The sequence below is a fragment of the Cronobacter dublinensis subsp. dublinensis LMG 23823 genome (assembly GCF_001277235.1).
GTDB lineage: Bacteria > Pseudomonadota > Gammaproteobacteria > Enterobacterales > Enterobacteriaceae > Cronobacter > Cronobacter dublinensis.
Genome location: NZ_CP012266.1, coordinates 2,179,291 through 2,408,023, shown reverse-complemented (window position 1 = coordinate 2,408,023; position 228,733 = coordinate 2,179,291). Strand labels below are relative to the sequence as shown.

At 59.7% G+C, this 228,733-nt stretch carries 210 protein-coding genes, 3 pseudogenes and 1 other annotated feature (2 of these 214 running past the window's edge); of the genes and pseudogenes, 117 read left to right on the top strand and 96 right to left on the bottom strand.

The annotated features are described in order from the left end of the window. The 5 genes in view from trpA to AFK67_RS10925 are tightly spaced (at most 11 nt apart) and all read right to left on the bottom strand, a layout consistent with a single transcriptional unit that may run on beyond the window. Positions 1–486: the 5' portion of a tryptophan synthase subunit alpha gene (gene trpA, locus AFK67_RS10945; RefSeq protein WP_038883486.1), read on the bottom strand. It extends 324 nt beyond the left edge of the window; only the first 486 of its 810 coding nucleotides appear in the window; the start codon lies at positions 484–486; its stop codon lies off the left edge, out of view. Continuing rightward, a complete protein-coding gene (gene trpB / locus AFK67_RS10940) occupies positions 486–1,679 on the bottom strand; it encodes a tryptophan synthase subunit beta (protein ID WP_032967323.1) in 1,194 nt (397 codons plus the stop codon). The genes trpA and trpB overlap by 1 nt, the downstream gene beginning before the upstream one ends. Before the next feature lie 11 nt (positions 1,680–1,690). After that, on the bottom strand, positions 1,691–3,049 hold the full coding sequence (gene trpCF, locus AFK67_RS10935; protein WP_007723921.1) for a bifunctional indole-3-glycerol-phosphate synthase TrpC/phosphoribosylanthranilate isomerase TrpF: 1,359 nt from the start codon (positions 3,047–3,049) through the stop codon (positions 1,691–1,693). Between the two features lie 3 nt (positions 3,050–3,052). Further along, on the bottom strand, positions 3,053–4,648 hold the full coding sequence (trpD, locus tag AFK67_RS10930) for a bifunctional anthranilate synthase glutamate amidotransferase component TrpG/anthranilate phosphoribosyltransferase TrpD (RefSeq protein WP_007723919.1): 1,596 nt from the start codon (positions 4,646–4,648) through the stop codon (positions 3,053–3,055). Then, the gene (locus AFK67_RS10925; RefSeq protein WP_038883538.1) at positions 4,648–6,210 is read right to left on the bottom strand and encodes an anthranilate synthase component 1; all 1,563 of its coding nucleotides are present in this window, start codon (positions 6,208–6,210) and stop codon (positions 4,648–4,650) included. Before AFK67_RS10925 ends, trpD begins: the two co-directional genes overlap by 1 nt. 24 nt (positions 6,211–6,234) lie before the next feature. Next, positions 6,235–6,327, bottom strand: a sequence feature (Trp leader region). 160 nt (positions 6,328–6,487) lie between these two features. Here AFK67_RS10925 and rnm point away from each other — a divergent pair. The 3 genes and pseudogenes from rnm to rluB all read left to right on the top strand — a co-directional run. Beyond that, entirely contained in the window at positions 6,488–7,366 is an 879-nt protein-coding gene (gene rnm, locus AFK67_RS10920) for an RNase RNM (RefSeq protein ID WP_038883491.1), read from the top strand. Then, on the top strand, positions 7,363–7,983 hold the full coding sequence (locus tag AFK67_RS10915; RefSeq protein WP_007723912.1) for an L-threonylcarbamoyladenylate synthase: 621 nt from the start codon (positions 7,363–7,365) through the stop codon (positions 7,981–7,983). The genes rnm and AFK67_RS10915 overlap by 4 nt, the downstream gene beginning before the upstream one ends. A 114-nt stretch (positions 7,984–8,097) precedes the next feature. Beyond that, positions 8,098–8,970: pseudogene (gene rluB, locus AFK67_RS10910) on the top strand (23S rRNA pseudouridine(2605) synthase RluB); the annotation flags it as partial. Positions 8,971–9,264: 294 nt separating this feature from the next. Here the strand turns inward: rluB and cobO are convergent. Further along, positions 9,265–9,855: a cob(I)yrinic acid a,c-diamide adenosyltransferase gene (gene cobO / locus AFK67_RS10905; protein WP_007723906.1), complete on the bottom strand. Its 591-nt coding sequence runs from the start codon at positions 9,853–9,855 to the stop codon at positions 9,265–9,267. Next, positions 9,852–10,613: a YciK family oxidoreductase gene (locus AFK67_RS10900; RefSeq protein WP_007723903.1), complete on the bottom strand. Its 762-nt coding sequence runs from the start codon at positions 10,611–10,613 to the stop codon at positions 9,852–9,854. Before AFK67_RS10900 ends, cobO begins: the two co-directional genes overlap by 4 nt. A gap of 260 nt (positions 10,614–10,873) precedes the next feature. On the opposite strand from AFK67_RS10900, the gene sohB reads away from it, so the two are divergent. Continuing rightward, positions 10,874–11,923, top strand: a complete 1,050-nt coding sequence (sohB, locus tag AFK67_RS10895) for a protease SohB (protein ID WP_032967322.1) — start codon at positions 10,874–10,876, stop codon at positions 11,921–11,923. 77 nt (positions 11,924–12,000) lie between these two features. Here the strand turns inward: sohB and AFK67_RS10890 are convergent, their stop codons facing one another. Then, complete coding sequence (locus AFK67_RS10890) at positions 12,001–12,252, bottom strand: YciN family protein (RefSeq protein WP_007723883.1); 252 nt, start codon at positions 12,250–12,252, stop codon at positions 12,001–12,003. Between the two features lie 401 nt (positions 12,253–12,653). Here AFK67_RS10890 and topA point away from each other — a divergent pair, with 401 nt between their 5' ends. The 6 genes from topA to acnA all read left to right on the top strand — a co-directional run bounded on the left by topA (position 12,654) and on the right by acnA (position 20,170). Next, positions 12,654–15,251, top strand: a complete 2,598-nt coding sequence (topA, locus tag AFK67_RS10885) for a type I DNA topoisomerase (RefSeq protein WP_038883495.1) — start codon at positions 12,654–12,656, stop codon at positions 15,249–15,251. A 188-nt stretch (positions 15,252–15,439) separates the two neighbouring features. Beyond that, positions 15,440–16,414, top strand: coding sequence for an HTH-type transcriptional regulator CysB (gene cysB / locus AFK67_RS10880; RefSeq protein ID WP_004387670.1), 975 nt, complete (start codon positions 15,440–15,442; stop codon positions 16,412–16,414). A gap of 355 nt (positions 16,415–16,769) precedes the next feature. Then, positions 16,770–16,898 carry a YmiA family putative membrane protein gene (locus AFK67_RS21825; protein ID WP_007723879.1) on the top strand — a complete coding sequence of 43 codons (129 nt, stop codon included), beginning with the start codon at positions 16,770–16,772 and terminating at the stop codon, positions 16,896–16,898. A gap of 2 nt (positions 16,899–16,900) precedes the next feature. Next, entirely contained in the window at positions 16,901–17,077 is a 177-nt protein-coding gene (locus AFK67_RS23065) for a YciX family protein (RefSeq protein ID WP_155885893.1), read from the top strand. A 150-nt stretch (positions 17,078–17,227) separates the two neighbouring features. Continuing rightward, a complete protein-coding gene (ymiC, locus tag AFK67_RS23390; RefSeq protein ID WP_226993417.1) occupies positions 17,228–17,326 on the top strand; it encodes a small membrane protein YmiC in 99 nt (32 codons plus the stop codon). Between the two features lie 168 nt (positions 17,327–17,494). Continuing rightward, positions 17,495–20,170: an aconitate hydratase AcnA gene (acnA, locus tag AFK67_RS10870; protein ID WP_007723878.1), complete on the top strand. Its 2,676-nt coding sequence runs from the start codon at positions 17,495–17,497 to the stop codon at positions 20,168–20,170. 56 nt (positions 20,171–20,226) lie between these two features. On the opposite strand, the gene ribA is transcribed toward acnA, so the two are convergent. Beyond that, positions 20,227–20,820: a GTP cyclohydrolase II gene (gene ribA / locus AFK67_RS10865; RefSeq protein WP_007723877.1), complete on the bottom strand. Its 594-nt coding sequence runs from the start codon at positions 20,818–20,820 to the stop codon at positions 20,227–20,229. A 198-nt stretch (positions 20,821–21,018) separates the two neighbouring features. Between ribA and pgpB the strand changes: the two genes are divergently transcribed. The 5 genes from pgpB to yciH all read left to right on the top strand — a co-directional run bounded on the left by pgpB (position 21,019) and on the right by yciH (position 24,710). Further along, the gene (gene pgpB, locus AFK67_RS10860; RefSeq protein WP_007723876.1) at positions 21,019–21,783 is read left to right on the top strand and encodes a phosphatidylglycerophosphatase B; all 765 of its coding nucleotides are present in this window, start codon (positions 21,019–21,021) and stop codon (positions 21,781–21,783) included. A 147-nt stretch (positions 21,784–21,930) separates the two neighbouring features. Further along, entirely contained in the window at positions 21,931–22,239 is a 309-nt protein-coding gene (locus tag AFK67_RS10855) for a LapA family protein (RefSeq protein WP_007723875.1), read from the top strand. A 6-nt stretch (positions 22,240–22,245) separates the two neighbouring features. Continuing rightward, on the top strand, positions 22,246–23,415 hold the full coding sequence (gene lapB / locus AFK67_RS10850) for a lipopolysaccharide assembly protein LapB (protein ID WP_007723874.1): 1,170 nt from the start codon (positions 22,246–22,248) through the stop codon (positions 23,413–23,415). A gap of 234 nt (positions 23,416–23,649) precedes the next feature. Beyond that, a complete protein-coding gene (pyrF, locus tag AFK67_RS10845; RefSeq protein ID WP_105684873.1) occupies positions 23,650–24,384 on the top strand; it encodes an orotidine-5'-phosphate decarboxylase in 735 nt (244 codons plus the stop codon). Beyond that, positions 24,384–24,710: a stress response translation initiation inhibitor YciH gene (gene yciH / locus AFK67_RS10840; RefSeq protein WP_007723872.1), complete on the top strand. Its 327-nt coding sequence runs from the start codon at positions 24,384–24,386 to the stop codon at positions 24,708–24,710. The genes pyrF and yciH overlap by 1 nt, the downstream gene beginning before the upstream one ends. Before the next feature lie 120 nt (positions 24,711–24,830). Here the strand turns inward: yciH and osmB are convergent, their stop codons facing one another. The 4 genes from osmB to AFK67_RS10820 all read right to left on the bottom strand — a co-directional run bounded on the left by osmB (position 24,831) and on the right by AFK67_RS10820 (position 29,466). Continuing rightward, positions 24,831–25,046 carry an osmotically-inducible lipoprotein OsmB gene (gene osmB / locus AFK67_RS10835; protein ID WP_007723871.1) on the bottom strand — a complete coding sequence of 72 codons (216 nt, stop codon included), beginning with the start codon at positions 25,044–25,046 and terminating at the stop codon, positions 24,831–24,833. A gap of 277 nt (positions 25,047–25,323) precedes the next feature. Beyond that, complete coding sequence (gene yciT, locus AFK67_RS10830; protein ID WP_007723870.1) at positions 25,324–26,079, bottom strand: DNA-binding transcriptional regulator YciT; 756 nt, start codon at positions 26,077–26,079, stop codon at positions 25,324–25,326. 49 nt (positions 26,080–26,128) lie between these two features. Next, a complete protein-coding gene (locus tag AFK67_RS10825) occupies positions 26,129–28,561 on the bottom strand; it encodes a formate C-acetyltransferase/glycerol dehydratase family glycyl radical enzyme (protein ID WP_038883500.1) in 2,433 nt (810 codons plus the stop codon). A 5-nt stretch (positions 28,562–28,566) separates the two neighbouring features. Continuing rightward, on the bottom strand, positions 28,567–29,466 hold the full coding sequence (locus AFK67_RS10820) for a glycyl-radical enzyme activating protein (RefSeq protein WP_007723867.1): 900 nt from the start codon (positions 29,464–29,466) through the stop codon (positions 28,567–28,569). Between the two features lie 136 nt (positions 29,467–29,602). On the opposite strand from AFK67_RS10820, the gene fsa reads away from it, so the two are divergent. Beyond that, the gene (gene fsa, locus AFK67_RS10815; protein ID WP_007723864.1) at positions 29,603–30,265 is read left to right on the top strand and encodes a fructose-6-phosphate aldolase; all 663 of its coding nucleotides are present in this window, start codon (positions 29,603–29,605) and stop codon (positions 30,263–30,265) included. Positions 30,266–30,278: 13 nt separating this feature from the next. On the opposite strand, the gene AFK67_RS10810 is transcribed toward fsa, so the two are convergent. After that, entirely contained in the window at positions 30,279–30,461 is a 183-nt protein-coding gene (locus AFK67_RS10810; RefSeq protein ID WP_007723861.1) for a YciZ family protein, read from the bottom strand. A gap of 212 nt (positions 30,462–30,673) precedes the next feature. On the opposite strand from AFK67_RS10810, the gene AFK67_RS10805 reads away from it, so the two are divergent. Beyond that, a complete protein-coding gene (locus AFK67_RS10805) occupies positions 30,674–31,543 on the top strand; it encodes a crotonase/enoyl-CoA hydratase family protein (protein WP_038883515.1) in 870 nt (289 codons plus the stop codon). A 19-nt stretch (positions 31,544–31,562) separates the two neighbouring features. Here the strand turns inward: AFK67_RS10805 and pdeR are convergent, their stop codons facing one another. The 10 genes from pdeR to pspF form a co-directional block, all read right to left on the bottom strand. Continuing rightward, positions 31,563–33,557 carry a cyclic di-GMP phosphodiesterase gene (gene pdeR, locus AFK67_RS10800; protein ID WP_038883518.1) on the bottom strand — a complete coding sequence of 665 codons (1,995 nt, stop codon included), beginning with the start codon at positions 33,555–33,557 and terminating at the stop codon, positions 31,563–31,565. A 309-nt stretch (positions 33,558–33,866) separates the two neighbouring features. Continuing rightward, a complete protein-coding gene (locus AFK67_RS10795) occupies positions 33,867–35,801 on the bottom strand; it encodes an exoribonuclease II (RefSeq protein ID WP_007723846.1) in 1,935 nt (644 codons plus the stop codon). An 88-nt stretch (positions 35,802–35,889) separates the two neighbouring features. Then, positions 35,890–37,044 carry a carboxymuconolactone decarboxylase family protein gene (locus AFK67_RS10790; RefSeq protein ID WP_007723842.1) on the bottom strand — a complete coding sequence of 385 codons (1,155 nt, stop codon included), beginning with the start codon at positions 37,042–37,044 and terminating at the stop codon, positions 35,890–35,892. Between the two features lie 189 nt (positions 37,045–37,233). Further along, positions 37,234–38,022 (bottom strand): enoyl-ACP reductase FabI, encoded by a 789-nt coding sequence (gene fabI, locus AFK67_RS10785; RefSeq protein ID WP_007723839.1) that lies wholly within the window; start codon positions 38,020–38,022, stop codon positions 37,234–37,236. A gap of 120 nt (positions 38,023–38,142) precedes the next feature. Further along, entirely contained in the window at positions 38,143–38,949 is an 807-nt protein-coding gene (gene sapF / locus AFK67_RS10780; RefSeq protein ID WP_007723837.1) for a putrescine export ABC transporter ATP-binding protein SapF, read from the bottom strand. A gap of 1 nt (position 38,950) precedes the next feature. Further along, positions 38,951–39,943 (bottom strand): putrescine export ABC transporter ATP-binding protein SapD, encoded by a 993-nt coding sequence (sapD, locus tag AFK67_RS10775; RefSeq protein ID WP_007723835.1) that lies wholly within the window; start codon positions 39,941–39,943, stop codon positions 38,951–38,953. Continuing rightward, positions 39,943–40,833, bottom strand: a complete 891-nt coding sequence (sapC, locus tag AFK67_RS10770; protein ID WP_007723832.1) for a putrescine export ABC transporter permease SapC — start codon at positions 40,831–40,833, stop codon at positions 39,943–39,945. The genes sapD and sapC overlap by 1 nt, the downstream gene beginning before the upstream one ends. Further along, complete coding sequence (gene sapB, locus AFK67_RS10765) at positions 40,820–41,785, bottom strand: putrescine export ABC transporter permease SapB (protein ID WP_007723827.1); 966 nt, start codon at positions 41,783–41,785, stop codon at positions 40,820–40,822. Before sapB ends, sapC begins: the two co-directional genes overlap by 14 nt. After that, a complete protein-coding gene (gene sapA / locus AFK67_RS10760; protein ID WP_007723824.1) occupies positions 41,782–43,422 on the bottom strand; it encodes an ABC transporter substrate-binding protein SapA in 1,641 nt (546 codons plus the stop codon). The genes sapB and sapA overlap by 4 nt, the downstream gene beginning before the upstream one ends. A 97-nt stretch (positions 43,423–43,519) precedes the next feature. Continuing rightward, positions 43,520–44,506, bottom strand: coding sequence for a phage shock protein operon transcriptional activator (pspF, locus tag AFK67_RS10755; RefSeq protein ID WP_032967326.1), 987 nt, complete (start codon positions 44,504–44,506; stop codon positions 43,520–43,522). A 168-nt stretch (positions 44,507–44,674) separates the two neighbouring features. Between pspF and pspA the strand changes: the two genes are divergently transcribed. The 16 genes from pspA (at position 44,675) to AFK67_RS10675 (ending at position 59,152) form a co-directional block, all read left to right on the top strand. Next, entirely contained in the window at positions 44,675–45,346 is a 672-nt protein-coding gene (gene pspA / locus AFK67_RS10750) for a phage shock protein PspA (protein ID WP_007723816.1), read from the top strand. Positions 45,347–45,411: 65 nt separating this feature from the next. After that, positions 45,412–45,636: an envelope stress response membrane protein PspB gene (pspB, locus tag AFK67_RS10745; RefSeq protein WP_007723813.1), complete on the top strand. Its 225-nt coding sequence runs from the start codon at positions 45,412–45,414 to the stop codon at positions 45,634–45,636. Next, positions 45,636–45,992, top strand: a complete 357-nt coding sequence (gene pspC, locus AFK67_RS10740; protein WP_007723811.1) for an envelope stress response membrane protein PspC — start codon at positions 45,636–45,638, stop codon at positions 45,990–45,992. Before pspB ends, pspC begins: the two co-directional genes overlap by 1 nt. A 44-nt stretch (positions 45,993–46,036) precedes the next feature. Then, on the top strand, positions 46,037–46,279 hold the full coding sequence (pspD, locus tag AFK67_RS10735) for a phage shock protein PspD (protein WP_007723807.1): 243 nt from the start codon (positions 46,037–46,039) through the stop codon (positions 46,277–46,279). 222 nt (positions 46,280–46,501) lie between these two features. Beyond that, positions 46,502–46,867, top strand: coding sequence for a tlde1 domain-containing protein (locus AFK67_RS10730; protein ID WP_007723802.1), 366 nt, complete (start codon positions 46,502–46,504; stop codon positions 46,865–46,867). Between the two features lie 8 nt (positions 46,868–46,875). Beyond that, positions 46,876–47,202, top strand: a complete 327-nt coding sequence (locus AFK67_RS10725; protein WP_231692176.1) for a hypothetical protein — start codon at positions 46,876–46,878, stop codon at positions 47,200–47,202. 232 nt (positions 47,203–47,434) lie between these two features. Continuing rightward, on the top strand, positions 47,435–49,150 hold the full coding sequence (locus AFK67_RS10720) for a sugar phosphorylase (RefSeq protein WP_038883522.1): 1,716 nt from the start codon (positions 47,435–47,437) through the stop codon (positions 49,148–49,150). 12 nt (positions 49,151–49,162) lie between these two features. Next, entirely contained in the window at positions 49,163–50,455 is a 1,293-nt protein-coding gene (locus tag AFK67_RS10715) for an ABC transporter substrate-binding protein (protein WP_038883525.1), read from the top strand. 23 nt (positions 50,456–50,478) lie between these two features. Then, on the top strand, positions 50,479–51,360 hold the full coding sequence (locus AFK67_RS10710) for a carbohydrate ABC transporter permease (RefSeq protein WP_007723790.1): 882 nt from the start codon (positions 50,479–50,481) through the stop codon (positions 51,358–51,360). Further along, on the top strand, positions 51,347–52,189 hold the full coding sequence (locus AFK67_RS10705) for a carbohydrate ABC transporter permease (protein WP_007723785.1): 843 nt from the start codon (positions 51,347–51,349) through the stop codon (positions 52,187–52,189). Before AFK67_RS10710 ends, AFK67_RS10705 begins: the two co-directional genes overlap by 14 nt. Before the next feature lie 25 nt (positions 52,190–52,214). Then, the gene (locus AFK67_RS10700) at positions 52,215–53,264 is read left to right on the top strand and encodes a D-guloside 3-dehydrogenase (protein ID WP_007723783.1); all 1,050 of its coding nucleotides are present in this window, start codon (positions 52,215–52,217) and stop codon (positions 53,262–53,264) included. A gap of 18 nt (positions 53,265–53,282) precedes the next feature. Next, entirely contained in the window at positions 53,283–54,071 is a 789-nt protein-coding gene (locus tag AFK67_RS10695) for a 3-dehydro-D-guloside 4-epimerase (protein WP_007723780.1), read from the top strand. A gap of 13 nt (positions 54,072–54,084) precedes the next feature. Continuing rightward, positions 54,085–55,137 carry a D-glucoside 3-dehydrogenase gene (locus AFK67_RS10690; RefSeq protein ID WP_007723776.1) on the top strand — a complete coding sequence of 351 codons (1,053 nt, stop codon included), beginning with the start codon at positions 54,085–54,087 and terminating at the stop codon, positions 55,135–55,137. Continuing rightward, positions 55,134–57,395 (top strand): glycoside hydrolase family 65 protein, encoded by a 2,262-nt coding sequence (locus AFK67_RS10685; RefSeq protein WP_038883529.1) that lies wholly within the window; start codon positions 55,134–55,136, stop codon positions 57,393–57,395. The genes AFK67_RS10690 and AFK67_RS10685 overlap by 4 nt, the downstream gene beginning before the upstream one ends. After that, on the top strand, positions 57,377–58,060 hold the full coding sequence (pgmB, locus tag AFK67_RS10680) for a beta-phosphoglucomutase (RefSeq protein ID WP_007723769.1): 684 nt from the start codon (positions 57,377–57,379) through the stop codon (positions 58,058–58,060). The genes AFK67_RS10685 and pgmB overlap by 19 nt, the downstream gene beginning before the upstream one ends. A gap of 9 nt (positions 58,061–58,069) precedes the next feature. Further along, positions 58,070–59,152: an ABC transporter ATP-binding protein gene (locus AFK67_RS10675; RefSeq protein WP_007723767.1), complete on the top strand. Its 1,083-nt coding sequence runs from the start codon at positions 58,070–58,072 to the stop codon at positions 59,150–59,152. Positions 59,153–59,932: 780 nt separating this feature from the next. On the opposite strand, the gene AFK67_RS23385 is transcribed toward AFK67_RS10675, so the two are convergent. Next, positions 59,933–60,091 (bottom strand): hypothetical protein, encoded by a 159-nt coding sequence (locus tag AFK67_RS23385; protein WP_234013467.1) that lies wholly within the window; start codon positions 60,089–60,091, stop codon positions 59,933–59,935. Positions 60,092–60,127: 36 nt separating this feature from the next. On the opposite strand from AFK67_RS23385, the gene AFK67_RS10670 reads away from it, so the two are divergent. Together AFK67_RS10670 and AFK67_RS22545 are read left to right on the top strand one after the other, a co-directional pair. After that, complete coding sequence (locus AFK67_RS10670; RefSeq protein ID WP_235047916.1) at positions 60,128–61,189, top strand: MFS transporter; 1,062 nt, start codon at positions 60,128–60,130, stop codon at positions 61,187–61,189. A 373-nt stretch (positions 61,190–61,562) separates the two neighbouring features. After that, on the top strand, positions 61,563–63,113 hold the full coding sequence (locus AFK67_RS22545; RefSeq protein ID WP_007723763.1) for a methyl-accepting chemotaxis protein: 1,551 nt from the start codon (positions 61,563–61,565) through the stop codon (positions 63,111–63,113). Positions 63,114–63,490: 377 nt separating this feature from the next. Here the strand turns inward: AFK67_RS22545 and AFK67_RS10660 are convergent, their stop codons facing one another. After that, complete coding sequence (locus AFK67_RS10660) at positions 63,491–64,087, bottom strand: hypothetical protein (RefSeq protein ID WP_032967319.1); 597 nt, start codon at positions 64,085–64,087, stop codon at positions 63,491–63,493. Positions 64,088–64,520: 433 nt separating this feature from the next. Here AFK67_RS10660 and AFK67_RS10655 point away from each other — a divergent pair, with 433 nt between their 5' ends. Then, positions 64,521–64,817: a chorismate mutase gene (locus tag AFK67_RS10655; RefSeq protein WP_007723761.1), complete on the top strand. Its 297-nt coding sequence runs from the start codon at positions 64,521–64,523 to the stop codon at positions 64,815–64,817. 294 nt (positions 64,818–65,111) lie between these two features. Here the strand turns inward: AFK67_RS10655 and AFK67_RS10650 are convergent, their stop codons facing one another. Beyond that, on the bottom strand, positions 65,112–66,104 hold the full coding sequence (locus AFK67_RS10650) for a LacI family DNA-binding transcriptional regulator (protein ID WP_007723755.1): 993 nt from the start codon (positions 66,102–66,104) through the stop codon (positions 65,112–65,114). A 165-nt stretch (positions 66,105–66,269) separates the two neighbouring features. On the opposite strand from AFK67_RS10650, the gene AFK67_RS10645 reads away from it, so the two are divergent. The 3 genes from AFK67_RS10645 (at position 66,270) to tyrR (ending at position 70,433) form a co-directional block, all read left to right on the top strand. After that, positions 66,270–67,670: a YcjX family GTP-binding protein gene (locus tag AFK67_RS10645; RefSeq protein ID WP_007723754.1), complete on the top strand. Its 1,401-nt coding sequence runs from the start codon at positions 66,270–66,272 to the stop codon at positions 67,668–67,670. Then, the gene (locus AFK67_RS10640) at positions 67,667–68,722 is read left to right on the top strand and encodes a YcjF family protein (RefSeq protein WP_038883556.1); all 1,056 of its coding nucleotides are present in this window, start codon (positions 67,667–67,669) and stop codon (positions 68,720–68,722) included. Before AFK67_RS10645 ends, AFK67_RS10640 begins: the two co-directional genes overlap by 4 nt. Positions 68,723–68,870: 148 nt before the next feature. Next, positions 68,871–70,433, top strand: coding sequence for a transcriptional regulator TyrR (gene tyrR, locus AFK67_RS10635; RefSeq protein WP_038883559.1), 1,563 nt, complete (start codon positions 68,871–68,873; stop codon positions 70,431–70,433). A 49-nt stretch (positions 70,434–70,482) separates the two neighbouring features. Here the strand turns inward: tyrR and tpx are convergent, their stop codons facing one another. Continuing rightward, positions 70,483–70,989, bottom strand: coding sequence for a thiol peroxidase (tpx, locus tag AFK67_RS10630; protein ID WP_007723749.1), 507 nt, complete (start codon positions 70,987–70,989; stop codon positions 70,483–70,485). A 136-nt stretch (positions 70,990–71,125) separates the two neighbouring features. Here tpx and ycjG point away from each other — a divergent pair, with 136 nt between their 5' ends. Beyond that, positions 71,126–72,124: an L-Ala-D/L-Glu epimerase gene (ycjG, locus tag AFK67_RS10625; RefSeq protein WP_007723747.1), complete on the top strand. Its 999-nt coding sequence runs from the start codon at positions 71,126–71,128 to the stop codon at positions 72,122–72,124. On the opposite strand, the gene mpaA is transcribed toward ycjG, so the two are convergent. Next, entirely contained in the window at positions 72,106–72,819 is a 714-nt protein-coding gene (mpaA, locus tag AFK67_RS10620; RefSeq protein WP_007723743.1) for a murein tripeptide amidase MpaA, read from the bottom strand. The two genes, ycjG and mpaA, sit on opposite strands and share 19 nt — an antisense overlap. Before the next feature lie 248 nt (positions 72,820–73,067). Here mpaA and AFK67_RS10615 point away from each other — a divergent pair, with 248 nt between their 5' ends. Next, complete coding sequence (locus AFK67_RS10615) at positions 73,068–74,684, top strand: peptide ABC transporter substrate-binding protein (RefSeq protein WP_007723740.1); 1,617 nt, start codon at positions 73,068–73,070, stop codon at positions 74,682–74,684. Between the two features lie 52 nt (positions 74,685–74,736). Here the strand turns inward: AFK67_RS10615 and AFK67_RS10610 are convergent, their stop codons facing one another. From AFK67_RS10610 to AFK67_RS10600, 3 genes are all read right to left on the bottom strand, one after another. Beyond that, on the bottom strand, positions 74,737–75,189 hold the full coding sequence (locus AFK67_RS10610; RefSeq protein WP_038883564.1) for a lysozyme inhibitor LprI family protein: 453 nt from the start codon (positions 75,187–75,189) through the stop codon (positions 74,737–74,739). 118 nt (positions 75,190–75,307) lie between these two features. After that, complete coding sequence (gene iraM, locus AFK67_RS21790; RefSeq protein ID WP_007723733.1) at positions 75,308–75,643, bottom strand: anti-adapter protein IraM; 336 nt, start codon at positions 75,641–75,643, stop codon at positions 75,308–75,310. 450 nt (positions 75,644–76,093) lie between these two features. Further along, the gene (locus AFK67_RS10600) at positions 76,094–78,244 is read right to left on the bottom strand and encodes a TonB-dependent siderophore receptor (protein ID WP_007723730.1); all 2,151 of its coding nucleotides are present in this window, start codon (positions 78,242–78,244) and stop codon (positions 76,094–76,096) included. A 149-nt stretch (positions 78,245–78,393) separates the two neighbouring features. Here AFK67_RS10600 and AFK67_RS10595 point away from each other — a divergent pair, with 149 nt between their 5' ends. After that, complete coding sequence (locus AFK67_RS10595) at positions 78,394–79,977, top strand: alpha/beta hydrolase-fold protein (protein WP_081642517.1); 1,584 nt, start codon at positions 78,394–78,396, stop codon at positions 79,975–79,977. Here the strand turns inward: AFK67_RS10595 and AFK67_RS10590 are convergent, their stop codons facing one another. Continuing rightward, the gene (locus AFK67_RS10590) at positions 79,978–80,559 is read right to left on the bottom strand and encodes a hypothetical protein (RefSeq protein ID WP_007723724.1); all 582 of its coding nucleotides are present in this window, start codon (positions 80,557–80,559) and stop codon (positions 79,978–79,980) included. A 244-nt stretch (positions 80,560–80,803) separates the two neighbouring features. Between AFK67_RS10590 and AFK67_RS10585 the strand changes: the two genes are divergently transcribed. Then, positions 80,804–81,061, top strand: coding sequence for a hypothetical protein (locus AFK67_RS10585; protein WP_007723720.1), 258 nt, complete (start codon positions 80,804–80,806; stop codon positions 81,059–81,061). Positions 81,062–81,226: 165 nt separating this feature from the next. Here the strand turns inward: AFK67_RS10585 and AFK67_RS23620 are convergent. From AFK67_RS23620 to AFK67_RS10565, 5 genes and pseudogenes are all read right to left on the bottom strand, one after another. Further along, positions 81,227–81,274 (bottom strand): annotated as a pseudogene (locus AFK67_RS23620) (general stress protein); the annotation flags it as partial. A gap of 24 nt (positions 81,275–81,298) precedes the next feature. Continuing rightward, positions 81,299–81,460, bottom strand: a pseudogene (locus tag AFK67_RS10580) (general stress protein); the annotation flags it as partial. Positions 81,461–82,188: 728 nt separating this feature from the next. Next, positions 82,189–83,934, bottom strand: coding sequence for a GGDEF domain-containing phosphodiesterase (locus AFK67_RS10575; protein ID WP_007723716.1), 1,746 nt, complete (start codon positions 83,932–83,934; stop codon positions 82,189–82,191). Between the two features lie 209 nt (positions 83,935–84,143). Further along, positions 84,144–84,335, bottom strand: coding sequence for a hypothetical protein (locus tag AFK67_RS10570; protein ID WP_007723715.1), 192 nt, complete (start codon positions 84,333–84,335; stop codon positions 84,144–84,146). 70 nt (positions 84,336–84,405) lie between these two features. After that, positions 84,406–84,729, bottom strand: a complete 324-nt coding sequence (locus AFK67_RS10565; RefSeq protein WP_007723714.1) for a hypothetical protein — start codon at positions 84,727–84,729, stop codon at positions 84,406–84,408. A 200-nt stretch (positions 84,730–84,929) separates the two neighbouring features. Between AFK67_RS10565 and AFK67_RS21785 the strand changes: the two genes are divergently transcribed. The 5 genes from AFK67_RS21785 (at position 84,930) to AFK67_RS23190 (ending at position 89,614) form a co-directional block, all read left to right on the top strand. Next, a complete protein-coding gene (locus tag AFK67_RS21785; protein ID WP_007723713.1) occupies positions 84,930–85,103 on the top strand; it encodes a GhoT/OrtT family toxin in 174 nt (57 codons plus the stop codon). A gap of 80 nt (positions 85,104–85,183) precedes the next feature. Next, positions 85,184–85,387, top strand: coding sequence for a hypothetical protein (locus tag AFK67_RS10560; protein ID WP_007723712.1), 204 nt, complete (start codon positions 85,184–85,186; stop codon positions 85,385–85,387). A 66-nt stretch (positions 85,388–85,453) separates the two neighbouring features. Next, positions 85,454–86,437, top strand: coding sequence for a zinc transporter ZntB (gene zntB, locus AFK67_RS10555; protein ID WP_007723710.1), 984 nt, complete (start codon positions 85,454–85,456; stop codon positions 86,435–86,437). 546 nt (positions 86,438–86,983) lie between these two features. Beyond that, a complete protein-coding gene (locus AFK67_RS10550) occupies positions 86,984–89,332 on the top strand; it encodes an Ig-like domain-containing protein (protein ID WP_007723708.1) in 2,349 nt (782 codons plus the stop codon). Positions 89,333–89,464: 132 nt separating this feature from the next. Next, positions 89,465–89,614, top strand: a complete 150-nt coding sequence (locus tag AFK67_RS23190; protein WP_007723706.1) for a proline-rich small protein YnaL — start codon at positions 89,465–89,467, stop codon at positions 89,612–89,614. 39 nt (positions 89,615–89,653) lie between these two features. On the opposite strand, the gene ttcA is transcribed toward AFK67_RS23190, so the two are convergent. After that, positions 89,654–90,586 carry a tRNA 2-thiocytidine(32) synthetase TtcA gene (gene ttcA / locus AFK67_RS10545; protein ID WP_007723703.1) on the bottom strand — a complete coding sequence of 311 codons (933 nt, stop codon included), beginning with the start codon at positions 90,584–90,586 and terminating at the stop codon, positions 89,654–89,656. Between the two features lie 273 nt (positions 90,587–90,859). Between ttcA and AFK67_RS10540 the strand changes: the two genes are divergently transcribed. From AFK67_RS10540 to AFK67_RS10530, 3 genes are all read left to right on the top strand, one after another. Then, on the top strand, positions 90,860–91,972 hold the full coding sequence (locus AFK67_RS10540; RefSeq protein ID WP_007723696.1) for an endonuclease/exonuclease/phosphatase family protein: 1,113 nt from the start codon (positions 90,860–90,862) through the stop codon (positions 91,970–91,972). A 401-nt stretch (positions 91,973–92,373) separates the two neighbouring features. After that, complete coding sequence (locus tag AFK67_RS10535) at positions 92,374–93,231, top strand: SDR family oxidoreductase (protein WP_007723694.1); 858 nt, start codon at positions 92,374–92,376, stop codon at positions 93,229–93,231. Between the two features lie 15 nt (positions 93,232–93,246). Beyond that, positions 93,247–94,314, top strand: a complete 1,068-nt coding sequence (locus AFK67_RS10530; protein WP_038883571.1) for a class I mannose-6-phosphate isomerase — start codon at positions 93,247–93,249, stop codon at positions 94,312–94,314. Here the strand turns inward: AFK67_RS10530 and AFK67_RS10525 are convergent. Beyond that, entirely contained in the window at positions 94,311–96,107 is a 1,797-nt protein-coding gene (locus AFK67_RS10525) for a sigma-54-dependent Fis family transcriptional regulator (protein WP_007723685.1), read from the bottom strand. The two genes, AFK67_RS10530 and AFK67_RS10525, sit on opposite strands and share 4 nt — an antisense overlap. 270 nt (positions 96,108–96,377) lie before the next feature. On the opposite strand from AFK67_RS10525, the gene exaC reads away from it, so the two are divergent. The 3 genes from exaC to AFK67_RS10510 all read left to right on the top strand — a co-directional run bounded on the left by exaC (position 96,378) and on the right by AFK67_RS10510 (position 100,367). Further along, positions 96,378–97,898: an acetaldehyde dehydrogenase ExaC gene (gene exaC, locus AFK67_RS10520; protein WP_007723679.1), complete on the top strand. Its 1,521-nt coding sequence runs from the start codon at positions 96,378–96,380 to the stop codon at positions 97,896–97,898. Positions 97,899–97,930: 32 nt separating this feature from the next. Continuing rightward, entirely contained in the window at positions 97,931–98,962 is a 1,032-nt protein-coding gene (gene adhP / locus AFK67_RS10515; protein ID WP_007723677.1) for an alcohol dehydrogenase AdhP, read from the top strand. A 361-nt stretch (positions 98,963–99,323) separates the two neighbouring features. Next, a complete protein-coding gene (locus AFK67_RS10510) occupies positions 99,324–100,367 on the top strand; it encodes a hypothetical protein (RefSeq protein WP_007723676.1) in 1,044 nt (347 codons plus the stop codon). A 1-nt stretch (position 100,368) separates the two neighbouring features. Here AFK67_RS10510 and nifJ read toward each other — a convergent pair whose 3' ends face one another. Next, a complete protein-coding gene (nifJ, locus tag AFK67_RS10505) occupies positions 100,369–103,890 on the bottom strand; it encodes a pyruvate:ferredoxin (flavodoxin) oxidoreductase (protein ID WP_007723675.1) in 3,522 nt (1,173 codons plus the stop codon). 276 nt (positions 103,891–104,166) lie between these two features. On the opposite strand from nifJ, the gene AFK67_RS10500 reads away from it, so the two are divergent. After that, on the top strand, positions 104,167–104,433 hold the full coding sequence (locus tag AFK67_RS10500) for a putative hemolysin (protein WP_032967313.1): 267 nt from the start codon (positions 104,167–104,169) through the stop codon (positions 104,431–104,433). Between the two features lie 4 nt (positions 104,434–104,437). On the opposite strand, the gene hslJ is transcribed toward AFK67_RS10500, so the two are convergent. Next, complete coding sequence (hslJ, locus tag AFK67_RS10495) at positions 104,438–104,860, bottom strand: heat shock protein HslJ (protein ID WP_007723672.1); 423 nt, start codon at positions 104,858–104,860, stop codon at positions 104,438–104,440. Between the two features lie 53 nt (positions 104,861–104,913). Further along, positions 104,914–105,903, bottom strand: a complete 990-nt coding sequence (locus tag AFK67_RS10490) for a 2-hydroxyacid dehydrogenase (RefSeq protein ID WP_007723671.1) — start codon at positions 105,901–105,903, stop codon at positions 104,914–104,916. 211 nt (positions 105,904–106,114) lie between these two features. Here AFK67_RS10490 and AFK67_RS10485 point away from each other — a divergent pair, with 211 nt between their 5' ends. The 4 genes from AFK67_RS10485 (at position 106,115) to AFK67_RS10470 (ending at position 109,678) form a co-directional block, all read left to right on the top strand. Then, positions 106,115–108,757, top strand: coding sequence for a YdbH family protein (locus AFK67_RS10485; protein ID WP_007723670.1), 2,643 nt, complete (start codon positions 106,115–106,117; stop codon positions 108,755–108,757). Then, the gene (locus tag AFK67_RS10480) at positions 108,754–108,945 is read left to right on the top strand and encodes a YnbE family lipoprotein (protein ID WP_007723669.1); all 192 of its coding nucleotides are present in this window, start codon (positions 108,754–108,756) and stop codon (positions 108,943–108,945) included. Before AFK67_RS10485 ends, AFK67_RS10480 begins: the two co-directional genes overlap by 4 nt. 12 nt (positions 108,946–108,957) lie before the next feature. Further along, the gene (locus AFK67_RS10475; RefSeq protein ID WP_007723668.1) at positions 108,958–109,278 is read left to right on the top strand and encodes a YdbL family probable chaperone protein; all 321 of its coding nucleotides are present in this window, start codon (positions 108,958–108,960) and stop codon (positions 109,276–109,278) included. Between the two features lie 79 nt (positions 109,279–109,357). Continuing rightward, entirely contained in the window at positions 109,358–109,678 is a 321-nt protein-coding gene (locus tag AFK67_RS10470) for a hypothetical protein (RefSeq protein ID WP_007723666.1), read from the top strand. A 60-nt stretch (positions 109,679–109,738) separates the two neighbouring features. On the opposite strand, the gene azoR is transcribed toward AFK67_RS10470, so the two are convergent. Further along, a complete protein-coding gene (gene azoR / locus AFK67_RS10465) occupies positions 109,739–110,344 on the bottom strand; it encodes an FMN-dependent NADH-azoreductase (protein ID WP_007723663.1) in 606 nt (201 codons plus the stop codon). A gap of 206 nt (positions 110,345–110,550) precedes the next feature. Between azoR and hrpA the strand changes: the two genes are divergently transcribed. Then, positions 110,551–114,453, top strand: coding sequence for an ATP-dependent RNA helicase HrpA (gene hrpA / locus AFK67_RS10460; RefSeq protein ID WP_007723661.1), 3,903 nt, complete (start codon positions 110,551–110,553; stop codon positions 114,451–114,453). A 182-nt stretch (positions 114,454–114,635) separates the two neighbouring features. Here hrpA and AFK67_RS10455 read toward each other — a convergent pair whose 3' ends face one another. From AFK67_RS10455 to AFK67_RS10435, 5 genes are all read right to left on the bottom strand, one after another. After that, positions 114,636–115,292, bottom strand: a complete 657-nt coding sequence (locus tag AFK67_RS10455) for an O-methyltransferase (RefSeq protein ID WP_007722367.1) — start codon at positions 115,290–115,292, stop codon at positions 114,636–114,638. 99 nt (positions 115,293–115,391) lie between these two features. Continuing rightward, a complete protein-coding gene (locus AFK67_RS10450; protein WP_038883577.1) occupies positions 115,392–116,780 on the bottom strand; it encodes an efflux transporter outer membrane subunit in 1,389 nt (462 codons plus the stop codon). Next, positions 116,780–117,862: an HlyD family secretion protein gene (locus AFK67_RS10445; RefSeq protein ID WP_038883580.1), complete on the bottom strand. Its 1,083-nt coding sequence runs from the start codon at positions 117,860–117,862 to the stop codon at positions 116,780–116,782. Before AFK67_RS10445 ends, AFK67_RS10450 begins: the two co-directional genes overlap by 1 nt. A gap of 38 nt (positions 117,863–117,900) precedes the next feature. After that, positions 117,901–119,556: an MFS transporter gene (locus tag AFK67_RS10440; RefSeq protein WP_032967227.1), complete on the bottom strand. Its 1,656-nt coding sequence runs from the start codon at positions 119,554–119,556 to the stop codon at positions 117,901–117,903. Then, a complete protein-coding gene (locus tag AFK67_RS10435; RefSeq protein WP_007722375.1) occupies positions 119,544–119,987 on the bottom strand; it encodes a MarR family winged helix-turn-helix transcriptional regulator in 444 nt (147 codons plus the stop codon). The genes AFK67_RS10440 and AFK67_RS10435 overlap by 13 nt, the downstream gene beginning before the upstream one ends. A 189-nt stretch (positions 119,988–120,176) precedes the next feature. Here AFK67_RS10435 and AFK67_RS10430 point away from each other — a divergent pair, with 189 nt between their 5' ends. From AFK67_RS10430 to AFK67_RS10420, 3 genes are all read left to right on the top strand, one after another. Next, the gene (locus AFK67_RS10430; RefSeq protein WP_007722376.1) at positions 120,177–120,662 is read left to right on the top strand and encodes a GNAT family N-acetyltransferase; all 486 of its coding nucleotides are present in this window, start codon (positions 120,177–120,179) and stop codon (positions 120,660–120,662) included. After that, positions 120,646–121,056, top strand: a complete 411-nt coding sequence (gene fos / locus AFK67_RS10425; protein ID WP_038883625.1) for a FosA family fosfomycin resistance glutathione transferase — start codon at positions 120,646–120,648, stop codon at positions 121,054–121,056. Before AFK67_RS10430 ends, fos begins: the two co-directional genes overlap by 17 nt. A gap of 105 nt (positions 121,057–121,161) precedes the next feature. After that, positions 121,162–121,965, top strand: coding sequence for a YdcF family protein (locus AFK67_RS10420; RefSeq protein ID WP_007722380.1), 804 nt, complete (start codon positions 121,162–121,164; stop codon positions 121,963–121,965). Between the two features lie 61 nt (positions 121,966–122,026). On the opposite strand, the gene AFK67_RS10415 is transcribed toward AFK67_RS10420, so the two are convergent. After that, a complete protein-coding gene (locus AFK67_RS10415) occupies positions 122,027–122,947 on the bottom strand; it encodes an alpha/beta hydrolase (RefSeq protein ID WP_038883584.1) in 921 nt (306 codons plus the stop codon). Between the two features lie 97 nt (positions 122,948–123,044). On the opposite strand from AFK67_RS10415, the gene cybB reads away from it, so the two are divergent. Together cybB and AFK67_RS10405 are read left to right on the top strand one after the other, a co-directional pair. After that, positions 123,045–123,575, top strand: a complete 531-nt coding sequence (gene cybB / locus AFK67_RS10410; RefSeq protein WP_032967229.1) for a cytochrome b561 — start codon at positions 123,045–123,047, stop codon at positions 123,573–123,575. 167 nt (positions 123,576–123,742) lie between these two features. Next, the gene (locus tag AFK67_RS10405; RefSeq protein WP_007722385.1) at positions 123,743–125,068 is read left to right on the top strand and encodes an MFS transporter; all 1,326 of its coding nucleotides are present in this window, start codon (positions 123,743–123,745) and stop codon (positions 125,066–125,068) included. A 12-nt stretch (positions 125,069–125,080) separates the two neighbouring features. Here AFK67_RS10405 and AFK67_RS10400 read toward each other — a convergent pair whose 3' ends face one another. Both AFK67_RS10400 and AFK67_RS21780 read right to left on the bottom strand, forming a co-directional pair. Then, the gene (locus AFK67_RS10400; protein ID WP_007722387.1) at positions 125,081–125,440 is read right to left on the bottom strand and encodes a hypothetical protein; all 360 of its coding nucleotides are present in this window, start codon (positions 125,438–125,440) and stop codon (positions 125,081–125,083) included. Between the two features lie 533 nt (positions 125,441–125,973). After that, entirely contained in the window at positions 125,974–126,450 is a 477-nt protein-coding gene (locus AFK67_RS21780; RefSeq protein WP_071602730.1) for a DUF2778 domain-containing protein, read from the bottom strand. A 306-nt stretch (positions 126,451–126,756) separates the two neighbouring features. Between AFK67_RS21780 and AFK67_RS10390 the strand changes: the two genes are divergently transcribed. The 4 genes from AFK67_RS10390 (at position 126,757) to AFK67_RS10375 (ending at position 130,750) form a co-directional block, all read left to right on the top strand. After that, a complete protein-coding gene (locus tag AFK67_RS10390) occupies positions 126,757–127,032 on the top strand; it encodes a metal/formaldehyde-sensitive transcriptional repressor (protein WP_007726306.1) in 276 nt (91 codons plus the stop codon). A gap of 31 nt (positions 127,033–127,063) precedes the next feature. Beyond that, entirely contained in the window at positions 127,064–128,182 is a 1,119-nt protein-coding gene (locus tag AFK67_RS10385) for an S-(hydroxymethyl)glutathione dehydrogenase/class III alcohol dehydrogenase (protein WP_007726299.1), read from the top strand. A gap of 173 nt (positions 128,183–128,355) precedes the next feature. Then, on the top strand, positions 128,356–130,053 hold the full coding sequence (locus AFK67_RS10380; protein WP_007726298.1) for a methyl-accepting chemotaxis protein: 1,698 nt from the start codon (positions 128,356–128,358) through the stop codon (positions 130,051–130,053). A 196-nt stretch (positions 130,054–130,249) separates the two neighbouring features. Next, positions 130,250–130,750: a YciE/YciF ferroxidase family protein gene (locus tag AFK67_RS10375; protein WP_007726297.1), complete on the top strand. Its 501-nt coding sequence runs from the start codon at positions 130,250–130,252 to the stop codon at positions 130,748–130,750. Positions 130,751–130,872: 122 nt separating this feature from the next. Here AFK67_RS10375 and AFK67_RS10370 read toward each other — a convergent pair whose 3' ends face one another. The 3 genes from AFK67_RS10370 to AFK67_RS21775 all read right to left on the bottom strand — a co-directional run bounded on the left by AFK67_RS10370 (position 130,873) and on the right by AFK67_RS21775 (position 133,321). Beyond that, complete coding sequence (locus AFK67_RS10370; protein WP_007726296.1) at positions 130,873–131,940, bottom strand: alkene reductase; 1,068 nt, start codon at positions 131,938–131,940, stop codon at positions 130,873–130,875. Positions 131,941–132,057: 117 nt separating this feature from the next. Further along, complete coding sequence (locus AFK67_RS10365) at positions 132,058–132,981, bottom strand: LysR substrate-binding domain-containing protein (RefSeq protein WP_032967418.1); 924 nt, start codon at positions 132,979–132,981, stop codon at positions 132,058–132,060. Between the two features lie 76 nt (positions 132,982–133,057). Next, positions 133,058–133,321, bottom strand: coding sequence for a hypothetical protein (locus AFK67_RS21775; protein WP_234013470.1), 264 nt, complete (start codon positions 133,319–133,321; stop codon positions 133,058–133,060). A 15-nt stretch (positions 133,322–133,336) separates the two neighbouring features. Between AFK67_RS21775 and hglS the strand changes: the two genes are divergently transcribed. The 4 genes from hglS to rimL all read left to right on the top strand — a co-directional run bounded on the left by hglS (position 133,337) and on the right by rimL (position 139,186). Continuing rightward, positions 133,337–134,680 (top strand): 2-oxoadipate dioxygenase/decarboxylase HglS, encoded by a 1,344-nt coding sequence (gene hglS / locus AFK67_RS10360; RefSeq protein WP_007726294.1) that lies wholly within the window; start codon positions 133,337–133,339, stop codon positions 134,678–134,680. Positions 134,681–134,724: 44 nt separating this feature from the next. Next, positions 134,725–136,236: a carboxylesterase/lipase family protein gene (locus AFK67_RS10355; RefSeq protein WP_038883588.1), complete on the top strand. Its 1,512-nt coding sequence runs from the start codon at positions 134,725–134,727 to the stop codon at positions 136,234–136,236. 555 nt (positions 136,237–136,791) lie between these two features. Further along, positions 136,792–138,447: a glucan biosynthesis protein D gene (locus AFK67_RS10350; RefSeq protein WP_007726292.1), complete on the top strand. Its 1,656-nt coding sequence runs from the start codon at positions 136,792–136,794 to the stop codon at positions 138,445–138,447. 163 nt (positions 138,448–138,610) lie between these two features. After that, entirely contained in the window at positions 138,611–139,186 is a 576-nt protein-coding gene (gene rimL, locus AFK67_RS10345; RefSeq protein WP_007726291.1) for a 50S ribosomal protein L7/L12-serine acetyltransferase, read from the top strand. Here the strand turns inward: rimL and ydcK are convergent. Continuing rightward, on the bottom strand, positions 139,183–140,163 hold the full coding sequence (ydcK, locus tag AFK67_RS10340) for a YdcK family protein (protein ID WP_007726288.1): 981 nt from the start codon (positions 140,161–140,163) through the stop codon (positions 139,183–139,185). The two genes, rimL and ydcK, sit on opposite strands and share 4 nt — an antisense overlap. Positions 140,164–140,334: 171 nt before the next feature. On the opposite strand from ydcK, the gene tehB reads away from it, so the two are divergent. Together tehB and AFK67_RS10330 are read left to right on the top strand one after the other, a co-directional pair. Continuing rightward, positions 140,335–140,928 carry a tellurite resistance methyltransferase TehB gene (gene tehB / locus AFK67_RS10335; protein WP_038883591.1) on the top strand — a complete coding sequence of 198 codons (594 nt, stop codon included), beginning with the start codon at positions 140,335–140,337 and terminating at the stop codon, positions 140,926–140,928. A 213-nt stretch (positions 140,929–141,141) separates the two neighbouring features. Then, positions 141,142–141,813 (top strand): DUF3313 domain-containing protein, encoded by a 672-nt coding sequence (locus AFK67_RS10330; protein WP_007726284.1) that lies wholly within the window; start codon positions 141,142–141,144, stop codon positions 141,811–141,813. A 30-nt stretch (positions 141,814–141,843) separates the two neighbouring features. On the opposite strand, the gene AFK67_RS10325 is transcribed toward AFK67_RS10330, so the two are convergent. Continuing rightward, the gene (locus AFK67_RS10325) at positions 141,844–143,007 is read right to left on the bottom strand and encodes a benzoate/H(+) symporter BenE family transporter (protein WP_007726282.1); all 1,164 of its coding nucleotides are present in this window, start codon (positions 143,005–143,007) and stop codon (positions 141,844–141,846) included. A gap of 94 nt (positions 143,008–143,101) precedes the next feature. Between AFK67_RS10325 and AFK67_RS10320 the strand changes: the two genes are divergently transcribed. From AFK67_RS10320 to umuC, 4 genes are all read left to right on the top strand, one after another. Next, positions 143,102–143,632 (top strand): helix-turn-helix domain-containing protein, encoded by a 531-nt coding sequence (locus AFK67_RS10320; protein ID WP_007726280.1) that lies wholly within the window; start codon positions 143,102–143,104, stop codon positions 143,630–143,632. 236 nt (positions 143,633–143,868) lie between these two features. Then, on the top strand, positions 143,869–145,833 hold the full coding sequence (locus tag AFK67_RS10315; RefSeq protein WP_007726277.1) for a peptidase U32 family protein: 1,965 nt from the start codon (positions 143,869–143,871) through the stop codon (positions 145,831–145,833). Positions 145,834–146,036: 203 nt separating this feature from the next. Then, on the top strand, positions 146,037–146,456 hold the full coding sequence (umuD, locus tag AFK67_RS10310) for a translesion error-prone DNA polymerase V autoproteolytic subunit (protein WP_007726275.1): 420 nt from the start codon (positions 146,037–146,039) through the stop codon (positions 146,454–146,456). A 1-nt stretch (position 146,457) separates the two neighbouring features. Continuing rightward, on the top strand, positions 146,458–147,726 hold the full coding sequence (gene umuC / locus AFK67_RS10305) for a translesion error-prone DNA polymerase V subunit UmuC (RefSeq protein WP_007726269.1): 1,269 nt from the start codon (positions 146,458–146,460) through the stop codon (positions 147,724–147,726). A 110-nt stretch (positions 147,727–147,836) separates the two neighbouring features. Here umuC and AFK67_RS10300 read toward each other — a convergent pair whose 3' ends face one another. Next, the gene (locus AFK67_RS10300) at positions 147,837–148,247 is read right to left on the bottom strand and encodes an ASCH domain-containing protein (protein WP_007726267.1); all 411 of its coding nucleotides are present in this window, start codon (positions 148,245–148,247) and stop codon (positions 147,837–147,839) included. 266 nt (positions 148,248–148,513) lie between these two features. Here AFK67_RS10300 and AFK67_RS23705 point away from each other — a divergent pair, with 266 nt between their 5' ends. The 3 genes from AFK67_RS23705 (at position 148,514) to mdtI (ending at position 149,427) form a co-directional block, all read left to right on the top strand. After that, the gene (locus AFK67_RS23705) at positions 148,514–148,624 is read left to right on the top strand and encodes a protein YdgV (RefSeq protein WP_428841044.1); all 111 of its coding nucleotides are present in this window, start codon (positions 148,514–148,516) and stop codon (positions 148,622–148,624) included. Between the two features lie 127 nt (positions 148,625–148,751). After that, on the top strand, positions 148,752–149,111 hold the full coding sequence (gene mdtJ / locus AFK67_RS10295) for a multidrug/spermidine efflux SMR transporter subunit MdtJ (RefSeq protein WP_007726265.1): 360 nt from the start codon (positions 148,752–148,754) through the stop codon (positions 149,109–149,111). Continuing rightward, positions 149,098–149,427, top strand: coding sequence for a multidrug/spermidine efflux SMR transporter subunit MdtI (gene mdtI / locus AFK67_RS10290; RefSeq protein WP_007726263.1), 330 nt, complete (start codon positions 149,098–149,100; stop codon positions 149,425–149,427). The genes mdtJ and mdtI overlap by 14 nt, the downstream gene beginning before the upstream one ends. 44 nt (positions 149,428–149,471) lie before the next feature. Here mdtI and AFK67_RS10285 read toward each other — a convergent pair whose 3' ends face one another. The 4 genes from AFK67_RS10285 to AFK67_RS10275 all read right to left on the bottom strand — a co-directional run bounded on the left by AFK67_RS10285 (position 149,472) and on the right by AFK67_RS10275 (position 153,497). Then, the gene (locus AFK67_RS10285) at positions 149,472–150,293 is read right to left on the bottom strand and encodes a trypsin-like serine peptidase (protein WP_007726261.1); all 822 of its coding nucleotides are present in this window, start codon (positions 150,291–150,293) and stop codon (positions 149,472–149,474) included. A 103-nt stretch (positions 150,294–150,396) separates the two neighbouring features. After that, the gene (gene ydgU / locus AFK67_RS23515) at positions 150,397–150,531 is read right to left on the bottom strand and encodes a small membrane protein YdgU (RefSeq protein ID WP_007726251.1); all 135 of its coding nucleotides are present in this window, start codon (positions 150,529–150,531) and stop codon (positions 150,397–150,399) included. Positions 150,532–150,688: 157 nt separating this feature from the next. Beyond that, positions 150,689–152,173: a carboxypeptidase M32 gene (locus AFK67_RS10280; protein ID WP_038883596.1), complete on the bottom strand. Its 1,485-nt coding sequence runs from the start codon at positions 152,171–152,173 to the stop codon at positions 150,689–150,691. Between the two features lie 73 nt (positions 152,174–152,246). Further along, positions 152,247–153,497, bottom strand: a complete 1,251-nt coding sequence (locus tag AFK67_RS10275; protein WP_038883598.1) for a multidrug efflux MFS transporter YnfM/SxtP(Kp) — start codon at positions 153,495–153,497, stop codon at positions 152,247–152,249. Positions 153,498–153,618: 121 nt separating this feature from the next. Here AFK67_RS10275 and AFK67_RS10270 point away from each other — a divergent pair, with 121 nt between their 5' ends. The 3 genes from AFK67_RS10270 to bioD all read left to right on the top strand — a co-directional run bounded on the left by AFK67_RS10270 (position 153,619) and on the right by bioD (position 156,671). Further along, positions 153,619–154,536 carry a multidrug efflux transcriptional activator YnfL/SxtR(Kp) gene (locus AFK67_RS10270; protein ID WP_007726244.1) on the top strand — a complete coding sequence of 306 codons (918 nt, stop codon included), beginning with the start codon at positions 153,619–153,621 and terminating at the stop codon, positions 154,534–154,536. Between the two features lie 109 nt (positions 154,537–154,645). After that, positions 154,646–155,863 (top strand): sugar metabolism global transcriptional regulator Mlc, encoded by a 1,218-nt coding sequence (mlc, locus tag AFK67_RS10265; RefSeq protein WP_007726241.1) that lies wholly within the window; start codon positions 154,646–154,648, stop codon positions 155,861–155,863. A gap of 115 nt (positions 155,864–155,978) precedes the next feature. After that, complete coding sequence (gene bioD / locus AFK67_RS10260) at positions 155,979–156,671, top strand: dethiobiotin synthase (protein WP_007726239.1); 693 nt, start codon at positions 155,979–155,981, stop codon at positions 156,669–156,671. Positions 156,672–156,785: 114 nt separating this feature from the next. Here the strand turns inward: bioD and osmV are convergent, their stop codons facing one another. From osmV to osmY, 4 genes are read right to left on the bottom strand one after another with little or no spacing between them, the layout of a single operon-like run. After that, entirely contained in the window at positions 156,786–157,934 is a 1,149-nt protein-coding gene (osmV, locus tag AFK67_RS10255) for an osmoprotectant ABC transporter ATP-binding protein OsmV (RefSeq protein ID WP_007726238.1), read from the bottom strand. After that, entirely contained in the window at positions 157,934–158,581 is a 648-nt protein-coding gene (gene osmW, locus AFK67_RS10250) for an osmoprotectant ABC transporter permease OsmW (protein ID WP_007726237.1), read from the bottom strand. The genes osmV and osmW overlap by 1 nt, the downstream gene beginning before the upstream one ends. A gap of 9 nt (positions 158,582–158,590) precedes the next feature. Beyond that, a complete protein-coding gene (locus tag AFK67_RS10245; protein ID WP_007726236.1) occupies positions 158,591–159,493 on the bottom strand; it encodes a glycine betaine ABC transporter substrate-binding protein in 903 nt (300 codons plus the stop codon). 16 nt (positions 159,494–159,509) lie between these two features. Next, positions 159,510–160,223, bottom strand: a complete 714-nt coding sequence (gene osmY, locus AFK67_RS10240; protein ID WP_007726235.1) for an osmoprotectant ABC transporter permease OsmY — start codon at positions 160,221–160,223, stop codon at positions 159,510–159,512. A 328-nt stretch (positions 160,224–160,551) separates the two neighbouring features. Between osmY and AFK67_RS10235 the strand changes: the two genes are divergently transcribed. Then, complete coding sequence (locus AFK67_RS10235) at positions 160,552–160,887, top strand: GlpM family protein (RefSeq protein ID WP_007726234.1); 336 nt, start codon at positions 160,552–160,554, stop codon at positions 160,885–160,887. On the opposite strand, the gene dmsD is transcribed toward AFK67_RS10235, so the two are convergent. The 5 genes from dmsD to AFK67_RS10210 form a co-directional block, all read right to left on the bottom strand. Next, positions 160,884–161,492, bottom strand: coding sequence for a Tat proofreading chaperone DmsD (gene dmsD / locus AFK67_RS10230; protein ID WP_007726233.1), 609 nt, complete (start codon positions 161,490–161,492; stop codon positions 160,884–160,886). The two genes, AFK67_RS10235 and dmsD, sit on opposite strands and share 4 nt — an antisense overlap. A gap of 43 nt (positions 161,493–161,535) precedes the next feature. After that, a complete protein-coding gene (locus AFK67_RS10225) occupies positions 161,536–162,384 on the bottom strand; it encodes a DmsC/YnfH family molybdoenzyme membrane anchor subunit (protein ID WP_007726232.1) in 849 nt (282 codons plus the stop codon). A 1-nt stretch (position 162,385) separates the two neighbouring features. Continuing rightward, entirely contained in the window at positions 162,386–163,003 is a 618-nt protein-coding gene (locus AFK67_RS10220) for a DMSO/selenate family reductase complex B subunit (protein ID WP_007726231.1), read from the bottom strand. A 9-nt stretch (positions 163,004–163,012) separates the two neighbouring features. Continuing rightward, positions 163,013–165,448 (bottom strand): dimethylsulfoxide reductase subunit A, encoded by a 2,436-nt coding sequence (gene dmsA / locus AFK67_RS10215; protein WP_038883604.1) that lies wholly within the window; start codon positions 165,446–165,448, stop codon positions 163,013–163,015. 299 nt (positions 165,449–165,747) lie between these two features. Further along, positions 165,748–166,044, bottom strand: a complete 297-nt coding sequence (locus AFK67_RS10210; protein ID WP_007749084.1) for a DUF1161 domain-containing protein — start codon at positions 166,042–166,044, stop codon at positions 165,748–165,750. 116 nt (positions 166,045–166,160) lie between these two features. Between AFK67_RS10210 and AFK67_RS10205 the strand changes: the two genes are divergently transcribed. Then, positions 166,161–166,868 (top strand): YnfC family lipoprotein, encoded by a 708-nt coding sequence (locus AFK67_RS10205; RefSeq protein ID WP_007726227.1) that lies wholly within the window; start codon positions 166,161–166,163, stop codon positions 166,866–166,868. 48 nt (positions 166,869–166,916) lie between these two features. Here AFK67_RS10205 and speG read toward each other — a convergent pair whose 3' ends face one another. Next, the gene (speG, locus tag AFK67_RS10200; protein ID WP_007726226.1) at positions 166,917–167,477 is read right to left on the bottom strand and encodes a spermidine N1-acetyltransferase; all 561 of its coding nucleotides are present in this window, start codon (positions 167,475–167,477) and stop codon (positions 166,917–166,919) included. 66 nt (positions 167,478–167,543) lie between these two features. Further along, on the bottom strand, positions 167,544–167,873 hold the full coding sequence (locus AFK67_RS10195) for a DUF1283 family protein (RefSeq protein ID WP_007726225.1): 330 nt from the start codon (positions 167,871–167,873) through the stop codon (positions 167,544–167,546). 116 nt (positions 167,874–167,989) lie between these two features. On the opposite strand from AFK67_RS10195, the gene AFK67_RS10190 reads away from it, so the two are divergent. From AFK67_RS10190 to AFK67_RS10175, 4 genes are all read left to right on the top strand, one after another. Beyond that, complete coding sequence (locus tag AFK67_RS10190; protein WP_032967419.1) at positions 167,990–168,316, top strand: YnfA family protein; 327 nt, start codon at positions 167,990–167,992, stop codon at positions 168,314–168,316. A 151-nt stretch (positions 168,317–168,467) separates the two neighbouring features. Beyond that, on the top strand, positions 168,468–169,682 hold the full coding sequence (manD, locus tag AFK67_RS10185) for a D-mannonate dehydratase ManD (RefSeq protein WP_038883606.1): 1,215 nt from the start codon (positions 168,468–168,470) through the stop codon (positions 169,680–169,682). Between the two features lie 50 nt (positions 169,683–169,732). Further along, a complete protein-coding gene (locus AFK67_RS10180) occupies positions 169,733–171,010 on the top strand; it encodes an MFS transporter (RefSeq protein WP_038883609.1) in 1,278 nt (425 codons plus the stop codon). Positions 171,011–171,176: 166 nt separating this feature from the next. Beyond that, entirely contained in the window at positions 171,177–172,643 is a 1,467-nt protein-coding gene (locus AFK67_RS10175) for a mannitol dehydrogenase family protein (RefSeq protein ID WP_038883611.1), read from the top strand. Between the two features lie 241 nt (positions 172,644–172,884). Here the strand turns inward: AFK67_RS10175 and ydfZ are convergent, their stop codons facing one another. The 4 genes from ydfZ to ydfG all read right to left on the bottom strand — a co-directional run bounded on the left by ydfZ (position 172,885) and on the right by ydfG (position 175,669). Further along, positions 172,885–173,088 carry a putative selenium delivery protein YdfZ gene (ydfZ, locus tag AFK67_RS10170; protein WP_007726214.1) on the bottom strand — a complete coding sequence of 68 codons (204 nt, stop codon included), beginning with the start codon at positions 173,086–173,088 and terminating at the stop codon, positions 172,885–172,887. A gap of 124 nt (positions 173,089–173,212) precedes the next feature. Continuing rightward, positions 173,213–174,109 (bottom strand): hypothetical protein, encoded by an 897-nt coding sequence (locus AFK67_RS10165; RefSeq protein WP_007726212.1) that lies wholly within the window; start codon positions 174,107–174,109, stop codon positions 173,213–173,215. A gap of 35 nt (positions 174,110–174,144) precedes the next feature. Continuing rightward, positions 174,145–174,831 carry a GntR family transcriptional regulator gene (locus AFK67_RS10160; protein WP_007726211.1) on the bottom strand — a complete coding sequence of 229 codons (687 nt, stop codon included), beginning with the start codon at positions 174,829–174,831 and terminating at the stop codon, positions 174,145–174,147. 91 nt (positions 174,832–174,922) lie between these two features. Next, positions 174,923–175,669: a bifunctional NADP-dependent 3-hydroxy acid dehydrogenase/3-hydroxypropionate dehydrogenase YdfG gene (gene ydfG / locus AFK67_RS10155; protein WP_007726208.1), complete on the bottom strand. Its 747-nt coding sequence runs from the start codon at positions 175,667–175,669 to the stop codon at positions 174,923–174,925. A gap of 160 nt (positions 175,670–175,829) precedes the next feature. Here ydfG and dcp point away from each other — a divergent pair, with 160 nt between their 5' ends. Next, positions 175,830–177,875 (top strand): peptidyl-dipeptidase Dcp, encoded by a 2,046-nt coding sequence (dcp, locus tag AFK67_RS10150; RefSeq protein WP_007726204.1) that lies wholly within the window; start codon positions 175,830–175,832, stop codon positions 177,873–177,875. A 132-nt stretch (positions 177,876–178,007) separates the two neighbouring features. Here the strand turns inward: dcp and mgtS are convergent, their stop codons facing one another. The 4 genes from mgtS to AFK67_RS23185 form a co-directional block, all read right to left on the bottom strand. After that, positions 178,008–178,073, bottom strand: a complete 66-nt coding sequence (mgtS, locus tag AFK67_RS23375) for a protein MgtS (protein WP_394805326.1) — start codon at positions 178,071–178,073, stop codon at positions 178,008–178,010. Positions 178,074–178,197: 124 nt separating this feature from the next. Then, positions 178,198–179,001 (bottom strand): MerR family transcriptional regulator, encoded by an 804-nt coding sequence (locus tag AFK67_RS10145; RefSeq protein ID WP_007726202.1) that lies wholly within the window; start codon positions 178,999–179,001, stop codon positions 178,198–178,200. A 164-nt stretch (positions 179,002–179,165) separates the two neighbouring features. After that, on the bottom strand, positions 179,166–180,077 hold the full coding sequence (locus tag AFK67_RS10140) for a bestrophin family protein (RefSeq protein ID WP_038883616.1): 912 nt from the start codon (positions 180,075–180,077) through the stop codon (positions 179,166–179,168). Between the two features lie 80 nt (positions 180,078–180,157). Next, complete coding sequence (locus AFK67_RS23185; RefSeq protein ID WP_007726200.1) at positions 180,158–180,322, bottom strand: hypothetical protein; 165 nt, start codon at positions 180,320–180,322, stop codon at positions 180,158–180,160. Between the two features lie 312 nt (positions 180,323–180,634). Here AFK67_RS23185 and AFK67_RS10135 point away from each other — a divergent pair, with 312 nt between their 5' ends. From AFK67_RS10135 to AFK67_RS10075, 13 genes are all read left to right on the top strand, one after another. After that, on the top strand, positions 180,635–180,805 hold the full coding sequence (locus AFK67_RS10135) for a con-10 family general stress protein (protein WP_038862904.1): 171 nt from the start codon (positions 180,635–180,637) through the stop codon (positions 180,803–180,805). Between the two features lie 112 nt (positions 180,806–180,917). Continuing rightward, positions 180,918–181,691, top strand: coding sequence for an OBAP family protein (locus AFK67_RS10130; RefSeq protein ID WP_007726197.1), 774 nt, complete (start codon positions 180,918–180,920; stop codon positions 181,689–181,691). A gap of 202 nt (positions 181,692–181,893) precedes the next feature. Further along, positions 181,894–182,997 (top strand): cobalamin-independent methionine synthase II family protein, encoded by a 1,104-nt coding sequence (locus AFK67_RS10125; RefSeq protein WP_007726196.1) that lies wholly within the window; start codon positions 181,894–181,896, stop codon positions 182,995–182,997. A gap of 940 nt (positions 182,998–183,937) precedes the next feature. After that, positions 183,938–185,752, top strand: a complete 1,815-nt coding sequence (atzF, locus tag AFK67_RS10120) for an allophanate hydrolase (RefSeq protein WP_007727962.1) — start codon at positions 183,938–183,940, stop codon at positions 185,750–185,752. A 12-nt stretch (positions 185,753–185,764) separates the two neighbouring features. After that, positions 185,765–189,373, top strand: a complete 3,609-nt coding sequence (gene uca, locus AFK67_RS10115; RefSeq protein ID WP_038883632.1) for an urea carboxylase — start codon at positions 185,765–185,767, stop codon at positions 189,371–189,373. Between the two features lie 94 nt (positions 189,374–189,467). After that, entirely contained in the window at positions 189,468–190,169 is a 702-nt protein-coding gene (locus AFK67_RS10110; RefSeq protein ID WP_007727959.1) for a GntR family transcriptional regulator, read from the top strand. A 36-nt stretch (positions 190,170–190,205) separates the two neighbouring features. Beyond that, positions 190,206–191,477: an urea ABC transporter substrate-binding protein gene (urtA, locus tag AFK67_RS10105; RefSeq protein WP_007727958.1), complete on the top strand. Its 1,272-nt coding sequence runs from the start codon at positions 190,206–190,208 to the stop codon at positions 191,475–191,477. A gap of 117 nt (positions 191,478–191,594) precedes the next feature. Continuing rightward, on the top strand, positions 191,595–193,160 hold the full coding sequence (gene urtB, locus AFK67_RS10100) for an urea ABC transporter permease subunit UrtB (RefSeq protein ID WP_038883635.1): 1,566 nt from the start codon (positions 191,595–191,597) through the stop codon (positions 193,158–193,160). Continuing rightward, positions 193,157–194,230: an urea ABC transporter permease subunit UrtC gene (gene urtC, locus AFK67_RS10095; protein WP_007727956.1), complete on the top strand. Its 1,074-nt coding sequence runs from the start codon at positions 193,157–193,159 to the stop codon at positions 194,228–194,230. The genes urtB and urtC overlap by 4 nt, the downstream gene beginning before the upstream one ends. After that, entirely contained in the window at positions 194,230–195,027 is a 798-nt protein-coding gene (gene urtD / locus AFK67_RS10090) for an urea ABC transporter ATP-binding protein UrtD (protein ID WP_007727955.1), read from the top strand. Before urtC ends, urtD begins: the two co-directional genes overlap by 1 nt. Positions 195,028–195,036: 9 nt before the next feature. Continuing rightward, positions 195,037–195,735, top strand: a complete 699-nt coding sequence (gene urtE / locus AFK67_RS10085) for an urea ABC transporter ATP-binding subunit UrtE (protein ID WP_007727954.1) — start codon at positions 195,037–195,039, stop codon at positions 195,733–195,735. A gap of 150 nt (positions 195,736–195,885) precedes the next feature. Beyond that, a complete protein-coding gene (locus AFK67_RS10080; RefSeq protein ID WP_007727948.1) occupies positions 195,886–196,197 on the top strand; it encodes a DUF1493 family protein in 312 nt (103 codons plus the stop codon). Positions 196,198–196,271: 74 nt separating this feature from the next. After that, positions 196,272–196,682, top strand: a complete 411-nt coding sequence (locus AFK67_RS10075) for a hypothetical protein (protein WP_231692146.1) — start codon at positions 196,272–196,274, stop codon at positions 196,680–196,682. A gap of 48 nt (positions 196,683–196,730) precedes the next feature. On the opposite strand, the gene ydeE is transcribed toward AFK67_RS10075, so the two are convergent. Continuing rightward, positions 196,731–197,924, bottom strand: a complete 1,194-nt coding sequence (gene ydeE / locus AFK67_RS10070; protein ID WP_007727944.1) for an efflux MFS transporter YdeE — start codon at positions 197,922–197,924, stop codon at positions 196,731–196,733. 208 nt (positions 197,925–198,132) lie between these two features. Between ydeE and eamA the strand changes: the two genes are divergently transcribed. Next, positions 198,133–199,029 carry an O-acetylserine/cysteine exporter gene (eamA, locus tag AFK67_RS10065; protein WP_007727942.1) on the top strand — a complete coding sequence of 299 codons (897 nt, stop codon included), beginning with the start codon at positions 198,133–198,135 and terminating at the stop codon, positions 199,027–199,029. A gap of 27 nt (positions 199,030–199,056) precedes the next feature. On the opposite strand, the gene marB is transcribed toward eamA, so the two are convergent. The 4 genes from marB to AFK67_RS10045 form a co-directional block, all read right to left on the bottom strand. Beyond that, positions 199,057–199,269, bottom strand: a complete 213-nt coding sequence (gene marB, locus AFK67_RS10060; protein ID WP_007727935.1) for a multiple antibiotic resistance regulatory protein MarB — start codon at positions 199,267–199,269, stop codon at positions 199,057–199,059. 68 nt (positions 199,270–199,337) lie between these two features. Beyond that, positions 199,338–199,712: an MDR efflux pump AcrAB transcriptional activator MarA gene (gene marA, locus AFK67_RS10055; protein WP_004384918.1), complete on the bottom strand. Its 375-nt coding sequence runs from the start codon at positions 199,710–199,712 to the stop codon at positions 199,338–199,340. Positions 199,713–199,730: 18 nt separating this feature from the next. After that, positions 199,731–200,165: a multiple antibiotic resistance transcriptional regulator MarR gene (marR, locus tag AFK67_RS10050; RefSeq protein ID WP_032967493.1), complete on the bottom strand. Its 435-nt coding sequence runs from the start codon at positions 200,163–200,165 to the stop codon at positions 199,731–199,733. Between the two features lie 246 nt (positions 200,166–200,411). Beyond that, entirely contained in the window at positions 200,412–201,611 is a 1,200-nt protein-coding gene (locus AFK67_RS10045; RefSeq protein WP_007727921.1) for a sugar transporter, read from the bottom strand. 206 nt (positions 201,612–201,817) lie between these two features. Here AFK67_RS10045 and AFK67_RS10040 point away from each other — a divergent pair, with 206 nt between their 5' ends. Continuing rightward, a complete protein-coding gene (locus AFK67_RS10040) occupies positions 201,818–202,615 on the top strand; it encodes a PhzF family phenazine biosynthesis protein (protein ID WP_007727916.1) in 798 nt (265 codons plus the stop codon). A 33-nt stretch (positions 202,616–202,648) separates the two neighbouring features. Here the strand turns inward: AFK67_RS10040 and AFK67_RS10035 are convergent, their stop codons facing one another. After that, the gene (locus AFK67_RS10035) at positions 202,649–203,593 is read right to left on the bottom strand and encodes an L-lactate dehydrogenase (RefSeq protein ID WP_007727914.1); all 945 of its coding nucleotides are present in this window, start codon (positions 203,591–203,593) and stop codon (positions 202,649–202,651) included. Positions 203,594–203,763: 170 nt separating this feature from the next. Between AFK67_RS10035 and AFK67_RS10030 the strand changes: the two genes are divergently transcribed. Beyond that, complete coding sequence (locus AFK67_RS10030; protein ID WP_007727911.1) at positions 203,764–204,240, top strand: GNAT family N-acetyltransferase; 477 nt, start codon at positions 203,764–203,766, stop codon at positions 204,238–204,240. Here the strand turns inward: AFK67_RS10030 and ptrR are convergent. Then, positions 204,197–205,072, bottom strand: a complete 876-nt coding sequence (gene ptrR / locus AFK67_RS10025; RefSeq protein ID WP_007727910.1) for a putrescine utilization regulator PtrR — start codon at positions 205,070–205,072, stop codon at positions 204,197–204,199. The two genes, AFK67_RS10030 and ptrR, sit on opposite strands and share 44 nt — an antisense overlap. 138 nt (positions 205,073–205,210) lie before the next feature. Here ptrR and sad point away from each other — a divergent pair, with 138 nt between their 5' ends. From sad to AFK67_RS09980, 9 genes are all read left to right on the top strand, one after another. Then, positions 205,211–206,599 carry a succinate-semialdehyde dehydrogenase gene (gene sad / locus AFK67_RS10020; RefSeq protein ID WP_007727907.1) on the top strand — a complete coding sequence of 463 codons (1,389 nt, stop codon included), beginning with the start codon at positions 205,211–205,213 and terminating at the stop codon, positions 206,597–206,599. A 123-nt stretch (positions 206,600–206,722) separates the two neighbouring features. Then, positions 206,723–208,312: a methyl-accepting chemotaxis protein gene (locus AFK67_RS10015; protein WP_007727906.1), complete on the top strand. Its 1,590-nt coding sequence runs from the start codon at positions 206,723–206,725 to the stop codon at positions 208,310–208,312. A 47-nt stretch (positions 208,313–208,359) separates the two neighbouring features. Beyond that, a complete protein-coding gene (gene glsB, locus AFK67_RS10010; RefSeq protein ID WP_007727904.1) occupies positions 208,360–209,286 on the top strand; it encodes a glutaminase B in 927 nt (308 codons plus the stop codon). Between the two features lie 9 nt (positions 209,287–209,295). Beyond that, a complete protein-coding gene (locus AFK67_RS10005; RefSeq protein WP_007727901.1) occupies positions 209,296–209,643 on the top strand; it encodes a DUF4186 domain-containing protein in 348 nt (115 codons plus the stop codon). A gap of 117 nt (positions 209,644–209,760) precedes the next feature. Then, the gene (locus AFK67_RS10000; protein ID WP_007727900.1) at positions 209,761–211,206 is read left to right on the top strand and encodes a GGDEF domain-containing protein; all 1,446 of its coding nucleotides are present in this window, start codon (positions 209,761–209,763) and stop codon (positions 211,204–211,206) included. Positions 211,207–211,595: 389 nt separating this feature from the next. Continuing rightward, a complete protein-coding gene (locus AFK67_RS09995; RefSeq protein ID WP_038883640.1) occupies positions 211,596–212,567 on the top strand; it encodes a sensor domain-containing diguanylate cyclase in 972 nt (323 codons plus the stop codon). A gap of 87 nt (positions 212,568–212,654) precedes the next feature. Beyond that, on the top strand, positions 212,655–213,182 hold the full coding sequence (locus AFK67_RS09990; protein ID WP_007727898.1) for a GNAT family N-acetyltransferase: 528 nt from the start codon (positions 212,655–212,657) through the stop codon (positions 213,180–213,182). Between the two features lie 117 nt (positions 213,183–213,299). After that, entirely contained in the window at positions 213,300–214,751 is a 1,452-nt protein-coding gene (locus tag AFK67_RS09985) for a tagaturonate reductase (protein ID WP_007727896.1), read from the top strand. Between the two features lie 279 nt (positions 214,752–215,030). Next, the gene (locus AFK67_RS09980; RefSeq protein ID WP_007727894.1) at positions 215,031–217,010 is read left to right on the top strand and encodes an autotransporter domain-containing esterase; all 1,980 of its coding nucleotides are present in this window, start codon (positions 215,031–215,033) and stop codon (positions 217,008–217,010) included. Between the two features lie 69 nt (positions 217,011–217,079). Here the strand turns inward: AFK67_RS09980 and AFK67_RS09975 are convergent, their stop codons facing one another. From AFK67_RS09975 to AFK67_RS09940, 8 genes are all read right to left on the bottom strand, one after another. Continuing rightward, positions 217,080–218,720 (bottom strand): alpha,alpha-trehalase, encoded by a 1,641-nt coding sequence (locus AFK67_RS09975; RefSeq protein ID WP_032967492.1) that lies wholly within the window; start codon positions 218,718–218,720, stop codon positions 217,080–217,082. Between the two features lie 144 nt (positions 218,721–218,864). Next, a complete protein-coding gene (locus AFK67_RS09970; protein WP_038883642.1) occupies positions 218,865–221,072 on the bottom strand; it encodes a glycoside hydrolase family 2 protein in 2,208 nt (735 codons plus the stop codon). Next, positions 221,072–223,747 (bottom strand): response regulator, encoded by a 2,676-nt coding sequence (locus AFK67_RS09965; RefSeq protein ID WP_038883645.1) that lies wholly within the window; start codon positions 223,745–223,747, stop codon positions 221,072–221,074. The genes AFK67_RS09970 and AFK67_RS09965 overlap by 1 nt, the downstream gene beginning before the upstream one ends. Next, a complete protein-coding gene (locus AFK67_RS09960) occupies positions 223,744–224,181 on the bottom strand; it encodes a globin (protein ID WP_007748959.1) in 438 nt (145 codons plus the stop codon). Before AFK67_RS09960 ends, AFK67_RS09965 begins: the two co-directional genes overlap by 4 nt. Beyond that, entirely contained in the window at positions 224,178–225,575 is a 1,398-nt protein-coding gene (locus tag AFK67_RS09955) for a DUF3131 domain-containing protein (RefSeq protein WP_038872051.1), read from the bottom strand. The genes AFK67_RS09960 and AFK67_RS09955 overlap by 4 nt, the downstream gene beginning before the upstream one ends. After that, on the bottom strand, positions 225,560–227,110 hold the full coding sequence (locus AFK67_RS09950; protein WP_007727862.1) for a DUF3131 domain-containing protein: 1,551 nt from the start codon (positions 227,108–227,110) through the stop codon (positions 225,560–225,562). The genes AFK67_RS09955 and AFK67_RS09950 overlap by 16 nt, the downstream gene beginning before the upstream one ends. Further along, entirely contained in the window at positions 227,107–228,447 is a 1,341-nt protein-coding gene (locus tag AFK67_RS09945; RefSeq protein WP_038883648.1) for a DUF3131 domain-containing protein, read from the bottom strand. Before AFK67_RS09945 ends, AFK67_RS09950 begins: the two co-directional genes overlap by 4 nt. Continuing rightward, a protein-coding gene (locus AFK67_RS09940) for a glycosyltransferase family 2 protein (RefSeq protein ID WP_038883651.1) crosses the window boundary here: on the bottom strand, positions 228,444–228,733 show its final stretch. The gene runs 1,525 nt beyond the window's last position; 290 of the gene's 1,815 nt are visible here — the last part of the coding sequence; its start codon lies beyond the right edge, outside the window; its stop codon occupies positions 228,444–228,446. Before AFK67_RS09940 ends, AFK67_RS09945 begins: the two co-directional genes overlap by 4 nt.

Sequence of the window (228,733 nt, the reverse complement as noted above, 5' to 3'; positions counted from 1 at the left end):
CAGATCGTCATCGGCATTAGGCGGGCAGATGAAAATCGGCGCGACGTTGTGGCGCATCGCGGCCTGGCGGAACGGTGCGGACTCCTCGACAGGCACGTCGGCCACCAGCACCGAATCGACGCCCACCGCCGCGCAGCGGGCGTAGAACTCGTCCACGCCGCGGCTGAAAACCAGGTTAGCGTACATCAAAAGCCCGATGGGCAGATCCGGGTATTTCTGGCGAATAGCGCCCAGCATTTCGAAGCACTGATCGGGCGTGGTGCCAGAGGCGAAGGCGCGCAGCGTCGCGCTCTGGATAGTCGGGCCGTCCGCCAGGGGATCGGAGAACGGAATGCCGAGCTCCAGCGCGTCGGCGCCGCCTTCCACCAGCGCGTCAATGATCTGCAGCGACCATTCAGGCGACGGGTCGCCCAGCGTTACAAAGGGAACAAATGCGCCTTCCTTACGGGCTGTCAGGCGGTCAAACAGCTGCTGATAACGCTCCATTACATTTCCCCTCGTGCTTTGAAAATATCGTGAACGGTGAAGATATCTTTATCGCCGCGCCCGGAGAGATTGACGACCAGCAACTGCTCTTTTTCCGGGTCAGCGCGCATCATTTTCAGCGCATGGGCGAGGGCGTGTGACGACTCCAGCGCCGGAATAATCCCTTCCTGACGGCACAGCGTCTTGAACGCCTCCAGCGCCTCGTCATCGGTAATAGACACATATTCCGCGCGACCGGTGCTGTTCAGGTACGCATGCTGCGGCCCGACGGACGGGAAATCGAGACCGGCGGAAATCGAGTACGACTCTTCAATCTGGCCGTCGTCGGTTTGCATCATTGGCGCTTTCATGCCGAAGTAGATCCCAACACGCCCGTGTTTGAGCGGCGCGCCGTGCTCGCCGGTTTCGATACCGTGCCCGGCAGGCTCAACGCCAATCAGGCCGACGCGGGGCTCGTTAATAAAGTCGGCGAACATGCCGATGGCATTGGAGCCGCCACCGACGCAGGCGATCACGGCATCCGGCAGACGACCTTCTTTTTCCATGATCTGTTCGCGCGTCTCTTCGCCAATCATGCGCTGGAATTCACGCACGATGGTCGGGAACGGGTGCGGGCCTGCGGCCGTGCCGAGCATATAGTGAGCGCGGTCATAGCTGCCGGACCAGTCGCGCAGCGCCTCGTTGCAGGCGTCTTTCAGCGTCGCGGAGCCGCTGTAGACCGGGATCACTTCCGCGCCCATCAGCTTCATGCGAAACACGTTCGGCGACTGGCGCTCGACATCTTTCGCGCCCATATAGATGCGGCATTTCAGGCCGAGCAGGGCGCTTGCGAGCGCCGAAGCTACGCCATGCTGGCCTGCGCCGGTCTCGGCGATGATTTCAGTTTTGCCCATGCGTTTGGCCAGCAGCGCCTGGCCCAGCACCTGGTTGGTTTTATGCGCGCCGCCGTGCAGCAGATCTTCACGCTTGAGGTACAGCGTGGTGCGGGTGCCTTCGGTGAGGTTCTGACATTTGGTCAGCGCCGTCGGGCGACCAGCGTAGTTTTTCAGCAAGTCGGTAAATTGCGCCTGAAATTCCGCGTCGCTCTGGGCGCTGACGAACGCCTCTTCCAGCTGGCGCAGCGCGGGCATCAGGATCTGCGGCACATACATGCCGCCGAATTCGCCAAAATAAGGGTTTAACAGTGTGCTCATCATCTTCTTCCTTAGTAAGCCCGCAGGGTTCTGAATATCGCCGCCAGTTTGTCGCTGTCTTTAATGCCCGGCGCGCTCTCCACCCCGGAGTTAAAATCGAGTCCTGCGCAGCCGAGCTGTGCGGCCTGTACGCAGTTATCCGCACCAAGCCCGCCCGCCAGCATGACGTCATTAAGCGACTGTCCTTCGAGCAGCGACCAGTCGAACTGGACGCCGCTGCCGCCCTGGCCGTTATCCAGCACGTAACGGTCGACATACTGCAGATTACGCGCCGGGAGCGCGTGGCTGACGCTCTGCGCTTTCCAGATAGCGGTCGTTGCCGGGAGGCTCGCGCGCAGCGCGCTGATATAGGTCTGATCTTCATCGCCGTGCAGTTGAACGGCGCTGAGCGCCAACTGCTGCGCCTTCGCGGCGATGTCATCCAGCGGCGCGTCGCGGAACACGCCGACATAGCGCAGCGGGGCGGCGTCAATCACCGCGCGGGCCTGTTCATCGGTTACGGCGCGCGGGGACGACGGCACAAAAATCAGCCCGCCGAGGACCGCGCCCGCCTCCCAGGCGCTCTGCGCGTCCTGCGGGCGGGTCAGCCCGCAGACTTTGTTTTCGCCAAGCAGCACCTGACGCACGGCGGTTTCTAAATCGTCATGCTCCATCAGCGCCGACCCAATCAGAAACCCGTTGGCGAAACGGCTCAGCTCGCGCACCTGGCCGTAAGTATGGATGCCGGATTCGCTAATCACCGTTACGCCGTGGCCTAAACGCGGCGCCAGTTCGCGGGTGCGGTTAAGATCGATGGAGAGATCGCGCAGGTCGCGGTTGTTGATGCCGACTACTTTCGCCTCAAGGCGAATGGCGCGCTCCAGTTCCTCTTCATTACTGACTTCGGTCAGTACGCCCATGCTCAGGCTGTGGGCCACCGCTGCGAGCTGGCGATACTGGTCGTCGTCCAGCACCGAGAGCATCAGCAGGCAGGCATCGGCCTGGTAAAAGCGCGCCAGATAAATCTGGTACGGGTCGATAATAAAATCTTTGCACAGCACCGGCTGGTGGGCGATAGCGCTGACGATGGGCAGAAACTCAACGCTGCCCTGGAAATATTTCTCGTCGGTCAGTACGGAAATCACTGACGCGTGATGCTTATAGACGGCCGCGATGCGCGCCGGGTCGAAGTCTTCGCGGATCACGCCTTTGGACGGTGAGGCTTTTTTGCACTCCAGGATAAACGCGGTACGGGCACCCTGCAGCGCGTCATAAAAGCGGCGCGCGCTCGGCACTATCTCATTCTGAAAGCTCGCCAGCGGCTGCTGTGCCTTACGGGCCTCCACCCAGAGCGCTTTATCCGCGACGATTTTCGCTAAAACGGTTTCCATCTCTTATCCTCTTGCTGCCAGTGCGGTAACACGGTCATAAGCGGCGCCGCTTCGCAGCACCTCCAGCACTTTGCGCGCGTTGACCTGTAAATCTTCCTCGCCGTGCAAACGCATCAGCATGGCGACGTTGGCGGCCACGGCGGCCTCGTGCGCGCGCTCGCCTTTACCTTGTAACAGGCGGCTTAGAATGTCACGGTTTTCTTCCGGTGTGCCGCCCGCGAGTTCGGCCTGTTCATAAGGCGTAAGGCCGAAATCGACGGCGGTGAGCTGATAGGTGTGGATCTCGCCGTCGCGCAGCTCCGCAACCTGCGTCGGCGCGTGCAGCGACACCTCGTCCATCCCGCCGCTGTGCACCACTGCCGCGCGCTGATAGCCCAGCACGCGCAGGGTTTCAGCGATGGGCAGCACCAGTTCCGGGCTGTAGACGCCAATCAGCGCCAGCGGCGGATGCGCGGGATTAATCAGCGGCCCGAGCACGTTAAATAGCGTGCGCGTTTTCAGCTGCTGACGCACCGGCATGGCGTGACGAAAGCCGGTGTGGTATTTCGGCGCGAACAGGAAGCAGACGCCCAGTTCGTCCAGCGCCTGGCGCGAGGCCTCGGCTTTCATCTCCAGATTAATCCCGAACGCGGCAAGGAGATCGGACGAGCCGGAACGGCTGGAAACGCTGCGGTTGCCATGTTTGGCGACTTTCAGCCCCACCGCCGCCGCGACAAACGCGCTGGCGGTGGAAATATTAATGCTGTTGCTGCCATCGCCGCCGGTGCCGACGATATCGGCAAAGGCATAATCCGGCCGCGGGAACGGCGCGGCGTTCTCCAGCAGCGCGCTGGCGGCGCCGGCGATTTCCACCGGATGCTCGCCGCGCACTTTCATACTCACCAGCGCGGCGGCCAGCTGTTCGGGTTTCAGCTCGCCGCGAACCACAGAGCTGAACAGCTGGTGGCTCTCTTCGCGGCTCAGTACTTCGGCCTGGTAGAGTTTTTCCAGGATCGGCTGCACGCTGTTTTGTTGTTCAGCGCGGGTCAGCGCCCAGGCGAGCGTCTGTTCCAGCAGGCGGGCGCCCTGGGTGGTAAGGATCGATTCGGGGTGAAACTGAAAGCCGCAGACGCGATCGGCGTCGTGACGCACCGCCATCACCATCCCGTTGAAATGCGCGTTCACCGTCAGCCCCGCCGGGATATCGCTGCCCACCAGCGAGTGGTAGCGCGCCACCGGTAGCGGGTTCATCAGGCCGCTGAACATCGCCTGGCCGTCATGCTCAATGCTCGAGGCCTTGCCATGCAGGATCTCGCCTGCCTGGCCGACGTAACCGCCGTAGGCCTCAACGATTGCCTGATGGCCGAGGCAGATGCCGATAATCGGTAGCTTACCGCGCAGACGGGTCAACAGCTCCGGCATGCAGCCTGCCTCGGACGGCGCGCCGGGGCCAGGCGAGAGCATCAGTACCGGGTTGTGCATAGTCGCGAGACGTTCAATCAGCGTCTGCGCCGGAATATGGTTGCGATAGATAACCACGTTATGACCGTTCGCGCGCAACTGGTCCGCCAGGTTGTAAGTAAAAGAGTCGATGTTATCGAGCAGCAGAATGTCGGCCATCAGAAAGTCTCCTGTGCGTGATGGGCAGCGGCGATGGCGCGCAGTACCGCGCGGGCTTTGTTGCGGGTTTCGTCAGCTTCGGATTGCGGAACAGAGTCGAGCACGACGCCCGCGCCCGCCTGCACCGTGGCGATGCCATTTTCCACCCAGGCGGAGCGGATAACGATGCAGGTATCGAGATCGCCGTGGCCGGTGAAGTAACCCACCGCGCCGCCGTAGCTCCCGCGGCGCTGGCCTTCCGCCGCGGCAATAAGTTGCATCGCGCGCACTTTCGGCGCGCCGCTCAGCGTGCCCATATTCATACAGGCGCGATAGGCGTGCAGCACATCGAGATCGCGACGCAGCTCGCCCACCACGCGGGACACCAGGTGCATCACGAATGAATAGCGGTCCACTTTGGTTAAATCCGCCACGTAACGGCTGCCCGGCGTACAGATCCGCGCCAGATCGTTGCGCGCCAGATCTACCAGCATCAGGTGTTCGGAGAGTTCTTTATGGTCGGTGCGCATCTCAAGTTCGATGCGGCTGTCGAGGTCACGATCCAGCGAGCCGTCGGCGCGACGGCCACGCGGGCGCGTGCCAGCGATGGGGTAAATCTCAATCTGGCGCGAGACGCCGTCATATTTCAGTGAGCTTTCCGGCGAGGCGCCGAACAGCGCGAACTCGCTGTCCTGCATAAAAAACATATACGGGCTCGGGTTGCTTCGCTTCAATGTGTCGTAGGCCGCGAGCGGCGACGGGCAGGGCAGACTAAAGCGGCGCGACGGCACCACCTGGAAAATCTCCCCGGCGCGAATCGCTTTTTGCATCTCGCGCACCACCGCGCCGTATTCGTCATCGCTCTGGCTGCATTCGCAGCGCATCTGCGACACCGTTTCCACCGGCAGCGGCGCAGGCGGCTCCTGCAATTGCAGCTGGATTTGCGCAAGACGCTGCTTCAGGCGCGCTTTTTCTGCGGCGTCCGGCGTAAACAGGCTCGCCTGAATGCGCGTGGTGCGCGTCTGGTGATCGATAATCAACAGGGTTTCGGCAAGGTAAAAGCAGTAATCCGGGCAGCTGTTAGCATGCGTCAGCGGCGGTAAATCTTCAAAACCGGCGACCAGGTCGTACGCGAACAGCCCGCCGAAGAACATCGCCTCGCGCTCGGCGTCCGGCAGGGTGACGAGCCCCTGCAACAGGCGAAAGGCGTCAAACACCGACAGTGAACAGAGGCGCGCGTCTTCATCCAGCAGCGCGCTCACCAGCGGAAAGCGCAGCGTGCGGCCCTGTGGGCGGGTTTCGACCGCGATCGTCTCCGGCAGGGTGTTATCCAGCAGTGATAGCAGCGACGCGCCATTGGCGCTCAGGGCTTCAATCGTGACAGTGTCACCGTTAGCGGTAATGCGCAGTGCGCTGTCGACCAGCAGCAGGCTTTTGAGATCGTCCTTGCTGTCGATATCTGCGGATTCCAGCAGCAGCGTCGCAGGTCGCGCGCCGCAAAGCTGGTGGAAGACGGCGGTCGGGTTTTCGCGATAAAGGCCGTCGCAGGTAAGGAGTTCGAGTGCCGGTTTGTCTGTTTGCATGGTCTGCATCTCTGTTTTGTGTTCAAAAAAAAGCCCGCAATGAGCGGGCCTGGTATCTGATTGCTTGCGCATACGTGAATACACCGCCCGGGATCAGGAGGTACGCCACCAGCCATGCAGAGAAAAATGATGAGTCATTTGCAGATACCTTCTTTGTGTGAACTTGCGTACTAGTTAACTGGTTCATGACGAGATTGTCAACACTGATTTTTGATAATTTGCACAAACCGTTATGATGAACAGGACGATATAAAAGACCTTAGCCACTGGAGCCGTTTTGAGCGAACCTGAATTAGCGATTATTTACGACCTGCACAGCCATACCACGGCATCCGACGGCCTGCTGACGCCAGCGCAACTGGTACATCGCGCCGTTGAAATGGGCATTCATACGCTGGCTATCACCGACCACGACACCACGGCCGGTCTGCCCGCTGCGCATCAGGAAATCGCCCGCGCCGGGCTGGCGCTGCGCCTTATCGACGGCGTTGAGATCTCCACGCTCTGGGAAAATCATGAAATTCATATCGTCGGCCTGGGTATCGACATCGCGCATCCGGCGATGGTCGCGTTTCTGGAAGGCCAGGCGCAGCGCCGCACCCAGCGCGCTGAAATGATAGCCGAGCGTCTGCAAAAGGCGCGTATTCCAGGCGCGCTTGAAGGCGCGCGCCGTCTCGCGGATGGCGGCGTCGTCACGCGCGGTCACTTTGCGCGTTTTCTCATCGAAGACGGGCGCGCCAATAATATGGCGGACGTCTTTAAACACTATCTGGCGCGCGGGAAAACCGGTTATGTTCCGCCCCAGTGGTGTACAATAGAACAAGCTATTGATGTAATTCATCATTCTGGCGGACAGGCGGTTGTCGCGCATCCGGGCCGTTATCAGCTCAGCGCGAAATGGCTTAAACGCCTGCTGAATGCTTTTGCGCAAGCGGGCGGCGACGCGATGGAAGTCGCCCAGTGCCAGCAGGCACCCAACGAGCGCAACCAGCTGGCGAGCTACGCCGGGCAGTTTGGTCTGCTGGCGTCACAGGGGTCGGATTTTCATCAGCCGTGCCCGTGGATTGAGCTGGGCCGCAGGCTGTGGCTGCCGGAGGGGTTAACGCCCGTCTGGCACCGCTGGTCGCCGGAACTGAGTAAAGAGGGGGTAGTATGAGTCAGTTTTTCTATATCCATCCGGATAACCCGCAGCCGCGTCTTATCAAACAGGCGGTGGAGATTGTGCGTAAGGGCGGCGTTATCGTGTATCCGACCGACTCCGGTTACGCGCTCGGCTGTAAGCTTGAAGATAAAGGCGCGATGGAGCGCATTTGTCGCATCCGCGACCTGCCTGACGGCCACAACTTTACACTGATGTGCCGGGATCTCTCGGAGCTGTCGACCTATTCCTATGTCGACAACGTGGCGTTTCGCCTTATCAAGAACAACACGCCGGGCAACTACACGTTTATCCTCAAGGGCACGAAAGAGGTGCCGCGTCGTCTTTTGCAGGAGAAACGTAAAACCATCGGGCTTCGCGTGCCGTCTAACCCGATCGCGCTGGCGCTGCTGGAGGCACTTGACGAGCCGATGCTGTCGACCTCGCTGATGCTGCCAGGGAGCGATTTTACCGAGTCCGATCCGGATGAAATCAAAGACCGTCTGGAGAAGCAGGTTGACCTGATTATTCACGGCGGTTATCTCGGCCAGCAGCCTACCACGGTCGTTGACCTGACGGACGATGCGCCGGTCGTGCTGCGTGAAGGCGTAGGGGACGTTAAGCCTTTCCTGTGAGAGTGCTTACCGCTATACTACGCGGCCTGAAATCGGGGGGCGGCCGGAACCTGGCGCGCCCCATCCCGGTTATCCTGTTCGACGCCTGGGAAGGCGACACCTGAAGGAAGCTCCATGAGCGAAAAGTTACAGAAAGTGCTGGCGCGAGCCGGTCATGGCTCCCGCCGTGAAATCGAAGCCATGATCGAAGCCGGTCGCGTCAGTGTCGATGGCAAAATCGCCACCTTAGGCGATCGCGTTGAAGTCACGCCTGCGCTGAAAATCCGTATCGACGGCCATCTCATCTCGGTAAAAGAATCCGTAGAGCAGATCTGCCGCGTACTGGCCTATTACAAACCGGAAGGCGAGCTGTGTACGCGCAGCGATCCGGAAGGCCGTCCGACCGTTTTCGATCGTCTGCCGAAACTGCGCGGCGCGCGCTGGATTGCGGTAGGGCGTCTTGACGTCAATACCTGCGGCCTGCTGCTGTTCACCACCGACGGTGAGCTGGCGAACCGCCTGATGCACCCGAGCCAGGAAGTGGAGCGCGAGTACGCGGTGCGCGTTTTCGGCCAGGTGGACGACGCGAAAGTTCGCGAGCTGGCGCGCGGCGTTCAGCTTGAAGATGGCCCGGCGGCGTTTAAAACCATCCGTTTTAGCGGCGGCGAAGGCATCAACCAATGGTATAACGTGACCCTGACCGAAGGACGCAACCGCGAGGTGCGTCGTCTGTGGGAAGCGGTCGGCGTCCAGGTGAGCCGCCTTATTCGCGTGCGCTACGGCGACATCCCGCTGCCGAAAGGCCTGCCGCGCGGCGGCTGGACGGAGCTGGATCTCGCGCAGACCAACTACCTGCGCGAGCTGGTGGGCCTCACGCCCGAAACCGCGAGCAAAGTGGCGGTGGAAAAAGATCGTCGTCGTATGAAGGCGAATCAAATTCGTCGCGCCGTGAAGCGTCACAGCCAGACGGCAGGCGCTTCACGTCAGGGCGCGCCTGCGCGTCAGGGACAGGCCGGCGCCGCACGTCCGGCAGAGAACACCCGTAGCGGCAACGCGCCGCGCGCTGGCGGTGCTGCGCGTCCGACAGGCAGCGCACGTCCGACGGAAAATACCCGTAGCGGTAACGCCCCGCGTTCCGGCGGTAATGCGCGTGTGGGCGGTAACGCTCGCGCTGGCGGCGCGGCACGCCCGACCGGCGGCGGTCGTCCTGGCGGCGGCAATCGTCGCTCCGGCGGTGGTCGCGGGAACTAACAAAAACGCCCTCTGATGAGGGCGTTTTTTATGGCGTCATTGACGGTACGGCTAATAGTCAATGCCGATTTGCGCCTTGATACCCGCGTCAAACGCATGCTTCACGGGGCGCAGTTCACTGACCGTGTCGGCAAATTCCAGAATATCGCGATGACAGCCGCGCCCGGTGATGATCACCGTCTGATGCGCCGGGCGCTCGCGCAGCGCCGTCAGCACCTCGTCCAGCGCCAGATAATCATAAGCCACCATATAAGTGAGCTCATCGAGCACGACAAGATCGAGTGAGGCGTCAGCCAGCATCCGCTTGCCGTGCTGCCAGACGGCCTGACAGGCCGCCGTGTCGCTTTCGCGGTTCTGGGTGTCCCAGGTAAAACCGGTCGCCATCACCTGAAACTCCACGCCGTGCGGCTCCAGCAAATTACGCTCGCCATTCGGCCAGTCGCCCTTAATAAATTGTATGACCGCCGCTTTCTTGCCGTGGCCGACCGCGCGCGCCGCGGTGCCGAAGGCCGCGGTGGTTTTGCCTTTGCCGTTGCCGGTAAAGACGATAACAATACCGCGCTCTTCCTGGGCTGCGGCGACTCGCGCCTCGACTTTCTCTTTCACGCGCTGCTGGCGCTGCTGATAACGTTCATCGCTCATTCGGCTATCCCCGGTTTGCGGCCTGGCTGGGCGTCAAAACTGATGCCGGTCTTACGGCGGCTGTCATCGCCCATCAGCCACAGATAGAGCGGCATCAGGTCGGCGGGCGTCTTGAGCTTATCCGGGTCTTCCGTCGGGAAGGCGCTGGCGCGCATTTTGGTGCGAGTCCCCCCAGGATTGATGCAGTTCACGCGCAAATGGCGGCTCTGGTACTCTTCCGCCAGCACCTGCATCATGCCTTCCGTCGCGAATTTAGAGACGGCGTATGCGCCCCAGTTTGCGCGTCCCTGGCGGCCGACGCTTGAAGTGGTAAAGACCAGCGAACCGGCTTCCGATTTCAGCAGCAGCGGCAGGAGCGCCTGCGTTAAAAAGAAGGTGACGTTGACATTCACCTGCATCACCTCGCTCCAGACGTCAGGGCTCTGCTTGTCCATCGGCACAATCTCTCCGAGCACGCCCGCGTTATGCAACACGCCATCGAGGCGGGGCACATGTTCGCTTATCGCCTGCGCGAGGCGCTGGCACTCATCGGGCGTCGCGGTGGCGTAATCCAGCGTAAACCAGTGCGCCGGCGCCAGCTCCTCATCGTCGATTGCACGGGCGACATCGCGCAGTTTCGCTTCGCTGCGGCCAAGCAGCAGGACGTGCGCGCCGTAGCGCGCGTAGGTCAGCGCCGCCTCGCGGCCAATGCCGTCGCTGGCGCCGGTGACTAAAATGATTCGGTTTTGCAGCAGATCGCGTTGGGGTTGATAGTGCACGGGTCTCTCCTTGCCGGGGGCGAAACGGCGTGCCGCCGGGTTTCGCGTCGCATCAGGTAAAAACGCTTTATGCCTTAATCCACCGTCTATTTCAATCAGGCAGCCGGACGGTTATGCCGCGCGACGCTTATTTGCAACTGTTTCATCGTTAAAGAAATCTTCGTCGAGACGTCTCGCACAGTTTCGCTTTGTTACAAGACGCCGGGGCGGGGCTCAGTTACACTAACGCCCGAGTCATGCCTGAATATAAAGGTGGAGAAGTGAATTTATTGGCAGAGTATGGGCTGTTTTTAGCAAAAATCGTTACGGTGGTGGTGGCGATTGCCATCGTTATCACGCTTATCGCCAACCTGACGCAGCGTAAAAAGGCGCAGCGCGGTGAACTGCGCGTAACGCGCCTTGGCGAAGAGTATAAAGAGATGAAGGAAGAGGTCGCCGCCGCGCTGCTTGATCCTCATCAGCACAAGCAGTGGCATAAGAATCAGAAAAAGAAAAACAAGCAGGAGGCGAAAGCCGCCAAAGCGCGCGCGAAGCGCGGCGAAGCGGCGCCTGCGGGCAAACCGACGCTTTACGTGCTCGATTTCAAAGGCAGCATTGATGCCCATGAAGTGAGCGCGCTGCGTGAAGAGGTTACTGCGGTGCTGGCCGTTGCCAAACCGCAGGATGAAGTGCTGCTGCGCCTGGAGAGCCCCGGCGGCGTGGTACATGGTTACGGGCTTGCCGCATCGCAATTGCAGCGCCTGCGTGAGCGCCAGATCCCGCTCACGGTCGCCGTAGATAAAGTGGCCGCCAGCGGCGGGTATATGATGGCCTGTGTCGCGAATAACATCGTGGCGGCGCCGTTCGCTATTATCGGCTCTATCGGCGTGGTAGCGCAGATCCCGAACTTTAACCGGCTCCTGAAACGCAACGATATCGACATCGAACTGCACACCGCAGGGCAGTACAAACGTACCCTGACGCTGCTGGGTGAAAACACCGAAGAAGGCCGAGAGAAGTTCCGCGAAGATCTCAACGAGACGCATCAGCTCTTTAAAGCGTTTGTTCACAGCATGCGTCCGTCGCTGGACATTGACGCCGTGGCGACCGGCGAGCACTGGTATGGCGTGCAGGCGCAGGAGAAAGGCCTGGTGGATAAGATTAGCACCAGCGACGATCTCATCATCGCCCGTATGCAAGAGCGCGATGTGGTCAGCCTGCGCTATATGCAGCGTAAACGCCTGATGGACCGTTTTACCGGCAGTGCGGCGCAAAGCCTCGATCGTCTGCTACTGCGCTGGTGGCAGCGCGGGCAGAAGCCGCTGCTCTGAGCCAAATAAAAAGCGAGGTTTTTAACCTCGCTTTTTTCTGGGCACAGGGAAGACGCGTAATCCGCGAAACTCCGCACTCAGGGCAGCAGATGATATTTCTCGGAAAGCTGGTGGGCCAGATATTTAAACATATTAAAGACGGCTGTGGTTTTGGCGGTCGGTAAACCCTGCTCATCCATAAAATATTCGCCGCGAAAGACGAGAACGCCATTTTTTTGCTCAACGTCAGTGGCCTCCATGCCGACAATATAGTCTTCATGTTCACAGATCATTTTATTGGCCTGTGCCAGCAGAGAATCGCGGTCAATGGGTTGAGTTATATTTTGCATAATCATCTCCTTACAAACAGGGTGATAGTGTACGACCCGCCGGGCATGATGAGCAAATTTTCCCTGTTGTTCAAAGGGGTTTTACGTAAGGCGTGGTGGTGGCGTTAATCACTTTTGGATGCTAATAAAGTTGCGTAACGAATTTTATCAGGTAGAGTGTGACGCTTTCGCAAATCTGGCAACAGAATTGCTTGACATTCGACCGAACTTCCGTCGTGCTGTAACGCATTTGCACGATAAAACCTGACGACTCAACCACCTGTCATAGCGTAAACCGCGCCGGGTGATGGATTAAGGGGTTGATAACCTTTGGGGCGGCCACAATATACGAGGCTTGTCACCAGAGACGGTGAATCAACGTGCGACGTATTCTGGAAGAATCAAATCAGGTAAAGGTGAATATGGGTAAAGCTCTCGTCATCGTTGAGTCCCCGGCAAAAGCCAAAACGATCAACAAATATCTCGGTAAAGACTACGTGGTGAAGTCCAGCGTTGGTCACATCCGGGATTTGCCGACCAGTGGCTCCGCCCCTAAAAAAAGCGCTGAATCCGCCGCGACGAAAACGGCCAAAAAAGTCAAAAAAGATGAGCGTGGCGCGTTAGTCAACCGCATGGGAGTTGATCCCTGGCACAACTGGGAGGCGCAATATGAAGTGCTGCCCGGCAAAGAAAAAGTGGTTTCCGAGCTGAAATCACTCGCTGAAAAAGCGGACCACATCTATCTCGCAACCGACCTTGACCGCGAAGGGGAAGCCATCGCCTGGCACCTGCGGGAAGTGATCGGCGGCGACGAAACGCGCTACAGCCGCGTCGTGTTTAACGAAATTACCAAAAATGCGATTCAGCAGGCATTTGAAAAACCGGGCGAGCTGAATATCGATCGCGTTAACGCCCAGCAGGCGCGCCGTTTTATGGACCGCGTCGTGGGGTATATGGTTTCTCCGCTGCTGTGGAAGAAAATCGCCCGTGGGTTGTCCGCAGGCCGCGTGCAGTCCGTGGCGGTGCGTCTGGTGGTTGAGCGCGAGCGTGAAATCAAAGCCTTCGTGCCGGAAGAATTCTGGGAAGTGGATGCGCTGCTGGGAACGCCGAAAAGCGATCAGCTGAGCGTTCAGGTCACGCATCATAAAGATAAACCTTTCCGCCCGGTCAACCGTCAGGATACCGAAGCGGCGGTGGCGCTGCTTAAAGCGGCCAGCTACCAGGTTGTCGAACGTGAAGATAAGCCGACCAGCAGCAAACCTGGCGCGCCCTTCATTACCTCCACGCTTCAGCAGGCGGCAAGCACCCGTCTTGGTTTTGGCGTGAAGAAAACCATGATGATGGCCCAGCGCCTCTATGAGGCAGGTTACATCACTTATATGCGTACCGACTCTACCAACCTGAGTCAGGACGCAGTGAGCATGGTGCGCGGCTACATCGGCGAGGAGTTCGGCAAGAAATACCTGCCAGAGAACCCGAACCAGTACGCCAGCAAAGAGAACTCCCAGGAAGCGCACGAAGCGATCCGTCCCTCGGACGTCACGGTGCTGGCGGAGTCGCTGAAGGATATGGAAAACGACGCGCAGAAGCTGTATCAGCTGATCTGGCGTCAGTTTGTCGCCTGCCAGATGACGCCGGCGCAGTATGATTCCACGACGCTGACCGTCGCAGCGGGCGATTTCCGCCTTAAAGCGCGCGGGCGTATTCTGCGCTTTGACGGCTGGACGAAAGTGATGCCGGCGCTGCGTAAAGGCGATGAAGACCGCATTCTGCCAGCGGTGAATCAGGGCGATAAACTGTCGCTGCTGGAGCTGACGCCTGCGCAGCACTTCACCAAGCCGCCAGCGCGCTTCAGCGAAGCCTCGCTGGTAAAAGAGCTGGAAAAACGCGGTATCGGCCGTCCTTCCACTTACGCATCCATTATCTCGACTATTCAGGATCGCGGTTATGTGCGTGTGGAAAACCGCCGTTTCTACGCAGAAAAGATGGGCGAAATCGTCACCGATCGCCTGGAAGAAAATTTCCCTGAGCTGATGAATTTCGACTTCACGGCGCAGATGGAAGATTCGCTCGATCAGGTTGCCAAGCACGAAGCCGAATGGCGCGCGGTGCTGGACGCCTTCTTTGACGACTTCACCAAACAGCTCGATACGGCGGAAAAAGACCCTGAAGAAGGCGGTATGCGCCCGAATCAGATGGTGCTGACCAGCATCGATTGCCCGACCTGCGGCCGCCCGATGGGTATCCGCACCGCGAGCACTGGTGTTTTCCTCGGCTGTTCTGGCTATGCGCTGTCACCGAAAGAGCGCTGCAAAACCACCATTAACCTGGTGCCTGAAAACGAAGTGCTGAACGTGCTGGAAGGCGACGACGCGGAAACCAACGCGCTGCGCGCCAAGCGTCGCTGCCAGAAGTGCGGCACGGCGATGGACAGCTACCTTATCGATCCGAAGCGCAAGCTGCATGTCTGCGGTAATAACCCGACCTGCGACGGCTACGAAGTCGAAGAGGGCGAGTTCCGCATCAAAGGCTATGATGGCCCGGTCGTGGAGTGCGAGAAGTGCGGATCTGAAATGCACCTGAAAATGGGGCGTTTCGGCAAGTACATGGCGTGCACCAACGACGAGTGTAAAAACACGCGTAAGATACTGCGTAACGGCGAAGTCGCGCCGCCGAAAGAAGATCCTGTGCCGCTGCCTGAGCTGCCGTGCGAGAAGTCCGACGCGTATTTTGTCCTGCGTGATGGCGCGGCTGGTGTCTTCCTCGCCGCCAATACGTTCCCGAAATCGCGTGAGACCCGCGCGCCGCTGGTGGAAGAACTGCAACGCTTCCGCGATCGTCTGCCGGAAAAACTGCGTTACCTGGCCGATGCGCCTGTGCAGGATCCGGAAGGCAACCCGGCCGTGGTCCGTTTCAGCCGTAAAACGAAACAGCAGTATGTGGCTTCCGAGAAAGACGGCAAAGCTACCGGCTGGTCCGCGTTTTACGTTGACGGTAAGTGGGCGGAAGGCAAAAAGTAAGGCTCATGTTACTTCATGCAAAGGCCAGCGAAAGCTGGCCTTTTTGCTTTTATAACAAGCTTATTATTTTTTTTGATGAACTATACACAGAAGCTATAAATGATATAGTGGTTATAGTATCTTCCTTTCTTATTATGAAATCGTCTTAAGCCTGCGTCACAGGCATCTCTGATTCTGGATGGTCGGTCATGAAACTACAGCAGTTGCGCTATATCGTTGAGGTGGTGAACCATAACCTGAATGTTTCATCTACAGCGGAAGGGCTTTACACGTCCCAGCCCGGCATCAGTAAACAGGTGCGTATGCTGGAAGATGAACTGGGGATTCAGATTTTCGCCCGTAGCGGCAAACACCTTACGCAGGTGACGCCGGCAGGTCAGGAGATTATCCGCATCGCCCGCGAAGTCCTCTCAAAAGTTGACGCCATTAAATCGGTGGCGGGCGAGCATACCTGGCCGGACAAAGGTTCACTCTATGTCGCCACCACGCACACGCAGGCGCGTTACGCGCTCCCTGGCGTTATCAAAGGCTTTATTGAGCGTTATCCGCGCGTCTCGCTGCATATGCATCAGGGCTCGCCGACGCAAATAGCCGAGGCCGTCTCTAAAGGCAATGCCGATTTCGCTATCGCCACCGAAGCGCTGCATCTTTATGACGATCTGGTGATGCTGCCGTGCTATCACTGGAACCGCTCTATCGTCGTCACGCCCGATCATCCGCTGGCATCAAAAGAGAGCGTGAATATTGAGGAGCTGGCGCAATATCCGCTGGTGACATACACGTTCGGCTTCACGGGGCGTTCGGAACTCGATACCGCTTTTAACCGCGCGGGGCTGACGCCGCGTATCGTATTCACGGCTACCGATGCGGATGTGATTAAAACTTACGTGCGGCTTGGGTTAGGGGTAGGGGTGATTGCCAGTATGGCGGTGGATCCGGTCTCTGATCCTGACCTGGTACGTCTCGACGCGCACGACATCTTCAGCCACAGCACCACCAAGATAGGTTTTCGCCGCAGCACGTTCCTGCGCAGCTACATGTATGATTTTATTCAGCGTTTCGCGCCGCATCTGACGCGTGATGTCGTGGACGCCGCCGTGGCGTTGCGCTCGAATGAAGATATTGAAGCGATGTTTAAAGATATTAAATTACCCGCCAAATAATTCCTGCGCGTACCTTTTCACTGGTGCAAAGGTACGCCTCTTTAATCCGCCTTTATTCAATTCAAAAACATAATCATTCGCACTAAGTGAAATTATTACTGCGCTATTCCTTATTAATAGTAAGGGTAAGGTGTCGTCTCGTCACGACAAAAGTAGGAAATAATTCTCAGCTACGCAAATTCACAACTTCAATAATTTATTTCACGTCAAAAGATTGAATATTTTCTCGAAAAATGATCGTAAAGGTGCTGGATTTTTCGCTGGATATTCTTTAGGATTTATCTCAACTGATGATTACTTCTGCCAATTGTTTGGTGACGATATGATAAGCAATGTCGATTGTACGAGGTTAGCAATGCCATCAGAAAGCGACGAATCGCAAAGAGATCCTGATCTTAAGCGTAAAGCGTGGCTGGCGGTGTTCGGCATCTCAACCCTGTTCTGGATTGGGATTGCGCTTCTGGTATGGACCTTTTGGGGTTAAGCATGGCTTTACAACAGCAGGCTTTCATTCGTTCGCCAATATGTCAACCAGATGACAGGCACCAAAACGACCCGAAAGGGGGTTTTACGACCCTTCCGGCGGGTTGGAAGCTAACAAAAGAGCAACAAGATTTTATCGCTTTATTTGCGGAACAAGATCACAAAAACAATAAACGCTAACTGGCGTTGATAATAAAAAACAAGAATTTCATTTAACCTAAATTTATCTGTTCTCGTTGTTAACGCAGCGAGGAAAATTACACACAGCAATCTTTACAACGCTGGCAAACGCCAGATGGATCAACGGTTTTAATTATTGGTGTAACAGGTATGAATAATCAGCTCACGCTCAAATACTGGTCATGGATTGGCGTATTTACGGTTTCCTCCTTGTTCTGGTGTCAGCTTGTCTGGATGCTTGCTCACTGATCACTCCGCGCCTGGCTCTCGCCGGGCGCGTTGCTTTTCCCCCCTCGGCGTCTTCTCACTTTTAGCGATTCGGGTTGTTATCAAATCGTTACGACATGTTTGTGTTATCTTTAATACAGACCCTGATAACAATCGGGGCATCGCTATCTCAGGACTGAAGGAGGAGCTATGTCGTCGACCCTACGCGAAGCCAGCAAGGATACTTTACAGGCGCAGGATAAAACCTATCACTATTACAGCCTGCCGAAAGCCGCCCGGGAGCTGGGCGATATCGCGCGGTTACCCAAATCGTTAAAAGTTCTGCTGGAGAACCTGCTGCGCTGGCAGGATGGCGAGACTGTCACCCTGGAAGATATCCAGGCGCTTGCGGGCTGGCTTGAACATGCGCACGCCGACCGCGAAATCGCGTATCGCCCGGCACGTGTCTTAATGCAGGACTTTACCGGCGTGCCCGCGGTGGTGGATCTCGCCGCCATGCGCGAGGCGGTGAAACGTCTCGGTGGTGACGTCTCTAAAGTGAATCCGCTTTCGCCGGTGGATCTGGTTATTGACCACTCGGTGACCGTGGACCATTTCGGCGACGACAATGCGTTCGAAGAGAACGTGCGCCTCGAAATGGAGCGCAACCACGAACGTTACGCGTTTCTGCGCTGGGGCCAGCAGGCGTTCAGCCGCTTCAGCGTCGTGCCGCCAGGCACCGGCATCTGTCACCAGGTTAACCTCGAATATCTCGGCAAAGCCGTCTGGAGCGAGCTTCAGGATGGCGCGATGGTTGCGTATCCGGATACGCTGGTTGGCACCGACTCCCACACGACAATGATCAATGGCCTGGGCGTGCTCGGCTGGGGTGTGGGCGGTATCGAAGCGGAAGCAGCGATGCTCGGGCAGCCGGTCTCCATGCTCATCCCGGATGTCGTGGGCTTCCGCCTTACCGGCAAGCTCAGCGAAGGCATTACTGCCACCGATCTGGTGCTGACCGTCACGCAGATGCTGCGTAAACATGGCGTGGTCGGGAAATTCGTCGAATTCTTTGGCGATGGCCTGGATACGCTGCCGCTGGCGGACCGCGCCACTATCGCTAACATGGCGCCCGAGTATGGCGCGACCTGTGGCTTCTTCCCGATTGATGACGTCACGCTCGGCTATTTGCGCCTGAGCGGGCGCAGCGAAGAGCAGGTGGCGCTCGTGGAAGCCTATGCCAAAGCGCAGGGCATGTGGCGCAACCCTGGCGATGAGCCGGTCTTCACCAGTACGCTTGAGCTGGACATGGGCACCGTTGAAGCGAGCATCGCCGGGCCGAAACGTCCTCAGGATCGTGTCAGCCTGGGCGATGTGCCAAAAGCGTTTGCCGCCAGCACCGAACTGGAAGTCAACTCGCCGAAAAAAGATCTGCATTCCATTGGGTATACGCTGAACGGGCATCAGTATGAACTGCCGGACGGCGCGGTGGTCATTGCCGCTATCACGTCGTGTACCAATACCTCGAACCCGAGCGTGCTGATGGCCGCCGGGCTGCTTGCCAAAAAGGCGGTGAAGCTCGGCCTTAAACGTCAGCCGTGGGTAAAAGCGTCGCTGGCGCCGGGCTCGAAAGTGGTTTCCGATTATCTGGCGCATGCGAAGCTTACGCCGTGGCTCGATGAACTCGGTTTTAACCTTGTAGGATACGGCTGTACCACCTGTATCGGTAACTCCGGCCCACTGCCTGAACCTATCGAACAGGCAATCAAGAAAGGCGATTTGACGGTCGGTGCAGTGCTTTCGGGCAACCGTAACTTCGAAGGCCGCATCCATCCGCTCGTTAAAACCAACTGGCTGGCGTCACCGCCGCTGGTCGTCGCCTATGCGCTGGCCGGGAATATGAACATTAATTTGGCGACGGATCCTTTGGGTCATGACCGTAAAGGCGACCCGGTGTACCTGAAGGATATCTGGCCGACCGGCCAGGAGATCGCGCAGGCCGTGCAGGAAGTTTCCACCGATATGTTCCGCAAAGAGTATGCGGAAGTGTTCGAAGGCACGGAGGAGTGGCGCTCGATTCAGGTCGAGGCGTCAGACACCTATGACTGGCAGAACGACTCCACCTATATTCGCCTCTCGCCGTTTTTTAATGAGATGCTCGCCGAACCGGCGCCCGTGCAGGATATCCACGGCGCGCGCATTCTTGCGATGCTGGGCGACTCCGTTACCACGGACCATATCTCGCCTGCCGGCAGCATCAAAGCGGACAGCCCCGCCGGGCGTTATCTGCAAAGCCACGGCGTCGAGCGCGCGGATTTTAACTCCTATGGCTCGCGACGCGGCAACCATGAGGTGATGATGCGCGGCACGTTTGCGAATATCCGCATTCGCAACGAAATGGTGCCGGGCGTCGAAGGGGGGATGACGCGTCTGATCCCGGGCAACGAAGTGATGTCGATTTACGATGCCGCCATGCGTTATCAGCAGCAGGGGACGCCGCTTGCGGTCATCGCCGGTAAAGAATACGGCTCCGGCTCCAGCCGTGACTGGGCAGCCAAGGGCCCGCGTCTGCTGGGCGTGCGCGTGGTGATCGCCGAATCGTTCGAACGTATTCACCGCTCTAACCTGATTGGGATGGGGATCCTGCCGCTGGAGTTCCCGCAGGGCGTGACGCGTAAAACGCTGGGGCTCTCGGGCGATGAGACGCTGGATATCGGCGATTTACAGTCGCTCACGCCGGGCGCGACCGTACCGGTCACGCTCACCCGCGCCGACGGTAGTCGCGAGGTGCTGGAATGCCGCTGCCGTATTGATACCGGTAATGAGATGACCTATTACCGTAACGACGGCATCCTGCACTACGTTATCCGCAATATGCTGCGCTAACGCGGTGCCGCATAAATAAAAAGGCCTGCAATCGCAGGCCTTTTTTACGACACCGGTTACTGACCGGAGAGCAGATGCCCCATTTTGGCGGCTTTGGTATCAAGATAGTGCGCGTTTTTCGGGTTGCGCCCGACAATCAGCGGCACGCGCTCGACGATATTAATGCCCGCCTCGGTAAGAATGTTCACCTTGCGCGGGTTATTGGTCAGCAGGCGCACTTCATCGACGCCCAGCAGCTTGAACATATCCGCACACAGCGTGAAGTCGCGTTCATCGGCCGCGAAACCGAGCTGATGGTTGGCTTCCACCGTATCGTAGCCCTGATCCTGCAACGCATAGGCGCGAATTTTATTCAGCAGGCCGATATTGCGGCCCTCCTGGCGATGGTAGAGCAGCACGCCGCGCCCGGCTTCGGCGATGTGCGACAGCGCCGCTTCAAGCTGGAAGCCGCAGTCGCAACGCAGGCTGAACAACGCATCGCCGGTCAGACACTCAGAATGCACGCGGGCGAGCACCGGCTCAGCGCCGGAAATATCGCCAAATACCAGGGCTACGTGATCCTGTCCGGTTGCCAGTTCTTCAAAACCCACCATTAGGAAATCGCCCCAGGGGGTTGGCAGTTTGGCTTCTGCCACACGTTTAAGCTGCATGTGATTCTCCGGATATAATGACGCCCGCAGGCGCCTGCCAGTCTGTTGGCTTTCTGTTGTTACTGTCTATTTTGCCACATCCCGCCACCCTTCGCCTCACTAAGACGTGCGCTATTGAGCAATCATATCAATAGCTAACTATCCTGCAGGGCGCGATTTTCGGTTATTCTTGAAGGACTTCAGGAAAAAGGAGAGAACATGCTGGCAATTGCAAAACGTACCGCGGTCGGCGCCGCGCTGCTGCTAATTATGCCGCTGACCGTCTGGATATCAGGCTGGCAGTGGCAACCGGGCGGCGGTTCGCTGTGGCTTAAAATGCTGTTCTGGATGACGGAAACCGTCACCCAGCCCTGGGGCATCATTACTCACGTTTTGCTGTGCGGCTGGTTTTTGTGGTGTCTGCGGTTTCGTCTGCGCCCGGCGCTGATGCTGTTTGCTATCTTAGGTCTTGTCATCATGGCCGGGCAGTGGTCTAAGTCGCTGATTAAAGAAAAAGTTCAGGAGCCGCGGCCGTTCGTTATCTGGCTTGAAAAAAACCGTAACATCCCGGTCGACGACTTCTACAATTTAAAGCGCAAGGCGCGGGGCGAGCTGGTCAAAGCACAACTGCAGAACGAAACCGATATTCCGGGCTGGCTGCGTAAGCACTGGCAAAAAGAGACCGGTTTTGCGTTCCCGTCGGGACACACGATGTTTGCGGCAAGCTGGGCGATGCTCGGTTTCGGGCTGCTCTGGCCGCGTCGGCGCACCTGGACGCTGGCTGTCCTCACCGTGTGGGCCATCGGCGTGATGGGTAGCCGGATGCTGCTCGGCATGCACTGGCCGCGCGATCTGGTAGTGGCGACGCTGCTCTCCTGGCTGCTGGTAACGATTGCCGCCTGGCTTGCGCAACGCCTCTGCGGGCCGCTGACGCCGCCGGTGGAAGAAAAGGTGGAAATCGCCCGGCGCGATACAGAACAGTGACGGCGCCTTGAGTTTCGCCGTAACGCCCCTATTTATAAGGGATGTCCTGGCGCTTTATCATTTCACGCAACGGGTGGAAATGATAACGTATAGCGCGGTAGGCCGTGGCTGGGACATGGGTCGCACAAAACACATACGGGATGTCATGTGAAATATCTGATTATTTTTTTACTGGTATTAGCCATTTTCGTCGTGTCTGTCACGCTGGGCGCGCAAAACGATCAACAGGTCACGTTTAACTTCTTGCTGGCGCAGGGCGACTATCGTATCTCCACGCTGCTGGCGACGCTCTTCGGTGCCGGTTTTATCATCGGCTGGATCATCTGCGGGCTGTTCTGGCTGCGCGTTCGCCTGCAGCTGGCGCGCGCCGAACGTAAAGTGAAACGCCTTGAGCAGCAGCTGACGCCTGCGGAGCCGGCCTCTGCCAGCGCCGTCGCGCCTGCTGTTAAGGATTAACCCTCTATGCTGGAGTTGTTGTTTCTGCTGTTGCCTGTCGCCGCTGCGTATGGCTGGTATATGGGCCGCAGAAGTGCGCAACAGGATAAAGAGCAGGAAGCGAATCGACTCTCGCGCGATTACGTTGCGGGCGTCAACTTTTTGCTGTCCAATCAGCAGGATAAAGCGGTTGACCTGTTTCTTGAGATGCTCAAGGAAGATACCGGCACCGTGGAAGCCCACCTGACGCTTGGTAACCTTTTCCGCTCGCGCGGCGAGGTAGACCGGGCCATTCGTATTCACCAGTCACTGATGGAAAGCGCGTCTCTGACCTACGACCAGCGCCTGCTGGCGGTGCAGCAGCTTGGCCGCGACTATATGGCCGCCGGGCTCTACGACCGCGCTGAAGATATGTTCAACCAACTGGTGGATGAAACCGATTTTCGCATCAGCGCGCTTCAACAGCTGCTGCAAATTTATCAGGCCACCAGCGACTGGCAGAAAGCCATCGATGTCGCCGAGCGGCTGGTAAAGCTTGGCAAAGAACATCAGCGCGTCGAAATCGCGCATTTTTACTGCGAGCTGGCGCTCCAGGCGATGAGCAACGAAGACATGGATCGCGCCATGTCTCTGCTGAAAAAGGGTGCGGCGGCGGACCGCAACAGCGCCCGTGTGTCCATTATGATGGGCCGTATTTTTATGGCCCGTGGCGATTACGCCCGCGCGGTGGAGATGCTCGAAAAGGTTATCGGGCAGGATCGCGAGCTGGTGAGCGAAACGCTGGAAATGTTGCAGGTCTGCTACCAGCAGCTTAATAAGCCGGACGAGTGGGCGGAATTCCTGAGGCGTTGCGTAGAGGAGAACACCGGCGCGGAAGCGGAACTGATGCTTGCTCAGGTGCTGGAGCAGCGTGAGGGCGCCGACAGCGCGCAGGTTTATATCACTCGCCAGCTGCAACGCCACCCGACGATGCGCGTGTTCCACCGGCTGATGGATTACCATCTCCACGAAGCAGAAGAAGGGCGCGCGAAAGAGAGTCTGATGGTGCTGCGCGATATGGTGGGCGAGCAGGTGCGTACCAAGCCGCGCTATCGCTGCCAGAAGTGCGGATTCACCGCCTTTACGCTCTACTGGCACTGCCCGTCGTGTCGCGCCTGGTCCACCATCAAACCTATTCGTGGCCTTGACGGCCAGTAACCCTGTTGATTCATCACGCCTGCCGCGACTCGTTCGCGGCAGTTACGTTTTACGGGATTTTTAGTTACAACATACTTTTAGGTGTAACCCGTGTGCGCGGGCGTCAGCGCACTCATGGGACAACAGCCGGCCAGGCAGGGCGATCTGGCCTGTAAATTTGGGCGGTCGGCGGGTAGAATGCTTGCCGTTTATCAACTCCGCGCCGCGCCGGTGCGCCTGTCAGAAGGTCTGGTCATGACGTTAATTGCATCCTCCTCTCATTCTGTTACCCATTCCCCCGTGGTTGTCGCCCTCGATTATGACAACCGCGACAGCGCGTTGGCCTTCGTGGATGGCATCGATCCGCGTGACTGCCGCCTGAAAGTTGGCAAAGAGATGTTTACGCTCTTCGGCCCGCAACTGGTGCGTGACCTCATCGCGCGCGGCTTTGACGTCTTCCTCGACCTGAAATTTCACGATATCCCGAATACCACCGCGCGCGCCGTTGCGGCGGCGGCGGAGCTTGGCGTCTGGATGGTGAACGTCCATGCAGGCGGCGGGGCGCGCATGATGACCGCGGCGAAAGAGGCGCTGGCGTCTTTTGGCCAGGACGCGCCGCTGCTGATTGCCGTTACCGTCTTAACCAGCATGGAAGCCGACGATCTGCAGGGGCTCGGTATTCCGCTCAGCCCGGCCGAGCAGGCGGAGCGTCTGGCCCGCCTCACGCAGCAGTGTGGTCTCGACGGCGTGGTCTGCTCCGCGCATGAGGCGGTGCGCTTTAAAGCGGCATTCGGCCAGGATTTCAAACTGGTCACGCCCGGCATTCGCCCGGCGGGCAGCGACGCGGGCGACCAGCGCCGCATCATGACCCCTGCCGAGGCGCAGCAGGCGGGCGTTGACTATATGGTTATCGGGCGCCCCATTACCCGCGCGGCGGATCCCTCGCAGGCGCTGCGCGATATTCTGGCGTCTCTGAAGCAGGAGGGATAATGAACGATAATAATAGCCGTCTGGTGTACTCCACCGAAACCGGCCGTATTGATGAGCCGAAAGCCGCGCCCGCGCGCCCGAAAGGCGACGGCGTGGTGCGTATCCAGCGACAGACCAGCGGACGTAAAGGAAAGGGCGTGTGCCTTATCACCGGCATAGACGCAGACGACGCCACGCTGAATACGCTTGCCGCCGAACTCAAAAAAAAATGCGGCTGTGGCGGCGCGGTCAAAGAGGGCGTGATTGAAATTCAGGGCGACAAACGGGAATTAATTAAAAGCCTGCTTGAGGCCAAAGGAATGAAAGTTAAACTCGCGGGTGGATAATTTTCAGCCACGGCGAAAACGCCGTGGCTATTTTGTTATGTTTACTGCGGTATAGCCAGACCTGTAATTATTCGGTGATGCGAGTAATACGTCAAAGCGTTATGCTTTTGCGGGCCACTGTTAATGAACCTGGTGGCCGATAATCCCGCCTACCGCTGCGCCGCCGAGGGTGCCGAGTGTGCTGCCATTGGTCAGCACGGAGCCGCCGATTGCACCTGCACCCGCGCCGATAGCGGTGTTACGGTCGCGTTTGGACCAGTTAGAGCATGCGCTCAGAGAAGCTACCAGAGTAACGGCCAGCAGTGCCGTGGCTACTTTTTTGTAATTTAATGACATAATACTTTCTCCTGAATAATTGATTCACGGAAAGGCTTTTCACTTTAAGTTAAGTATAGTGGCTAAATCACAGCTTAAAGCGCCAGCCCGTGAAACGGTGCAGCGATACGGAATAAAGAATCACGCAGGTGACAATCAACACTCAGTAATATCGCTAAGGTAATTTTAATTTCTTAAGCGAATTCAGACAGGTAAAAAGTCTTAATTGGCGCTGAGAATAATCTCAAGCGAAGGCGCGGCCTAAACCGCGCGACGGTGTTTTTTTAAACAGGGCAGGTCAGGCAGGAAAGGGCGACAGGATATCAAGCGTCAGGCCAGAGTCGCTGAGCGCGTCGCGTGCGCTGTCTTTGAGGTTATCATCGGTGATAACACGGCTGAAGCGTGATGCCGGGCCGAGCGTATACGGATGCACCGCGCCAAATTTACTGCTGTCTGTGAGAACAATCGCCTCGCTGCCTTTTTCCAGCACGGCGTTGACCACGTCTGCGCGCATCATGTCGCGACCGGTAAAGCCCGTGTCGGGCGACCAGCCATCAATGCCGATAAACGCTTTGCTGAAATGTACCTGCGAAATGTACTGCCGCGTCAGTGGGCCGACCATCGTTTCGCTTTTCTTCTGATAGATCCCGCCGAGCAGGATTATCTCACAGGAGGTTTCTTTCAGCAGATGCGCGATGAAGCTGCTGACGGTGATAAGCGTTATCTTTTTTTGCTCCGCCAGCGCGCGTGCCAGCAGGGCATTGGTGCTGCCGTTTTCGATAAACACCGTTTCGCCATCATTCACCAGCGAGCAGGCGAAATCTGCGAGACGCCGCTTCAGCGCGAAATTATTCATCATGCGGGTTTCAACGTCGTCGCTGTCAAGCGGAACGGCGAAACCGTGGGTGCGGCGCAGATAGCTCTGCTTTTCAAGAAGGTTCAGATCCTGACGAATGGTGACTTCAGAGACGCCGGTCGTTTTCGCGAGATCCGCCACGCTCATGCGGCCGTGGTCAATCACCATCTGTAAAATAATTTGTTGTCGGGAATTCATATCTGCATCGTTATGCGCGGCGGCGTGCGTGACGCCGCCGCGGTTTCATTTAAAGCGTATGTTCGGTACGGGCGATAATATCATCCTGTGCGTCAGGGGATAAGGCCGTAAAGAACGCGGAGTAACCCGCCACGCGCACCACCAGATCGCGGTAGTTATCCGGGTGCGCTTTGGCGTCCAGCAGGGTTTCACGCGACACAATATTGTACTGAACGTGCCATCCCTTATGCACTTCAAAGAAAGTGCGCAGCATCTGCATCAGTTTCTGGCGATCGCGTAAGTTATCCAGTGTGGACGGGTTAAGCTTCTGATTCAACAACACGCCGCCAAGAATTTTCGCCACGGGCAGTTTCCCGACCGAGTTAATCACCGCAGTCGGCCCCAGACGGTCTGTACCGGACGCCGGACTTGCGCCTTCCGCGAGCGGTGTTCTGGCTTTGCGTCCGTCCGGCGTCGCCATCGTCGCCGCGCCAAACGGCACGTTGGCGGAAATAGACGACGTCCCGGCGTAATAGGTGCCGCCAATCGGGCCGCGTCCGAAGCGCGTGTTATGGTACTGCTTCAGCTCGTCGATGTAAGTCTGATACGCGCGCGCCAGCAGCAGATCGACATCATCATTGTCGTTGCCATATTTCGGCGCGCTGTTGATAAGCCGCTGGCGCAGCTGCTCGCCGCTGAGGCCGGAGAAATCGTCCTCCAGCGCCTGGGCGAGCTGCTGCTGCGTTACCACGGCCTGTTCGAACACCAGTTTGCGCACTGCGGCGAGGCTGTTGCCAAGATTGGCGATGCCGACCTGCAAGCCGGAAACCCAGTCATATTTCGCGCCGCCCTGTTTAATACTCTTACCGCGCTCAATGCAGTCATCAACCAGCGCCGAGCAGAGAATATCGTGTGCGTTCTCCTCCAGCACCGTGTCCACCACGCACTCGATTTCAATCGATTTGCGGGTGTAGTAGCGGATCTGGTTGTCCCAGGCGTTCATTACCTCATCAAAGCCGCCGAAGTTTCCCGCAGAGAGCGCGTGCTCCTGCGCCAGAAAAGTATCGCCGGTAGTGGCGTCGCGACCGCCTTCCAGCGCCGCCAGCATCACGCGGGCGAAGTTAATAAAGCTCATTCCCGTGCAGCGGTAGCCCCATTTGCCGCCGACTGCCGTTTCGATGCAGCCAATCGCCGCATAGTCATACGCGTCTTCGCGGCTCACTCCAAGCTTAATAAACTCGTCGATGACGATTTCATCGTTATTAAACGCGGGCATGCCGAAACCGCAGCGGATCACCTGCACGCAGGCGTCGAGGAAATCATTGCTCATCCCGGCGTGGTAGCGCACGCTCAGGTTCGGTTGCGTGGAACGCAGGCGACCGCACGACTCCAGCACGGCCCAGGAGAGCGGGTTGACGGCATCCACCGGCTCGCCATTTTGCAGGCGCTGGCCGCCAATAGTCACGTTCTGGTAGAGCGGGCTGCCCGCCGAGGCTTTCGAGTGCGAGCCGGAGCGAATTTTGTTGACCTCCAGCAGCTTCAGCCAGCAGCTTTGCAGCAGTTCAATGGCGCGCTCACGTTCAAGCGTCTGCTTCAGTTCGACATCGCGGCGATACCACGGATAGAGATACTGGTCGAGACGCCCGAACGACACGGAGTGGCCGTTGGACTCAATCTGCAACATTAATTGCACGAAATAGCAGAGTTGCAGGGCCTGCCAGAACGAGGCGGGCGGCTGGTGCGCGATATGCTCGCAGTTGGCGGCAATCGCCAGCAGCTCGTCGCGACGAGCCGGGCGCGGCTCTTCCTGCGCCATACGCGACGCCAGCGCGGCGTAGCGCAGGATGTGTTCGCTCAGCGCGCTGAACGTAATGTCGATAGCCTTCAAAAACTGTTCTTTATGCAGGTCGCCCTGATCGGTCAGCATAAGACGCGCGCGACGCTCTGCCACTTTCGCACGCAGGCCGTCGAGGCCTTTTTCCAGCAGCAGCGGGAAATTCACCGCCAGATGCGCGTCGCCTGACGTCATATTGCCTTCGGCTTTGATAATGCCGGACGCCAGCAGCCCTTTTTGTTCGTCGGTAAACATGCCGTAGCAGCGATCCTGCACGGTCTGGCCGCGCCACCACGGGCAGACGTTATGCATGACGACTTTATCTTCGGCGCTTACCGAGAACCCGGCGCCGGGGCGGTCGGCCAGATCGTCAATCTCTTTTTCAATCCAGCTGACGGTATATTCCGGGAAAAACGGCGCGGCGCGCACTTGGCTTGCCTGGTTGCCGACGATAAGCTCGTCGTGCTTGATCCAGATGGTGCGGTTCGCCAGATGGTGCGCCAGCGCCAGCGCGCGGCGTACCGGCAGCGGCTTATCCTGATGAGTCTGGTAAATATGGGTGTAATGCTGCGCGCGCTCGGTGCAGACCGGCGGGCGGACGATTTGCACCAGCGCCGCTTTATGGGCTTTGATGCGCTCGGGAAGAAAATCGAGATTCAGTTCAGTCATGATGGTTATCCTCTTATCCAGGCGGTGAGTCCTTTCTGGCGGGCGTAATCTTCGGCGAACGCCAGCAGCGCCGGTTCGTCGAGCGGCGTCGCAGGTGCCAGATAGGGCCAGTCCAGCAGGCGGTACTTGTTGATGCCCAGGGTGTGGTAGGGCAGAAAATGGATGCTTTTAACGCGCGCTTCATCGGTGGCGAAATCCGTAATGGCGCGGATGGACGCCTCATCGGCGTTAAAACCGGGGATCAGCGGAACGCGGATCGTCATCTCCACGCCCGCCGCGGCGAGCCTGCGAAAATTATCCAGCACCCGTCCGGCGCTGCCGTCAGTCCAGGCGTGAAAGCGTTGCGGGTCGACATGTTTTAAATCGGCCAGCAACAGATCGAGGTACGGCAGCGACGGGGCGATATATTTCCACGGCACATGCAGGCAGGATTCGACGGCAGTGTGAATGCCGGCTTCGTGACTGCGCTGCAACAGCGCCTGCGCCATTTCAGGCTGCATAAATGGCTCGCCGCCGGAGAGCGTGATGCCGCCGCCGCTGCGCGCATAGAACGGGCGGTCGCGCAGCACGGTATCCATAATCGACTCGACGCTTTGGGTTTCACCGCATACGGTCAGCGCCTGGGTAGGGCAGCAGTCGGTGAGCGCTTCAAGCGCGGCGTCATTAAGCGCCGCGCGGTCAATCACCAGCGCGTCGGCCTCGCGGCGAATCGCCTGCGGGCACGCCTTTTGACAGAGATCGCAGCCGCCGAGGCAGAGGCGTTCATCAAACAGCACGTCGCGCTCGCGGCGTCGGCTTTCCGGGTTCTGGCACCAGCGGCAGCCGAGCGAGCAGCCTTTCAGGAAGACCACGGTGCGGATGCCGGGGCCATCATGGGTGGAGTAGCGTTGTAGATTAAAAATCATAGTCGTCGCGTTCTTTGGCTTTCTTACGAAAATAATCTTACTTTCGAATGAAAGTTTTATTGATGGCGATCAGCTTTATCTTCACTGGCTCATTTAAGATGGCGGCAGTGTTAACTTGGTCAATTCAGGAGTCGTTATGGAACTGTATCTCGACACCGCGGACGTCGCGGCCGTCAAACGTCTGGCCCGCATCCTGCCGCTGCAGGGCGTCACCACCAATCCGTCTATCGTGGCGCGCGCGGGCGTGAAACTCTGGGATCTGCTGCCCGCCTTGCAGGATGCGATGAACGGCGAAGGCAAACTGTTCGCGCAGGTTGTTGCGGTGAATGCGGCGGAGATGGCGCGCGAGGCGGAATTGCTGACGCAGCGGGTGCCGGGCGTCGTGGTGAAAATTCCGGTGACGGAAGAGGGGCTCGCCGCGATGAAAATCCTTAAACCGTCCGGCATTGCGCTGCTCGGCACCGCCGTTTATGGCGCGGCGCAGGGGCTGATGGCGGCGCTTGCGGGGGCAGAGTATGTCGCGCCTTACGTGAACCGTCTGGATGCGCAGGGCGGCGATGGCGTGGCGACGGTGCGCGCGCTGCAACAGCTGTTAACGCTGCATGCGCCGCAGGCAAAAGTCCTGGCGGCAAGCTTTCGCACGCCGCAGCAGGCGCTCGGCTGTCTGCTCGCCGGGTGCGAGTCGATAACGCTGCCGCTGGATGTCGCAGGGCAGCTCCTGAATACGCCCGCCGTCGCGGCGGCGGTGGACGGGTTCGGGCGCGAGTGGCATCAGGCGTTCGGTACGCACAGCCTGTAAGCCCGTTAAGGCGTCAGATCTCCCAGGGCGCCTTCTCTTTTTTATCCCCCGGTTCTTCTCCCTGCTGGCTCTGCGCCAGCAGTTCCGTCTTCAGAATTTCCAGGTTATGAATGGCGGAGTGATAATCGCCCGCCACCAGAATATCCAGAACGGTATCGATACGGTCAGCCAGCTGCTGCGGATTTACTGTCGGCATAGTGCTTCCTTTTTACGGTCGGTACTGGGCACATCATGCAGAAAAGCGGCCATAAAGAGAAGCCGCGCGCCGCCTTAATACCCTTCAATAATCAATCATTTCGCTTTAAAAGATAAATAATGGTTATAAAACAGGCGGTCGTCCCGTGCGAAAAGCTGCCGTGAATTAGTCTGATCCTGCGCATAACGCGTTCACTTACATGAGGAAAGACTATGACAGTTTTCAATCAATCGACCTGCAAACTCTTTACCGATGCCGCGCGTTTTACTCAACTTTCCGGGTTTTACGAGGAAGAACGCCACATTATCTGGATGATGTTGCGGGCACAGCCGCGCCCTTGTTTTAACCATGCCCTTATCGAAGAGATAATGAACCTCAGCTATCTGGTGCAGGAGGCTGGGCTTACGGTGGATTTCTGGGTCACCGGTTCGCTGGTCCCCGGCATGTACAACACCGGCGGCGATTTACAGTTTTTCGTCGACTGCATCCGCAACGGCAAACGCGAAGCGCTGCGCGCCTATGCGCGCGCCTGCGTGGACTGCGTACACGCCGCCTCGCGCGGCTTTGACTGCGGCGCCATCAGCCTTGCGATGGTGGAAGGCAGCGCGCTTGGCGGCGGCTTCGAGGCGGCGCTGGCGCACCATTTCGTGCTGGCCCAGCGCGACGCGCGAATGGGCTTCCCGGAAATCGCTTTTAATCTCTTCCCCGGCATGGGCGGCTATTCGCTGGTGACGCGCCGCGCCGGAATGCGGCTTGCCGAGGAGCTGATTTATCAGGGCGAATCGCATACCGCCGAGTGGTATCACCCGCAGGGGCTGGTGGATCAGCTGTTTGAGCCCGGCCAGGGGTTTGTCGCGACGCGCACGTTCATCGACACCCTGAAGCCACGGCTCAACGGGGTGAGGGCGATGCTTCGTGCGCGCCAGCGCGTGCTGCGGCTCTCACGCCACGAACTGATGGAAATTACCGAAGACTGGGTAGACGCGGCGTTCAGCCTGGAGCCCAAGGATGTCGGCTACATGGAGCGTCTGATCCAGCTGCAAAATCGCCATACGGCTGCGGCCCTGCGTAAAGCAGGCTAACGGCCCCCACAGACGCCGTTCATGGCGTCTGTTTTCCGGCGCGGTAATGCTGATACCAGCGTGCCAGCGCGACGGGAGTCATCGGTTTTGCGAACAGAAATCCCTGACGCTGGTCGACGCCGTTTTGCGTCAGAAACGCATCTTCTTCTTCGCTCTCGACCCCTTCGGCGATCACCTGCAAATCCAGCGCCTGCGCGACGGCGACAATGGCGCGCACCAGCGACTGCGACACCGGCTGCTTATGGATATCGCGCACAAAGCTCTGGTCGAGCTTAATGGCGTCAAGCGGGAAGCGCGCCAGCTGCGAGAGCGACGAATAACCGGTCCCGAAATCATCCAGATGCACTTCGGCGCCCAACGCGCTGAATTCGTTAATCACCGACAGCGCCAGATCGGCGTTTTCGATAAGACAGCTTTCGGTGATTTCCACATCAATAGGGCTTTGGGTGAAGTTAAGATCGGCGAGCGCCTGGCGCAGATCGCTTATCAGCGTCTGGTCGGCCAGCTGACGGGCGGAGACGTTCACCGCGACGCGCAGCATGATGCCTTGCTCGCGCCACTTTGCCACCTGGCGCACCACGTCCAGCATGACCCAGCGCCCGAGCGGCACGATAAGCCCCGACTCCTCGGCATACGCGATGAAATCGAGCGGCGGGATCAGCCCGCGCTCCGGCGACTGCCAGCGTACGAGCGCCTCCAGACTGTGCACCTCGCCCTGCACCGTCATTTTGGGCTGGTAGTGAATAACCAGTTGGTTTTTCTCCAGCGCCTTGCGCAGGTTGGTATCAAGCCAGAGGTATTCAAACACCCGCTGATTCATCTCCGGGCAAAAAACGCAGAACTTGCCGCGCCCGTTCTCTTTGGCGGTATACATTGCCGTGTCGGCGTTGCGGATAACGCTTTCGCGGTCATCGCCATGCTGCGGCGCCAGCGCGATGCCGAGCGAACAACCGGTATAGACTTCAATAAGTCCGATGCGAAACGGATGTTTGAGCCGGGTGATGATACGCGATGACATCGCCTCCAGCGCGGCCTGCGAGGTGTCGGTCGCGAGCACGATAAACTCGTCGCCGCCAAGACGCGCCAGCACCTGGTCTTTTTCAAGACAGCTTAAAATCGCCAGCGACACCGCCTGGAGCAGTTGATCGCCGAACATATGTCCGTAGGCGTCGTTCACTTTTTTGAAATTATCCAGATCAAGATAGACCACGCCGACCTGGCTTTCGCCGCGGCTGCTGATAGCGTTGCTTATCATCTCGTGGATGGCGTTACGGTTTGGCAGACCGGTGACGGCGTCGGTGTTGGCAAGCGTGCGCAGGCGCTCCTGTGCACGACGCTCCTCGGTGATATCCGTGCCGGAGCAGATCAGGAAAATTTCGTTGCGACCGCTGCCGCTGTGCACGAATTTATTGCGAAACAGGAAAAGACGCTGGCCTTTGCGGGTTTTCACCCAGCGCTCGACCTCATAAGAGCTGCCGTTGCGAAAAAAACCGGTGATATTGCGGCGCGACGCGGCCGCCTCCGCGGGCGTCATAAAGAGCTTAAAAACGTTTTGCCCGATGACTTCCTGCTCTTTGAGGCCGGTATATTCTTCGCTCAGGCGGTTAAAACGCTGAATATTGCCGTGGCGATCGAGTATCACAATCACCGAATTCGCTTCGGAAACCACCTGCTCGGCAAACGACAGTCCCTGCACCAGATCGCGCGCCACCGACGTCGTGTCGTTCCATGCTGATGCCGTGCCAGCCCACTCCTTGCGGGAGACTTTACGGCCCACCAGATGCACCGGCACCAGTTCGCCAAACAGCGACAGCGACAGCGTGACGCTTGAGGTGATAACCCCCATCGTGCGGATCTGCGCCGCCTGCTCCGGCGTCAGCGGCACCACATGGCTGGTGGTCGCCGCTTCGCTGGTGGCGAGCTGTAAGGCGTTGCTGTCCAGCGGCAGACGCCAGAAAGGGCTGGCGGCGCCGGAATAGCGGTACAGCAGATTATTCTCCAGGTCGTCTTTCATGCTCTCTCCCGAACCCACCCCAGGCGCGACGCTAACGCTACGACGCAACGGCACAGCCGGACTCAGCCAGCAATTACAGGCAAAACGTTTGTTTTTACGGGAATATATTGTCAGCGAAGGCGAATAATCCCCCATCGCCATGACCATTTCGCTTAATTCTCAAGACGTTAAATTACAACGCACAATGTTAGTGTGATCGTTTTTTGAAAAAATGCTCAAGTAAGACCGGAAAAATGTGCGCGCTCACACAGTGGGAAAGACGAGGCGGGAGAAAAGAAAAACTCCCCGGCGGGGCCGGGGAGCGGAGGGTCAGGCAACCGGGCGGGCGATCACGCTGCGGGTTTCCATACGCACTTCAGCGATGGTCACGTCGATAACGTCAGTCACTTTATAAACGGTTTCACCTTTGATCTGCACGGTCCCGTTTTCCTGGCTGCATGCCAGTTCATCGCGCACCGCGTGCAGGAAGGGTGCCGGAATAAACGCGACCGCGCCGTTATCCACCAGACGCACGCGCATACCGCCGCGGCTGACGTCGATGATTTCCGCCGCGAAGCGAGTGTCGGTGCCCGCTTTGTCTTTCAGGAAACGGGCATACAGCCAGTCGCCCACGTCGCGCTCCGCCATGCGGTTGAGACGACGACGTTCCGCCATCTGCACGGTGGACGCTTCCTGCGGACGCTGCGCGCTTTCGCCTTTGATAATCGCCTTCAGCAGACGATGGTTGACCATATCGCCATATTTACGGATAGGCGAGGTCCAGGTGGCGTAAGCCTCCAGGCCCAGGCCGAAGTGCGGACCCGGCTCGGTGCTGATTTCAGCAAACGACTGGAAGCGGCGGATGCGGCTGTCGAGGAAGCCAGACGGCTGCGCGTCCAGCTCGCGGCGCAGTTTGCAGAAGCCCGGCAGGGTCAGCACGTCGTTGGCGTCCACATGCATACCGTGACTTTGCAGCAGCGTCGCCAGCTGTTCGGTGCTGGCCGGGTCGAAGCCCGCATGGACGTTATACACGCCAAAGCCCAGCTTATCGCGCAGCACGCGCGCGGCGCAGATGTTCGCGGCGATCATGGACTCTTCCACGATGCGGTTGGCGATACGGCGCGGCTCGGCGACGATATCCAGCACTTCGCCTTTTTCGCCCAGCACAAAGCGGTAGTCCGGGCGGTCTTTAAACACCAGCGCGTGTTCGGTACGCCAGGCGCTGCGGCGCTGACAAACCTGCTGTAACAGACGGATCTGCGCGGCAATCGCGTCGCTCGCCGGCTGCCAGTCGCCTTTTTCTTCCAGCCAGTTGGAAACGTCGTCATACGCCAGCTTGGCTTTGGATTCGATGGTCGCGGCGAAGAACTGAATCTCGTCGCTGATAGCGCCCTGCGCGTCGATAATCATGCGGCAGACCAGCGCCGGGCGCGCCACGCCTTCGCGCAGCGAGCAGAGATCGTCTGAGAGTTCGCGCGGCAGCATCGGGATGTTAAAGCCCGGCAGATAGTTGGTGAACGCGCGCACTTTGGCGATATTGTCGAGCTTGCTGCCTTCGGCAATCCACGCCGTCGGGTCGGCAATCGCGACGGTCAGCTGCAGGCGGTCGCCATCCAGCGTTTCGACATACAGCGCATCGTCCATATCTTCGGTGCTGGCGCTGTCGATGGTGACGAAATCGAGCGCGGTCAGATCTTCACGCGTCAGGTTTTCATCCAGCATCTCTGTCGCCACGCCGTCCGGCGCTTCGCGCTCAAGGTTGTGGCGAGCAAGCGTTACCCACCACGGAACGAAATGGTCTTCGCCGAAGGTAATGAACTGGGTCAGCTCGGCGTAAAAGCCGCGATCGCCTTTCAGCGGGTGACGACGCATTTCAGCCACCGCCCAGTCGCCGCTCTGGAAATCGTGGCTGACGCCGCGTTCAGCACGGCACGGAATAGCGTCTTTCAGCAGAGGATGATCGGGGACGATAGAAAGACGGTCGTCTTTCTTTTGCACCCGGCCCACAAAGCGGGTCAGGAAGGGTTCAATAAGCTCTTCGGGCTCGGCGGATTCTTTTTCCTTTTCCGTATGGATAACGGCAATGACGCGATCGCCGTGCATCACTTTCTTCATCTGCGGAGGCGGAATGAAGTAGCTTTTCTGCGCGTCAACCTCAAGGAAACCAAAACCTTTTTCCGTGGCTTTTACTACCCCTTCGGCGCGCGGCGTCTGGGAATGCAGTTGCTGTTTAAGCTGCGCAAGCAGCGGGTTATCCTGAAACATAGTGTCGAATTTTCGTGGCCAAAAGAGCGGCTGACAGTTTTACGCGATTGCGCGCCTCCCGGCAAGCGCTCTTTCGGCACACGCGGCGCTACGCCGTTACGCCAAGGGCGAGACGCAGACGGTTCACCCAGCCGCAGAGACTGCCACAGGCGAGCAGGCGCACCGCCGCGTTGGCGTCAACGCCTGCCTCCACGAGCGGCTGCAACTGCGTATGGCTGAAACGCGCCGGCGCGCGGGTGAGCGTCTGCATCGCCTGAATAACGGCGCGCTCGCGCGGATGATGGTGGCTCCAGGCGAGCAGCGCCCGTTCGCCGTTGCGCATCGCGTCCGGGAGATTGGGCTCACCGCGCCAGCGGCGGGCAGCCTCGTCAAAACAGCTGCTGCTGCCGTTGATGCGCGCGCTGAGCATGGCCACCAGCGCCACGTCCTGTTCGTTTGTCTCTGCGCGCAGGGCGTTAAGCAGCGCCGGGAGTCCCTGGAGCGCCGCGGCGTCGTGCACCAGCAGCGACAGCATCGGTTGCAGCAGCGGCTCGTCGAGCGCGGCGTTATACGCCGCCTGCTGTTCGGCGCTCGCCCAGCCCATTTCGAGCGTCGGCAGATCCGGCAGCCAGCGCGGTTCAGGCGCGGCAAAGGCTGCGGCGGGCGCGTCCTGCTGCATGTCGATGCCCGGCAGCCAGCGCGCGGGCTGGCCGGGTTGCGCCTGCAACAGCGCCACCGCGCGGGCCTGGAAGCCCACAAAACCGATAATCTGGGTAAAGGTAATAATGTCATGTACCGACAGGCCCGCGTCTTCCAGCTGCGCGCGGGCGGCGCTGTCAATCAGCGTCGGCGAGCTCGCCAGCTGGCGGGCGGTCTGGGTGAGCTGGGTCAGGCGGCGGTTACTTTCGCGCGACGAGTCGGGTCCCGGCTCCGGCGCCAGACGCGCGGCGTAGTGGTTGCACAACCGCTGGACGCCATAGACCTGCGCCGCCGTAAGCGCGGTGCTGAGGCGGTCATAGACGCTGAGCGTATGCAGGCGGGTAACAGGGTGCTTCACAGGCAGCAGCGACGGAATGAGCGCGCGGGCAGCCTCGCACCACGGCGCGTGTGCCACGCGTTGTTCGTCGTCCAGCGGCAGGTCGAGCAGAAAACGGTCCTCCACCTTCGCGGCTTCGGGAACTAACGGCAGCGGATCTGCCGGACAGAGGCTGGACTGGGTTTCATGATACCAGTGGCTTTTGCCGGTAAGGCGGCGTTGTTCCATGGTCGTTCCTTGTCTGAAAATGAGCGCCCGGAACGGCGGAAACAATACGCGGCGTCGGGCAGGTCATGCACGACTATCCTGGCGTAACACGTCACAGCGATAAAAGATTGTTCGGTGATAACAAATATCAGAAAGGCATAAATAAAAAGGGCAGGTTGAAAACCTGCCCTTGTGCGAGAAAGCGGGAGATTATTTCAGTTCCAGCTCGTTCATCGCGGCGATGCTGAAGCCGCCGTCAACGTGTACCACTTCGCCAGTGATGCCGCCGGAGAGGTCGGAACACAGGAATGCGGCGGAGTTACCCACGTCTTCGATGGTGACGGTGCGGCGGATCGGGGTGACCGCTTCGCAGTGCGCCAGCATCTTACGGAAATCTTTAATGCCGGACGCCGCCAGGGTGCGGATCGGGCCTGCGGAGATGGCGTTAACGCGCACGCCTTCCGGGCCCATAGCGTTCGCCATGTAGCGCACGTTCGCTTCCAGAGACGCTTTCGCCAGACCCATCACGTTGTAGTTCGGGATAGCGCGCTCGGCACCCAGGTAGGAGAGCGTCAGCAGGGCCGCGTTCGGGTTCAGCATCGCGCGGCAGGCTTTCGCCATTGCCACAAAGCTGTAGGCGCTGATGTCGTGCGCGATTTTGAAGCCTTCACGGGTCACGGCGTTAACGTAGTCGCCATCCAACTGGTCAGCCGGAGCGAAACCGATGGAGTGCACGAAACCGTCGAATTTCGGCCAGACTTTGGCAAGCTCGGTGAACAGCGCGTCGATGCTTTCATCTTCCGCAACGTCACACGGCAGCACGATGCTGGAGTCCAGTTGAGCGGCAAACTCTTCCACGCGGCCTTTCAGCTTGTCGTTCTGGTAGGTGAACGCCAGTTCAGCCCCTTCACGGTGCATAGCCTGTGCGATACCGTACGCGATGGACAGTTTGCTGGCAACGCCAGTCACCAGAATGCGCTTACCGGTAAGAAAACCCATAGCTTTTAATCCTTATCGTCATTGTTATGGCGGCAGGCCGAAAGCGCCAGCCGTCGTTAAAACGCGGCGATTCTAACATGACTCGCCGGATGAGTTAATCCGACCACTACAGATGGCGGATTAACGGTCTTTTCGCCAGGCATCGGCGGTTAACGCTTCGCCGAAATGGCTGGCGATAAGCCGTTTGGTTAAATCATGCAGCGGGGAGGCGAGCACGTCGGCAGTGCTGCCGCGCTCGACCACCTCGCCCTGATGCATCACCATCACCTGATCGCTGATGTGTTTCATCATGCCGATATGCTGGGTGACATAAATATAAGAGATACCCTGTTTTTCCTGTAATTCCAGCATCAGGTTGATTAACTGCGAACGCATCGACATATCGAGCGACGCCAGCGCCTCGTCGGCGATGATGACTTTCGGGCGCAGGATCAGCGCGCGCGCGAGGCCCAGACGCTGTTTCTGCCCTGGCGCCAGCATATGCGGATAGTAGCTGACGTGATCGGGCAGCAGGCCCACCATGCGCAGCGTCTCTTTGATGCGTTTCGCGCGGGCGTCCGGCTCAAGATCGGTATTAAGCCGCAGCGGGAAATCCAGGATTTGCGAAATGCGCTGGCGAGGATTCAGCGATGTCGACGGGTCCTGGAAAATCATGCGAATGCGCTGGCTGCGAAACGAATAGTCGCCGAACGTCAGCGGATGATCGTCAATCACCAGTTCGCCGGTGGTCGGGGCTACCATTCCCGCCAGCATTTTGGCGAGCGTGGATTTGCCGGAGCCGTTCTCGCCGATAATCGCCAGCGTCTGGCGCTCGCGGAGCGTAAAGCTCAGCGGCTTCACCGCCTCGACGGTCTGGCGGCGAAACCAGCCGGTCCGGTAGCGGTAGGTTTTGCTCAGGTTGCGAACCTGCAAAAGCGTTTCCACCATTTCACTCTCTCTCCATGTTCAGCGGGAAATGGCAGGCGAAAAGATGATTTTTCGGCCCGTCGAGACGCGGGGTTTCGATGCATTTGCGCTGGGCGTACGGGCAACGCGGTCCGAGACGGCAGCCGATCGGCAAATGCTCAAGCAGCGGGATCGCGCCCGGCAGCGTGTTGAGGCGGCTTTTATGCGGCATCGCGCTGCCGAAGTCCGGGATGGCGCGGATCAGCGCCTGAGTGTATGGATGATGCGGCGTCGAGATAAGCTCCTCACTCGGCGCGGTTTCCACCGTCTGGCCGCAGTAAAGCACGTCGATGCGGTTGGCCCACTGGCTCAGCATCTGTAAATCGTGGCTGATGAGCAGAATCGTGGTGTTGTTATTCTGGTTGAGCCGGGAGAGCAGGCGGAAAATCTGCGCCTGGGTGGTCGGCTCCATCGCGTTGGTCGGCTCATCGGCAATCAGCAGGCGCGGCTGGTTGGCGAGCGCGATGGCGATCATCACCTTCTGACACTCGCCTTCGGTCAGCTCGTAAGGGAAACTGCGCATGGCGTCTGTGTGATCTTTAATCCCCACACGGTGCAGCAGCTCGATGGCCCGGCGCTTGCGCCAGCCAAAACGCTGCCACCAGCGGCCTTTGTAAGTCCAGCCGGGAATGTTTTGCATCAGCTGGCGGCCGATTTTCTCCGACGGATCGAGACAGGATTGCGGCTCCTGAAAAATCATCGACACGTTATGGCCGACCAGACGGCGGCGCTCGCGATGCGAGAGGCGCAGCAGGTCGATATCATCAAACCGCATACGGTCGGCGGTAATGCGCCAGTTGTCTTTGGCGACCCCGCAAATCGCTTTGGCGATAAGGCTCTTGCCGGAGCCTGACTCCCCGACCAGACCGCGAATCTCGCCTTCCGGCAGGCTCAGGCTGACACGATCCACCGCTTTCACCCAGCCTTCGCTGGTTTTAAATTCAATCGTCAGATTGCGGATATCAAGCAGCGGCATTACTCCACCCCCGCGTCAATGGCGCGACGAATACCGTCGCCCAGCAGATTCACCAGCAAAACGCTCACCATAATTGCCGCACCCGGCAGCATTACCGTCCAGGGCGCGACGTAAATAAGCTCCAGCGCGTCGCCCAGCATCGCGCCCCATTCGGGCGAAGGCAGCTGCGCGCCGAGATCCAGAAAACCGAGCGCCGCGATATCCAGAATCGCAATCGACAGCGCGCGGGTGATTTCGCCCACCAGCAGCGACGCAGTGTTCGGCAGCACGGCGAACAGCAGAATATTAAAGGTGGTGGCGCCGTCGAGGCGCGCGGCGATGACATACTCTTTTTCCAGCTCGTCATGCACCATGCTGTAGACCGAACGCACCATACGCGGCACCAGCGCCAGCCAGACGGCCAGCATCGCGTGGCTTAACTGCGGCCCGGCGAAGGCGACCACGATAATCGCCAGCAGCAGGGAGGGAATTGACAGCAGCGTATCGAGCACGTGATTCAGCACCGCCGAGCGCAGGCCGTGGGTCGCGCCCGCCAGCACGCCCAGCAGCAGCCCGCAGACCGTCGCGGCGAGCGTCACCACGAACGCGCCGCCGATGGTGGGCGCCGCGCCGCTCAGCAGACGGCTTAACAAGTCGCGCCCTAAATCGTCGGTACCGAGGAAGAACGAGACTTCACCGTAGCGCGACCAGGACGGCGGCAGCAGTTGATAGCCGAGGAACTGCTGGTCGATGCCGTAGGGCGCGAACACCCGGCCAAACACGCACAGTAGCACCAGGCCCGCACAGCCGTAAAGGCCCACCATCGCCACGGTGTCGCCATAAAATTTGCGCCAGACGGTGCGCAGCGCGCCCGGCGGGCGTTTCTCGCGATAGACGCTATCGTAAGGCATACCATTCCTTATGTTTCAACGGGTTCGCCAGCGCGCCCACAATATCTGACAGCACGTTCACCAGAATAACCAGCGAACCAATCACCATTACGCCCGCTGAGATCGCGGCGTAGTCCTGTTGACGGATAGCGTTAATCAGCCAGCGGCCAAGCCCTGGCCAGCTGAACACCATTTCGGTGATCATCGCGAGCGTCAGCATGGTGGAGAATTGCAGGCCGAGACGCGGGATAACCGGCGGCAGCGCGTTGTGCAGCACATGGCGGCGCAGGATAGTCAGGCGCGAGAGACCGCGCGTGGCCGCCGCTTTGATGTAGTTGCGCTCCAGAATTTCAACCGTGCTGACGCGCACCAGGCGGATCACCTCGGTGGTCGGCGCGACCGCGAGCGTCAGCACCGGCAGCACCATATGGCGCAGCGCGCTTAAAATCATCTCGTGACGCCACGGCGAATCAGACAGCCAGGCGTCAATCAGGGCGAACCCCGTCACCGATTTCACTTCATAGAGCAGATCAAAGCGCCCCGACACCGGGAACCAGCCGAGCGTCAGCGAAAAGAAGAGGGTAAACAGCAGCGCCAGCCAGAACACCGGGATCGAAAAGCCGAGCAGTGCGAACGCGCTGATAAGTTTATCCTGCCATTTATGGCGCAGAATGCCCGCCGCCATGCCGACCGGAATCCCCACCAGCAGGGCCAGCCCGAACGCCAGGAAGCAAAGCTCCATCGTCGCCGGGAACACCTCGCGCAGTTGGGTGGAGATAAGCTGCCCGTTAATGCTGGAGACGCCGAAATCCCAGTGCAGCACGCTGTCGCACCAGAACAGCCAGGCGTTCCAGAACGACGCGCCCTGCAGCGGCGCGTGGGGCGTGAAATAGCTCAGGCAGAAGCCGACCATCGTCAGGAAAAACAGCGTGATAACCAGCAGCACCAGCCGGCGCAGGGTAAAGATAATCATGGCTGTTTGTCCTCTGTGACTTCACGTGAGACGCCCGCGAACGAGGCGTTGCCGAACGGGCTCAGCACCAGGCCTTTCATATCGTAACGATACGCCTGCAGCCGCAGCGATGACGCCAGCGGCAGCACCGGCAGCTGTTCGGCGAGAATGGTCTGGGCGCGGGTATAAGCTTCGATGCGGTAGGCCAGCTGCTGCGAGGAGAGCGCCGACTGCAACACGCCGTCGAAATCGCGGTCGCACCAGTGGGCGTAATTGGTTTGCGAGCGAATAGCCGCGCAGCTCAGCAGCGGGCGGAAGAAGCTGTCCGGGTCGTTGCTGTCTGTCGACCAACCCGCGAGCGTCAGGTCGTGATTCATGTCCATCAGCCGGGCCTCCTGAAAACGGCCCTCCACCGGCACAATCTCAACGGTGACGCCAACCTGCGCCAGATCCGCCTGCAACAGCTCGGCGGTTTTCAGCGGGCTCGGGTTCCACGCCTGCGAGCTGGTGGGCACCCAAAGTTGCAGCGTCAGGTTTTCAAGCCCCAGCGCTTTAAGCTGCGCGCGCGATTTATCCGGGTTGTATTCGGTGATTTTGGCGTTGTTGTCATACGCCCAGGAGGCGCGCGGCAAAATCGAGGCGGCGGTTTCCGCCGTACCGTAATAGATGGACTGCATCAGGCGCTGGTTGTTAATGGCGAGCGCCAGCGCGTGGCGTACCTTCGGATTATCGAGCGGCGGCTTGTGCGTATTAAACGCCAGATAGGCGATATTCATGCCGGGGCGCAGCGTCAGGCGCAGGCGCGGATCGTCTCTGAGGCTCGTAAGCTGGCTCGCGGCAGGCCAGGCGAGCACGTCGCACTCGCCGGTCAGCAATTTGGAAAGCCGCCCGGTGCCGCCGGAGCCGAGATCGATAACCGCCTGCGGCATCTGCGGTTTGCCGCGCCAGTAGGCGTCGTGGCGCAGCAGACGGATAAATTGTCCGGCGCGATACTCGCCGAGGCGGAACGGCCCGGTGCCGACCGGCTCGCGGTCAAGCTCTTCCTGATTGCCGCTACGCTCAAGCGTCGCGGCGTACTCCGCCGACATCACCGAGGCGTAATGCGTGGCGAGATGCCATAAAAAGGAGGCGTCCGGCTGGCGCAGGCGAAACTCCACGGTACGGTTATCGAGCTTACGCACGCTGCGCACGTTATCGGCGAACTGCAGGCTGTCAAAATAGGGGTAACTTGCGCCATTGACGTTATGCCAGGGGTGTTTGGGGTCGATAATGCGCTGGAAGCTAAACACCACGTCGTCGGCGTTAAACGCGCGGGTAGGCGTAAACCAGCGGGTATGCTGGAACTGGACGTCCGGGCGCAGCCGAAAGCGCCAGGTGATGCCGTCGTCCGGGCTGTACCAGCTTTCGGCGAGCTCCGGCACGAGGCGATAAGTATAAGGATCGACATCCAGCAGGCGGTCATAGAGCTGGGCGGCGAGCGTATCGACCGTCAGCCCGCTGCTGGCCTTCTGGGGGTTAAACGTATTGACCTGGCCATTAACGCAATAGACAAAGCCGCTCTGGCGAATATCGCCAGGAGAACCGGCGGGAGGCGCAGCAAAAGCCGGTACGCTCAGGAGCCCGAGCGTCGCTAAAAAAGGGGAGAGAATTCCGCGCATAAGTTTTTGAGTTGTTTTAGTCACCAGGCAAAGTGTATCGCACTTACGGCAGCTTCGTAAAAAACTCTGCGGGCGTTTGGGTTAAAAGTATCCGGCTTTAGCGAATTTCATGTTTTTTCAGCAGCGCCCGCAGCTGGTGGTAGGTCAAACCCAACAATTCCGCGGCCTGTTTCTGGTGATATTTCGCCGCCTGTAACGCCGTTTCCAGCAGCCGTTTTTCCTCGTCATGTTGCCATTTGCGCAGGTTCAGCGGCAGCGTGGGCGCGTTTGCTGTGAGAGCGGGGGCGCTAAGCCGCGCCGGGGGCGGCGTGTCGCGGCGAAACGGATCGAGGATAATCGTATCCACCGGCTCGTCGCTGCTGGCGTGACGATACACCGAGCGCTCCACCACGTTTTTCAGCTCGCGGATATTTCCCGGCCAGCCATAACCCAGCAGCGTCTCGCGGGCGCGTTCGCTAAAGCCGGGAAAGAGCGGCAGGCCGAGTTCGCGGCACATCTGGATAGCGAACTGTTCTGCCAGTAGCATAATGTCGGTGTCGCGCTCGCGCAGGGCAGGGAGCAGCACCACGTCGAAGGCGAGACGGTCGAGCAGGTCGGCGCGGAATTTCTCTTCTTCGACCAACTGCGGAAGATCGGCGTTGGTGGCGCAGATAAGCCGCACGTTCACCTGCAACGGCTGGCTGCCGCCGACGCGCTCCAGCTCGCCATATTCAATCACGCGCAGCAGTTTTTCCTGCACCAGCATCGGCGCGGTGGCGAGCTCATCAAGAAACAGCGTGCCGCCGTCGGCGCGCTCAAAGCGCCCCGGATGGCGCTTCTGCGCGCCGGTAAACGCGCCCGCCTCATGGCCGAACAGCTCGGAATCGAGCAGGTTTTCATTCAGCGCCGCGCAGTTGAGCGAAATAAACGGCCCCTGCCAGCGGCGCGACAGATAATGCAGGCGGTGGGCGATAAGCTCCTTGCCGGTGCCGCGCTCGCCAATAATCAGCACGGGTTTATCGAGCGGCGCCAGCTGCGACACCTGCTCCAGCACCTCAAGAAACCGGTTCGCCTCGCCAATCAGGTTATCTTTGTATTCAGTCATGATGAAATTCACCACTTAGTAGCGTATATCACTACTTTAGCCTGGATGGGCGCAACGGTACAATTTTCATTAATCTAATAAAATCAATTAAATAAAAAGTTGGCACGCCATTTGTATTAAGCCATACAGCAAGGGCTTAGCCCGTCTTACCATGTAGAGGATGAAATTATGGGTATTTTTTCTCGTTTTGCCGACATCGTGAACGCCAACATCAACTCCCTGCTGGAGAAGGCTGAAGATCCGCAAAAACTGGTCCGTCTGATGATTCAGGAGATGGAAGATACGCTGGTAGAAGTGCGCTCCACCTCCGCTCGCGCGCTGGCTGAAAAGAAACAGATAGCCCGTCGCATCGAGCAGGCGAACGCGCAGCAGGCCGAATGGCAGGAGAAAGCCGAGCTGGCGCTGCGTAAAGAGAAAGACGATCTGGCCCGCGCCGCGCTTATCGAAAAACAGAAGCTGACCGACATCATCCGCACGCTGGAAGAAGAAGCGACCCAGATGGATGAAACCCTGGCGCGCATGAAGCAGGAAATCGGCGAGCTTGAGAATAAACTCAGCGAAACCCGCGCACGTCAGCAGGCGCTGACCCTGCGCCACCAGGCGGCGTCGTCTTCACGCGATGTGCGCCGTCAGCTCGACAGCGGCAAAATCGACGAGGCGATGGCGCGTTTCGAATCGTTTGAGCGCCGTATCGACCAGATGGAAGCCGAAGCGGAAAGCCACGGCTTCGGCAAGCAAAAATCGCTGGATCAGCAGTTCGCCGAACTGAAAGCCGATGACGACATCAGCGTGCAGCTGGCGGCTCTGAAAGCGAAAGTGCAGCAGCGCGACGGCGAGTAAACGCCTGCGTTGACAAGGAGCGCGGCGGCGATGGCCGTCGCAATATTCACCCGTAAGGAGAACCCATGAGTGCACTTTTTCTGGCTATTCCGTTAACGCTGTTTGTGCTCTTCGTGCTGCCGGTCTGGCTCTGGCTGCATTACAGCAACCGATCCGGGCGCGACGCGCTGTCGCAAAGCGAGCAGCAGCGTCTGGCGCAATTAAATGAAGAGGCTCAGCACATGCGCGAGCGTATTCGCGCGCTGGAGCAAATTCTCGATGCCGAGCACCCGAACTGGAGAAACCAATAATGACGCGGACGTTTAGCGGCAAAAAACTGGGGCGCCTGCCCCGCGAAGGTATGGTCAAAGGCGTGTGCGCCGGTATCGCGCACTATCTCGACGTGCCGGTCAAGCTGGTGCGACTGATAACCGTACTGTCGATGCTCTTCGGGCTCTTTTTTATCACTATCGTCGCCTATATCGTGCTGACCTTCGCGCTCGACCCGCTGGATGAGACGCAGGAAGGGGAGGCGACGCCGACCAGTAGCGAACTGCTGAATGCGGTGGATGCCGAACTTGCCGCAGGCGAACAGCGCTTAAGAGCGATGGAGCGTTATGTCACCTCGGACGCCTTCTCGCTGCGCAGCCGGTTCCGCCAGCTATAATCAGGTTATCAGGGGGCCGTGCCCCCGGTTTTAAAGGAGTCGCCATGAATTCCACCACACGCTGGCAGAGAGTCTCCCGCCACGCGAAGCCCGGCCTTAAGCTCGCCGGCAAGCTGGCGCTGATGACCGCGCTGCGTTACGGCCCGGCAGGGGTCGCAGGCTGGGCGATAAAATCCGTCGCCCGCCGTCCGCTGAAAATCGCGCTGGCGTTTGCGCTTGAACCGCTGCTGAAGCGTCTCGCAAACCGCGTCTCGACGCGCTATATCAATAAACCCTCCCGTAAATAGCCCGAGCCCCTCGGGCTTTTTTACGTTCCCCTTTTAGATCCCGCCGCGACCGTATCATTTCTCAGGCGCACTTACCGCGTAAGGGTTGCTGACATCGCTCGTCGCACGGTAACGCCCGAATAGACCGACATATTCTTAAACATACAGAAACTAATAGAAATTCTCCTGCTTCGCTTAAGCGACTACTATCCCTGCGCTATTGGCTTTAACAGGAAAAGGAATATGACCTGGATTTATCATCAAAGCAGTGGGAAGTTGTTTCGTAATGGCAAGCTGATGGGAACGGGATACGCCGGTAAAGACGCAGGTAAAAATGCGCCAAACCTGCAGGGCACCGCGGATATCGGCCCGCTGCCGCGCGGCAAATACACCATTGGCGCGCCGTTTCATCATCCTCATACGGGGAATTACTCAATGCGTCTCACGCCTGCCGCGAGTAATCATATGTTTGGTCGTTCGGGCTTTCTGATCCATGGCGACAGCACCGCGCATCCCGGCGAGGCGTCAAACGGTTGTATCATTATGCCGCTGAATGTTCGACATGCTATCTGGAGCAGTGGCGATCGCCACCTGGAGGTTGTGCAATGAAAAAGTTAATGATGGCCCTGATCGCCTGTTGCCCGCTGTCCGTGCTGGCCGCCGCCCCTGACTGCGCTTCCTGGCCGATGAACATGGCGCAGGTCTGGCTGAAGAATGAGAAAATCGTCGACATTGCGCAGCTTGATACGGCCAAAACCAGCAAGACGCTCCTCGCCGCCGAGAAGAAAAAAGACGGTATTTATACAGAAGTGTATCGCTTTATCTTCCAGGACAAAGCTGGCAAGCACTACGAACTTATCACGAAGAATGATGCTTCTGCCGAAGAGTGCTCGGTGAGCGGCGTCAGTGTCTTCCTGGTGAGTAAAAGCGAAATAACCGAATAACGGGTTAACACCCGGACTAAAAAGAAGGTGACCGCAGGTCGCCTTTTTTACGCGCCCCGAATACCTTTTCTGGATTTTATTTCTGGCATTTTTTGCGCTACTTCACAATTACTCATGCCCGTTTCCGGAAACCGAGTTTAATTCCTAAAAGCAAACTTTTCGCGCGTTGACACCCCTGTATTTCCGGGAGTAGCCTTTCTTCGTGGGACCGCTACCATGAGGAGTGTTATCAATGGATGAAATAACAATGCCCGCCATAAATATGGATGTTATTCGCAATTTAATTACGCAAATTTATGGCGATTATTTTAAACCTTCACATTTTAAGGCGCTTGAAAAAGGTATTTCGCAAACGCGCAGCGAAATAACCACGCCGCGTAAAAAAGGGTGGGATGAAACGGACGTGGTATTAATTACCTATGCCGATCAGTTCAGCGCGCCGGGTGAAAAACGCCTCGCAACCTTTCAGCGTTTTTTTGAAGCCTGGCTGAAACCGCTTTTCTCGCATATTCATCTGCTGCCGTTCTATCCGTGGTCGTCTGACGACGGGTTTTCCGTGGTGGATTATCACCGCGTCGACCCGCAGTGCGGCGACTGGCGCGACATCGCCCGGCTTAACCGCGACGCACGGCTGATGTTTGATTTTGTCTGCAACCATATTTCGGTCAAAAGCGACTGGTTTGCGAACTACCTCGCGCAGCAGCCAGGTTTTGAGGATTTCTTTATCGCGATGGATCCGGCGACCGATTTATCTGCCGTCACCCGACCGCGCGCGCTGCCGTTATTAACGCCGTTTACGCTGAAAAACGGCGAGGTGCGGCATCTCTGGACGACCTTTAGCGAAGATCAGATTGACCTTAATTTCGCAAGCCCCGACGTACTGCTGGCGATGGTCGAGGTTTTGCTGCACTACCTGCGCGAAGGCGCACAGTATGTCCGGCTCGATGCGGTCGGGTTTATGTGGAAAAAACCTGGAACGTCCTGCATCCATCTGGAAAAAACACATCTGTTAGTGAAGCTCTTTCGCGCCATCGCCGATGCGGTCGCGCCGGGCACCGTCATCATTACCGAAACCAACGTGCCCCATAGGGACAACATCGCGTACCTCGGCAACGGCCATGACGAGGCGCAGATGGTCTACCAGTTCCCGCTGCCGCCGCTGGTGCTGCACGCCATTCATACCCGCAACGCCCTCGCGCTCTGCCAGTGGGCCCAGGGGTTGTGCGACGCCCGGGCTGGCGAAACCACCTGGTTTAATTTCCTGGCCTCCCATGACGGCATCGGGCTGAACCCGCTGCGCGGCATCCTGCCGGAAGCTGAGATCCTGAGCCTGGTCGATGCCCTGCAGGCCGAGGGCGCGCGGGTGAACTGGAAAAACAACCCTGACGGCAGCCGCAGTCCGTATGAAATCAACGTCACTTATATGGACGCACTCAGCGCTCGCAGTGACAGCGACGCAGAGCGCCTGGCGCGCTTCCTGCTTGCCCACGCGCTGCTATTAACGTTCCCCGGCGTGCCGGCGATTTATATTCAAAGCATCCTGGGCTCGCGTAATGATGAAGAGGGTGTGGCGCGTCTTGGTTATAACCGCGCGATTAACCGTCAGAAATATACTGAGACGGAAATGACCGACGCGTTACAGCGTGCAGGGAATTTACGCCACGACACCTGGAAGCGGCTCGGCGAATTAATTACGCTGCGCCGTCAGTACGCCGCATTTCATCCTGACAGCGCTTTTGCCGCACGCTGTATTAATAACAGCGTGCTGGAAATTATTCGCACCGCGCAAAGCGGCATGAAAATTACCGCGCTGTTTAATTTCAGTGAGGTGTCGCAAAGTATTTCTTATGACGCGCGCGGCCAGCGTGAATTAATTTCTGGCGTGACGCCCGCGAATGGAACGCTCACGCTCGCCCCCTGGCAAGCAATGTGGCTTAGCAAAGCCTGAAAGGACTAAAACATGCGAAATAATACTGGCGTGCTGATTTTAGCACTGGTTGCCTGCGCCCTGATGTCAGGCTGTAACGACGATAAAAAAGATCATGTCACCATCGAATTTATGCATTCCTCGGTGGAGCAGGAGCGTCAGGCGGTCATTACGCAGCTCATCGCCCGCTTTGAAAAGGCTAACCCGGATATCACCGTGAAACAGGTGCCGGTGGAAGAGGACGCCTATAACACCAAAGTGACCACGCTCGCCCGGTCCGGCGCGCTGCCGGAGGTGATTGAAATCAGCCACGACTACGCCAAAGTGATGGACAAAGAGCAACTGCTGGATCGCGACGCCATTAAGGCCGCGGTGGCCCAGGTGGGCGAACAACAGTTCTTTGACGGCGTTCTGCGCATCGTGCGTACCGAGGATGGCACCGCCTGGACGGGCGTGCCGATCAGCGCCTGGCTTGGCGGCGTCTGGTATCGCAAATCGCGTCTGGCGCAGGCGGGGCTGGGCGCGCCGCAGGACTGGCAGTCGCTGCTGAATGCCGCAACGCTGCTCAATAAACCCTCCGAGAAAAAATATGGCATCGCGCTGCCGACTGCCGAAAGCGTGATGACCGAACAGGCTTTCTCGCAGTTTGCGCTCTCCAACGGCGCTAACGCCTTCGACGCCCGCGGCAACATCACGCTCAACACGCCAGAAATGCGCGAGGCGCTGGAGTATTACCGCGAGCTTGCCGCGCTCTCCATGCCCGGCTCCAGCGACGTCATGGAAATCAAAGACGCCTTTATGAACGGCACCGCGCCGATGGCTATCTACTCCACCTACATTCTGCCGGCCGTGTTTAAAGAGGGCGACCCGCAGGATCTCGGCTTTGTCGTGCCGACCAAAAAATCCGCCGCCGCCTACGGCATGCTGACCTCGCTCACCATCACTGCCGGGCAGCGTGAAGAAGAAACCGCGGCGGCGAAAAAATTCGTGGTCTTTATGGAACAGGCGGAAAACGCCGCCGACTGGGTGCTGATGTCGCCGGGCGCGGCGCTGCCGGTGAATAAAGCCGTTGTCGACACGCCGGCCTATCAGCAAAACCCCGTCATTAAAGCGTTCGGCGGACTCACCCGCGAGCTTATCGCGCAGTATCCCAACGTGCAGATCTTCGGCTCGGTCGGCGATAAAAACTTTACCCGCATGGGGGACGTGACCGGCTCCGGCGTTATCAACGAGATGGTCAACAGCGTGACGGTCGGCGGTAAATCGCCGGAAGCGGCGCTGACGCTTGGGCAAAAACGCCTGGATGAACTGGTCGCCAGACCGTAACCCCGCTTCAGGAAAGGACGCGCATGAAGACCTTAACTTCCGGTCGATCTGACCTGCCATTCGCCATGCTGCTCCTGGCCCCCAGCCTGCTGTTGCTGGGCGGCCTGGTGGCCTGGCCGATGCTGTCGAATATCGACATTAGCTTTTTACGCTTGCCGCTGAACCCGCGACTGCCGTCGCAGTTCACCGGTCTTGAGAACTACCGCAACATCCTGACCGATCCGGGTTTCTGGCACTCGCTGTGGACGACCTTCTGGTACACGGCGCTGGTGGTGGGCGGGAGCACCGTGCTGGGGCTGGCGGTCGCCATTTTCTTTAATCGCGAGTTCCGGTTTCGCAAAACCGCGCGCTCGCTGGTGATCCTCTCGTATGTCACGCCGTCAATCTCGCTGGTGTTCGCGTGGAAATATATGTTTAACAACGGCTACGGCATCGTGAACTGGGTGGCAGGGGATCTGCTGCACCTCTGGCAGCACGCGCCGCTGTGGTTCGACAACCCCGCCAGCAGTTTCGCGCTGGTGGTGCTGTTCGCTATCTGGCGTTATTTCCCTTACGCATTTATCTCGTTTCTGGCGATTTTGCAGACCATCGACAAATCGCTCTACGAGGCGGCGGAAATGGACGGCGCCAGCGCCTGGCAGCGGTTTCGCATTGTGACGCTGCCCGCCATCATGCCCGTGTTGGCGACGGTCGTGACCCTGCGCACCATCTGGATGTTCTACATGTTCGCCGATGTTTATCTGCTCACCACTAAGGTCGATATCCTCGGGGTGTATCTCTACAAAACGGCCTTTGCATTCAATGATCTCGGCAAAGCGGCGGCGATCTCCGTGGTGCTGTTCATCATCATTTTCGCCGTGATCCTCCTTACCAGAAAACGGGTGAATCTCCATGGCAACAAATAAACGTCTGGCACGGCGCGCCGGGTTTTATCTCGGGCTGGCGCTATTTCTGGTGACAACGCTGCTTCCTTTCTTTGTGATGCTAATGACCTCGTTCAAAAGCCCCAAAGAGGCGATTTCGCTGCATCCGACGCTGCTGCCGCAGCACTGGACGCTTGAGCACTACGTCGACATTTTTAACCCGCTGATCTTTCCGTTCGTCACCTATTTTCGCAACAGCCTGGTGGTGTCGGTTATCTCTTCGGGCATTGCGGTGTTTATCGGCATTCTCGGCGCGTATGCGCTCTCCAGGCTGCGCTTTACCGGCCGGATGACCATCAACGCCAGCTTCTACACGGTGTATATGTTCTCCGGCATTTTACTGGTGGTGCCGCTGTTCAAAATCATCACAGCACTTGGCCTCTACGACACCCAGCTCGCGATTATCGTGACGATGGTGACCCAGACGCTGCCGACCGCCGTATTCATGCTGAAAAGCTACTTCGACACGATCCCCGATGAAATCGAAGAGGCGGCGATGATGGACGGCTTAAACCGCCTGCAAATTATTTTTCGCATCACCGTACCGCTGGCGGTGTCCGGGCTGGTGTCGGTGTTTGTCTATTGCTTCATGGTGGCGTGGAACGACTACCTCTTCGCCTCGATTTTCCTTTCCAGCGCATCGAACTTCACGCTGCCGGTCGGGCTTAACACCCTGTTCAGCACGCCGGACTACATCTGGGGACGCATGATGGCGGCCTCGCTGGTCACGGCGCTGCCGGTTGTTGTGATGTACGCGCTTTCCGAACGTTTTATCAAAAGTGGTCTGACAGACGGCGGCGTTAAGGGCTGACCGTGTCATTTTCAGGGAGAAAGTAATGAAAAAATTAGTGGCTCAGGCACCGCGCGTGGCGGCGCTGGTGGAATATCAGGATCGCGCGGTGGCGCAAAATGAAGTGAAAATCCGCGTGCGCTTTGGCGCACCGAAACACGGCACCGAAGTGGTGGATTTTCGCGCCGCCAGTCCGTTTATCGACGAAGAATTTTCCGGCGAATGGCAGCTTTTCACGCCGCGTCCGGCAGACGCGCCGCGCGGCATTGAGTTCGGCAAATTCCAGCTCGGCAACATGGTGGTCGGCGAGATTATCGAGTGCGGCGCGCAGGTGACCGCTTACGCCGTGGGCGACCAGGTCTGCACCTACGGCCCGCTGATGGAAACCGTCATCGTCAACGCGGTCGATAACTATAAACTGCGCAAAATGCCGCAGGGCGGGAGCTGGAAAAACGCCGTCTGTTACGATCCGGCGCAGTTCGCCATGAGCGGCGTGCGCGACGGCAACGTGCGGGTCGGCGATTTCGTGGTGGTGATTGGACTTGGCGCTATCGGGCAAATTGCCGTCCAGCTCGCGAAAAAAGCGGGCGCGTCGGTGGTCATCGGCGTCGATCCTATCGCGCACCGCTGCGATATCGCTCGTCGTCACGGCGCAGACTACACCTTCACCCCGGTCGGCACGGATATCGGCCTTGAGATCAAAAAGCTCACCGGCAAGCAGGGCGCGGACGTGATCATCGAAACCAGCGGCCACGCCGACGCGCTGCAGGCGGCGCTGCGCGGCATCGCCTATGGCGGCACGATTTCTTATGTGGCCTTCGCGAAGCCCTTCACCAGCCTCAACTTCGGGCGTGAAGCGCATTTCAACAACGCGAGAATCGTCTTCTCCCGCGCCGGCAGCGAGCCAAACCCGGACTACCCGCGCTGGAGCCGCAAGCGTATCGAAGAGACCTGCTGGGAACTGCTGATGAACGGCTATCTCAACTGCGAGGACTTAATAGACCCGGTGGTCACCTTCACGCAGAGCGCGGAAAGCTACATGAAGTATGTCGATCAACACCCGGAACTGAGCATCAAAATGGGCGTCACCTTTTAATTCACGGATGAAATTACAATGAAAATCGCAACGCAGAATCAGGCCTTCTTCCCGGAAAATATTCTGGAAAAATTCCGCTACATCAAAGCGATGGGCTTTGACGGCTTTGAAATTGACGGCAGGCTGCTGGTGGAGCACCTGGAGGAAGTCAAGGCGGCTATTAACGCGACCGGCCTGCCGGTGACGACCGCCTGCGGCGGCTACGATGGCTGGATCGGCGACTTTATCGAGGAGCGCCGTCTGAACGGACTGTCGCAAATTACCCGCATTCTGGAGGCGCTGGCGGAGGTCGGCGGCAAAGGGATTGTGGTGCCTGCCGCCTGGGGCATGTTCACCTTCCGTCTGCCGCCAATGAAAGCGCCGCGCAGCCTGGCGGGCGACCGCAAAGCAGTCAGTGAGTCGCTGCGCTACCTCGATGACGTGGCGGCGCGCACCGGCACCACCGTCTTCCTTGAGCCGCTCAACCGCTATCAGGATCACATGATCAACACGCTCGCCGATGCGCGGCGCTATATCGTCGAGGGCGCGCTGAAACATGTGCGAATCATCGGCGATTTTTATCATATGAACATTGAAGAGGATAACCTCTGCGCGGCCCTCCACGACAACCGTGACCTCCTGGGCCACGTTCATATCGCCGATAACCATCGCTACCAGCCCGGCAGCGGGGCCATCGATTTCCGCGCGGCATTCAACCAGCTGCGCGCCGACGGCTACGACGGCTATATCGTCTACGAGTGCCGCATCCGGGCGGATGACCCGGCGCAGGCGTACCGGCAGTCGCTCGATTTCCTGCGTCAGTGCTAAGAGGCGGCGTGCGATGAGTGCTCATCAAGCCGCGCCGCTGCGGGTCGCCATTATCGGCGCCGGTCAGGTGGCGGATACCGTCCATGCCTCGTTTTACCGCACGCGTGACGAGGTGCAACTGGTGGCTGTCTGCGACAGCCGCCCTGAACAGGCGCAGGCATTCGCCGGGCGCCACGGCATCAGCCGCGTTTTCACCGATGTCGCCGCGCTGCTTGCCGAAGCGCGGCCCGACGTCGTCAGCGTCTGCTCGCCAAACCGCTTTCATCACGAGCATGTAATGCAGGCGCTGGCGGCGGGCTGCCATGTGATGTGCGAAAAACCGCCCGCCATGACGCCCGCGCAGGCAGACGAAATGCGTCAGGCCGCGAAGCGCGCCGACACCGTGCTGGCCTATGATTTCCACCACCGCTTTGCGCGGGATACCCAGATGCTGCGCGAGCAGGTGGCGCGCGGCACGCTCGGCGAGGTTTACGTCACCAACGCCCGCGCACTCAGACGCTGCGGCGTGCCGGGCTGGGGCGTGTTTACCAGCAAAGCGCTGCAGGGCGGCGGGCCGCTGATTGATATCGGTGTTCATATGCTCGATGCCGCGCTGTTTGTGCTTGGGTTTCCGCCAGTTGCGCGCGTCACCGCGCACACGTTCCAGAAGCTCGGCACCACTAAAAGCAGCGGTCAGTTTGGCCGCTGGGACCCGCAGCGCTACACGGTGGAAGACGCGCTGTTCGCTACGCTTACGTTCGCCAATGGCGGCATTTTGCGTCTCGAAACCTCCTTTGCGCTCAACATTGCGCCGCAGTCGGTGATGAACGTCGAGTTCTGCGGCGACAAAGCGGGCGCCACGCTGTTCCCGGCGCATATCTATCAGGATTGCGATGGCGAACTGCTGACCCTGATGCAGCGCGAAAAAGCCGATGACCGGCGTCACCAGCGCAGCATGGAAGCGTTTCTCGACCGCGTGCAGGGCAAACCTGCGCCGATTGCCGATGGCGAACAGGGCTGGCAAATCCAGCGGCTGGTGGCCGCGATGTATGAGGCGGCAGAAACAGGGATGTGCGTTGAACTATGAAACCCTTAACCACACTGGTCGAAGCGCGCTTCGACCCGCATTACCACAATAAATACGCCACGCTGATGGCCGCCGGTAACGGCGCGCTCGGCGTGCGCGCCACCCATGAAGAAGCCTATACGACCCAGACGCGCGGCATGTATCTCGCCGGGCTCTATCACCGGGCGGGCGAGGGCGAAACCACCGAACTGGTGAATCTGCCGGATCTGGTCGGCATGGAGATTGAGCTGAACGGCGAGCTGTTCAGCCTGCTTAGCGGCGAGATCCTGGGCTATCACCGCGAACTCTGCTTTGCGCGCGGCGAGCTGACCCGCGTGGTTGACTGGCGCTCGGCGCAGGGCCAGCGCTTCACCATTAAAAGCACGCGTTTTGTCTCGGCGCAGCGGCTCGGGCTGTTCTGCCTGCGGCTCGCCATTACGCCACACGACGATACAGCGACAGTGCGCGTCGTGACCGGTATCGACGCCACACAGACCAACAGCGGGCGGCAGCATCTGGCCGAGCGCGAACTGCGGGTGTTTGACAACCGCTATCTGCAAGGGCGCTACCGCACCCTGGATAACAACGCTGACGTGACGCTGTGCTGCGCCTGCCAGGTAAGCCCACAGGCGCAGGTGAGCTTTAGCGCTAAAAACCGGCGGCTGTTGCAGCATAGCCAGCAGACGCTCACCGCAGGCGCAAGCTTCACGCTGGAGAAGTGCGCGTGGGTTAGCGCGACGCCCGATGGGCCGGATGACAACGACGCCGCGCAGTCGCTTATAAGGCTTCGCGAATGTGCCGCCGCAGGTTACGACGCGCTGCTGGCGGAATCGCTACAAACCCGGCGCGCCTGGTGGCAGGGCGCGCGCGTGGAGGTAGAAAGCGACAGCGGTCAGGATCAACAGGCGCTCGATTTCGCGCTCTATCATCTGCACGCCATGACGCCGCGCCACGACGAGCGCAGCAGCATCGCGGCCAAAGGGCTCACCGGCGAAGGCTATAAGGGCCATGTGTTCTGGGACACTGAAGTCTTCCTGCTGCCGTTTTATCTTCATACCGCGCCAGGCGTCGCGCGCCAGCTGCTGCGCTACCGCTGGCTGAATCTGGCTGGCGCGAAACGCAAGGCGGCGCGCGGCGGCTGGCAGGGCGCGCTGTTCCCGTGGGAGAGCGCGCGTTCTGGCGATGAAGAGACGCCGCCCTTTGCGGCGATCAATATTCGCACCGGGCTGCGCCAGAAAGTCGCCTCCGCCGAGGCCGAGCATCATCTGGTGGCGGATATTGCCTGGGCGGTCGCGACTTACGGGCAGGCCACTGGGGATGCGTCGTTTATGGCGCATGAAGGCCGCGAACTGCTGGAAGAGACTGCGCGGTTCTGGCTCAGCCGGGCGCAGGAAGTCAACGGGCGGCTGGAGCTGCACGATGTGATTGGCCCGGATGAATATACCGAGCACATTAATAACAACGCGTATACCAGCTATCTGGCGCACTACAACGTCGCGCTGGCGCTTGAGACCCGCCGTCGCGTCGGCGGGCCGGACGACGGGTTTATCGCGCAGTGCGAGGATTTTCTCGCACGGCTCTTTCTCCCCGCACCGCGCCCGGACGGCGTGATTGCGCAGGATGATACGTTCTTCAGCAAGCCGACCATCGATCTCACGCGCTACCGGGCGCAGGCGGGCAGCCAGTCGGTGCTGCTGGATTATTCCCGCGCCGAAGTCAACGAGATGCAGATCCTCAAGCAGGCGGATGTCGTCATGCTGCTCTACATGCTGCCGTGGCGGTTCGACAACGCGACGGTTGCCGCCAACCTCGACTACTACGAGCCGCGCACCATTCACGATTCCTCGCTCAGCAAGGCTATCCACGGCATCGTGGCCGCCCGCTGCGGGCGGCATGACGAGGCGTATCGCTTCTGGCGCGCGGGCTGCGAAATCGATCTCGGTGACGCGCCCCACAGCAGCGACGACGGCATCCATGCCGCCGCCACGGGCGCCATCTGGCTTGGCGCGGTGCAGGGGTTCGCAGGCGTCAGCGTGCAGAACGGCGAACTGCATGTGACACCGTCACTTCCACGGCAGTGGCAACGGCTGGCGTTCCCGTTCTGCTGGCAGGGCGGCACGCTCAGTTTTGCGATGACGCACGACACGCTGACCATGACCAGCGCTCGTGCCGTCCGCCTGTTTATCAACGGTATGGCGGTTGATGTCGAAGGTGAAACCGTCTTTCACCGGGACGGCAACGTCTGGCGCAAGGAGGCGTTATGCAACCCGACGCGGTGATTTTCGATCTTGATGGCGTGATTACCGATACCGCCCATCTGCATTTTGTGGCGTGGCGTCAGGTCGCGGCAGACGTGGGTATCAGCATTGACGAGACCTTTAACCAGCAGCTTAAAGGCATCAGCCGGATGGGATCGCTGGAGCGGATTCTCGCGTATGGGGGCAAAGCGCAGGCGTTCAGTGCTGCAGAGAAAGCAGCGCTTGCCGCGCGTAAAAACGCGCTCTATGTCGATGCGCTGCGTGCGCTCACGCCGCAGGCCGTGCTACCGGGCATAAATGCGCTGTTAACGGCGCTGCGCGGGGCGGGCATCGGTATCGGGCTTGCCTCGGTATCGCTTAACGCGCCGGCCATTTTGCAGGCGCTGGAGCTTGCCGACGCTTTCGATTTTTGCGCCGATGCCGCCCGGCTGACGCATTCCAAGCCAGACCCGGAAATTTTTATCGCTGCCTGCGCCGGGCTTGGCGTCGCCCCCGCGCGCTGTATTGGCGTGGAAGACGCCCAGGCAGGTATCGATGCCATCAATGCCTGCGGGATGGTGGCCGTCGGGATTGGCGCGTCGTTAACGGGCGCGCAGCTGCGGCTCGACGAGACGGCGCAGCTCACCTGGCCGCGGCTTCACGCACTCTGGAACCAACAACGGCGCGCGACGGCGCGCTGCCAATAAGGACAGCATATGGCTCAACTCTCGTTACAACACATTCAGAAGATTTATGACAACCAGGTTCATGTCGTTAAAGACTTCAACCTGGAGATCGCCGATAAAGAGTTTATCGTCTTTGTCGGGCCGTCAGGCTGTGGCAAATCCACGACGCTGCGCATGATAGCCGGGCTTGAGGCCATCAGCGGCGGCGATCTGCTGATCGACGGCGTGCGGATGAACGACGTACCGGCCAAGGCGCGTAATATCGCGATGGTATTCCAGAACTACGCGCTCTATCCGCATATGACGGTTTACGAGAACATGGCGTTCGGCCTGAAAATGCAAAAGGTGGCGCAGGATATCATCGAAGAGCGCGTCGCCTGGGCGGCGCAGATCCTCGGACTTAAGGAATACCTGAAGCGCAAACCGGGAGCGCTGTCGGGTGGCCAGCGTCAGCGCGTGGCGCTCGGGCGCGCTATCGTGCGCGAGGCGGGCGTCTTCCTGATGGACGAGCCGCTCTCTAACCTCGACGCGAAGCTGCGCGTCCAGATGCGCGCCGAAATCAGCAAGCTACACCAGAAGCTCAATACCACCATGATTTACGTGACCCACGATCAGACCGAAGCGATGACAATGGCGACACGTATCGTAATTATGAAAGACGGCATCGTGCAGCAGGTGGGGGCGCCGAAAGCGGTTTATCACCACCCGGCGAATATGTTTGTGGCCGGGTTTATTGGTTCGCCCGCCATGAATTTTATTCGCGGCGCCATCGACGGCGACTGTTTCGTGACCGAAACCCTGAAACTGCCGCTGCCGGAAAATAAAAGAACGCGGCTCAACAACAGTGGCTGCCAGCGTAAAGCCGTGGTATTAGGCATTCGTCCGGAAGATATTCTCCCCGGCGCGTCGGGGGAGAATACGATTGAGGCGAAAATTACCGTGGCGGAATTAACCGGCGCGGAATTTATGCTCTACGTTACCGTCGGCGGGCATGAAATGGTGGTACGCGCCAGCGCAGACAAAGATTATCAGGCCGACCAGCGCATCCCGATCAGCTTCGACATGAATAAATGCCATGTCTTTGACAGCGACACCGAAATAGCCATTGCCTGATAAAGGCTTTTGTTAAATAAGCTCCGTTTCAGACGGAGCTTATTTCTTACCAGGTCGCTGCAATACATGACTCATCTCTTCAACAATGCCGGCAGATTGATCAATCTGACTCTTCCCGCCGGGCTTCGCCGAAAACCTGTCGCCGCAGCGCGCGCAGACAAGCTGAGCCTGACGGCGTAGATTCGGTATGCAATCGTCACTGCGCTTTAAGAGAGCCTGCGCAGAATGCAGGCTGGGATGTTTTATTGAACGTCTGAAGGTCGAACCGTGGAGGGTGTTATGTATCAGCGTGTTTTTGTCGCGTTGTTGCTGGCAGGCGCATTCGCAGCCAGCGCTGCCGATGGCGGAAAGGGGGGCGATGGTGGTAACGGTGCTGATGGCGGCAACGGCTCGGATGGCGGCAGTACGTCCTCAACGCCAGGTCGCCCGGGTTGCCCCGGCGGAACCAACCCGGACCCCTGGGGGAAATTTTATCTTCCAGGAACAAAGGAGCCATGCAATCCCGGTAAGCAGGATGGCCAGAAAGTTGCCATGTAGCATCTGACGTACAATCGCTGCGGGTCTGCGCTTTATGCTGCTAACAACCAGGTAACGCGCGGATCGGCGCGCCTCGCAATGTTCGCGTTGAGTGCGAATGTACCTGGCGTTGTCGACATACGAGCGATTTTTTTGTGCTATCGTTCGGTACCGGTTTTCTTTTGGACAGCGATCCCAATGTAACGATTTCATCTTTTAACAGTTTTTAACTTCCCGCATAGCAGTGCGCTGTGTGGGTTTCTGTTATTTAAGATGAGATTGTTCCTCATGAATATGTTGCTGTTTGCGCTCATCAGAGCGCTGCGCCGCCATCGCTGGCTGCGCTTGTTGGGTTATGCCTACATCCTGTCGTCGCTCGGCAACGGGCTTACGCAAATCATCATTTTTGGGCAACTGCTGCACTGGCAGGCTTCTCCTGCCACGCTTATCTCGGTGTATATGCTATCGATGCTGCCCGGGTTTATCGGCAGTCTCTGGGGCGAGTCACTGTGTACGCGTTTTTCACCGCTCAAGATCCTGATTTTTACAGAACTCCTCGGCCTGTCAGCCCTCGTTTTTCCGTTATATGGGTTGTTGCACCATAATATTCCGGCGCTGCTGGCCGTTCAGGGTACGGAAGCACTGCTCAGCGGCATCAGTTATCCGGCGCTCACGCTGCTTTTTAAACGCGGGCTCCGCGATGACGAATTACCTGCTGCGACCGCCATGGAAACGCTCATTTTCGCCTCGCAAGTTTTACTGGGAACCGGATTAGGCGTTCTGCTGTTCGACCTTGTCTCGCCTGTCAGTTTACTTGCCATTGATGCCCTGAGTTTTGCTGCATCCGCGGCTCTGCTTGTGGGGGCGGCCTTTGTTTTTCAGGAAAGGGAGCGAGAACCGCAACCGGCTGCGCCTGTTATCGGTGAACTGCGCTGGCGCGCTTTATCGGTATTGCAAAAACGTAGCCTCCTGCTTTTACCCGCGCTTGCCGCGGTAGGCTCGCCTGCCATGGCGCTGTTACCTGCGCTTGCGCAGGAGATCCACCCTGACGACGCCCCCGCGCTGGCGCTGCCGTTACTTTTTGCACGAAGCCTGGGGCAGCTGTGCGGCCCTCTGTTGCTTGACGCCGGTAAACTACAGCGTTATTCAGCCAATAACCGGCTGTTACTGTTATGCCTTAGCGTATTTACCGGCGGCTATTTTTTACTCCCTCTGTCTGCACAATCCGCATTTGCAGGGCTTGTGATGATTTTTATCGCACATATCGCGTCTAATATGGTGTTCGCTACAGGCACGTTTGGCGTGCTCAAAAACTTCCCGGAAAAACAGGTCGCGAGAGCCGGTGCGCTAGTATGGCGAGGGCAGATCCTGAGCGCCGCGGTTTCAACCGGTCTCACCAGCGTGATAGCCCAAAACGGTGGCGCTTTTACCGCGCTTTACAGCATGTCGCTGTTCACGCTGGGGAGCGCTGCCGTATTGCTCTGGTTAACCAGAGCGCAGCGGATACGCGAAACCGGGTAAGCGCAGCGTGGTTAATGAGGCAGGGGAATTTCCCCTGCTGACACACCCTATTCACTGCGGGCACAACGCTTGCGGCATGATACGTGTCAGCGTTGTGGCATGTGGCTTGCGCGCCCGCGGTGTGACAGGCTCGCAAAAATCGCATTTACTTTTATGTTGCTTAAGTATCACCGTTCGTATGCTTTAACTTTTTTTGCTCTATTTATTTATTTCTAACCTACTGAATTAAAAATAATATATCCTACAGAAAAATCGTTATTTTCTGTTCGCCTGACTTCCCCGCATTTTAGTTAAAGACAGCCCCATTGATGCCGATAACTTATCTGTTAAGGCTCCTGGGACTGGTCAGTCATACTACGTGGAAGAGGTTTAAATGTTTAGGAATCTACCTATCAAGAGAAAATTCTTTTTCTCTTTCGGCGCCGTTTTAGTGGTGCTGTTGTTACTGTGCGCCACTTTCTACAGTAATTTTTCCAGCATCGTTAATACGAACGGATGGAATATTCATAGCTGGAAGGTTATTGATAAAAGCCGTGCGTTGACACAAAGCCTGGTCAATATGGAAACCGGTCTGCGCGGATATGCGATTAATGGTAAAGAGGAAATGCTCGCGCCGTGGAATTCTGGCAAAGAGGATTTCGTTAAATTTTTGCAGGAAACAAAAGCGTTAACGGCGGATAACGCGGCGCAGCAGAAGCGTCTGGATACGTTGCTGAGCCAGGAGCAGGAGTGGAATGCGAAGTTTGTCACTGAACTGCTGGAGAACCGACGCGCGCTCAATGCCGGGGCGATGACGCGTGAAGCCTTTACGGCCGCCTTCGAAGCCAACACGGGCAAGCCGCAGATGGACCAAATGCGCAAAACCATTGATGACATCGTCAATGACGAAAAAGCGTTGCTGAACGAGCGCCAGGATTCTGTCGACGCCGTGGAAACGCAAACCCGATTCACGTTATTCATCGGCGCGCTGTTAGGGGTATTCACCGCTTCCGCGTTAGGTTATGTCCTTGCGCGCTCCATCACGCTGCCGCTTGAAGAGGCGGTAAATGCCTCGCAGGCCATTGCCGCAGGCGATCTCTCCACCCATCTGGTGGCACGCTCAAAAGATGAAACCGGCATGCTGATTGGCGCGCTTACCGCCATGCAGGAGCAGCTCAAAAAGGTAGTCTCGGATATTCAGACCGCGGCATCCTCTATCGACAGCGCCTCTAAAGAAGTCGCGATGGGCAATACCGATCTCTCTGCGCGCACGGAGCAGCAGGCGGCGTCGCTTGAGGAAACCTCAGCCAGCATGGAGCAACTGACGGCCACGGTGCGGCAAAACGCCGCTAACGCGCAAAATGCCAGCAGCCTTGCGTCTGACGCGTCCGACGTCGCGCAGCAGGGCGGCAAAGTGGTGGATAAAGTCGTCACGACGATGGCTGAGATTTTTGACAGTTCCAGAAGCGTGGTGGATATCATCAGCACCATTGAAAGCATCGCGTTCCAGACCAACATCCTGGCGCTTAACGCGGCGGTGGAAGCGGCGCGCGCGGGCGAACAGGGTCGCGGTTTCGCCGTCGTGGCAAGTGAAGTGCGCGCCCTGGCGCAGCGCAGCGCGACAGCGGCAAAAGAGATTAAGTCGCTGATTGAAGTCTCGAATAGTCAGATATCGGAAGGCTCCGACCTGGTCGCACAGGCGGGCAAAACCATGACCGGGATAGTGACGGCAATCAACAACGTCTCGTTAATTATGTCTGAAATTTACACCGCCACCGGCGAGCAGGTTAACGGCATTGAGCATGTCGGCATTGCTATCACCCAGATGGATGACGTGACCCAGCAAAACGCCGCGCTGGTTCAGGAGGCCGCCGCCGCCGCCGCATCGCTGGAAGAGCAGGCGGCTCAGTTAAACCGCTCCGCGGCGATTTTTAAAATCGCCTGATAACTTCTTCGTCTTTATGCAATCCCCGCGTGGCGCTGGTATCTAATCACAGCGCAGCGTGGGGATATAAAGAGAAGAGGGGGGAAGCAACGAAGCCAGCAATTCGGAGCCCGGCGTTGTCATCGCTACTATCTTTGGCGGGTTGATGAACAGCACCAGGGGGCTTAGGCGAAGCGGTCATCTTATTAGTTGCATGGACGTGAAAGCGCTTCAGACACATACAGCGACATCAGTGAATGTCCGCTTTGAGCGAGAAGCGGACGTTCACAGTTGTTTTACAACAGATGAAGGCTTGTTAACGTAGTCACAAATTAATCTACGGGGAGCTGATAACGTGAAGCATCCAAACACCTAAAAAACCACCCGAAGGTGCTTTTTTATTTTCTAAACATTCCACCATTTTTATCAAAAGTCACCAACAGATTATGAATTCTCAGGACTTCATCAAGAATAGGTTGAATCTTATGTCTTTCCCCCAATATTTGATAAATTCCATCGTTTAGATAGTAAGCTCTTAAGATGTGATGCGGAACATCTGTCACTTCTGGCTTGGCCAAAATTAGACTTGGGAATATATCGCCTACAATTTCACCTTCAAGATACATATCCAGTCGTTCATCAAAGTGCTCTATTGCATTTCTAAGTTTCTTATCATGCAAAGGACTACTTTCTGTCACATCAAAAAACGGCCTCAGAAACTCAGCTCGGTTCTTATGTAATGCCTTCTCACCTTTCCCACCAATCATTGATGGAAAGAAGTATCGAGCGACAGCAGCACTATGATTTATGAAGTTTTGTAGACAGTCTAGAAGCTCATCTTTCCGATCTTGTAGCCTTAGCTTCCCTTCACTGATAGCTCGCATGTGATCAACTGCTCTTTCCGCGGCCTGTAGAGCCGATGTTGTATTGAACAGCATAGATTGAATATAGAAGGCTTGGTACGGTGGCCATATTGATGGTTCATTTTTATCCATTATATATCCCTTGCAAGGTAATGGTTATCATGGAGCACGCAAGAAAAAAGCATCCGAGTGTACTTTTTAAGTGCTTAAATAGATCTAATGCTTTCCACATGAAAATCAAGATAATTACAATCATGCCCCCAAAATGGAAAGCAATGTTCCAGACAATACCACATTAGAGTGGCACACCGATTTTGGCCACATAATCAGAAGTATTGAACGTCCGCTTCTGGCACTGAGCGGACATACGTGCTGCAAGGTCCGCTATGAGCGAAAAGAGGACTTTCCTACTCACAAGTTCATCACTGCACCAATAGCAGCGAGCTTCTGGATAGTTTACTTAATATATCCTCCCTCTTACCGAGGATCTCTTGGGTTCAATACTGGATTTTATCGAAAATGTGTGTAACCTAGCGAACTCGTGTACTAGCTAGGTGGATTGAATATGAATTTTTTGTCAATTGAAGACGTCAGAAACCGAATCGATGAAATTGACAGTGAACTGGTTAAGATAATCGCGCAACGCGGCGAATGTGTTAAAGCTGCAGCAGCTTTCAAAATTGACCACTCAGCCGTTCGTGCGCCAGACCGCGTCCAGCAGGTAATCGATAAGGTACGTAAACAGGCCACTGAAGCAGGACTTCCCGAAGTGATTATCGAAAAAGTCTATCGGACTATGATCGGAGCATTTATCGATTATGAACTTGAGCAACACGGCCAACTGCAGAAGGGAAAAATGTGATATCGATTAACGTCCGCTTCTGACACAAAGCTGCCAGCGTGATTTGAAAGGGGTAATAACGTTGCGCCACTTGTTATGGCATACACTAAAAGGTCAAACGGTGGGGCACAGAGGGGACAAACGAGCGTTACAAAGGCCTCTGCATTTTACGTAACGCGAGCCGCTCAAGGCTTAGCAAACCCCATCCAGACCAAAAAACGGTAAACCGCCAACACTCCAAGCCAGCCTTACCTTATCGCGGATAACGACCAGCCAGACCGCAAACCAGAAAACGCGCTGGCCTGCGTCCACTTTTTAAATCACCGTCGTAGGAATCAACGTGCGGGCCGGGACAGGCTCGCCGGCGATGCGGGCAAAAAGCAGCGCGCTGCTGACGTCGCCTAACTGCTGCGTGGGAATATCGATACCGCCAGGCGGCGGGGAGAGCAGGAACGAGAGCGTTTCGTTGCTGTAACCGACGACCGTCAGCGCCTGCGGGATAGCCAGACCGCGCTCGGCGGCGGCGCGGTAGAGGCTCATCAGCTTCAGGCTGTCGGTAGCGAAGACCGCGTCCGGCGGGGTAGGCATGGCGAGCAGCTGGCGCGCCGCCGCCAGCGCGCTCTCCTGGGTATAGCCGCCATTCACCACCAGCGTCGGGTCATCCGGGCGCTGGTGTTTCGCAAGGCTTGCGCGAAACCCGGCAAGCCGGTCGATGGAAACATGGTAGTCGAGCGGCGCGTGCAGGCAGGCGATGCGCTGGCGTCCGCGGGCAATCAGTGTATCGGTCAGCGCGATGCTGTCGTGATAATTATCGGTATCGACGGAGCAGATATGCTGATAATGGCCCGCCACATTGCCGATCACGACGACCGGAATCGCGCATTCATCGAGCCTTGCGAAAAACGATTCATCCGCCGGCGAGCTCAGCATAACAATGCCTTTAATCATTTTCTGCCGAATGCGCGTCAGGCATTTCTGTAAGTCATCTTCGCTATTACGCGACGTCTGAAGAATAACGTCGAAGCCGCTTTCTTCGGCGCGCGCCATAATCGCGTGCAGCACTTCGGAGAAAAAAGGATTACCGGCCGTGGTTTTTGTCGAGCGCGTGGAAATAACCATGATCGCGTCGAAGCCAGACGAGGTGAGCGCGCGCGCCAGTTTATTGGGCTGATATTGTAGTTCGTCGATGGCTTTTAATACCCGCTCGCGCGCCGCGTCGGAAATATTGGTCTGATTATTCAGTACGCGCGATACCGTCGATTTTGATACTTTTGCCACGCGGGCAATATCATAAATGGTCGGGGACATTCGACCGTGCTCCATCACATCGCATCAGAAAAATATCTTACTGAAGGCCCGGCGCACTGTCCATGCGGCGCGCTTTTGTAAATCGGCGTCAGCGGCGCTTGAATCGCCGCGTTTCAGCCTTACCTGTTACTATCAGAGGAAATTAACGCATCGGGGCGCAGGGATATGATTAAACAATTTCAGAATGAAATGCAGGCGCTGATGAACCGCAGCGTCGACCGTCATCTGCGGCTGGCCGTCACGGGGCTGAGCCGCAGCGGAAAGACCGCGTTTATCACCGCCCTGGTGAATCAGCTATTGTCAGTCAACAGCGGCGCGCGGCTGCCGCTCTTTACGCCGGTGCGCGAAGAGCGCCTGCTCGGCGTGCGCCGCGTGCCGCAGCAGGATATGGGCGTCGCGCGCTTTACCTATGATGAAGGGCTGGCGCAGCTCTACGGCACGCCGCCCGCCTGGCCGACGCCGACGCGCGGCGTCAGTGAAATCCGTCTCGCGCTGCGCTACCGCTCGCGCGAGTCATTGCTGCGCCACTTCAAAGACACCTCCACGCTGTGGCTCGATATCGTCGATTATCCTGGCGAATGGCTGCTGGATTTACCGATGCTCGCGCAGGATTACCTGAGCTGGTCGCGCCAGATGGCCGGCCTGTTGCAGGGCGACCGCGCCGTCTGGGCGCAGCGCTGGCGCAGCCTGTGCGAGGGGCTCGATCCGCTGGCGCCCGGCGATGAAAAGCGTCTCGCTGAAATTGCCGACGCCTGGACCGACTACCTGATGCAGTGCAAACGCGAAGGGCTGCATTTTATCCAGCCGGGCCGCTTTGTGCTGCCGGGCGATCTGGCGGGCGCGCCGGTGTTGCAGTTTTTCCCGTGGCCGGGCGTTGATGACGTGGGCGAGACGAAGCTCGCGCAGGCGGGCAAGCAGACGAATATCGGCATGTTGCGCGAGCGCTACAACTACTACTGCGAAAAAGTCGTTAAAGGCTTCTATCGCGATCACTTTGTGCGCTTTGATCGCCAGATTGTGCTGGTGGACTGCCTGCAGCCGCTCAACAGCGGGCCGCAGGCGTTTAATGACATGCGGCTCGCACTCACCCAACTGATGCAAAGCTTTCATTACGGGCAGCGGACGCTGTTCCGACGCCTTTTCTCGCCGGTTATCGACAAACTGCTCTTTGCCGCCACCAAAGCGGATCATGTCACGCACGATCAGCACGCGAATCTGGTCTCGCTGCTTTCGCAGCTGGTGCAGGAGGCGTGGCAGAACGCCGCGTTTGAAGGTGTCGAAATGGACTGCATGGGGATCGCCTCCATCCAGGCGACCGAGAGCGGCACGGTGGAAAGTCACGGCGAAAGCGTCCCGGCACTGCGCGGCCACCGCTTAAGCGACGGCGCGCCGCTGACGGTCTACCCCGGCGACGTACCCCCGCGCCTGCCCGGCAGCGCGTTCTGGCAGCAGCAGGGCTTTCAGTTTGAGGCGTTTCGCCCGCGTGAAATGGACGTTGACCGGCCCTTGCCGCACATCCGCCTCGACGCGGTGCTGGAGTTTTTGACAGGAGACAAACTGCGATGAGCGAGATTAAACCGCGCCGCGAATTCGACGAGCCGCTGCGTCCGGAAGCGGGGCCAACGCTTCGCGCCACCCAGGCGTTTGACGAGGCTCAGGCGCAGAAGTTTACCCCGGTCGTGGAAGAGGAGATCCTCACCCCCGACGCGCCGGAGCGCGTGGTGGAAAACGCCCTGAAACCGCGCCGCAGCCTGTGGCGGCGCATGGTCACCGCCGGGCTTGGCATTTTTGGCGTCAGCGTGGTGGCGCAGGGCGCGCAGTGGGCCGCTGACGCCTGGCGCACCCATGACTGGATAGCGCTCGGCGGCTGTGCCGCGGGCGGGCTTATCGTGGCGGCGGGCGTCGGTGCGCTCGTGAGCGAATGGCGCAGGCTGCACCGGCTGCGCGAACGGGCCGTGGAGCGCGACGAGGCGCGTGAACTGCTCGCGAGCCACGGGAGTGGTAAAGGGCGCGCGTTTTGCGAGAAGCTCGCCCGTCAGGCTGGGCTTACGCAGGGGCATCCAGCGCTGGCGCGCTGGCACGCCGCCATTCATGAGACCCACAGCGACCGCGAAGTGGTGACGCTCTACGCGCAGATTGTCCAGCCGGTGCTCGATCTCCAGGCGCGCAGCGCCATCAGCCGCTCGGCGGCGGAATCGACGCTGATGATTGCGGTAAGCCCGCTGGCGCTGGTGGACATGGCGTTTATCGCGTGGCGCAACCTGCGCCTGGTGAACCGTATCGCGGCGATTTACGGCATCGAGCTTGGCTATTACAGCCGCATCCGCCTGTTTCGTCTGGTGCTGCTGAATATGGCCTTCGCGGGCGCGAGCGAGATGGTGCGCGAGGTCGGGCTCGACTGGATGTCACAGGATCTTGCCGCACGCGTCTCGGCCCGCGTGGCGCAGGGGCTGGGGGCGGGGCTGCTGACCGCCCGTCTGGGCGTGAAGGCGATGGAACTGTGCCGCCCGCTCCCGTGGACCGGCGATGACAAACCGCGCCTCGGCGATTTCCGCCGCCAGCTGCTGAGCGAAGTGAAAACCACGCTGCAAAAGCAGAAACGCGAGCGCGACGAGTAACCGCGACGGCGTCATGCCTGCTCAGGTTTACAGCATGACGCCGCTTTTTACCGCACTCTGTCAATTTTTGTTGACAGACCACTCCCCCGGCTGCGGCAACTGAAGTATCATCACGCCATTCGTTGGCTCAATGCGTGAAGGTGCCGCCATGCGTCTTGAAGTGTTTTGTGAAGACCGCCTCGGTCTGACCCGTGAATTGCTCGATCTTCTGGTGCTGCGCAGTATTGATTTGCGCGGTATCGAAATCGACCCCATCGGGCGTATCTATCTCAATTTTTCCACGCTGGAATTTAACGCCTTCAGCAGCCTGATGGCGGAGATCCGTCGTATTCCCGGCGTGACCGACGTGCGCACCGTGCCGTGGATGCCGTCCGAACGCGAACACCGCTCGCTGAGCGCGCTGCTTGAGGCGCTGCCGGAGCCGGTATTCTCGGTGGATATGAAAAGCAAAATCGAGCTGGCCAACCCCGCCAGTTGCGCGCTGTTCGGCCAGAATGAAGCGCGCCTGCGCAACCATAACGCCGCCAGCCTTATCAGCGGGTTTAACTTCCAGCGCTGGCTGGAGAGCAGCCCGGCGGAGTCGCATACCGAGCATGTGGTGATTAACGGCCAGGATTTCCTGCTGGAAATCACGCCGGTGCATCTGGAAGAAGAGAGCGGCAGCAGTATGCTGACCGGCGCGGTCGTCATGCTGCGCTCCACCGTGCGTATGGGCCGCCAGCTGCAGAATCTCACAAACCAGGATCTGCACGCGTTCAGCCATATCATCGCCATCAGCCCGCGCATGAAACAGGTGGTGGATCAGGCGCGCAAGCTCGCGATGCTGAACGCGCCGCTGCTTATCACCGGCGATACCGGCACGGGGAAAGATCTGCTCGCCCACGCCTGCCATCTGGCGAGCCCGCGCGCCGACAAGCCGTATCTGGCGCTGAACTGCGCGTCGATTCCTGAAGATGTGGTCGAAAGCGAGCTGTTCGGCCACGCGGCGGGCGCTTACGCCAACGCGCATGAAGGCAAAAAGGGCTTTTTCGAGCAGGCCAACGGCGGCTCGGTCCTGCTGGATGAAATCGGCGAGATGTCGCCGCGGATGCAGGCCAAACTGCTGCGTTTTCTGAACGACGGCACGTTCCGCCGCGTCGGCGAGGAGCATGAAGTGCACGTCGATGTGCGCGTTATCTGCGCGACGCAGAAGAACCTTGTCGAGCTGGTGCAAAAGGGCGCGTTTCGCGAAGATCTTTATTATCGCCTCAACGTGCTGACGCTGAACCTGCCACCGCTGCGCGATCGCCCGCAGGACATTCTGCCGCTGGCGGAGATGTTCGTCGCCCGCTTCGCCGACGAGCAGGGCGTGCCGCGTCCGAAACTGGCAAGCGATCTTGGCACCTTGCTGACCCGCTACGGCTGGCCTGGCAACGTGCGTCAGCTGAAAAACGCCATTTACCGCGCGCTGACCCAGCTCGAAGGCTATGAACTGCGCCCGCAGGATATCCTGCTGCCGGATTTCGACACCGCCGCGCTGCCGGTCGGCGAAGAGGCGATGGAAGGCTCGCTCGACGATATCACGAGACGCTTCGAGCGCTCGGTGCTGACGCAGCTGTACCGCAGCTACCCGAGCACCCGTAAACTGGCGAAACGGCTGGGCGTCTCGCACACCGCCATCGCCAATAAGCTACGTGAATATGGCTTAAGCCAGCGCAAGGGCGAAGAGTAACGCCAATAAAAAAGCCTCCGCATGCGGAGGCTTTTTTTATGCGCGGCGTTTACGCTTTCAGGGCGTTAAGCGCGGCGTCGTAGTTCGGCTCGTGGGTGATTTCATTCACCAGCTCGCTGAATACCACTTCATCATTCTCGTTGATGACCAGCACTGCGCGGGCGGTCAGGCCTTTCAGCGCGCCTTCGTTGATGCCCACGCCGTAGTCGCTGGCGAACTGCGCGTTACGCAGGGTGGAGAGCGTAATCACGTTGCTCAGGCCTTCCGCGCCGCAGAAGCGAGACTGCGCGAACGGCAGGTCGGCGGAGATGCACAGCACAACGGTGTTTTCCATCCCGGTCGCCAGCTGGTTGAATTTACGCACGGACGCGGCGCAGACGCCGGTGTCGATGCTCGGGAAAATATTCAGTACTTTACGCTTACCGGCATACTGGCTCAGTGAGACGTCAGACAGATCTTTTGCCACCAGGCTAAACGGTGCCGCTTTGCTGCCTGCCTGCGGGATCTGACCGACCACGGAAACCGGATTGCCCTGGAAATAGACGATTTGTGACATAGTTATCTTCCTGTTTACATATAGTTAACGTCGCCGCTAGTGTATGTGATCCCACGGGCGATGAATATAAAAAACTGTCCCGGCAGGCTAACTTTCCAGTCGCTATACTGAGGCAAAGCCCGTTGCGAGGAAAATAATGAGAAGCGTAAAAGTTTATCAGGAAGCATGGCCGCTTCATTCGCCGTTTGTGATTGCCCGCGGCAGCCGCAGTGAAGCGGTGGTGGTCGTGGTGGAGCTGGAAGAAGAGGGCGTGCGCGCCGTGGGCGAATGCACGCCGTACCCGCGCTACGGCGAGAGCGTCGCCTCGGTGATGGCGCAGATCATGACGGTCGTCCCGCAGCTGGAAACCGGGCTTGACCGCGCCGCGTTGCAGCGGCTGCTGCCCGCTGGCGCCGCCCGCAACGCGATTGACTGCGCGCTCTGGGATCTCGACGCGCGGCGCGCGGGCGAAACGCTGGAGGCGCATTTGCAGGTGACGCTGCCTGACCTGCATACCACCGCCCAGACGGTGGTTATCGGCGCGCCGGAGCAGATGGCCGTTAACGCGGCGCTGCTGTGGGAGAAGGGCGCGCGGCTTTTGAAAATCAAACTCGACGATACCTTTATTACCGAGCGGATGGTCGCCATTCGCGAAGCGGTGCCGGAGGCGACGCTGATTGTCGATGCCAACGAATCCTGGCACGCGGAGGGGCTGGCGGCGCGCTGTCAGCTGCTGGCGGATCTCGGCGTCCAGATGCTGGAGCAGCCGCTGCCCGCGTCAGACGATCGCGCGCTCGAAAACTTTATCCACCCGCTGCCCATCTGCGCCGATGAGAGCTGCCACGCGCGCGGCAGCCTGAAAACGCTCGCCGGGCGCTACGAGATGATTAACATCAAGCTCGACAAAACCGGCGGACTGACCGAGGCGCTGGCGCTGGCGCGTCAGGCGGCGGACGACGGGTTCGGCGTCATGCTGGGCTGTATGCTCTGCACCTCGCGCGCCATCAGCGCCGCGCTGCCGCTGATCCCGCAGGCGCGCTTTACCGATCTCGACGGGCCCACCTGGCTTGCGGTGGATGTCGAGCCCGCCTTACGCTTCACGCCCGGTAAGCTTTATCTCCACCCCGACGCGATGCCTCAGGCTTCATCGTCGTAATGCAGCAGCGCGGTCATCGCCGCCAGATAACGCTCGGTAGCCTCGTCGGCGGAGATGGCCGGAAATTCGGCGGTTATACAGTTCAGCCCAATATCCGCGCACCAGCTGCCGAACGAACCGGGCGTCTCATAGCCGACGCTGGTGACGTGCGGCAGGCCGAACGCCCCGGCGAGCCACTGGCCGAGCCGCGTCTGCTGCGGATCTTCAATACAGCCCAGCGGATCGTGAAACGACACCACCCACGCGGGCTTCAGCTGATGAATTAACTGACACAGCGCGGCGGTTTCCGGCTCCGAACCCGGCTTTTCGCCGGTGGAGAGCGTGACGTCGCGCGCCTCGGCGGCGCTGTTCCAGCGATAGACCGTCTCGCCCGGTTGCCAGTTCGCCGCCGGGAAATTGCGGTTAAGATCGACCCCGCGCGCGTTGGCGCGCAGGCCGAGCTGGCAGCCGTCCGGGTTAACCGCGAGCACTACATGATGCCGACGGTGCGCGGGGGCCAGCGTGCGCAGCGCGCAGGAGAGCGTCACCAGCGCCGCGTTCTCATCGCCGTGGGTGCCGGCGATGATCAGCCCGGGCGCGCGCTGCGCCTGCGGGGCCGGGAACCAGAGCAGCGGCGCGCCGAGCGTTGATTCGCCATAACGTCTGGCATCGTCAGATAAAGCGCCGCGTTGCGCGCGCGGTCGAAGCGTGGTCATAAGGGGGCCGTCATCAAAGGGAGATAACAGCAGTGTTGTCGACAACCCGCCGAAATTCAACAGCCTGACGAGAAATGCCGCGCGACACGTCCTGTGCGCGGCCAGACGGTAACGTATTGATCTGACGCAGGGTGAGTGCGCAAAATCGGCGTCAGCGGTTTGCAATTTATATTCATCCAACAAATAATTCCCCGACAGCGCGCCCGGAGAAAGCGGTTCGGCGCCGGACTAAAGAGAACGAGGACCTCATGAAAATTCCTGTAAGCTTCACCTTAAGCGCATTATGGGTCGCGACCGCGCTGACCGGCGCGTTTGCCGCCGATGTGCCGCCCGGCACACCGCTTGCCGAACACCAGACGCTGGTGCGCCACCTGAAAGATGAACCCGCCTCGCTGGATCCGGCGAAAGCGGTGGGGCTGCCGGAAATACAGGTGCTGCGCGATCTCTTTGAAGGGCTGGTGAATCAGAACGATAAAGGCGAGCTGGTGCCGGGTGTCGCCACCGAATGGCAGACCAGCGATAACCGCATCTGGACGTTTAAGCTTCGCGATAACGCTGCCTGGTCGGACGGCACGCCGGTGACGGCGCAGGATTTCGTCTACAGCTGGCAGCGTATGGTCGACCCGAAAACCACCTCGCCCTTTGCGTGGTTCTTCGCGCTGGCGGGCATGGCGCACGCGCAGGAGATTATCGACGGCAAGCAGCCGCCCTCGGCGCTTGGCGTCAGCGCGGTGGATGCGCGCACGCTGAAAGTGTCGCTCGATAAACCGCTGCCGTGGTTCCCAAGCCTCGCGGCCAACGCGGCGCTCTATCCGGTGCAGAAAGCAAACGTAGAGCAGGGCGGCGACTGGACGCGCCCTGGCAAGCTGGTGGGCAACGGCGCGTTCACGCTCAAAGACCGCGTGGTGAACGAAAAGCTGGTGCTGACGCCGAACAGCCACTACTGGGATAACGCGAAAACCGTGCTGACGCAGGTGACGTTTTTACCGGTGAATCAGGAGTCCGCGGCGACCAAACGTTATCTGGCGAACGATATCGACATCACCGAGTCCTTCCCGAAAAATCTCTATCAGAAACTGAAAAAAGAGATCCCAGGCCAGGTCTATACGCCGCCGCAGCTCGGCACCTATTATTACGCGTTCAACACCCAGAAAGGGCCGACGGCGGACGCCCGTGTGCGTCTCGCGCTCAGCATGACCATCGATCGCCGCTTAATGGCGGAAAAAGTGCTCGGCACCGGCGAAAAACCGGCCTGGCGCTTTACGCCGGATGTAACCGCAGGCTTTACGCCCGCGCCGTCGGAGTGGCAACAGATGAGCCAGCAGGAGCTGAACGCCCAGGCGAAGACGCTGTTGCAGGCGGCCGGCTATGGCCCGTCGCGCCCGCTCAACCTGACGCTGCTGTATAACACCTCGGAAAACCACCAGAAGATTGCTATTGCGGTAGCGTCGATGTGGAAAAAGAATCTTGGCGTGGAAGTGAAGCTGAAAAACCAGGAGTGGAAAACTTATATCGACAGCCGCAACACGGGGAATTTCGATGTGATCCGCGCCTCGTGGGTGGGTGATTATAACGAGCCCTCGACGTTTCTTTCGCTCCTGACATCGACCCACAGCGGTAATATTTCGCGCTTTAACAACCCGGATTACGACAAAGTGCTGCAACAGGCCGCGCAGGAGACCTCCGCTAAAGCGCGCAACGACGATTACAACAGCGCCGAGCGTATTATCGCTACCCAGGCGCCGATCGCGCCGATTTATCAGTACACCAATGGCCGCTTAATTAAGCCGTGGCTGAAAGGGTATCCCATTAATAACCCGGAAGACGTCGCCTACAGCCGCACGATGTATATTCTTAAGCATTAACGCCGTCATCATGAACATCCGGCTCCGTGCGGAGCCGGAGCTTCCCACCTTATTATTTCTCAGGCTCAGGCTCAGGCTCAGGCTGAATAAGCGTCAGTTCTTCAATACGACGCTGGTTCATATTGATAACGCAGCTTAGCGCATGGGCAGCAAGCCAGGGCGTGCCTGCCGCAGAGGCGCTCGCCGCCGTACAGAAGGCGTCCCGCGCTGCAGTCCACTGCTGCTGGCTTGCCTGCAACGCCTCGACCATTTCCGTGCGCCGCGCCTCGTCGCCCTGCGGCCAGCGGGTATAATCGAAATTTTGCAGCGCCGTGATTTTGGCGTTAAACATTTCTTTTAGCTTATTGTCGGACGCGAGGCCGGCGGCTTCCAGGCAGTCGGCGCTCTTTTCACCCGCCTGTTTAAGACAGGCGTCCGCCGCCGCGCTGCGGGTAATATCGTCGGCCTGGGCGTAAAGCGGATTTAATGCCACCGCCAGCAGGACGGTTTTCAGCAGAGATTTCACGGACGCGCATTCCTTATCGGGAGGGAAAATAATGTTATCACGTCGTCAACCGGCGGCGTGTCCGTGCAGGATTTTCCCATGCCAGAAGGGAAAATGCCATGCGAAACGCCTGACGGCATTAATGCCGCTGAAACGGGCAATACAGCACGTTGCATCTGCGCCGGAAGAGACAGCGGGTAACGCTTTGCTGATGATTGCCGGGACAGTGGGTATTACTCTTGACGATGGTTTGCCAGAACCGGGCGTTATAAAGCGTGGTGCGATAGAGCGTGAGCTGAACGGCATTATTATTGACGGCTACCGTGTCGCCACAAATTGATAATCTGTCGCCGGGTGATAAATAAAATGTGGCTTTATACCACAGAATAAGTTTGATTGATTGTTGCGAAGAAATTAACGAAAATACAGAATTGGTCTCGGTGCTTACGACAGAATCAACAACCCGCCAGGTCATTCTACCCTCCATAATGGTTTTAGTGACTACAACGGCGTGTGCATCCCTTCACTGATGCGTACCCGCTAATTGTAGCGGCAATTCGGTAAGGTTTTGCCCGGAAATATCCAGTTATGGCAGTATGAGTAAAGAAAGTTTATTTTTGCTAATCAGTTATTGCTGATTTTTTGGCTGATTTAATTGCGCGGTTAACGATATCCTCTTCATTACTGCGTTCTGCAATAATCATCGCATTGCCATTAAGTAGAACCTGAAGCCGAAAAGCGTATTATTTTTCCTAAACCGAGAAGTCGGACGGCCCCGGCGCAACAATCCGCAAGACTGAATAAAAACCGAACGATACGCGAAGGCGGCGCATGGTAAAGAAAATTTAACTTAAGTGCGACCCTTAAGTGCATAAAAAAACACCGGGCAGGGCCGCCTGACCGGTGCTTTGCATAATAAAGCGTTTTACCAGGCGTAGCTGACGGTGGCTGTCACTGTCCGGCCTACGCCGTAGAAGCAGGCGGTATCTGAGGCGCAGGCGGAGACATATTTCTTGTCCGCCAGATTGTTAACGTTCATCTGCAGCGCCGCGCCTTTCAGCTGACCGTTAAGCGTGCCGAGATCGTAGCGCAGCATGGCGTCATAGAGATCGACCGACGGCACCTTAAACGTGTTTTTCGCATCGCCATAGCTGGTGCCGATATAGCGCACGCCTGCGCCTGCGGTAAGCCCGCGTAACGGCCCGCCCGGCAGGGTGTAGCTCGCGAAGGCAGAGGCCATATGCGCCGGAATGCGCGCCGGCGTTTTCCCTTCTGTGCCCGCGACGGTGGTGCTGACATTTTTGGCATCGGTCCAGGTGTAAGACGCGATAAGGTTCACGTTATCCGCAAGCGTGGCGTGCAGCTCGGTTTCAACCCCTTTTGACTCCACTTCGCCCGCGTTTTCGAAATACCCCAGCGTACTGTTGTACGTCGCGACGTTTGTCTGTTTCAAATCGTACAGCGCAAGCGACATCAGCACGCTGTCGGTCGGCTGATATTTCAGGCCCACTTCGGTCTGCTTACCCTCCATCGGTTTGAACGGTGCAGTGCCTGCGGCGCGGTTGCTTTGCAGGTTCGGTTCAAACGAGGTGCTGTAGCTCACGTAGGGTGAAAGACCGCTGTCGAAGGCGTAAAGCAGGCCAGTGCGCCAGGTGAACTTATTGTCATTCTGCTGCGTTGTGGTGTTTTGCAGCAGATCGGCGGTACGCACCTCCGAGGCGTCATAGCGGCCCGAGAGCAGCAGCTCCCAGCGGTTCCAGCTCACCTGATCCTGTAAATAAAGGCCCAACTGGTCGAGATCCTGCTGTTCACTGGTCACCGCCGTCAGCGCGCTGTCGCGGATGTCGATGCCATAGGTGGGGCGGGTCCAGTCAAGGTTATAGCGCGCACCGCTGTCGCGCGCGAGGCGCTGGTGGTCGCGGCTCTGTTTATAATCGACGCCGGTCAGCAGGGTATGGCTGAGCGCTGCGGTATCAAACCGCGCCTCCAGCTGGTTATCGAGCCCGAACTCTTTCGTGTCACGCTGTTCGTGCTGCGGGCGGCGCTGTAACAGGGTTGAACCGGCGGCGCTGTTGGCATAGACCAGATAGCGGTACTCCTGCGTGATATGACTGTAGCGGGCGTTCTGACGCAGGGTTACCGCGTCGTTCAGCTGATGCTCCAGCTCGTAGCCCACGGCCGTTTGTTCGCGACGCGACGTGTTGTAATCCGGGTCGCTGACGTTGAAATCGCGCGCGATTGTGCGCCCGTCCTCCGTCGCTTTTACGGTGCCGTACGCGGGCAGGAAGTTGCGATAACCGGCGTCGGGGTCTTTCTGGTAGCTCGTCAGCAGCGTGAAGCGCGTCTGATCGTTAGCGTACCAGGTGAGGGCGGGGGCGATTGCCACGCGGGACTCTTTATAATCGTCCACCTCGTTGTGTTGCGCGCGCCCCAGACCATTGAGCCGCCACAGCACGTGGCCTTCGTCGTCCAGCGCGCCGCCGACGTCAAACGCGCCCTCCGCCAGACGGTGATTGCCGGTGCGCAGCTGTACCTGCTGCGCTGCGTCACGGGAAGGGCGCTTGCTGGTCATGCTGATAAGCCCGCCGGGGTTCACCTGGCCGAAGAGTACCGACGCCGGGCCGCGCACCAGTTCGACGCGCTCCAGCAGCCACGGATCGACCACGCCGGTTTGCGAGCCAGCCGTCGCGCCGAAGCTCAGGCCGTCGAGAAATTTCGGCACGTAGCTGAATCCGCGCACGAAAACTTCGTCGTTGCGGTTGGAGCCGCCGCGATATTCGGTAAACGCCCCCGCGCTGTAGCGCAGCGCCTGCGATACCGAGGTGGCATCAAGCGCCGCCATCTGATCGCGCGTTACCACAGAGACCGACTGCGGCGTGCGAATAAGATCCGCGCTGGTTTTTGTCGCTGACCGCGTTTTGGTTGCGACCATGCCTTTCAGCGGCGCGTGCGGATCTTCCGCCACGCCACGGGTCACCACCATCGTCTCTTCGCCGGGCGTTGCCGCCTGCGCGCCACACCCGGCAGCCAGACTGAAGAGGCCTAAGGTGATTATCTTCTTATTTTTCATGACCATTCTTGTCGTTTTCCTTGTCTTCATCATTAACCTGCGCGAGACGGCGACAGCATGCCCCGCATCACCCCCGCGCCTGCAAGCGGCTTGATGATATTGAAAATCATTACCATTTGCATTAAGTTGTAAATAAATTTTCAGGGAGCAGCGAGTTGAAGCGGATTTCGATAGCGATAAGCCTGCTGGCGGGCGTCAGTACGCTGCCGGGCGAGGCGGCATCATGCCTTGCGGGCGGTGCGTCAGGGCAGCTGACCGGCACGTTTGACGCCAGCGGGCGCGCCTGTATTACCCAGCCGGTGATGGGAGAAAACTACGTCGCCGCCACGCTGACCGGCGCGACGCGGGCCGCGCTTACGGACGCGCGCCAGCACCCCCTGCGCACGCTTATCGCGCGCGGCCCGGCGGACGGTACGCATTCGCTACTCTTTGCGTTGCCAGCGCGGCAGGTATCGACGCTGATACTGCAGGGTGAACCGGGCGCGGGCTGGTCGCTGCGCTGGCAGGCGCAGGAGACCGTGCCGCTCGATCGCGCGCAATCGCTCGCGCCGGTGAGCCCGACGCTACAACAGCTGGCGCGCCATCTCGCGGCGGGCGGCGATACCACGGCGTTCTGGCGTGATATCACTTTGCGCGGCGCGCCGCTGGTGGAGCCGGTCGATGATGACCACCGGCGCGTCACGTTCCTGTGGCGCGGCGCGCGCCGTAACGTATTTATTCTCGGCTCGCCCGCAGGCGATCACGACCCGCTGTTCCGCCTCGGGCAGTCGGACGTCTGGTTTCGCAGCTATGTTGTGCCTGCCGATACGCTGATGCAGTACAAGCTCGCGCCGGATGTGCCTGAGACCCACGGCGGCGCGCGGGAGCAGCGCCGCGCGATCCTCGCGACCGCGCAGGCGGACCCGCTTAACCCGCAGCAATTTCTCCCGGCCCGTGACGACCGCTGGAACCGCTATTCGCTGCTGGCGCCCGGCGGTATGCGTCAGTGCGGCGCAGCGGCGGATCTCAGCGAGGTACGGCACGGGACGCTGACGCGCCATACGTTTGACAGCGCGCGGCTCGGCAACCGGCGCGATATACAGATTTATCGCCCGTCACAGGCGGCGCGCTGGACGCTGATGGTGTTTGATGGCAACACGTATCAGGACGACTACCGGCTGGCATCGGTCATTGACCGCCTGATTGCCGACCGGCGTCTGCCGCCCGTGAATGTCGTGTTTATCGACAGTCTTGATTTCGCCCGGCGCAGCCACGAGCTGCCGCCCAATCGCGATTTCGCCGATATGATGGCCCTGGAGCTGCGTCCCTGGCTGCGGGCGCGCGGCATCGCGTCTCCCGGACCGCGCACCATCGTCACCGGCTCCAGCTATGGCGGGCTGGCGGCATCCTGGGTGGCGCTGCGTTATCCGGCGGCGTTCGGCAATGTGCTGAGCCTGTCCGGTTCATACTGGTGGGCGCCCGCAGGCGAGCCCGCGAGCTGGTTGACGCGCGAATATCAACACGCGCCGCGCCTGCCGGTGCGCTTCTGGCTACAGGCCGGCAGGTTTGAAACCCAGGGGCCAGACGGCGGCATTTACCGCAACACCGAAGAATTTGCGCAGGTGCTGAAAGAGAAAGGCTATGCGGTGAGTTTTCATCCCTGGTCGGGCGGGCATGATTACGTGGTGTGGTGTGAGGCAATGATGCAGGGCGTGCGGGCGCTGACGCAGACTCGCCGCGGGCACGGCGAGCCGGGCTGACTACAGCGCGCTCAGCTGGTGATAAAGCGGGCCGGCGTTTTTATCGAGCTGGGGAAACAGGCTTTGCGGCCAGGGATCGGGCAGGGCGTGGTTCCAGGCGAGTTCGACAAAGGTCTCCGGCTCGCTGACGCTGTAACTGAAGCTGGAAAAGGTGGCGGCGGCTTTTACTTCGACATCCGCGAGTTCAGGCGCGTTGCCGCTCTGGATCCGCCAGACATAAAGCAGTTCGACATCGCGAATGTTCACTTCGCTCATCACGCGGGCTACGTCGTCACGGTGAAGGGTACGCCAGCGCGCCGTGGTGTTCTGCGCGACGAGCTGATTACTGTGAACGCGGAATTTATCGGTCAGCCCGGCAAGCTCGGGTTCCGGTAATTTACAGGAGTAGAGGATGACATGGCGTCCGCCCGCATCTTCAAATGTGCGCCATTCACCATTAACACAATCGGTGCGGGCCTCGAAAGCCTGACCGAGGGTACTCTCTCCGGCGCTGATGGCTTTCACCTGCCCGATGATGTCGTCATCGCACCCCTGCAATAAAAACATTGCCCCGACCACTGCCTGAATGCCGGACCGTTTCATCTCACTCTCCCTTGCCCTGCAAGCGCGATGAACACGCACCCTCGCTTCCAGGTGTGATGGTTGGCGGGTATGGCGTATCAGAAACGCCCGCCGCAGGTTACTGCTTTCATGCTTATCTGTTATCGGCCGCGTTTCGCATCGCTTTAATTTTATTAAAAAAGTCGGAAAATCCCGGCGTGCGGCTTGCCCAGGTGCGCCGGGCGTGGACTACACTTGAAGTTAATGCGTTACGCGGGGAGCCGATATGCCTTCTGTCCAGCTGCATCTGAAAGACCGTCCGGAAGTGGATTTTACCGCCACCTATAGCGTCAGTGAACCGGATAGCGTGACCGGGGAGACGATAAAAACGTTTGAAGTGGGTAAAGCGCAGCAGATCAATGAATTTTCCACACTGTCGCAAGGGGAGATTATCAGTGTGGTTCTGCCCAGCGGAGAGGCGCAGGAGGTACTGTTGACTGATGAAACGGACGATACATGGATTTTCAGCAGCCGCACGGCGTAATCATACGCGGTGCTAACGACACAAAAAAGGAGAACGCATGGCGCTCTCCTTTATTTATTGGCAGATAACGTATGTCCAGCCGGTTAACAACCCGTCTGATAGGCTTGCGTTAAATACCGTAAACGCGGTCAGCACCCTGCGAGCGCAGGGTGCATAACGTTATGGTCAGGAACGACCGCCGCTCTTTTCACCACCTTTGCGTCCTGCTTCAGAAGCGCGATCCGGGTCGTTTTTAAAGTTGCCACCGCTCTGCTGACCGCCTTTCTGGCCTGCTTCAGAGGCGCGTTGCGGATCGTTTTTAAAGTTCCCGCTGCTGTGCTGACCGCCTTTCTGACCTGCTTCAGAGGCACGCTGACGATCTTCTGCGAAATTACCTGAACCACCACGATGCTGAGTCATATATTCTCCTCATGTTGTTGGTTTTACTTAATTCAGCAATGCGTCATTGCTGCGAAACGTATTTATAACTGTAGAAAAGGATATTTAATGGTGCAAGTTGAATTGGCATTAAAATAATAATCGGGATGGAGGTGATTGTTTTGCTGACAATTTTATTTGCTTGCCTGTTTTTGTTTTGATGATATTTAGCGCCTGGCTTTGTTTGCGTGTTTAATATATTAACGAGCCGGTGAAAAGGTATTTTTCAAGATGCTAATAGTAGAGGTGAATTCATATTATGACGTGCTTTGTCATATTTTGTTGCTGCGGGTAACGCGACAGAAGGGCGAGTGACGCACAGACGCAAGCAAGCCGAAAGCCGCGCCAGATGGGCAGCAGGAGGAGACGAAAGGGGATGCAAGACCAGCGCGACAATATGAAAAAAGTGGCTCCTCCCTGAACCAATGGTCTCCCTGGTGTTGGCAAAGATAACTTTAGTGAAAGGCTAAGGCATGAGATAAGCGTAGACCGGAAATATCCCTTCACCAGAATCTTTTGCAATTAAGTGATTTCAGTAACATCATTGCGCAGCGAAATGATTTGAAATGTCCATTATTAGACAATTTAATCAACAGCCCTGCTTAATAATAAACCGTGTAAAGTGACGGGTTATTATGGCGTGGGGAAGTTGAGAAAATGATCCCGGTTCGATTAACGCGCCGGGAACAGCTTTTGTGCGCCGTGCGCGGTTATACCCACTGCGCGATATATTCCGGATCGACCGGGCGCGAGAAGTAATAGCCCTGCGCTTCATCGCAGCCGAACTCCAGCAGCAGGCGCGCGGTTTCGGCATCTTCAACGCCCTCCGCCAGCACCACGTAGTCCAGCTCTTTAAGCATCTGAATGACGTTTCGCACGATAATCTGGCTTGCCCGGTCTTGCGCAATGCGGCTGGTGAGCGAGCGGTCGAGCTTGATGATATCGATAGGGATTCGGCGCAGGTAGTTGATATTACTGTAGCCCGCGCCGAAGTCATCCAGCAGGATCTTAAAGCCGCGCCGCTTGAGCATATCCATTTCGTTAAGCGCCGTTTCACTCTCCAGCGCTTTTTCAGTCTCCAGACACTCAATGCGAATATCGTTCGGCACCAGCCCGGCGCGCAGCACGCGCGCTTCCAGCGCGTCAGCGAAGCCGCTGCGCGAGAGGTCGCTGACGCTGATGTTGACCGACACCGGCAGGGTAATGCCCTGAAGACGCCATTCCTGTAACTGTTCCAGCGCCGCGCCGATCACCCACTGGGTTATCTCGTCCATCAGGCTGGTATTCTGCGCGAGCGGAATAAACACGCCCGGCGGAATTTCACCGCGCGTCGGGTGACGCCAGCGCAGCAGCGCTTCCACGCCGACCGCTTTGCTGGTGCTGAGTTTGATTTTCGGCTGGTACATCAGATACAGCCCGCGGTTTTTTGCGAGGCTTTCGCTGAGATCGTGCAGGAGCTGGAAATCGACATTGCGTTTTTCATCGCGCGCGGGGTCGAACGCCATATGACGCGTGTTGAGCCAGATTGCCTCATGCACGGCGCTGATGGCGCGGCGCAGGGCCTCGTTAGGCGTCGTTTTCTCTGGCTGCCAGCCTACTTCGCCGGCGAAAATATTCAGCCGGATGTTGATCCCCTGAAGCATACGCGCGTTTACCAGCGGTAGCGTCGCCGCATTGCGGCGAATCGCTTTCTGGCTGCGCGTTTTCAGCAGCAGGGCGTAGCGGCCAGTGGCGACGTTATAGAGCACGGTGTCGGTCTTCAGCCGCAGTTTCATGCGCAGCAGTGGGCCGAGATCGTTAAGTAACGTCTCCAGCGCCGGCATGCCGAGCGAGCGCGCCAGTTCATAGGCGGTCGGCATGTCGATGCAGTCAAAAATCATCAGGGTGTAGCGCTCGGTATTGCCGCTCGCGCTGAGCCGCTCCATATCATCCAGCAGTTTCTGGCGATTGGGCAGGCGCGTCACCGGATCGAGAAAACCGACCGCGTTGAGCGTTTCAAGCCACGCGCCGGTCAGCCCGGCGATAAGCGCCAGCGTCCGGGCGCGCTCATCGTCAAAGGGGTGCGGCGCGGTGTCAGTCAGCCCGATGGTGCCAGTAAGGCTGCCGTCGCGCGTGCGCAGCGGCGCGCAGGCGTAAAACCGCACGTCGGGTGAGGCGACAGCAAGCGGGTGTATGCGTTCTTCAAGCGCCGTGTCGCTGCACCACACCGGTTCGCCAGGCGCGCATAGGGGTTGCATTAATATCGATGCGTCGACCAGCAACGGCTCCGGGTGCGCGAGATGAACAGGAAGGCCCCCTTTATCCACCACGGCGATAAAGCAGCCGGGCACGCCGAGCGCCAGGCTCGCGAGCCTGGCGAATTGCAGCAGTACCGGGTCCTGATGCCCGTGATGTCCCCGGAGCATGTCCAGGGCTGCCATGCGTCTGGCATCTTTTCTGTCGATGTGGCTTAACATAGGGTGCTACCTTCAGGCACGTCTTCTTATATGGCGCAGGCGCCTCATAACGAGTGATATCAACGCGGACGTTGGGATCTCTGGTTCATCGGCAAAGGGGCGAAGAGCTTTAATAATATGCGCCTGTTTCACCGATTAATTTAAGACGCACGACAAGGCCGGGCGCGTGAAAAGACTGGCGTCCGATGTCATCGCAACGTAAAACGTCGTCAGAAATAGCGGCGCGCCGGCCATTTCATACACGCAAAACACCACCACGCGACGATATTCAGCCCCGGCATCGTCAGCAGCAGCGCCATCGACCAGCCGAAACCCGCCCGGCGGGCGATTTTATATGAAGGGATAAAAATCAATAGCCAGAGCGTAAAGGCCAGCGCAAGCGTAGGTATTGCAGGTAGCATGAAGGTCTCCCCCGTCTCGTTTCAGAAGGTTATCGGCAGCAGGGGGAAAACTTTGAGAATTTTCTTAATTTTAGTGAACGGCGAGCACCGTCAGGGGCGCACGCAACATAGTGAAAATCTGAAACTGACTGGCGTCCGAGACGTCACGCAATACATCGCCGTTGCGGTAGGTCAGGCTTTTAATATGTCCGAGCAGACGCCAGACGACGAGGGCAGACGCTATCAGCGAACAGTTCTGTTCCGTCTGTATACATTCCAGCGTAGCGTAGTGAGTTTCATCCAGCTGATTAATAAACACTTGTAACGCATCCGCAGGAATGATGGCTTTGATGTCATCCAGCATGACGTCGCTGACGGCGCGGGAAAGACGTAACGTGACGCGCGTGGTTCTCATTGCGATGGAACGGCCTTTGTTTGTAACTTTTTCGATATGCCGACGTTAACACATCGCGCGCAGATTTGGTTCATCCGCGTAAACGGAGATATACAAGTGAAGCAGATCAACTTTTGCAGTATGAGACGAAGAATTGATACTTGATCTGCGTCATAAAAAATCGCATATTGCGACCGCACTCTCAGTATGGACACGCATTCATGACGCTTTACCAACATATGCTCGTTTTCTACGCCGTCATGGCGGCGATCGCGGCGCTGATTACCTTTTTCATCGCGAAAGACAAAACCAGTATTAAGCTTTTAAGCGCGACGCTTATCGGCGCGACCTGGCCGATGAGCTTTCCCGTCGCGCTGCTGGTGGCGCTGTTTTAAACCGCAACCGACACGCTCCGGCTTGAAATTCCTGCGCAATGTATCACCATAAAGGCCAGTTGAATGACCGGAGCTCAGCAATGCTGCCTGAAAATTACCCCTCCCGCAGCGATGCGGAAAAACGCCTTCTTGCCGTAAACGCCGCGCTGGAGGTGATCAAAGCCTCTGTTGCCGCGCCGAACGGCTACGAAGGGCGCGACAAACTCGCCAAAGATATCGAATATACCCGCCACCATCTGGCTGAGCTGGCTGATGCCATCCAGTCCGCGCTGGAAAGCCGTTAACGACGGCCTGCCGCGGCGCTGGCGAACGCCAGCTTTTCTTATCCATATTGATAATCAGGAGACGCGATGGAGGCCATTAAGGGCTCTGAAGTGAACGTGCCGGACGCGGTTTTCGCGTGGCTGCTGGATGGACATGGCGGCGTGCAGCCGTTACAGAATGACTGCGTCATTGATAAAGAGCATCCGTGCTGGCTGCATCTTAACTATACCAACCCGGAAAGCGCCCAGTGGCTCGCCGAAACGCCGCTGCTGCCAAATCTGGTGCGCGACGCGCTGGCGGGTGAAAGCCTGCGCCCGCGCGTGACCCGCATGGGCGAGGGGACGTTGATTACGCTGCGCTGCATCAACGGCAGCACCGACGAACGCCCCGACCAGCTGGTGGCGATGCGGCTCTATATCGATGAGCGGCTGATTATCTCCACGCGCCAGCGCAAGGTGCTCGCCCTCGACGATATTATCCACGATCTCAACGAGGGCAGCGGCCCGGCGGATGTCGGCGGCTGGCTGGTGGATGCCTGCGACGCGCTGACCGATCACGCGAGCGAGTTTATCGAAGAACTGCACGATAAAATTATCGATCTCGAAGATAACCTGCTGGAAGAGATTGTGCCGCCGCGCGGCGTGCTGGCGCTGCTGCGTAAACAGCTTATTGTGATGCGCCGTTATATGTCGCCGCAGCGCGACGTTTTTTCGCGGCTTGCCAGCGAGCGCTTTAGCTGGATGAACGATGACAACCGCCGCCGCATGCAGGATATCGCCGACCGCCTCGGGCGCGGTCTGGATGAGATTGACGCCTGTATCGCGCGCACGGCGGTGATGGCCGATGAGATCTCCCAGACCATGCAGGAGTCGCTGTCGCGTCGTAGTTATACGATGTCGCTGATGGCGATGGTTTTTTTACCCAGCACGTTTCTGACCGGCCTGTTCGGCGTCAACCTGGGCGGCATCCCCGGCGGCGGCTGGCATCTGGGCTTTAGCGTCTTTTGTATCGCGCTGGTGCTGGTGATTGGTGGTGTTACATGGTGGTTACATCGAAGTAAATGGCTGTAAAAAATACTTTTTTCTCGTCACGATACAGGGAAAAGGGCCGTGAGTTTGAGCGATATCAAGAAATGGTACGCTGTTTCACGGCATGATGCTCGTCGCAGGTGAATGCAACGTCAAGCGATGGGCGTTGCGCTCCATATTGTCTTACTTCCTTTTTTGAATTACTGCATAGCACAATTGATTCGTACGACGCCGACTTAATTAAGTCGGCTTTTTTTTGCCTCTTTTCTGGCGAGAGGGCAAACGTGGGCCCGACGTCACCAGCGGTGTATTGTAACATCTCTCATACTATTAATTCATGATCCTTATTTATTTAATGTTTAGATTTGCACTGAAAATATAAACAATTTTAATTACAAAACTCAAAACAATGAATTCTCATTCTGAAACCGAAAAATAACAAAATAGTTATTATCTGGGCAGGCCAGTGACGGCCGCAGAAAATAACCATTTTCAGAGTGAATATATATGAGAAAACAATTCAACAGGATCGTTGCGCTTCTTCAGATTATAGTTCCGTTCACCATCACGCTTTTAACATTTTCCTCAATGGCGCACAGTAGCGATCCTCCTGCGGCCATTTCCACCGGTCCGGGTGGCGCGCAGGCGTCAGAGGGCTCACTGGCGCAGGCGCTGTCCACCGCTGAAGGCGTAGGTGCCGTATCGCTTGCGGATTGGCTGAATCAATGGGGCCGTGCGCGCGTTTCGCTAAATGTTGATAACCACGGCAGTTGGGAAGGCAGCGCGATTGATCTTCTTACGCCGCTCTGGCAAAGCCCTCAGGCGATGTTCTTCGCGCAGGCCGGATTTCGCGCACCGGAGGGGCGCAATACGGGGAATATTGGGTTCGGCGTGCGCCGTTTTCTGGATAATAGCTGGATGGTTGGCGGTAATATTTTTTTCGATGATGATTTTACGGGAAATAACCGTCGCATCGGTTTCGGGCTCGAAGCCTGGCACGATGATATAAAACTTTCCGCTAACAGCTATTTCGGCACAACAACCTGGCACGCTTCAGCGGATGCCGATAATTATCAGGAAAAACCCGCTGACGGCTTTGATTTACGTGCGCAAGGATATTTACCCGCATACCCACAGCTCGGCGGAAAAATCGTTTATGAGCACTATCAGGGCGACGAGGTTGCACTGTTTGATAAAGATGACCGCCAGCGCAACCCCTCGGCGGTTACGCTTGGCCTGAGCTATACGCCCGTACCACTCCTGAGTCTCGGCGCGGATTACCGGCGAGGCGAAAACGCGCGCGACGAAACCTCGTTTTCGCTCGCGCTTCATTACCAGCCAGGCATGCCCTGGGCGGCGCTTCTTGATCCGGATAACGTTGCGGCGCAGCGCACGCTGGCGGGCAGCCGTACCGACCTGGTGGAGCACAATAATGAAATTGTTCTGCAGTACCGCGAACGACGGGACGACAGCGCCGTTGGCTCGTTCGCTATGCAAAGCCTGACGGACAACAGCCCAGCGGACGGCGTCACCAGCAACCGGATCGCTATTCGGGCGCTCACCCCTGACGGCGCGCCAGCGGCGAATGTCGCGGTGCAGTGGCGCGTCAGCGGTCATGGGGTGCTCAGTATTGCCAGCAGTGTGACCGACGCGCGCGGCGTCGCCGAAGCGAGCCTGACGGACAACACACCGGAGCCTGTGACGGTAGAGGCTACAGCAGGCAGTATCACGCACGCCATCGTCAGCCATTTTGGTCAGGGGCAGGCATCGCTTGCGCTGTCGATGGAGCAGAATAACCGCCCGGCGGATGGCACCAGCCAGAACCTCGCCCGCATGAAACTTACGGGCAGCGATGGCAAACCCAGAGCTTATGCTGATGTCACCTGGTCGGTGACCGGCGATGCGACGCTGCATGATGTGGCACGGGTCACGGACGCGTCCGGCAGCGCCACTGCGACGCTGACCAGTCTGACGCCTGGCACCGTCACGCTGCGTGTTAGCGCCGACGGTCAGCAGGCTACCACCACCGCCACGTTCGTCGCCCCGCAACCTGCCGCGCTCAGTCTGAGCATGCTAAAAGATAATGTTGCGGCGGATAACCAAAGCAGCGCGCAGGCACAGGCTCGCGTGACCGACGCTCAGGGAAAACCGCTGACTGGCGTCACGGTACAGTGGCGCATAAAGGACAGTCGCACCGCGCAACTGACGACGCCCGCGATTGTTGCGACCGACAGCGATGGCATCGCGCGTGTGAGTCTGAAAGACGGGGTTGCCGAAGCGGTCACGCTTAACGCCAGCGCGCAGGGGATAACCGGTTCGGTTATCGCTACCTTTACAACGGTGCCGGTCGGTGAGGTCACTGTCACCGTGCCTGCCAACAACGCACCGGCAGACGGTGGCAGCGTCAACGAGGCGCAGGCCCTGGTGACGGATATGCACGGCGCACCGATGGCGGGCGTCAGCGTGACCTGGTCGCTTTCCGGCGATACCGCACACGCGGCAAGCCCGGTTTCGGTGACGACAGATGCGCAAGGCAAAGCGCGGCTCACCTTTACCGACACTACCCCCGAGACTCTTACGGTCACCGCGGCATCGCAGCAGAAAAGCGGCTCCGCGCAGGCGCGCTTTACCGCGATCGTTGCGAAAAATGTCGTGCTGAGCGTGCTGAATGACGAAGCGCCCGCGGATAACGTCTCGTTGAACCGCGTTAAGGCGAAGGTAACGGACGGAAGCGGCAAGCCGATTAATGGCGCGAGCGTGGCGTGGAGCATCAGCGGGAGCGGAACGGCACATCTGACCACGCCCGCATGGACCACGACTGACGCTAACGGGGAAACGATGGCGGAACTGAAAGATTCGGTCGCACAGTCGGTGGGGGTTATCGCAAGCGCCGATGGTATTGCCACCCGCACAACGGTGAACTTCTCAGCGCCATAATGCCATGGGCTACCGCCCGCTCAAAACGCCCGGTTAAACCGGGCGTTTTACTGTCATCGACCCGCCGCGCTTTTCCCTTCTGGCGCGTATCTTCTATGCTTACCCTATGCGCAACCACAAAAGGAAAAGGCGATGCATTATCCGTATGCGATCCACATGAGTGACCCGGTGCCTATCGATCCGGTGCCGGTGCCTGACCCTATCCCCACGCCGCAGCCCATTCCGGACCCGCCCTCGCCGGATCCGCGTCCCATCGACGATCCGCCGCCGCACATGCGCTAAGCGCGTAAAAAAAAGCCCTCCGAAAGGAGGGCTGCGGTCTTATTTGATTTCCAGCACGTGGAGGCGCTGCACCGGCGGCGCGTCTTCATCTTCCGGCATCCAACCGGCAGGCGTCATCGGGATCTCTTCGCGGTCAAACGCCAGATCGCCGCCGTTCACCACTTCCGAACCGTGATGAATGCCTTTGAAGTCGAACAAGTCGGTGTCGCACAGGTGCGATGGCACCACGTTCTGCATCGCGCTGAACATGGTTTCGATACGGCCCGGATAGCGCTTATCCCAGTCGCGCAGCATGTCGGCTATCACCTGACGCTGCAGGTTCGGCTGCGAGCCGCAGAGGTTGCACGGAATAATCGGGAAGCCTTTCGCCTGCGAAAAACGCTCAATGTCTTTTTCACGGCAGTAGGCGAGCGGGCGGATAACGATATGCTTACCGTCATCGCTCATCAGCTTCGGCGGCATGCCTTTCATCTTGCCGCCGTAAAACATATTCAGGAACAGCGTCTGCAGGATGTCGTCGCGATGATGACCGAGCGCGATTTTGGTGGCGCCCAGTTCGGTCGCGGTGCGGTAGAGAATGCCGCGACGCAGGCGTGAGCAGAGCGAGCAGGTGGTTTTCCCTTCCGGGATCTTCTCTTTGACGATCCCGTAGGTATTTTCCTCAACGATTTTATATTCCACGCCGAGCGCGGCCAGGTACTCCGGCAGGATATGCTCCGGGAAACCCGGCTGCTTCTGGTCGAGGTTGACCGCCACCAGCGAGAAATTGACCGGCGCGCTCTGCTGCAGATTGCGCAGGATCTCAAGCATCGTGTAGCTGTCTTTACCGCCGGAGAGGCAGACCATGATCCGGTCGCCTTCTTCAATCATATTGTAATCCGCGATAGCCTCGCCCACGTTGCGGCGCAGACGCTTCTGGAGTTTATTGAGGTTGTACTGCTCTTTTTTACTAATTTCTTGAATTTCAGACATTTAAAAGTGGCTCAGTTCTGCGTTGCGGCGCGCTCTGGCGATTGCCCGGCGCGCGAATTCACTGTTGGCCCGCCGCCTGCGGCGTTTTTCGCCCCGCGCGCCGGCAGGCCCGAATAATCTACCTGTGCGTGGCGTGTATGGTACGGATTACGGCGACGAATGCCAGCGCGTTTTGCGCAGACAGGCCTGTTTTGAAGCCGTCACATTTTGCTGCCACACTGAAGGTTAACCCAGCGCCTGGCGGCGACAGGGATAACCATAACGGGAGGGGCTATGCGTCTGGCGTCATATAACGTAGAAAACCTGTTCGATCGTGCGCGCGTTATGTCACAGGGGAGCTGGTCGCAGGGGCGGCCGGTGCTGGAGAAATTCGCGAGGCTCAATGCGCTGCTCGGCGAAATCACTTACACCGAGGCCAGCAAAAAAGAGATGGTGAAACTGCTGGTGGCGCTCGGTCTTGAGAAATCGGACACCGGGCCGTTTGTGATTCTGCGCCGCAATCGTGGCAGCCTGCTCAAGCGCCCGCGTGACGGCGGTATTGAGATTATCGCGAGCGGTCGCGCCGACTGGGTGGGGTCGCTGGAGCTTATCGAGTCGCCGGTGGATGAAGTCGCCATGCGTATCACCGCGCGAGTGATGAGTGACCTGCACGCCGACGTGCTGGCGGTGGTGGAGGCGGAAAGCCGTCCGGCGCTGTCGGCGTTTAATCAGGAGATCATCGCGGCCGTCGGCGGCGAGCCGTTTCGCCATGTCATGGTGATTGACGGCAACGACAGTCGCGGCATCGACGTCGGCCTGCTGACGGGCGCGAATTATCCCATCGGCCCGATGCGCAGTCATGTGGACGATCGCGACGCGCGCGGTCAGTTGATTTTCTCCCGCGACTGCCCGGAATACGCGGTCCCGCTCGCGAACGGCGACACGCTGTGGGTGATGGTCAATCATCTTAAAAGCAAAGGCTACGGCGGCAAAGCGGACTCTGACGCGCGGCGCAAGGCCCAGGCGCAGCGGGTAGCGGAGATTTATCAGGCGCGACGCGACGCGGGCGAGAAGTACATCGCCATCGCGGGCGACTTCAACGACACGCCGGACAGCGACACGCTGTCACCGCTTCTGCAGGAGACCGATCTGCGCGACGCCTTCACGCATCCGTCTTTCGACAATGGCGGTTTTCCCGGTACCTGGGGCAACAGCGCCAAAAACAACAAGCTGGATTACATACTCCTGTCGCCTGCGCTCTGGGAGCGCGTCACCGCGGGCGGCGTTATTCGCAAAGGGATGTGGCCCGGCGAGCGCCCGGTGAAGTGGGATGTCTACCCGGAGCTGAAAAAACCGCAGCAGGCGGGGTCCGATCATGCCGCCCTGTGGGTAGACCTTAATATGTAGCCTTTGCCTGACCAATAACACCGGGCAGGCCGGCGTTATTTCCGGCGCGTTGTAAGGTATGCGCTGGAATAATTTTGCCGTGCACATTGGGATGTTTTTTTGACCCGCCCTGAAAAATAAATAAACCATAATGTATTGTTAATTAATGTTATTTTTTATTAACTCGCCGCCTCGATAATAGCCCGCGTTACGCCTTATCTCTGCGGGATAATAACGCTCCGCAGCGGATAAAAATCACCCGTCTGGTTTCCCGCTTCGCTTGCATAAATATCTCGTCAACTATACTGAAACCTGCATTTAACGTTGGCGCTCACGAGCGTCAGGTTCCTGAAACCCACGCTGTCTTTCGCGCATTAAGCCCATCGCGGCGCGCGAAATGTAAAGAAACAGGAGAGAAAACCATGACGACACGTCCACAACCGCCATTCCCTGAACAACAGCAGAATGTCCCAGGCAGCACCGCCGAGATGCAGCCGACGCCGGATCACGGCGAAACCAGTTATAAAGGCTCCGGTCGTCTGGCCGGTAAAGCCGCCATCATCACCGGTGGCGATTCCGGTATTGGCCGCGCCGTGGCGATTGCTTACGCCCGCGAAGGCGCCGATGTGCTTATTTCTTATCTTGATGAGCATGACGATGCGAAAGACACTGCGCGTCTGGTGGAAGAGGCGGGCCGCAAAGCCGTGCTGGTGGCAGGCGATATCACCGACGCCGCCCACTGCCGCGCGCTGGTGCAGAAAGCCGCCGATGCCTTCGGCAAGATTGATATCGTGGTCAACAACGCCGCGTTCCAGATGACCCGCGATTCGCTTGATGAAATCAGCGATGAAGAGTTCGACCGCACCATGAAAACCAACCTCTACGGCATGTTCTGGATCTGCAAAGCGGCGGTGCCGCATATGCCGGCGGGCGGTTCGATTATCAACACCGCGTCGGTTAACGCCGACCAGCCAAAACCGAAGCTGATTGCCTATTCGGCGACCAAAGCGGCCATCGTGAACTTCTCAGGAAGCCTGGCCGCGCTGCTGGCGGAAAAAGGCATTCGCGCCAATGCGGTCGCGCCGGGGCCGATCTGGACGCCGCTCATCCCGTCCACCATGCCGCCGGAGCAGGTGAAAGAATTTGGCAGCCAGGTGCCGCTGGCGCGCGCCGGTCAGCCTGCCGAACTGGCGCCGGTGTATGTGATGCTGGCGAGCGACGAGGCAAGCTACGTCTCTGGCGCGACCATCGCGGTCACCGGCGGTCAGGCGGTCATCTGATAAAAGGAGAGAGGGATGCTCAACTATCCGCTTAAGCTGACGACGCCGCGTGCGACGCATATTTTCGGCGGCACGCGCATTAAAACGCAGCTCGGCAAGGCGGAACTGCCCGAGACGCGCATCGCCGAGACGTGGGAGGTGAGCGATGTCGACGGCATGATAGCGACCGTCGTCAACGGGCCGCTTGCCGGCACCTCACTGCGCGAGCTGGCGACGCGCTATCCTGATGAGCTGGTCGCGCCGGGATGGCGCGGCCCGCACTTTCCGCTGCTCAGTAAGTTTATCGACGGCAGCGGCATGCTGCCGGTGCATCTGCATGCCAATGATGAGATGGCGCAGCGGCTGGAAAACCAGCCCAACGGCAAAACCGAAGCCTGGCATATTCTCTGGGCCGCGCCCGGCGCAACCTGCCTTGCGGGCATCAAGACCGGCATGAAAAAAGAGACTATCCGCGAGGCGCTGCTGGCGGGCGATTACGACCGCGTGATGTACCGTCTGCCGCTTAAAACCGGCGACACGCTCTACGTGCCGGGCGGCCAGCTCCATTCCTTTGGGCCGGACACCCTGATTTACGAGATAGAACAGACCTCCGATATTCAGCAGCACGCGATGCCGTGGAATATGGAAGATGGCTCGCCGGTGCCGCCCGAAGAACAGGCGCGCAATATCGATAAACTGCTCGACGAGTTGCGCCCCGAACTGCTGACCCAGCCGCAGCGCGGCCTGGTGCTGGAAGAGTGTCAGGCGGTGCAGCGTCTGCTGTGCTGCGCCGGGCCTTACTTCGCGCTGGAACGCTGGCGCTTTGACACCTGCTATGACTATCACTTCGCCTCGGTGCGTATCGTGACCAATATCGGCGCGCCGGTCACTGTCAACGCGGGCGGGCAGACCACCACGCTTGAGCGCGCGCAGAGTGTGATCCTGCCTGCCGCGCTCGGCGAGGCGGAGTTCTGCGGCAAAGGGGAGTTGCTGGTGGGGTATGTGCCGGATCTGGCGCAGGAGATTGTCGCCCCCCTGCGCGCCGCCGGTTACCCGCAGACGGCGATTGACGCGCTCGGCGATATCAGTGGCCGTCTGCGCTAACGCAGCGCGGCGCGCTGTTTCTCCAGCCGCCGGTAGAGCGTGCTGCGCGACACGCCAAGCTTGCGCGCCGCAAGGCTCATATTGCCGTTAACGCTGTGCAACACGGCATCCACATCCGGCGCGGTCTGGTCTTCAGGCGGTGCCGTTTCTTCTTTTACAGGCTGCCGGTACGGGTGCGGCAGGTCGCTTAACGTGACAACGTCACCGTCATCCGCCAGCGCCAGCAGCACTTTCAGCAGGCTTGCCAGCTGGCGTACGTTACCGGGCCAGGGGAGACGGGCGAGATGTGCCACCAGATCGGAAGAGAGCGTCACGCCGCGCCGCACGCCGCCAAGCTCCTGCCAGAGCCGCTGAACAAAACGCGGCAGCGCGGGCCATTCGCGCAGCGGCGGAATGCGCAGCCGGTACTCTTCAATACGATAAAAGAGATCTTCGCGAAACGCCCCTTGCGCCACCATCTCATCGAGCGGGCGGTGGGTGGCGCAGATAAGCGTGAACGTTACCGGCACGGCGCGGGTGCTGCCGAGCGGCACCACGTTTTTCTCCTGCAACACCCGCAGGAGGCGAGTCTGCATGGCCAGCGGCATATCGCCAATCTCGTCCAGGAACAGCACGCCGCCGTCTGCCTCGCGGATTTTGCCGATATAACCCCGGCTGCTGGCCCCGGTAAACGCGCCGGGCTGGTAGCCGAACAACTCCGACTCAATAAGCTGCTCCGGCAGCGCGGCGCAGTTGATAGCGACGAACGGACCGTCGCGCCACTGGCTCTGCTGGTGCAGGCGGCGGCTCAGGTGCTCTTTGCCGCAGCCGGTTTCACCGGTAATGCACAGCGCGATGCCCGCGTTCAGCAGCCGCAGCGCTTTGCCGGTCTCCACGCCGCTCTCTTCTTCCGGGGCGGCGGCAGGACGGGCGGCCCAGACGCGACGCGCCGGAAGCTGGCTGCGGGCGTGGTAGCGCCGTTGATTGCTGGCGGTGAGCGCCGCGCCGTCGTCTGCGGGCAGCGCCTGCGGGAACAGCGCGTCGAGCGACAGCGTACCGATATGGGCCGCTGAGAGGTTAAATTCCTCCATCGCGAGCTTATTGGCGGCCACCAGACAGTTATCGCGAAACGCCAGCAGCAATTCCTGGGCGGAACCGAGCGCGGCGGGGTCGGTGTGCAGGCGCAGCAGCCACTGCCGGGCGTCAAGCTGGGCAATCACCCAGTCATGTTCGAGCTGACGTACCACCTGGCGCATCAGTCTGCCTGCTTCCGGCACCGGCTGCTGCGCCGGGGTGGAGAGATCCAGCACGCCCGCGATTTGCCCGTCCGGACGGAACACCGGCACGCCGTAGCAGTAAAGCCCGGCGTTCTGGTTGAGGAAATGCTGGTCGCCGTGAACTTCGCAGGGGGCGTGCAGCGCCAGCGCGGTGCCGATGGCGTTGGTGCCGCGCGCATGTTCGCCCCACAGGTTGCCGGGGGCAAGCGCCACGCGCTGCGCCTTATGCAGAAACTGGTTGTTGCCGAAGGTGTCCAGCACCAGGCCAGTATCGTCAGAGGCGACAACCACCGACGGCAGGCGGTTCAGGCTCTCGCCGAGCCGCTGCATCAGCGGGCGCGCCAGCGTGTCCAGCCAGCCGTGCTGCGAGCGGGCCTCTTCCAGCAGCGCGCGGCTGACAAAAGAGGTCGCGTCGTCGCCGCGGCTCAGGCCATAGCGCTGGCTGCGCTGCCAGGAGTCATTCAGCAGACACGGAAAAGACAGCTCGTCGCAGTTCGGCGTTAAGCCTGCGGAGGTTAACGAGGCGCTGTGCGGCATGGCGTTCTCCGGTGAGTGTATATGTTTCAAATATGTAGCAGTTTAGTGTTCCATGTGTTGCGACACATGACACAGTTCCGCGACATTTTCCGGGGCTCGGTGCAGACAGTGCCCCGGAAACGCACGGCGACTTTTGAAAAAGTTATTGTTTTTATTGAATTTAAAAATGGCACTCACCGGGTGCGCCATTCTGGCATAAGAACTGCTTAACTCTCCCTGCCGCACAGCAGACTGTGCTTAACCGATTGTCGCTACACTGAGGAATCTGCCATGAAATATGCTCACCCCGGTCAGCCTGGTGCTCTCGTTAGCTTTAAACAGCGTTATGGAAATTACATTGGCGGTCAGTTTGTCGAGCCTGTCGAAGGACAATATTTCACCAATACGACGCCGGTGACGGGCGCCGTGGTGGCAGAGTTCCCGCGCTCAGGCGCTGCCGATATCGAACGCGCGCTGGATGCGGCACACGCCGCCGCGCCCGCCTGGGGCAAAACCAGCGTGCAGGAGCGCTCGAACCTGCTGCTGGCGATTGCCGACCGCATGGCGGGCCATATCGAACAACTGGCGCTCACCGAAAGCTGGGATAACGGCAAACCCGTGCGCGAAACGCTCAACGCCGATATCCCGCTGGCGGTGGATCACTTCCGTTACTTCGCCGGTTGCCTGCGCGCGCAGGAAGGGAGCGTGGCGGAAATCGACCAGTACACCGTCGCCTATCACATTTATGAACCGCTCGGCGTGGTCGGCCAGATCATCCCCTGGAACTTCCCGATCCTGATGGCCGCCTGGAAACTTGGGCCGGCGCTTGCGGCGGGCAACTGCGTGGTGCTTAAACCCGCCGAACAGACTCCGCTTGGGATTTCGGTGCTGATGGAGCTTATCGGCGATCTGCTGCCGCCTGGCGTGGTCAACGTGGTACATGGTTTCGGTCAGGAGGCGGGCGAAGCGCTGGCGCGCAGCAAGCGCATCGATAAAATCGCGTTTACCGGCTCCACGCCGGTCGGTCGGCACATTCTCTCGTGCGCGGCGGAAAGTATTATCCCCAGCACCGTGGAGCTTGGCGGGAAGTCGCCTAATATTTACTTTGCCGACATCATGCAGGCCGAGCCTGAATTTATCGAAAAAGCGGCTGAAGGGCTGGTGCTGGGCTTCTTTAACCAGGGCGAAGTATGTACCTGTCCGTCCCGCGCCCTGATTCAGGAATCGATTTACGAACCCTTTATGGAGCGCGTGCTGGCGCGTATGGCCAACATTCGTAAAGGCGACCCCTATGACACCGAGACCATGATAGGCGCGCAGGCTTCTCAGGAGCAGTTCGACAAAATTCTCTCCTACATCGACATCGCGCGCGGCGAGGGCGGCCAGATCCTCGCGGGCGGCTCGCGCCTGAACCACGGCGCGGCGCTGGAGAAGGGCTTCTACATCGAGCCGACGCTGATTAAAGGCGAAAACGAGATGCGCTTCTTCCAGGAAGAGATCTTCGGGCCGGTTATCGGCATCACCACCTTTAAAGACGCCGACGAGGCGCTGAAGCTTGCGAACGCCACCGAATTTGGCCTCGGCGCGGGTCTCTGGACGCGCGACACCAATCTGGCCTGGCGCATGGGCCGCGAAATCAAAGCGGGCCGCGTCTGGACTAACTGCTACCACCTGTACCCGGCCCATGCCGCCTTTGGGGGCTACAAAAATTCCGGTATCGGCCGCGAAACCCACAAGAAAGCGCTGGAACATTACCAGCAGGTGAAAAATCTGCTGGTCAGCTACGACATCCAGCCTCTGAACCTTTTCTGATCCATCTGAACTATCCGTTAACGAGGTGACCGATGAAAGTGATGAAAATGAAAGCGGCAGTGGTCAAAGCCTTCGGGCAACCGCTGGAGATCCAGGAAGTGCTGGTGCCGGAAGTGACGCCGGGCAAGGTGCTGGTGAAAATCGCCGCCACCGGCGTCTGCCATACCGATCTCCACGCCGCCGAAGGCGACTGGCCGGTGAAGCCGAATCCGCCGTTTATTCCGGGGCATGAGGGCGTGGGGCACGTGGTGGCGGTCGGCCAGGGCGTGACGCATATCAAAGAGGGCGATCGCGTCGGCGTGCCGTGGCTCTACTCCGCGTGCGGCCACTGCGAACACTGTCTCGGCGGCTGGGAAACGCTCTGCCACGGCCAGCAGAACTCCGGCTATTCGGTCAACGGCAGCTTCGCCGAATATTGTCTCGCCGACGCGAACTACGTCGGTATTCTGCCGGATAACGTCGATTTCAACAGTATCGCGCCCATCCTCTGCGCGGGCGTCACGGTCTATAAAGGGCTGAAGATGACTGACACCAAAGCGGGCGACTGGGTGGTGATTTCCGGCATCGGCGGGTTAGGGCATCTGGCTATCCAGTACGCCAACGCGATGGGCCTGAACGTGGCGGCGGTGGATATCGACGATGACAAGCTGGCGTTCGCCAAACGTCTCGGGGCGCAGGTCACCGCCAACGCGCTGGAGGTCGATCCTGGCACCTATTTCCACGACACCTTCGGCGGCGCGAAAGGCGTGCTGGTGACGGCGGTGTCGCCGAAGGCGTTCGCGCAGGCGACCACCATGATGCGTCGCGGCGGTACAATGGTGTTAAACGGTCTGCCGCCGGGCAAATTCGATCTCTCTATCTTTGATATGGTGCTGGACGGCACGACGGTGCGCGGATCTATCGTGGGCACGCGTAAAGATTTGCAGGAGGCGCTGGATTTCGCCGGGCATAAAAAAGTGGCGGCGGAGATTGCGGTGGAGCCGCTGGAGAATATCAACGATATTTTCGACCGTATGCGCAACGGCAAAATTACCGGGCGTATCGTGGTGGATATGTCGCTGTAAAACACAAGCGCCGCAGGGACGCGGCGCTGGCGTGCGGCATTAACGCTTACGCTTTTTCATCGCCATGACGATAAAAACAACAATCAGCGCGCCAATAATCATTCCTAATGTATGCATCTTTTTCTCCGACGTTTTTATTAAACCCTTGCAGGCAGGCGGCGGAGTATAACGAATTTCAACTTCAGATTATACCTGGCCGCCTCTCCTAATTCAGGGAGGAGCAGTGGTTATGATTATTTAAAACCCAATAGTGACGACGGGTAATTAAACCCGTGCGGGCAGGTTGCCACTAAAACTCTTTCTCATTATGGTGGGCGCTTTCGCCATCCTGTTTGGTACGCATTTCGACACAGGGAAGGTCATGTTCGCTGTATTGCATAAACTCTCGCGCCAGCTGCCCGCGCTTATTCTCTTCTGGAGCGTTAACTGGGTCATTACGCTCGTGCTGCTTGCTATCGCTAATAAAACCCACCACCCGTCGCTCGTGGGCGCGGCGGTCTGGTTTACTATGCTGTGGATCTGCGCGTATATCGTCGAATACCACGGGCGGGCGGCGTTTCACGCTCAGGAGCGCAAACGCCTGAAGCGGTTTTTACCGCGCCAGCAGTACAGCCGGGTGAAAGGGCTGATAGCGATGGCAAGAGCCACGATGGTGTTGCTCTCGGCAAGCTTTCTGCTCGCGGTCGCGCATGCGTCGGGCACGGTGGTGTGGTCGCTGGTCGCGGCCTGTTGCCTGTTTGGCGCCATCTGCCTGGTGCGCTTTTATTTGCTCTGTACATCAGTGTTGACGCCGCCAGTGGCCTCCATTCTCGGGAAAGCCTGGCCGCTGGTGCTCGCACTAGTGCTCTTTTTCGCCAAAATGCTGGCCAGTGCGGTGCTGGTCGAATCCTGGGATATTTCGTCAGCGCAAATGCCCTATACCGCCTGGTGCCTGACGCTATTTATGGCCGCGTTTATTGCTTTTAATATCTCCTATATCTTAATCATGCTGGTTTCCGTTTTTATAGAAGCCAGCGTACGGCGACGTAAAAAACGCGTTTCTGTTCCCATGAGCAGTCAGATATTACTGGTCGCGGCATTCGCCAGCGTGATGCCCGGTTTGATTATGGCCAATACCCGCACCATTGGCGGCGCGTTATTAAATTCCTTTTACCAGTTCGATACCCGCACCACTTTTCGCTGCGGCGAGCGCTATCAAACCATTTATGAGCTTGGCGAAAAGGCGCGTTATTTAGCGGTGGGCGAAAATCAGTACCGCGGTTTTTTTATTAAGGACGGGGATCTGCACGGCGTGGCGGTAAAATGCACTACCGGCGATAAATTTACCTGGTATCGCGTATTAAGCCGGGAAGAGCTGGGTGAAAACGCCCCTGCCAAAAACAGGGGCGATAACGCGAAGCGCTAAATTACTCGCTGGCTTTTTCGGCTTTGCCCGCGAGCTGCGCCAGGAAGTCGTAGCGTTTTTGCAGGTCGGCGGCGGCATCTTTCCAGAGCTGCTCGGCCACCTCCGGCTGCTGGGCATTCAAGCGACGGAAGCGCTGCTCGGCAAGCAGGGTTTCCGCCAGCGCGTCCGACGGCGGACGCGAGTCTAGCGCCAGCGGCAGCTTGCCTTCGTCGGCGCGGCGCGGGTCGAAGCGGTACAGCGGCCAGAAGCCCGTCGCGGTGAGCTGGCGCATCTGGTCATGGCTCAGCGCCAGGTCATAGCCGTGCTCCTCGCAGGGGCTGTAAGCGATAATCAGCGACGGGCCGGGGTAGGCTTCCGCCTCCTGAATCGCTTTGACCGTCTGGTTAAGCTGCGCGCCAAGCGAAATCTGCGCCACATAAACATGCCCGTACATCATCATGCTCACGCCCAGATCTTTGCGCGCTTTGCGCTTGCCGTGCTCGCCGAATTTCGTTACCGCGCCGAGCGGCGTCGCCTTCGATGCCTGGCCGCCGGTATTCGAATAGCACTGCGTATCGAGCACCAGAATATTGACGTTTTCGGTGAGGCTCAGCACATGGTCGAGCCCGCCGAAGCCGATGTCATACGCCCAGCCGTCGCCGCCAATCAGCCAGATGGATTTCTCCACCAGCGCGTCGGCATCCGTCAGAAGCGCCTGCGCGCCCTCCACATCGCGTAACTGCTGGCGTAACGCGGCGACCTGTTCGCGGCGCACGTCAGGCGTGGCGTCGCTTCGCAGCGCCTCGTACAGTTCCGGCGTCAGTTTGTCGGCGAACTGCGTCAGCAGGCGCTCCACGCGCGCTTTGTGCTGGTCAACCGTTAAGCGAAAACCGAGGCCGAACTCCGCATTATCTTCAAACAGCGAGTTAGCCCAGGCCGGGCCGCGGCCGTTCGCGTCGGTGGTGTAAGGCGTCGAGGGCAGGTTTCCGCCGTAAATCGACGAACAGCCGGTGGCGTTGGCGATAAGCAGCCGATCGCCGTAGAGCTGGGTCAGCAGTTTGATATAGGGCGTTTCGCCGCAGCCGGAGCAGGCGCCGGAGTATTCAAACAGCGGCGTAATGAGCTGCGAGGTGCGGATGTCGATACGCTCAAGCGTGCTGCGGTCGATTTCCGGCAGCCCCAGGAAGAAATCGTAGTGGCGTTTTTCTTCCTCCACATGCTCCAGGCGCGACATCATATTGATGGCTTTAATTTCCGGGTTCTGGCGGTCTTTCGCCGGGCAGACCTCGACGCACAGGTTACAGCCGGTGCAGTCTTCCGGCGCCACCTGGAGCACATATTTCTGGCCGCGCATGTCGCGCGATTTCACATCCAGCGAGGCAAGCGAAGAGGGCGCGTCGGCGAGAGCCTCAGGCGCCACCACTTTGGCGCGGATCGCCGAGTGCGGACAGGCAGCGACGCAGTGGTTGCACTGTGTGCAGAGTTCTTCCTTCCAGATGGGGATCGCCTCGGCGATATTGCGTTTCTCCCACTGCGTGGTGCCGAGCGGCCAGGTGCCGTCCGGCGGCAGCGCGGAAACGGGCAGCGCGTCGCCAAGCCCGGCGAGCATCGCGGCGGTGACGGTTTTCACGAAATCGGGCGCGGCGTCGGAGACCACCGGCGGGCGCAGATGGCTCTGCGCGTCGACCGGCTGGCGCGCCACTTCGCAGACCGACTCGCGGGCCAGCACCAGCGCCTGCCAGTTACGCGCCACCAGCTCCTGGCCTTTGCTGCTGTAACTTTTGGCGATAGCGCCCTGTAGCGCCTCCAGCGCGCTCTCTCCCGGCAGGATTTGTGTGAGATGGAAAAACGCCATCTGCATCACGGTGTTGATGCGCGCGCCCAGCTGGCATTCACGGGCAATTTTCGCGGCGTTAACCACATACACCCGCGCTTCTTTGTTATTGAGCTCCGCCTGGACTTCCTGCGGCAGCCGGTGCCAGACCTCTTCCGGCGGGTACGGGGTGTTGATAAGAAAAATACCGCCATGTTTGAGGCGCTCAGCCATCGGGTATTTATCGATAAACTGCAACTGATGACAGCCGACAAAATCCGCCTGGCTCACCAGATACGCGGAGTTAATCGGCCGCTCGCTGACGCGCAGGTGCGACACCGTCAGACCGCCCGCTTTTTTGGAGTCGTAAACAAAATAGCCCTGGGCGTACCACGGCGTGGCGTTGCCGATGATTTTGATGTTGTTCTTGGTGGCCGAGACGCTGCCGTCGCTGCCAAGCCCGTAGAACAGCGCTTCGAGACGCGCATGGGAAGGCAGCGTGTTCTCCGGCAGCGGCAGCGACAGGTGCGTCACGTCGTCATAGATGCCGACGGTAAAGCGCGGCTTCGGTTGCGCGGCGCTCAGCTCGTTAAACACCGCCAGCACGCAGTCCGGGCCGAACTCTTTGGACGAAAGCCCGTAACGGCCGCCGATAACGCGCGGCAGGCGGTCGCGCTCGCCGCGGTTAACGGCCTCGGCAAGCGCGGTCATGACATCCAGGTAGAGCGGCTCGGCGAGGGCCCCCGGCTCTTTGGTGCGATCAAGCACCGCGATGCGCTGCGCGCTGTGCGGCAGGGCTTCCAGCAGATGATGCGCGCTGAACGGGCGGAACAGACGCACTTTCAGCACGCCCACTTTCTCGCCGCGCGTGAGCAGTTCGTCCACCACTTCTTCGCAGGTGCCGCTGGCGGATCCCATCAGAATAATGACCCGTTCGGCCTGCGGGTGACCGTAATACTCGAACGGCTTGTACTGGCGGCCCGTGGCGGCTGCAAAATCGTTCATCGCCTGTTCGACATGATCATAGACCGCGTTATACCAGGGGTTGGTCGCTTCTCGGGACTGGAAATAGGTGTCCGGGTTGGCGGAGGTGCCGCGAATAACCGGGTGTTCCGGGTTCAGCGCGCGGGCGCGGTGGGCGTCGATCTCCGCCTGCGGCAGCAGCGCGCGGATCGTCTCATCGGCCAGCGGCGCGATTTTATTGATCTCGTGCGAGGTGCGAAACCCATCGAAGAAATGAATAAACGGCACGCGGCTTTTCAGCGTGGCAATATGGGAAATCAGGGCGAAATCCTGCGCCTCCTGGACGCTGCCCGCGCAAAGCATCGCGCAGCCCGTCTGGCGCACGGCCATGACGTCCGAGTGATCGCCAAAAATCGACAGCGCATGGGTGGCGACGGTGCGCGCCGCGACGTGCAGCACAAATGGCGTGAGCTGGCCCGCGAGCTTGTAAAGCGTCGGGATCATCAGCAGCAGGCCCTGGGAGGAGGTGAACGACGTGGAGAGCGCGCCGGTCTGGAGCGCGCCGTGGACGGTGGCGATAGCGCCTGCCTCGGATTGCATCTCCACCACACGCGGCACGTCGCCCCAGACGTTTTTCATGCCGTTGCCCGCCCAGGCATCGGCCTGCTCCGCCATGGTGGAACTCGGTGTGATGGGGTAAATCGCGATAACTTCACTGGTGCGAAAAGCGACTGAAGCGACTGCGCCGTTGCCGTCGATAGTAATCATAAGAGACCCTTACATTGCGACACATTGTCAGGTCGGCGTAAAAAACAGACCCTGTAGTAATAAGGGAATTTTAGCAAAGGGCCGCAGGCGGGATTTTCGTTTTTGTGTACTGACTATTCGCGAAGTGAATGGTTTTATGCGCAGGATCAAGCGCGCCTGGCTGAAAAAGGCAAAAAAATGTGTCTTTGTCCAAAAAAGCAGCAGCGCGAATCTCGACGCGCCGCGCCGGGCGGCCTATGATGCTCAGGTTTTGCTTGTCAACGAAAGGGGAGAAACATGCGAGCAGCGTTTTGGGTAGGATGTGCCGCGTTACTATTATCGGCATGCAGCAGCGAACCCGTTCAGCAGGCCACAGCGGCCCACGTGCCGCCGGGAATGCGGGCGGCGATGTCGAGCGCAGGCCAGGCGAACTGCGCGATGGTGGGCGGTTCGATGTCGGTCGCGCGTCAGCTTGACGGCACAACGACCGGCATGTGCGCGCTGCCCAACGGCAAACGTTGCAGCGAAGCGGCGCTCGCCTCCGGCGCCTGCGCCGCGTACTGATTCGCTACATCAGATCCGCCAGTTTATACACCAGCGTGTACTGGCGGTAATGCAGGGTGAGCTGCTGTTTCTCCACGCTCACCGTTGCGCCCTGGCTCAACATCTCATTTATCAGTTTATCCAGCTCATTTAGCTGTTGCTCAGCGCACAGCATTCGCGTCGACGCGAGCCCCTTCACCTTCAGCGTATCGCCATGCAGTTCGCCCTGGCCCATAAAGCGGTTACACATGCTGCCGGAAACGTGCATCTTCTCGCCAAAGCTCAGCTCCGGCACGCGACGCGTGGCGTCGAGCGGCGCGCCGTTGACGGTTTGCAGCACATAGCGGTGGTGTTGCAGCGTTTCCGGGGTGATGTGCGACGAAGAGGAGGTGCTCTGACAGCCCGCAAGCGCCATGCCCGCCAGCAGAGGAATGAGGATTTTTTTCATGAAGGTCTCCCGGAGGTAAAGGACGCGACGCGCCAGGTGGCGCGCCGGTCTTGTCACACCAGTTCGTTGGGGCAGGTTTCGCCGCGCTCCAGCTGGCGCAGGTTGCCAAGCGTGGTTTCGGAGATGCTGATTAACGCCTCTTCGGTCAGAAACGCCTGATGGCCGGTGAACAGCACGTTGTGGCAGGCGGAAAGACGGCGGAACACGTCATCCTGAATCACGTCGTTGGATTTATCTTCGAAGAACAGATCGCGCTCGTTTTCGTAAACGTCCATGCCCAGCGCGCCAATTTTCTGGCGCTTGAGCGCTTCAATCGCCGCCTGGGAGTCAATCAGACCGCCGCGGCTGGTGTTGATGATCATCACGCCGTCTTTCATCTGTTCGAACGCGCTCTGGTTCAGCAGATGGTAGTTTTCCGGCGTCAGCGGACAGTGCAGGCTTATCACATCGGATTGCGACAGCAGCGTAGGCAGGTCGACATATTCGACGCCCAGCTCCAGCGCGGCGGCGCTCGGGTACGGGTCGAACGCCAGCAGGCGCATACCGAAGCCTTTCAGGATGCGCAGCGCCGCGACGCCGATTTTCCCGGTACCGATAACGCCCGCGGTCTTGCCGTACATGGTAAACCCGGTCAGCCCTTCAAGGTTGAAGTTGGCATCGCGGGTGCGCTGATAGGCACGGTGAATACGGCGGTTCAGACACATCATCATGCCCACGGCATGCTCCGCCACGGCTTCCGGCGAATAGGCCGGTACGCGCACCACTTTCAGGCCAAGCTCTTTCGCCGCGTCGAGGTCAACGTTGTTAAAGCCCGCGCAGCGCAGCGCGATAAACTTCACGCCATGCTTTTTCAGCTCTTCCAGTACCGGACGGCTGCCGTCGTCGTTAACGAAAATACAGACGCCGTCGCAATGAATAGCGGTTTTCGCCGTGCGTTCGGTTAAAAGGAAGTCATAAAATTCAAGATCGAAGCCATATTCCTGGTTAACATGCTGCAAATACTTTTTGTCGTACTGCTTTGTGCTATAAACCGCCAGTTTCATAAGACTTTCTCCAGTGATTTTCTGTGATCACGTTAGCATAATTAAAAAAAGCGTACAAAGTTTAAAAATTAATTGTCGGACAGGGGCTTACCTCTAATTCTAGGTCAACTATGCTTTCAGAGCCGCCCTGGCTTCACCTGGCCTGTTAAAGGTGTCACAATAAACGCTTTCTTCGGCATAAATTCTCGCTGAATCAGGATATTAACGGCCCATGAAGGGTAAATACAGAGCCGTCATCGCTTTATTACTTCTGGTTGTGCTGCTGCCGCTCGCTCTGCTGTTAACCGCAGGCTACTGGCTGCCGACGCTGGCTGGCGTCTGGCTGCCGCAAGGGACGCGCATCGCGCTGGAGCAGCGTCCACGCCTGACCCGCTCCGCCATCGTCCTGCCGGATCTGCGCTATTTCGCAGGCGAGTGCGAACTCGCCCACGCGCAAAACGTCGTCTTAAGCCACCCGGCGCGCTGGCGGCTGCATCTTGATGCGCTCACGCTCAACACCGGCTGCGTCAGCGCCATTCCCGACGATCCCGCGCCCGGCGCGCCGCGCACGCTCGCCCAGTGGCAGTCGATGCTGCCGGAAAGCGAGGTGGACATCGCGCGCCTGACACTCGTTGACCTCGCCGATTACGTCGGCGCCTTTCAGGCGAGCCTGAGCCCGCAGGCGCAGGTGGTGACATTCACTGGTCAGAAGCTCGAAATCCAGGCCCGTCTTGCCGGGCAGGCACTGAAGGTGGAGCGCCTGCGCTTTCACGCTTTTGACGGCCAGCCGCCGGTCTCGCTACTCGGCGAGTTCACGCTGGGGCTGATGCCGGACGGCATTCCCACCAAAGGCGCGGCGCAGGTGCGGTTTTCGCTGCCGCAGGCGCCATATCACGCCCGTGCGCAGCTGGAGTGGCGCGGCGGGGAGGGGCAACTGCTGGTCTTCGCCGAAGACGATCCTGATCCGCTGCTGGATCTGCCGTGGCAGGCTGGGCACGACGCGTTCGCCTTCAGCGACGGTCGCTGGCGCTGGCCGTATCAGGGGGTTCCGCTGAGCGGGCGCGTGGGGCTGCGCGTGGAGAACTGGCGCGGCGGCCTTGAGGCGGCGCGCATCAGCGGACGCCTGAACGTGGTCACGCAGGGCAGTGCGGGTAAGGGCAACGCGGTGCTGACTTTCGGCCCCGGCACACTCAGCCTGCGCCAGAGCGCCATGCCGCTGCGCATCACCGGCGAGGCCAAACAGGACGCACTGGCGTTCTACGCGAGCCTGCCCGCCACGCTCGGCGGCCCGCTGCTGTCGCCCGAGCTGCGCTTTCTGCCGGGCGCGCTGCTGCGCTCGCGCGGTCGCGTTATTGACGCGCTGAATATTGAAGAGATCCGCTGGCCGCTTGCGGGCGTCACCGTGACCGAAAAGGGCGTCGACGGACGGCTGCAGGCTATCGCGCGCGCCAGCGAGCCTGGGCAGGGCGACATGCTGCTGCATCTCGATGGCCGCGCCGACGATTTCCTGCCGGATGCGGGTCTGTGGCGCTGGCGTTACTGGGGCAACGGCACTTTCGAGCCGATGCAGTCGCGCTGGTCCATCGCCGGGCGCGGCGAGTGGCGCGATGAGGTAATTACGCTCAGCGAACTGAACACCCGTTTCGATCAATGGCGTTATGGCAGCGTGACGGTCGGGCATCCGCAGCTCGCGCTCAGCACGCCGGTGCGCTGGGCGCGGGGGGAAACGGCGCAGGCGCTGAAAGGCGCGCTGAAGCTTGACGCCGGAGAAACGCGCTTTGCGAGCGGGGCGAGTCTTCCGCCCTCGACGCTTAACTTCAGCGTCAGCGGGCGCGACCCGAGCGCATTCCAGTTTAAGGGCGATTTGCACGCGGGCGAGATAGGGCCGGTGCGCGTCAATGGCCGCTGGGACGGTGAGCGACTGCGCGGTCAGGCGTGGTGGGCGCCGCAGCCGCTCGCGGTTTTCCAGCCGCTGCTGCCGCCGGACTGGAAACTGCTGCTGCGCGACGGCGGCTTTTACGCCCAGGTGGCGTTTTCCGCCGCCGCCGGTCAGGGCGTCGAGGCGGGCGGGCATGGCGTGGTGAAACAGGGCAGCGCCTGGACTAAAGACAACCAGTTTAACGGCGTCGATTTCGTGCTGCCGTTTCGTTTTCGCGACGCCATCTGGCAGCTCGGCACGCGCGGGCCGGTGCGCCTGCGAATTGCGGAGATCCAAAGCCAGGTGCCGGCGCGGGACATCACCGCGTCGCTCCAGGGCAGCTACCCGTGGAGCGAGGCGCGTCCGCTGGTGCTGAGCGATGTCAGCGCGTCGCTGCTCGGCGGCAGCGTCCGTATGCAGCAGCTGCGGATGCCGCAGCACACGCCCGCGCTGCTGCGCCTGGAGAATATCTCGTCAAGCGAGCTGATAACCGCGACCAATGTCAAACAGGTGGCGCTGTCGGGGGCAATTAACGGTGCGCTGCCGCTGTGGCTCGATAACCCGCAGTGGATTGTGCATGATGGCTGGCTTACCAGCCCCGGCCCGCTGACGCTGCGCGTCGATAAAGAGATGGCCGATGCGATGGCGCGCGATAACGCGGCGGCGGCCGCGGCGGTCAACTGGCTGCGTTATATGGAGATTTCCCGCTCCTGGACGCGGCTCGACGTCGATAACCTCGGCGTGCTGCGTATGCGCTCGGAATTCCAGGGCGAAAGCCACGTCGACGGCAAAAAAAGCGGCGTGCGGCTTAACTATCAGCATCAGGAAAATCTTTTCACGCTGTGGCGCAGTTTACGCTTTGGCGACAATTTACAGTCCTGGCTTGAGCAACACGCGACGCTGCCCGCCGCGCGCTGCAAGGCAACGTCAGGGAAGACCTGCGAGGAGCAACCATGAAAACCGTAACCGCGCTGCTGTCGGGCGCCATCATCATGGCGCTGTGCGGCTGTACGCCGCGTATCGAAGTGGCGGCACCAAAAGAGCCGATTACCATTAATATGAACGTCAAAATCGAACACGATATCCATATTAAAGTGGATAAAGACGTCGAGGCGTTGCTGCAACGCCGCAGCGATCTCTTCTGAGGAGGCGAGACGATGAAACGCCTGCTGCTGTTAACGCTGGCCTTGCTGCTGGCAAGCCCCGTCAGCGTCGCGCTGACGCTGGAAGAGGCCCGCGGCCAGGGGCGCGTGGGCGAAACGCTGAGCGGCTATCTCGCGCCGCGGGCGCAGGATGCCGACACCACGGCGCTTGTGGCGCGCATCAATCAGGCGCGCGCTGAAAGCTACCGGGAAGTGGCGCGCCAAAACGGTCTGCCGGTCGATACGGTGGCGCAAATGGCGGGCCAGAAGCTGGTGGAGCGCAGTAAAACCGGGGAATATGTGCGCGGCATTAATGGCCGCTGGATGAAAAAATAGCGCCGCTACCCCCCACGGGTAACAGACGAACGCGCGCCCCTGTGTCACGCTCGGGGCGCGTTCTTACAGGAGAAACCTTATGTCCACTGACTATACTCTGCCGCTGGACGGCGCGCCGTCCTTGTCCGCTATCGCAGACACCCTGCGCGCCAACGCCGGTCTGTTTAAAACGCTGGTGATGTCCGAACATCCGGACGATATCCGCTACGCGTATCAGCCAGAGTCGTTTGAGATAACCGAGGTGACAGACAGCACGTTTACTTTCCGCTGCCTGGTGCATTACTTCGAGCCGTGCTGCGACCGCAACATGCACGATCCGCGCACCTACACCATTCCCTATTATGTCCGCGACAACACGCTCTGTTTCGCGCTCGACGAAACCCCATGGGTGGTGGCGTAACGCTGCCGTTCGCCCATAAAAAAACCGCCCCGGAGGGCGGTTTTTTGTCGCTGGCGTCTCTTACGCCGCGATCAGCGCGTCGATAGCGGCTTTCGCATCGCTCTGCGCTTTGGTGGCCATTTCCGGGCCGTACGCGATGCCTTCGGCGAACACGAATTTCACGTCGGTCATACCGATAAAGCCCAGGAACAGGGAGAGATACGGGGTCACCAGGTCGGTCGGGGTGTCTTTATGAATACCGCCGCGGCTGGTCAGCACGATAACGCGTTTGCCGTTCACCAGACCTTCCGGGCCTTTTTCGGTGTAGCGGAACGTCACGCCAGCGCGGGCTACCAGGTCAAAGTAGTTTTTCAGCTGGGTCGGGATGTTGAAATTGTACATCGGCGCCGCAATAACAATCACATCGTGCGCATTCAGCTCGGCAATCAGTTCATCAGAGAGCGCCAGCGCTTCCTGCTGACGCGGGGTCAGCGGCGCGTCTGACGGACGCAGGGCACCCACCAGTTCACCATCCAGCACCGGTACCGGGTTCGCGGCCAGATCGCGCACGGTGATTTCATCTGCGCTGTGCTTTTCACGCCACTGGTCTGTTAAGTAGTCGGAAAGCTGGTTGGACTGGGAGTAACCTGCCAGAATACTGGACTTCAGAACGAGTACTTTGCTCATAGAATGTTCCTTTTTGATTTGGTTGTCAGGGCGGTTGCCCCCGTTGCTTGAGCACAACTCTATTCACAAACTTGGTGCAGTGATAGCGCAATATATCGAAGTCTATGTTCTAATTTTTTGAACAAGGCGCGCCTGACCGTGGTGTGGTACTCTACGCTTAATGAAACCTTTTGATTTGACGGGCCTGACACTGGCCATATAACTCAATGATGGAAAAACAAAATATTACGCTCTCTGCCCTTATGGCACGCCTCGACTCGCTGATGCTGCGCGACAAAAGCCGCTTCGCTCGCCGTCTGCATGGCGCGAAAAAGATTAAAAATACTGAATCTCAGCAGGCGCTTTTCGAACAGCTCTCTCAGGAGATAGACGAAGCGGCAGGACGTGTCCTGCTGCGTGAAGCCGCGCGTCCGGCCATCACCTACCCGGAAAACCTGCCGGTCAGCCAGAAGAAACAGGATATCCTCAACGCGGTGCGCGACCATCAGGTCGTTATCGTGGCCGGGGAAACCGGCTCCGGGAAAACCACGCAGCTGCCGAAAATCTGCATGGAGCTGGGCCGCGGGGTGAAAGGGCTTATCGGGCATACCCAGCCGCGTCGTCTGGCTGCACGCACCGTTGCCAACCGCATCGCCGAAGAGCTGCAAACCGAGCCGGGCGGCTGCGTCGGCTATAAAGTGCGCTTTAGCGATCACGTCAGCGACAACACGATGGTCAAGCTGATGACCGACGGTATTCTGCTGGCGGAAATCCAGCAGGATCGGCTGCTGATGCAGTACGACACGATCATCATCGATGAGGCGCACGAGCGCAGCCTGAATATCGATTTCCTGCTGGGCTACCTGCGCGAGCTGCTGCCAAAGCGCCCGGATCTGAAAATCATCATCACCTCGGCGACCATCGATCCTGAGCGTTTCTCGCGCCACTTTAATAACGCGCCGATTATCGAAGTCTCTGGCCGTACCTACCCGGTGGAAGTGCGCTATCGCCCGATCGTGGAGGAAGCTGACGATACCGAGCGCGATCAGCTGCAGGCGATTTTCGACGCCGTGGACGAACTGGGGCGCGAAGGGCCGGGCGACATCCTCATCTTTATGAGCGGCGAGCGCGAAATTCGCGACACCGCCGACGGCCTGATGAAGCTCAACCTGCCGCATACCGAGGTGCTGCCGCTCTATGCGCGGCTCTCCAACAGCGAGCAGAACCGGGTCTTTCAGCCGCACTCAGGGCGGCGCATTGTGCTCGCCACGAACGTAGCGGAAACCTCGCTGACCGTGCCGGGCATTAAATATGTCATCGACCCCGGCACTGCGCGCATCAGCCGCTACAGCTATCGCACCAAAGTGCAGCGCCTGCCGATTGAGCCGGTCTCCCAGGCCTCCGCCAACCAGCGAAAAGGGCGCTGCGGCCGCGTCTCTGAAGGCATCTGTATCCGGCTGTATTCCGAAGACGACTTCCTCTCGCGCCCGGAATTTACCGACCCGGAAATCCTGCGCACCAACCTGGCCTCCGTTATTCTGCAGATGACCGCGCTGGGGCTGGGCGATATCGCGGCGTTCCCGTTTGTCGAAGCGCCGGACAAGCGCAATATTCAGGATGGCGTACGCCTGCTGGAAGAGCTCGGGGCCATTACCACGGACGCGCAGGCGTCGGTCTATAAGCTCACGCAGCTGGGCCGCCAGCTTTCGCAACTGCCGGTGGACCCCCGTCTCGCGCGCATGGTGCTGGAGGCGCAAAAGCACGGCTGCGTGCGCGAGGCGATGATTATTACTTCGGCGCTCTCTATTCAGGATCCGCGCGAGCGCCCGATGGATAAACAGCAGGCGTCCGATGAAAAACACCGCCGCTTCCACGATAAAGAGTCCGATTTCCTGGCGTTCGTGAACCTGTGGAACTACCTCGGCGAGCAGCAGAAGGCGCTCTCCTCTAACCAGTTCCGCCGTCTGTGCCGCACCGATTACCTTAACTATCTGCGCGTGCGCGAGTGGCAGGATATCTACACCCAGCTGCGCCAGGTGGTGAAAGAGCTCGGCATTCCGGTTAACAGCGAACCGGCAGGTTATCGCGAGGTGCACACCGCGCTCCTCACCGGCCTGCTGTCGCATATCGGCATGAAAGACGCCGATAAACAGGAGTACACCGGCGCGCGCAACGCCCGCTTCTCGATTTTCCCGGGCTCCGGGCTGTTTAAAAAGCCGCCGAAGTGGGCGATGGTAGCGGAGCTGGTGGAAACCAGCCGCCTGTGGGGCCGCATCGCCGCGCGTATCGATCCGGAGTGGATCGAGCCGGTGGCGCAGCATCTCATTAAACGCTCGTACAGCGAGCCGCACTGGGAGCGCGCACAGGGCGCGGTGATGGCGAGCGAAAAAGTCACGCTTTATGGCCTGCCGATTGTGGCGGCGCGTAGCGTCAACTACAGCCAGATTGACCCGGCGCTCTCCCGCGAGCTGTTTATCCGCCACGCGCTGGTGGAAGGCGACTGGCAGACACGCCACGCCTTTTTCCGCGACAACCAGAAACTGCGCGCCGAAGTGGAAGAGCTGGAACACAAATCGCGCCGCCGCGACATTCTGGTGGATGACGACACACTCTTCGAGTTTTACGACCAGCGCATCAGCCACGAGGCCATCTCCGCGCGCCACTTCGACAGCTGGTGGAAGACGGCGAGCCGCGAGACCCCGGACTTGCTCAATTTCGAAAAGAGCATGCTGATTAAAGAGGGCGCGGAGAAAGTCAGCAAACTCGACTACCCGAACTTCTGGCATCAGGGCAACCTGAAACTGCGTCTGACCTATCAGTTTGAACCGGGCGGCGACGCCGACGGCGTGACGGTGCATATTCCGCTGCCGCTGTTAAACCAGGTGGAAGAGGCGGGCTTTGAGTGGCAGGTGCCGGGGATGCGCCGGGAGCTGATTATCGCGCTGATCAAATCTCTGCCGAAGCCGGTGCGCCGCAATTTCGTGCCCGCGCCCAACTACGCCGAGGCGTTTTTAGGCCGCGTCACGCCGCTGGAGTTGCCGCTGCTGGACGCGCTGGAGCGCGAACTGCGTCGCATGACCGGCGTCACCATCGACCGCGAGGCGTGGCAGGTGGAACAGGTGCCCGATCACCTGAAAATGACCTTCCGCGTGGTGGATGAGAAAGGGCGCAAACTGCGCGAGGGCAGAGATCTCAGCGCGCTGAAAGAAGGGCTCAAGGAAAAAGTGCAGGAGACGCTCTCGGCGGTGGCCGATGACGGCATCGAGCAGAGCGGCCTGCATATCTGGAGCTTCGGCGCGCTGCCTGAACGCTACGAGCAGAAGCGCGGCGGCTACCAGGTGAAAGCTTTTCCGGCGCTGGTAGATGAGAAAGAGAGCGTCGGCATCCGGCTGTTCGACAACCCCCAGGAGCAGCAGCACGCCATGTGGCGCGGCCTGCGCCGCCTGCTGTTGCTCAATATTCCGTCGCCGATTAAATATCTGCACGAGAAGCTGCCGAACAAGGCGAAACTCGGGCTTTACTTCAACCCGTATGGCAAGGTGCTGGATCTGATTGATGACTGCATCTCCTGCGGCGTCGATAAGCTTATCGCTGAGAACGGCGGGCCGGTGTGGACCGAAGAAGGCTTTGCGCAGTTGCATGAGAAAGTGCGCGCGGAGCTGAACGACACCGTCGTGGATATCGCAAAACAGGTGGAGCAGATCCTGACGGCGGTCTTCAGTATCAACAAGCGGCTGAAAGGGCGCGTGGACATGACGATGGCGCTCGGGCTCTCGGACATCAAAGCCCAGATGAGCGGGCTGGTGTATCGCGGGTTTGTGACTGGCAACGGTTACAAGAGACTCGGCGACACGCTGCGTTATCTCAACGCCATCGAAAAACGCCTGGAGAAAATGGCCGTCGACCCGCACCGCGATCGCGCGCAGATGCTCAAGGTGGAAGCCGTACAGCAGGCGTGGCAGCAGTGGCTCAACAAGCTGCCGCCCGCGCGCCGCGACGATGACGACGTGCAGGAGATCCGCTGGATGATAGAAGAGTTGCGGGTCAGCTATTTTGCCCAGCAGCTCGGCACGCCGTATCCGGTCTCCGACAAGCGCGTATTGCAGGCGATGGAGCAGGTCGGCGGGTAGTGGGTCGTCTGTTGGGTTTTGGCGATGGATGGTGAGGGATGATGGTGGGTGCGCTGCGCTTACCCATCATACAAATACCTACATGTGCCTGGGGCGGGTAAGCGTAGCGCACCCGCCATGCCGACATTCTCACGACCCGCCATGCCGGCACGCTTACCGCCCGTCATCTTAAAACATCTTACTTACTTCACCACCGCGAGGGTAAATCCGTCCCAGCCTTTACTGCCGACGGTTTGCAGGGCGGTGGCGCGCAGGCGCGGATGGTTGCCGAGCATCTCAATAAACGTGCGCACGCCCTGCACGCGTTGATCGTCGCTGTGCGGGTCGGTCACGGCGCCGTCGCGCACGACGTTATCGCCGACAATCACCGTCCCGGTTCGCGACAGCGTCAGCGCCCACTCAAGGTAAAGCGGGTTGTTCGGCTTATCGGCGTCGATAAAAATCAAATCAAACGGCGGCTCATCAGCGTAGAGCGGCAGGCTCTCCGCCGCCGGGCCAACGCGCAGCTGCACCTTTGGCGCCACGCTCGCCAGTGCCAGGTTCGCCGCCGCGACTTCGGCGTGTTCGGCACTCGCCTCAAGCGTCACGACCAGCCCGTCCTCCGGCAACGCGCGCGCCAGCCACAGCGTGCTGTACCCGCCGAGGGTGCCGATTTCCAGCACCCGTTTCGCGCCGGTCATCATCACCAGCAGCGCCAGAAACTGGCCCTGCAAAGGTGAGACGTCATGCGGCGGCAGGCCTGCCTGGTGATTGTTTGCCAGCACCTGCGCCATCAGCGGGTCCTCTGCGATCAACGCCTGCTGAAGATACTCATCCACCTCGCTCCACTTCTGCTGCATAGAACCGCTCTCCTTAACGCGTGCCGCGCAGACACGCCATGTTATTCATAAGTAATTTTTATGTTAACAAAAGGTAACATGAGCAGCATAACATGGTTTTTAATTGGCTGTCACGGCGCCGGGCCATCCGCCGCCGAGCGCGCGGTACAGATCCACCTGCGCCAGCAGCAGATTATTTTTCACCTGCACCACGTTAAGCTGGGTGGAGAAGAGCGTGCGCCTGGCGTCCAGCTCGTCAAGATAAGAGGCGTAGCCGTTCTGGTAACGGTTATGCGCGATGCGTAGCGTCTCCTGCGCCGCCTGCTCCTGCGCCTGTAGCTCGACAAGCTGTTCGCCAAGACGCGCTACCGCATCGAGGCTGTCGTTCACTTCCCGAAACGCGTTACGCACGGTGCTTTCATAACGGTAAAGCGCCTGATTTTTCTGTGACGTTGTCACATCGACCTGCGCATTCAGCGCCTCACGATTCAGCAGCGGCGCCAGCACGCTCGCGCCCACGCTCCAGAGCCGCAGCGGGTTGGCGAGCAGTTCCGGCAGCGTGTTTTCCTGCAGCGACCCGGAGGCGGTGAGATTGATCCCCGGCAGCAGACGCGCGCGGGCGACGTTCAGCTGCGCATCACTCGCCACCAGCGTCTGCTCGGCCTGCACGATATCGGGGCGGCGGTTTAACAGCGACGACGGCAGCTGCGACGGAATAGCGAGCGGGCTTAGGGCGTCAAATTCGCCGCCGCGCGCAATCGCGCCGGGGTTCCGACCGAGGAGAATGCTGAGCGCGTTCTCCTGCTGGGTTATCTGATGCTGAAGCTGCGGAATTTGCGCACGTGTGGCACGCAGTTCGGATTCCGACTGCACCAGCTCAAGCCGTGAACTGTAGCCAGTTTCATACTGGCGCTTCGCCAGTTTGAGCGCATCCTCGCGCGCCGCCAGCGTCGAGCGGGTCACGCGCAGCTGTTCGTCGAGCGCCAGCAGCGTGATATAGCCGGACGCCACCTGAGACGCTACCGTCAGGTTCGCGGCGGCGGCAGCGGCTTTCTGCGCCTCAAGGCTCGCCTGCGCGGCGTCGGCGGCGCTGGCGTACTGGCCCCAGATATCGACGTTATAGCTCGCATTCAGGCTGCCCTTGTAGAGATCGCCATACACCGGCAGGCCCGTCGCGGCGGACTGCGAACGGCTGCGCCCGGCGCTGAAGCCTGCGTCAAGCGTCGGGAAGCGGTCGCCAAGCGCGGCCTGCGCCTGCGCCTGATACTGATTCACCCGCTCGCGCGCCAGCAGCACGTCGCTGTTATAGCGCAGCGCCTGGTCAACATAACGGTTCAGGGCAGCGTCATGAAAATTACGCCACCAGAAACCTTCCGTCGGCGACGACGGCCCCACCGTGGCACGCCAGGCGGGCGGGATCGTAAGCGTGGGTTGCGCCTGTTCGACGCGGCCTGAATGACAGCCCGCCAGCAGCAGGGCGGCGGTCAGCACGGCGTGAGAACGACGCATCACGGCTCCTCGCTGTGGGTGTCAATCGTGACCTGCACCGACATGCCGGGGCGCAGACGGGCGCGTTTGTCGGCGTCGCCGAGCACCTCTATGCGCACCGGAATGCGCTGGGCGATTTTCACAAAGTTGCCGGTGGCGTTATCCGGCGTGATGGCGCTGAACTCGACGCCCGTCGCCGGGGAAATACTCTGCACGCGGCCCTCGAATTTCTCGTCATTCAGCGCGTCTACGGTAAAGGTGACCCGCTGCCCGGTTTTCACATCGGCAAGCTGCGTCTCTTTGAGATTGGCGATGATCCAGTGCTGCGGCGGCACCAGTGAGGTGAGTCGCGTACCGGCGGTGACGTAGCCGCCCTGGCGGACGGTTATCTGGCCGAGCTGCCCGTCGCGCGGGGCGACGATGCGGGTGTTTTGCAGATCGATTTCGGCAAGCTCCAGCGCTGCGCGGGCGTTTTCCACATCCGCCTCCAGCGAGGCGCGGTTGACGATGACGCTTTGCAGATTCTGACGCGACACCTCAAGCTGGGCGGCGGCCTGCTCGACGCTGGCGCTGCCCTGGGCGGCGCTGGCGATGGCGGCGTCGCGCTCGCGCACCGACAGCGACCCGTCTTCCGTCAGCGCTTTCACACGGCGTAAATCGGCCTGGTTGTGCAGGCTCTGGGCGCGGGCGCTGGCGAGCGCGGCTTTATTCTGCTCGATAGTCGCCTCGGCGCTGCGGCGCTGCTGGCGGTTATTGGCAAGCGCCGCCTCGCGCATGGCAAGCGTCGCCTGGGCCTGATGGACCCGCTGTTTATAGATGCGGTCATCAATCGTCATCAGCACGTCGCCCTGTTTCACGTGCGCGAAATCCTGCACGTTGACGGCGGTGATGTAGCCGTTGACCTGCGGGCTGATAAACGTCGTCATGCCGCGCACGTAGGCGTTATCGGTCGAGGCCGCGTGGCGAGTAAAGGGCGGCAACTGCCAGGCGTACATAATCACCAGCAGGCCGACCAGCCCGATGGCGCCAGCGGCGAAAAAGGAAACCACGCGCAGGTTGTTTTTTTCCGGCGACGCGGGGGTGGGGGCGCCTTGTTGGCTCATCACTACTCCAGAATTATGTCAGTCAAAAAGTCGTCAGGTTACGGGCTGCTCTGCATCGCCTGTTTCAGCGCCCGCCGCGCGGCGAGACGCAGGCGGATAAGCCGCCAGAAAATCCACAGCAGCGTCGAGGCGGCAATCGCCGCCGTTAAAAGACAGGTATCGTTATAGGCCAGAATATTCGCCTCGGTGGTGGCGACCGTCTGCAACTGCTGCACCGCCTGGGCGTTCAGCAGCGTCGGGTCGTTAAGCACATTGCCCCAAAGCTGGCTGTACTGCGCGAGCCGCTCGTTCACCAGCGGGCTTAGCGAGGAGAGCTGATCGGCCAGCAGGCTGGAGTGATATTTCTCCCGCCAGGTCTGGAAGGTGCCGAGGAGCGCCGAGCCGATAAGCCCGCCCAGGTTCTGGCTCATGCCGAACAGCACCGAAAAACTCACCAGGTTGCGCGGGTCGGCTATCACGCCACCGATGCCCGCGAGCATCGCGGGGGCCAGGAAAAACGCGCTGCCGAAGCCGAGCAGGAACTGGCTTATCAGCATCTGATCGGCGCGGGTCTGGCTGGTGGCCTGGCTGTCCATCAGCGAGGCGATGATCATCAGCGCCAGCGACACCATAATCGGCCAGACGGTTTTCTGCGGGTTGATGGTGAGCGCGCTGGTGACGATGCCGCACACCACGCCAGCCAGAATCGCCAGCGCCAGATGGGTCATCTGCTCATTTTGGAGCCCGACATATTGCAGCCAGCCGATAGCGCCGGTGTTCTGCTCCGCCAGCACGATGCGAATCAACACCATGATAAGCCCGAGGCGCAGGATGCTGCCGCTGGAGAGCCAGCGGGTATTAAGCAATGGGTTATTGCGGTTATGTTCAAACACAACCGCTGCCAGGATAAGCACCAGCGATGCGCCGAGCGCCCAGCCTATCCACGGTGCCTCAAACCACCAGTCGAGACGCCCCAGCGACAGCGCGCCGCACAACAGCGCCATGCCGGGCGCCATCAGCAAAAACGTAATAAAGTCTTTCTTCTCAAACACTTTACGGCGATCGCCCGGCGGCAGCTTTAGCGCCACCACACAGGCGAGGGAAATCATTGCCAGCCCCAGCTCGAAGAGATAGAGCCCGCGCCACTCGTCCAGCTCCAGCAGCTCGGTGGAGAAGAGGCGGGCGATGGGGATCGCAAGCTGCGAGCCGGTGATGCCGATGGTCAGCGCCTTCAGACGATGCTTCGCGGGCCACGCCTGGATCTGGTAATAGATACCGAGCGAACTTAACGCCGCGCCCACCATACCGTGGGCGGCGCGGACCATCATCGCGGTGTTGAGATCGTTCACGAAGAGGTGAAAAAACGTCACCAGCACATAGAGCACCAGAAACCCTTCGGTAAACGCGCGCAGTCCATATTGCTGGCGAAACTTCACCAGCAGCAGGTTGATGGAGACGTTCGTCATCACATAAACCGCCGGCAGCCAGGCGATTTCGGTTGACCAGGCGGCGAATGTGCCCTGCAAATTTTGCAGATTGGCGGTCACCATCGCGTTACTGAGCGCGCCGGTCAGACACACCAGCAGCCCGACAATGCCATAGGCGATGCGTTTATAAGGCGGGTGGTGCGGCGTCGACGGCGAGCCGAGCAGCATCGGTTTTTCATGTGGCGCCCACTCGCGGGGCGCGTAAGGGTCTTGTTTTACCGTTCGCATGACTGATTTTCGATTTCCTGCAACAAACGCTCCAGCACGCGACGCGTGACCGCCAGTTCATCCGGCGGGATCGTAGAGAGGATAGTCTCCCGGAGTCCATCCGCCTCGACTTTCACCTTTTCATACAGCGCCTGGCCCTCTGCGGTGGCGACTAATAGCCGCTTGCGGCGATCGCCCGGCGGCGTGACCCGCTCAATAAGCTGCTGCGTCACCAGACGGTTCAACAGCGGCACCAGCGTTGCGCTCTCGACGCCCAGTTGCTGAGCCAGTTCGCCCTGGGACAGCGGGGTGTCGTGACGGGCTATCGCGGCGACGGCCACCCAGCTTGCCTGGCTCATGCCAAGATTTTTCAGCCGACGGTCAACCGCCAGCCGCCAGTGGTGGGCGGTCATCCATAAAAGATGAGAAAAAGTGAGGTCACGCGTATCCAAAAGGGAGTCCATATCGTTAGTACTCTAACGAGTTTAGAACCCTCTGTTTTGATAATTCAAGCGAATGTAAATTTATCTTTGAATAATTACGTGAATGAATCGAAGCGCGTTGTCTGAATTCGCGCGACGCGTAATGCCGCTGCGCTATGCTGTTGATGCGATCTGATGCCGCGTAACTGAGAGGAAAACATGCCCGATTATCTGATTGAACCGTGCGATCCGACACACCCGGACGCCATTCCTTTGCTGGCCGCGCTCTCCGAGACGCTGGCGGCGCTCACCGGCAGCTCGGGCCGCCAGTCGTTTGACAACGACGACGTGCGCGTTGAAGGCGCGACGTTTCTGCTGGCGCGTAACGGCGACGGCGCGGCCGTCGGCTGCGTGGCGTGCCGTCCGCTCAGGCCCGGCATCGCCGAGATAAAACGCCTGTTTGCGCTGCCCGATAACCCCGGCGCGGGCAGCCAGTTGCTAAGCGCGGCGGAGGGCTTCGCCCGTGAATTCGGCTATCAGCAGGCCTGGCTCGAAACCCGCCGCACCAATTCACGCGCGGTGGAGTTTTACCTGCGGCGCGGCTACCAGATTATCGACAACTACGGGCGTTACGTGGGCCAGGAAGACGCGGTCTGTTTCGCACGAGATTTGCAGGATGCGGCGCGCCATGCTGAGCGGGCTTAATCATCTGACGCTCGCGGTGCGCGATGTCGCGCGAAGCGTCGCGTTTTATCATACGCTGCTGGGGCTGCGGCGGCATGCCGTCTGGGACGGCGGGGCGTATCTCTCCTGCGGCGACCTGTGGCTCTGCCTGTCGCTTGACGACGGCGCTGGCGCGCCGCCTGCGGATTACACCCATTATGCGTTTACCGTCAGCGAGGCGGATTTCCCCCGCATGGTGGAAACACTCACCCGCGCGGGCGTCCAGACCTGGAAAACCAACCGCAGCGAAGGCGACTCCTGGTATTTTCTCGACCCGGACGGGCATCAGCTGGAGCTGCACGTCGGCAGTCTCGCCACCCGACTGGCCGCCTGCCGCGCGCGGCCTTACCAGGGGATGACGTTTTTTGAGGATTAGCGAAGCGTCACCACATGCCCGGCGCAGGCGAATTAGGAGCACTCCGGTAGGGCGGGTGTACGTCAGTCGGTAGGCTTGAGACTGGCTTTTAATAAGGAGGTAACCATGAACATGATGCCTTTTCCTCTGCTGGCGCAAGGCACACTGCAACGCGTTAACCTCATCGGCGGGTGGCTTGCCCGTAACGATTTCTCGGCTGTACCCGCTAATGACGACGCGCAGCTTATCGTGCTGGCCGGTAACGCGGTGTTGCCAACCATCGATGCCGCCGCGCAGCTCGCTAAAGCGAGCGGATTGCCGCTGCTGATCACGGGTGGGCTGGGCCATTCCACCACCTTCCTGTATGCCGCCGTGGCGCAGCACCCGCGCTATAACCGCCTTCGCACCACCGGGCTTACCGAGGCGGGGATCCTGGCCCGTATTGCCCGCGAGTTTCATGAAGTGCCGGAGGAGCAGCTTATCGTCGAAGAGAAGTCCACCAACTGCGGCGAGAACGCCAGCTTCACCCGTGCGCTGCTGGAGGCGCGCGGCGAACTGCCCGCGCGGGCGGTGCTGATTCAGGATCCGACCATGCAGCGGCGCACCCATGCCACCTTCACGCGCGCCTGGCGCGGCGCGGCCTCATCGCCGCAGTGGCTGAGCTACCCGGCGGTACAGCCCGTGCTGGAAAACGGCGCGCGGGCGGTGCAGTTTCGCGAGCCGTCGGAAGGGCTCTGGCCGGTGGAGCGTTACCTGTCGCTGGTGTTGGGCGAGATCCCGCGCCTGCGCAACGACGCGAACGGCTACGGCCCGGCGGGCCGCGACTTCATTGATGACGTGGTAATCCCGCCTGAGGTGCTGGAGGCCTGGCAGGCGCTTCATGATGAGCCGCAGCTCACCAGCTTTTTACGTCATCGCTCGCTTGCATGATAGCGGCCGGGCGCGGCGGCGTTCTGTCACCGCTCGGGGCCGCCTGCGGGGGGCCGCTGCCTTACCACCGACTCTCGATCCAGTTCATCAGCAGCGCCGGCCAGATCTGCGCGGGCAGGCCCAGCGCGTCGCGAATGCCGAACCCGTGCTGGCCCTGCTCGAACAGATGCATCTCCACCGGTACGCCCTGCGCGCGCAGGGCGTTAAACATCAACAGGCTGTTCTCCACGTTCACTGCCGGGTCGTCCACCGCGTGCAGTAAAAAGGCGGGCGGGGTGGCGCGGTTGACTGCTTTTTCCGGCGAATAGCGACGGATAGCATTTTCATCGGGCTGCGTGCCGATAAGCGCCTGTCGGGAGCCAGGGTGCGCGACGAGGTCTTCCATCGTCATGACCGGGTAGACCAGGCCCATAAACGCCGGACGGGCGCTGTACGCGTCGGCGTCATCAAGCGGCGCGTAGACCGCGTCGTTCCAGCGGGTGCCGAGGCTCGCGGCGGCGTGCCCGCCTGCGGAGAAGCCCAGCACGCCGAGTTTCTCCGGGTCGAGCCGCCAGCGCGCTGCGTGGGCGCGGATAAACCGCATGGCGCGCTGGACATCCGCCAGCGGCGCGTCGGCCCCTTCGGCGTGGCCATCGCCCGGCAGGCGGTAGGTCATCACAAACAGCGTATAGCCACGGTCGTTAAACGCGGGTGCCAGCTCGCTGCCTTCTTTATCCAGCACCACGAGGCGGTAACCGCCGCCGGGCGTCACCAGCAGCCCCACGCCGTTGGGCTCGCGCGGGGCATAGACCTCGATGCGCGGCGCCCGCACGCCGGTGACGGCGCGGTCAAGTTCGCTCTCGCCGGTCCGGTGCTCCTCAAGGGTAAACACCGCCCGGCTGGCTTGCGCGCCCGGCGCTTCGCCCTGCGGCCAGACGGAGAGCGTATGGCTTTGCGCCACCGCCTCGCGCATACGGGTTAACAGAACCTCCTGAGCCTTCATATTCTCTCCTTCACGTTATCGGGGCATGAAAACTAATGAATATTTAATCTTCAGCCGTTATCCTGGTCTTTTCGTTGCGTTTAATCAGGATAGTCTTATGCGCAGTAAATACACCTCGTTGCAAATCACGCTTCACTGGCTGGTGTTTATTCTTGTGGTGATGGCTTACGCGGCCATGGAGTTACGCGGGCTGGTGCCGCGACATATCGGGCGGCTGTTTATCTGGACGCACTTTAGCTGCGGTATCGCGATCCTGGCGCTGATGGTGACGCGCCTGCTGGTGCGGGTGAAATACCCCGCGCCGCCCATCGTGCCGAAACCGCGCGCGATGTATATCGGGCTTTCCCATCTGGTGCATCTCGTCATCTATCTGATGTTTATCGGCCTGCCGCTGCTCGGCATTGTCGCCAAATATTATGGCGGCAGTGAATGGTTCGCTTTTGGCATCAGCATGCCGGTGGCGGCCGAGCCCAATGAAGATCGCGAGATGGAACTGCGCGCCATTCATGCGTTTATCGCCAATCTCAGCTACTTTGTGATTGGGCTACATGCGGCGGCGGCGCTGCTGCACCACTATTTCTGGAAGGACAACACGCTGGTGCGGATGATGCCGGGCAAGCGCGGTTAACACGCGTCGAAGTGTGATCCTGGCGACTTTTTACGCAGAGCGGCGTGGCGTAGCTCACATTTTAAACGGCGCAACGTGGGCGGTCTCGTCACGGCGGCTTATAGATCTATATCTATTATAGAAACACGCTTGCGCAGTGATCCGCCGCGCCAGCCAGGAGAGGCATTATGACGCAGTCAGTTGAACGTGAAGTGACAAGAGCCGCCGTGGACGACCAGGCGCTGCTGGCGCGTAAACTACGCAAGGTCTTGCTGGCGACCGGCGTCGGACATTTTGTCGAATGGTTCGACTTCGGGCTCTATGGCACCCTGGCGGCGATTATCGGCATGCAGTTCTTCCAGACGGGCGACCCGGCGGCCGCGCTGCTCTCTTCGTTCGCGGTGTTCGGCGCGGGGTTTGTGATGCGCCCGCTCGGCGGGCTCTATTTCGGCTCGCTCGGCGATCGCATTGGGCGCAAGCGGGTGCTGGCGACGGTTATCCTGCTCACCTCCGGCGCCACCTTCATTATGGGCCTGCTGCCTACCTACCATCAGATTGGCCTGCTGGCCCCGACGCTGCTGGTGCTCACCCGCCTGGTGCAGGGCTTTGCGGCGGGCGGCGAAACCTCGGGCGCCACGACGTTCCTTGCCGAATACGCGCCGGTGCAAAAGCGCGGCTATTTCACCTGCTGGATCGATAACTTCGGTTTTATGGCGTTTGTCGCGGGCTCTGGGCTTGTGTTTCTGCTCACCGCCGGGCTTGGCGAAACCGCGATGAACGACTGGGGCTGGCGTATTCCGTTTCTGATAGCCGGGCCGCTCGGCTGGGTGGGGCTTTATCTGCGAACCCATCTTGAGGATACCCCGGAATTCCAGGCGGCGGCGAAAGCCGGCACCACGCAGGCCGCGCCGCTGCGCAGCACGCTGACCAGCGCCCGCGGCGCGCTGCTGTTCTGCGTGGGTTTTGTGGTGATTAAGGCGGTCGGTCACTGGATGCTGCAAACCTTTATGCCGGGCTATCTCATCACCCAGATGCACTTTAGTAAGCTTGATGCCTACGCGATCACCACCGTCGGCCTGTTCGGTATTGCGGTGATGGTGCCGTTTATGGGCTGGCTCTCCGATCGCTACGGCCGTCGCCCGCTGATGCTGGCGGGCTGCGGCGGGTTTATTCTCTTTACCTATCCGGCGCTGATGGTGATGGCGCATGGCGACATTCTCTCCGCCGTGCTGGCGATGCTGCTGCTGGGCGCGTTTATCGCCGCCTTCGATGGCGCGTGCAGCGCGGCGATGGCCGAACTGTTTCCGACCAGCGTGCGCTATGGCGGGTTGTCTGTCGCTTATAATCTTTCGGTCGCCTTTTTCGGCGGTATCACGCCGTGGTTTTCAGCGTTTCTTATCGCCTCGACCGGTAACCTTTTCTCGCCCGCGTTTTATGTGATGGGCGCGGCGCTGGTGACTTTTATTACCGTGATGCGCGCCAAAGAGACCGCCGGATTGCCGCTGCGGCGTTAAGCGGCCCGCGGTTTATTCGCGAAAATAGGGGATATCCACCGGCCAGGCGTTGCGGATGCTCTGGAGCTGACAGCGAACGAACCGCGCCTCGCGGGCGTACCAGAAGCCAAACGCGTGGGTCATCTGGTCGTAAATCATGCGGTCCAGATTGGCGAAAGGGAAAATCACGACATTGCCTCGTCGGATCTGACCGCCGCCGGTTTCAAACTCCTCGTTGCCCCAGGCCTCCTGCGTATGCTCATAGCGATGCAGGATAACCTCAATGCTGCCTCTGCCGGGGCAGCGCAGCATCAACACACTGTTGTCGAAAGCGAAGGCCTGCGCGAGGTGCGGGGTGAGGGCAAGTACTACCACTAGCAAAAACGTTTTCATAACCATCCTGTTTTTTACAGAGTGGCCGTTATGACACGCTGTAAAAATGACGGCATTGAGATATATCATGCTGCTAGTTTGGTTGAAGGTTATATATACGGCTGGTGAATATTTTTAAGTCAAGTTTATCTGCTTTTTGGGCCGGTCGTATTAAGGCCCAATGACCAGGGTGTGCGTTTTTTGTTCAGGAACCGTGACGTGAGCCATTTACCTTTATCGGGCGGAGAAGAGTATGCAAAGCGATAAAGCCGCCTTATCGACGGCTTTATGGATAATTTAAAAGGACGCTTATTTGAACCGTGCAAACGTTAAGCGTGAAAAGAAACAGATTACGAGGCTGTTCAGGAAAAGTGCAGAAATTAATAATATCGTTATATGAATATTATCCCATGCAACCGCATCTGTTTCGACATGTGCGCCATAGATAATGCTATAGAGTGCATCCTCAGGGATTATGATGAAAAGCAAGGTAAGAATAATGGCATACGTGGCTGTGTAAAAATACCAAATGAGTATGTTTTTCAGGATGTTCATTAATATACCTGTATTGTGCCATAGGCCATTAGGGAGGAACCCACCATGACAGGCGGTGAAGCCAGTAATGCACTTCGCAATATAGTAAAGTGTCTTTTTGAAGGCAGGGTGATGCATCCTTTACTGATTCCAGCATAACCCGCAGGATGAAGTCTGAAAGCGCCACGCTGAACATGCTCGATGAAGGTATGGTCATCAATCTTGTCGTCTTCGCGGTAGAGCGCGAACCAGACATTGCGGTCTGAGCCGCTTATCTGGCTTGAAACATAATCTTTAATGACGGAGCCATAACCTTTAGGGCGATCCACAATATAATATTTGCCGGGGGGAAGAGGACCTTCGTTTGGCGTGGTAACAAAATCCGGGTTGTTTCGTTTATTGCCCTCAACGCCTGAATAGGCCGGAAAAAAGCCAACGCCAGGGCAGCTCAGATTTGAGAGTGACTGGCTATTCAAATGGAATTTACAACGCAGCATGACGCATTCCTTTCTATTAATGTAAAGTTTCTAAGATTCCATACGCAGTAAAATAAACATCTTAATTTAAAATTAATTAACAAAAGGAGTTATTTTATCCATCAATATATTCATTGGGTTTAAGGGTTTATTGATGATCATAAATATTATTGCTGTTGATAATTTGCAGTGAATGCCTGGTAATTCTGTTCGTATGCCGAAACGACAAAAGAAAGCATCGTGGTAACCGTTGTATAAAATACGCTTTACACATCAAACAGCATTCATATACCATACCCCCCTATAGTATCAAAGAAGGCTAACACCATGCCGCATTCTCCTGAAGACAAAAAACGCATTCTGACCCGCGTGCGCCGCATTCGTGGCCAGGCGGAGGCGCTGGAGCGCGCGCTTGAGGCGGGCGATCCGTGCATCGCCATTCTGCAGCAAATCGCCGCGGTACGCGGCGCCGCCAACGGCCTGATGGGCGAGATGGTGGAAATTCACTTAAAAGATGAGCTGGTCAGCGGCGACACCACGCCTGAGCAGCGCGCGCAGCGGATGGCGGAAATCGGCCAGCTTCTGCGCGCTTATCTAAAATAACTATGACGACTCACTACAACGGAAGGACATTATGAAATCACGTGCAGCAGTCGCATTTGGTCCCGGCAAGCCGCTGGAGATCGTAGAAATTGACGTCGCGCCGCCGAAAAAGGGCGAAGTGCTGGTCAAAATCACCCATACCGGCGTCTGCCATACCGATGCGTTCACGCTCTCCGGCGAAGATCCTGAAGGCGTGTTCCCGGCGGTGCTCGGCCATGAAGGCGGCGGCGTGGTCGTGGAAGTGGGCGAGGGCGTTACCAGCCTGAAGCCAGGCGACCATGTGATCCCGCTTTATACCGCCGAATGCGGTGAATGTAAGTTCTGTAAATCCGGTAAAACCAACCTCTGTCAGGCGGTACGCGCCACCCAGGGCAAAGGCCTGATGCCGGACGGCACCACCCGTTTCTCCTATAACGGCGAGCCGGTTTATCACTACATGGGCACCAGCACGTTCTCCGAGTACACCGTGGTTGCCGAAATTTCGCTGGCGAAAGTCAACCCGCAGGCGCCGCTGGATAAAGTCTGTCTGCTCGGCTGCGGCGTCACCACCGGCATTGGCGCGGTGCATAACACCGCGAAAGTGAAAGAGGGTGACACCGTTGCGGTATTCGGTCTCGGCGGCATCGGGCTTGCGGTTATTCAGGGCGCGGTCCAGGCGAAAGCCGGACGTATTCTCGCGGTCGATACCAACCCGGAGAAATTCAAGCTCGCGGGCGAAATGGGCGCGACGGATTTCGTTAACCCGAACGACTACGATAAGCCGATTCAGGACGTGATCGTTGAGATGACCGACGGCGGCGTTGATTTCAGCTTCGAGTGTATCGGCAACGTCAACGTGATGCGCGCGGCGCTGGAATGCTGCCATAAAGGCTGGGGTGAAAGCGTTATCATCGGCGTCGCTGGCGCAGGCCAGGAGATTAAAACCCGCCCGTTCCAGCTGGTCACAGGCCGCGTCTGGCGCGGGTCGGCGTTCGGTGGCGTGAAAGGGCGCACCCAGTTGCCTGGCATGGTGGAAGATGCGATGGTGGGCAAGATTGACCTTGATCCTTTCATCACGCACCGTCTCCCGCTTGAGCAGATCAACGAGGCGTTTGACCTGATGCATGAAGGGAAATCGATTCGTACTGTTATTCACTTCGGCGATAAATAAGCTTATTTACCAGCGGCTTAACGGTCGCTGGTTTTTCCTCTTCCCCCGACTTTAGTCCCTCTTTTCGAATCTGTGAGCCAGGTATCGCTTTTAAGGGTAAGCGTTTACGCAAATCTGCCGATGTCCTAAAGGCAAGACTATTTTTGCATCTTACCCAAAGGGAAATCGTGGCCATGAATAAAACAACAACCCGTGATTCCGGGGCGCTAAGCTTCTGGCATCACATTCGGCTTGTCCCGCTGTTCTCCGTTATTCTGGGAGGGATTCTGGTGTTGTTCGCTCTTTGCGGCGGGCTGGCAGGATACTTCCTTATGCAGGGCGACAGCGCGCTTAATAACGTAACGCAGGAAATTCAAATTCGCAGTGGGCTTGCGGATAGCGCCAACCAGCTTCGCACGGCGCGTATTAATATGATCCATGCGGGCGCCGCCAGCCGCGTCGCCGAGATGGAGGATATGAAGCGCAACATCGCGGATGCCGAAAAAGCGATTGCGCAGGCCAACGTGGGCTTTAAACAATATGTGGATCGCGAGTCGCACGCGGAGTCTGAAGCGGCGCTCGACAGCGAGCTGAAAGCCCGTTACGACGCTTACGTGGCAGGCCTTGCGCCGATGCTGAAATATGCCAAAAACGGCATGTTCGAAGCGATTATCGAGCATGAAAACGAAACGGCCCGCAAGCTTGACGATGACTACAACAAAGTGCTCGCAAAAGCGCTGGCAAGCCGCACCGATCGCGTGGAACAGCTGCGCAGCGACGCCAGCAGCCGCACCCATTTCAGCCTGATGGTGATGGTCGCCGCGTTCGCGGTGGCGCTGGTCATGACGCTGTTGACCTTCGTGGTGCTGCGCCGCGTGGTGATTGTCCCGCTGCAACATGCCGCGACGCGCATTGAAACCATCGCCAGTGGCGATCTCACCCTGCCGGAAGAGGCGACCGGACGCAGTGAAATAGGCCGTCTTAGCCAGCATCTGCAAATGATGCAGCGCTCGCTGGTCACCACCGTCAGCGCCGTGCGTGAAGGCGCGCAGGCCATTTATCAGGGCACCAGTGAAATCTCCGCAGGCAACACCGATCTCTCTTCGCGCACCGAGCAGCAGGCCGCCGCGCTGGAGCAGACCGCCGCCAGCATGGAGCAGCTGACTGCCACCGTGAAACAGAACGCTGACAACGCCCACCACGCCAGCAAACTGGCGCAGGACGCCTCCGGCAAAGCCACCACCGGCGGGCAGATTGTCTCCGGCGTAGTGACGACGATGGGCAACATCTCCAGCAGCTCGAAGAAAATTTCTGAAATCACCGCTGTCATTAACAGCATCGCTTTCCAGACCAATATCCTGGCGCTGAACGCCGCGGTAGAAGCCGCGCGCGCCGGTGAACAGGGCCGCGGCTTCGCGGTGGTCGCCAGCGAAGTGCGCACGCTCGCGAGCCGCAGCGCCCAGGCGGCGAAAGAGATTGAAGGGCTTATCAGCGAGTCGGTGGCGCTTATCGATCGCGGCTCCAGCGAAGTGGTGAACGCCGGCGACACGATGAAAGGCATCGTCGAGGCGGTGAAACGCCTGACCGACATCATGCTGGAGATCGCCGCCGCGTCTGACGAACAGCGTCAGGGCATCGAGCAGGTGGCGCAGGCCATCGCCGAAATGGACAACGTGACGCAGCAGAACGCCTCGCTGGTGGAAGAGGCGTCATCCGCGGCGGTATCGCTCGAAGAGCAGGCCGGACGCCTGACCCAGGCCGTTGGCACCTTCCGCTTAAGCGGCGCGGCGCCGGCCCGTAAAAATGAACCGCAATCCCCGGCGGCGCAGCCGCTGGCGCCGGTCGTTCCGCGCGCGGCGCTCGCCAAAAGCGAACACTGGGAAACCTTCTGATCCATCAAGGGCAGCGCAGCCTGCCCGTAGCTCTACTCTTAGCCTGACCTTTGGCCGCTCCCGTGAGCGGCTTTTTTTTGCGCCGCGTTTTAGGATTATGCTGTATCACTTTTCGCGTTTGCCGCCTGGCTTATTTTTCCATTCCTTGTCCATGCTTAAAGGGCTTTACTTTTGACAACCCTAATGGAGGCAAGAGATGCAGATCAAAACCGCTCAGGATCTTTTTGTACATTTACTTTCAGACACCTATAGCGCAGAGAAACAGCTGACCCGCGCTCTGCCGAAGCTGGCGCGCGCCTCTTCTGATGAAAAGCTGGCCGCGGCATTCCGCGCGCACCTTGAGGAAACCCGAGGCCAGATTGAGCGTATCGATCAGGTGGTTGAAAGCGTGCCTGAGCTTAAACTGCGCCGCATCAAATGCGTGGCGATGGAAGGGCTGATTGAAGAAGGCCAGGAAGTGATTGACGAGATTGAGCAGGGCCCGGTACGTGACGCAGGCCTTATCGCCGCCGCGCAGAAGGTGGAGCACTATGAAATCGCCGCTTACGGCACGCTCTGCACCCTGGCGGAACAGTTAGGTTATAAAGATGCGAAAAAACTGCTGGCAGCGACCCTTGAGGAGGAGAAATCCACCGACGGCAAACTGACCACCATCGCCGAAACCGCGATTAACGCGAAAGCATCTAAAGCGGCATAATCCCGCTTACCCGCGCTTTACCCTCTAAAGCGCGATGCGCCCAAATCCCGGCTTGCCGGGGTTTTTTTACGTCTGCGTAAAAAGAAAAGGGCGCCGCAGCGCCCTGATAATACCGCCCGCCTTTACGCCGTCTCGTCGCCCAGGAACGGGTAATCGGTATAGCCGGTCGCGCCTTCGGCGTAGATGGTCGCGTCGTTAAGCGGGTTGTACGGCCCGTTCTGGCGAAAACGCGCCACTAAATCCGGGTTGGCGATATAGAGCTTGCCGAACGCCGCCGCATCCGCTTCGCCGCTGGCAATCACCGCCTCGGCGCTCTCTTTGGTCAGCCCCTCGTTGGCTATCCACGCGCCGCTGAATTTATGGCGAATTTGCGGGCCGACGCGGTTCGGCGTGTCCAGCGCCTCACGCGAGAAGACAAACGCCAGGCTGCGCGCGTTTAACTGCTCCAGCACATAGCCGAACATCGCCACCGGGTCGGAATCGTGCATCGAGTAAGAGTTGGACATTAAATTCAGATGCACCCCGACGCGGTCGGCGGGCCATTCTGCCAGCAGCGCGTCGACGGTCTCCAGCAGGAAGCGCGCGCGGTTTTCAATGCTGCCGCCGTACTCATCGGTGCGCTGGTTAGAGCCGTCATGCAGGAACTGATCGAACAGGTAGCCGTTCGCCGCGTGGATCTCCACCGCGTCAAAGCCCGCGCGCTTGGCGTTAATGGCGGCCCGGCGGAAATCTTCGACGATGCCTGGGATCTCATGGGTTTCCAGCGCGCGCGGGGTGCCGTAAGGGCGTTTCGGGCGCACAGTAGTGACGTGGCCTTCCGGCGCGATGGCGCTGGGCGCGACCGGCTTTTCACCGTTAAGAAACACCGGGTCGGAGACGCGGCCTACGTGCCAGAGCTGCAACACCATTCTCCCGCCCGCCTGATGCACGGCGTCGACAATTTCCCGCCACGCGCTGACCTGCTGTTCCGACCAGATCCCCGGCGTGTTCGGGTAACCGACGCCCTGCGGCGTGACCGAGGTCGCCTCGGTGAAGATAAGCCCTGCGCTCGCGCGCTGGGTGTAGTACGTCTTGACGATTTCGCCCGGCGTGCGATCGTTAACCGCGCGCATGCGCGTCAGCGGCGCCATCACGACGCGATTTTTTAACTCCAGCGCGCCAATGTTTACCGGTTCTAACAGCGTTGACATAACAGAACTCCCGTCAGGATAAAGGCGTATCTGTCATTTAAACGATATCGCGCGCCCGATGGCAACCCTTCGGGCTTATTACTTTTCACGCTAAGTAAGTCCGCGAGGCGCTGGCGGTCAGTTGAGCATGGACTTGCGAATCGACGACAGCAGCGTCCGCGCGCCCTGGGAGAGCGGGGCATCAACGCGCGTCAGAATGCCAATCGGCTCGCCGGGGCCGGGAATAACAATCGGCAGCGCCGTGAGTGTGCCCTGACGTAAATCCTCTTTCACCGCGCCGGACGGCACAAACCAGACGTAGTTGTAATCCACGGTCAGCTGGCGCGACAGCGACGCCGAGAGCGTCTCAATGCAGGTGGCAGGCAGCTCGCAGCCCTGGCTTGCCAGCAGCGTTTCGGCGTTGTCGCGCGGCACCGTGCCTTTGGGCGAGACCACCACGGGCCACTCCATCACGCGGCTTAACGTCACCGTATCCTGCAACAGCGGATGGCCGGGGCGCACCACCAGCTTCAGGGATTCCATAAACAGCAGTTCGTAATTAAGCCCGGTCATCAGTTCAGGGTCGGACATTCTGCCCACGCCGAGATCCAGCTCGCCCGATTTCAGGCCTGCCAGCAGCATTGTGTTGTTCATGATGGCCACCTGCAGCGTGATATCGCTCTGCTGCTTGTGGAACGGGCCTATCACTGCCGGCAGCACGCCGAGCGCGGCGGTCGGCAGCGCGCCGATGCGCACCACGTCGCAGCCTTCCTCCGGCTTGCGGTTCAGCGCCTGGCCCGCGTGATTGAGCGCGTCGAGCACCTTCACCGCATGGGTGAGAAACTGCTCGCCGAGGAGGGTGAGCTGCGCGCCGAGACGTCCGCGCTCAAAAAGCCGCGCGCCGGTCAGCTGCTCCAGCTCGTTTAGCGTTTTGGATAGCGCAGGCTGACTGAGGTTAAGGGTTTCCGCCGCGCGCCCAAGGGTTCCCTGCTGGGCGACGGCCACGAAAGTATGCAGATGGCGCAAGCGAATGCGCTGGGAGAACAGACCATTTTTTTCCATATCTGATGTTAAAAACAGAGCGGCAGCGGTGACAAGATAACTTGTTTAATTTTGATAACTTGCTAGCAAAATAATATTAACAAAACCGATAAATTTTCAACATCATCATCCGGCGCGCAGAAGAGATATCCATAATGCGTTCGCGCCCGGCGCGTCGGGTGTGACCGGATGTAAGCCAGACGGCGCAAGCCGGCGGCAGGCGTTGTGCCGTTGCCTGTTGTTTTACCGCGCTTTTTGCCTTGCGTGCTGCGCCCGACCCCTTGTTACGTTTTGGATCACAAATTGTAAATTCTTCACCGCTGAAACTGCCGCCGTTCTCTACAATCTCAGCAATATTCACTGGAGGCACGACACCATGGCGAACAGCATCACGGCAGATGAGATTCGGGAACATTTTTCGCAGGCCATGTCGGCCATGTACCAGGACGAGGTGCCGCAATACGGTACGCTGCTGGAACTGGTGGCCGACGTTAACCTGGCGGTACTGGAAAGCCACCCGCAGCTGCATGAACAGCTCGCCAATGCCGATGAACTGGCGCGGCTTAACGTCGAGCGCCACGGGGCCATTCGCGTCGGCACTGCTGAAGAGCTGGCGACGCTGCGACGTATTTTCGCCATTATGGGGATGCAGCCGGTCGGCTATTACGATCTCTCGCAGGCGGGCGTGCCGGTCCACTCCACGGCGTTTCGCCCGGTGGATGACGTGGCGCTGGCGCGTAATCCGTTTCGCATTTTCACCTCGCTGCTGCGCCTTGAGCTTATCGAAGACGAAAAGCTACGCAAGCGCGCGGCGGCGGTGCTTTCGCGTCGCGATATCTTTACCCATCGCTGCTATGAACTGCTGAATATCTACGACGAGCAGGGCGGGTTTGATGCCGCGCAGGCGGAGGAGTTTGTGCGCGAGGCGCTGGAGACGTTCCGCTGGCACAGCCATGCGACGGTGGACGCCGCCACCTATCAGGCGCTGCATGACGAGCACCGGCTGATTGCCGATGTGGTGTGTTTTCGCGGCTGTCACATCAACCACCTGACGCCGCGCACGCTGGATATCGACCGCGTGCAGGCGCTGATGCCGGAATATGGCATTGAACCGAAGGCCGTTATCGAAGGGCCGCCGCGCCGCGAATTTCCCATTCTGCTGCGCCAGACCAGCTTTAAAGCGCTTGAAGAGCCGATCCGCTTTGGCGGCGACAGCCCCGGCACGCATACCGCGCGCTTCGGCGAAATTGAACAGCGCGGCATGGCGCTGACGCCCAAAGGCCGCGCGCTCTATGATGAACTGCTGGCGGTGGCCGGGAGCGGCAAAGATAACCTGACGCACCAGCTGAAATTGCAGGAGGCGTTCAGCCGCTTTCCGGACAGCGACACGCTGCTGCGCCGTCAGGGGCTGGCCTATTTTCGCTACCGCCTGACGCCGGTCGGCGAAAAACACCGTCACGCCATTCGTCCTGGCGACGATCCGCAGCCGCTGATTGAGCGCGGCTGGCTGGTGGCGCAGCCCATTATCTATGAGGATTTTCTGCCGGTCAGCGCGGCGGGAATTTTTCAGTCCAATCTTGGCGAAGATGCGCGAGCGCGCCGCCACGGCAACGCCAGCCGCGACACCTTCGAAGCGGCGCTCGGCAGCCCGGTGCTCGACGAGTTCATGCTCTATCAGGAGGCGGAAGATCGCAGCAAACGACGTTGCGGTCTGCTCTGAACCGGCTACGCTCCAGGGATTGCCGTTAAAAAAAGGAAGCCGTAATGCGCAACCCGGAACTGCCGATCGTCACGACCACGCACGGCGACGTGCGCGGCGTGACAGAACAGGATATTACCGTCTGGCGAGGCATTCCGTATGCTGCGCCGCCGGTGGGCGAACGCCGCTGGCGCGCGCCGCAGCCGCCTGAACCCTGGCGCAAGACGCGCGACGCCACCGCTTTTTCCGCCGCCAGCTGGCAGAACGCGCAGTTTTGCCGCGAGCTGGCGGGCGGCGATCCGGGCGGGTTCAGCGAAGATTGCCTTTATCTCAACGTCTGGTCGCCGGTCGCGCGCGATAAACCGCTGCCGGTAATGGTCTGGCTGCACGGCGGCGGGTTTACGCTCGGCGCGGGCAGCCTGCCGCCTTACGACGGCCAGGCGCTGGCGCGTCGCGGCGTGGTGCTGGTGACGCTTAACTACCGCCTCGGCCATCTCGGCTTTTTCGCCCATCCGGCGCTGGAGGGCGAAGATGAGGCCGGGCCGGTGCATAACTTCGCGCTGCTCGATCAAATCGCCGCGCTGCGCTGGGTGCAGGATAACATCGCAGGCTTCGGGGGCGATCGTGACAACGTCACGCTGTTTGGCGAATCCGCTGGCGCGCGTAGCGTGCTGTCGCTGATGGCCTCGCCACTGGCGAAGGGGCTGTTTCATAAAGCGATTATCCAGAGCGGCTACACGCTGCCCGATATCCCGCGTCGTAAGGCGCTGGCGAGCGGCGCGGCGCTGACCCGGCATCTCGGCCTTGAAAACCCCGACGCGGCGCAGCTGCGCGCGCTGCCCGCAGACACCTTCTGGCAACTCACCGCCCCGCATGTCATCGGCCCCGCGCCGGTGGCGGGCGACATCGTATTGCCTGAGCCGATGCTGGAGACGTTTTTCGCCGCGCGCCAGCATCCGATGCCGGTGATGGTGGGCAGCAACAGCGATGAAGCCAGCGTGCTCGCCTATTTCGGCGTTAATCTGGAAGCGCAGATCCGCAAGCTGCGTCGCGAGCGGCGCTTCGGGCTCGGGCTTATCCGGCTGCTGTACCCGGCCGTGCGCGGCGACCGCGAGCTGGGGCGTCAGGTCTGCCGCGATATGGCGTTTACCACGCTCGGATTTGTGGTGATGCAGGCGCAGAGCCGACGCGGCGTGCCGTGCTGGCGCTACTGGTTTGACTATGTGGCCGAGGCCGAACGGGACACCTACGCCCACGGCACGTGGCATGGCAACGAAGTGCCTTACGTGTTCGATAACCTGGCGCTTGCCGACCCGGTGAAAGCCTACGCCACGGCGGCGGATCGCGCCTTCGCAGGCCAGGTGGCGGATTACTGGGTGCGCTTCGCCACCGACGCCACCGCGCAGAGTCAGGCGCTCGACGGCCCGGTGCGCTGGCTCGCCTGCGTGCGCGGGCGCGATCGTCTGCTGCGTATCGGCATGAATAAAAAGGCGGGGTGGCGGCTGGAGAACCGCTTTATGCGCGCGCGGCTGGCGCTGTTTAAACGCGTGATGCGCTATCACGTCACGCTGGATTAGCCCCTTAAAAAACAAAACCCCGCGCGGCGGGGTAATGGGCGGCGTTTCCCGAAAGAGAACCCGGCAAAGCCGGGCCACCGTGAGCTATCATCATTAAAATTATGGTGTTGGCCGGCGTGTTTGTATCGTGCGTTTGTCGGCCCCTCCCACAGGGAGGAATATAGGCATATACAGGGGTCTGAACGGCGCGATGCCGCCAGTCTCTGCGTGCGAGAAACTATCCTGTCCCGGTGCGGCTGGCAATATCGTCAGCCATAGTTTTTTGTGATGGCTCTCGCTAATCTTTGCGAAACCCGCCGCGGCGCGCCTTGTGATGGCCGCGCACGAAGTAAGCTGTTGATTCCGGGCGGCCCCACGCCGCTGCCGTTGACATAAATTTACCCATCTTTATGCATCTATTTATCTGAAATATCAGAGATTATTTAATTTTCCCGCCGCCTGTTGGCTTCACTCTGAATTTTGTCTAGAGTGGGCGGTCATATTGCTTGTAACATTTGCCGCCGCCAGGCTTTGGCCTTGCGAAATACTTTGACAAAAAAGGACGGTTTCTCAGGCATGAACCGCAGACGTTTTATCAAGGCCTCGTTGGCCCTCGCCGCGGCATGCGGCACTCCAGGTCTCGCCACGCTTTTCTCCCGTAACGCCTGGGCGCAGGAGTCCGGTATCGCGGACGGCCAGACACGCGCCTTCGATTTCAGCGTGTTACAGTCAATGGCCGCCGATCTCGCGGACAAACCCTGGGGCGGGGCGCCGCGCCCGCTGCCCAATACGCTCGCGACGCTCACCCCGCAGGCCTATAACAGCATTCAGTATGATGCCGGGCATTCGCTGTGGAACAACCTTGAGGGTCGCCAGCTCGACGTGCAGTTTTTCCACGTCGGCATGGGTTTTCGCCGCCGCGTGCGGATGTTCTCGCTCGATTCCGCCACCCGTCAGGCGCGCGAAGTGCATTTCCGCCCCGAACTCTTTAACTACCACGATGCGGGCGTCGATACGCGCCAGCTGGAAGGGCAGACCGACCTCGGCTTCGCCGGGTTCCGCGCGTTTAAAGCACCGGAGCTGGCGCGCCGCGATATCGTTTCGTTCCTCGGCGCGAGCTATTTCCGCGCGGTAGACAGCACTTATCAGTACGGCCTTTCCGCGCGCGGACTGGCGGTGGATACCTTCACCGATACGCCGGAAGAGTTCCCGGATTTCACCGCCTTCTGGTTTGAAACTCCGAAAGCGCAGGACACCACATTTGTCGCTTACGCGCTGCTCGACAGCCCGAGCGTAACCGGCGCCTATAAATTCATCATCCATTGCGAGGCGAGCCAGGTCATCATGGAAGTGGAAAACTTCCTGTTCGCGCGCAAAGACATTAAACAGCTCGGCATCGCGCCGATGACCAGTATGTTCAGCTGCGGCAATAACGAACGCCGCATGTGCGACACCATTCATCCGCAGATCCACGACTCCGACCGCCTCGCCATGTGGCGTGGCAACGGCGAGTGGGTATGCCGCCCGCTCAATAACCCGCAGCGCCTGCAGTTCAACGCGTTTATGGATGAAAACCCGAAAGGCTTCGGGCTGTTACAGACCGACCATAAATTCGAAAGCTATCAGGATGTCATGGGCTGGTATAACAAGCGTCCGAGCCTGTGGGTCGAGCCGCGTAACCGCTGGGGCAAAGGCACCGTCGCGCTGATGGAGATCCCGACCACCGGCGAAACGCTCGATAACATCGTCTGCTTCTGGCAGCCGGAAAAACCGATCCGCGCCGGGGATAAGCTGAACTTCCAGTATCGTCTCTACTGGAGCGGCGATGCGCCGGTACGCACGCCGCTGGCGCGCGTTTATGCCACCCGCACCGGGATGGGCAGCTTCCCGGAAGGCTGGGCGCCGGGCGAAAACTTCCCGACGCAGTGGTCGCGCCGTGTCGCCGTGGATTTCGTCGGCGGCGATCTGAAGGGCGCCGCGCCGCGCGGTATCGAGCCGGTCATTACGCTCTCCAGCGGCGAGGCGAAACAGGTCGAAATTCTGTATGTCGAACCGTTCGACGGCTACCGCATTCAGTTCGACTGGTATCCGACATCCGATTCCGTCGACCCGGTGGAGATGCGCATGTTCCTGCGCTGTCAGGGTGAGGCCATCAGCGAAACCTGGCTGTGGCAATACTTCCCGCCCGCGCCGGACAAACGCAAATATGTCGATGACCGACAGATGCGTTAAGCCCGCCCGACAAGCCCCGTTTCGACGGGGCTTTTTTATGGGCGTCAGGCACAGAAGGCGACAGGCACGCCGCTTGTTCAGCACAACCCCGCCGATTCCGGCAGTGTTTTTGCGGTCTCCGCTGTGGTAACTGTAGGGTCTTCACGACCAAAAGGAGTCTCACTTGCAAAACGCCACCGCCGACACCTGGCAGGACGACATTCTTATCGTCAATGACCGCCTTACGCTGCATTCCGTTCATGAACGCTTCGCCGAGCCGCTGTTCGCGCTGGTGCAGCGCAACAAAGCGTGGTTACAGAAGGCGATGGACTGGCCGCAGTTTGTTAATAAAATCGACGACACGCGCCAGACCATTCAGGGCAATTATCTGTTGCACCATCGCGGCTACGCGAAAATGTTTATGATTTTGCGCGACGGCGAACTGGTGGGCGTGGTGTCGTTTAACCAGATTGAACCGACCAACAAAGCGGGCTACATCGGCTACTGGCTTGACGAGCAGCATCAGGGGCAGGGAATTATCTGCGGCGCGCTGCAAACGATGATGGCGCACTATGCGCAGACCGGCGAGGTCCGGCGTTTTGTCATTAAGTGCATCGTCACCAACGAGGCGAGCAACCGCGTGGCGCAGCGCAACGGTTTCACGCTGGAAGGCCGCTTAAAAGAGGCCGAATACCTCAATGGCGCGTTCCACGATCAGCATATCTACGGGCGCATCATCGAGGCCGGCACGCGCTCTTAGGCAAGGCCCGGCAGGGGCGGGCGCAGGATCTGCTCGTCCCCGGTCAGCGTCTTAAAACCATTCAGGCGAATGATATCTCCCGGCGGCGCGACGATCGTCACATCGTCCAGGATAGTGACCCTGTCTTCAATCATCACCTCGCCGCTGATGCGCGCGCGCCCGGCAATCGTCACGTGATTGTCGAGCCGCACCGGACCGCCGGTTATTCGCGCATTCTCGTCGACACGCACGTGATGTCCCAGCAGGCACTCGCCTTCGATAACGGCGTTGCCCGCCACCTGCGAGCTGTAGCGCACCGTGGGCGAGGCATTCTCCGCAAGGCCCGCCACCAGCCGGGCGTTGCCGTAAATTTTTGCGCAGTCGCACACCCAGACGTCGTTCTCATCGTTGCCTTCGAGGATAGCGTTTTCAAACACCTCGGCGCGATGCTCGATAAACGCGTGCGTCACCAGCGCGTGGCCGTAGATCTGCGCCTGATGCACGACCCGTGAGGCGCTGACCGTGGCGTGACCGTAAATACGCAACGCGCTGTCGCCGTCCGCGGTTAACCCCTTCGCGCCCACGATGAGGCTGTTGTGCAGCACCCGCGACTCGCCGAAGAGATGGCAGTCGCCGCGCACGACCGAGCATTGCACCATCGCGCGGCCGCTGATGTGCGCGCCGTCGCTTATCTGCGCGCCGTCAATCCAGGCGTCGTCGCCAATCACCGCGTCATGATGGATAACACAGGGCTGACTTATGCGCGCGTTGCCGCGGATTTTCGCCCCGGCGAACACGACGCTGTTGTGATCGTAAACCCAGCATTCGCCCTGCTGGCTGAGATTTTCCGTCGACTCCACCCAGCCGCCAGGGGCTCCGGCGCGCACATCGGCGAAATCGCGCAGCGCAATAAGCTGGCGCAGCGTTACGCTGCAGGGTTCGCCGTTGCGCGTATAGCGATACACCCGCGTGGCCTCGCTCAGCTGGTATTTATTCATTATGGCTTCCTGTCAGGGGCGATAAACTAACCGTAGCAAAGTTTAGCGCGCCGGGAAGGCGATAGCGTTCAGCGCGGAAGTTTTATAAAATGCATTCAGAATATATCTTTGCCGCCTCGCCGACAGGCCGTTCCGGCCATCGGCAGCAGACGGTCTCTCTGAGGAATTCCCATGAACGTTCGCGATGAAAATTACTTCACTGAAAAATATGGACTGACGGCCACGCACTCCGACGTGCTGAACGCCGTACGTTACGTACAGCCGGGCCGCGTGCTGGATCTCGGCTGCGGCAACGGACGCAACAGCCTTTATCTCGCCGCGCGTGGGTTTGAGGTCACCGCATGGGATAAAAACCCGGCCAGCATCGCTAATCTTGAGCGCATTGTGGCGGCGGAAGGGCTAAGTAACCTGCACGCGGGCGTGAAAGATTTAAATACGCTGCGTTTTGGCGGCGAATATGACCTTATTCTCTCCACCGTGGTGATGATGTTTCTTGAGCGGGACACCATTCCTGCGCTTATCGATAATATGCAGCGCTGCACCGCGCCGGGCGGCTATAACCTGATTGTGGCGGCGATGGATACCGACGACTATCCGTGTACCGTCGGTTTCCCGTTTGCGTTTCGCGAAGGGGAACTGCGTCGTTATTATGAAGGCTGGGAGCTGATTAAATATAACGAAGATGTCGGGCAACTGCATAAAACCGACGCCAGCGGCAATCGTATCAGCCTGCGTTTTGCGACCATGCTTGCGAAAAAACGTTAAGTTCTGCGGCGCAGCCGGAGCCCTTCGTCTCTGGCTGCCACTCATTTTTATAAACGGCGTATATTAATTTTATAATTGGCATCACATTTATTTATTGTTCTTATCCTATTTTACGTCTGCGATCGCTTTTTCTTCTCGCGTCTCGTTTTTTCACGATCTCTTTGCGCCCGTTTGCTATAAATTCAGTGCTCACCCACTCACAGGGATTTTCTTATGCACAGCACATCGTTATTTAAAGCTTCCGGACTGGCGGCGCTTTTGCTGCTGGCGGGTTGTTCATCGAGCGTCACCAAACCCGAACAATATTCCGGTTTCCTGAAAGACTATTCCGGCCTTGAAAAGGTCACCTCGGCTACCGGCAAACCGGCTATGCGCTGGGTCGCGCCGGGGTTTAATCTCAATAACTATGACTCCATCGTCTATAATCCCGTCGTGTATTACCCGACGCCGAAACCGACCGCGCAGATTTCACAAAAGGTACTGGACGGCCTGCTCAATTACACCAATACGCAGCTTAAAAACGCAGCCGCCAGCCGCAAGCCGCTGGTGGCGACGCCGGGGCCGCGCAGCGTGATTTTCCGCGGTGCCATCACGGCGGTGGACAGCAGCAAAGAAGGCCTGCAATTCTATGAAGTGCTGCCGGTCGCGCTGGTGGTCGCGGGCACTGAGGTCGCCACAGGCCATCGCACGATGGACACCAGCCTGTTTTTTGAAGGCGAGCTGATTGACGCGGCGACGCAAAAAACGGTCGTGAAAGTGGTGCGTAAAGGCGAGGGGAAAGATCTGAAGAACGAGAATACCCCGCTGACAGTCGAAAACCTCAAACAGGTCATCGACGATATGGCGACCGACGCGCGGATGTTCGATTCGGCCCCCAGCAAATAAGCGTACCGAGGGAGCCTGGCTCCCTCTTTTTTATCCCGCCCGCCGTGCCAGCAGCGCGTAGCTTATCCCACCGGCTATCAATCCCCAGAACGCGGAGCCCACGCCCAGCAGCGTGACGCCAGAGGCCGTCACCAGAAATGTGATTAACGCCGCGTCGCGCCCGCGCTCGTTCGCCAGCGCCTGATGCAGGCTGGCGCCAATGGTGCCGAGCAGCGCCAGCCCGGCCAGCGTCTGTAGCCAGGGCGTCGGCAGGGCGGTCATCAGCGCGCCGATCGATCCGCCGCACACGCCCGCCAGCAGATAAAACAGGCCCGCCATCACCGCCGCTATCCAGCGTTTGTCGTGGTCCGGGTGCGCCTCCGGGCTCTGGCAAATGGCCGCCGTAATGGCGGCGATGCAGATGGAAAAGACGCCGAACGGCGCCAGCAGCAGCGCCAGCAGACCGGTCGTCACCATCAGCGGCGAGACCGGCACCCGGTAGCCGGATGCCTGCAACGTGGCGACGCCCGGCGCGTTCTGCGAGGCCATTGTCACCAGAAAGAAGGGCAGCCCGACGCCGAGCAGCGACGCCAGGCTAAACGTGGGCGCTACGAATTCTGGCGGCGCGATGGCGAAATGCAGCGCGCCGGTATTCACCTCGCCCTGCCACAGGCAGACCGCGACGCCCGCCAGCAGCGCCGCTACTACGGCATAGCGCGGCGCGAACGCTTTGCTGACAAGCCATGCGCCGATCATGGCGGCGCACAGCGCGAAATGTCCCTCCAGCGTGCCGAACGCCTGTAACCCGAAGCGCAGCAGAATGCCTGCCAGCATCGCGGCGGCAAGCCCCGGCGGAATAATTTTCATCAGGCGGGCGAACAGCCCTGTCGCGCCGCAGATAACAATAAGGGCGCTGGCGAACATAAAGATCCCGACCGCCTCATGCAGATTGCTGCCGCTAAGGCTCGTCGCCAGCAGCGCCGCGCCGGGCGTTGACCAGGCGGTCAGCACCGGCGCGCGATACCACAGACTTAACGCGAGCGTGCTGACGCCCATGCCGATGCCGAGCATCGTCATCCAGCCCGCGGTTTGCGCAGGCGTGGCCCCTGCGACCGTCGCGGCCTGCCAGATAATGGCGGCAGAGCTGGCGTAACCGACCAGCACCGCCACGAAGCCTGCGATAACGGCAGGCGCGGGGGGAAGCGAAAAGCGCATACAAACTCCGCTGTGCGTTATAACGTCCAGCGACTCTACCATCGTGCGCTATAACGCACAAGGCGCTATACTGGCCGCCAGCAAAGGAGAACGCATGGATATCACCGCCCATCTCGCGCAGACGCTGAAAGCGCTGCGCCAGCAGAAAAACTGGAGCCTGACGCAGGCCGCCGCAATGACCGGCGTGTCGAAAGCGATGCTCGGCCAGATAGAACGCAACGAATCGAGCCCGACGGTGGCGACGCTCTGGAAAATCGCCACCGGCTTCAATGTGCCGTTTTCGGCGTTTATCACGCCGCCGGCGATGAGCGGGCGTGTGGTGTTTGACGCCCAGCAGGCGATGCTCGTGGAGCCTGTTTTTCCGTGGGATGAACAGCTGCGCTTCGATATGCTCGCCGTCACGCTCGCGCCCGGCGCGCAGAGCGACTCCACGCCGCACGAGAAAGGCGTGACGGAGCATGTGGTGGTGATAGAAGGCGAGCTTGAGTTGCAAACGGCAGGCGTCTGGCGGCGACTCGGCCCCGGCGACGGCCTGAAATTTGCGGGCGACCAGCCGCACGCGTATCGCAACGCCACGCCGCTGCCGGTGCGTTTTCATTCGCTCATCCACTACCCGGCGGCATAAAAAAAACCGCAAGCGAGCTTGCGGCTAACGACAATCTACAACGACACGATGAAACTGAGGTGATAAGTCAGGAATACCGCCTCAGCGTATCGCGTCCCGCGCGCCGCGCGAACGAAACCTTTGTGCAATACTTTCCCGCAGAACGGCAAACCGCCGCGAGGCGCCGTGAAACAGTTTCCGTACGCCCCGAATGTGACTACAATAGCCGCCTTTCAAATAACGGATAACGACGAATTATGCGCCTGCAATCGCATCACCTTGAACTGCTCAGCCCCGCCCGCGATACCGCTATCGCCCGCGAAGCCATTCTGCACGGCGCAGATGCAGTCTATATCGGCGGCCCCGGCTTCGGTGCCCGCCACAACGCCAGCAACAGCCTCCAGGACATCGCAGACCTGGTGCCGTTCGCCCATCGCTTCGGCGCGAAAGTGTTTGTCACGCTCAACACCATTCTGCACGACGACGAGCTGGAACCGGCCCGCAAGCTTATCGGCCAGTTTTACGACGCGGGCGTTGACGCCCTGATCGTGCAGGACATGGGGATCATGGAGCTGGATATTCCGCCCATCGAACTGCACGCCAGCACCCAGTGCGATATCCGCAGCGTCGAGAAAGCGAAGTTCCTCTCCGACGCCGGTTTCTCACAAATCGTGCTGGCGCGCGAGCTGAATCTCAATCAGATCCGCGCCATTCATGACAGCACCGACGCCACCATTGAATTCTTTATTCACGGCGCGCTCTGCGTGGCCTATTCGGGCCAGTGTTATATCTCCCACGCCCAGACGGGGCGCAGCGCCAACCGCGGCGACTGCTCGCAGGCCTGCCGTCTGCCGTACACCCTGAAAGACGATCAGGGCCGCGTGGTAGCCTACGAAAAACACCTGCTGTCGATGAAAGACAACGATCAGACCGCCAACCTGGCGGCGCTTATCGACGCAGGCGTGCGTTCCTTCAAAATTGAAGGGCGCTACAAAGACATGAGCTACGTGAAAAACATCACGGCGCACTATCGTCAGATGCTGGATGCGATTATTGAGGATCGCGGCGACCTCGCGCGATCTTCCGCTGGCAACACGGCGCACTATTTCGTGCCGTCCACCGAGAAAACCTTCCACCGCGGCAGTACCGATTACTTCGTGAACGCCCGTAAAATGGATATCGGCGCGTTTGATACGCCGACGTTTGTCGGCCTGCCGGTTGGCGAAGTGCTGAGCGTCGGGAAAGATTATCTGGATGTTGATGCGACCGAGCCGCTCGCGAACGGCGACGGGCTGAACGTCATGATCAAACGTGAAGTCGTGGGTTTTCGCGTTAACGTGGCGGAAAAAACCGGCGAAAACCGCTACCGCGTTTTCCCGAACGAGATGCCGTCGGCGCTGAAAACCCTGCGCCCGCGTCATACGCTTAACCGCAACCTCGATCACAACTGGCAGCAGGCGCTGCTGAAAACCTCCAGCGAACGCCGCGTGGCGGTGGATATCGAGCTCGGCGGCTGGCAGGAACAGCTGATACTGACCTTAACCAGCGAAGATGGCGTCAGTGTGACGCACACGCTGGACGGGCAGTTCGACGAGGCCAACAACCCGGAAAAAGCGCTGACCAGCCTGAAAGAGGGCCTGGCGAAACTGGGGCAGACTATCTATTTCGCCCGCGACGTGCAGATTACGCTGCCGGGCGCGCTGTTCGTGCCGAACGGCCAGCTCAACGCGTTCCGCCGCGAAGCCATCGAGGCGCTGGACGCTGCGCGTCTCGCCAGTTACCAGCGCGGCGTGCGCAAGCCGGTCTCCGTGCCGCCGCCGGTCTACCCGGAAACGCACCTGAGCTTCCTCGCGAACGTCTATAACCATAAAGCGCGTGAATTTTACCAACGCTATGGCGTGCAGCTGATTGACGCGGCCTATGAAGCGCATGAAGAAAAAGGCGACGTGCCGGTGATGATCACCAAGCACTGCCTGCGTTTCGCCTTTAACCTCTGCCCGAAACAGGCGAAGGGCAACATCAAGAGCTGGAAGGCGACGCCGATGCAGCTGGTGCACGGCGACGAAGTGCTGACGCTGCGCTTTGACTGCAAACCCTGCGAAATGCACGTGGTCGGCAAAATCAAAAACCACATTCTGAAAATGCCGCACCCCGGCAGCGTGGTGGCTTCCATCAGCCCGGAAGATCTGCTGAAAACCCTGCCGAAACGCAAGGGCGCCTGAGCCGCCTGACCGACAAGCCAGAGCCTGCGCTCTGGCTTTTTTTATGTCCCAAATTCCGCACATGCTGATGAAACCCGCAAAAACTGGCCGTTCTCCAGGCAATTACGCCGCTTCGCTTAAAAATAGGGTTGTCAGAATACCGCAATTCAAACTACTGTATATAAACACAGTAAATGATAAATAATAAACGGATGGAGCACGCCATGTTAATGATGCGTCTCTTATCACAGCCTGATGCCGAAGGGCTGCCGCTGTTTCTTGAGAAAGTGGCCTGCGGTTTTCCGTCGCCCGCGCAGGATTACGTTGAAAAGCGCGTGAGCCTGGATGCGCACTGCATCGTGCATCCGAACGCGACCTATTTTCTGCGGGCGTCCGGCGAGTCGATGAACGGCGCCGGGATCGATGACGGCGATCTGCTGGTGGTGGACAGCGCCCTGAAGCCGCAGGAGGGCGATATCGTCGTTGCGGCGCTGGAAGGGGAGTTCACGGTGAAAACCCTGCGCCTGCGCCCGGTGGCGCAGCTGGTGCCGATGAACCCGGATTTCGCGCCGATAAACCTTGCAGGCGACGCCGACGTGGTGATTTTCGGCGTGGTGACCTGGGTGCTGAAGCAGAGGCGCTGACATGTACGCGCTGGTCGACGTCAACAGCTTTTATGCCTCCTGCGAGACGGTGTTTCGCCCCGATCTCCGGGATAAGCCTGTCGTGGTGCTGAGCAATAACGACGGCTGCGTCATCGCCCGCAGCCGCCAGGCGAAAGCGCTCGGCATCACCATGGCGGAGCCCTATTTTAAGCAGCGCGCGCTGTTTGAGCGCCACCGGGTGACGGTCTTCAGCTCTAACTACGCCTTCTATGCCGATATGAGCAAGCGCGTGATGGATATTCTCGAAGAGATGGCGCCGCAGGTGGAGATCTACTCGATCGACGAAGCGTTTGTCGATCTGCGCGGCGTCAGTAACGTGGTGGCGCTGCCGGCGTTTGGGCAGGAAATTCACGACAGACTCTGGCGTGAAACCCATCTGCCGGTGGGCGTCGGCATCGCGCCCACGAAGACGCTCGCCAAGCTTGCCAATCTCGCGACTAAAAAATGGCCGAAGTCCGGCGCGGTGGTCGATCTCTCCGATCCGGCCCGGCTGCGCCGGGCGCTGGCGCATTTTAAGGTGGAAGACGTATGGGGCGTCGGGCGCAGGCTTAGCAAAAAGCTCAACGTGATGGGCATTGAAACCGCGTTCGATCTCGCCAACAGCCCGGCCTGGGTTATCCGCAAAAACTTCAACGTGGTGCTGGAGCGCACCGTGCGCGAGCTGCGCGGCGAGCCGTGCCTGGCGCTGGATGAGTTTGTCGCGCCGAAGCAGCAGATTGTGTGCAGCCGCTCGTTCGGCTACCGCGTGACCGACTACCAGGATATGCGCCAGGCGGTCTGCGCCTGGGCTGAGCGCGCGGCGGAGAAACTACGTCAGGAGCATCAGTTCTGCCGCCAGGTGGCCGTGTTTATCCGCACCAGCCCGCATGACGATCCGCAGGCGCGCTACAGCAATCAGGCGCTCGGCCAGGCGCTGACGCCCACCAACGACACCCGCGACATCGTCCGGCTGGCGGTGAGCGCGCTGGACGCCATCTGGCGCGAAGGCTATCGCTATATCAAGGCGGGCGTCATGCTGGGGGATTTTTTCAGCCAGGGCGTGGCGCAGCTGAATCTCTTTGATGACCATCTGCCGCAGGCCAACAGCGCGCCGCTGATGCATCTGCTGGATGAATATAATCGCTCCGGCAAAGGCAAACTCTGGTTCGCAGGCCAGGGCATCGTCAAACCCTGGGCCATGAAGCGTGAGTTTCTCTCGCCCGGCTATACCACGCGTTTCAGTGAGCTGCCGCGCGCGAGCGTGTGGTGATCCGCGTGGTCGCCGGTGGACGGACGACGCAGGAGAAGGGCGCAAGCGCGCCTCCCGTTAACCTCTGTTGCGGCGCTTAATGCGGCTTTCGCGCAAAAAAGCAGGCGTGTTCAGCAGCGCTCCACCAGGGCGAACTCTTCAAACATCAGCAGCATGTCTGGCGCAAAACAGCCCGCGCGGGTGAAAAACGCTTCATGCTCATTGCGCCAGTATTCCAGGCTTAAATCGCCTTCGCCTTCCAGCGCCGCCAGCGTGTCGGTCACGTCGCAAAACGCGACCATCCGCAGCGTATGGGTGCGGATCACGCACAACGGCTCGCCCGCGCCGTTGAGGATGATATGGTAATCCCCCGGCAGGGTTGGCTCGGCGTCCTGACGCCAGGCGTGGTAATCGCCACAGGTCGCGCGCTTAGCGCCGCTTGCCACCAGCGCGCCCAGTTCGTCCGCCATGCGCGGTGAATCGCCAAAGCCCCAGGCGCGCGCGCCGGGATATTTCTGTTGCAGGTCGTGTTGCGTTGCCATAATTCTTCCCTGTTAAAATAATGTAGAAATTTATCATACTGGCCGGATGGCTATTCGCCTATGATTATTTAATCGCCGGGCACGCGTAAATAATCGCGCTTTAAAAAATAAGCTGCTGTTTTGGGCTCAATAAAAAGTAAACGGTGCCGTAAAGTAGTGTAAACGAGTTGAGAAAAGCCTGACGGCATGGTTTAATTCAGCCGTGTTTGACTACCGAGGACAATTTTTTTCCGCAACGACGAGAAGCAAGACCGCGGATAAATTGAATGATTATGGACAACCAGTTCAGTCGCTTTATTTCACCGTTTTACGCTTTTTCCACACCATCCTCTGCCGTCTTTTCCTGCGGCGAACAGCACTGGCGCAACGCGCTGTAGTCAGGTTCTCTCTTTTTATTTCTTCAGGCATTCACTGTACGCCTGTGGCTATTTAATCATTTCTTATGACGCGTCACGTCGCGGCATCTGACAGGCCTGTGTATTTTTCTCAGGCAGGAGAGAGACCATGTTTTACTGGATTTTATTAGTACTGGCGATTATCGCCGAAATTACCGGAACGCTGTCATTAAAATGGGCAAGCGTGGGCGGCGGCCACGCCGGATTTATTTTAATGCTGGTGATGATTTCCCTTTCGTATATTTTTCTTTCTTTCTCGGTTAAGCGTATCGCGCTCGGTGTGGCGTATGCCCTGTGGGAAGGTGTTGGGATCGTCCTAATTACGCTTTTTAGCGTCGTGCTGTTTAACGAAACGCTGACGCTGCAAAAAGGGTTGGGTCTGCTGGTGTTAATCGCAGGCATTCTGCTGATTAAAACCGGTACCCAGACGCAGACGCGTAAAACGGAGGTGCGCCATGTCGCAGGTTGAGTTAGCGCATATTCTCTGGCTGCTGCTGGCGATCGGCCTCGAAATTATCGCCAATATCTGGCTGAAGTTTTCCGACGGTTTTCGCCGTCCGGTCTATGGCGTCGCGTCGCTGGTGGCGGTGCTGGCGGCCTTCAGCGCCCTCGGTCAGGCGGTGAAGGGCATCGATCTCGCTGTGGCCTACGCGCTGTGGGGCGGCTTCGGCATCGCGGCGACGGTGGCGGCGGGCTGGATAATGTTCGGCCAGCGTCTTAACCGCAAAGGCTGGGCAGGGCTTGGGCTGCTGCTGGTGGGGATGGTGATTATCAAGCTGGCGTAAGGCGGGCAAAAGCAACAAGAGAAGGGGCGCTGAGCGCCCCTTTTTTATTCGTCCGCCAGCGCTTCGAGCCGCTCGCGAAAGCCGGTGACCGAAATCGCCCGGTTATCGGCGCGCCAGCGATCTTTGGCCGCAGGCGCGGAGCTCTGCACGCCAATCAGCTGCCAGCCGCTGTCGGTGCGCAACATCAGCGGCGAGCCGCTGTCGCCCGGCAGCGTGTCGCACTGGTGCGCCAGCACGGAACGCTGCGCCCAACCGGTTATCAGGCAATCCTGATGGCTGTAGAGCGCGTCGAGATGATCTTCCGGGTAGCCCGACTGCGTGACGCGCCGGCCCGTGGCTTTCAGCGCGCGGTTCAGCGCCGCGCGGTCGCCCTCAAACAGCGGCAGCGGCGTCAGGCCCGACGGCGGATTGCGCAGGATAATCAGCCCGAAATCTTCAGGCGCGGCGGAAGACGGTACGATCCAGCCCTCGCCGTCGGCTTTCAGCTTGTGGCCGAGCGACGGCGCGACGCGCCCTTCAATGCTGTGGATCTCGTAGCGCCACTTGCCTTTTTGCGACACAAACCGCAGCGCCACCGCGCGATCCGGCGTGCCGTCCGGCGGCGAGAGCAGGCAGTGTCCGGCGGTCAGCGCCAGATGCGGGGAAATAAGCGTGGCCGTGCATAAATTGCCGCTCTCGGTTTCGAGCTGGCCGATAGCGTCCCAGGGGGAAGAGGCCGGATCCGGCACGGGCGTGCGATCGTCATGGCCAAAAAAGAGGGTTTGTACGTCGCTGGCGGCGTCAGCGACGCCATCTCCCTCGTCGGCGTTCGTAATAAAAGCAGGTAATAATAGCGATCCCAGTAACAAGAAAACGGTTTTGCGCATATCACTCTCTGGTGGGGCAATTATGATTATTAAAGTAACCCTGTGAGGTAACTATAGACGTGACGCCAGCAAAGTGAGAATAAAATCAGCGTGCTAGCGTATTTTACCAGTAAAAAAAGGCCGTCAGCGCACCGCACAGCAGCAGCAGCGTCAGGATTATCTCAAACTGATAACGGCGGATCATGTCGGGCCTCCGGAAATCGCAGCCCGCGCGTCCGGCGCAAACGGCAACGCGCATGCCTGAGCGCGCAGGCCTGACCAAAGCGGCGAAGAAAAAACGGCGGGGCGAAGCAGGACTATAAAGGCGTGGCGGGGCGGGCGTCCGTAGGTGATTAGTATCGGCGTGTAACGGAATGTACAGCGCCGGGCGCGGGGCCCGGCGGCGGGTGACGCGCTTACAGGTAGCGCGCCGTCAGATGGTCCTGGAAGTAGCGCGGGTTGAGATCTTCGCCGGTGGCGTTGGTGAGCAGTTGTGAGGTGCTGAAGCGGCTGCCGTGCTGCCACACCGACTGGCGCAGCCAGTCAAACAGCGGGCGCAGATCGCCTGCGGCAATCGCGGCGTCGAGGTTCGGCAGCGCCTGGCGCGCGGCGTGGAACAGCTGGGCGGCATACATCGCGCCGAGCGTATACGACGGGAAGTAGCCGAAACCGCCATCGGTCCAGTGAATGTCCTGCATGCAGCCGTCGCGGTAATTGCCAACCGTGGAAATCCCCAGCCACTGCTGCATTTTCTCATCCCACAGCGCCGGGATATCGTCCACCTCAATGTCGCCATCAATCAGCGCGCGCTCAATTTCATAGCGCAGCACCACGTGGGCCGGGTAGCTCACCTCGTCGGCATCGACGCGGATAAAACCGGGCTTCACGCGCTGGTTCCAGGCGAGATAATTCTCCTCCTCAAAGGCGGGCTGCGTTCCGAAACGCGCCACCACCTGCGGCAGCAGGAGCTTCAGGAACGGGCGGCTACGTCCGAGCTGCATCTCGAAAAACAGGCTCTGGGATTCGTGGATGGCGGTGGAACGCGCCAGCGCCACCGGCTGGCCCGGCCACTCGCGCGGCAGATTTTGCTCATAGCGGGCGTGACCGGTTTCGTGGATAACGCCGAACAGCGCGCTGAAGAGTTCGTTTTCGTCATAGCGCGTGGTGATGCGCACATCTTCCGGCACGCCGCCGCAGAACGGGTGTGCGCTGACGTCCAGCCTGCCGCCGTCGAAATCAAAGCCCAGCAGGCGCATCGCCTCCAGGCCCAGCTCGCGCTGCTGCGCGACGGGGAACGGCCCCTGCGGCGTGATAAGCGCGGTGCGTGCCTGTTTTTCCACCGCGCGGGCGAGCAGATCCGGCAGCCAGCGTCGTAAATCGCCAAATAAGGTATCAAGACGCGCGCTGGTCATATCCGGCTCGAAAATATCGAGCAGCGCGTCGTAGCGTGAGCAGCCTTTCGCGTCGGCGCGGATGGCGGCCTCTTCGCGGCTCAGTTTCACCACTTCTTTGAGGTTTTCAGCAAAACCGTCCCAGTCGTTCGCCGGACGCTGGCTGCGCCAGGCGTGCTCGCAGCGGCTACCGGCAAGCGATTTGGCTTCCACCAGCGCTTCCGGCAACAGTGCCGCCTGCTGATAGTGGCGCTGCATTTCGCGCAGGTTCGCCTGTTCGAGATCGTTAAGGTCTTCCTGCTCCGCCCCGCGCAGCCAGTCGGCCATTTTTTTATCGGTGAGGATTTGATGCTGGAGCACGCTGAGCTCGGCCAGGGCTTCGCCGCGCGCGCGGCTGCCGCCCGGCGGCATCATCGAAAACATATCCCAGCTGGCGATAGCCGAGAGATGGGAGAAACGGGAAAGCCGCAGGAACGTGCGGCTAAGCTGTTGATAGTTTTTGTTTTCCATAAGGCCTCGTGTCGTTGTCGGCAAGCTGAAAAGGTAGCATTAACCCTGACGAAACACGAGGCCCGAAAGCCTGTCAGCGCAGACGGCGATGCAGACCGCGGCCCACCAGCAGCGCCAGCACCAGCAGCAGCGCGATAAACCCGCCGACGCCGTTCCAGCCATACTGATGCCAGAACAGCCCGCCGAGCGTGCCGGCGACGCTGGAGCCCAGGTAATAGCTGAAGAGATAGAGCGACGAGGCCTGGCCTTTGGCGCGCCGCGCCCGCGGGCCTATCCAGCTGCTGGCGACCGAGTGGGCGGCGAAAAAACCGGCGGAGAAGAGCAGCATGCCCGCGAAAATCAGCCACAGGGAGGAGAACAGCGTCAGCAGCAGACCGCAGAGCATCACGCCGGTGAAGGCGAGCATCACCGGGCCGCGGCCAAAACGCGCGGTCATCGCGCCCGCTTTCGGCGAACTCCAGGTGCCGGTGAGATAGGCGACCGACAGCAGGCCCACCGCCGCCTGGCTTAAGTGCCAGGGCGAGAGCATCAACCGGTAGCCGATATAGTTAAACAGCGTGACGAACGCGCCCATCAGCAGGAAGCCTTCGGCAAACAGCAGCGGCAGACCGGCGTCGCGCCAGTGCAGGCGAAAGTTAATCAGCAGCGTGCGCGGGCGCAGCGAAGAGGCGCGAAAATGCCGCGAGGCGGGGAGGATTTTCCAGAACATCAGCGCCGCCGCGAGGGCAAAGCAGCCGATAAACGCCATCGCCGCGCGCCAGCCGAAGAAATCGGTGATAACGCCGCTCAGCAGACGACCGCTCATGCCGCCGATGGAGTTACCGCTGATATAAAGCCCCATCGAGAACGCCACCACGCTTGGGTGGATCTCTTCGGAAAGATAGGTCATGCCGACCGCCGCCACGCCGCTCAGAGAGAGCCCAATTAGCGCTCGCATCAGCAGAATGCCGTGCCAGCTGTGCATCATGGTGGCGAGCAGGGTGCAGATGGAGGCCAGCAGAAGCGCGGTCACCATCACGTTTTTACGCCCGATGGCGTCGGAGAGCGGCCCGGTAAACAGCAGCCCGACCGCCAGCATCCCGGTCGCGACTGACAGCGAGACGCTGCTGGTCGCGGGCGTCACGCCGAACTCCTGGGACAGCACCGGCAGGATGGGCTGTACGCAATAGAGCAGGGCAAACGTGGCGAGGCCTGCGGAGAAGAGGGCGAGCGTCACGCGCATGAAAGCGGGCGTACCGCGTTTGATATACGTCGCCGGCGCGGCAATCACAACATCGTCAGCGGCCTGCGCCGGCGCGGCGCTGACGGAAGAGGTACGACTCACAGCAGATCCTTACGTAATATCCCCGCGCTTGTTGGCCGACGGGTAAGGCACTCACGCAAGAGTAGAAAGCGGTAAATCATCTGTCTAATATATTAATAATCTCAAATAATATGAATTAAATATGAATATCGAACTGCGCCATCTTCGCTATTTCGTGGCGGTCGCCGAGGAGCTGCATTTTGGCCGCGCCGCCGCGCGGCTTAATATCTCCCAGCCGCCGTTAAGCCAGCAGATCCAGGCGCTGGAAGCCCAGACCGGCGCACGGCTGCTGGCCCGCACCAACCGCAGCGTCAGCCTGACGGCGGCGGGCAGGCAATTTCTCGCCGACAGCCGCCAGATCTTAAGCGAGGTCGAGGCGGCGGCGATACGCGCCGCCCGGCTCCATAACGGCGAAACCGGCGAGCTGCGCATCGGCTTTACGTCGTCCGCGCCGTTTATCCGCGCCATCTCCGATACGCTGTCGGTGTTTCGCCGCCGCTACCCGGACGTGCATTTGCAGACGCTGGAAATCAACACCCGCTCACAGATAGCGCCGCTGACCGAAGGGCGGCTGGATGTCGGGCTGATGCGCAACACGCCGCTGCCAGAGACGCTCGCCTGGCAGCTGGTGCTGCGCGAGCCGCTGCTGGCGCTGATCCCCTGCGATCACCCGCTTGCCGCGCGCGAGTCGGTGTCATTACGCGAACTGGCGGGTGAGCCGTTCGTGTTTTTCGACCCGCATGTCGGCACCGGGCTGTATGACGATATTCTTAGCCTGCTACATCGCTACGGCGTGCAGCCGCGCATCACGCAGGAGGTGGGCGAGGCGATGACGATTATCGGGCTGGTGGCGGCGGGGCTTGGCGTGTCGATTCTGCCAGCGTCGTTTCAGCGCGTGCGCCTCGAAGAAATGCGCTGGGTAAAACTGCGCGAGCCGGACGCGATTTCAGAAATGTGGCTGGTCTGGGCGCGTCACCGGGAGCAAAGCGCGGCGGCACACCGTTTCATTTCGCTGCTGACCGGCGCGCCATTGCCCCCGGAAACGGGCGCGAAACCCTGATAAAATGTGCAGTAAATCACAAGGCTAAGCAAAAATTTGACGCGCCCTGGCGAAGTGCTTCACCATAGCCGAATGTTTATTTCGAAGCGCGAAAATAAGGGAGTGAGACGTGGTTGCTGATAGTCAACCGGGCCATATCGATCAGATAAAACAGACCAATGCGGGCGCGGTGTATCGCCTGATTGATCAGCTTGGCCCGGTGTCACGTATCGACCTTTCCAGACTGGCGCAGCTCGCTCCCGCCAGCATCACGAAAATCGTGCGCGAAATGCTCGAGGCGCATCTGGTGCAGGAGACGGAAATCCAGGAGCCGGGCAGCCGCGGGCGTCCGGCGGTGGGGCTGGCCGTGGAGACCGACGCCTGGCACTATCTGTCTGTGCGCATCAACCGCGGCGAAATTAACCTCGCGCTGCGCGATCTCAGCAGCAAACTGGTGGTGGAAGAGCAGCTCGACCTGCCGCTGAAAGAGGCCCGCCCGCTGCTCGATCGTATTATCGATCATATCGATCGCTTTTTTATTCGCCATCAGCGCCAGCTGGAGCGACTGACCGCCATCGCCATCACGCTGCCGGGTGTTATCGATACCGAGCACGGGCTGGTGCGCCAGATGCCGTTTTATGACGTTGTCGATATGCCGCTCGGCGTGGCGCTGGAAGCCCATACCGGCGTGCCCGTGTTTATTCAGCATGACATCAGCGCCTGGACGATGGCCGAAGGGCTGTTTGGCGCCTCGCGCGGCGCGCGCGACGTGATTCAGGTGGTTATCGACCATAACGTCGGCGCGGGCGTTATCACCGACGGCCGCCTGCTGCACGCGGGCAGCAGCAGCCTCGTGGAGATTGGCCACACGCAGGTCGATCCTTACGGCAAACGCTGCTACTGCGGCAATCACGGCTGCCTTGAAACCATCGCCAGTATCGACAGCGTGCTGGAGCTCGCCCAGCAGCGGATGAACCAGTCGATGGGCTCGATGCTTCACGGACAGCCGCTCGGCGTGGCGTCGCTGTGCGACGCGGCGCTGGCGGGCGACTTGCTGGCGCGCGATATCATTCTTGGCGTCGGCACGAACGTCGGACGCATTCTCGCCATTATGGTGAATCTGTTTAATCCGCAAAAAATTCTGATTGGTTCGCCGCTCAACCGGGCGTCGGATATTCTGTTCCCGGCGATTGCTGACGCGGTCCGCCAGCAGTCGCTGCCCGCCTACAGCCGTAACATCAGCGTGGAAAGCACTCAGTTCTCCAACCGCGGCACGATGGCTGGCGCGGCGCTGGTGAAAGACGCGATGTATAACGGTTCGTTGTTGATTCGCCTGTTGCAGGGATGACAACTTTTCCCTGATCCACTAAAAATTGCGCTATCTCAAGCTGACCCTGAAAGTCTTCTTTTAGACTTTTGCCACTGGATCATTCTTTTTCACACAATGGCAGATGGAGTCAGCGATGCTTAAGCGCGTCTTTATTACCGGTACAGATACCGCCGTCGGGAAAACGGTGGTGTCCCGCGCCCTGTTACAGGCGCTGGCCGCCACCGGCAAGCGCGTAGTGGGCTATAAGCCGGTGGCGAAAGGAAGCAAAATTACGCCGGAGGGGCTGCGCAATAAGGACGCCCTGGTGCTGCAAAGCGTGTCCACCCTGGCGCTGCCGTATGAGGCGATTAACCCTGTCGCATTTAGCGAAGAAGAGAGCAGCGTGGCGCACAGCTGCGCGATTAACTATTCGTTGTTATCAAACGGCCTGGCGCAGCTGAGCGATCAGGCCGATCACGTCGTGGTCGAGGGCACCGGCGGCTGGCGCAGCCTGATGAACGATTTACGCCCGCTTTCCGACTGGGTGGTGCAGGAACAGCTGCCCGTATTGATGGTGGTGGGCATTCAGGAAGGCTGCCTGAATCACGCGCTGTTAACCGCGCAGGCTATCGCGAGCGACGGCCTGCCGCTGGTGGGCTGGGTGGCGAACCGGATTAACCCGGGGCTTGCGCATTACGCGGAAATCATTGCGGTGCTGAGTCAGAAGCTGCCCGCGCCGCTGATTGGCGAGCTGCCGTATCTGCCGCGCGCCGAACAGCGCGAGCTGGCGAAGTGGGTGGACGTGACGCGCCTTGGCGCGACCGACCTGTTGCGCGCTGCCGTGTAAGGGCGGGTGTCGTAGAAATAGTGGTGTTGTCGAAATGGTGGGTGCGCTTCGCTTACCCACCCTACATTCCGGCTATATGTAGGGCGGCTAAGCAACGCGCACCCGCCACCTGGCTTACAGCCCTTCGTGGATATTCAACGCCCGACGGGTGCGGCCGGAGCTGAGGTAATCGGCGATATAATCCTGTGAAATCTCGCCGCTGTAGCGGCCCTCTTCATCCACAATCGGCATCCACACGGTGTTGTGCTCATACAGGCGCGACAACACCACGCGCAGGTTATCTTCCGCCTTGCCGGTGACCCGGAATGGGTGAAGCATATCGGCGCAGACGCCCACAGCGCCGCGCGCTTCGCGACGCTTCACAAACCCCAGCGGCTTCTCGTTTTCATCCACCACCGTCACCGAGCGCATATCGTTGTCATCCATCAGCGCGAAGGCGTCGGCCAGCGGCGTTGACGTGCGCACCGTGATGGTCGGCTGTTTGTCGGTCACATCACCCGCCTGAATCAACAGCAGGCGCTTGAGCGTGCGGTCCTGGCCCACGAACGAACCCACAAAGTCATTCGCCGGTTTGGCGAGCAGCTCGTCAGGGCTCGCGCACTGAATGATTTTCCCCTGGCGGAAGACCGCGATGCGGTCGCCAAGCTTCAGCGCCTCGTCGATGTCGTGGCTCACCAGCATCACGGTCTTCTTCAGCTGGCGCTGCATCTCAAGGAACTGGTTCTGAATAACTTCACGGTTAATCGGGTCAACCGCCCCGAACGGCTCATCCATCAGCAGCACCGGCGGATCCGCCGCCAGCGCGCGGATCACGCCGATACGCTGCTGCTGACCACCGGACATCTCTTTCGGGTAACGATTGAGAAAGCGTTTCGGATCCAGTGCCACCATCGCCATCAGCTCGGTCGCGCGCTCCTTGCAGCGCGCTTTGTCCCAGCCCAGCATCCGCGGCACCACGGTAATATTCTCTTCGATGGTCATATTCGGGAAGAGGCCGATCTGCTGGATAACGTAGCCGATATTGCGGCGCAGCGTCACGGTGTCGAGGTCCGTCGTGTCTTCGCCGTTAATGTAAATCTTGCCGCCGGAGGGCGCTATCAGCCGGTTAATCATCTTCAGCGTGGTGGTTTTGCCGCAGCCGGACGGGCCGAGCAGCACGCACATTTCGCCTTCCGGCACGTTCAGATTGACGTTATCCACGGCATTCACGGTCTGGCCGTTTTTCTGCGCAAACTGTTTGGTGAGGTTTTCAAGTTTAATCATTATCGGATCCCCTTAGGCGTCAGCACGACCTGCAAGCGGTGCAGTAACCAGTCCAGAATAATTGCCAGTAAACAGATCATCAGCGCGCCGGCGATAAGCATACGAATGTCGCTGCCGCCGATGCCGTTAAGCAGTAATAACCCAAGCCCGCCCGCGCCGATGACGGCGGCAATAGCCATCACGCCGATATTCATCACCACGGCGGTGCGGATACCGCCGAAAATCACCGGCAGCGCCATCGGGATCTCCACCCAGCGCAGGCGCTGCCAGAACGTCATGCCGATGCCGCGCCCGGCTTCACGCAGCCCCGGCGGCAGGCTGTCGAGCGCGGTATGGGTGTTGCGCACAATCGGCAGCAGCGAATAGAGAAACACGGCGGTAATGGCGGGCAGGGCGCCGATGCCCTGGCCTATCAGCGAAAAGAGCGGGATCATCAGCCCGAACAGGGCGATGGACGGAATGGTCAGCACCAGCGTGGCGAGCCCCAGCACGGGGGTGGCGAGCCACTTATAACGCACAATCAGAATGCCGAGCGGCACGCCGATAACAATCGCGAAACCCACCGCCAGCAGCACCAGCCACAAATGCTGGAACGTCAGCGTGGCGAGGAAACCGGCGTTATCGATCATATAGTGAATGGTATCCATCATCGCTCCTTAAAGCAGACCTTTGTCGCGCAGGAAGTCGCGGGCGACCTGCTGCGGCGTCTGGTGATCGATATCCACCTTCGCGTTAAGCGTGGTGATGGTTTCGTTATCCATCAGCCCGGAGATCGTGTTCAGCGCCTCCTCCAGGCCAGGATTGGCCGCCAGCGTCTCTTTACGCACCACCGGCGTCACGGCGTAGCTCGGGAAGAAACCTTTGTCATCCTCCAGCACTTTCAAATCGAACCCCTTAACGCGCCCGTCGGTGGCGTAGACCAGACCCGCCTCGACAAAGCCGTCGCGAATCGCGTTATAGACGAGGCCGGGGTCCATCTGGCGGATCTGCGGGCGGTCGAGCGGCATGTTGTAAGCTTTTTGCAGCGGCTTCATGCCGTCGCTGCGCCCATAAAACTCCAGATCGAGCGCCAGCATCCAGTTGTTATCCGGGTCGGTTTTACGCACCTGCTCGACCTTCTGCGCGAGCTGCGAAATCGTCGAGATGTGCTCCGCCTCGGCGCGCTTGCGCTGCATGGCAAACGCGTAGGTATTGTTCATGCTCGCGGGTTTGAGCCAGACCAGGCCAAGCTTCGCATCGAGCTTTTTCACGGTGTTATAGGTCTCTTCCGGCGACATCCGTTTGTTGATGTGGTTGAAGATAATCAGCGACGTGCCGGTGTACTCCCAGGTCATGTCCACCTGTTTGTTGATCATGGCGTTGCGCGAAATCACCGTCGCGATATTGGTGCGTGGCTCGACCTGAAAACCTTTCTTTTGCAGGTACAGCACCGTCATGGCGGAAAGAATATGCTGCTCGGTAAAGCTCTTGGTGGTCAGCACCAGCGGCGCGGCGCTGGCGGCGCTGGCAAAGAATAAGCCCGCGGTAGCGATGGCCAGCAGACGAGAGAACAGGGTCATCGGAAGCTCCTTATCATCAGGCGGTATGCGGGCTGAGCACGCGGCCCAGCGCGGCGAGCGCCATGTCCAGAATCAGCGCGAACAACGCCGTGGCGGCGGCGCCGAGAATGAGCGTCGGGAAATCGTTCAGGTAGATACCGGGGAAAATCAGCTCGCCGAAGCTGCTGGCGCCGATAAGAAACGCCAGCGGCGCGGTACCGACGTTAATCGCGGTGGCGATACGAATGCCGGAGAGCATCACCGGCCATGCGTTCGGCAGTTCCACCTGCCAGAGCCGCTGGCCTTTGGTCATGCCGATGCCGTTAGCCGCTTCAATCAGAGAGCCCGGTACGGCGCAGAGTCCAGCGTAGGTATTGCGTACAATCGGCAGCAGAGAGGCGAGAAACAGCGCCACGATGGCGGGTTTATCGCCGATGCCGACCACGACCATCGCCAGCGCGAGGACCGCGAGCGGCGGCAGGGTATTGCCGACGTTAAAGATCTGCATGGCGTATTCCGCAAAACGGCGGGCGGCGGGGCGGCTTAACAAAATTCCGCTCGGAATGCCGACCGCCAGCGCCAGCGCCATTGAGCTGAAGACCAGAATGAGGTGTTGTTTCCCGAGATAAAGCAGGTCTTCGCGGCGGGCGGCGATAGTCTCAGGGCCGATGCCCCAGACCAGCAGCCCGATAACCACCGCGAGCCCGGCCAGCGCCCCGATGGCGCGTAGAGTCAGTGAGGCTTTCTGCATGAGGCGTTGTCTCCCTGGTGCACGTTTTATGGCGATAAGGCTCGCCTGTTGTTATGCCGTGTGTCGGCAGGGTGTATTGAGCTATAGCAACCGGGCGGGAAGGATTCCAGTCGGCGTGACCATTACCTGGCAAATGGTTTATCCCGGCAATTAACGTTTTGGCCTTACGCCGCCTCGTTTAAGGCGCGATCAAGAGAATTATCTTAAAAGGGTGCGTTGATAAGTGACACCGTCACAAAAAGAGCCATCTGTGGTGGAAAAAGCCCGGCATGGCGCGCAGTTATGGTAGCGTCAGAAAAAACTGAATTCAGAAGGCGGATGTAAAACGATGGGGTTGTTGATAAAAGCGCTGCTCGGTGCGGCGGTAGTAGTGCTGATAGGTATGCTGTCGAAAACAAAAAATTACTATATCGCCGGGCTGATCCCGCTCTTTCCGACTTTTGCGCTGATTGCCCACTATATTGTCGTCACCGGGCGCGGCGTGGAGGCGCTGCGCACCACGGTGATATTCGGTATGTGGGCGATCATTCCTTATTTTGTCTATCTTGCTTCGCTGTGGGTCCTGAGCGGCATGGTCAAAGTGCCGTTGGCGCTCAGCGGAGCGGTGGCCTGCTGGTGCCTGAGCGCCTGGCTGTTGATTGCGCTGTGGAGCCGCTTTCACTAACGGTACAGCGGCTTTTGCGCCACCGGCATGACCAGCGCGCTGCGCCACCCGGCGAGCGTCGCGCGCGTCAGTTCGCCGAGCGCCACGTAAAACGGGTGCTGCGCCTGCGCGCAGAAGACCTCCAGAAAGCGCGGCGCGAACGGCAGCACGTGCCAGGCCAGCAGCTCGTCCAGCTCACGGATTTTTCCCTCGTCGGCAAGCCAGGCGGCCAGCAGCAGCAGCAGACCGATATGATCCGCGGGCTCCTGCGGCGGCGTTTCAAAGGCGATGGCGTTCTCATAAAGCCAGCCCTGCAACGCCTGCGTCGAGTCGCCAAACAGCACGGATTCGCGATCGAGCCAAACCGAGCCCCACGGCGGGGCGGGTAACGCGTGCGGACCGATGAACAGCCGCTGCCACGCCTGCGCCAGCGTTTCGTCTTCAGCGTCAGGCGCGCTAAATCCTGCGGTCAGCGCCGGGTCAAACGCCCAGGGCCATTCGCGCTCCCAGCCCGGCGTGCGCAGCGCGTCAACCACGGCGCGCGTTTCGGGCGCGTGCGGTGGATAATAAAAAAGTGCGCCGAGAATGCGGGCGCTGGTGGCGATATCCATTAACGTCTCTTTCACTGTATTACTGCCCTGAAAAATGGGCGGCGCCGCCGCCCGAAGATTATCCTGCAACGGCCATACCCACCGTCATATGCAGGCCATAAAAGAGGCCACGGCCGATAAGCTCACCCACCAGCACCAGCGCAAACCCTGCCATCAGCCTCCACGGGCGCGGCGGGACGCGACGTACCAGCGGGCAGAGCCAGCAACCGATGCCGAGCGCCAGCAGCGCCATGCGCCACGCCTGCCAGAAGCCGTAATCCGGCAGCAGGGCGCTCGCCTGCTGTACGGTGCTGTGAATGCCCGCAAGGCTTGCGGTCTGCATCAGCGCCGCCGCGAGGCTTATCACCAGCGCCAGCATAGCCACCACGGCGCATGCCCGCGGTGTCGCCATGCCAGCCGCCGCCAGCAGGAGCGCGCCGAGCAGCGGCCCGCCGAGCAGCGCCGTCAGGAAAAAGCCTAGCGTGGTGTAACTGTTATGCCAGGTAGGCACGGTGTCTATCTGATACACGCGCGTCATCGCGAAGATAAACACCACGCCGAGCGCCATCGCCACGATAAGCCAGGCTTTCGCGAGCGTCGGTGGCATTTTGCCGAGTACTGCCACCAGCCACCACAGCCCGCCGACCGCGAAAAACAGCGATCCGCTGGCAATCTCATTACTGAGCGGCGAGTGGCCAAGACGGTTCAGCGAATTAAACGCGCGCAGCGGCGAGCCGAGATGCATCACCGAGGCGAGAAACGCGATCCCCATTAATACCCAGAGAAAAAACATGACGCGCACGATACGCACGCGGTCATTCTGGTGGCGGGTAAACCACGCAAGCCCGGTAACGATAAGTCCGCCCGCCACGCACTGGCCGAGCACGGTGAATAACACCAGCGGCCATTCCTGCCATCCGCTTCCCATTTCAGACCTCCTTCGGATTCGCCAGTTTGCCGGTGGTATCACCGGTCGGGCGGCTGTTAGCGTTGGGTTTAATGACGATATTCGGGCGGGTAAAGTGGGCGGCGGGCAGCGGCGCGACCTGCGCCAGCGAGCCGTACTTTTTACGCAGCTCTTCAATGGGCGCCATATCCAGCGCGCGCAGCGGGCAGGATTCGACGCAAATCGGTTTTTTCCCCTCGGCGATGCGCTCATAACAGCCATCGCATTTGGTCATATGCCCTTTGGCCGCGTTGTACTGCGGCGCGCCGTAAGGACACGCCATGTGGCAGTAGCGACAGCCAATACAGACGTCCTCGTTCACTACCACAAAACCATCCTCACGCTTGTGCATCGCGCCGCTCGGGCACACTTTGGTGCAGGCGGGATCCTCACAGTGGTTGCACGCAATCGAGAGGTAATAAGCAAAAACGTCCTGATGCCAGACGCCGTTATCTTCCTGCCAGTCGCCGCCCGCGTATTCATAGATGCGGCGAAAGCTCACCTCCGGGGTGAGATCTTTGTAATCCTTGCACGCCAGCTCGCAGGTTTTACACCCGGTGCAGCGGCTGGAATCGATATAAAAGCCATATTGTGTGGTCATCGGGACTCCTTAAACCCTGGCGAGCTGAACTAAATTGCTGTGGGACGGATTACCTTTCGCGAGCGGTGATGGCCGTTGGGTGGTCAGTACATTAATGGAACCGGCGTGATCGATGCCCTGCGCGTCAGGCTGATACCACGCGCCTTCGCCCAGCGCCACGACGCCCGGCATAATGCGCGGCGTCACTTTCGCCTCGATACGCGCTTCGCCGCGCGCGTTCCAGACCCGCACCCGATCGCCATCGCTGATGCCGCGCGCCTGCGCATCCTGCGGATTGATCCAGATCTGCTGGCGACAGGCGGCCTGTAAAACATCGACATTGCCGTACGTGGAATGCGTGCGGGACTTATAGTGAAAACCGGTGAGCTGGAGCGGGTAGCGCGCGCGCTGCGGATCGGTTGCCTGTTCAAAGCCGGGGCTGTAGACCGGCAGCGGATGGATCACATCGCCTTGCGGCAACTGCCAGTGCGCGGCGATATCGGCAAGCGCCGAGGAGTAAATCTCGATTTTGCCGGAGGGCGTGGTAAGCGGGTTGGCGGTCGGGTTTTCACGGAAAGCCTGATAGGCTACGTGATGGCCCTGCGGATCGCGAAGCTTGAAAATACCCTGTTTACGGAACGTGTCGAAATCCGGCAGTTCGGGGATGGCGCGGCGCGACTGCGCGTAAAGATGGCGCAACCAGCCTTCCTGCGTACGGCCTTCGGTAAAGGTATCGCCGACACCCATACGCGCCGCCAGCGCGCTGGTGATGTCATAGATAGTGCGACATTCAAAGCGCGGCGCAATGGCCCGATCGGCGAAAATCACGTAGGCCATGTTGCCGCAGGAGGCGTCGAGCGCGAAATCCATCTGCTCCGACGCGGTGCAGTCCGGCAGCAGAATATCGGCATAGCGCGCCGAGGCGGTCATATGGCAGTCGACCACCACGATAAGCTCGCACTTTTTATCGTCCTGCAAAATCTCGTGGGTGCGGTTGATGTTGGAATGCTGGTTAACAAGGCAGTTACCGGCGTAGTTCCAGATCATCTTAATCGGCACGTCGAGCTTCTCTTTACCCCGCACGCCGTCGGCGGTCGCGGTCATCGACGGGCCGCGCTCGATGGCGTCGGTCCAGGTAAACATGGAGATGCTGGTCTGTACCGGGTTTTCCAGCGTCGGCATTCGCGCGAAGGGGAGCGAGAACGAGCCTTCGCGCGCGCCGCTGTTGCCGCCGTGAATGCCGACATTGCCGGTGAGGATAGGGAGCATCGCTATCGCGCGGCAGGCCAGTTCGCCGTTAGAGTGGCGCTGCGGCCCCCAGCCCTGCGCGATAAACGCCGGTTTGGCCTGGCCGATTTCGCGGGCGAGTTTGATAATGCGCGCCTCGGGAATGCCGGTAATGGGCGCGGCCCAGGCGGGCGTTTTGGCTATCCCGTCCGGCCCGTCGCCGAGAATATACGCCTTATAGTGACCATTGGCAGGCGCGCCGGGCGGCAGCGTTTTCTCGTCATAGCCGACGCAGTAAGTATCCAGAAACGCCTGATCGACATAGTTTTCAGCGATCAACACCCAGGCGATGGCGGAGGCCAGCGCGGCATCGGTGCCGGGGCGGATCGGGATCCACTCATCCTCGCGCCCGGCGGCGGTGTCGGTATAGCGCGGATCGATGACTATCATCCGCGCCTGCGATGCGGCGCGCGCCTGTTCAAGGTAGTACGTCACGCCGCCGCCGCTCATGCGGGTTTCGCCAGGGTTATTGCCAAACAGCACCACCAGCTTGCTGTTGGCGATATCAGACGGGCTGTTGCCGTCGGCCCAGCCGCCATACGTGTAATTCAGGCCAGCGGCGATCTGCGCGCTGGAGTAGTCGCCGTAGTGGTTAAGATAACCGCCGCAGCAGTTCATCAGCCGGGCAAGCAGCGTTTTGCCTGGCGGCCAGGAGCGAGTCATGGTGCCGCCGAGCGTGCCGGTGCCGTAGTTGAGATAGATAGCCTCGTTGCCGTATTCGCTGATAATGCGCTTCATCCCCTGGGTGATGGTATCCAGCGCTTCTTCCCAGCTGATACGCACGAATTTTCCTTCGCCGCGTTTGCCGACGCGCTTCATGGGGTATTTCAGACGATCCGGGTTGTAGACGCGCCGCCGCATGGAGCGCCCGCGCAGGCAGGCGCGTACCTGGTGCAGCCCGTTATAGTCATCGGTGCCGGTGTTATCGGTTTCGACATAGCGGATCTCGCCGTTCACCACATGCATTCGCAGCGGGCAGCGGCTGCCGCAGTTGACGGTGCACGCGCTCCAGACGATACGTTCATCCGGCGCGCCCGTGGCGCGTCCCACCGCGGCGGCCGCCTGCTTCAGCCCGAAGGGCAGAGAGATACCGCCTGCCGCCAGCGCCAGACCGCCCAGCGCGGTGGATTTCACCAGCGTGCGGCGGGTGATGCCGACCGGATTATCGGTATTTGACATTACTTGCTCCTTGTCTCCATAGCGGAGAGTCAATGTGGTACCTGTTGTTATGGTTGTGGTAAGCCCGCGCCAGATCTTCGCTATCTGCAGCAGACTGGTGTGCGGCGGGTTGTCTCCGGCGCGCGGCAACAGGCGGCCATGAGGCAAAAAAATCAGATGATTAGAACGCTAATGATTAGCGCGGGAAGAGTGTTACTCAGAATGGACCAGGAAACGTTAACGAGGGTCAAGGGATGTGGCGGCAAAGGCGCGCGGAAATAAAAAAAGGGGCCGAAGCCCCTGATGGTTGTTACCAATAATTATTGCGGTTCGCTCGCCGCGCCCTGGGAGGTGGCTCCGCCTGAGGCGTTGCCGCTCTGGGTGCGGGTGTAGAGAATTTTTTGGGTATCGTTGGCGCAATGGCCGACCACCTGCGCATCAGGCTGGTCAGCCTGATCGTTAGGGACGATAGTTAACGTAAACCCGTTTTCCGGTACGCCGTTATTAATGATGCGCTGTTCAATATCGGCTTTGACCCGTTCACAGGAGTTTTGCGCGGCGCTGACCGGTAATGTCGCGGCCAGCAGCAGGGCGCCTGCCCAGTAACGTTTTTTCATCAACGGCTCCTTATTGGCGTAAAACAGATGTAGTAAGCATAGCAGTTGTTATATATATCACTGACTTTTCAGATATCATGCCGCTTTTGGCGAGGCCGCAGAAGGATAATAAAAACGTGAATAAATACGTAACGGTAATGATGGTGTCACTGGTGCTAACCGGTTGCGATAAGCCGGACGCGCTCGCGCCGTTCAGCCCGGAAATGGCCAGTTTCTCCAGCGAGTTTAATTTCGATCCGCTGCGCGGCCCGGTGAAAAACTTCACCCAGAAACTGATTAACGACAGCGGCGAGGTGGAAACCGAAGTTAACGGCACGCTCTCGCAGGAGGGCTGTTTCGAGACGCTGAACTATGTCGACAAACCGAGCAACAGCCATCTCGCGCTGGTGCTGGATGCGAACTATTACCTCGACGCGGTGACCCGCGAAAAGCGCATCCGGCTCCAGGGCAAATGCCAGCTGGCGGAGTTGCCCGCGGTCGGCATGATCTATGAGACTAACGATCGCGAATTTGTGGTGAAGGGACACACTAACGACGTGACGACCAGCTATCGTTACGATGACGAAGGCTACCCGCTTGGCAAAACCAGCAAAGCCAAAGACGCCGAGCTCTCAACGGTCGCCACGCCGAGCGACAAACGTAAAAAGCATGACTACACCTCGGTGACGAAACTCAACGATAAAGTCATCGATACCGCGAAGCAGAGCTGCGACTATGACCGCCACCTCAACCCGTTAAGCTGCGTGCTGGAGCTGACCGACACGGGCACAACGCCTGCGAAGCAGCATAAATTCACTATCCAGAACGAGATTAACTACTACTAATTGCGTCGCGTGAGGCCATAAAGCGCAGGGGGCCTGCGCTTTACCGGCTTACTGGGCGGTGGGTTTCAGCAGGCTGTTCCCGACGGGCTTAAGGTGCGTCAGGTACTGATACTGGAAAATACACATGCGGATGGTGTTGCGATACTCGCCATTAATAAAGAATTCATGGACGAGTTCGCCTTCGACCATGAAGCCCAGCTTGCGATAAATATGAATCGCTTTGGCGTTCTCTTTATCGACGATCAGATAGAGTTTATAGAGATTCAGCACCGTAAAACCGTAGTCCATCGCGAGCTTCGCCGCGCGGGTGGCGAGACCTTTGCCCTGATGTTCCGGTGAAATAATTATCTGAAACTCGGCGCGGCGGTGCACATGGTTAATTTCCACCAGTTCCACCAGGCCCGCTTTATCGCCATCGCACTCCACCACAAAGCGGCGTTCGCTCTGGTCGTGGATATGTTTGTCATAGAGATCGGAAAGCTCGACGAACGCTTCATAGGGTTCTTCAAACCAGTAGCGCATCACGCTGGCGTTATTGTCGAGCTGATGGACGAAACGCAAATCTTCACGTTCCAGCGGGCGCAGTTTGACATCAACGTAGTCTGACATCGTTCATCCTTTTTATGCGCGGGAAAGCCGGCCCCCGGCGGGCGGGAGCCGTGATGCAAATGAGGGTTACGGATTGATAACGCGGCCGGTGCGGCGGTCAAGGCAACGCAGGGTGTTGGGTTCCCAGTAGGCGTTGAGGTTGGCGCTTTTTTCACAGTTATCCTGCGCGTCAAACGCGACATCCGCTTTATCCCACTCTTTTTCGGCGCGTTTGTTCACTTTCTGGCGTAAAGAACGGGTGTCATTCCATTGCTCTTTATCCATCGCGGCGTCCTGACGGGTGCGGGCATTGTCGCCGGACTCAATAATCAGTTTATCGGTTTGCGCGTGGGCAACGCTGGTTAATGCACCGGTCAACAGCGCCAGCAGCAGAGAGTGGCGAAGGAATTTATTCATAGCGATATCCTTAATGAAGCTGTTCTTGTCGTGAAGCCGACACGCTTTACTATATCATCGTGCGCGAATCGCGCACAGCGGTGGCGATTGCCGATATTATCAACATGAGCCTCTCTATGATTAAAACCACTTTGCTGTTTTTTGCCACCGCCCTTGCCGAAATCATCGGCTGTTTTTTGCCGTGGCTGTGGCTGCGCAAGGGCGCGAGCATACTCTGGCTGCTGCCGGCGGCGCTGTCGCTGATGTTGTTCGTCTGGCTGCTGACGCTGCACCCGGCGGCGAGCGGACGGGTTTATGCGGCCTACGGCGGCGTCTATGTAATGACCGCGCTGCTCTGGCTGCGCGTCGTAGATGGCGTGCGTCTGAGCCTGTACGACTGGGCGGGTGCGGCGGTGGCGCTGTGCGGCATGCTGATTATCGTGGCGGGCTGGGGCCGCGCCTGACGTTTTTATTCCTCATTACGTTTGCTCTCATAGCGCTTCACGCTTTGTGAAGCGTCGCGCATTTTTCCTGCAAATCAACTTGTATGGTAGTTAAGTCAGTTGGTCGCAATGCGTACAGTCAGCGCATTGCCGTTTTGAAAAGGAAAGAGGTATGAAAATCAGTAAGGCGGAAGTGTTTGTCACCTGTCCCGGTCGCAACTTTGTCACGCTAAAAATCACCACCGAAGACGGGCTCACCGGGCTTGGCGACGCCACGCTTAACGGGCGCGAGCTCTCAGTGGCGAGCTATCTGCGCGATCACCTCTGCCCGCAGCTGGTGGGGCGCGACGCGCAGCGGATCGAGGATATCTGGCAGTTTTTCTATAAAGGCGCTTACTGGCGGCGCGGTCCGGTGACGATGTCGGCGATTTCCGCTATCGACACTGCGCTGTGGGATATCAAAGCCAAAGCCGCCGGGATGCCGCTTTATCAGTTACTGGGCGGCGCGTCGCGTGAGGGCGTGATGGTTTACTGCCACACCACCGGGCACACCATCGATGAAGTGCTGGACGACTACGCGCGTCATAAAGAACTCGGCTTTAAAGCGATTCGCGTGCAGTGCGGCGTGCCGGGCATGAAAACCACGTACGGCATGGCGAAGGGCAAAGGGCAGGCGTATGAGCCCGCCACCAAAGGCCAGTGGCCGGAAGAGCAGCTGTGGTCCACCGAGAAATACCTCGATTTCACGCCGAAACTCTTCGAGGCGGTGCGCGCGAAATTCGGCTTTCACGAACACCTGCTGCACGACATGCACCACCGCCTGACGCCCATCGAGGCGGCGCGTTTCGGCAAGAGCATTGAAGATCACCGCCTGTTCTGGATGGAAGATCCGACGCCTGCCGAAAACCAGGCCTGCTTCCGGCTTATTCGCCAGCACACGGTAACGCCCATCGCGGTCGGCGAAGTCTTTAACAGCATCTGGGACTGTAAGCAGCTGATTGAAGAGCAGCTCATTGATTACATCCGCACCACCGTCACTCACGCGGGCGGTATTACGGGAATGCGGCGCATCGCCGATTTCGCCGCGCTCTATCAGGTGCGCACCGGCTCGCACGGCCCGTCGGATCTCTCGCCTGTCTGCCACGCCGCCGCGCTGCATTTCGACCTCTGGGTGCCGAACTTCGGCGTGCAGGAGTATATGGGCTATTCAGCCCAGATGCTGGAGGTCTTCCCGCACAGCTGGACCTTCGACAACGGCTATATGCATCCGGGCGATAAACCGGGGCTTGGCATTGAGTTCGATGAAAAGCTGGCGGCCAGATATCCCTACGATCCGGCTTACCTTCCCGTCGCGCGCCTTGAAGACGGCACGCTGTGGAACTGGTAAGCGCTACGCGCCTTTCCTTGCGCTAACATAACAATACCCGGACCCTACCCATGAAAATCAAAAACCTACGCTGGTATATGATAGGCCTGGTGTCATTAGGCACGATAATTAATGCGCTCGCGCGCAGCTCGCTTAGCGTCTCGGCCCCGACGTTATTTACTGAGCTGCATATTAATGAACAGCAATACGCCTGGATTTTAAGCGCCTTTCAGTTCGCTTATACGATTGCGCAGCCGCTGTGCGGTTTCTTTATCGATGTGGTTGGCCTGAAACTTGGCTTTTTTATCATGATCGTCGCCTGGTCGCTGACCAACATGGCGCACGCCACCTGTCATTCGTGGGGCGGGCTGGCCTTTTTGCGCGGGCTGATGGGACTGAGCGAAGCCTCCGCCATTCCGGCGGGCGTCAAGTGCAACTCCGAATGGTTTCCGGCGAAAGAGCGCGGCATTGCGGGGGGGATCGCGAATATCGGCACCTCCATCGGCGCGATGCTGGCTCCGCCGCTCGTGGTGTGGGCCATTATGGCCTACAACTGGGAAATGGCGTTTGTGATAACCGGCGCGCTCGGCCTGGTGTTCGCCGTCATCTGGTGGTTCGGGTATGAATCTCCGGCGCGCCACCGCGCGCTGAGCGTACAGGAGGCGCAGTACATCGATGAAGGACAGGAGAAACATCTGGAGGCGGACGGCACCAGACCGTCAGTGATGGAGATCCTGCGCCAGCGTAATTTCTGGGGTATCGCGCTGCCGCGTTTCCTGGCCGACCCGGCCTGGGGCACCATTAACTTCTGGCTGCCGGTCTATCTGATGACCGTGCGGCACATGCCGCTTAAAGATATCGCGCTGTTCGCCTGGCTGCCGTTTCTGGCGGCGGATTTCGGCGGCATGGCGGGCGGCTTTTTAAATAATTTCATGATGAAGCGCTGGAATATCTCGACCATCAACGCCCGGCGCATCGGCTTTAGCGCAGGCGCGGTGCTGATGCTGCCGCTGGCGTTTGTCGGGTTTGTCGACAGCGCCTATGTGGCGGTAGGGCTGGTCTCCGTCTGCGCGTTCGCGCACCAGATGTTGTCGACTCAGGTGATCACGATGGCGACCGATCTCTTTCGCCGTAATGAAACCTCCACCGTCAGCGGTTTCGCCGGTACGGCAGGCTGGACGGGCATTTTTATCTGCACGCTGATTATGGGCGGGCTGGTGAAAACCGTCGGCTACAATCCCTTCTTTATTATTCTCAGCATGATGGACATTCTCGGCGCCATTATTCTCTGGACGTTTGTGAAAGCGCCCGGCCACGAAAAGCTCGCCGTCAAACCCGCCACCGTCTGATCCTGGCTTTTACCTGGTATTGCTCAACGCTAAAGCGTGATGAAAATCACGCTTTACTACCATTCTAGTCAAGGTAGTTAGTAAAAGCTGTCGCAAATCATAAAGCGCGTCGCTGTGATGCGTAGGCTTCATACAAATTACTTTATTTATCAAATGAGTCATGACTATGGAAAACACGCTTCTCAACGCTCGCGCCATTCTGCCCACTTACGACCGCGACAGGCTGGCCGCCCGCATTGTTCATCTTGGCTTTGGCGCGTTTCATCGCGCGCATCAGGCGGTATACGCCGATATTCTTGCGGCAGAGCACGGCAGCGACTGGGGCTACTGTGAAATCAACCTGATTGGCGGGGAGCAGCAAATCGCCGATATCCGGCGTCAGGATAACCTCTATACCGTGGCGGAAATGTCTGCCGACGCCTGGCGCGCCCGCGTGGTGGGCGTGGTGAAAAGCGCGCTGCACGCGCAGGTGGATGGCCCCGAGGCCGTGTTTGCCGCGCTCTGCCAGCCGCAGGTGGAGATAGTCTCGCTGACCATTACCGAGAAAGGCTACTGCCATTCACCCGCGACCGGCGAGCTGGTAATGGATAACCCGCTTATCGCCGCCGATCTCGCGCATCCGCACCAGCCCTCGTCGGCCGTTGGGGTGATTGTCGAGGCGCTGGCGCGCCGTAAGGCCGCCGGGCTTAAAGGCTTCAGCGTGATGTCCTGCGATAACATGCCGGAAAACGGCCATGTGGCCCGCAACGTGGTGACGGCGTATGCCCGCGCGATAGACGCGCAGCTGGCCGCCTGGATTGAAGCGCACGTGACGTTTCCGTCAACGATGGTCGACCGCATTGTGCCCGCCGTGACGCCGCAGACGCTCGATAAAATCGCTGAGCTGACCGGCGTTCGCGACCCGGCGGGCGTCGCCTGCGAGCCGTTTCGCCAGTGGGTGATTGAAGATAATTTCGTGGCGGGCCGTCCGGCGTGGGAAAAGGCCGGGGCGCAGCTGGTGCGCGACGTGGTGCCGTTTGAGGAGATGAAGCTACGCATGCTCAACGGCAGTCATTCGTTTCTGGCGTATCTCGGCTATCTGGCCGGTTATGAGCATATTAACGACTGCATGGGCGATGACCATTACCGACGCGCGGCCCGTCTGCTGATGCTGAACGAACAGGCCCCGACGCTGAGCGTGCAGGGCGTGGATCTGGCGTGTTACGCGGATTTGCTCATTGAGCGTTACAGCAACCCGGCGCTGCGCCACCGCACCTGGCAAATCGCGATGGACGGCAGCCAGAAGCTGCCGCAGCGCTGGCTCGATTCCATCCGCTGGCACCGGGCGAACGGCAGTCGTCACGATCTGCTGACGCTCGGCGTCGCAGGCTGGATGCGCTACGTGAGCGGTGTGGATGATGCGGGTAACGCGATTGACGTCTGCGATCCGCTGCTGGCGACGATTCAGCAAGCGGTTTCTACCAGCGAGAACGGCGAGGCGCGCGTAAAAGCGCTGCTCGGGCTGACGGCGATTTTTGGCGACGACCTGGCGGCGGCGCCGGAATTTGTCGCCGACGTGACCGCCGCCTTCACGCGTTTGTCGTCGCAGGGCGCCAGAGACACCGTAGCGCAGTACATGCAGCAGATGGCATAGTCGGGAAGGTTAAGGCAACGTCAGGGTTGTCTGGCGAGAGGTGAAGTTTGATGGAGTGGTAGGGGCTGCGAAGTGGTGATGGGGGTATTTGGGTAAATGGTGGGTGCGCGTCGCTTACCCACCCTGGATAACTACATCACCGTTGCCACCCGTAGGGCGGGTAAGCGCAGCGCACCCGCCGTCCAGGCCAATTCAGGCACGCCCGGCGCCTGTCGCACGCGCCGGGCATCATCCGGCGTAATTAATGCATCCCTAAACGAATCAATTCGATCGGCTCGAATTTACCTTCGCAGCCTTCCACTTCCACGGTGCGGCCACGGCGGATCTGCTCGGCCGTCAGGCCTTCGCCGTGGATCGTTTTAATGACGCCGGTTTCGCCGGTGGTGCTGATCATCACGCGGCTGCCGGTGGTAATGGCGTTACGGTTGCGATCGTAGGTCATCATGGTGATATCTCCTCTGAATAGTGATGAATGATCCAGACGAGCCCCATTTTAAAAATCACGACGGCAAAAATATTAATCTCGATCAAAAATGCGACATTTGTGTGATGAATGTCACGCCGCCTGGCTACTCCCCGGCCGGCGCGCTGCGCACGATTTTCCCGGTCGCGATATCAATGTCGATGGTCGCCACCACAGGGGCCACTTCCGGGTCCGCGCCGCCGCGACACCCCTCGCGGGTGTGATCTTCACGGACCAGCAGGCGATAGACGCCGCCGTCTTGCGCGTTTTCATAAAAAATACACTGGCCGTTCGGGTTGAGCAGCAAAGAGACGGTGCGGGTCACGCGGGCAAGCGGGCTGTCGCTGATATCGTCACGCCATTCGTCATGCGTGCCGGTAGCGCGAAGCGACGCCGATTCGAGCCAGCCGGTAACAATGCGCCCGTCTTTGCCATACCATGTCGCCTCGCGGTAACCGGCATCCGGCAGCGTCCGGCTTACGCTCACCGTATCGCCGTCTACCAGAAACAGGGTTGTACTGCGGCACTGCGCGTCAGGCGCGGAGGAAAAGTAATGGCGGCCGCTACCCGTCACCCGAAAATGCGCGCCCGCGTCAGGGACGGGCGCATCGTCAGCGGCGGGTAGTCGGGCGGCGCAGTCACCCTGCGGGGTTAACGCCTGAAGCTGGGCGCGCAGGGCGGCCGTTTCCATCCAGCCCGTCGCCACGCGCCCGGCGGCATCGCGGTAGCGCACCCAGGCAAAAGGCCGCGCCGCGTCATCGCGATCATCCGCTTCGCTGCGCGAAAGCCGAACCACCTGCACTGCATCGCCTGGCACCAGAAACGCCCTAAGCCTGCATTCCGGCGACGGGGCGGAATAAAACGCGGCGCGGGACGCGCCGGTCACTGTACTGACGGACGACGTGAAATCCGCCGCGGCCGTGGCGATCGCCTCTTTTTGCAGGCAGTCGGCCAGCAGCGGGGAAGAGAAAAGGGCGCAGCCCAGCAGCACTATCGCGCGCATCGCATTCATCCTGAGTTGATTAAAACGTCGCGCGGTTACTCTTCGCTGAACCAGTCGCGGTTTTCCTGGCGGATCAGCAGCACCGATTCGCTGATCTCCTGCAAATGCAGGCGCATCGTTTCATCGGCCGCCTGCGGGTCGCGACGCTCCAGGGCGTGAAAAATATCGTTATGCTGGCGCAGCAGCATTTCCGGCGGGGAGACGTGATCGAGGCTCATGTAGCGCACCCGGTCAATGGTCGCTTTGATGTTCTCTACTGTGTCCCAGGCGAGCTGGCAGTCGGCCACCTGCGTCAGGCGGTAGTGGAATTCGTCGTCGAGCTGGAAGAAATCGCTCAGCTGTTTGCGGTCGATGGCGGTGCGCTGCTGATTGAGGTTCTGCTCAAGCTGATAAAGATCGGCGTCGGTCAGCATCGTGGCCGCGCGCTGCACCACGGCCCGCTCGATGGCCTGGCGCACAAAGCAGCCGTTGCGTACCTGGCGCAGCGAGATTTTATTGACGAAACTGCCGCGCTGCGGGCGGATCTGGATAAGTCCGTTTTCCGCAAGCTTAATAAACGCTTCACGCACCGGCTGGCGCGACACGTCAAAGCGCACCGACACCTCTTTCTCCGAAAGCGGGGTGCCCGGCGGGATCAGACAGTGCACGATATCGCGGCGCAGGATGCGGTAGATCTGTTGACTCACCGGCTGGGTCGGGTTGAGCGGAGTTTCAGCGGCCATTCTTCTGTCTTTATTTGCGGGTTACTGCGGCAATTTACCATTAATTGCCCACCCCGCCCAGCGCTGGCGCGGGGAACGGGCAAGGCGGGAACTACTGGCGGTGCACGCTAAGTCCGGCGAAGCTCTGGCTGACCGGCATCATTTCCAGCGTGTTGATGTTGACATGCGCAGGCAGCGAGGCCACCCACCAGACCGCTTCGGTCACGTCTTCCGGCGTCAGCGCGTTGGTGTTTTCGTAAGTTTTACCGGCTTTGTCGTCGTCGCCTTTAAAGCGCACGTTAGAGAATTCGGTGCCGCCCACAAGACCCGGCTCGATATCGGTCACGCGAACCGCGGTGCCGTGCAGATCGGTGCGCAGGTTGAGGCTGAACTGGCGCACAAAGGCTTTGGTCGCGCCGTAGACATTGCCGCCCGCATACGGCCAGCTGCCCGCCGTGGAGCCGATGTTAATCACATGACCGCGGTTGCGCTCGACCATGCCCGGCAGCACGGCGCGGGTCATATACACCAGCCCTTTATTGTTGGTGTCTATCATATTTTCCCAGTCTTCGACGCTCGCTTTATGCGCAGGCTCCAGCCCCAGCGCCAGCCCGGCGTTGTTGACCAGCACGTCGATATCGCGCCACTCCAGCGGCAGCCCGCTGATGGCTTCTTCGATAGCCGCGCGGTTGCGCACGTCCAGTTGCAGCGTCAGCACGCTCTCGCCGAGCTCGTCTTTCAGCGCATCCAGACGCGCCTGGCGGCGGCCTGTCGCGATAACTTTATGACCGTTTTTCACAAAACGACGGGTAATGGCCTCGCCAAAGCCTGCCGTGGCGCCGGTAACCAGAATAATCATCTCGCTGTTCCTCAAGGCTTTTTCAGAACCGTTACCTTAGCACGCCCCGCGCGAGCTGTGGAATATCACTTACTGATAGCTTGCGCCGCGAAATCATTGCTGTTTATGGCGCGGCTGCATAAGCTGTGATTTTGCCATCACCCTTTTGCGGGAGACTCTCATGCCGGTGACCACCCCTTTTTCTTCAGCGAGCGCGCTGCCTTATGAAGCGCCGCCGTTCAATGCGATAACCGATCAGCATTATCGTCCCGCCTTTGACGAGGCGGTGCGCCAGAAGCGCGCCGAGGTGGAGGCCATCGCCGCCGAGCCTGCCGCGCCTACCTTTGAAAATACGTATCTGGCGCTGGAGCGCAGCGGCGCGATGCTCTCGCGCGTCACCAGCGTCTTTTTCGCGATGACCTCAGCGCACACCAACGATTACCTGCAAACGCTGGATGAAGAATTTTCCACGGAGCTTGCCGCGCTGGCGGACGATATCCACTTTAACGAGACCCTGTTCGCACGGCTCAATGCCGTGTATGAGCAGCGCGACGCGCTCGGGCTCGATAACGAATCGCGGCGGCTGGTGGAAGTCGTCTGGCAGCAGTTTATGCTGGCTGGCGCGACGCTTGACGCGGAGCAGAAAGCGCAGCTGCGGGCGCTGAACCAAGAGGCGGCACAGCTCACCAGCCAGTTCAATCAGCGTCTGCTGGCGGCGGATAAAGCCGGCGGCCTGCTGGTCTCATCCCGCGAACAGCTGGCGGGCCTGAGCGAAGCGGAGATCGCCGCCGCCGCCGAAGCCGCGCGTGAAAAGGGACAGGAAGGGCGCTGGCTTATCGCGCTCCTCAACACCACCCAGCAGCCCGCGCTGCAGTCGCTCACCGATCGCGCCACGCGCGAGGCGCTCTTTAAGGCGGGCTGGCACCGCACCGAGAAAGGCGACGCAAACGACACCCGCGCGCTGGTGCTGCGGCTTGCCGCGCTGCGCGCGCAGCAGGCGGCGCTGCTGGGCTTTCAGGATTTCGCCGCATGGACTATCGCCGATCAGATGGCGAAAACCCCGGAGGCAGCCCAGGGCTTTATGCGCGACATCGTGCCTGCGGCAACGGCGCGCGCCGAACGAGAGCTTGCGGATATCCAGCAGATTATCGACAAACAGCACGGCGGCTTTCAGGCCGAAGCCTGGGACTGGGCGTTTTACGCCGAGCAGGTGCGTCGCGAGAAATACGCGCTCGACGAGGCGCAGATCAAACCCTTTTTTGAACTCGACAATGTGCTGACGCGCGGCGTCTTCTATGCCGCCAGCGCGCTGTTTGGCCTCACGTTTACCGAACGCACGGACATTCCGGTTTATCATCCTGACGTGCGCGTCTGGGAGATTTTCGATAAAGACGGCAGCGGGCTCGCGCTCTTTTACGGTGATTTCTTCGCGCGCGACAGCAAAAGCGGCGGCGCCTGGATGGGCAATTTCGTCGAGCAGTCGACGCTCGCCGGTCATAAACCGGTGATCTACAACGTCTGCAACTACCAGAAACCCGCCGCCGGGCAACCCGCGTTAATCTCCTGGGATGACGTCATCACGCTGTTCCACGAGTTCGGCCATACGCTTCATGGCCTTTTCGCGAGCCAGCGTTACGCGACGCTTTCCGGCACCAACACGCCGCGCGATTTCGTCGAGTTCCCCTCGCAAATCAACGAGCACTGGGCGAGCCACCCGGACGTGTTCGCCCGTTACGCGCGCCATTATCAGACCGGCGAGCCGATGCCGGAGGCGCTGCGTGAAAAACTGTTCCGCGCGGCGCGTTTCAATAAAGGCTATGACATGACCGAACTGCTGGCGGCGGCGCTTCTCGACCAGCACTGGCACAGCCTGACCCCGTCATCGTCGCCCCACGACGTTGCGGCTTTTGAGGCGGCGGCGCTCACGCACGAGCGTATCGCGCTGCGCGCCGTACCGCCGCGCTATCGCAGCAGCTATTTCGCCCATATCTTTGGCGGCGGCTATGCGGCGGGCTATTACGCCTATCTCTGGACGCAAATGCTCGCCGACGATGGCTACCAGTGGTTTGTGGAGCAGGGTGGGTTAACCGCGCAGAACGGGGCGCGCTTTCGCGAGGCGGTGCTGTCGCGCGGCAACAGTCACGATCTCGAAGAGGTCTGGCTCGCCTGGCGCGGACATGAACCGCGTATCGAGCCGATGCTGAAAAACCGGGGCCTGAGCGAATAAGGCCACGTTTAAGCGGCGTTGAACCTGCGCGTGCCATCATAGGGAAATAAGCGTGATGTTGAGCGCAGGACAATAACAATCCATGCAAGCCTTACCGTCGGGTCCGCCTGGCGGTATTTTTTTACCCGCCCGTCAGTCATCCCATTTTTTACTGCAGTAAGCGGCAAGAAATCCCACCAGCAAGACAATTCCCGGCATACAAATCAACAGTTGCGCAGCGTCCGGCATCGCCACTCCCGTCGTTTATTCACATCATCCTTTTACAAAGACCTTAACGTGTGACGTAAAGACGACAGTCCGATAACCGTTTTGCGACACGCGCTTAGCGCGCCGCTTCGCGAAGCGTCTCGTCCGGCAGGTTGGCGGCGTCCGGCAGCTGCGGCGGCACGGCGAACCCGGCGCCTGCGCTAAAGACGGGCAAGCCCTCAAGCTGCCACTGTTGCCAGAGCGTCAGTTGCGCGGGTGTGAGCGGAACATCGCTGAAGACCAGATAATGATCGGCGTCGAACTGCGCGAGGTCCGGCAGCGGCACCGGCTGATGTAACACGTCGATGCGAAAACCCTCGCCGGAGTAGCGGATCGCCTCCAGCCAGACGCTGAGCGAATCATGGCTGTTCATCGCCATAATCACCAGCCCCGACGCCGGACGCTTGCGCAGCGCCTGCATCAGAAAGGTGGCGTACTCGACAAGCAGCGTGTCGAAACGGGAGCGGCGGGTCAGCTGCGCGGAGCTGGTGCCGTGGTTCAGCCACAGGCGCAGCGGCAGCACCACGTTATCCAGCAGCATCGGCGCCGGCAGCTCGCGGCCCATTTTGCGCAGCAGCGCGCGGGCTTTTTCCAGGCTGGTTTTCTCAAGCGTGGCGAGCAGTTGTTCCTGCCAGACTTCCCACTGGCTTGCCAGCGAGCCTTCTTCACCTTTAAGACGACGGGCCACTTCGTCCAGCGGCAGGCCGCGGTCAAGCCACTTGATAATGGCGTGAATGCGCATCAGGTGGGTGTAATCGAAATAGCGCTTGCCGCTATCGTTGCGCGCGGGCTTGAGCAATCCAGACCGTTGCCAGGCGCGTAAATTGGTCATGCTGACTCCGCACTGATCGGAGAGCATCTCGATCGTGAAATGAGACATGGCGATTCCTTACAGTGAGGCTATAAAACTTAACAGGAGAGGAAAATGCCCTTTCTGGAGAAGCGAAGGGAAGAGGTGAACAGGATCTACGCTAACACAATTCATAGACCCTGCTAATCATTTAATGTGAATTATTCATTATTAATAGAGAATGCGGGTATTCATTAGGTAAGCTGATAATGGCGATTAGGCAGAATCTTAGCCGGTTTCTGCGACTCGTTATTCATTTCGCGCAGGTCTATTTCAATATTATTACAGAGCGCATCCAGCGGCAGGTCGTTATCCTCGGTGCCGAACGGATCTTCCAGCTCTTCGGCCAGCGTATCCAGCGCAATGAACGTATAGGAAATAAACACCGAGAGAAACGGCGTCATATAATGCAGATCGGTCACCAGCGCGAACGGCAGCATAATGCAGAAGCAATAGACCGTGCGGTGCAGCATCAGGGAATACGCAAAAGGCGGCGGCGTATTGGCGATACGTTCGCAGCCCGCCAGCACAGCCGCAAACTGGTTAATATGCTGGTCAAGCGTCTGGAACAGAATATCGGACAGCCCGTTGCGCCGCGCCGCAAGCCATTCACCCATGATGAGTAAAATCGTATTGCAGGGTGAATTGCTGTGCATCACGCGCGTCATTTCGCTGCGGGTTAAATAACGATCAAGCACGTTGTCGAGCTTTTTGCGGCGCAGCGTCAGGCGCAGACAGTGGCAAAACGCCACTTCGAGATTGACCAGATGGTGCAGCTCCTGCGCGTTATCCGGCATCAGCGTGCGGGCGGTGCGCAGCAGGGAGCGGCAGTGGATAACCAGCTGGCCCCAAATCTGGCGCGCTTCATTAAAGCGTGCGAAACAAGTGCTGTTGCGAAAGCCGAGAAAAATCGCAATCGCCACGCCGAGAATACTGAATGGCGCGGTGGTCAGTTTTATTCCAAGCGCTTCATACCACGGTAAAAAGAAAATAACCGTCACCGAAAGCAGGAAATTAAGGAGTAGACGTGTGGATATTTTGGCTAATACGGAACCATGCCAGACAAAGAGTCGGGCGAACCAGTGCTGTGGGGGTCGAACAATCATGATACTCACAAGGGGTTAACAAAAGCGCTACATATTAAACGAGATAGCGCTTTTGTCTGCAACCTGAAAAACGCAGTGGTTTACCCCAGAGGAATAAAATTCGCCTTCTCACGGGCCAGCCAGTCGCGAGACTTTCTTATTGAACCGCCTTTGCGGAACAACAAAAAAACATCCTGACCCATAATCAGGACCATGAACCGGTCTTTAAGTTTGATGGCAGGGCAGCAGTACCATTTCTGTTTCATTAATCACTCCTTGGCGGAAATTAAATCAACAAACGACACTTCGCAGATAAAGAATAGCCTCAACACCAGCGACGAAATAATTAACGCTTTCTTTTAGGAATTTTCTTATTAAACGCAGGGGCGCAGGTGGAAAATCCTTTGCCATTCAGGAGATAAAAGCCTGTTGTGGAATATATCTGGCAGAGCGCGGCGATAAAACACATGCTGGCGGCTAATGTAACTTGCGAAACGGGAATGCCTGCCTATAGTTACTCCTGCGTCGCATGGTGAGGGCGCGGTTTAAATTATCTCTGCTAATCCGAGGAGAATATTATGGCTCAACATCGTGGTGGTTCAGGTAATTTTGCTGAGAATCGTGAACGCGCTTCTGAAGCCGGTCGTAAAGGTGGCCAGAATAGCGGCGGAAATTTTAAAAATGACCGCGAGCGTGCAGCAGAAGCAGGCCGCAAAGGCGGTAAAAGCAGCAGCCGTTCCTCTTCCTGACGGAGCGGCGGGCCGTATGCGCCTGGCATAACGTTCCTCCGGTATGGGTTAATGCTCATACCGGAGGTCGCCGCGCATTACGTAAATACTTCTTTATCAGTTTAATTACCTTATGAAATTACAACGCGCATTAAAAATAACGGTGCTGCCGCTCTTGTCCATCGCATTTATTGCACACGCGGAAAAAGACACCCCGCCGGGGGCGAGTAAATCCACCAGTACCAATTTACTGGAAACCGGCTCGGCGGTGTTGCAGAGTAATGCACCGTTAAAAGGATTTGATATTTATCTGGTGGGCTTTCATCCGATGAAAGATATCCCGGAAAAACAGATGGAAGCGCATCACTATTGCCATCAGGTCAATGAAGATTTCGCCCAGTGCGTCTTATTTGACGGCAATACGAAAGACGCCAACATGAACGGCGTAGAATATATTATCTCCGAAAAACTCTTTAACCAGCTGCCGCCACAGGAAAAACAGTACTGGCACCCGCACAACGGCGAAATCCTCAGCGGCCAGCTGATTGCGCCCGGCATTCCGGCCCCGGTTGAGCATCGTCTGATGCAGAGTAAAATGAACAGCTACGGCAAAACCTGGCACGTCTGGCATACCGGCGGACCAGGCGACAAGGGCGACGCGCTGCCGCTCGGCCCGCCGATGCTCGCTTGGTCATTCAACCGCGACGGCGAGGCAAAACCAGAACTTGTGAGCGAACGCGACAAAAAGCTCGGCGTGAATACCGAAGAGATCCGCCGCTCACGCGCCGATTTACAACCGCTCGCGAAGCCGCAAAGCGGCGTGGATGCCCTCAAAGGGCAGTTTAAACGCGACACTCAGGATATCCCCGGCGTCGTGGACAGCAACGCCGCTACAGAAAAAAAATAATCCCGTTTTGTGCCTTCTCTTTTCCCCACTTCGGTGGGGAGTCTTTTACATGAATTTTTTTCAACACCCATGAAATTTCCTCGTTTGCCTGAATCCGGGTCTGATGTCATTCTCTGGACATATAGCCATCCAGACGGCCAAATATTCAATATCTGAACTATCACCTGACGTAATCATCGCGTCAGGCCACGAGGAGAACACCATGCAGCGTCAACACGCCCCGTTTCGCGCCGATATCGTCGGCAGCTTTTTACGCCCGGATGCCATTAAGCACGCCCGCCAGCAGTTTGCGGCAGGGGAAATCGACGCCGCGCATCTGCGCCGTATTGAAGACGACGCCATTCGTCACGCCGTTGAGCAGCAGTGCGCCTGCGGCCTGCACGTGGTCACCGACGGCGAATTCCGCCGCGCCTGGTGGCATATGGATTTCTTCGCCGCGCTACAGGGCGTACAGCTGGTGGAAGTGGAGCAGGGCATTCAGTTCAACGGCATCCAGACCAAAGCGCAAAGCGTGCGTGTCGTGGGTAAAGTGGCGTTCGGTGACCACCCGATGCTGGAAGATTTTCGCTTTCTGAAAAGCGTCAGCGGCAATGCCGAGCCGAAGATGACCATTCCGAGCCCGAGCGTGCTGCATTTTCGTGGCGGCGCGGCGGCCATCGACCGTAACGTCTACCCGGATCTCAACGACTATTTCGACGATCTGGCAACCACCTGGCGCGACGCCATCCGCGCGTTCTACGACGCGGGCTGCCGCTACCTGCAGCTTGACGACACCGTCTGGGCGTATCTCTGCTCGGATGAACAGCGCCGTCAGATCCGCGAGCGCGGCGATTCGCCGGACGAACTGGCCCGCATCTATGCCCGCGTGCTCAATCAGGCGCTGGAAGGCAAACCGGACGACCTGACCATCGGTCTGCACGTCTGCCGCGGTAATTTCCGCTCCAGCTGGATTGCCGAAGGCGGTTATGAGCCGGTGGCGGAAGTGCTGTTCGGCACGGTCAACGTCGATGCGTTTTTCCTGGAGTACGACAACGATCGTTCCGGCGATTTCGCGCCGCTGCGCTTTATCCGTCCGGGTAAACAGCAGGTGGTGCTGGGCCTTATCACCACCAAAAACGGCGAGCTGGAGAACCCGGAATTAATCAAAGCGCGCCTTGCCGAGGCCGCGAAATATGTCGATATCAACCAGATCTGCTTAAGCCCGCAGTGCGGGTTCGCCTCGACCGAAGAAGGCAACAGCATCAGCCCGGACGAGCAGTGGCAGAAAGTCCGCCTCGTGACCGGCGTCGCCAGCGAGGTGTGGTAACGCAAGCGAGGGCGCCAGCGGTTATTGGCTTTTGGGAGGTGGGGGCGCGTAGCGCGCCCACCTTTTTTATGGGCGGGAGCCGTGGCGGATTTTCTCCCAACCGGCCTGGGTTTTGGGAAAACCAAAATATGTCGGGGTGGTGGAATGGCGAACGGAACGATGCCACCGGCGTTGCACATTTCCCTTCAACCCGGCTGCGAAAACCGGGCGGCGGGTGCGCTGCGCTTACTCGCCCTACGGTTACTGGATTTAAGGAAACGTCGGCGCGGAGGGTTTTGCTCCGGCTAAAAAAAATCGGCCGCGCCGTTTCGCCGCAGGCCGGGGCGCACCGGAGGGACCCGGTGCGAGGGCATGACAATACAGGGATGTATTGTCTTGCCCGACCCGTGGCCGGAGGGAATAAGGCACGGCTTCCCCGCAGGGGCGATTTTCTGCCGGGAGCCGGGACTGCAAAGGGGGCGGCGGCGAGCCCCCTTTGCACGTTCGCGTGAGGAAGACGCACATATAAACGCGGCGTGATAGCGAACGGAACGTTGTCACCGCCCTTGCATATTTCCTTTCAAGCCGACGGCGAAACCGTGCGGGGCGGGTGCGCTGCGCTTACCCGCCCTACGATATTGGGCCTCACGTTTGATGTAGGGTGGGTAAGCGCAGCGCATCCACCCGTCGTGATATCCCCTTTATAAAAGACACATCACAAAACCTTATTTACCGCGCTGCGCGCCATCACTTTTCTTTATTTCTGACTTGATTGCACATTTATGTCGCATCGCTGCACCATCACGTCTCCCTTTTTTATTAAAAAACGCGGTGCCACATAAATAAACCCGCCGCTAACGTTTTCTTAAATAACTATCTTGCTGATTTTAAACGTTTTTATAAAACTGGCATTCCGTTTGCTAAATACCTTTCATCTTGTATACCAGATGGGATGCCAGTTATGTCACAGAATTCACTGCTGTTTACGCCGCTGACGCTTGCAGAGTGGCAAAGGGAATATCAGGACGGCCCGCAGCGCATTCGCGAAATATATTCAGCGGCTTTTAGCGCTGCTGAAAATAGCGATCCGGCGTGGATAACCCGCGCCAGCGCGGCACATATTGAGGAACAAATTGCAGTGCTGCTGGCCGCGCTGGCGCAGGGGAAAACCCTCGCGGATTTCCCGCTCTTCGGCGTGCCGTTCGCGGTGAAAGACAATATCGACGTCGCGGGGCTGCCCACGACGGCGGCGTGCCCGGCGTTCGCGTATACCCCGCAGGACGACGCCGCCGTGGTCGCGAAACTCAAAGCCGCCGGTGCCATCGTGCTGGGTAAAACCAATCTCGATCAGTTCGCCACCGGGCTTGTCGGCACACGCTCGCCGTATGGCGCGGTGCCGAACACCTTTAACCCGGCCTATGTCAGCGGCGGCTCCAGCGCGGGCTCCGCCTCGGTGGTCGCACGCGGGCAGGTCGCCTTTGCGCTCGGCACCGACACCGCAGGCTCGGGCCGCGTCCCGGCCGGGTTTAACAATATCGTCGGCCTCAAACCCACCAAAGGCTGGCTTTCAAATCGCGGCGTGGTGCCTGCCTGCAGGCTTAACGACTGCGTCTCGGTGTTCGCGCTCAGCACCACGGATGCTTTCCAGGTGGCGACCATCGCGGGCGGTTATGACGCCAGTGACGCCTATTCACGGCATAACCCGCGCACCGCGCCCGCGCGGCTGCCCGCAAAACCGCGCTTCGCGGTGCCAGACCAGCCCGAATTCTACGGCGATCGCCACAGCGAAGCGGCCTTCCGCCAGAGCCTCGCCCGGCTTGAAGCGCTGGGCGCGACGCTGGTGCCGGTCGATTTCACGCCGTTTCGCCAGCTTGCTGAACAGCTCTATCAGGGGGCCTGGGTGGCGGAGCGCACCGTCGCGGTGGGCGAGATGCTCAACCAGCCGCCGGAGGTCATGGATCCGACGGTGCGCGGCATCGTCGAAGGTGGCCTGAAGTACAGCGCCTGCGACGCCTGGCAGGCGGAATATACCCGCGCGGCGCTCACGCGGCGCATCGCGCAGGCGCTGGAGCAGGTCGACGCGCTGGTCGTCCCGACGTCGCCCACCATTCACACGCTGGAAGAGATGAACGTCGAGCCGGTGCGCTACAACTCGCATTTCGGCTACTACACCAACTTCACCAACCTGGCGGATCTCTGCGCGCTGGCGCTGCCGGGAGATTTCCGCGCCGATGGCCTGCCGGCGGGAATTACGCTTATCGCGCCCGCCTGGCACGACGCCGCGCTGGCGCACTTTGGCGCGCTCTGGCAGCAGGCGGTCCCGCTGCCGCTCGGCGCCACCCATAAAGCGCTGCCTGCCGCGGGCCCGCTGCCGTCCTCGCCACACCATGTGCGCCTCGCCGTGGTCGGCGCGCACCTGCGCGGTATGCCGCTCAACCACCAGCTCACCACCCGCGATGCCGTGTTTATCGAAGAGACCACCACGGCGGCGGATTACCGCCTCTATGCGCTCGCGAACACCACGCCGCCGAAGCCAGGGCTGGCGCGCGGCGCGGCCGGACAGCCCATCGCGGTGGAGCTGTGGGACATCCCGCTCGCGCGTTTTGGCGAGTTTGTCGCGGAGATCCCGTCACCGCTCGGCATCGGCACGCTCACGCTCGCCGATGGTCGCGCCGTGAAAGGCTTTATCTGCGAGCCGCAGGCGCTGGAGCGCGCCACCGACATCACCGAATGGGGCGGCTGGAAAGCCTGGCTTGCCCGCCACCAGAGCGCCTGAGGAGACCCGACCATGTTCAGCAAAGTGCTTATCGCCAACCGTGGCGAAATCGCCTGCCGCGCCATCCGTACCCTGAAGAAAATGGGCATTGCCAGCGTCGCGGTCTATGCCGACCCGGACAGTAACGCGCAGCACGTGCGTGACGCCGATATCGCCATCGCGCTCGGCGGCGAGGCGGCGCGCGACAGTTATCTTAACGTCGATAAAATCATCGCGGCCGCGAAAGCGAGCGGGGCGCAGGCCATTTTCCCCGGCTACGGCTTTTTGTCGGAGCGCGCGGAGTTCGCGGCGGCCTGCGAGGCCGCGGGCATTGTGTTTATCGGGCCGACCGCGCAGCAGATTGCCGATTTCGGGCTCAAACACCGCGCCCGAACGCTTGCCGCTGAGGCGGGCGTGCCGATGACGCCAGGCACCGGGCTTCTGCGCTCGCCGGAGGAGGCCCAGCAGGCGGCACGTGAGATTGGCTACCCCGTCATGCTGAAAACCACCGCAGGCGGCGGCGGGATTGGGCTCACGCGCTGCGAAGATGCCGCCGCACTTGCCGACGCCTGGGAGAGCGTGAAGCGTCAGGGCCAGCAGTTCTTCAGCGATGACGGCGTGTTTATCGAGAAATTCGTCAGCCGCGCCCGCCACCTCGAAGTGCAAATCATGGGCGACGGGCAGGGACGCGTAGCGGCGCTCGGCGAGCGCGACTGCTCACTGCAACGCCGCAACCAGAAAGTGGTGGAAGAAACCCCCGCGCCGGGGCTGCCGCAGGCGACGCGCGAGGCGCTGCACGCCGCCGCCGTCGCGCTTGGCGAATCGGTCAACTACCGCAGCGCAGGCACGGTGGAGTTTATTTATGACGCCGACAGCGACAGCTTCTGGTTCCTGGAGGTCAACACCCGCTTGCAGGTGGAGCATCCGGTGACCGAAGCGGTAACCGGGCTTGATCTTATCGAATGCATGATCAAGGTCGCCGCGGGCGAGCCGCTGGACTGGGCGCGGCTGGCGCAGGCGCCGCAGGGCGCGGCCATCGAGGTACGTCTGTATGCGGAAGATCCGCTGAAAAACTTTCAGCCGTCGCCGGGGCAGCTTACCGACGTCGCGTTCCCCGACAACGTACGGGTGGACGGCTGGGTCAGCACCGGCACGCATGTGAGCGCGTTTTACGATCCGATGATCGCCAAGATCATTGTCCACGGTGATGACCGTCCGCAGGCGCTGGCGAAACTGCGTAAGGCCCTGGACGCCACGCGTCTGCACGGTATCGCCACCAACCTGGATTACCTGCGCCAGATTATCCGGCTGGAGGCGTTTGAAGACGCGACCATGTGGACGCGCCTGCTGGATGAGGTGAAATACCAGGCGCATGCCATTGAGGTCGTGGAGCCGGGCACCTGGAGCAGCGTGCAGGATCATCCGGGTCGTCTTGGCTACTGGGATATCGGCGTGCCGCCGTCCGGGCCGATGGATGACTATGCCTTCCGGCTGGCGAACCGGATCGTCGGCAACGCGCCGGAGGCCGCCGGACTGGAATTTACGCTCCAGGGGCCGACGCTGCGCTTTCACAGCGAGGCCGTGTTTGCGCTCACCGGCGCGGACTGCGACGCCGAGCTTGATGGCGAGCCGGTCGCCTGCTGGCAGCCGGTGACCGCCCGCGCCGGACAAACGCTGAAGTTAGGCCGCGCGCGCACCGGCTGTCGCGGCTATCTGGCGGTGCGCAACGGGTTCGACGTGCCGCTGTATCTCGGCAGCCGTTCCACCTTCGCGCTCGGGCAGTTCGGCGGCCATGCCGGACGCACATTGCGCCCCGGCGACGTGCTGGCCATCTCCCGCCCGGCGCTCGCCGCCTGCACGACGCCTGCGCCCATCGCGCCGCCCCAGACGCCGGAGCCGGGGCTGATCCCGCGCTACGGCGACGTTTGGGATATCGGCGTGCTCTACGGACCGCACGGCGCGCCCGATTTCTTTACGCCCGCCTCGATGGATACGTTCTTCGCCGCCGAGTGGCAGGTGCATTACAACTCCAACCGGCTCGGCGTGCGGCTGGTCGGCCCGAAACCCGAATGGAGCCGCGCCGATGGCGGCGAGGCGGGACTGCATCCGTCCAACGTACATGACTGCGAATACGCTATCGGAGCGATTAACTTTACCGGCGATTTCCCGGTGATCCTCACGCGCGACGGCCCGAGCCTCGGCGGCTTTGTCTGCCCGGTCACCATCGCCCGCGCGGAGCTGTGGAAAGTGGGCCAGGTGAAGCCGGGCGATCGCATCCGCTTTCACCCGATAAGCATTGAACACGCGCAGTCGCTGGAGCTGGCGCAGGAAGTGGCGTGCAACCACCTGCGCGCGGTGAGCGCGCGCCCGGACGAGACGCCGTCGATGCTGCCGGGCAGCACGTCGAGTGCCGCGATCCTCGCTGAGGTGCCCGCGCACAACGGGCTGCCTGCGGTGGTGTGGCGGCAGGCGGGCGACAGTTACATTCTCATCGAGTATGGCGATAACGTGATGGATCTGGCGCTGCGCCTGCGGGTGCATCTGCTGATGAAAGCTATCCGCGCCAGCGGCGTCGCGGGCGTTGAAGAGTTGTCGCCAGGCGTGCGTTCGTTGCAGGTGCGCTATGACAGCCAGCGTCTGGGGCAGCGCCCGCTGTTAACGCTGCTGATGAGCCTTGAGAAACAGCTCGGCGACGTTCAATCGCTGAAAATCCCGTCGCGCATCGTCTGGCTGCCGATGGCCTTTGAAGACAGCGCGACCTTAGGAGCGGTGGAGCGTTACCAGCAAACGGTGCGCAAAGAGGCGCCGTGGCTGCCGAACAATGTCGATTTTATCTGTCGCGCCAACGGGCTTTCGCACCGCGACGAAGTGAAAAACATCGTCTTTGACGCCAGCTATCTGATCCTCGGCCTCGGGGATGTTTATCTCGGCGCGCCGTGCGCGGTGCCGGTAGACCCGCGCCACCGCCTGCTGAGCAGCAAATATAACCCGGCGCGCACCTGGACTGCCGAGGGCACCGTCGGCATTGGCGGCATGTATATGTGCATTTACGGCATGGATTCGCCAGGCGGCTATCAGCTGGTGGGGCGCACGCTGCCTATCTGGAACAAATTCCTCAAAAACCCGCAGTTCGGCGACGAGCCGTGGCTGCTGAAATTCTTCGACCAGGTGCGGTTTTACCCGGTGAGCGAGGCGGAGCTGAACGATTTGCGCGACGCCTTCCGCGAAGGGCGCGCGCAGGTGCGCATCGAAGAGACCGAGTTCGATTTCGCGGCCTATCAGGCATTTCTTGACGCGAACGCGCCGGATATCGCCGCGTTTCGCGAGCGGCAGCAGGCGGCCTTCAGCGCCGAAGTAGCCCACTGGCAGACGCAGACCACTGAGAGCGACGCGCTTGCGGTGGAGCCCGAAGAAGAGACGGACACCGCAGGGCGGCTGGTGAGCGCCGATCTTAACGGCAACGTCTGGAAAATCCTTGTGGAGCCGGGCCAGCGGGTGAAGCAGGGCGAGCCGCTGGTCGTGGTGGAGGCGATGAAGATGGAACTGATGGTACACGCGCCGGTCGACGGCGTGGTGTCGAAGATCCGCTGCCAGCAGGGGCGGCCTGTGGCGCCCGGCGATGCCCTTCTGTGGCTGGGGTGATCTGACCTGGCTTGCTTGTCAGATTGCGCCGCCGACGGTCAGCGCACCCGCCAGCCGCAGGGCGCAGGGCGCAGGGCACACAAAAGGAGAAGATATGCCATTAACGGCCAGACAACGCGCGGCGCACCCGGAGGCGCAGGGGGAGCGCATCTACCGGCTGCTTAAACAGGAGATTTTCGATTTCCTCCTGCTGCCAGGCGATCGCTTTAGCGAAAACGACATCGCGGCGCGCATGGGGGCGAGCCGTACGCCGGTGCGTCAGGCGCTGCAGCGGCTCGCGCAGGAGGGCTATCTCGACGTGCAGCCGCGCAGCGGCTGGCAGGTGCGGCCCATCGATTTCGATCACCTCGAGGCGCTCTATGACCTGCGCGTCGTGCTGGAAACCGAGGCCGTAACGCGGCTCTGCGCGCTCCCGGCGCGAGTCACGCCGCTGCCGCTGGTCCAGCTGCGCGAATTCTGGATAGAAGCGCCGCCGCTTGCCGAAGGCTGCGACGTCGCGCCCTATGACGAGGCGTTTCATATGACGCTTGTGGGGGCGGTGGGCAACCCGGAGATGGCGCGCGTGCACCTTGAGGTCACCGAAAAAATTCGCATTGTGCGCCGGATGGATTTCACCCAGGCGGCGCGCATCAGCGCCACGTACGCCGAGCACGGCCAGATCCTGCTCGCGGTCCTTGAACGCAACGCACAGGAGGCCCGGACCCGACTGCACGACCATATTGCTCAAAGCCAGAAAGAGGTTCGCAAGATAACGCTTCACGCCCTGCATCAGGCGGGGCGGAAGACGCGAGATTAACCATACACACAGCCCTTACTACCAGGAGTGAAGTCTATGCATCGTCGTACCTTGTTAAAAGCTTTCGCCCTTTCCGCCTCGGTCATCAGCATGGGGTTCGCCTTCAGCGCCCAGGCCGCCGACACCATCAAAGTGGGCATCATGCACTCGCTCTCCGGCACGATGGCCATTTCCGAAACGCCGCTCAAAGACGTGGCGCTGATGACCATCGATGAGATCAACGCCAAAGGCGGGGTGCTCGGTAAAAAACTCGAACCGGTAGTGGTGGACCCGGCCTCCAACTGGCCGCTGTTCGCCGAGAAAGCCCGTCAGCTGTTAAGCCAGGATAAGGTGTCGGTGGTCTTTGGCTGCTGGACGTCGGTGTCCCGCAAGTCGGTGCTGCCGGTGTTTGAGGAGCTCAACGGCCTGCTGTTCTATCCGGTGCAGTATGAGGGCGAAGAGATGTCACCGAACGTCTTCTACACCGGCGCGGCGCCGAACCAGCAGGCGATCCCGGCGGTGGAATACTTGATGAGCGAGGACGGCGGCAGCGCGAAGCGCTTCTTCCTGCTCGGCACCGATTATGTCTACCCGCGCACCACCAACAAGATTTTGCGCGCCTTCCTGCATTCAAAAGGCGTTCAGGATAAAGACATCGAAGAGGTCTACACGCCGTTCGGCTACAGCGATTACCAGACCATCGTCGCCAATATCAAAAAATTCTCGGCGGGCGGTAAAACGGCCGTGGTGTCCACCATCAACGGCGATTCCAACGTGCCGTTTTATAAAGAGCTCGCCAACCAGGGCCTGAAGGCGACCGACGTGCCGGTGGTGGCGTTCTCGGTGGGCGAAGAGGAGCTGCGCGGTATCGACGCCAAACCGCTGGTGGGTAACCTGGCGGCGTGGAACTACTTCGAGTCGGTGGATAACCCTGAGAACCAGAAATTTGTCGCCGATTACCGCGCGTATGCCAAAGCCCACAAGCTGCCGAACGCCGACACGGTGGTGACCAACGATCCGATGGAAGCGACGTATGTGGGCATCCATATGTGGGCGCAGGCGGTTGAGAAAGCCGGCACGACGGATGTCGACAAGGTACGTGCGGCGATGGCGGGGCAATCTTTTAAAGCGCCGTCCGGCTTTACGCTGACGATGGATAACACCAATCACCATCTGCACAAACCGGTCATGATCGGCGAGATCGAAGGCAACGGGCAGTTCAACGTGGTGTGGCAGACCGAAGCGCCTGTCCGTGCGCAGCCGTGGAGCCCGTATATCGCCGGTAACGACAAAAAACCTGATGCGCCGGTGAAAACCGCCAGCAATTAAGGGGCGTTGGCGGGGCGCGCCGGGGTGCGGGTGCGCCTCGCTTACCTGCCATCTGTGCCACCCAGGGCCGCCGACACCTGTGCCCCAGAGGCCTCAACGGTTTCAAAGGAGATAACCATGACAATATTCCGCTGGCTGATGGTAAGCGCCTTGCTGCTGCCGTGGCTGGCCCGCGCCGCCGACGCCGATGATTTCGCCGCCGCCAACCGCAGCCATCAGGCCGCACTGCTGCAACGCTGGGCGACAGCGCCGGACGCCGCGCGTCTCCCACTCCTGGTGTCGCTTCACCAGGAAAACCTGGTGGTGGATGCCCAAAAACACCCGTTCGCGCAGCGCGCCGACGCCCTGACGCCGCTCGGTAGCGCCGCCGCGCCTGCGGGCGCGCTGAAACCGCTGCGTCTCACCAACCGCCTGCGCAATCTCGCCGCCGCGGCGCTGGCGACGCATCGCCTGGTGAGTGACAACGTCACCGAACGCCTTGACGCCGCCCGCGCGCTACAGCGCGACGGCGACCCGCAAATGCTCTCGTTACTGACGCAGCGCCTGGCGGCGGAAAAAGACAACGACGTGCGCGAGGCGCTCGCCGCCGCGCTCGCGAGCCTCCAGCTCGCCAGCCCCGACGCCGCAGTGCGCTTAAACGCCGTCACGCTGCTTGGCGAATCGGGCGACCCGCAGACCCGCGCGCGGTTGCAGCCTTACACCCAAACCGCCACCGAGCCGGACGCCCGCGTGCGCGAGGCCGCCTCTGCAAGCGTGCGCGCCATCGGGCATCGGCTGCTGGTCGGCGACCTGCTCGGCCAGGCATTTATGGGGCTGTCGCTCGGCTCGATCCTGCTGCTGGCCGCACTCGGGCTTGCCATCACTTACGGCCTGCTTGGCGTTATCAACATGGCCCACGGCGAAATGCTGATGCTCGGCGCTTACGCCACCTGGTGCGTGCAGAACGCGCTGGCCGCCGTGGCCCCGCAGTGGCTGGCGTTCTATCCGCTGCTGGCGCTGCCGGTGGCGTTTCTGGTGACAGCCTGCGCAGGCATGGCGCTTGAGCGCACTATTATTCGCCATCTCTACGGGCGGCCGCTGGAGACGCTGCTCGCCACCTGGGGTATCAGCCTGATGCTCATCCAGCTGGTGCGGATGGCGTTCGGCGCGCAGAACGTCGAGGTGGCGAACCCCGCGTGGCTTTCCGGCGGCGTCCAGGTGTTGCCGAACCTGATCCTGCCGTGGAACCGCCTGGTAGTGATGGGTTTTGTGCTGCTGGTGCTGTTCTTCACCTGGCTTGTACTCAACAAAACGCGCCTCGGCATGAACGTGCGGGCGGTCACCCAGAACCGCGCGATGGCGGCCTGCTGCGGCGTGCCGACCGGGCGCGTCGATATGCTCGCCTTCGGGCTCGGCTCCGGCATCGCGGGCCTTGGCGGCGTCGCGCTGTCGCAGCTCGGTAATGTCGGCCCGGAGCTCGGCCAGGGCTACATCATCGACTCCTTTTTAGTGGTGGTGCTGGGCGGCGTCGGCCAGCTGGCAGGCAGCGTCGCGGCGGCGTTCGGGCTTGGCATCTTCAATAAAATCCTTGAGCCGCAGGTCGGCGCGGTGCTCGGCAAAATCGCCATCCTGGTGATGGTTATCCTGTTTATCCAGAAACGCCCGCAGGGGCTGTTCGCACTCAAAGGGAGGGCTGTGGAATGACGCAGCCGGTGACCTTAACGCTGGTCCAGAAAGCGCCGCGCCTGAGCCTTATCGCGGGCGGCCTCGCGCTGGCGGCGCTGTTTGCGCTGCCGTTCCTGACGCTTTTGCCCGCAAGCCACCCGCTGGCGGTCTCGACCTGGACGCTCACGCTGTTGGGCAAAATGCTCTGCTACGCCATTGTCGCCGTGGCGCTCGATCTGGTCTGGGGATACGCCGGGCTGTTGTCGCTCGGCCACGGGATTTTCTTTGCGCTCGGCGGCTACGCGATGGGCATGTATCTGATGCGCCAGGCTGCCGGTGACGGGCTGCCCGCGTTTATGTCGTTCCTCTCCTGGACCGAGCTGCCGTGGTACTGGTGGGGCACCTCGCATTTTCTCTGGGCGCTGCTGCTAGTGGTGCTGGTGCCGGGGCTGCTGGCGCTGGTGTTCGGCTTTTTCGCCTTCCGCTCGAAAATCAAAGGCGTCTATTTCTCCATCATCACCCAGGCGCTGACGTTCGCGGGCATGCTGCTCTTTTTTCGCAATGAAACCGGCTTTGGCGGCAACAACGGTTTTACCGGCTTCACCACGCTGCTCGGGTTTTCACTGACCCACACCGGCACGCGCATCGCGCTGTTTATCGCCACACTCGCGCTGCTGCTGGGCTGTCTCGGCGTCGGGTTCTGGCTTGCGCGCAGCAAGTTTGGCCGGGTGCTGACGGCGGTGCGCGACGCCGAGAGCCGCCTGATGTTCTGCGGCTACGATCCGCGCGGCTTCAAGCTGCTGGTCTGGACGCTGTCGGCGGTGATGTGCGGGCTGGCGGGCGCGCTCTATGTGCCGCAGGTCGGGATAATCAACCCAGGCGAGATGTCGCCGACCAACTCCATTGAGGCGGCCATCTGGGTGGCGCTCGGCGGGCGCGGCACGCTGGTCGGCCCGGTGTTCGGCGCGCTGCTGGTGAACGGCGCGAAAAGCCTCTTCACCGTAGTGATGCCGGAGTACTGGCAGCTCTTTCTCGGGCTGATTTTTATCGTCATTACCCTGTTTCTGCCGCGCGGCGTGGCGGGGCTTCTGCGCAGAGGAGAGAAATAATGCACGCCACGGATACCCTTTACACCCGGCAGTACGAGACCGACCGCTTTCGCGCGCAGACCGATCCGGTGTTGCAGCTTGAAAATATCAACGTCAGCTTCGACGGGTTCAGGGCGCTGACCGACCTGACGCTCTCCATCGGCGTCGGCGAGCTGCGCTGCATTATCGGCCCCAACGGCGCGGGGAAAACCACGCTGATGGATGTGATAACCGGGAAAACCCGGCCCCAGAGCGGGCGGGCGATTTACGATCAGGAAACCGACCTGACGCGGCTCACGCCGGTGGACATCGCGCGGCGCGGCATCGGGCGCAAATTTCAGAAACCCACGGTCTTTGAGGCGCTGACGGTCGCTGAGAATCTCGAACTCGCGCAGAAGGGCGATAAAACGGTGCGCGGCACGCTGCGCGCGCGGCTAAGTGGCGAACAGCGGGATCGCATCGATGAGATGCTGTCGACGCTGCGGCTTTCCAGCGAGCGTCGCCGCCCGGCGGGCGCGCTCTCCCACGGTCAGAAGCAGTTTCTCGAAATCGGCATGCTGCTGATGCAGGAGCCGCATCTGCTGCTGCTCGACGAGCCGGCGGCGGGCATGACCGACGCCGAAACGGAATACTCCGCCGAGCTGTTTCGCGCGCTCGCCGGCAAGCATTCGCTGATGGTGGTGGAGCACGATATGGGCTTTGTGGAAACCATCGCCGACAAAGTGACGGTGCTGCATCAGGGCCAGGTGCTGGCGGAGGGATCGCTTGCCGAGGTGCAGGCGAATGAGCAGGTGATTGAAGTCTATCTTGGGCGTTAAGGAGCCGGCATGTTAGAAGTCAGCGAACTGAATCAATATTACGGCGGCAGCCATATTCTGCGCGGCGTGTCGCTTACGGCGCGGGCAGGCGAGGTGACCTGCCTGCTCGGGCGCAACGGCGTGGGTAAAAGCACGCTGCTGAAATGCCTGATGGGGCTAATTCCGGCGCGCGCAGGCGAGGTGATCTGGCAGGGAAAAGCGATCACCCGCTATAAGCCGCACCAGCGTGTCGGGGCGGGGATCGCCTACGTGCCGCAGGGGCGCGAGATTTTCCCGCGCCTGACCGTCGAGGAAAATCTGCTGATGGGGCTGTCGCGCTTTCACGGCGCGCAGGCGAAGGGGGTGCCGGAGGAGATCTACACGCTGTTCCCGGTGCTGAAAGCCATGCGCCAGCGCCGCGGCGGCGATCTCTCCGGCGGCCAGCAGCAACAGCTCGCTATCGGGCGCGCGCTGGCGAGCCGCCCGCAGTTGCTAATCCTCGACGAGCCGACCGAGGGCATACAGCCTTCCGTCATCAAAGAAATTGGCGCGGTGATCCGCGAGCTGGCGGCGCGCGGCGATATGGCTATCCTGCTGGTGGAGCAGTTTTACGATTTCGCCGCCGAGCTTGCGGATAACTATCTGGTGATGTCGCGCGGGACGATAATCCAGCGCGGACGCGGCGCGGACATGGAGGCCGAGGGCGTAAGAGGACTGGTGGCGATTTAGCGCGGGGCTCAGGGCTGGCAGGATGCTGGCCTGGCTGGTAATTGTGCGAACCAGGCGGACAGGGTAATGTGACGCGTCATGCGCTGTTTTTCACCGAGGGCGTTAGCGAATGGGTAGTATTAGGAACACATACCTTGGACCCCTTTTCTGATGAGAGATATTGAGCAAGAAATTATCGATTTTATCGATCGGGACTATAACCCTAAAAAATATTTTCTCTTTGGCCCTCGACGCGTTATTACATGTGACACCCGCATCAGAGACGATCTCAACCTCGTTTTCGAAGATAATGAAGAACTGCTGGAAACGTTTTTCAGCCGCTGGAATGTCGATCCCGGCGGTTTTGAAATTCTCGATTATTTCAATCCGGAATACCCTGGTAGTAAAGAGCCCGATCCGCACAAGCGCTTAACCGTCGGGATGCTGGTGGAAAGCGCCAGAGCGGGGCGGTGGTTATATTAAACGGTTTAATATTACTCGCTGACAGCTATTACACAGGACTCGCTGTTACGCTTCGGGAAAAAGGGATGACAGGCATGGATAAGGATTTCAGGCGATTTTTCTGTGAGGTAGTTTGTCGACCTGCAATGGTATTCGCCCCGATGTTATGTGTGCTTATACTGCACGACGCGGGGTATCCTTATTTTTATCGTGAGGCTTTTGGCCGTTATGGCGTTGGCGTGATTATCGCGCTGAATCGGGCGCTGTGGTACGGCATGTTGCCGACCTTTATTTTGATGGCGCTTTTACCGCTTCGATTAATAAAAGCACATTATTTGCTGGTGCTTTTAATACCGGGCGTTCTGTTTGGTTTCGGAGCCTCAACACATTTCACGCTCTGCGTTCTGCTAAGCCTCTACTGGCTTACCGGTTGTCTGGTGATGTTTTTTATAAAGTACGCGGTCTATCGCAGGATCGCGCAGCGCTTCAACCTTTCTCCTTTATAAACCGTCAACATAGCGCGGGGCGGGATATCCTCCCGGCCCGCACCCCACTTAGCCTGGCTGCATCACCCCAACGGCTTTCACGCGCATGCCTTTGACCAGCATCAGGTACGCCAGCGCGGCGAAAACCATCAGCGACGCGAAGAGCGACCAGGACGGCAGCGTCGTTAACACAAGTCCGCTGTAGAGCGGGTTAAAGGACGCGCCCAGCCAGCCGAGCGACTGTACCGAGAAGTAACCCGCCTTGAGGCCCGGCGGCGCGATGTTGTCGATCAGCATATATTCGCCCGGCGCATAGATGATTTCGCCAATGGTAAAGACCGCCGCCGCCGCGCCCCACATCCAGAGATTGGTGCCGGACAGCAGAAAGCCGCCGAGGCCGAGAATAAAGCAGACGGTGCCGAGCAGCATCAGGCGGCTTAAGTTGTCGGGACGCAGGTTTTTCCCCACCAGATACTGTAGCGACACCACCAGCGTGGCGTTGACCGGCAACACGACCGCGACAATCTGCTGGGCCAGCGCGCTGTCGGAAAAGGTCAGCACATATTGCGAGATGCAGAGCGCGAAAGAGCCTGCCACGAACGAGCCGAGAAACGCCGAGGCGGTAAACCACAGCAGGCGCGGGTCGCGCCACAGCAGCGAGAGCGGCGGCGGGCCAGCAGGCGAATCCGCATGCTCGTGGACGGGGGCCACGCGCTGCACAAAGAGACCGATCACCATAAACGTAATGCCGGACGTCACGGCGGAAAGCCAGAACGGCATATTGAGGCCATAGACCATCAGCAGCGTGCCGATGGGCGGACCGACCGTCCAGCCGATGTTTAAAAAGGTATAGTTAAGCGAGAAAATACGCGCTTTGGCCGCCGCGCCGAGCGTATCGGCGAAGTAACTTTTCAGCACGGTCGAAAATACGGAATAGGCGCAGTTGATAATTGCGAAGAAGAGGATAACGAGCAGGGCGTTATGCATCAGCGGGATCGCCACAAAGCCTGCCACAAACACGCTGATGGCGATGAGCATATACCGCTTTTTGTCGAAGCGGTCGGCGAATACGCTGAACGCCAGGCTGAAAAAGACGCCTGCGGTCATGGCGCTGGTCAGCGCCACGCCGATTTCATCCACCGACATCGCGAAGCGCTTTGCAAGGTAGATAGCCATAAACGGCAGCGTGGCGCCGCGACCGATAGTCAGTAACAACGACGAGCCCAGCAGTGCGACGGTAGAACGCGTTTTCTTTGATAACATTTTCTTATCTTTTTTATGGGGTGAGCGGGAGCGAGCGCCTGATTCCGGGCTCTTTTAAAGCAATAACACGCTCACCGGGCGCTGTACACCCTGTCGGGTGTTCAGAGGTGCTTTACCTTCCCCCCATAATTTAGTGATCTGTCTCTCATCGGAAGATTCCGGTATGGTGAAGTATTAACATAATTTTAATAAATGACAGGGGCAGGGGATGACGCGTAAAGACGGGCTGCTGGCGCTACTGGTAGTGCTGGCCTGGGGGGTGAATTTCGTCGTTATCAAAGTGGGGCTGCATGCCATGCCGCCGCTGCTGCTGGCGGGGCTGCGCTTTTTGCTTGTCGCCTTTCCCGCGCTGCTGTTTGTGGCGCGTCCGAAAGTGCCTTTCCGCCTGCTGCTGGGCTACGGGTTGACCATCAGCTTCGGGCAGTTCGCGTTTCTCTTCAGCGCCATTAAGTTTGGTATGCCTGCGGGTCTCGCCTCGCTGGTGCTCCAGGCGCAGGCGTTCTTTACCATCGTGCTCGGCGTGTTTGCGTTTAGCGAGCGGCTCCAGGCGAAACAGCTGACTGGCATCGCGCTCGCGGTTATCGGCATGCTGGTGCTGATTGAAGGCAGCCTTAATGGTCAGCACGTGGCGCTGCTGGGGTTCATGCTGACGCTCGCCGGGGCGCTGAGCTGGGCCTGCGGCAATATCTTCAATAAAAAAATCATGCAGCTGCCGACGCCGCCTGCGGTGATGTCGCTGGTGGTGTGGAGTGCGCTTATCCCGGTGCTGCCGTTCTTCGCGGCAAGTCTGCTGTTCGACGGCCCGCAGGTGGTGGCGCAAAGCCTTATGCATATCGACGGCGTGACGGTGCTGTCGCTGGTCTATCTGGCGTTTATCGCGACTATTCTCGGTTATGGCATCTGGGGCACGCTGCTCGGGCGTTACGAAACCTGGCGCGTGGCGCCGCTCTCGCTGCTGGTGCCGGTGGTGGGGCTTGCGAGCGCCGCGCTGCTGCTTGATGAGCGCTTGACGGCGTTGCAGATTGTCGGCGCGCTGCTGGTAATGGCGGGGCTGTACATTAATGTGTTTGGATGGCGGGTACGGCGGGCGGTGCGCAGCGCATAAAAAAACCGGGCCTTAGCCCGGTTTCGTTTAGCGCGAGAGGTTGTAATACGGCACGCCCAGCTCGTCGGATTTATCGCTGCCCGCACTGCGATGACTGATATCCAGCGCGTCGTGATGCTCAATCGGCACCGTCATCGTGCTGTGGTCACCGGCGCACACGTCCGTTGTCGGGCTGCCTGCCAGCACAGAGCCAGAGGCGAGCGCCAGAAACAGCGCGGCGGCGTAAGTTACGGATTTCATCGGATCCTCGGTTATCTCCCGAAGGAGAAGTGTGACGGCGCTATGCCACCGTCGGCGTTCTTTACAGCTCAGTGATTCAGCGGGTGGAGGTATTTACCTTCGCCCGGCATCCGCGTGACGCGATACTTATGCGGCGGCACGGAGAAATAGTTCTTGAACGTGCGGGTCAGCGTCTGCTGGGATTCAAACCCATAGCGCTCGGCCAGATACAGAATCGGTTCGTCACTCTCTTTGAGCTTGAGCGCGATTTCGGTCAGTTTCCGGTTACGGATGTACTGGCCCAGCGAATGGCCGGTCTCTTTTTTAAACATCCGTTGCAGGTGCCATTTCGAGTAACCCGAACGCGCCGACACTTTCTCAAGGGAAAGGGGGGATTCCAGGTTATCTTCGATCCAGTCCAAAATGCTATGAATTGTAATGGCATCATTATTGCGTCTGGACATCGTGTTACCTCTTTGCTGTTACGGCAGCACCCTTTTAAGCAGGTATTCGAGGGTCGCCACTTCGTCTGCCGTCAGGTTTTTTGTTAGTTCTTGATGCAGGTTTTGTCCTACCAGCTGGTGGCACTGTTCACACAGCGCCGCGCCTTCTTCCGTGAGCTCTACCAGTACGCCCCGTTTATCGTGCGGGTTAGGCAGGCGTGCCACCCAGCCCTTGCAGACCAGACGGTCAAGCATGCGCGTCAGGGCGCCTAAGTCTACTGAGAGCACTTTTTTCAGCTCCCCCGGCGTGATACGGCCAGGACAGCGAATGGAACAGAGCACCTTAAATTGCGCCGCGGTGATATCCAGCGGTGCGAGATACTCGTTAAGCAGGCGATCTTTTTTCTGATTCACTAAATGAATCAGACGTCCTAAAGGAATAATGTCGTTAAACAGATCGCTGTTGTTTTCCACCATATTTGCCCAGGCAAGTAGATTAGTCACGCGAGATATTATTGCCCAGGCAAACATAAGTCAACCGAATGATTTTTACGATCACACGATCTGCTAAAACAGCGGAAAACCCTTTCAGAATCAAAGGTAAATTGGCGGCTATCAGTGCGATAGTCACAGCCTTTTAATGGCGCGACAACGCAACGCGTGGCGGGGAAAACGGGCGGTAAGCGCAAAAAAACGCCGCCTGAAGCGGCGGCGTGACGGTTAGCTGTGGTGCGGTTGCTCATCAGGGAGCTGTACCGGCCAGCGCCGGAATATCACAATCGCCCAGACAAACGCGGCCAGCGCCGGAATGGCGCCCATATAGCCGATGGAGGACATAGAGAACTGTAAACTCACCTGATTGCCCACCAGCGCCCCCGCGCCGATCCCGATATTAAAGATGCCGGAGAAGAGCGACATCGCGACATCGGTCGCATCCGGGGCCAGCGCCAGCACTTTGACCTGCATCCCAAGGCCGATAAGCATAATCGCAATTCCCCAGAAGGCGCTGAGCAGGGTCAGGTTCACCGCGCTGTGCGAGGCGGGCAGCAGCAGTAGCAGGCAGATAACCAGTACGCCAATCGCGCTGCTGATAAGCCCCGACGCATGCAGGTTGCCGAGCTTGCCGAAAATGACGCTGCCGATGATCCCGGCGGTACCGAGCACCAGCAGCAGGAAAGTGGCGAAGTTTTCGCTAAGTCCCGCGACGTTCTGCACGAACGGCTCAATATAGCTGTAGGCCGTAAAGTGCGCGGTCACCACCACGGCGGTGAGAATATAGATGCACAGCAGCGCCGGGCGGCGGAACAGCGCCGGCAGGCTGGCGAGCGAGCCTGAGTGTTCGCTCGGGATTTTCGGCAGCAGTTTCACCAGGCAGGCGAGGGTGATGAGCGCCACGATGCCGATGGCGAAAAACGTGGTGCGCCAGCCGAAATATTGCCCGACGATGCGCCCCAGCGGGAGCCCCAGCACGGAGGCCAGCGCGGTGCCGGTGGCGATGAGGCTCAGCGCCTGGGCGCGTTTGCCCGGCGGCGCCAGACGAATAGCCAGCGACGCGGTAATCGACCAGAAAATCGCGTGGGCGAAGGCGATGCCGATGCGGCTAATCACCAGTACCTCGAAGCTCCAGGCCATGAACGACAGCATATGGCTTGCGACGAAGACCACAAACAGCGCAATCAGCAGCTTGCGGCGCTCGACCTGGCTTGTCAGCAGCATAAACGGCAGCGACATCAGCGCCACAACCCAGGCGTAGATCGTCAGCATAATGCCCGCCTGCGCGGATTCCATATGGAAACTCGCGGCGATATCGGAGAGCAGGCCCACCGGCACAAATTCGGTAGTATTAAAGATAAATGCCGCGACCGCGAGCGTGACAACCCGCAGCCATGCGGTTTTGCGTGAGACTGTATTCATCGTCATAAAAAGATTCGCGCTGGTCAGAAGTGAATAAGAAGCGAGCGATCTTAAAACTATCGGCTGCCGGGTTACAACCATTTTGTGACGCAAATCTCACTTTTGCGCCGGTTTTGCAACAAACGCAGCGGCAGGCAGGCAAATCGCGCCACGGTTTTCGGCGCGCGTGATACGGTGAGGAACCATCACCCCACGAACAGGGCAGGGACACAATGCAATCAGTTGATTTTTATATGGTGGATGCGTTTGCGCAAAACACCTTCGGCGGTAACGCGGCGGCGGTCTGCCCGCTCAGCGCGTGGCTGCCGGACGAGACGCTGCTTTCGATGGCGCAGCAGCATAACCAGTCAGAAACCGCGTTTTTTGTGCGCACCGATACGGGCTTTGAACTGCGCTGGTTCACGACGCAGCATGAAATTAACCTTTGCGGCCATGCGACGCTCGCCGCCGCGCACGTTATTTTCGAGCATCTCGACTACCCGCACAGCCAGATCCGTTTCTCGACGCGCTTTGTTGGCGAGCTGACCGTGACGCGCCGTGGCGACTGGCTGACGCTCGACTTCCCGGCGTGGGAGACGCAGCCGGCAGAGGCGCCCGCGCTGCTGCTGGCCTCGCTCGGTATCGACAACCCGGTCGCGGTGCGCGCCGGACGCGACTATCTCGTCGAGCTGGCAAGCCAGGCGCAGGTCGAGGCGCTGACGCCGGACATTCACGCCATGCTGCCGCTCGGTAAAATGGTGTGCGTCACCGCGCCGGGCACGCCTGGCGGTCCGTATGATTTCGTGAGCCGTTTTTTCTGCCCCGGCGAAGGCGTGGCGGAAGATCCGGTCACCGGCTCCGCGCACAGTATGCTCATTCCTTACTGGGGCGCAAAGCTTGGCAAAACCACGATGCTGGCGCGTCAGGTGTCGGCGCGCGGCGGCGATTTGCGCTGTGAATGGCAGGGAGAGCGGGTGCTGATAAGCGGGCAGGCCGTGACGTATCTTATCGGGCAGGTATTGCTGCGCTAAGCGTCTGGCGCCCCTGCCGGGCGCCGTCATATTTCAGGGCAGGCGGGCGATATTCTCTTTGATTACCGCCACGGAGTGCTGAAACTTCGCCTGCTCTTCGCCTTCCAGCTGCAGTTCGATAATCTGCTGCACGCCGCTCTGGGCAAGTACCGCAGGCACGCCCACCGCCACGTTACTCACGCCATATTCGCCATCCAGAATGCACGATACCGCCAGCGCCCGATGGCTGCCGGTAAAGATATTACGGCAGATCTCGGCAATCGTGCCGGCAATGCCATATTCGGTACAACCTTTGCGGGCGTAAATCTCAAAACCCAGTTTGCGCACGCGGTCGGCAAGGGCTGCGGTGTCGAGCGGCTGACCGGTTTTGCGTTCATAGACCTGCGCCACCGGCGAGCCGTAGACTGAGGAGTGCGACCAGACCGGGAACTGGGTATCGCCATGCTCGCCCAGGATAAAGGCGTCGATGCTCTGCGGGCCGATATCGAGCGCCTCGGCGAGCGTGCGGCGCAGGCGCGTGGTATCGAGCCAGACGCTGGTGCCGATCACCTGATTGCGCGGCAGACCGGAGAGCCTCCAGACCTGCCAGGTGATGATGTCGCAGGGGTTGGTGGCCACGAGAAAAATGCCGTTGAAGCCGCCCGCCATCATCTGCGGGACTATCTGCCCGACGATGCGCGCGGTGTTGGTGAGCTCGTCAAGCCGGGTCTGGCCGGGCTTCAGCGCGCCGCCGGAGACGGTGATCACCGCGATATCCACATCCGCGCAGTCGCTCGCCTGGCGGGTGGAGATTTTCACCATCCCTGGCATATACGCCGCGGCGTCGCGCAGATCCTGACAGTGCCCCTCGACGCGTGCGGCGTCCAGATCCACCAGAATCAGCTCCTCGCCGATATTCTGGTTGAGCAGGGCCCACGCGGCGGCGGTGCCGACATTGCCTGCGCCGATAATCATCACTTTTCGTGCCTGGTTGTTCATGGCGTCATTCCTTGTTAACCCTTTTTCCCGACAGAGTACCTGCACAGGGCCATGCCCGGAAATCCCCTTTGCTTATTTCTGGGAGTGTTATAAGACAATCCTCTGACCGGCGGCTTGCGCGAACTGGCTGGAGCCCGTAAAGCTAATAAAAACAATACAGGAGCGCACCGATGTACCAGATAACCCTCGCGTCACCCGCCACCGCCGAAAGCCGGGCGCTGATTGCCGCCCTTGATGCGTATCAGAACACGCTGTACCCGGCCGAGAGCAACCATCTGGTTGATCTGGCGGACATTGATGACGACGCGCTGATTTTTATGGTGATCCGCCATGAAGACGGGGCGGCAGGCTGCGGCGCGGTACTGCTGACGGGCGAGGGCTGCGGTGAAATAAAACGGGTCTATATTGATGAGCGCCACCGCGGGCAGAAGCTCGGCGAGAAACTGATGGCGGCGCTGGAGCAGGCCGCGCGGGCGCGCGGCTGCCATACGCTGCAGCTGGAAACCGGCATTCACCAGCATGCGGCGGTAAAACTCTACGAGCGCTGCGGCTATCATCACACCGGGCCGTTCGCGACCTATCAGCCCGATCCGCTCAGCCTGTTTATGCAAAAGCGGGTGTCGGCGACGGCGGCAGCAGTTCAGTAAAGGCCGCCAGCTGGCGGGTTTTCGCGCCGCGCCGCCAGATAAGCCAGGTATCGATAAACTGCCATTTATCGGCGAGCGGCCACGCCTGCACCTGATGACTCCCCGGCATGCTCTCCAGCATGCTGCGCGGGATCATCGCCACCCCCGCGCCGGCCACCACGCACGCCAGCATCCCGTGGTACGACTCCATTTCGTGAATTTTACCGGGCATCGCCTGGTCCTCTTTAAACCAGCTTTCAAAATGCCGCCGGTAAGAGCAGTTGGCGCGAAAGGCGTAAATACTCGCGCCGTTAATCGCCTGGGCGCGTGTCACCGGCGGATGACCGGCATGCGCCACCAGCATCATCTCTTCACGGAACACCGGCATGCCTTCCAGGTTCGGGTGCAACACCGGCCCGTCGACAAACGCGGCGCTCAGCTCGCCCGCCAGCACGCCGTCGAGCATGGTGCCGGATGGGCCGGTCGCCAGATCGAACTGGATTTTCGGGTAGCGCTGGTTAAAGGCGGCGAGCACGGCAGGGATGCGCACCGCGGCAGTGCTCTCCAGCGACCCTAGCGAGAAAATGCCCTGCGGCTCTTCGCCGCAGACCACTTCGCGCGCCTCCTGCACCAGCGCCAGGATGCGTTTGCTGTAGGCGAGAAAACTGTGGCCCGCCGGGGCGAGCTTCAGGCGCTGGTTCTCGCGGATAAACAGATCGACGCCCAAATCCTCTTCGAGCTGGCGGATACGGGTGGTCAGGTTCGACGGCACCCGGTGTACACGCTGGGCGGCGGCGGTGATGCTGCCGGTTTCGGCCACGGCGTTGAACATCTCAAGCTGGGTTAAATCCATTGCATTCTCTCCGGGTGAATGGAATCGTCAATATTATTCACTTTTCAGAAATAGCAGAGCAGGCCAGGCTATGGCAATGACTTTGACGATGCCGCGCAAAAAATCGTCGCGCATAACCCCTGAGAAGAGAGGCCATTGATGAGCATTTCCCCTGCGACCCACGCGATTTCCGTTAACCCGGCCACCGGCGAAACCCTGGCGGCGTACCCGCTGGCAAGCGCCGCACAGGTTGAAGAAGCAATAACCTCCGTCAGCGCAGGCTTTCGTCGCTGGCGCGCCACCCGCGTTGATGAACGCGCTCAGACGCTCATCAATATCGGTAACGCGCTGCGCGCCCGCGCCGAAGCGCTGGCGCAGATGATCACCGCCGAAATGGGCAAACCTATCGCTCAGGCGCGTGGCGAAGTCGCGAAATCCGCCGCGCTCTGCGACTGGTATGCCCAGCACGGGCCTTCGATGCTCGCAACCGCGCCGACGCAGGTGGAAAACCAGCAGGCGGTGATTGAATATCGCCCGCTCGGGCCCATTCTCGCCGTGATGCCGTGGAACTTCCCGCTGTGGCAGGTAATGCGCGGCGCGGTGCCCATTCTGCTTGCGGGCAACACGTACCTGCTTAAACACGCCCCGAACGTGATGGGCTGTGCGCTGCTGATTAACGAGATTTTCGAAGACGCGGGCGTGCCGGCCGGCGTGTTTGAGGTGATTAACGCCACCAACGACGGCGTCAGCCAGGCGATTAACGACTCGCGTATCTCTGCGGTTACCGTTACCGGCAGCGTGCGCGCGGGTGCCGCTATCGGCGCGCAGGCGGGGGCGGCGCTGAAAAAATGCGTGCTGGAGCTGGGCGGCTCCGATCCCTTTATCGTGCTGGCGGATGCCGACCTCGACGAGGCCGTGAAGGCGGCCGTGGCAGGGCGCTACCAGAACACCGGGCAGGTCTGCGCCGCCTCGAAGCGTTTTATCGTGGAAGCGGGCATCGCCGATGCTTTCACCGAAAAATTCGTGGCGGCCGCGCAGGCGCTGAAAATGGGCGCGCCGACCGATGAAGGGACCTTCCTCGGCCCGATGGCGCGTTACGATTTGCGTGACGAACTCCACGCGCAGGTGACGGCAACCTTAAGTGAGGGCGCGACCCTGCTGCTCGGCGGCGAGAAGATTGCCGGTGCTGCTAACTACTATGCGCCGACGGTGCTCGGCAACGTGACGCGCGACATGACGGCGTTTCGCCAGGAGCTGTTCGGCCCGGTGGCGGCCATCAGCGTGGCGCGCGACGCCGAACACGCCCTTGAGCTTGCCAACGATAGCGAGTTCGGCCTGTGCGCCACGGTCTGGACCGCCGATGACGCGCGCGCGAACGATTTCGCGGCGCGCCTGGAGTGCGGCGGCGTCTTTATTAACGGCTACTGCGCGAGCGACGCCCGCGTGGCGTTCGGCGGCGTGAAGAAGAGCGGCTTTGGTCGCGAGCTGTCGCACTTCGGCCTGTATGAGTTCTGTAATATCCAGACCGTCTGGAAAAACCGCCGCTGAATCGTGGCGTCACGCCAGCATCAAAAGGGCCGCTGTCGCGGCCCTTTGTCATTTTACTGACATGGTTCTGTCATTTTTGCTTTGTAGACTCGCCGAGGTTTTCGCTGTTTAACGAAGAAAAACATGAACCTAACTAAAATTTCCTGCGCGCTCCGGCGCCTGACGCCACGCCGCCGTTTCGGGCTGATGGCCGGTATTCTGTGTGTTATTACGCTTTTCTCCGCACTGCAAATTCTCTCCACGCTGATGCTCTCCTCGCTGCTTGGCGAGACGCAACAGCAGGTACAGCACCGCGAGGCGCAGCGCCAGCAGCAGGCGGCGATGGACGACGCCCGCGTCACGCTGCTGATGGCAAGCGACCTGCTGAACCGAGCGGGCATCTGGTTTATGCAGGATAAAGAAACCGGCTCGGTAGGCAGCTGGAACAGCCTGATGGATGAGGCGCAGTCGGCGCTGAAACGCTCCCACAGCGCGTTTGCGCGTTACGACAAGCTCAACCCGGTGAAGGACGACCCGCTGAAGGCGAGCTATCAGAACTTCTACAGCGCGCTGAAAGAGCAGGCGGACGGGCTGGTCACCACTAACAGCATCGATGCGTTTTTCGCGGTGCCGGTGCAGGCGTTCCAGGCCGATTTTAACGACAACTTCGCCCGCTATCAGCGCGATAACGCGCAGCGCGCGGACCGGGACAGCCGTGACCTGCTGGGTGGGCTTGAGCAGGCGCAGCGGATGTTTATCGTGGCGCTGGGCGTGCTGCTGGTGATTGCCGTGCTGGTGTGGCGCAGCGTGGCCGTCTGGGTTATCCGCCCGCTGCGTCGGCTTATCGACCATATCAACCGGCTGGCGGCAGGGGATCTGTGCACGCCGCTGCCTGCGGATAAGTTAGTGAACCGGGAGGTGGCTGAACTCAGCGAGAGCATTGGCCAGATGCAGGGCGGCCTGCAACAGCTGGTGAGCGACGTGCGCGAGGCGACCTCCGCGATGGTGGCGAATATCAGCGAGCTGGCGGCGGGCAATGAACAGCTCTTTAGCCACTCAACGCTGCAGGCGGAAGAACTGCGTAAAGTGACGTCGCATATCGAAACGCTCGAAGCGCATGTGGAAGAGAACAGCGAATATGCCCGTGTGGCGAATGCCCGCGCCGACGAAGCGCGCGGCGTCGCCGAGGGCGGCGACGCGATGATGCAGACCGTGAACCACTCGATGCAGGATATCGTCTCGCGCTCCTCCGAGATGCGAGGGATCGTCGCGATGATCGACAGCGTCGCCTTCCAGACCAACATTCTGGCGCTTAATGCGGCGATAGAAGCGGCGCACGCGGGCAACCACGGACGCGGTTTCGCCGTGGTGGCGAAAGAGGTCGGGCTGCTCGCGCGCAAGAGCAGCCATTCGACGCAGACTATCCAGGCGCTCATTCACCACTCCCTGCAGGGGATTGAAAAAGGCTCGGAGGCGGTGTCGAAACTTGAAGAGAATCTGCAACGGGTGATGGCGCTGGTCAGTCATCTGACGGGGCTGCTGGGTGAAATCGCCGTAGCCACGGTGAATCAGGGTGAAAGCATTCATCAGGTGACGCAGCGGATCGGCGCGCTCAACCAGGTGGCGGACGAAACCGGATCGCTGGTGCAGCACACCACGCAAGCATCGCTACGCCTGCGCGATGAATCGCGTCGTCTCACGGATGCCGTCTCGCGCTTTCGTCTTCCCGCCTGAGGTTGATATACTCCCGGCCCGAACGTTATTCGCGCCGGGAGTCTCTGGTGACCCACAAGCTTAACAACGATTTACTGGCTTCAATTCTCGAACAGGTGCGCCCGCTCGCCTCTCAGGGCAAGGTGGCCGATTATATTCCGGCGCTGGCGGATGTGCCCGCCGACCGGCTTGGCATCGCCGTCTGTACCGTCAACGGCGAGTTCTTCAGCGCAGGCGATGCCGACGAGCGCTTTTCCATTCAGTCTATCTCTAAAGTGCTGAGCCTCGTCCTTGCGATGGGCCGCTATGACGACAGCGAGATCTGGCAGCGGGTGGGCAAAGACCCGTCCGGTCAGCCCTTTAACTCGCTGGTGCAGCTGGAGCTGGAGCAGGGCAAACCGCGCAACCCGTTTATCAACGCCGGCGCGCTGGTGGTTTGCGATATGCTGCAAACCCGGCTGAGCGCGCCGAAACAGCGGATGCTGGAAGTGGTGCGAAGCCTCTGCGGCGCGCAGGATATCGCCTATGACACCCGCGTGGCGCGCTCGGAGTTCGAACATTCGGCCCGCAACGCCGCCATCGCGTATCTGATGAAATCCTTCGGTAATTTCCATAACGACGTCATTACCGTGCTGCAAAACTATTTCCACTACTGCGCGCTGAAAATGAGCTGCGCGGAGCTTGCCCGCACGTTTCTGTTTCTTGCCAATCAGGGAAGGGCGGCGCACCCCGACACGCCGGTCATTAGCCCGGTCCAGGCACGCCAGGTTAACGCGCTGATGGCGACCAGCGGCATGTATGAAAGCTCAGGCGAATTCGCCTGGCGCGTCGGGATGCCGGGGAAATCGGGCGTCGGCGGCGGGATCATCGCCGTGGTGCCGCATGAGATGTCCATCGCGGTCTGGAGCCCGGCGCTCGATAGCGCCGGGAACTCGCTGGCGGGCATCGCGGCGCTGGAAATTCTCGCCCGCGAGATTGGCCGGTCAATTTTCTGAGGAGGCACCATGGATGCGCTGTTCGCGCGCCTGAACCGCTCCGCCTTTCGCCGCCGTTTTCATCTCGGCGCGAAAGAGCGGCAATATTGCTGGGATAAAGGCCCGGCGGTCATTGACCAGCACGCGGCGGACTTTATCGCCAAACGGCTGGCGCCCGCCGCGCCTGCGAATGACGGCAAACAGACGCCGATGCGCGGTCATCCGGTGTTTATCGCCCAGCACGCCACGGCCACCTGCTGTCGCGGGTGCCTTGCGAAGTGGCACGACATTCCGGCGGGGGTAGCGCTGAGCGTCGCGCAGCAGGCGTACATTGTGTCGGTTATCCACCGCTGGCTGGTGCAGGAGATGAACCCTTAGCGGCGGCGCGGTTTTCCGAAACTCAAATAAATTTGTTATAAAAACGTGTTAATATTACTGCCATTCCGTTATCCCGGGGCTGTTTCTCAGCCGCCGCCCAGCCGTAAGCGATAGATTATGTTTTTTAACCAGGCGACGCTGACTGGTTTTCGTGAAAACAGGATGTTGCTAAACGCATCCCTCCTCTTTCTCCTGACCACGCTGTTTTACTTTCTGGGCGCCATGATGCGTCTGGTCGAGCCGCTGTCGCTGTTCTGGCCGCTCAATGCGGTGATGGCGGCGGTTTTCGCGCGCTATCCGTTCCTTAACCGGCCGGGCTATTACGCCATCTGTTATGTGGCGATGCTCGCCTATGACGCGATGACCACCAGCTGGGGTTCCGCGTCGCTGCTGATTAACTTTTCCAATATGGTGTTTATCGTCACGGTGGCGCTGCTGCTGGTGCGCGATAAACGCCGCGGCCCGGCGCTTTCGCGCCCGATAAACGCGCTGCGGCTCTTTAACTACTGCCTGGTCGCCGCGCTGCTGTGCGGGTTTTTCGGCGCGACGGGCAGTCTTGGCGTCAACGCGCAGGGCTTTTTGCCGCTGCTGTGCGACTGGTTCAGCGAGCAGTTCTCCACCGGCGTGCTGCTGATGCCGTGGATCCTGACGCTTGCGCGTCCGTCCTGGCCTGCGCGGGTCTCGCCTGAGCAACTCTGGCCGCTGCTGGCGCTGGTGGCGTCGCTTGCGGCTTCGGTCGTGATTGGCGGGGCGGGCTGTCTGGCGTTTCCGGTGGCCGCGCTTATCTGGTGCGCGGTGCGCTACCCGCTGAACGTGACCTGTTTCTTAACGCTCTGTACCGGCGTGTTGCAGATTATCCTCGTCAGTAACGGTATTATTGAAATCAGCTCCGCGAAGCTCTCGGTCGGCAGCCAGATGTTCTCGGTGCGGCTTGGCGTGGCGACTATCGCGATTTGCCCGGCGATTGTGGCGGTCAGCGTCAGCGCCATTAACGAACTGCTGGCGCAGATCTCCCGGCGCGCCAATTACGACCATCTGACCGGCGTTTATTCGCGCTCCGGGCTTTTCGAGACGCTCGCGCGCGACGATAACAACCCGGCGCTTGCCGGACGCCCGCTGTGCGTGATGCTGATGGATCTCGATCACTTCAAAAGCATTAACGATAACCACGGACACGAATGCGGCGACGCGGTGCTGGCGGCGTTCGGCCAGAAGCTGCGTAAAATAGCGGGTGACGAAGGCCGCGTGGCGCGTATGGGCGGGGAGGAGTTTGTGGTGGTATGCCCTGGCGTGACGCTTGATCGCGCCTGTCTGCTGGCCGAAGCTATCCGCCAGCAGGTCGCGGGTGAGCCTGTGGTTTGCGACAATCGCACCATGCACATCAGCGTCAGTATCGGGCTTGGCTATGACGCCGCGCCGCGCGACAGCGTCAGCGACGCCTTCAACCGCCTGATGCGCGAGGCGGACGGCCTGCTGTACCAGTCCAAACGGCAGGGACGCAACCGCACGTCGGTACATGAAGAACATCAGTCGACGCTGCATCTGGCGCAGCATTTGTCATAACGTCGCCGCAACCTTATCGTGACAACGTCACAGCAATAACATATTGAACTGCCGTTTCTTTTCAGAATGTGACCAATTGTTTCTCGTTGCGCTTTAAAGTACTTGCCAGGGACGATCCTGGGTTACTAAGATGACTGGGTTTCGTCACCGGATACTGGTATGAAGAGCGCATCTGAGCAGCTAAACCGTCATCGGCCTTCCTCCGCGCTCAGGTTCGTCAGGCGCAGGTTTTCAGGCGCCGGCCGGCGCCACGCTCTGCTTTATTCCGCTGTTCACCCTGCTGCCTGAGCAGCTACGCCCGCAATGGAAGCCGGTTCTGCTGGCGGCGGTCTCTTTGCCTGATGCCGGATACGCTATGCTTCAATTAAACAGTGCTTACAGGTTGCGCAATGAAAACACCCGATATCCCGGTTAATGAGCAGGCGCGTCTTCAGTCCCTGCATGATTCTGGCCTGCTTGACGCGGCGCCAACAGAGCGTTTTGACCGTCTTACCCGGCTTGCAAAGCGCCTTTTTAACTCCCCGGTGGCGTTGATTAGCCTCGTGGATCAGGAGCGGCTCTGGTTTGCCTCCTGCGATGGCGTCGAGCCCGGCCCCGTCCCGCGCCGCGTCTCGTTCTGCGGCCACACCATTTTAAACAACGCGCCGCTGATTATTCCCGACGCGCAGAGCGACGATCGCTTTCGCGATAACCCGCTGGTGAACGGCCCGCCGCATATTCGTTTCTATGCCGGTTGCCCGGTGCGCCTGCCGGATGGCGCGACCGCAGGCTCGCTGTGCATCATTGATACCGAGCCGCGCCAGTTCAGCGAGGCCGACGCCATGCTGCTGCGCGATCTCGCGGCCATTGTGGAAGATGAGTTCACCGTGCTGAGCGTGGCGACCTGCGACGATCTCACCGGCCTGCTGAATCGTCGCGGTTTCGCGTCGCTGGCCGGGTATGCCTTCTCCACGCACCGTCGTCGCAGCGAGCCGATGTCGCTTGGCTTTATCGATCTCGACGAGTTTAAAGAGATCAATGACACCTGGGGGCATGCCGCGGGCGATGAGGCGCTAAGCGCGATGGCGACACTGATGAAAGGCGCCTTCCGCGACAGCGATCTGCTGGCGCGTCAGGGCGGCGATGAGTTCGTGGTGCTGTTTAACGACACCGACGACAAAGGCGCCTGGATTGCGATGCAGTATCTCGTCGAGAAGACCGACGCCTTTAACCGTGACAGCGGCAAACCGTGGCGGCTCGGTTTCTCCTGGGGCGTGGTGCAGTTTGACGATGATAAACATCAGGGGCTCGCGGGCCTGCTGAAAGCCGCCGACGACGAGATGTACCAGATGAAAACGGCGCATAAAAAGGCAGATCAATAAGATTTTCCTCTGACCGCCGCGTCGTTTCTCCGCCATGATAGTGCTTATCAGGTTCACCTTTTAATCACAATTCATGGCGGAGTGATGATGTCCTTACCCTACAGCGTGCGTCGCCTCAGCGCGGCGGAAATTCCCTCTTATCTCGATTCCCTCTGTGATGTGCTGATGAACTGCGTCGAAGGCGGCGCGTCGGTGAGTTTTATGCTGCCCATCGATGCGCAGAAAGCGCGACATTTCTGGCTCAACGTGGCGCAGAGCGCGGCCCGTGACGAGCGCGCCGTTATCGTGGCGCTGGAAGAGGGCGGCGGTGTGGTCGGCACCGTGCAACTGGTGCTGAGTCAGCCGGAAAATCAGCCGCACCGCGCGGATGTCGCCAAGCTGTTAGTGCATACGCGAGCCCGCCGCGCAGGCATTGCAAAGGCGCTGATGGAGACGCTGGAACACGAAGCCCGTAAGGCGGGTAAGACGGTACTGGTGCTCGATACCGCTACGGGCAGCGATGCCGAGCGTTTTTATTCACGCAATCAATGGCAACGGGTCGGTGAGATCCCGCATTACGCCTTAATGCCGGACGGCGCGACCTGTTCCACAACCTTTTTTTTTAAGCATCTATAAAATTTTTTAATAACTCAGTGCAGTTTGATCAAAACGGGGTTTCATTAATGTTTGTTCTGATAGCGTGGAGCGCATTCTCAGTTCGTGGTCTGCTTACACTCCATCAAGGAACACATTGTGAACACATTGAATCGTCGTGATTTTCCAGGCGCACTCTACCCGGAGCGCATTATTCAGTTCGGTGAAGGAAATTTCCTTCGTGCGTTTATCGACTGGCAGATTGATCTGCTCAATGAACACACCGACCTGAACGCCGGGGTGGTGATCGTGCGTCCCATCGCCAGCGATTTTCCACCATCGCTCAGCACGCAGGACGGTCTCTATACCACGATTATTCGCGGTCTGAATGAGAAGGGCGAGGCAGTGAGCGAATCACGACTGATTCGTTCCGTGAATCGTGAGATTGCCGTTTACGCGCAGTACGATGAATTCCTGAAGCTCGCCCATAACCCGGATATTCGCTTTGTCTTCTCCAATACCACCGAAGCGGGTATCAGCTATCACGCGGGCGATACGTTTAACGACGCGCCTGCGGTGAGTTACCCGGCGAAGCTCACGCGCCTGCTGTTCGAGCGCTTCAGTCATTTTAACGGCGCGCAGGAGAAAGGCTGGGTCATCATTCCCTGCGAGCTGATTGACTATAACGGCGAGGCGCTGCGTGAACTGGTATTGCGTTACGCCAACGAGTGGGCGCTGCCGGAGGCGTTTATCGCATGGCTCGACCGCGCGAATACGTTCTGCTCGACGCTGGTTGACCGTATCGTCACCGGCTACCCGCGCGATGAAGTCGCAGCGCTTGAGGCGAGCCTCGGCTACCACGACGCGTTTCTCGATACCGCCGAGCACTTCTACCTGTTTGTTATTCAGGGACCGCAGTGGCTCGCGCAGGAATTACGGCTCGATAAACTGCCGCTCAACGTGCGGATTGTCGATGACATTAAACCGTATAAAGCGCGTAAGGTCGCTATCCTCAACGGCGCGCATACTGCGCTGGTGCCGGTGGCCTTCCTGGCAGGGCTCGATACCGTCGGCGACGCGATGAATGACGCGCAGGTGTGCGCTTTTGTGGAGAAGGCCATCCACGACGAGATTATCCCGGTGCTGGATCTGCCGCGCGACGAACTGAACGCCTTTGCGAACGCGGTGGTGAGCCGTTTTCGCAACCCGTATATCAAACATCAGCTGCTGTCGATTGCGCTTAACGGCATGACCAAATTCCGCACCCGCATTCTGCCGCAGTTGCTGGCAGGGCAGGCGCAGCAGGGCGCGTTGCCGCCGCGCCTGACGTTCGCGCTGGCGGCGTTGATTGCGTTTTATCGCGGCGAGCGGAATGGCGAAAGCTACCCGCTGCAGGATGACGCACACTGGCTGGAGCGCTACCAGCAGCTCTGGACGGCGCTCGGTGATAAAACCCTTTCGCTGCGCGAACTGGTGGATGTGGTACTGGCCGATGGCGAGCACTGGGAGCAGGATCTGACGGCGGTGCCGGGGCTTGCGGAACAGGTGACGCGCGATCTGGACGCCATCCTCACCAAAGGGATGCGCGAGGCTGTCGCGCCGCTGTGCTGACGGCCATTACGCCTGAAATGAACCCGGCGCCTGCCGGGTTTTTTTTCGGATACATCACTTTAGTTACAACATCCTTTAAGTGTTATTCAGAACCCTCTACCTAACCCTTCGCACCGCTAAAAGTCTAACAGGGAGAAAAGGGCAAACTGTCATCTTTTTCTGGCAGGCTCTCAATTCCAGGTGTTAACCCGGTGCGCTTTCAGAAACGCTCTACACTCAATAGCGCATCGCTTCATTTATGAAATTTACCTCTGAAACATGTGAAACGCAGGAGCGCGTATGTCTTTTCCACTCTCTGGTCTATCTGTTCGGGTTGCGCTGGCGCTGGGTTTAGCCTGTGGCGCAGCCGCACCCGCCGTCGCCTGGGATAACCTCTATATCTTCGGCGACAGCCTGAGCGACACCGGCAACAATGGCCGCTACACCTTCGACAGCGACCGCTATCCGCTGTATGACGAAATCCTCGCCAGCCACTATGGCGTAACGCTTTCCCCGTCCGACAAGGGCGGCACGAACTACGCGGCAGGCGGGGGCGTGGCCGTGCCCGCCATCGGTGACGACAATACCCAGGATCAGGTGCAGGGCTATCTCAGCCAGACCGGCGGGCGGGCGGACAAAAACGGGCTCTATATTCACTGGGTCGGCGGTAACGATCTCGGCGCGGCGGTGCTGAACCCATTGCAGGCAACGTCTATTGTCAGCGGCAGCGCCACGGCGGCCGCGTCTCAGGTGCGCACATTGCTGAACGCGGGCGCGGGAACAGTGATTGTGCCGACGGTGCCGGATGTCTCCGCCACGCCGACAATGGTCGAATCGGTGATCCAGCTCGGCACCGGCGGCAATACCGCGGCGCTGCAGGCGGCGTTTGCCTCGCTCAACAGCGCCACCACGCCGACGCTCGCGGCGCGTCAGGACGCCATCCGGGCCGCGTTCCTCGCGGCAGCGGGCGAGGTCAGTGCGCTGCCTGCGCTGCAACAGGCGCTGGCCGACGGGCTCTATTCCGCCTATCAAACCCTCGCGGAGCGCGTGTCGGCGTTAAGCACACTCTATAACGCCACCGAAGAGCAGGCGCTGGTCGCGAGCGGCGGCGGCAATATCGTGCGTGCCGATATCAACAAAATCTTTAACGAGATCCTCGTCGACCCGACGCAGTTCGGTATCACCAATACCGCGGGCATGGCGTGTCCGCCGGGGCTTTCCGCCGCCGACTGTACGTCATCGAGCGCCGGTTTTGACGCAAGCCAGGCGTGGCTGTTTGCCGATCACCTGCATCCGAGCCCGCAGGTACACAGCCTTATCGCCGATTACATCGAATCGATCCTGGCCGCGCCGGCGCAGGTTGCGCTGCTGAACAAGGCGACGGCCGCGCAGGTGCAGAACAGCCGCGCCACGCTCGACAGCCGTTACCAGCAGCGCCGCATGGAGGATCGCGAGCAGGGCAGCGCGGGTGTGTTCGGCGGCTACAGCGGCGAGTACGCCCGCTATACGGATAATCAAACCGGCGACGGCAGCGCGAACACCAATAATCTTACGCTCGGCGCGGATTACCGCATCACCGAAAACTGGCTGGTCGGTGCGTTGATTGCCGGTTCGCTGGACGATCAGCGTCCGACCGATAATCTGAGCTTTGACGCGCGCGGCTATCAGGCGGCGCTCTTTACGGCATTCGATGTCGGGCCGGGCTGGGTCAACGCGGATGTGCACTGGCTGAAAGGCGAGTACCGCAATATCCAGCGTCGCGTGGAACTCGGGCCGCTGACGCGCGTCGAGACGGGCGAAACCGACGCGAAACTCTGGGGCGCGCGCCTGACGGCGGGCCTGGATATCCCCGTCACCGACGCGCTGAAAACCGGCCCGGTGGTGCAGTACGCGTGGGATTACAGTCATGTGGACGGGTACAGCGAAGCGGGCGATGACAGCACCGCGATGCGTTTTCGCGACCAGAATTTCCATTCGCAAATCGGCAGCATCGGCTGGCGTCTTGACGCCGACATCGGCCCGGTGAAACCTTACGCGCAGGTCGATTATCGTCATCAGTTCGGCGATTCGGTCTGGCGCGGTCAGGGCGGGCTGAAATCGACCGCGCTGACCTTCAGCCGCGACGGCGCCGAGGATGACAAAAACTGGATGGATATCACCGCAGGCGCCAGCGTCGCGCTAAGCAGTAACGTTTCGGCCTTTGCGGCGCTGTCGCAAACGGCGGGGCTCAGCAGCGGCGAGCAGGCGCGCTATAACATCGGCGTCAGCGCCTCGTTTTAAGCGTAAGACGCCATGAAAAAGGGCAGCCCATGAGGCTGCCCTTTATTTTACTGACGCACACCGTCGCGTTTACGGCTCGCCGTACAGCGCAATCAGGCGGCGCGTGACGCCGTTGGTCCAGCCGAAGCCGTCCTGCAACGGGTATTCGCCGCCGCCGCCGGGGCGCGGCGAGTAATCAGCGATATGGTACTTCTCAATGAGCTTATGGTTCTCGTTGTAGAATCGTTTCACCGTACGCAACCAGTTATTAGCGATAATGTCCGCCAGCGCGTCGTCGCCGTAGTTTTTCAGGCCCTGAATGGACATCCACTGCAATGGCGCCCAGCCGTTCGGTTTATCCCACTGCTGTTCGGTTTCCACTTCGGTGGTCAGGATGCCGCCGGGCGACAACAACCGCTCACGGATATTCGCCGAGATACGATCGGCCTGCGCATAGCTCGACATTCCGACATAGAGCGGCACCACGCAGGCGGCGGAGAACGACGCCAGACGGCCACGACGCCAGTCGTAGTCGCGAAACGCGCCCAGCTCGTCATCCCACAGATAGCGGTTCACCGCCTCACGACGATCGATGGCTTTTTTACGAAACACGGTCGCGGTCAGCGGATCGCCTTTCAGCTGGGCCACATTGGCGATGGCCGTTTCCAGCTTGTACAGGAATGCGTTGAGATCTACCGGCAGGAAGTGCGTGGTGCGAATGCTCGCCAGACGGTCGGCGTCGCGCAGCCAGCGTGAGGAGTAGTCCCAGCCGGACGCCGCGCCCGCGCGCAGGTCGCGATAGACTTCGCTGGCCGGACGGCCCGAGAGTTTGGCGGTTTCCACATCTTCGCGCCAGGATTCATCACGCGGGGTGTCGCGGTCATCCCAGTAACGGTTCAGCAGCGCGCCGTCCGCCATTCTGACCACGTGGCGGAAGGCCTGACCCGCTTCGAGGTTTTCCGCGCCGTCCATCCAGAACGCGTACTCCATCAGCAGGTGATCCAGATAGCGCCGCGCGCCGCGCACGCCGTCCTCTTCGAACAGCTCTACCATCAGCGCGAACACCGGCGGCTGCGAGCGGCTCAGATAATAGGTGCGGTTACCGTTCGGAATATGCCCGTAGTTTTCAATCATCCAGGCGAAGTTATCCGCCATGCAGCGCAGCATATCGTGGCGGCCGCTTTCGGCAAGGCCGAGCATGGTGAAGTAGGAGTCCCAGTAATAGGTCTCGGTAAAGCGCCCGCCCGGCACGATGTAGGCCTGCGGCAGAGGCAGCAGAGACGAGTTCTCCAGATGCTCATGCGGCTGACGGGTCAGGATGGGCCATAAATTGTCGATATGCTCCGTCAGCGTCCGGTTCGGGTCTGACACATACGGGTTGGTATTAATCACCGGAAAGTAGAAGTGCTCTTCGACAAAGCGGCGCAGGTCGAAGCCTGGCTGACGTCTCGCCTGACGGTAGTTCATCAGGATGGTCAGCGGCGACATTTTCGGCGCGCAGTCCGGGAACGTTTTACTGTCCGCGAAAATACGGGAGGCCTGAACATGCTCAAACAGCTCTAAGTAGCGGTCGGCGGGCGTCAGCGCGTCAGGGGCGGGCATGCCCTCGATCGTTTCAGGCTGCGGCTCGACATCGCGGGTATCCGGGATTAGTTCGCCAGATTCAGGGTCCATACGCACCTTTTCAGCTAACTCCTCTGTGAAAGGTAAGCGTGTTGTCTGTTGAAACATGCTAATACGTACCTCCAGAGCGGCTTTTGTTTAAGATTCTCTAAGTTTAGCAAATCGCTATCGCTCTTTAACCGGGCGGCAAAGAGTTTAAGAAGAGACTGAACGCCACGGGGCGTCCAGTTAACCGTACAGGACTACGACGCCTCAGGGCGCAACGGTGGTCTCGTAGAAGTTACGACCGACCATTTTGCCTTGCGCATCAAGGATTTCGTACTCAATACGCAGCGCGCCTGGGGCGGTAGGAGTGAACGTCAGCTGCGCCACCTGGCGACCACTGTCAGGCGGGATGGTCATCGGCTTGCTCTCTTGCTGCCCGGTCACGCCGGGCGTTTTCACGCGCCAGCGCAGTGTACACCCGTCGCAGGCGGAAAAACTATCGTTTACTGTCCATAATTTAATCACGCCTGGCGTCCCGGCCCGCCAGTTTAGGGTCACCGGCTCGATGGACGGCAGCAGCGGCTGATAGGCGCGTTGCAGCGCGTAATAGCCCGCCTTCGGCTGGCGCAGATAATCCACCACGCCCCAGTTAATCGACGGCCAGGTCTCGACAAACATAAAGTGGAACAGGGCGGTGACGGGCTGATAGCGCTGACGGCGATAGCTCTCCGCCGCGAGGCCCACCAGATCGGCCTGATATTTCTGCGTATTATGGATGAATTGCTCCATATTCTCGCCGCGCGGAATTTTGGCAAAGCCGAACGTCTGGAACGGCTGGAAGTTATGGTATTTCCACACTGTCCAGTCAGGATCGTCGGCTTTTGTCGAGGCGGGCCAGCGTTTATCGGCAGGGATAATGGTGTTAAGCGTCGAGAGCTTCGGCAGCGCCTGCGCGCCAAATTCCGTGATGATGCCCGTTTTCGCCGGTTGCAGCACATCGGTCATTACCCCGAAATACCAGCCCTGCCAGTAATGCTCTTCCACGGCGGAATAGCGGTGAACGATGCGGCTGTCATCTTTGGCGAGCGCATCCGCCACGCGCTCTGTCAGCACACGGTTAAGGTTGTTGTTCCAGTCAGGAAAACGCTTTTCCATCCACGGCGAGTTCCACGGCGGCTCGTTGTGACCGCCCCAGGCGATAATCGCAGGCGAATTGCCGATCTGCTCGGTCATCTCCAGGCTCTGGCGGGCGGCGTTTTCAGCAAATGCCTCGCTGTCGTTATAGCCCCACTGGAGCGGCACATCCTGCCAGATCATCAGCCCCATCTCATCGGCCATCCGGTAGAGCGGACGCCCGGCGACATGCCCGTGCACGCGAATGGCGTTGGCATTCATGTCGAGCACCAGCTGGATATCGCGGCGGTATTTTTTCTCATCCATCTCGCTCAGCCACGGCGAGCCGATGTAGTTGCTGCCCTTGATAAAAATCCGCTTGCCATTCAGCACCCAGCCCTGATTGTCAGGCTGTTCGACAATCTGGCGCAGCCCGGTACGGCTCGCAATTTGCTCCATCACGCCCTGGTCATCGCTGAAGGTCGCGCTGACGCGATAAAGGTGCGGAAAGCCATAGCCTTTTGGCCACCAGAGTCTGGCGCGCTCCATCGGCAGGGTAAACGTGAGGCGCTGCGGCGTGGTGCCCGTGGCTTCAAGCCGCACTTTCTGCTGTTGCTTAAAATGCTCGCCTGCGAAATTCGCCGGACGGGCGCGCAAGACTAAATCCACCTCGCGCGCCGTGGTGGCGCGGTAGACCAGCTCGACGCGCAGCTGCGGTTTATCGAGGCCCTGTTGCCAGTCGGGGCGCAGGATCAGGTTATCGACCGTCACGCCACGGCTCAGATGCAGCCGCACCGGCGCCCAGATCCCGCCGGAGTTAGCGTCCTGACCGCGCGGCGACCAGGCGCCGCCGGGGCGGGTATCGTGTTGATTGAGAACGCCTTTGACCATTGTTTTATGCAACGGCCAGATAGTCTTCGGATCTTCAAACGGGCTGTCGACGCGCACCGCGAGCCTGTTGTGACGTTGTAACTTATCACTGATGTCATACGCGAAGCGCTGGAAGTAGCCTTCATGTTTGCCGAGCGGCTGACGGTTCAGCCAGGCGTCGGCGTAGTAATCGACGCCGTCAAATTGTAGCGTCGCCATGGTGTCCGCGGGCAGCGGCGGGAGGGTGAATTCATGGCGATACCAGAGCACGCCCTGATGATCGAGCCCCTGCGTATACCAGTTCGACGGCACGCGCAGTGTGCGCCAGTCGCGAACCGGGCCTTGCTGGCCGACAAACGCGGCGTCGTTGCCGTCGTGGGCGCGCCAGTCGCCCGCAAGCGACCAGCTCACCGGCACCGGTACAGAAGGCGTAGGGCTGGCATACCCCGCGCCGCTGGTAAGCAGACAGACCGCACAGGCCAGTTGTTTCATCACCCCTCCAGCAGTTGGATCAGGAATTCACGCACCCGACGCTGCTGCGTCGCGAGCGCCTGACGCCACGCCTCGCGTTGCGCCGCTGATGCGTCGGGCTCCTGGCTTTCTATCTCCTGCAATAGCGTTGTGAGCCCTTCAAAACCGAACGTCGCCGCTTCACCGCGCAGCTTGTGCGCCAGCCGGTGGGCCTGTTGGCCGTCGCCAGTGGCGAGCGCCGCGTCAAGCAGCCCCGCCAGTTCGTCAAAGCCTTCGCTAAAGAGGCCCAGCAGCTCCTTCAGCAGCCCCAGATCGCCATCGAACGCTGCCAGCAGTTGCGCGCTGTCTGGCAGGCCGTCCGGCGGCGGGGGAAGCGTGGCGGGCGAGAAACGCGACAGCTCATCGGCAAGCGCTACCAGGGCGACGGGTTTGGACAGGTAGCCATCAAAGCCCATCGCGAGACAGCGCTCTTTATCGCCCTGCATCGCATGCGCGGTCATCACAATCGCCGCCTGATGCCCGCCGCGCTGCGCCTCTTCCTGACGCAGCGCGCGAATGGCCGCTTCGCCGTCCATCACCGGCATCTGTAAATCCATCAGCAGAATATCCCAGCCGCCCTGACGCCACTGATCCAGCGCCAGCAGGCCGTTATCGACCGTCACGCACTCATGGCCGAGTTTCTCAAGCAGCCGTACCGCGAGCAGCTGGTTCACCGGGTTATCCTCCGCCAGCAGAATGCGCATCGGCGCGCTCTCGGCAAGTACAGGCGCGGGCGCAGGGGCGACCGGCGCGGGCGTCGCCGGATCGGGGCGTAGCGCTTCGCCGAGCGCCCGGGCGAGCTCCTGCTGATCGACCGGTTTATTGAGATACCAGGCAATGCCGGTGCGGCGCAGCGTCGAGAGGTCAAGGTCGCGGCTCATGGAGCTGAGCATGATAATTTTGCTGCGCGACGCCTGCGGCAACACGGAGATCTCCAGCGCCAGCGAAATGCCGTCCATCTCCGGCATCTGCGCGTCGAGCACGATCACCGGGAAATCGCTGTCGCGCTCCAGCAGGGCGAGCGCGCCCGCAGCGCCAGAAACGCAGACTGGGTTTAAGCCAAGCTGGCTGAGCATGGCATGCATCAGACGGCGGTTAGTGGCGTTATCGTCAACGACCAGCACCCGCTCGCCGGTGAAGTGCGTCAGCGGCTGCACGTCCGGCGTCGTCTGCGCCGCGCTTTGCAGCGGCAGGGTAAAGCTAAATTCGCTGCCCTGGTTTGCCTCGCTCGCGACCGTCAGCTGGCCACCCATCATCGCCACCAGCCGCGCGGAAATGGTCAGCCCCAGCCCCGTGCCGCCGTAACGGCGCGTTGTCGAGGTATCGGCCTGGCTGAAGGCTTCGAAAATCACCTGCTGTTTTTCCGGCGGAATGCCGATGCCGCTGTCGCGCACCCGAAAACGCCATTCGTCGGGCTGCGCGCCGGGCGCGACGGCGAGAAGGATCTCGCCCTGAGGCGTGAATTTCAGCGCATTGCTGAGCAGATTGGTGAGCACCTGACGCAGGCGCACCACATCAACGCGCATCATCTCCGGCACACGCTCGTCCACATCGACCAGCAGTTCTATCTGTTTTTCGCTGGCGAGCGGCATCAGCGGGCGCACCAGCGACTGAATAAAGGGCCGCAGCGCGACATATTCTTCATGCAGGACGATTTTGCCCGCCTCGATTTTGGAAAAATCGAGAATGTCATCGATGATATGCAGCAGCGACTGTGCGGAGCTCATCACCAGCGAGAGATATTCGCGCTGTTCGTCGTCAAGTTCGGTATCAAGGCACAGCTGGGTCATGCCGAGGATCCCGTTCATGGGCGTGCGGATCTCATGGCTCATGTTCGCCAGAAACGCGCTTTTGGCTTCATTCGCGGCGCGCGCGGCGTTGGCCGCCTCGCGGGAAATCAGCTCCGCCTCTTTACGCCGGGTGATGTCCTGGAGCGTGCCGATTAAGCGTTCGATTTCGCCGGTGACGGTCAGCGCGATGATCTGCCCGGAAAGCAGCATCCAGAGCCAGTTGCCGCTGCGGTGCTGCACGCGAATTTCGCATTCGAACACCGGCATCTGATGCTCGCTGGCGCGCTGCATGGCGTTTTTCAGCAGATCCCGGTCTTCGGGATGGATTAGCCCCAGTAAAAAGCGGCTGTTGTGCTGCAGCTGCCCGCGCGGCTCGCCCAGCAGGTTCAGAAAGGCGTCGTTAAGATGCATGACGTCGGTGGTTATCTGCCAGTCCCAGATGCCGATATGTATCGACTCGGCGGCCAGCAGGAAATCGTCATGCAGCAGCTGGCGCGTGCTCTGCACGCTATCCAGCGCGGTAATATCGGTGTGCAGGCTGATAATGCCGCCGTCGGCAGTGCGTTGATGCTGAATAAACAGCCGCCGCGCATGGAGCTGGCGCACTTCGCAGTGGCCGTCCTGACGACAGTTGGCGAGCAGCGAGGCGATCAGCGCGTCACGGCTGCGGCTGTCGGTCTGAAAACCGGTGTTGACGAACTCCGCCGCCAGCGCGCTTAGCGTCGCGCCAGGCGTGAGATGCCCGACGATGCCCGGATAAAAGTGGCTGACCTGGACATTCCAGGCGACCAGCCGCTCGTCTTTATCGTAAAACAGCAGGGCGGCGGGCAGCGCGTCGAGCGCCGCAGGGAAAGCGTGGCCGTTCATGGCTGCGCTCCCGGCTGATAGTTCAGCTCCGCCTGACGGCGCATATACTCAAGCCCTGGCGCGATGGTCATTGCCCAGGCGGTCAGCACTTCTTCATCGCACTTCGGATCCAGCTCCGCCACGGTCTCCAGGATAGCCCGCCGCCAGTGGGCGAAAAAATTCGGCGGCAGGCGCACGCCGTTGCTCTCCTGCTGACGCGCCAGCCGCTCCAGGAAGTCGGGCACCATAAGCACGCCATCGACCATTAGCATCGCGAAAAAGCTTTTATAAACAAACCGGCGCAACGTTTGCGTCTCCACCGCCGCGAAGTGGTGTTCGGTTTCCGGCGTCATATGGATAAAACGGGCGTAGAAGCGTTCGAAAAAGGGCTGCTTGTCGTCGTTGGGAAAGAGACGGCTGTAGCTTTCATCAAACAGATCCCGATAGAGCATCATCGGCGAACCTCCGGGCGGCTCTCGCCAGGCAGACACTGGCGCAGGGGGTTGAACACGTCGCTCAGACGGCGGCTGAAATAGCTGCCGGGGGCGGGGGCGTCACTGGACAACAGCGGGCCGCCGTTGGCTTTGTAAAACAGCGCCTCCAGCACGGTGGCGTTCGTGGAGAGCGTCAGCGACCGGTTATAGTCGCCCGTCGCTTCGACGCGCCCTTCATACCAGCCGCGCTTTTCGTCATACATCAGGCGGGTCGCCTGCATCAGCGCGTCGGTGTAGGGCGTGTCCCACAGCACCCAGAGCGAGAACACCGCTTTGGTGGAGACCTGGGCCAGGCGCGGATACTCTTTGCCGTCATCGCCGAGCGTATTCCACCCGTAACCGTTGGCCCAGACGGTGTCGGCGGCGTGCCACGGCGCGGCGCTGGTCGTGAAATCGGCGCGGGCGGTAAGGATGCGTTCCTGCTGCCAGCGGCTCTCCTGGGTGAGATAAACGAGATGCGCGCGCTCGCGCAGGTTGTCGATTTTTTCGCGATCGACGCCCGGCACTTCCCAGCCGAATTCCAGCCCCGGCAGGGTATAAGGCAGCGTGGTGATAAGCGACGGCTGCCAGGTCGTGCGCGGGTCGCGGGCGTCGACCGGCAGCGCGCGTTCGTACATGATCACGTTCTGCGAGGGCGGGCTCCAGGCTTTCGCGGGCTGAAACCCCCACAGGCTGAAACCTGCGGCGGCGTATTCGCTTTCACCAAGCCGAATTTCGTCGCGCGGCGCCAGCAGCCCGTTCTGCATCTGCGCGGCATAGAGCGCGCCGTCTTTATCGATGACCGGACAGAAATTCCAGCGCATCACCACGCGCTCCAGATATTCGCTGTACTGCGGGTGATATTGCGCCACCAGGCGCAGCGCCAGCATCAGGCGCGCCATATCGCGCGCCGACCAGCCCATCACGCCCGGCTTGCCGGTGAAATCCACCATCGCCGGCGTCCACGTCGAGTAGAGCCGGTTTGGCGTCTGGCGGTTGGTCAGCGGCAGGCGGTTAAGGGTGCCGAGCAGGCGGGTCAGGCGGGCGTCAAAGGTCTTTTCATCCACCAGATCCAGCTCGCGCGCGGCGGTAAGGGCAATCAGCGCGTCGCCTATCTGCCAGAGCGAAGCGACGGGGCGTTTATCGCTGCCGTTCACAAGCCCCGTCGCGTCCTGGGTGTTGTTCTCGAAATAACGCCACGCGATGGCGGCCCACTCGCGCTCCTGCGGCGTGAGCGCGCTGATACGCGCCGTGGTGTGCCAGCCCCCGTGCGAGACCCAGCGCCACCCGGCGCGGTCATCGCGCAGCAACAGCCAGGCGACGAGCGCGCCCAGTACGGCGAGAATAAGCAGCAGACGGCTTACTGTTTTAAGCATGTCGCGGTTACCGGTGGCAGTTTCACAGGTTCGTCATCGTTACAGGTGGCGCACTGGCAGGCCTGGCAGGTCGGCTTGCTGCGTACCGCGGTGCCGCTCTGCTGGCACCAGTTCTGGATGCCCGGCGTCATGTTCAGGAACGGACGGTTGCGGCGGGTGTTGTTGTCCTCAAACAGATCGACCAGTTTTTTCTCCCACAGGGACGGCGCGTAATCTTTGCTCTTCGGATCGTTGGTGTTAAAGCGCAGCAGCTTGCCCTGTTTTTTATAGAGCAGCGCTTCGAGCATGATGCCGTTGTTGTTGCCGGTGAAAGCGTTGATCGGCCCGTCGCCGTTCTCATAAATGCCTTCGTAATATCCCTGTTTCGGATCGTTGGCGTTCTCAATGGTGGAAAAGAGACGGTCGGTGTAGGGCGAATCCCACAGCACCCACATACCGAGCGCCGCCTTAAGCGACACGGCGGCCACCTGCGGCACGTACTGGCCTTTATCGGTAATGGTGTTCCAGTTGAAGCCGTCGCTGAACACGGTGTCGTAAACGAAGTACGGCGCTTTATCGAGCTGATGCTCGGAGCGGGCCGTCAGCACCCCGGTGATGGTGTAGCGGTTCTCCTGCGCCTGATAGACGCGGTCGGCGAAGTCCTTCATCCACGGGTGCGTGTAGTTATTCGGGCTGTCGTCGCGGTCTTTGGCGGTATCCCAGCCCATCTCCAGCCCGTACAGCAGGTAGGATTCCGTCACGACGTAGTTATGCTGGCTGGTACGGCGCGGGTCGCGGGAATCATACGGCACCAGCACGCAATAGATATCGGCCAGCGCGTAAGGCTCAGGGCGATTCGCCTGGCAGGTATTAAAGCCCCAGAGCTGATACCCCGCCGACGCGTATTCTTCATACCCCAGACGGCCTTCCTGAACATATTTCGGCTGGTTATTTTCGAGATACGATCCGTACAGCGTGCCGCAGGGGTCGACCACGTTGGTGAAATCCCAGCCCAGCACGATGTTATCGACGCTGTTGCCATATTCCGGGTAACGCTCTTTGACGTTTTTCAGCCACAGCAGCATGCGGCCGATGTCGATTGCCGAAAAACCGATTTCGCCCGGCTTGTTTACGTAGTTCACCTTCTGCGCGGTAATGGTGTTATAGGCTTTGTTCGGCACCTGACTGCGAAACAGGTCGAGTTTATTCAGCGTGCCGAGCAGCTTCAGCATTCGGCGGTCGAACTCCGCTTTATCGATAATGCCCAGCTCGCGCGCCGCCACGAGCGCGCCGATATAAGAGCCGGTATCCCACATGGTGGTCGAGGGGTACTGGTTTACGGCGTTAACAAGCCCCGTGGTGGGCTGGTAGTTAACCACAAAATATTGCCAGGCGTTTTTCGCCATCGTCATTTCGCGCGCGGTCAGCTCGCCGTGGCGCGCTGGGTAGTCGTTCGCGGGCAGTTGCCCCCGGCCCTGCGCCGTCACCGTACAGCCCAGCAGCAAAAAGAGGCAGGCGCAAAAGCGAAGAAACTGGGGCAAAAATCTCAAAGTCATGGTGTCACTCCCGCAGAAGCATTGGCGGTGGAAGGCGTGTGCTGGCATCCCAGACAGAGCAGTTGCCCGCCGGTGATATAGGCAAGGCTCTCCAGCACCACCGCATTGGTGTCGGCATCAATCACGTTATTCACGCTGTTATTCAGATTCAGACCGCGCTGCCAGCCTTTTCCCGGCACCAGCAGCGGTTGCACCTGCTGGCGCAGGGCTTCGCTCCAGCCGTTGCGAAAGAGCGCATACCAGGCGAAGGCGGAGCGGGTGGAGGTAATCGCCGTGCGCTCCGGCGCGGTTTTGTCATAGGCGGTTTCGCCAGGTTCGCGCTCCGGCTGACGCTCGGGAATGGCGGTGGCGTAATCGGGCGCCTGTTCGGCGTAGTCGGTGCTGATGGGCGGTTTACGCACCCGCAGACTATGACGGCGCTGCTGGATCTGCATGATGCGCCACGCCACTTCACCGCTCTGGGCGTCAAAGCCGAGCTCAAGGCCCGTCAGTAGCCAGGGCAGGCTTACCAGCGACGGCTGTTTGCCCCACGGCGTGCGAAGCCCTTCATCCGGCACCATGATCCCGTCGATATCGATCATGCTCTGGCCTTCCGGCGACTGCGTGACGGCAAGCCCGGCGGTGGTGTTAATCAGACGCAGCGTGTGGCTCGCGTAGGTGCGATAGCCGAAGCTGTCGCGCGGCTCGTCGGTCGGGATCACCCAGTGGCGCACCGGCAGCGCGGCGCTGGTATTTTTTGCCTGAACAAACAGCGCGTCGAGATGCCAGCGCGACAGCAGGGCGGTCACGGCGGGCGCATGCTGCGGGTAGTGCCACAGCAGCACCTGCAAGGCCATCAGCAGGCGCCCGGCGCCGATGGCGCTGCTTTCGGGCTTGCCTAAAATCTCCTGTGGCTGCCCGCGATAATACGCGGCGGGCAGGCCTTCAGGCGTCAGCGGCAGTTCGCCGAGCGCATACAGCGCCGCGGTGACGCGCTCGTTAAACTCGTCGCGGGTGATCACTTCCAGGCGGTAGGCGGAAACCGCCGCCAGCAGATAACTGCCGGTACTCCAGAGGCTGAACCACGGCGCGCCGTCCTGCGCGTTCACCAGCCCGTCGGGGCGGGTATTGTTGACGAAATATTGCCAGGCGACGCGCGCCCAGATGGCCTCGTCAAAGGTCAGCTGCCGCGACTGCGGCAGCGGCGGGAAATCTTCGCTAAGCGTAATGCCGCTGCTGCTCTCCACACGCGTCGGCATCTGGCGCTCGACCCACACCACCACGGCGAAACCAATCAGAAAGCCCACCAGAATGGTGATATAGCTGCGCGCGCTCAGCAGGGCGTCGGTGACTTTCATGCGCCGCTCTCCTCATCCGCCGGCTGCCACATGGCGGCCATGATCATGGGCAGCATGGCGGCGATGTTGACCGCGCCCCAGAAAATATTAATGACATAGCCGGACGGGTCATCCACCGCGCCGCGCGCCACCTGAATTCCGCCCCAGATAAGCCCGATGAGCGTCAGCACCACAATGGCGATTTGTGGTTTCACCAGGTAGAGAAACCGCCCGGTCTGGCGCTCTTTCGGCGTCACGTGAAACTTGATCTGCTCGCCGCGCAGCACCGTATCCAGCGCTTTGAGGT

Bases quoted from the DNA above. Each gene is read 5' to 3' on its own strand.
- trpB (WP_032967323.1), bottom strand. From the start codon at position 1,679: ATGAGCACACTGTTAAACCCTTATTTTGGCGAATTCGGCGGCATGTAT.
- trpCF (WP_007723921.1), bottom strand. From the start codon at position 3,049: ATGGAAACCGTTTTAGCGAAAATCGTCGCGGATAAAGCGCTCTGGGTG.
- trpD (WP_007723919.1), bottom strand. From the start codon at position 4,648: ATGGCCGACATTCTGCTGCTCGATAACATCGACTCTTTTACTTACAAC.
- AFK67_RS10925 (WP_038883538.1), bottom strand. From the start codon at position 6,210: ATGCAAACAGACAAACCGGCACTCGAACTCCTTACCTGCGACGGCCTT.
- AFK67_RS10915 (WP_007723912.1), top strand. From the start codon at position 7,363: ATGAGTCAGTTTTTCTATATCCATCCGGATAACCCGCAGCCGCGTCTT.
- cobO (WP_007723906.1), bottom strand. From the start codon at position 9,855: ATGAGCGATGAACGTTATCAGCAGCGCCAGCAGCGCGTGAAAGAGAAA.
- AFK67_RS10890 (WP_007723883.1), bottom strand. From the start codon at position 12,252: ATGCAAAATATAACTCAACCCATTGACCGCGATTCTCTGCTGGCACAG.
- topA (WP_038883495.1), top strand. From the start codon at position 12,654: ATGGGTAAAGCTCTCGTCATCGTTGAGTCCCCGGCAAAAGCCAAAACG.
- cysB (WP_004387670.1), top strand. From the start codon at position 15,440: ATGAAACTACAGCAGTTGCGCTATATCGTTGAGGTGGTGAACCATAAC.
- AFK67_RS21825 (WP_007723879.1), top strand. From the start codon at position 16,770: ATGCCATCAGAAAGCGACGAATCGCAAAGAGATCCTGATCTTAAGCGT.
- AFK67_RS23065 (WP_155885893.1), top strand. From the start codon at position 16,901: ATGGCTTTACAACAGCAGGCTTTCATTCGTTCGCCAATATGTCAACCA.
- ymiC (WP_226993417.1), top strand. From the start codon at position 17,228: ATGAATAATCAGCTCACGCTCAAATACTGGTCATGGATTGGCGTATTT.
- acnA (WP_007723878.1), top strand. From the start codon at position 17,495: ATGTCGTCGACCCTACGCGAAGCCAGCAAGGATACTTTACAGGCGCAG.
- ribA (WP_007723877.1), bottom strand. From the start codon at position 20,820: ATGCAGCTTAAACGTGTGGCAGAAGCCAAACTGCCAACCCCCTGGGGC.
- pgpB (WP_007723876.1), top strand. From the start codon at position 21,019: ATGCTGGCAATTGCAAAACGTACCGCGGTCGGCGCCGCGCTGCTGCTA.
- lapB (WP_007723874.1), top strand. From the start codon at position 22,246: ATGCTGGAGTTGTTGTTTCTGCTGTTGCCTGTCGCCGCTGCGTATGGC.
- pyrF (WP_105684873.1), top strand. From the start codon at position 23,650: ATGACGTTAATTGCATCCTCCTCTCATTCTGTTACCCATTCCCCCGTG.
- yciH (WP_007723872.1), top strand. From the start codon at position 24,384: ATGAACGATAATAATAGCCGTCTGGTGTACTCCACCGAAACCGGCCGT.
- osmB (WP_007723871.1), bottom strand. From the start codon at position 25,046: ATGTCATTAAATTACAAAAAAGTAGCCACGGCACTGCTGGCCGTTACT.
- yciT (WP_007723870.1), bottom strand. From the start codon at position 26,079: ATGAATTCCCGACAACAAATTATTTTACAGATGGTGATTGACCACGGC.
- AFK67_RS10825 (WP_038883500.1), bottom strand. From the start codon at position 28,561: ATGACTGAACTGAATCTCGATTTTCTTCCCGAGCGCATCAAAGCCCAT.
- AFK67_RS10820 (WP_007723867.1), bottom strand. From the start codon at position 29,466: ATGATTTTTAATCTACAACGCTACTCCACCCATGATGGCCCCGGCATC.
- fsa (WP_007723864.1), top strand. From the start codon at position 29,603: ATGGAACTGTATCTCGACACCGCGGACGTCGCGGCCGTCAAACGTCTG.
- AFK67_RS10810 (WP_007723861.1), bottom strand. From the start codon at position 30,461: ATGCCGACAGTAAATCCGCAGCAGCTGGCTGACCGTATCGATACCGTT.
- AFK67_RS10805 (WP_038883515.1), top strand. From the start codon at position 30,674: ATGACAGTTTTCAATCAATCGACCTGCAAACTCTTTACCGATGCCGCG.
- pdeR (WP_038883518.1), bottom strand. From the start codon at position 33,557: ATGAAAGACGACCTGGAGAATAATCTGCTGTACCGCTATTCCGGCGCC.
- AFK67_RS10795 (WP_007723846.1), bottom strand. From the start codon at position 35,801: ATGTTTCAGGATAACCCGCTGCTTGCGCAGCTTAAACAGCAACTGCAT.
- AFK67_RS10790 (WP_007723842.1), bottom strand. From the start codon at position 37,044: ATGGAACAACGCCGCCTTACCGGCAAAAGCCACTGGTATCATGAAACC.
- fabI (WP_007723839.1), bottom strand. From the start codon at position 38,022: ATGGGTTTTCTTACCGGTAAGCGCATTCTGGTGACTGGCGTTGCCAGC.
- sapF (WP_007723837.1), bottom strand. From the start codon at position 38,949: ATGGTGGAAACGCTTTTGCAGGTTCGCAACCTGAGCAAAACCTACCGC.
- sapD (WP_007723835.1), bottom strand. From the start codon at position 39,943: ATGCCGCTGCTTGATATCCGCAATCTGACGATTGAATTTAAAACCAGC.
- sapC (WP_007723832.1), bottom strand. From the start codon at position 40,833: ATGCCTTACGATAGCGTCTATCGCGAGAAACGCCCGCCGGGCGCGCTG.
- sapB (WP_007723827.1), bottom strand. From the start codon at position 41,785: ATGATTATCTTTACCCTGCGCCGGCTGGTGCTGCTGGTTATCACGCTG.
- sapA (WP_007723824.1), bottom strand. From the start codon at position 43,422: ATGCGCGGAATTCTCTCCCCTTTTTTAGCGACGCTCGGGCTCCTGAGC.
- pspF (WP_032967326.1), bottom strand. From the start codon at position 44,506: ATGACTGAATACAAAGATAACCTGATTGGCGAGGCGAACCGGTTTCTT.
- pspA (WP_007723816.1), top strand. From the start codon at position 44,675: ATGGGTATTTTTTCTCGTTTTGCCGACATCGTGAACGCCAACATCAAC.
- pspB (WP_007723813.1), top strand. From the start codon at position 45,412: ATGAGTGCACTTTTTCTGGCTATTCCGTTAACGCTGTTTGTGCTCTTC.
- pspC (WP_007723811.1), top strand. From the start codon at position 45,636: ATGACGCGGACGTTTAGCGGCAAAAAACTGGGGCGCCTGCCCCGCGAA.
- pspD (WP_007723807.1), top strand. From the start codon at position 46,037: ATGAATTCCACCACACGCTGGCAGAGAGTCTCCCGCCACGCGAAGCCC.
- AFK67_RS10730 (WP_007723802.1), top strand. From the start codon at position 46,502: ATGACCTGGATTTATCATCAAAGCAGTGGGAAGTTGTTTCGTAATGGC.
- AFK67_RS10725 (WP_231692176.1), top strand. From the start codon at position 46,876: ATGATGGCCCTGATCGCCTGTTGCCCGCTGTCCGTGCTGGCCGCCGCC.
- AFK67_RS10720 (WP_038883522.1), top strand. From the start codon at position 47,435: ATGGATGAAATAACAATGCCCGCCATAAATATGGATGTTATTCGCAAT.
- AFK67_RS10715 (WP_038883525.1), top strand. From the start codon at position 49,163: ATGCGAAATAATACTGGCGTGCTGATTTTAGCACTGGTTGCCTGCGCC.
- AFK67_RS10710 (WP_007723790.1), top strand. From the start codon at position 50,479: ATGAAGACCTTAACTTCCGGTCGATCTGACCTGCCATTCGCCATGCTG.
- AFK67_RS10705 (WP_007723785.1), top strand. From the start codon at position 51,347: ATGGCAACAAATAAACGTCTGGCACGGCGCGCCGGGTTTTATCTCGGG.
- AFK67_RS10700 (WP_007723783.1), top strand. From the start codon at position 52,215: ATGAAAAAATTAGTGGCTCAGGCACCGCGCGTGGCGGCGCTGGTGGAA.
- AFK67_RS10695 (WP_007723780.1), top strand. From the start codon at position 53,283: ATGAAAATCGCAACGCAGAATCAGGCCTTCTTCCCGGAAAATATTCTG.
- AFK67_RS10690 (WP_007723776.1), top strand. From the start codon at position 54,085: ATGAGTGCTCATCAAGCCGCGCCGCTGCGGGTCGCCATTATCGGCGCC.
- AFK67_RS10685 (WP_038883529.1), top strand. From the start codon at position 55,134: ATGAAACCCTTAACCACACTGGTCGAAGCGCGCTTCGACCCGCATTAC.
- pgmB (WP_007723769.1), top strand. From the start codon at position 57,377: ATGCAACCCGACGCGGTGATTTTCGATCTTGATGGCGTGATTACCGAT.
- AFK67_RS10675 (WP_007723767.1), top strand. From the start codon at position 58,070: ATGGCTCAACTCTCGTTACAACACATTCAGAAGATTTATGACAACCAG.
- AFK67_RS10670 (WP_235047916.1), top strand. From the start codon at position 60,128: ATGCTATCGATGCTGCCCGGGTTTATCGGCAGTCTCTGGGGCGAGTCA.
- AFK67_RS22545 (WP_007723763.1), top strand. From the start codon at position 61,563: ATGTTTAGGAATCTACCTATCAAGAGAAAATTCTTTTTCTCTTTCGGC.
- AFK67_RS10660 (WP_032967319.1), bottom strand. From the start codon at position 64,087: ATGGATAAAAATGAACCATCAATATGGCCACCGTACCAAGCCTTCTAT.
- AFK67_RS10655 (WP_007723761.1), top strand. From the start codon at position 64,521: ATGAATTTTTTGTCAATTGAAGACGTCAGAAACCGAATCGATGAAATT.
- AFK67_RS10650 (WP_007723755.1), bottom strand. From the start codon at position 66,104: ATGTCCCCGACCATTTATGATATTGCCCGCGTGGCAAAAGTATCAAAA.
- AFK67_RS10645 (WP_007723754.1), top strand. From the start codon at position 66,270: ATGATTAAACAATTTCAGAATGAAATGCAGGCGCTGATGAACCGCAGC.
- AFK67_RS10640 (WP_038883556.1), top strand. From the start codon at position 67,667: ATGAGCGAGATTAAACCGCGCCGCGAATTCGACGAGCCGCTGCGTCCG.
- tyrR (WP_038883559.1), top strand. From the start codon at position 68,871: ATGCGTCTTGAAGTGTTTTGTGAAGACCGCCTCGGTCTGACCCGTGAA.
- tpx (WP_007723749.1), bottom strand. From the start codon at position 70,989: ATGTCACAAATCGTCTATTTCCAGGGCAATCCGGTTTCCGTGGTCGGT.
- ycjG (WP_007723747.1), top strand. From the start codon at position 71,126: ATGAGAAGCGTAAAAGTTTATCAGGAAGCATGGCCGCTTCATTCGCCG.
- mpaA (WP_007723743.1), bottom strand. From the start codon at position 72,819: ATGACCACGCTTCGACCGCGCGCGCAACGCGGCGCTTTATCTGACGAT.
- AFK67_RS10615 (WP_007723740.1), top strand. From the start codon at position 73,068: ATGAAAATTCCTGTAAGCTTCACCTTAAGCGCATTATGGGTCGCGACC.
- iraM (WP_007723733.1), bottom strand. From the start codon at position 75,643: ATGACCTGGCGGGTTGTTGATTCTGTCGTAAGCACCGAGACCAATTCT.
- AFK67_RS10600 (WP_007723730.1), bottom strand. From the start codon at position 78,244: ATGGTCATGAAAAATAAGAAGATAATCACCTTAGGCCTCTTCAGTCTG.
- AFK67_RS10590 (WP_007723724.1), bottom strand. From the start codon at position 80,559: ATGAAACGGTCCGGCATTCAGGCAGTGGTCGGGGCAATGTTTTTATTG.
- AFK67_RS10585 (WP_007723720.1), top strand. From the start codon at position 80,804: ATGCCTTCTGTCCAGCTGCATCTGAAAGACCGTCCGGAAGTGGATTTT.
- AFK67_RS10575 (WP_007723716.1), bottom strand. From the start codon at position 83,934: ATGTTAAGCCACATCGACAGAAAAGATGCCAGACGCATGGCAGCCCTG.
- AFK67_RS10570 (WP_007723715.1), bottom strand. From the start codon at position 84,335: ATGCTACCTGCAATACCTACGCTTGCGCTGGCCTTTACGCTCTGGCTA.
- AFK67_RS10565 (WP_007723714.1), bottom strand. From the start codon at position 84,729: ATGAGAACCACGCGCGTCACGTTACGTCTTTCCCGCGCCGTCAGCGAC.
- AFK67_RS21785 (WP_007723713.1), top strand. From the start codon at position 84,930: ATGACGCTTTACCAACATATGCTCGTTTTCTACGCCGTCATGGCGGCG.
- AFK67_RS10560 (WP_007723712.1), top strand. From the start codon at position 85,184: ATGCTGCCTGAAAATTACCCCTCCCGCAGCGATGCGGAAAAACGCCTT.
- zntB (WP_007723710.1), top strand. From the start codon at position 85,454: ATGGAGGCCATTAAGGGCTCTGAAGTGAACGTGCCGGACGCGGTTTTC.
- AFK67_RS10550 (WP_007723708.1), top strand. From the start codon at position 86,984: ATGGCGCACAGTAGCGATCCTCCTGCGGCCATTTCCACCGGTCCGGGT.
- AFK67_RS23190 (WP_007723706.1), top strand. From the start codon at position 89,465: ATGCATTATCCGTATGCGATCCACATGAGTGACCCGGTGCCTATCGAT.
- ttcA (WP_007723703.1), bottom strand. From the start codon at position 90,586: ATGTCTGAAATTCAAGAAATTAGTAAAAAAGAGCAGTACAACCTCAAT.
- AFK67_RS10540 (WP_007723696.1), top strand. From the start codon at position 90,860: ATGCGTCTGGCGTCATATAACGTAGAAAACCTGTTCGATCGTGCGCGC.
- AFK67_RS10535 (WP_007723694.1), top strand. From the start codon at position 92,374: ATGACGACACGTCCACAACCGCCATTCCCTGAACAACAGCAGAATGTC.
- AFK67_RS10530 (WP_038883571.1), top strand. From the start codon at position 93,247: ATGCTCAACTATCCGCTTAAGCTGACGACGCCGCGTGCGACGCATATT.
- AFK67_RS10525 (WP_007723685.1), bottom strand. From the start codon at position 96,107: ATGCCGCACAGCGCCTCGTTAACCTCCGCAGGCTTAACGCCGAACTGC.
- exaC (WP_007723679.1), top strand. From the start codon at position 96,378: ATGAAATATGCTCACCCCGGTCAGCCTGGTGCTCTCGTTAGCTTTAAA.
- adhP (WP_007723677.1), top strand. From the start codon at position 97,931: ATGAAAGTGATGAAAATGAAAGCGGCAGTGGTCAAAGCCTTCGGGCAA.
- AFK67_RS10510 (WP_007723676.1), top strand. From the start codon at position 99,324: ATGTTCGCTGTATTGCATAAACTCTCGCGCCAGCTGCCCGCGCTTATT.
- nifJ (WP_007723675.1), bottom strand. From the start codon at position 103,890: ATGATTACTATCGACGGCAACGGCGCAGTCGCTTCAGTCGCTTTTCGC.
- AFK67_RS10500 (WP_032967313.1), top strand. From the start codon at position 104,167: ATGCGAGCAGCGTTTTGGGTAGGATGTGCCGCGTTACTATTATCGGCA.
- hslJ (WP_007723672.1), bottom strand. From the start codon at position 104,860: ATGAAAAAAATCCTCATTCCTCTGCTGGCGGGCATGGCGCTTGCGGGC.
- AFK67_RS10490 (WP_007723671.1), bottom strand. From the start codon at position 105,903: ATGAAACTGGCGGTTTATAGCACAAAGCAGTACGACAAAAAGTATTTG.
- AFK67_RS10485 (WP_007723670.1), top strand. From the start codon at position 106,115: ATGAAGGGTAAATACAGAGCCGTCATCGCTTTATTACTTCTGGTTGTG.
- AFK67_RS10480 (WP_007723669.1), top strand. From the start codon at position 108,754: ATGAAAACCGTAACCGCGCTGCTGTCGGGCGCCATCATCATGGCGCTG.
- AFK67_RS10475 (WP_007723668.1), top strand. From the start codon at position 108,958: ATGAAACGCCTGCTGCTGTTAACGCTGGCCTTGCTGCTGGCAAGCCCC.
- AFK67_RS10470 (WP_007723666.1), top strand. From the start codon at position 109,358: ATGTCCACTGACTATACTCTGCCGCTGGACGGCGCGCCGTCCTTGTCC.
- azoR (WP_007723663.1), bottom strand. From the start codon at position 110,344: ATGAGCAAAGTACTCGTTCTGAAGTCCAGTATTCTGGCAGGTTACTCC.
- hrpA (WP_007723661.1), top strand. From the start codon at position 110,551: ATGATGGAAAAACAAAATATTACGCTCTCTGCCCTTATGGCACGCCTC.
- AFK67_RS10455 (WP_007722367.1), bottom strand. From the start codon at position 115,292: ATGCAGCAGAAGTGGAGCGAGGTGGATGAGTATCTTCAGCAGGCGTTG.
- AFK67_RS10450 (WP_038883577.1), bottom strand. From the start codon at position 116,780: ATGCGTCGTTCTCACGCCGTGCTGACCGCCGCCCTGCTGCTGGCGGGC.
- AFK67_RS10445 (WP_038883580.1), bottom strand. From the start codon at position 117,862: ATGAGCCAACAAGGCGCCCCCACCCCCGCGTCGCCGGAAAAAAACAAC.
- AFK67_RS10440 (WP_032967227.1), bottom strand. From the start codon at position 119,556: ATGCGAACGGTAAAACAAGACCCTTACGCGCCCCGCGAGTGGGCGCCA.
- AFK67_RS10430 (WP_007722376.1), top strand. From the start codon at position 120,177: ATGCCCGATTATCTGATTGAACCGTGCGATCCGACACACCCGGACGCC.
- fos (WP_038883625.1), top strand. From the start codon at position 120,646: ATGCTGAGCGGGCTTAATCATCTGACGCTCGCGGTGCGCGATGTCGCG.
- AFK67_RS10420 (WP_007722380.1), top strand. From the start codon at position 121,162: ATGAACATGATGCCTTTTCCTCTGCTGGCGCAAGGCACACTGCAACGC.
- AFK67_RS10415 (WP_038883584.1), bottom strand. From the start codon at position 122,947: ATGAAGGCTCAGGAGGTTCTGTTAACCCGTATGCGCGAGGCGGTGGCG.
- cybB (WP_032967229.1), top strand. From the start codon at position 123,045: ATGCGCAGTAAATACACCTCGTTGCAAATCACGCTTCACTGGCTGGTG.
- AFK67_RS10405 (WP_007722385.1), top strand. From the start codon at position 123,743: ATGACGCAGTCAGTTGAACGTGAAGTGACAAGAGCCGCCGTGGACGAC.
- AFK67_RS10400 (WP_007722387.1), bottom strand. From the start codon at position 125,440: ATGAAAACGTTTTTGCTAGTGGTAGTACTTGCCCTCACCCCGCACCTC.
- AFK67_RS21780 (WP_071602730.1), bottom strand. From the start codon at position 126,450: ATGCTGCGTTGTAAATTCCATTTGAATAGCCAGTCACTCTCAAATCTG.
- AFK67_RS10390 (WP_007726306.1), top strand. From the start codon at position 126,757: ATGCCGCATTCTCCTGAAGACAAAAAACGCATTCTGACCCGCGTGCGC.
- AFK67_RS10385 (WP_007726299.1), top strand. From the start codon at position 127,064: ATGAAATCACGTGCAGCAGTCGCATTTGGTCCCGGCAAGCCGCTGGAG.
- AFK67_RS10380 (WP_007726298.1), top strand. From the start codon at position 128,356: ATGAATAAAACAACAACCCGTGATTCCGGGGCGCTAAGCTTCTGGCAT.
- AFK67_RS10375 (WP_007726297.1), top strand. From the start codon at position 130,250: ATGCAGATCAAAACCGCTCAGGATCTTTTTGTACATTTACTTTCAGAC.
- AFK67_RS10370 (WP_007726296.1), bottom strand. From the start codon at position 131,940: ATGTCAACGCTGTTAGAACCGGTAAACATTGGCGCGCTGGAGTTAAAA.
- AFK67_RS10365 (WP_032967418.1), bottom strand. From the start codon at position 132,981: ATGGAAAAAAATGGTCTGTTCTCCCAGCGCATTCGCTTGCGCCATCTG.
- hglS (WP_007726294.1), top strand. From the start codon at position 133,337: ATGGCGAACAGCATCACGGCAGATGAGATTCGGGAACATTTTTCGCAG.
- AFK67_RS10355 (WP_038883588.1), top strand. From the start codon at position 134,725: ATGCGCAACCCGGAACTGCCGATCGTCACGACCACGCACGGCGACGTG.
- AFK67_RS10350 (WP_007726292.1), top strand. From the start codon at position 136,792: ATGAACCGCAGACGTTTTATCAAGGCCTCGTTGGCCCTCGCCGCGGCA.
- ydcK (WP_007726288.1), bottom strand. From the start codon at position 140,163: ATGAATAAATACCAGCTGAGCGAGGCCACGCGGGTGTATCGCTATACG.
- tehB (WP_038883591.1), top strand. From the start codon at position 140,335: ATGAACGTTCGCGATGAAAATTACTTCACTGAAAAATATGGACTGACG.
- AFK67_RS10330 (WP_007726284.1), top strand. From the start codon at position 141,142: ATGCACAGCACATCGTTATTTAAAGCTTCCGGACTGGCGGCGCTTTTG.
- AFK67_RS10325 (WP_007726282.1), bottom strand. From the start codon at position 143,007: ATGCGCTTTTCGCTTCCCCCCGCGCCTGCCGTTATCGCAGGCTTCGTG.
- AFK67_RS10320 (WP_007726280.1), top strand. From the start codon at position 143,102: ATGGATATCACCGCCCATCTCGCGCAGACGCTGAAAGCGCTGCGCCAG.
- AFK67_RS10315 (WP_007726277.1), top strand. From the start codon at position 143,869: ATGCGCCTGCAATCGCATCACCTTGAACTGCTCAGCCCCGCCCGCGAT.
- umuD (WP_007726275.1), top strand. From the start codon at position 146,037: ATGTTAATGATGCGTCTCTTATCACAGCCTGATGCCGAAGGGCTGCCG.
- umuC (WP_007726269.1), top strand. From the start codon at position 146,458: ATGTACGCGCTGGTCGACGTCAACAGCTTTTATGCCTCCTGCGAGACG.
- AFK67_RS10300 (WP_007726267.1), bottom strand. From the start codon at position 148,247: ATGGCAACGCAACACGACCTGCAACAGAAATATCCCGGCGCGCGCGCC.
- AFK67_RS23705 (WP_428841044.1), top strand. From the start codon at position 148,514: ATGATTATGGACAACCAGTTCAGTCGCTTTATTTCACCGTTTTACGCT.
- mdtJ (WP_007726265.1), top strand. From the start codon at position 148,752: ATGTTTTACTGGATTTTATTAGTACTGGCGATTATCGCCGAAATTACC.
- mdtI (WP_007726263.1), top strand. From the start codon at position 149,098: ATGTCGCAGGTTGAGTTAGCGCATATTCTCTGGCTGCTGCTGGCGATC.
- AFK67_RS10285 (WP_007726261.1), bottom strand. From the start codon at position 150,293: ATGCGCAAAACCGTTTTCTTGTTACTGGGATCGCTATTATTACCTGCT.
- ydgU (WP_007726251.1), bottom strand. From the start codon at position 150,531: ATGCGCGTTGCCGTTTGCGCCGGACGCGCGGGCTGCGATTTCCGGAGG.
- AFK67_RS10280 (WP_038883596.1), bottom strand. From the start codon at position 152,173: ATGGAAAACAAAAACTATCAACAGCTTAGCCGCACGTTCCTGCGGCTT.
- AFK67_RS10270 (WP_007726244.1), top strand. From the start codon at position 153,619: ATGAATATCGAACTGCGCCATCTTCGCTATTTCGTGGCGGTCGCCGAG.
- bioD (WP_007726239.1), top strand. From the start codon at position 155,979: ATGCTTAAGCGCGTCTTTATTACCGGTACAGATACCGCCGTCGGGAAA.
- osmV (WP_007726238.1), bottom strand. From the start codon at position 157,934: ATGATTAAACTTGAAAACCTCACCAAACAGTTTGCGCAGAAAAACGGC.
- osmW (WP_007726237.1), bottom strand. From the start codon at position 158,581: ATGGATACCATTCACTATATGATCGATAACGCCGGTTTCCTCGCCACG.
- AFK67_RS10245 (WP_007726236.1), bottom strand. From the start codon at position 159,493: ATGACCCTGTTCTCTCGTCTGCTGGCCATCGCTACCGCGGGCTTATTC.
- osmY (WP_007726235.1), bottom strand. From the start codon at position 160,223: ATGCAGAAAGCCTCACTGACTCTACGCGCCATCGGGGCGCTGGCCGGG.
- AFK67_RS10235 (WP_007726234.1), top strand. From the start codon at position 160,552: ATGGGGTTGTTGATAAAAGCGCTGCTCGGTGCGGCGGTAGTAGTGCTG.
- AFK67_RS10225 (WP_007726232.1), bottom strand. From the start codon at position 162,384: ATGGGAAGCGGATGGCAGGAATGGCCGCTGGTGTTATTCACCGTGCTC.
- AFK67_RS10220 (WP_007726231.1), bottom strand. From the start codon at position 163,003: ATGACCACACAATATGGCTTTTATATCGATTCCAGCCGCTGCACCGGG.
- dmsA (WP_038883604.1), bottom strand. From the start codon at position 165,448: ATGTCAAATACCGATAATCCGGTCGGCATCACCCGCCGCACGCTGGTG.
- AFK67_RS10210 (WP_007749084.1), bottom strand. From the start codon at position 166,044: ATGAAAAAACGTTACTGGGCAGGCGCCCTGCTGCTGGCCGCGACATTA.
- speG (WP_007726226.1), bottom strand. From the start codon at position 167,477: ATGTCAGACTACGTTGATGTCAAACTGCGCCCGCTGGAACGTGAAGAT.
- AFK67_RS10195 (WP_007726225.1), bottom strand. From the start codon at position 167,873: ATGAATAAATTCCTTCGCCACTCTCTGCTGCTGGCGCTGTTGACCGGT.
- AFK67_RS10190 (WP_032967419.1), top strand. From the start codon at position 167,990: ATGATTAAAACCACTTTGCTGTTTTTTGCCACCGCCCTTGCCGAAATC.
- manD (WP_038883606.1), top strand. From the start codon at position 168,468: ATGAAAATCAGTAAGGCGGAAGTGTTTGTCACCTGTCCCGGTCGCAAC.
- AFK67_RS10180 (WP_038883609.1), top strand. From the start codon at position 169,733: ATGAAAATCAAAAACCTACGCTGGTATATGATAGGCCTGGTGTCATTA.
- AFK67_RS10175 (WP_038883611.1), top strand. From the start codon at position 171,177: ATGGAAAACACGCTTCTCAACGCTCGCGCCATTCTGCCCACTTACGAC.
- ydfZ (WP_007726214.1), bottom strand. From the start codon at position 173,088: ATGATGACCTACGATCGCAACCGTAACGCCATTACCACCGGCAGCCGC.
- AFK67_RS10165 (WP_007726212.1), bottom strand. From the start codon at position 174,109: ATGCGCGCGATAGTGCTGCTGGGCTGCGCCCTTTTCTCTTCCCCGCTG.
- AFK67_RS10160 (WP_007726211.1), bottom strand. From the start codon at position 174,831: ATGGCCGCTGAAACTCCGCTCAACCCGACCCAGCCGGTGAGTCAACAG.
- ydfG (WP_007726208.1), bottom strand. From the start codon at position 175,669: ATGATTATTCTGGTTACCGGCGCCACGGCAGGCTTTGGCGAGGCCATT.
- dcp (WP_007726204.1), top strand. From the start codon at position 175,830: ATGCCGGTGACCACCCCTTTTTCTTCAGCGAGCGCGCTGCCTTATGAA.
- AFK67_RS10145 (WP_007726202.1), bottom strand. From the start codon at position 179,001: ATGTCTCATTTCACGATCGAGATGCTCTCCGATCAGTGCGGAGTCAGC.
- AFK67_RS10140 (WP_038883616.1), bottom strand. From the start codon at position 180,077: ATGATTGTTCGACCCCCACAGCACTGGTTCGCCCGACTCTTTGTCTGG.
- AFK67_RS23185 (WP_007726200.1), bottom strand. From the start codon at position 180,322: ATGAAACAGAAATGGTACTGCTGCCCTGCCATCAAACTTAAAGACCGG.
- AFK67_RS10135 (WP_038862904.1), top strand. From the start codon at position 180,635: ATGGCTCAACATCGTGGTGGTTCAGGTAATTTTGCTGAGAATCGTGAA.
- AFK67_RS10130 (WP_007726197.1), top strand. From the start codon at position 180,918: ATGAAATTACAACGCGCATTAAAAATAACGGTGCTGCCGCTCTTGTCC.
- AFK67_RS10125 (WP_007726196.1), top strand. From the start codon at position 181,894: ATGCAGCGTCAACACGCCCCGTTTCGCGCCGATATCGTCGGCAGCTTT.
- atzF (WP_007727962.1), top strand. From the start codon at position 183,938: ATGTCACAGAATTCACTGCTGTTTACGCCGCTGACGCTTGCAGAGTGG.
- uca (WP_038883632.1), top strand. From the start codon at position 185,765: ATGTTCAGCAAAGTGCTTATCGCCAACCGTGGCGAAATCGCCTGCCGC.
- AFK67_RS10110 (WP_007727959.1), top strand. From the start codon at position 189,468: ATGCCATTAACGGCCAGACAACGCGCGGCGCACCCGGAGGCGCAGGGG.
- urtA (WP_007727958.1), top strand. From the start codon at position 190,206: ATGCATCGTCGTACCTTGTTAAAAGCTTTCGCCCTTTCCGCCTCGGTC.
- urtB (WP_038883635.1), top strand. From the start codon at position 191,595: ATGACAATATTCCGCTGGCTGATGGTAAGCGCCTTGCTGCTGCCGTGG.
- urtC (WP_007727956.1), top strand. From the start codon at position 193,157: ATGACGCAGCCGGTGACCTTAACGCTGGTCCAGAAAGCGCCGCGCCTG.
- urtD (WP_007727955.1), top strand. From the start codon at position 194,230: ATGCACGCCACGGATACCCTTTACACCCGGCAGTACGAGACCGACCGC.
- urtE (WP_007727954.1), top strand. From the start codon at position 195,037: ATGTTAGAAGTCAGCGAACTGAATCAATATTACGGCGGCAGCCATATT.
- AFK67_RS10080 (WP_007727948.1), top strand. From the start codon at position 195,886: ATGAGAGATATTGAGCAAGAAATTATCGATTTTATCGATCGGGACTAT.
- AFK67_RS10075 (WP_231692146.1), top strand. From the start codon at position 196,272: ATGGATAAGGATTTCAGGCGATTTTTCTGTGAGGTAGTTTGTCGACCT.
- ydeE (WP_007727944.1), bottom strand. From the start codon at position 197,924: ATGTTATCAAAGAAAACGCGTTCTACCGTCGCACTGCTGGGCTCGTCG.
- eamA (WP_007727942.1), top strand. From the start codon at position 198,133: ATGACGCGTAAAGACGGGCTGCTGGCGCTACTGGTAGTGCTGGCCTGG.
- marB (WP_007727935.1), bottom strand. From the start codon at position 199,269: ATGAAATCCGTAACTTACGCCGCCGCGCTGTTTCTGGCGCTCGCCTCT.
- marA (WP_004384918.1), bottom strand. From the start codon at position 199,712: ATGTCCAGACGCAATAATGATGCCATTACAATTCATAGCATTTTGGAC.
- AFK67_RS10045 (WP_007727921.1), bottom strand. From the start codon at position 201,611: ATGACGATGAATACAGTCTCACGCAAAACCGCATGGCTGCGGGTTGTC.
- AFK67_RS10040 (WP_007727916.1), top strand. From the start codon at position 201,818: ATGCAATCAGTTGATTTTTATATGGTGGATGCGTTTGCGCAAAACACC.
- AFK67_RS10035 (WP_007727914.1), bottom strand. From the start codon at position 203,593: ATGAACAACCAGGCACGAAAAGTGATGATTATCGGCGCAGGCAATGTC.
- AFK67_RS10030 (WP_007727911.1), top strand. From the start codon at position 203,764: ATGTACCAGATAACCCTCGCGTCACCCGCCACCGCCGAAAGCCGGGCG.
- ptrR (WP_007727910.1), bottom strand. From the start codon at position 205,072: ATGGATTTAACCCAGCTTGAGATGTTCAACGCCGTGGCCGAAACCGGC.
- sad (WP_007727907.1), top strand. From the start codon at position 205,211: ATGAGCATTTCCCCTGCGACCCACGCGATTTCCGTTAACCCGGCCACC.
- AFK67_RS10015 (WP_007727906.1), top strand. From the start codon at position 206,723: ATGAACCTAACTAAAATTTCCTGCGCGCTCCGGCGCCTGACGCCACGC.
- AFK67_RS10005 (WP_007727901.1), top strand. From the start codon at position 209,296: ATGGATGCGCTGTTCGCGCGCCTGAACCGCTCCGCCTTTCGCCGCCGT.
- AFK67_RS10000 (WP_007727900.1), top strand. From the start codon at position 209,761: ATGTTTTTTAACCAGGCGACGCTGACTGGTTTTCGTGAAAACAGGATG.
- AFK67_RS09995 (WP_038883640.1), top strand. From the start codon at position 211,596: ATGAAAACACCCGATATCCCGGTTAATGAGCAGGCGCGTCTTCAGTCC.
- AFK67_RS09990 (WP_007727898.1), top strand. From the start codon at position 212,655: ATGTCCTTACCCTACAGCGTGCGTCGCCTCAGCGCGGCGGAAATTCCC.
- AFK67_RS09980 (WP_007727894.1), top strand. From the start codon at position 215,031: ATGTCTTTTCCACTCTCTGGTCTATCTGTTCGGGTTGCGCTGGCGCTG.
- AFK67_RS09975 (WP_032967492.1), bottom strand. From the start codon at position 218,720: ATGTTTCAACAGACAACACGCTTACCTTTCACAGAGGAGTTAGCTGAA.
- AFK67_RS09970 (WP_038883642.1), bottom strand. From the start codon at position 221,072: ATGAAACAACTGGCCTGTGCGGTCTGTCTGCTTACCAGCGGCGCGGGG.
- AFK67_RS09965 (WP_038883645.1), bottom strand. From the start codon at position 223,747: ATGAACGGCCACGCTTTCCCTGCGGCGCTCGACGCGCTGCCCGCCGCC.
- AFK67_RS09960 (WP_007748959.1), bottom strand. From the start codon at position 224,181: ATGATGCTCTATCGGGATCTGTTTGATGAAAGCTACAGCCGTCTCTTT.
- AFK67_RS09955 (WP_038872051.1), bottom strand. From the start codon at position 225,575: ATGCTTAAAACAGTAAGCCGTCTGCTGCTTATTCTCGCCGTACTGGGC.
- AFK67_RS09950 (WP_007727862.1), bottom strand. From the start codon at position 227,110: ATGACTTTGAGATTTTTGCCCCAGTTTCTTCGCTTTTGCGCCTGCCTC.
- AFK67_RS09945 (WP_038883648.1), bottom strand. From the start codon at position 228,447: ATGAAAGTCACCGACGCCCTGCTGAGCGCGCGCAGCTATATCACCATT.